At 48.9% G+C, this 230686-nt stretch carries 180 protein-coding genes, 3 tRNA genes, 2 rRNA genes and 2 pseudogenes (2 of these 187 cut by a window edge); 100 read left to right on the forward strand and 87 right to left on the reverse strand.

The features are described 5' to 3' along the window. The 4 genes from ACOMHB_RS01775 to ylqF all read left to right on the forward strand — a co-directional run. Positions 1–2479 (forward strand): 23S ribosomal RNA (locus ACOMHB_RS01775) (it extends 614 nt beyond the left edge of the window). A 210-nt stretch (positions 2480–2689) separates the two neighbouring features. Continuing rightward, positions 2690–2805 (forward strand): 5S ribosomal RNA (rrf, locus tag ACOMHB_RS01780). Between the two features lie 868 nt (positions 2806–3673). Further along, a complete protein-coding gene (locus ACOMHB_RS01785) occupies positions 3674–4600 on the forward strand; it encodes a 2-hydroxyacid dehydrogenase (RefSeq protein ID WP_422473279.1) in 927 nt (308 codons plus the stop codon). Positions 4601–4651: 51 nt separating this feature from the next. After that, entirely contained in the window at positions 4652–5515 is an 864-nt protein-coding gene (gene ylqF / locus ACOMHB_RS01790) for a ribosome biogenesis GTPase YlqF (protein WP_448215246.1), read from the forward strand. A gap of 60 nt (positions 5516–5575) precedes the next feature. On the opposite strand, the gene ispG is transcribed toward ylqF, so the two are convergent. Further along, the gene (ispG, locus tag ACOMHB_RS01795; RefSeq protein ID WP_448215247.1) at positions 5576–6811 is read right to left on the reverse strand and encodes a flavodoxin-dependent (E)-4-hydroxy-3-methylbut-2-enyl-diphosphate synthase; all 1236 of its coding nucleotides are present in this window, start codon (positions 6809–6811) and stop codon (positions 5576–5578) included. Between the two features lie 233 nt (positions 6812–7044). Here ispG and ACOMHB_RS01800 point away from each other — a divergent pair, with 233 nt between their 5' ends. Together ACOMHB_RS01800 and ACOMHB_RS01805 are read left to right on the forward strand one after the other, a co-directional pair. After that, positions 7045–7224, forward strand: a complete 180-nt coding sequence (locus tag ACOMHB_RS01800; protein ID WP_422136286.1) for a type II toxin-antitoxin system RelB/DinJ family antitoxin — start codon at positions 7045–7047, stop codon at positions 7222–7224. A 39-nt stretch (positions 7225–7263) separates the two neighbouring features. Then, positions 7264–7740 carry a DUF29 domain-containing protein gene (locus ACOMHB_RS01805; RefSeq protein WP_448215248.1) on the forward strand — a complete coding sequence of 159 codons (477 nt, stop codon included), beginning with the start codon at positions 7264–7266 and terminating at the stop codon, positions 7738–7740. Here the strand turns inward: ACOMHB_RS01805 and ACOMHB_RS01810 are convergent. Next, the gene (locus ACOMHB_RS01810; RefSeq protein WP_448215249.1) at positions 7737–8549 is read right to left on the reverse strand and encodes a hypothetical protein; all 813 of its coding nucleotides are present in this window, start codon (positions 8547–8549) and stop codon (positions 7737–7739) included. The two genes, ACOMHB_RS01805 and ACOMHB_RS01810, sit on opposite strands and share 4 nt — an antisense overlap. Positions 8550–9388: 839 nt before the next feature. Between ACOMHB_RS01810 and ACOMHB_RS01815 the strand changes: the two genes are divergently transcribed. The 3 genes from ACOMHB_RS01815 to ACOMHB_RS01825 all read left to right on the forward strand — a co-directional run bounded on the left by ACOMHB_RS01815 (position 9389) and on the right by ACOMHB_RS01825 (position 11936). Next, positions 9389–10300, forward strand: coding sequence for a proline iminopeptidase-family hydrolase (locus ACOMHB_RS01815; protein WP_448215250.1), 912 nt, complete (start codon positions 9389–9391; stop codon positions 10298–10300). A gap of 166 nt (positions 10301–10466) precedes the next feature. After that, positions 10467–11480, forward strand: coding sequence for an autotransporter outer membrane beta-barrel domain-containing protein (locus ACOMHB_RS01820; protein ID WP_448215251.1), 1014 nt, complete (start codon positions 10467–10469; stop codon positions 11478–11480). 141 nt (positions 11481–11621) lie between these two features. Continuing rightward, positions 11622–11936 carry a Rieske (2Fe-2S) protein gene (locus ACOMHB_RS01825; RefSeq protein WP_448215252.1) on the forward strand — a complete coding sequence of 105 codons (315 nt, stop codon included), beginning with the start codon at positions 11622–11624 and terminating at the stop codon, positions 11934–11936. A 2-nt stretch (positions 11937–11938) separates the two neighbouring features. On the opposite strand, the gene hslR is transcribed toward ACOMHB_RS01825, so the two are convergent. Next, on the reverse strand, positions 11939–12361 hold the full coding sequence (gene hslR, locus ACOMHB_RS01830; RefSeq protein WP_448215253.1) for a ribosome-associated heat shock protein Hsp15: 423 nt from the start codon (positions 12359–12361) through the stop codon (positions 11939–11941). A gap of 42 nt (positions 12362–12403) precedes the next feature. Continuing rightward, the gene (gene yrfG / locus ACOMHB_RS01835; RefSeq protein ID WP_448215254.1) at positions 12404–13057 is read right to left on the reverse strand and encodes a GMP/IMP nucleotidase; all 654 of its coding nucleotides are present in this window, start codon (positions 13055–13057) and stop codon (positions 12404–12406) included. A 162-nt stretch (positions 13058–13219) separates the two neighbouring features. Between yrfG and nudE the strand changes: the two genes are divergently transcribed. The 3 genes from nudE (at position 13220) to ACOMHB_RS01850 (ending at position 16087) form a co-directional block, all read left to right on the forward strand. Then, the gene (gene nudE / locus ACOMHB_RS01840) at positions 13220–13792 is read left to right on the forward strand and encodes an ADP compounds hydrolase NudE (protein ID WP_448215255.1); all 573 of its coding nucleotides are present in this window, start codon (positions 13220–13222) and stop codon (positions 13790–13792) included. After that, the gene (gene cysQ, locus ACOMHB_RS01845) at positions 13785–14633 is read left to right on the forward strand and encodes a 3'(2'),5'-bisphosphate nucleotidase CysQ (protein ID WP_448215256.1); all 849 of its coding nucleotides are present in this window, start codon (positions 13785–13787) and stop codon (positions 14631–14633) included. Before nudE ends, cysQ begins: the two co-directional genes overlap by 8 nt. 350 nt (positions 14634–14983) lie before the next feature. Continuing rightward, a complete protein-coding gene (locus tag ACOMHB_RS01850; protein ID WP_448215257.1) occupies positions 14984–16087 on the forward strand; it encodes a Fic family protein in 1104 nt (367 codons plus the stop codon). A gap of 189 nt (positions 16088–16276) precedes the next feature. Here the strand turns inward: ACOMHB_RS01850 and ACOMHB_RS01855 are convergent, their stop codons facing one another. Further along, positions 16277–16648: a NirD/YgiW/YdeI family stress tolerance protein gene (locus ACOMHB_RS01855; RefSeq protein WP_448215258.1), complete on the reverse strand. Its 372-nt coding sequence runs from the start codon at positions 16646–16648 to the stop codon at positions 16277–16279. Positions 16649–16753: 105 nt separating this feature from the next. On the opposite strand from ACOMHB_RS01855, the gene ACOMHB_RS01860 reads away from it, so the two are divergent. Beyond that, entirely contained in the window at positions 16754–17251 is a 498-nt protein-coding gene (locus ACOMHB_RS01860) for a 2-thiouracil desulfurase family protein (RefSeq protein WP_448215259.1), read from the forward strand. Positions 17252–17418: 167 nt separating this feature from the next. Here the strand turns inward: ACOMHB_RS01860 and ACOMHB_RS01865 are convergent, their stop codons facing one another. From ACOMHB_RS01865 to ACOMHB_RS01875, 3 genes are all read right to left on the reverse strand, one after another. Then, positions 17419–17658, reverse strand: a complete 240-nt coding sequence (locus ACOMHB_RS01865) for an AbrB/MazE/SpoVT family DNA-binding domain-containing protein (RefSeq protein ID WP_448215260.1) — start codon at positions 17656–17658, stop codon at positions 17419–17421. A 213-nt stretch (positions 17659–17871) separates the two neighbouring features. Next, entirely contained in the window at positions 17872–18183 is a 312-nt protein-coding gene (locus ACOMHB_RS01870; RefSeq protein WP_317144083.1) for a CcdB family protein, read from the reverse strand. Beyond that, entirely contained in the window at positions 18184–18405 is a 222-nt protein-coding gene (locus tag ACOMHB_RS01875; protein ID WP_317144082.1) for a type II toxin-antitoxin system CcdA family antitoxin, read from the reverse strand. Positions 18406–18758: 353 nt separating this feature from the next. On the opposite strand from ACOMHB_RS01875, the gene ACOMHB_RS01880 reads away from it, so the two are divergent. Beyond that, the gene (locus ACOMHB_RS01880) at positions 18759–19070 is read left to right on the forward strand and encodes a hypothetical protein (protein WP_422136304.1); all 312 of its coding nucleotides are present in this window, start codon (positions 18759–18761) and stop codon (positions 19068–19070) included. Between the two features lie 108 nt (positions 19071–19178). Here ACOMHB_RS01880 and ACOMHB_RS01885 read toward each other — a convergent pair whose 3' ends face one another. Further along, positions 19179–20288, reverse strand: a complete 1110-nt coding sequence (locus ACOMHB_RS01885) for a 2OG-Fe(II) oxygenase family protein (RefSeq protein WP_448215261.1) — start codon at positions 20286–20288, stop codon at positions 19179–19181. A 386-nt stretch (positions 20289–20674) separates the two neighbouring features. On the opposite strand from ACOMHB_RS01885, the gene ACOMHB_RS01890 reads away from it, so the two are divergent. The 3 genes from ACOMHB_RS01890 to ACOMHB_RS01900 all read left to right on the forward strand — a co-directional run bounded on the left by ACOMHB_RS01890 (position 20675) and on the right by ACOMHB_RS01900 (position 43615). Beyond that, complete coding sequence (locus ACOMHB_RS01890) at positions 20675–21883, forward strand: hypothetical protein (protein WP_448215262.1); 1209 nt, start codon at positions 20675–20677, stop codon at positions 21881–21883. Positions 21884–22401: 518 nt separating this feature from the next. Beyond that, positions 22402–41454: a hypothetical protein gene (locus ACOMHB_RS01895; protein WP_448215263.1), complete on the forward strand. Its 19053-nt coding sequence runs from the start codon at positions 22402–22404 to the stop codon at positions 41452–41454. 55 nt (positions 41455–41509) lie between these two features. After that, a complete protein-coding gene (locus ACOMHB_RS01900; protein WP_448215264.1) occupies positions 41510–43615 on the forward strand; it encodes a peptidase domain-containing ABC transporter in 2106 nt (701 codons plus the stop codon). Here ACOMHB_RS01900 and ACOMHB_RS01905 read toward each other — a convergent pair. Genes ACOMHB_RS01905 through ACOMHB_RS01915 form a run of 3 tightly spaced genes read right to left on the reverse strand, consistent with a single transcriptional unit; the run spans position 43579 to position 47376 of the window. Next, the gene (locus ACOMHB_RS01905) at positions 43579–44589 is read right to left on the reverse strand and encodes a M23 family metallopeptidase (RefSeq protein WP_448215265.1); all 1011 of its coding nucleotides are present in this window, start codon (positions 44587–44589) and stop codon (positions 43579–43581) included. The genes ACOMHB_RS01900 and ACOMHB_RS01905 overlap by 37 nt on opposite strands. Positions 44590–44592: 3 nt before the next feature. Next, complete coding sequence (locus ACOMHB_RS01910; protein ID WP_448215266.1) at positions 44593–46044, reverse strand: hypothetical protein; 1452 nt, start codon at positions 46042–46044, stop codon at positions 44593–44595. A gap of 60 nt (positions 46045–46104) precedes the next feature. After that, positions 46105–47376 (reverse strand): TolC family protein, encoded by a 1272-nt coding sequence (locus ACOMHB_RS01915; RefSeq protein WP_448215267.1) that lies wholly within the window; start codon positions 47374–47376, stop codon positions 46105–46107. 217 nt (positions 47377–47593) lie between these two features. Between ACOMHB_RS01915 and ACOMHB_RS01920 the strand changes: the two genes are divergently transcribed. Together ACOMHB_RS01920 and ACOMHB_RS01925 are read left to right on the forward strand one after the other, a co-directional pair. After that, positions 47594–48199 carry a hypothetical protein gene (locus ACOMHB_RS01920; RefSeq protein WP_448215268.1) on the forward strand — a complete coding sequence of 202 codons (606 nt, stop codon included), beginning with the start codon at positions 47594–47596 and terminating at the stop codon, positions 48197–48199. Beyond that, positions 48199–49479: an HlyD family type I secretion periplasmic adaptor subunit gene (locus tag ACOMHB_RS01925; protein WP_422136313.1), complete on the forward strand. Its 1281-nt coding sequence runs from the start codon at positions 48199–48201 to the stop codon at positions 49477–49479. Before ACOMHB_RS01920 ends, ACOMHB_RS01925 begins: the two co-directional genes overlap by 1 nt. 521 nt (positions 49480–50000) lie before the next feature. Here ACOMHB_RS01925 and ACOMHB_RS01930 read toward each other — a convergent pair. The 14 genes and pseudogenes from ACOMHB_RS01930 to ACOMHB_RS02000 form a co-directional block, all read right to left on the reverse strand. Continuing rightward, positions 50001–50879, reverse strand: coding sequence for an Abi family protein (locus ACOMHB_RS01930; RefSeq protein ID WP_448215269.1), 879 nt, complete (start codon positions 50877–50879; stop codon positions 50001–50003). Positions 50880–51076: 197 nt separating this feature from the next. Next, positions 51077–51256 (reverse strand): hypothetical protein, encoded by a 180-nt coding sequence (locus ACOMHB_RS01935; RefSeq protein WP_448215270.1) that lies wholly within the window; start codon positions 51254–51256, stop codon positions 51077–51079. A 2-nt stretch (positions 51257–51258) separates the two neighbouring features. Continuing rightward, positions 51259–51936: a restriction endonuclease subunit S gene (locus tag ACOMHB_RS01940; RefSeq protein ID WP_448215271.1), complete on the reverse strand. Its 678-nt coding sequence runs from the start codon at positions 51934–51936 to the stop codon at positions 51259–51261. A gap of 4 nt (positions 51937–51940) precedes the next feature. After that, positions 51941–54154: pseudogene (gene hsdR, locus ACOMHB_RS01945) on the reverse strand (EcoAI/FtnUII family type I restriction enzme subunit R); the annotation flags it as partial. 838 nt (positions 54155–54992) lie between these two features. Then, a complete protein-coding gene (locus ACOMHB_RS01955; RefSeq protein ID WP_448215272.1) occupies positions 54993–55223 on the reverse strand; it encodes a hypothetical protein in 231 nt (76 codons plus the stop codon). A gap of 76 nt (positions 55224–55299) precedes the next feature. After that, positions 55300–55611, reverse strand: coding sequence for a hypothetical protein (locus tag ACOMHB_RS01960; RefSeq protein WP_448215273.1), 312 nt, complete (start codon positions 55609–55611; stop codon positions 55300–55302). A 37-nt stretch (positions 55612–55648) separates the two neighbouring features. Beyond that, a complete protein-coding gene (locus tag ACOMHB_RS01965) occupies positions 55649–55789 on the reverse strand; it encodes a hypothetical protein (protein ID WP_448215274.1) in 141 nt (46 codons plus the stop codon). Positions 55790–55801: 12 nt separating this feature from the next. Next, the gene (locus ACOMHB_RS01970; protein ID WP_448215275.1) at positions 55802–55954 is read right to left on the reverse strand and encodes a hypothetical protein; all 153 of its coding nucleotides are present in this window, start codon (positions 55952–55954) and stop codon (positions 55802–55804) included. A gap of 15 nt (positions 55955–55969) precedes the next feature. Then, positions 55970–56410 carry a DUF7673 family protein gene (locus ACOMHB_RS01975; RefSeq protein ID WP_448215276.1) on the reverse strand — a complete coding sequence of 147 codons (441 nt, stop codon included), beginning with the start codon at positions 56408–56410 and terminating at the stop codon, positions 55970–55972. Further along, complete coding sequence (locus ACOMHB_RS01980; protein ID WP_448215277.1) at positions 56407–56688, reverse strand: hypothetical protein; 282 nt, start codon at positions 56686–56688, stop codon at positions 56407–56409. Before ACOMHB_RS01980 ends, ACOMHB_RS01975 begins: the two co-directional genes overlap by 4 nt. An 11-nt stretch (positions 56689–56699) precedes the next feature. Next, positions 56700–57020, reverse strand: a complete 321-nt coding sequence (locus ACOMHB_RS01985; RefSeq protein WP_448215278.1) for a hypothetical protein — start codon at positions 57018–57020, stop codon at positions 56700–56702. Between the two features lie 5 nt (positions 57021–57025). Next, the gene (locus ACOMHB_RS01990) at positions 57026–57265 is read right to left on the reverse strand and encodes a hypothetical protein (RefSeq protein WP_448215279.1); all 240 of its coding nucleotides are present in this window, start codon (positions 57263–57265) and stop codon (positions 57026–57028) included. Then, on the reverse strand, positions 57258–58634 hold the full coding sequence (locus tag ACOMHB_RS01995; RefSeq protein WP_448215280.1) for a tyrosine-type recombinase/integrase: 1377 nt from the start codon (positions 58632–58634) through the stop codon (positions 57258–57260). The genes ACOMHB_RS01990 and ACOMHB_RS01995 overlap by 8 nt, the downstream gene beginning before the upstream one ends. A gap of 383 nt (positions 58635–59017) precedes the next feature. Beyond that, positions 59018–59518, reverse strand: a complete 501-nt coding sequence (locus tag ACOMHB_RS02000) for a helix-turn-helix domain-containing protein (RefSeq protein WP_448215281.1) — start codon at positions 59516–59518, stop codon at positions 59018–59020. A gap of 2 nt (positions 59519–59520) precedes the next feature. On the opposite strand from ACOMHB_RS02000, the gene ACOMHB_RS02005 reads away from it, so the two are divergent. From ACOMHB_RS02005 to ACOMHB_RS02025, 5 genes are all read left to right on the forward strand, one after another. Next, on the forward strand, positions 59521–59751 hold the full coding sequence (locus tag ACOMHB_RS02005; RefSeq protein ID WP_448215282.1) for a hypothetical protein: 231 nt from the start codon (positions 59521–59523) through the stop codon (positions 59749–59751). Next, a complete protein-coding gene (locus ACOMHB_RS02010) occupies positions 59748–62924 on the forward strand; it encodes a DUF927 domain-containing protein (protein ID WP_448215283.1) in 3177 nt (1058 codons plus the stop codon). The genes ACOMHB_RS02005 and ACOMHB_RS02010 overlap by 4 nt, the downstream gene beginning before the upstream one ends. Then, positions 62917–63801 carry a hypothetical protein gene (locus ACOMHB_RS02015; RefSeq protein WP_448215284.1) on the forward strand — a complete coding sequence of 295 codons (885 nt, stop codon included), beginning with the start codon at positions 62917–62919 and terminating at the stop codon, positions 63799–63801. Before ACOMHB_RS02010 ends, ACOMHB_RS02015 begins: the two co-directional genes overlap by 8 nt. A gap of 2 nt (positions 63802–63803) precedes the next feature. Beyond that, positions 63804–64421, forward strand: a complete 618-nt coding sequence (locus tag ACOMHB_RS02020) for a 3'-5' exonuclease (RefSeq protein WP_448215285.1) — start codon at positions 63804–63806, stop codon at positions 64419–64421. A 177-nt stretch (positions 64422–64598) separates the two neighbouring features. After that, a complete protein-coding gene (locus tag ACOMHB_RS02025; RefSeq protein WP_448215286.1) occupies positions 64599–64871 on the forward strand; it encodes a hypothetical protein in 273 nt (90 codons plus the stop codon). 288 nt (positions 64872–65159) lie between these two features. On the opposite strand, the gene ACOMHB_RS02030 is transcribed toward ACOMHB_RS02025, so the two are convergent. The 4 genes from ACOMHB_RS02030 to ACOMHB_RS02045 all read right to left on the reverse strand — a co-directional run bounded on the left by ACOMHB_RS02030 (position 65160) and on the right by ACOMHB_RS02045 (position 66873). Then, the gene (locus ACOMHB_RS02030) at positions 65160–65432 is read right to left on the reverse strand and encodes a hypothetical protein (RefSeq protein WP_448215287.1); all 273 of its coding nucleotides are present in this window, start codon (positions 65430–65432) and stop codon (positions 65160–65162) included. 11 nt (positions 65433–65443) lie between these two features. Further along, positions 65444–65656, reverse strand: a complete 213-nt coding sequence (locus ACOMHB_RS02035; RefSeq protein ID WP_448215288.1) for a hypothetical protein — start codon at positions 65654–65656, stop codon at positions 65444–65446. 67 nt (positions 65657–65723) lie between these two features. Beyond that, positions 65724–65945 (reverse strand): hypothetical protein, encoded by a 222-nt coding sequence (locus ACOMHB_RS02040; RefSeq protein ID WP_448215289.1) that lies wholly within the window; start codon positions 65943–65945, stop codon positions 65724–65726. Positions 65946–65985: 40 nt separating this feature from the next. Then, complete coding sequence (locus ACOMHB_RS02045) at positions 65986–66873, reverse strand: ArdC family protein (protein WP_448215290.1); 888 nt, start codon at positions 66871–66873, stop codon at positions 65986–65988. Between the two features lie 592 nt (positions 66874–67465). On the opposite strand from ACOMHB_RS02045, the gene ACOMHB_RS02050 reads away from it, so the two are divergent. From ACOMHB_RS02050 to ACOMHB_RS02150, 21 genes are all read left to right on the forward strand, one after another. After that, positions 67466–68101: a hypothetical protein gene (locus tag ACOMHB_RS02050; protein WP_448215291.1), complete on the forward strand. Its 636-nt coding sequence runs from the start codon at positions 67466–67468 to the stop codon at positions 68099–68101. After that, on the forward strand, positions 68101–69876 hold the full coding sequence (locus ACOMHB_RS02055) for a hypothetical protein (RefSeq protein WP_448215292.1): 1776 nt from the start codon (positions 68101–68103) through the stop codon (positions 69874–69876). The genes ACOMHB_RS02050 and ACOMHB_RS02055 overlap by 1 nt, the downstream gene beginning before the upstream one ends. Further along, positions 69873–70451, forward strand: a complete 579-nt coding sequence (locus ACOMHB_RS02060; RefSeq protein WP_448215293.1) for a lysozyme family protein — start codon at positions 69873–69875, stop codon at positions 70449–70451. Before ACOMHB_RS02055 ends, ACOMHB_RS02060 begins: the two co-directional genes overlap by 4 nt. Further along, entirely contained in the window at positions 70448–71020 is a 573-nt protein-coding gene (locus ACOMHB_RS02065) for a hypothetical protein (RefSeq protein ID WP_448215294.1), read from the forward strand. Before ACOMHB_RS02060 ends, ACOMHB_RS02065 begins: the two co-directional genes overlap by 4 nt. Further along, positions 71013–71309 carry a hypothetical protein gene (locus ACOMHB_RS02070; RefSeq protein WP_448215295.1) on the forward strand — a complete coding sequence of 99 codons (297 nt, stop codon included), beginning with the start codon at positions 71013–71015 and terminating at the stop codon, positions 71307–71309. Before ACOMHB_RS02065 ends, ACOMHB_RS02070 begins: the two co-directional genes overlap by 8 nt. Further along, the gene (locus tag ACOMHB_RS02075) at positions 71306–73153 is read left to right on the forward strand and encodes a hypothetical protein (RefSeq protein WP_448215296.1); all 1848 of its coding nucleotides are present in this window, start codon (positions 71306–71308) and stop codon (positions 73151–73153) included. The genes ACOMHB_RS02070 and ACOMHB_RS02075 overlap by 4 nt, the downstream gene beginning before the upstream one ends. A 79-nt stretch (positions 73154–73232) precedes the next feature. Further along, complete coding sequence (locus tag ACOMHB_RS02080) at positions 73233–74336, forward strand: hypothetical protein (RefSeq protein ID WP_448215297.1); 1104 nt, start codon at positions 73233–73235, stop codon at positions 74334–74336. 11 nt (positions 74337–74347) lie between these two features. After that, the gene (locus ACOMHB_RS02085; RefSeq protein WP_448215298.1) at positions 74348–75349 is read left to right on the forward strand and encodes a phage major capsid protein; all 1002 of its coding nucleotides are present in this window, start codon (positions 74348–74350) and stop codon (positions 75347–75349) included. A gap of 81 nt (positions 75350–75430) precedes the next feature. Beyond that, entirely contained in the window at positions 75431–76264 is an 834-nt protein-coding gene (locus tag ACOMHB_RS02090; RefSeq protein ID WP_448215299.1) for a hypothetical protein, read from the forward strand. A gap of 36 nt (positions 76265–76300) precedes the next feature. Next, positions 76301–77281 carry a hypothetical protein gene (locus tag ACOMHB_RS02095; protein ID WP_448215300.1) on the forward strand — a complete coding sequence of 327 codons (981 nt, stop codon included), beginning with the start codon at positions 76301–76303 and terminating at the stop codon, positions 77279–77281. A 34-nt stretch (positions 77282–77315) separates the two neighbouring features. After that, on the forward strand, positions 77316–78782 hold the full coding sequence (locus tag ACOMHB_RS02100) for a phage head spike fiber domain-containing protein (RefSeq protein ID WP_448215301.1): 1467 nt from the start codon (positions 77316–77318) through the stop codon (positions 78780–78782). Beyond that, positions 78782–79048, forward strand: coding sequence for a hypothetical protein (locus ACOMHB_RS02105; protein ID WP_448215302.1), 267 nt, complete (start codon positions 78782–78784; stop codon positions 79046–79048). The genes ACOMHB_RS02100 and ACOMHB_RS02105 overlap by 1 nt, the downstream gene beginning before the upstream one ends. A gap of 15 nt (positions 79049–79063) precedes the next feature. Continuing rightward, complete coding sequence (locus tag ACOMHB_RS02110; protein WP_448215303.1) at positions 79064–79435, forward strand: hypothetical protein; 372 nt, start codon at positions 79064–79066, stop codon at positions 79433–79435. Beyond that, positions 79435–80814, forward strand: a complete 1380-nt coding sequence (locus tag ACOMHB_RS02115) for a hypothetical protein (RefSeq protein ID WP_448215304.1) — start codon at positions 79435–79437, stop codon at positions 80812–80814. Before ACOMHB_RS02110 ends, ACOMHB_RS02115 begins: the two co-directional genes overlap by 1 nt. A 24-nt stretch (positions 80815–80838) precedes the next feature. Next, positions 80839–81447, forward strand: coding sequence for a phage baseplate protein (locus ACOMHB_RS02120; protein ID WP_448215305.1), 609 nt, complete (start codon positions 80839–80841; stop codon positions 81445–81447). After that, on the forward strand, positions 81444–81665 hold the full coding sequence (locus tag ACOMHB_RS02125) for a hypothetical protein (protein WP_448215306.1): 222 nt from the start codon (positions 81444–81446) through the stop codon (positions 81663–81665). Before ACOMHB_RS02120 ends, ACOMHB_RS02125 begins: the two co-directional genes overlap by 4 nt. Positions 81666–81739: 74 nt before the next feature. Continuing rightward, a complete protein-coding gene (locus ACOMHB_RS02130) occupies positions 81740–82288 on the forward strand; it encodes a hypothetical protein (protein WP_448215307.1) in 549 nt (182 codons plus the stop codon). 10 nt (positions 82289–82298) lie between these two features. Then, positions 82299–82736, forward strand: coding sequence for a hypothetical protein (locus tag ACOMHB_RS02135; RefSeq protein WP_448215308.1), 438 nt, complete (start codon positions 82299–82301; stop codon positions 82734–82736). Beyond that, positions 82726–83289 carry a hypothetical protein gene (locus ACOMHB_RS02140; RefSeq protein ID WP_448215309.1) on the forward strand — a complete coding sequence of 188 codons (564 nt, stop codon included), beginning with the start codon at positions 82726–82728 and terminating at the stop codon, positions 83287–83289. Before ACOMHB_RS02135 ends, ACOMHB_RS02140 begins: the two co-directional genes overlap by 11 nt. Positions 83290–83298: 9 nt before the next feature. Further along, entirely contained in the window at positions 83299–84396 is a 1098-nt protein-coding gene (locus tag ACOMHB_RS02145; protein ID WP_448215310.1) for a hypothetical protein, read from the forward strand. Beyond that, positions 84393–91025, forward strand: coding sequence for a JAB domain-containing protein (locus tag ACOMHB_RS02150; protein ID WP_448215311.1), 6633 nt, complete (start codon positions 84393–84395; stop codon positions 91023–91025). Before ACOMHB_RS02145 ends, ACOMHB_RS02150 begins: the two co-directional genes overlap by 4 nt. Here the strand turns inward: ACOMHB_RS02150 and ACOMHB_RS02155 are convergent. Beyond that, entirely contained in the window at positions 91022–91423 is a 402-nt protein-coding gene (locus tag ACOMHB_RS02155) for a helix-turn-helix domain-containing protein (RefSeq protein ID WP_448215312.1), read from the reverse strand. The two genes, ACOMHB_RS02150 and ACOMHB_RS02155, sit on opposite strands and share 4 nt — an antisense overlap. A gap of 351 nt (positions 91424–91774) precedes the next feature. On the opposite strand from ACOMHB_RS02155, the gene ACOMHB_RS02160 reads away from it, so the two are divergent. After that, positions 91775–92014 (forward strand): hypothetical protein, encoded by a 240-nt coding sequence (locus ACOMHB_RS02160; protein ID WP_448215313.1) that lies wholly within the window; start codon positions 91775–91777, stop codon positions 92012–92014. Between the two features lie 97 nt (positions 92015–92111). Here ACOMHB_RS02160 and ACOMHB_RS02165 read toward each other — a convergent pair. Both ACOMHB_RS02165 and rhtB read right to left on the reverse strand, forming a co-directional pair. Then, positions 92112–92187, reverse strand: a tRNA-Thr gene (locus ACOMHB_RS02165). Positions 92188–92602: 415 nt separating this feature from the next. Continuing rightward, entirely contained in the window at positions 92603–93214 is a 612-nt protein-coding gene (gene rhtB, locus ACOMHB_RS02170) for a homoserine/homoserine lactone efflux protein (RefSeq protein ID WP_422136325.1), read from the reverse strand. A 197-nt stretch (positions 93215–93411) separates the two neighbouring features. On the opposite strand from rhtB, the gene ACOMHB_RS02175 reads away from it, so the two are divergent. From ACOMHB_RS02175 to ACOMHB_RS02185, 3 genes are read left to right on the forward strand one after another with little or no spacing between them, the layout of a single operon-like run. Further along, positions 93412–93984, forward strand: a complete 573-nt coding sequence (locus ACOMHB_RS02175; RefSeq protein ID WP_448215314.1) for a hypothetical protein — start codon at positions 93412–93414, stop codon at positions 93982–93984. A 9-nt stretch (positions 93985–93993) separates the two neighbouring features. After that, positions 93994–94665, forward strand: a complete 672-nt coding sequence (locus ACOMHB_RS02180) for a class I SAM-dependent methyltransferase (RefSeq protein ID WP_448215315.1) — start codon at positions 93994–93996, stop codon at positions 94663–94665. Further along, entirely contained in the window at positions 94662–95123 is a 462-nt protein-coding gene (locus tag ACOMHB_RS02185; protein WP_448215316.1) for a hypothetical protein, read from the forward strand. The genes ACOMHB_RS02180 and ACOMHB_RS02185 overlap by 4 nt, the downstream gene beginning before the upstream one ends. Before the next feature lie 299 nt (positions 95124–95422). On the opposite strand, the gene ACOMHB_RS02190 is transcribed toward ACOMHB_RS02185, so the two are convergent. After that, positions 95423–95509 (reverse strand) — tRNA-Leu (locus tag ACOMHB_RS02190). 52 nt (positions 95510–95561) lie between these two features. After that, positions 95562–95648: transfer RNA gene (locus tag ACOMHB_RS02195), tRNA-Leu, on the reverse strand. Positions 95649–95932: 284 nt separating this feature from the next. Between ACOMHB_RS02195 and ACOMHB_RS02200 the strand changes: the two genes are divergently transcribed. Next, positions 95933–96994: a hypothetical protein gene (locus ACOMHB_RS02200; protein WP_448215317.1), complete on the forward strand. Its 1062-nt coding sequence runs from the start codon at positions 95933–95935 to the stop codon at positions 96992–96994. 37 nt (positions 96995–97031) lie between these two features. On the opposite strand, the gene ACOMHB_RS02205 is transcribed toward ACOMHB_RS02200, so the two are convergent. The 8 genes from ACOMHB_RS02205 to alc form a co-directional block, all read right to left on the reverse strand. Further along, positions 97032–97307, reverse strand: coding sequence for an HU family DNA-binding protein (locus ACOMHB_RS02205; RefSeq protein ID WP_422136346.1), 276 nt, complete (start codon positions 97305–97307; stop codon positions 97032–97034). 131 nt (positions 97308–97438) lie between these two features. Then, positions 97439–97606, reverse strand: coding sequence for a rubredoxin (locus ACOMHB_RS02210; RefSeq protein ID WP_422136347.1), 168 nt, complete (start codon positions 97604–97606; stop codon positions 97439–97441). Positions 97607–97779: 173 nt separating this feature from the next. After that, a complete protein-coding gene (locus tag ACOMHB_RS02215) occupies positions 97780–98976 on the reverse strand; it encodes a urate hydroxylase PuuD (RefSeq protein ID WP_448215318.1) in 1197 nt (398 codons plus the stop codon). A 2-nt stretch (positions 98977–98978) separates the two neighbouring features. Next, the gene (gene guaD / locus ACOMHB_RS02220; RefSeq protein ID WP_422136349.1) at positions 98979–100289 is read right to left on the reverse strand and encodes a guanine deaminase; all 1311 of its coding nucleotides are present in this window, start codon (positions 100287–100289) and stop codon (positions 98979–98981) included. Then, complete coding sequence (locus ACOMHB_RS02225) at positions 100286–100804, reverse strand: ureidoglycolate lyase (protein ID WP_422136350.1); 519 nt, start codon at positions 100802–100804, stop codon at positions 100286–100288. The genes guaD and ACOMHB_RS02225 overlap by 4 nt, the downstream gene beginning before the upstream one ends. A 119-nt stretch (positions 100805–100923) precedes the next feature. Beyond that, the gene (gene uraH / locus ACOMHB_RS02230; protein WP_422139551.1) at positions 100924–101262 is read right to left on the reverse strand and encodes a hydroxyisourate hydrolase; all 339 of its coding nucleotides are present in this window, start codon (positions 101260–101262) and stop codon (positions 100924–100926) included. After that, the gene (uraD, locus tag ACOMHB_RS02235; RefSeq protein WP_448215319.1) at positions 101262–101795 is read right to left on the reverse strand and encodes a 2-oxo-4-hydroxy-4-carboxy-5-ureidoimidazoline decarboxylase; all 534 of its coding nucleotides are present in this window, start codon (positions 101793–101795) and stop codon (positions 101262–101264) included. The genes uraH and uraD overlap by 1 nt, the downstream gene beginning before the upstream one ends. Beyond that, positions 101792–102820, reverse strand: a complete 1029-nt coding sequence (gene alc, locus ACOMHB_RS02240; RefSeq protein WP_448215320.1) for an allantoicase — start codon at positions 102818–102820, stop codon at positions 101792–101794. Before alc ends, uraD begins: the two co-directional genes overlap by 4 nt. Positions 102821–103026: 206 nt before the next feature. Between alc and puuE the strand changes: the two genes are divergently transcribed. Further along, the gene (gene puuE / locus ACOMHB_RS02245; protein WP_448215321.1) at positions 103027–103959 is read left to right on the forward strand and encodes an allantoinase PuuE; all 933 of its coding nucleotides are present in this window, start codon (positions 103027–103029) and stop codon (positions 103957–103959) included. A 116-nt stretch (positions 103960–104075) separates the two neighbouring features. Here the strand turns inward: puuE and ACOMHB_RS02250 are convergent, their stop codons facing one another. Then, complete coding sequence (locus tag ACOMHB_RS02250; protein WP_422410844.1) at positions 104076–104609, reverse strand: helix-turn-helix transcriptional regulator; 534 nt, start codon at positions 104607–104609, stop codon at positions 104076–104078. Next, positions 104606–104869, reverse strand: coding sequence for a hypothetical protein (locus tag ACOMHB_RS02255; protein ID WP_448215322.1), 264 nt, complete (start codon positions 104867–104869; stop codon positions 104606–104608). The genes ACOMHB_RS02250 and ACOMHB_RS02255 overlap by 4 nt, the downstream gene beginning before the upstream one ends. 288 nt (positions 104870–105157) lie before the next feature. Here ACOMHB_RS02255 and ACOMHB_RS02260 point away from each other — a divergent pair, with 288 nt between their 5' ends. The 3 genes from ACOMHB_RS02260 to ACOMHB_RS02270 all read left to right on the forward strand — a co-directional run bounded on the left by ACOMHB_RS02260 (position 105158) and on the right by ACOMHB_RS02270 (position 108591). Then, the gene (locus tag ACOMHB_RS02260) at positions 105158–106621 is read left to right on the forward strand and encodes a hypothetical protein (protein ID WP_448215323.1); all 1464 of its coding nucleotides are present in this window, start codon (positions 105158–105160) and stop codon (positions 106619–106621) included. Positions 106622–106864: 243 nt separating this feature from the next. Further along, positions 106865–107701 (forward strand): hypothetical protein, encoded by an 837-nt coding sequence (locus ACOMHB_RS02265; protein WP_448215324.1) that lies wholly within the window; start codon positions 106865–106867, stop codon positions 107699–107701. A 239-nt stretch (positions 107702–107940) separates the two neighbouring features. Continuing rightward, entirely contained in the window at positions 107941–108591 is a 651-nt protein-coding gene (locus ACOMHB_RS02270) for a class I SAM-dependent methyltransferase (protein WP_448215325.1), read from the forward strand. 4 nt (positions 108592–108595) lie between these two features. On the opposite strand, the gene ACOMHB_RS02275 is transcribed toward ACOMHB_RS02270, so the two are convergent. From ACOMHB_RS02275 to ACOMHB_RS02285, 3 genes are all read right to left on the reverse strand, one after another. Then, entirely contained in the window at positions 108596–108766 is a 171-nt protein-coding gene (locus ACOMHB_RS02275; RefSeq protein WP_448215326.1) for a hypothetical protein, read from the reverse strand. Positions 108767–108894: 128 nt separating this feature from the next. Continuing rightward, entirely contained in the window at positions 108895–109746 is an 852-nt protein-coding gene (locus ACOMHB_RS02280; RefSeq protein ID WP_448215327.1) for a hypothetical protein, read from the reverse strand. A gap of 389 nt (positions 109747–110135) precedes the next feature. Beyond that, positions 110136–110903, reverse strand: a complete 768-nt coding sequence (locus tag ACOMHB_RS02285) for a TlyA family RNA methyltransferase (protein WP_448215328.1) — start codon at positions 110901–110903, stop codon at positions 110136–110138. A 534-nt stretch (positions 110904–111437) separates the two neighbouring features. On the opposite strand from ACOMHB_RS02285, the gene ACOMHB_RS02290 reads away from it, so the two are divergent. Beyond that, on the forward strand, positions 111438–112439 hold the full coding sequence (locus ACOMHB_RS02290) for a hypothetical protein (RefSeq protein ID WP_448215329.1): 1002 nt from the start codon (positions 111438–111440) through the stop codon (positions 112437–112439). Positions 112440–112455: 16 nt separating this feature from the next. Here ACOMHB_RS02290 and xdhC read toward each other — a convergent pair whose 3' ends face one another. Genes xdhC through xdhA form a run of 3 tightly spaced genes read right to left on the reverse strand, consistent with a single transcriptional unit; the run spans position 112456 to position 117068 of the window. Further along, positions 112456–113298: a xanthine dehydrogenase accessory protein XdhC gene (gene xdhC, locus ACOMHB_RS02295; RefSeq protein ID WP_448215330.1), complete on the reverse strand. Its 843-nt coding sequence runs from the start codon at positions 113296–113298 to the stop codon at positions 112456–112458. Continuing rightward, positions 113285–115645, reverse strand: coding sequence for a xanthine dehydrogenase molybdopterin binding subunit (gene xdhB, locus ACOMHB_RS02300; RefSeq protein WP_448215331.1), 2361 nt, complete (start codon positions 115643–115645; stop codon positions 113285–113287). Before xdhB ends, xdhC begins: the two co-directional genes overlap by 14 nt. Next, on the reverse strand, positions 115638–117068 hold the full coding sequence (gene xdhA / locus ACOMHB_RS02305; RefSeq protein ID WP_448215332.1) for a xanthine dehydrogenase small subunit: 1431 nt from the start codon (positions 117066–117068) through the stop codon (positions 115638–115640). The genes xdhB and xdhA overlap by 8 nt, the downstream gene beginning before the upstream one ends. A 353-nt stretch (positions 117069–117421) precedes the next feature. Here xdhA and ACOMHB_RS02310 point away from each other — a divergent pair, with 353 nt between their 5' ends. From ACOMHB_RS02310 to ACOMHB_RS02415, 22 genes and pseudogenes are all read left to right on the forward strand, one after another. Then, on the forward strand, positions 117422–118768 hold the full coding sequence (locus ACOMHB_RS02310) for an NCS2 family permease (protein WP_448215333.1): 1347 nt from the start codon (positions 117422–117424) through the stop codon (positions 118766–118768). Between the two features lie 451 nt (positions 118769–119219). Further along, a complete protein-coding gene (locus tag ACOMHB_RS02315) occupies positions 119220–120932 on the forward strand; it encodes a C2H2-type zinc finger protein (RefSeq protein ID WP_448215334.1) in 1713 nt (570 codons plus the stop codon). A 299-nt stretch (positions 120933–121231) separates the two neighbouring features. Beyond that, entirely contained in the window at positions 121232–123499 is a 2268-nt protein-coding gene (locus ACOMHB_RS02320) for a C2H2-type zinc finger protein (RefSeq protein WP_448215335.1), read from the forward strand. 281 nt (positions 123500–123780) lie between these two features. Next, positions 123781–125499 (forward strand): C2H2-type zinc finger protein, encoded by a 1719-nt coding sequence (locus ACOMHB_RS02325; protein WP_448215336.1) that lies wholly within the window; start codon positions 123781–123783, stop codon positions 125497–125499. Between the two features lie 324 nt (positions 125500–125823). Further along, on the forward strand, positions 125824–127608 hold the full coding sequence (locus ACOMHB_RS02330; protein WP_448215337.1) for a C2H2-type zinc finger protein: 1785 nt from the start codon (positions 125824–125826) through the stop codon (positions 127606–127608). 289 nt (positions 127609–127897) lie between these two features. Further along, positions 127898–129193: a C2H2-type zinc finger protein gene (locus ACOMHB_RS02335; RefSeq protein ID WP_448215338.1), complete on the forward strand. Its 1296-nt coding sequence runs from the start codon at positions 127898–127900 to the stop codon at positions 129191–129193. A 325-nt stretch (positions 129194–129518) separates the two neighbouring features. Next, a complete protein-coding gene (locus ACOMHB_RS02340; protein WP_448215339.1) occupies positions 129519–130889 on the forward strand; it encodes a C2H2-type zinc finger protein in 1371 nt (456 codons plus the stop codon). Between the two features lie 751 nt (positions 130890–131640). After that, positions 131641–133260, forward strand: a complete 1620-nt coding sequence (locus ACOMHB_RS02345; RefSeq protein ID WP_448215340.1) for a C2H2-type zinc finger protein — start codon at positions 131641–131643, stop codon at positions 133258–133260. A 389-nt stretch (positions 133261–133649) separates the two neighbouring features. Next, the gene (locus tag ACOMHB_RS02350; RefSeq protein WP_448215341.1) at positions 133650–135188 is read left to right on the forward strand and encodes a C2H2-type zinc finger protein; all 1539 of its coding nucleotides are present in this window, start codon (positions 133650–133652) and stop codon (positions 135186–135188) included. A 392-nt stretch (positions 135189–135580) separates the two neighbouring features. Beyond that, entirely contained in the window at positions 135581–137032 is a 1452-nt protein-coding gene (locus ACOMHB_RS02355; protein ID WP_448215342.1) for a C2H2-type zinc finger protein, read from the forward strand. Positions 137033–137423: 391 nt separating this feature from the next. Then, positions 137424–138803, forward strand: coding sequence for a C2H2-type zinc finger protein (locus ACOMHB_RS02360; protein ID WP_448215343.1), 1380 nt, complete (start codon positions 137424–137426; stop codon positions 138801–138803). Positions 138804–139176: 373 nt separating this feature from the next. Then, the gene (locus tag ACOMHB_RS02365; RefSeq protein WP_448215344.1) at positions 139177–141294 is read left to right on the forward strand and encodes a C2H2-type zinc finger protein; all 2118 of its coding nucleotides are present in this window, start codon (positions 139177–139179) and stop codon (positions 141292–141294) included. A gap of 391 nt (positions 141295–141685) precedes the next feature. Further along, positions 141686–143389, forward strand: a complete 1704-nt coding sequence (locus tag ACOMHB_RS02370; RefSeq protein WP_448215345.1) for a C2H2-type zinc finger protein — start codon at positions 141686–141688, stop codon at positions 143387–143389. Between the two features lie 391 nt (positions 143390–143780). Then, on the forward strand, positions 143781–145079 hold the full coding sequence (locus ACOMHB_RS02375; RefSeq protein ID WP_448215346.1) for a C2H2-type zinc finger protein: 1299 nt from the start codon (positions 143781–143783) through the stop codon (positions 145077–145079). A 391-nt stretch (positions 145080–145470) separates the two neighbouring features. Next, on the forward strand, positions 145471–146769 hold the full coding sequence (locus ACOMHB_RS02380) for a C2H2-type zinc finger protein (RefSeq protein WP_448215347.1): 1299 nt from the start codon (positions 145471–145473) through the stop codon (positions 146767–146769). A gap of 391 nt (positions 146770–147160) precedes the next feature. Next, on the forward strand, positions 147161–149194 hold the full coding sequence (locus ACOMHB_RS02385; RefSeq protein WP_448215348.1) for a C2H2-type zinc finger protein: 2034 nt from the start codon (positions 147161–147163) through the stop codon (positions 149192–149194). 60 nt (positions 149195–149254) lie between these two features. Next, positions 149255–151531, forward strand: a complete 2277-nt coding sequence (locus ACOMHB_RS02390; protein ID WP_448215349.1) for a C2H2-type zinc finger protein — start codon at positions 149255–149257, stop codon at positions 151529–151531. A gap of 60 nt (positions 151532–151591) precedes the next feature. Beyond that, the gene (locus tag ACOMHB_RS02395; RefSeq protein WP_448215350.1) at positions 151592–153787 is read left to right on the forward strand and encodes a C2H2-type zinc finger protein; all 2196 of its coding nucleotides are present in this window, start codon (positions 151592–151594) and stop codon (positions 153785–153787) included. A 391-nt stretch (positions 153788–154178) separates the two neighbouring features. Next, on the forward strand, positions 154179–155477 hold the full coding sequence (locus ACOMHB_RS02400) for a C2H2-type zinc finger protein (RefSeq protein ID WP_448215351.1): 1299 nt from the start codon (positions 154179–154181) through the stop codon (positions 155475–155477). A 31-nt stretch (positions 155478–155508) separates the two neighbouring features. After that, positions 155509–155610, forward strand: a pseudogene (locus ACOMHB_RS02405) (transposase); the annotation flags it as partial. A 257-nt stretch (positions 155611–155867) separates the two neighbouring features. Further along, positions 155868–157319, forward strand: a complete 1452-nt coding sequence (locus ACOMHB_RS02410; RefSeq protein ID WP_448218592.1) for a C2H2-type zinc finger protein — start codon at positions 155868–155870, stop codon at positions 157317–157319. A gap of 145 nt (positions 157320–157464) precedes the next feature. Continuing rightward, positions 157465–158883: a uracil-xanthine permease family protein gene (locus ACOMHB_RS02415; protein ID WP_422136394.1), complete on the forward strand. Its 1419-nt coding sequence runs from the start codon at positions 157465–157467 to the stop codon at positions 158881–158883. Between the two features lie 78 nt (positions 158884–158961). Here ACOMHB_RS02415 and ACOMHB_RS02420 read toward each other — a convergent pair whose 3' ends face one another. Together ACOMHB_RS02420 and ACOMHB_RS02425 are read right to left on the reverse strand one after the other, a co-directional pair. Next, positions 158962–160314: an 8-oxoguanine deaminase gene (locus ACOMHB_RS02420; protein WP_448218593.1), complete on the reverse strand. Its 1353-nt coding sequence runs from the start codon at positions 160312–160314 to the stop codon at positions 158962–158964. Between the two features lie 150 nt (positions 160315–160464). Beyond that, positions 160465–161103 carry a TetR/AcrR family transcriptional regulator gene (locus ACOMHB_RS02425; protein WP_422136395.1) on the reverse strand — a complete coding sequence of 213 codons (639 nt, stop codon included), beginning with the start codon at positions 161101–161103 and terminating at the stop codon, positions 160465–160467. Between the two features lie 731 nt (positions 161104–161834). Between ACOMHB_RS02425 and ACOMHB_RS02430 the strand changes: the two genes are divergently transcribed. From ACOMHB_RS02430 to phoR, 4 genes are all read left to right on the forward strand, one after another. Next, entirely contained in the window at positions 161835–162485 is a 651-nt protein-coding gene (locus ACOMHB_RS02430; protein WP_422136396.1) for a chorismate--pyruvate lyase family protein, read from the forward strand. Positions 162486–162699: 214 nt separating this feature from the next. Next, positions 162700–163587 (forward strand): 4-hydroxybenzoate octaprenyltransferase, encoded by an 888-nt coding sequence (ubiA, locus tag ACOMHB_RS02435; protein WP_422140064.1) that lies wholly within the window; start codon positions 162700–162702, stop codon positions 163585–163587. Positions 163588–163916: 329 nt separating this feature from the next. Further along, positions 163917–164606, forward strand: coding sequence for a phosphate regulon transcriptional regulator PhoB (gene phoB / locus ACOMHB_RS02440; RefSeq protein ID WP_422136397.1), 690 nt, complete (start codon positions 163917–163919; stop codon positions 164604–164606). Between the two features lie 44 nt (positions 164607–164650). Then, a complete protein-coding gene (gene phoR / locus ACOMHB_RS02445; RefSeq protein WP_448215352.1) occupies positions 164651–165970 on the forward strand; it encodes a phosphate regulon sensor histidine kinase PhoR in 1320 nt (439 codons plus the stop codon). A 437-nt stretch (positions 165971–166407) separates the two neighbouring features. Here the strand turns inward: phoR and ACOMHB_RS02450 are convergent, their stop codons facing one another. The 4 genes from ACOMHB_RS02450 to ACOMHB_RS02465 form a co-directional block, all read right to left on the reverse strand. After that, positions 166408–166830 carry an H-NS family histone-like protein gene (locus ACOMHB_RS02450; protein WP_422136399.1) on the reverse strand — a complete coding sequence of 141 codons (423 nt, stop codon included), beginning with the start codon at positions 166828–166830 and terminating at the stop codon, positions 166408–166410. A gap of 602 nt (positions 166831–167432) precedes the next feature. Continuing rightward, complete coding sequence (locus tag ACOMHB_RS02455) at positions 167433–168968, reverse strand: SpoVR family protein (protein ID WP_448215353.1); 1536 nt, start codon at positions 168966–168968, stop codon at positions 167433–167435. A gap of 14 nt (positions 168969–168982) precedes the next feature. Continuing rightward, the gene (locus ACOMHB_RS02460) at positions 168983–170260 is read right to left on the reverse strand and encodes a YeaH/YhbH family protein (RefSeq protein ID WP_448215354.1); all 1278 of its coding nucleotides are present in this window, start codon (positions 170258–170260) and stop codon (positions 168983–168985) included. Between the two features lie 377 nt (positions 170261–170637). Beyond that, complete coding sequence (locus ACOMHB_RS02465) at positions 170638–172560, reverse strand: PrkA family serine protein kinase (RefSeq protein ID WP_422136402.1); 1923 nt, start codon at positions 172558–172560, stop codon at positions 170638–170640. Positions 172561–173139: 579 nt separating this feature from the next. Between ACOMHB_RS02465 and ACOMHB_RS02470 the strand changes: the two genes are divergently transcribed. The 8 genes from ACOMHB_RS02470 (at position 173140) to ACOMHB_RS02505 (ending at position 184773) form a co-directional block, all read left to right on the forward strand. After that, positions 173140–174372, forward strand: a complete 1233-nt coding sequence (locus tag ACOMHB_RS02470; RefSeq protein ID WP_448215355.1) for a hypothetical protein — start codon at positions 173140–173142, stop codon at positions 174370–174372. A 202-nt stretch (positions 174373–174574) separates the two neighbouring features. Next, a complete protein-coding gene (locus ACOMHB_RS02475; protein WP_448215356.1) occupies positions 174575–175852 on the forward strand; it encodes a hypothetical protein in 1278 nt (425 codons plus the stop codon). Positions 175853–176041: 189 nt separating this feature from the next. Beyond that, the gene (locus ACOMHB_RS02480) at positions 176042–177469 is read left to right on the forward strand and encodes a hypothetical protein (RefSeq protein ID WP_448215357.1); all 1428 of its coding nucleotides are present in this window, start codon (positions 176042–176044) and stop codon (positions 177467–177469) included. A gap of 202 nt (positions 177470–177671) precedes the next feature. Then, positions 177672–178937 carry a hypothetical protein gene (locus tag ACOMHB_RS02485; protein ID WP_448215358.1) on the forward strand — a complete coding sequence of 422 codons (1266 nt, stop codon included), beginning with the start codon at positions 177672–177674 and terminating at the stop codon, positions 178935–178937. Between the two features lie 201 nt (positions 178938–179138). Continuing rightward, positions 179139–180308, forward strand: a complete 1170-nt coding sequence (locus ACOMHB_RS02490) for a hypothetical protein (RefSeq protein WP_448215359.1) — start codon at positions 179139–179141, stop codon at positions 180306–180308. Positions 180309–180505: 197 nt separating this feature from the next. After that, complete coding sequence (locus ACOMHB_RS02495; protein WP_448215360.1) at positions 180506–181915, forward strand: hypothetical protein; 1410 nt, start codon at positions 180506–180508, stop codon at positions 181913–181915. A 199-nt stretch (positions 181916–182114) separates the two neighbouring features. Then, positions 182115–183362: a hypothetical protein gene (locus tag ACOMHB_RS02500; protein ID WP_448215361.1), complete on the forward strand. Its 1248-nt coding sequence runs from the start codon at positions 182115–182117 to the stop codon at positions 183360–183362. A 202-nt stretch (positions 183363–183564) separates the two neighbouring features. Further along, the gene (locus ACOMHB_RS02505) at positions 183565–184773 is read left to right on the forward strand and encodes a hypothetical protein (RefSeq protein WP_448215362.1); all 1209 of its coding nucleotides are present in this window, start codon (positions 183565–183567) and stop codon (positions 184771–184773) included. A gap of 56 nt (positions 184774–184829) precedes the next feature. Here ACOMHB_RS02505 and ACOMHB_RS02510 read toward each other — a convergent pair whose 3' ends face one another. From ACOMHB_RS02510 to ACOMHB_RS02555, 10 genes are all read right to left on the reverse strand, one after another. Beyond that, positions 184830–185906, reverse strand: coding sequence for a dihydrolipoamide acetyltransferase family protein (locus ACOMHB_RS02510; protein ID WP_448215363.1), 1077 nt, complete (start codon positions 185904–185906; stop codon positions 184830–184832). Between the two features lie 49 nt (positions 185907–185955). Beyond that, entirely contained in the window at positions 185956–186987 is a 1032-nt protein-coding gene (locus ACOMHB_RS02515; protein WP_448215364.1) for an alpha-ketoacid dehydrogenase subunit beta, read from the reverse strand. Continuing rightward, the gene (gene pdhA, locus ACOMHB_RS02520; protein WP_448215365.1) at positions 186987–188066 is read right to left on the reverse strand and encodes a pyruvate dehydrogenase (acetyl-transferring) E1 component subunit alpha; all 1080 of its coding nucleotides are present in this window, start codon (positions 188064–188066) and stop codon (positions 186987–186989) included. The genes ACOMHB_RS02515 and pdhA overlap by 1 nt, the downstream gene beginning before the upstream one ends. A 129-nt stretch (positions 188067–188195) precedes the next feature. Next, on the reverse strand, positions 188196–189218 hold the full coding sequence (locus ACOMHB_RS02525) for a Leu/Phe/Val dehydrogenase (RefSeq protein ID WP_448215366.1): 1023 nt from the start codon (positions 189216–189218) through the stop codon (positions 188196–188198). Positions 189219–189453: 235 nt separating this feature from the next. Next, positions 189454–190581, reverse strand: coding sequence for an ABC transporter ATP-binding protein (locus ACOMHB_RS02530; RefSeq protein ID WP_448215367.1), 1128 nt, complete (start codon positions 190579–190581; stop codon positions 189454–189456). Between the two features lie 9 nt (positions 190582–190590). Beyond that, complete coding sequence (locus ACOMHB_RS02535) at positions 190591–191325, reverse strand: HAD family hydrolase (protein WP_448218594.1); 735 nt, start codon at positions 191323–191325, stop codon at positions 190591–190593. Continuing rightward, positions 191315–192757 carry a CehA/McbA family metallohydrolase gene (locus ACOMHB_RS02540; RefSeq protein WP_448215368.1) on the reverse strand — a complete coding sequence of 481 codons (1443 nt, stop codon included), beginning with the start codon at positions 192755–192757 and terminating at the stop codon, positions 191315–191317. Before ACOMHB_RS02540 ends, ACOMHB_RS02535 begins: the two co-directional genes overlap by 11 nt. Positions 192758–192821: 64 nt before the next feature. Further along, entirely contained in the window at positions 192822–194102 is a 1281-nt protein-coding gene (locus tag ACOMHB_RS02545; RefSeq protein ID WP_422411592.1) for an extracellular solute-binding protein, read from the reverse strand. 6 nt (positions 194103–194108) lie between these two features. Continuing rightward, positions 194109–195029 (reverse strand): carbohydrate ABC transporter permease, encoded by a 921-nt coding sequence (locus ACOMHB_RS02550; protein WP_422139605.1) that lies wholly within the window; start codon positions 195027–195029, stop codon positions 194109–194111. A gap of 10 nt (positions 195030–195039) precedes the next feature. Further along, complete coding sequence (locus ACOMHB_RS02555) at positions 195040–195924, reverse strand: carbohydrate ABC transporter permease (RefSeq protein ID WP_448215369.1); 885 nt, start codon at positions 195922–195924, stop codon at positions 195040–195042. A gap of 528 nt (positions 195925–196452) precedes the next feature. Between ACOMHB_RS02555 and ACOMHB_RS02560 the strand changes: the two genes are divergently transcribed. Both ACOMHB_RS02560 and ACOMHB_RS02565 read left to right on the forward strand, forming a co-directional pair. Continuing rightward, positions 196453–197757 carry an AAA family ATPase gene (locus ACOMHB_RS02560; RefSeq protein WP_448215370.1) on the forward strand — a complete coding sequence of 435 codons (1305 nt, stop codon included), beginning with the start codon at positions 196453–196455 and terminating at the stop codon, positions 197755–197757. After that, a complete protein-coding gene (locus tag ACOMHB_RS02565) occupies positions 197750–198352 on the forward strand; it encodes an HNH endonuclease family protein (protein ID WP_448215371.1) in 603 nt (200 codons plus the stop codon). Before ACOMHB_RS02560 ends, ACOMHB_RS02565 begins: the two co-directional genes overlap by 8 nt. 137 nt (positions 198353–198489) lie before the next feature. On the opposite strand, the gene ACOMHB_RS02570 is transcribed toward ACOMHB_RS02565, so the two are convergent. Further along, on the reverse strand, positions 198490–198834 hold the full coding sequence (locus tag ACOMHB_RS02570) for a DMT family transporter (RefSeq protein ID WP_422136428.1): 345 nt from the start codon (positions 198832–198834) through the stop codon (positions 198490–198492). Positions 198835–199336: 502 nt separating this feature from the next. On the opposite strand from ACOMHB_RS02570, the gene ACOMHB_RS02575 reads away from it, so the two are divergent. Continuing rightward, complete coding sequence (locus ACOMHB_RS02575) at positions 199337–199693, forward strand: PilZ domain-containing protein (RefSeq protein WP_448215372.1); 357 nt, start codon at positions 199337–199339, stop codon at positions 199691–199693. On the opposite strand, the gene ACOMHB_RS02580 is transcribed toward ACOMHB_RS02575, so the two are convergent. Together ACOMHB_RS02580 and alr are read right to left on the reverse strand one after the other, a co-directional pair. Next, positions 199694–200182 carry an Lrp/AsnC ligand binding domain-containing protein gene (locus ACOMHB_RS02580; protein ID WP_422136430.1) on the reverse strand — a complete coding sequence of 163 codons (489 nt, stop codon included), beginning with the start codon at positions 200180–200182 and terminating at the stop codon, positions 199694–199696. Between the two features lie 254 nt (positions 200183–200436). After that, entirely contained in the window at positions 200437–201534 is a 1098-nt protein-coding gene (gene alr, locus ACOMHB_RS02585) for an alanine racemase (protein ID WP_448215373.1), read from the reverse strand. A 351-nt stretch (positions 201535–201885) separates the two neighbouring features. On the opposite strand from alr, the gene ACOMHB_RS02590 reads away from it, so the two are divergent. Then, positions 201886–202764, forward strand: a complete 879-nt coding sequence (locus ACOMHB_RS02590; protein ID WP_448215374.1) for an SMP-30/gluconolactonase/LRE family protein — start codon at positions 201886–201888, stop codon at positions 202762–202764. On the opposite strand, the gene ACOMHB_RS02595 is transcribed toward ACOMHB_RS02590, so the two are convergent. Together ACOMHB_RS02595 and ACOMHB_RS02600 are read right to left on the reverse strand one after the other, a co-directional pair. Continuing rightward, positions 202745–203284 (reverse strand): BPSL1445 family SYLF domain-containing lipoprotein, encoded by a 540-nt coding sequence (locus ACOMHB_RS02595; protein WP_448215375.1) that lies wholly within the window; start codon positions 203282–203284, stop codon positions 202745–202747. The two genes, ACOMHB_RS02590 and ACOMHB_RS02595, sit on opposite strands and share 20 nt — an antisense overlap. A gap of 193 nt (positions 203285–203477) precedes the next feature. Further along, positions 203478–205832, reverse strand: coding sequence for an autotransporter family protein (locus ACOMHB_RS02600; protein WP_448215376.1), 2355 nt, complete (start codon positions 205830–205832; stop codon positions 203478–203480). Positions 205833–206013: 181 nt separating this feature from the next. Between ACOMHB_RS02600 and ACOMHB_RS02605 the strand changes: the two genes are divergently transcribed. Together ACOMHB_RS02605 and ACOMHB_RS02610 are read left to right on the forward strand one after the other, a co-directional pair. Continuing rightward, positions 206014–206445: a hypothetical protein gene (locus tag ACOMHB_RS02605; RefSeq protein WP_448215377.1), complete on the forward strand. Its 432-nt coding sequence runs from the start codon at positions 206014–206016 to the stop codon at positions 206443–206445. A gap of 46 nt (positions 206446–206491) precedes the next feature. After that, entirely contained in the window at positions 206492–206767 is a 276-nt protein-coding gene (locus tag ACOMHB_RS02610) for a hypothetical protein (RefSeq protein ID WP_448215378.1), read from the forward strand. Here the strand turns inward: ACOMHB_RS02610 and pdxA are convergent. Next, positions 206731–207735, reverse strand: a complete 1005-nt coding sequence (pdxA, locus tag ACOMHB_RS02615) for a 4-hydroxythreonine-4-phosphate dehydrogenase PdxA (RefSeq protein WP_422136437.1) — start codon at positions 207733–207735, stop codon at positions 206731–206733. The two genes, ACOMHB_RS02610 and pdxA, sit on opposite strands and share 37 nt — an antisense overlap. A 112-nt stretch (positions 207736–207847) precedes the next feature. Further along, a complete protein-coding gene (locus ACOMHB_RS02620) occupies positions 207848–208606 on the reverse strand; it encodes a DeoR/GlpR family DNA-binding transcription regulator (RefSeq protein WP_422136438.1) in 759 nt (252 codons plus the stop codon). Between the two features lie 170 nt (positions 208607–208776). Here ACOMHB_RS02620 and ACOMHB_RS02625 point away from each other — a divergent pair, with 170 nt between their 5' ends. The 4 genes from ACOMHB_RS02625 (at position 208777) to ACOMHB_RS02640 (ending at position 213660) form a co-directional block, all read left to right on the forward strand. After that, the gene (locus ACOMHB_RS02625) at positions 208777–209415 is read left to right on the forward strand and encodes a paraquat-inducible protein A (RefSeq protein WP_448215379.1); all 639 of its coding nucleotides are present in this window, start codon (positions 208777–208779) and stop codon (positions 209413–209415) included. Continuing rightward, the gene (locus ACOMHB_RS02630) at positions 209412–210065 is read left to right on the forward strand and encodes a paraquat-inducible protein A (protein WP_448215380.1); all 654 of its coding nucleotides are present in this window, start codon (positions 209412–209414) and stop codon (positions 210063–210065) included. Before ACOMHB_RS02625 ends, ACOMHB_RS02630 begins: the two co-directional genes overlap by 4 nt. After that, positions 210062–212365: a PqiB family protein gene (locus tag ACOMHB_RS02635; protein WP_448215381.1), complete on the forward strand. Its 2304-nt coding sequence runs from the start codon at positions 210062–210064 to the stop codon at positions 212363–212365. Before ACOMHB_RS02630 ends, ACOMHB_RS02635 begins: the two co-directional genes overlap by 4 nt. Before the next feature lie 233 nt (positions 212366–212598). Continuing rightward, positions 212599–213660: a patatin-like phospholipase family protein gene (locus ACOMHB_RS02640; protein WP_448215382.1), complete on the forward strand. Its 1062-nt coding sequence runs from the start codon at positions 212599–212601 to the stop codon at positions 213658–213660. A gap of 97 nt (positions 213661–213757) precedes the next feature. Here the strand turns inward: ACOMHB_RS02640 and ACOMHB_RS02645 are convergent, their stop codons facing one another. The 13 genes from ACOMHB_RS02645 to ACOMHB_RS02705 form a co-directional block, all read right to left on the reverse strand. Continuing rightward, positions 213758–214972, reverse strand: coding sequence for a hypothetical protein (locus tag ACOMHB_RS02645; protein WP_448215383.1), 1215 nt, complete (start codon positions 214970–214972; stop codon positions 213758–213760). 226 nt (positions 214973–215198) lie between these two features. Then, positions 215199–216389: a hypothetical protein gene (locus ACOMHB_RS02650; protein WP_448215384.1), complete on the reverse strand. Its 1191-nt coding sequence runs from the start codon at positions 216387–216389 to the stop codon at positions 215199–215201. Positions 216390–216615: 226 nt separating this feature from the next. Beyond that, complete coding sequence (locus tag ACOMHB_RS02655) at positions 216616–217632, reverse strand: hypothetical protein (protein ID WP_448215385.1); 1017 nt, start codon at positions 217630–217632, stop codon at positions 216616–216618. Between the two features lie 401 nt (positions 217633–218033). Further along, positions 218034–219224 (reverse strand): hypothetical protein, encoded by a 1191-nt coding sequence (locus ACOMHB_RS02660; protein ID WP_448215386.1) that lies wholly within the window; start codon positions 219222–219224, stop codon positions 218034–218036. Positions 219225–219442: 218 nt separating this feature from the next. Then, positions 219443–220450 carry a hypothetical protein gene (locus ACOMHB_RS02665; protein WP_448215387.1) on the reverse strand — a complete coding sequence of 336 codons (1008 nt, stop codon included), beginning with the start codon at positions 220448–220450 and terminating at the stop codon, positions 219443–219445. Positions 220451–220867: 417 nt separating this feature from the next. Beyond that, positions 220868–221635, reverse strand: coding sequence for a hypothetical protein (locus ACOMHB_RS02670; RefSeq protein WP_448215388.1), 768 nt, complete (start codon positions 221633–221635; stop codon positions 220868–220870). Beyond that, positions 221632–221829, reverse strand: coding sequence for a hypothetical protein (locus ACOMHB_RS02675; RefSeq protein ID WP_422442098.1), 198 nt, complete (start codon positions 221827–221829; stop codon positions 221632–221634). Before ACOMHB_RS02675 ends, ACOMHB_RS02670 begins: the two co-directional genes overlap by 4 nt. A 225-nt stretch (positions 221830–222054) precedes the next feature. Then, on the reverse strand, positions 222055–223341 hold the full coding sequence (locus ACOMHB_RS02680) for a hypothetical protein (protein ID WP_448215389.1): 1287 nt from the start codon (positions 223339–223341) through the stop codon (positions 222055–222057). 341 nt (positions 223342–223682) lie between these two features. Further along, complete coding sequence (locus ACOMHB_RS02685) at positions 223683–225149, reverse strand: hypothetical protein (protein WP_448215390.1); 1467 nt, start codon at positions 225147–225149, stop codon at positions 223683–223685. Positions 225150–225221: 72 nt separating this feature from the next. Next, positions 225222–226361 (reverse strand): hypothetical protein, encoded by a 1140-nt coding sequence (locus tag ACOMHB_RS02690; protein ID WP_448215391.1) that lies wholly within the window; start codon positions 226359–226361, stop codon positions 225222–225224. Positions 226362–226689: 328 nt separating this feature from the next. Next, the gene (locus ACOMHB_RS02695) at positions 226690–227904 is read right to left on the reverse strand and encodes a hypothetical protein (protein ID WP_448215392.1); all 1215 of its coding nucleotides are present in this window, start codon (positions 227902–227904) and stop codon (positions 226690–226692) included. A gap of 122 nt (positions 227905–228026) precedes the next feature. Then, a complete protein-coding gene (locus ACOMHB_RS02700) occupies positions 228027–229151 on the reverse strand; it encodes a hypothetical protein (protein ID WP_448215393.1) in 1125 nt (374 codons plus the stop codon). A 190-nt stretch (positions 229152–229341) separates the two neighbouring features. Further along, complete coding sequence (locus tag ACOMHB_RS02705) at positions 229342–229938, reverse strand: arylesterase (RefSeq protein ID WP_448215394.1); 597 nt, start codon at positions 229936–229938, stop codon at positions 229342–229344. A 139-nt stretch (positions 229939–230077) separates the two neighbouring features. On the opposite strand from ACOMHB_RS02705, the gene ACOMHB_RS02710 reads away from it, so the two are divergent. Further along, positions 230078–230686, forward strand: partial view of an ABC transporter ATP-binding protein gene (locus tag ACOMHB_RS02710; RefSeq protein WP_448215395.1) — the 5' portion only. It continues 135 nt past the right edge of the window; only the first 609 of its 744 coding nucleotides appear in the window; the start codon lies at positions 230078–230080; the stop codon falls past the right edge of the window.

The following is a 230686-nucleotide window of genomic DNA, read 5'->3' on the forward strand; positions in this document are numbered from 1 at the left end:
GGGCAGATTTGCAGAGGTGTTGAAATTGACGCTGAACAAAACTGACCACCGACAACTGACAACTGGCCACTGATGACTGCGTACCTTTTGTATAATGGGTCAGCGACTTATTTTCTGTGGCAAGGTTAACCGTATAGGGAAGCCGTAGCGAAAGCGAGTCTTAACAGGGCGTCCAGTCGCAGTGAATAGACCCGAAACCGGGCGATCTATCCATGAGCAGGTTGAAGATCAGGTAACACTGATTGGAGGACCGAACCCACTGTCGTTGAAAAGCCAGGGGATGACTTGTGGATAGGAGTGAAAGGCTAATCAAGCCCGGAGATAGCTGGTTCTCCTCGAAAGCTATTTAGGTAGCGCCTCGTGTCTCACCATCGGGGGTAGAGCACTGTTTGGGCTAGGGGGCCATCCCGGCTTACCAACCCCATGCAAACTCCGAATACCGATGAGTGCAATCACGGGAGACACACGGCGGGTGCTAACGTCCGTCGTGGAAAGGGAAACAACCCAGACCGTCAGCTAAGGTCCCAAAGTAATAGTTAAGTGGGAAACGATGTGAGAAGGCCCAGACAGCCAGGAGGTTGGCTTAGAAGCAGCCACCCTTTAAAGAAAGCGTAATAGCTCACTGGTCGAGTCGGCTCGCGCGGAAGATGTAACGGGGCTCAAACTATTCACCGAAGCTACGGGGTTCAGTGGTCAGTTTTCAGTGGTCAGTTGTCAGTATGAGAAGACTGATGACCGACCACTGAAAACTGACCACTGCAACCGGTAGAGGAGCGTTCTGTAAGCCGTCGAAGGTCAACCGGAAGGTTGGCTGGAGGTATCAGAAGTGCGAATGCTGACATGAGTAACGATAAAGGGAGTGAGAGGCTCCCTCGCCGGAAGACCAAGGGTTCCTGCGCAACGCTAATCGGCGCAGGGTGAGTCGGCCCCTAAGGTGAGGTCGAAAGACGTAATCGATGGGAAACAGGTTAATATTCCTGTACCCCTTTTGACTGCGATGGAGTGACGGAGAAGGCTAGGCCGGCAGGGCGATGGTTGTCCCTGTTTAAGGTCGTAGGCTGTGGACTCAGGCAAATCCGGGTCCACAAAGCCGAGAACTGATGACGAGCCCACCAAGGTGGGGAAGTGGTTGATGCCAGGCTTCCAGGAAAACCTTCTAAGCACCAGGTCAAAAGGGACCGTACCCGAAACCGACACAGGTGGTCAGGTAGAGAATACCAAGGCGCTTGAGAGAACCTGGGTGAAGGAACTAGGCAAAATGGCACCGTAACTTCGGGAGAAGGTGCGCCGCTGCCGGTGACCGGACTTGCTCCGTAAGCTGGCGGTGGTCGAAGATACCAGGTGGCTGCGACTGTTTATTAAAAACACAGCACTGTGCTAACACGTAAGTGGACGTATACGGTGTGACGCCTGCCCGGTGCCGGAAGGTTAATTGATGCTGTTATCGCAAGAGAAGCGGTTGATCGAAGCCCCGGTAAACGGCGGCCGTAACTATAACGGTCCTAAGGTAGCGAAATTCCTTGTCGGGTAAGTTCCGACCTGCACGAATGGCGTAACGATGGCCACGCTGTCTCCACCCAGGACTCAGTGAAATTGAAATCGCTGTTAAGATGCAGTGTATCCGCGGCTAGACGGAAAGACCCCGTGAACCTTTACTACAGCTTCACAGTGGATCTTGATGTTGCTTGTGTAGGATAGGTGGGAGGCTTTGAAGTGTGGACGCCAGTCTGCATGGAGCCAACCTTGAAATACCACCCTGGCAATATTGAGGTTCTAACCCAGGTCCTTTAGCAGGATCGGGGACATTGTGTGGTGGGTAGTTTGACTGGGGCGGTCTCCTCCCAAAGAGTAACGGAGGAGCACGAAGGTTGGCTAAGCACGGTCGGACATCGTGCGGTTAGTGTAATGGTACAAGCCAGCTTGACTGCGAGAGGAACATCTCGAGCAGGTACGAAAGTAGGTCATAGTGATCCGGTGGTTCTGAATGGAAGGGCCATCGCTCAACGGATAAAAGGTACTCCGGGGATAACAGGCTGATACCGCCCAAGAGTTCACATCGACGGCGGTGTTTGGCACCTCGATGTCGGCTCATCACATCCTGGGGCTGAAGCCGGTCCCAAGGGTATGGCTGTTCGCCATTTAAAGTGGTACGCGAGCTGGGTTTAGAACGTCGTGAGACAGTTCGGTCCCTATCTGCCGTGGACGTTGGAAGTTTGAGGAGAGCTGCTCCTAGTACGAGAGGACCGGAGTGGACGAACCACTGGTGTTCGGGTTGTGTCGCCAGACGCATTGCCCGGTAGCTAAGTTCGGACGGGATAACCGCTGAAAGCATCTAAGCGGGAAGCCCCCTTCAAGATGAGACTTCCCTGGCCTTAAGGCCCATAAGAGACGTTGAAGACTACGACGTTGATAGGCGGGGTGTGTAAGCGTTGTGAGGCGTTGAGCTAACCCGTACTAATGACTCGAGAGGCTTGACCATATAACGCCAAAGCGATTTGCGCAGCGAAGCTGCCAGCAAAAGCTGGAAGCCTGAAGCTGGAAGCCGTACACAGTGAAAGAGAGTGTTGAGCAAGAATAGACGACACAGCTTAAAAGAGATTTGGATTCCAGAGCCTTAGTTTTCGAGAAACAGCTTCAAGCCTCCAGCTTAAAGCTTCCAGCTCGAGAGCCAACGGCTCGACCAGTTTTGCCTGGTGACCATAGAGTGTTGGAACCACCCGATCCCATCCCGAACTCGGAAGTGAAACGACACATCGCCGATGGTAGTGTGGGGCTTCCCCATGTGAGAGTAGGTCATCGCCAGGCATTGAATAAAGCAGAACCCCGGTTGAGAGATTGACCGGGGTTTTTGTTTTGTGGGCAAAGGAATGTGGCAGAACAGAAGTGAAACGAAACATGCCTGGGCGGCCCCACCTGGGCGGCCCCACCTGGGCGGCCCCCACCGATGGTGAGGCTGTCGCAAAACTCTGGTTCCCATGCTCCAGCGTGAGAACCCATACCCATCTCGCGCTGCAGAGTCCGCTTTTCAGGGGAGGTATGCATTCCCACGCAGAGCGTGGGAACGAGTTGTTAGAGTTTTGCGACAGCCTCTGGTAGTGTGGGGCTTCCACATGTGAGAGTTGATTATCGCCAGGCATTGAATAAAGCAAAACCCCAGTTGAGAGATCAGCTGGGGTTTTTGTATTTTGGTAACCGAACTCGCAATTGACAGGATCATCCAGAACGACTTTGTAGAGTTGCAGCATTCTATCAAGAATTTATTAATGCTCGAATCTGCAAATTGTTATTTCTTTTGGTTAGAAGGTGCAAGACAGACTCTGTCTCCGTAATAGTCATCGTTGAAATTGCAATCGTTTTGCTTTTTGGATTGCTTAACTGAAACATCGAAACTATCTTGTTTATTTTCTAACTGTTTGGATACATTCATGGAATTGTCCTCTTGTTGTATAAAATAAAAGTTAGAGGCAAGCAGATGAAATTGGAAATTGGCAATGACTATCACAATGATAGAAAAGCTGTATTCAAATTATTGCAGTGCAGGACATTAACTGTTCTTAATCAATATCTGTTAATAAGGCCGCATTATCCATCCCAGTGGTCAGGCTTTTTCTGGTCGCGACTCAGGGCGTTATTTTTAATTATTAGTTCATGATCTACCAAGGAGTTAAGGTTGATGAAAATCATTGTGTATAACAAGAAAAATAGTGAACTTTGGACTTCAGCCGTCAGGAACGCTTTTCCTGATGCAGACGTACGTCATTGGGTTGAAGAAGCGTGTCACGACTGGCTGGCGGATTATGCAGTGATCTGGCAACCTCCGGCCGAATTCTTTCAACAACAGACCCAATTAAAAGCAGTATTTAACCAAGGTGTCGGTGTTGATGGACTGGTAAATCTTGAGAGCCTTCCTGCTGATCTTCCAGTCTTCAAGTTAAGAGGAGTCGGCATGGAGGAATACATGTCGGATTATGTGATATATGGTCTGCTGCATTTCTATCGAGATTTTGATTATTACAGGCAGCAACAGCCAGATAGTCATTGGCAGCCCCATAAAATAAGCAAAAAGTCAGAATGGACGGTAGGCATTCTCGGTCTTGGTGTTATTGGTAAAGCAGTGGCAAAGGCAGTCAGCGATTCAGGATTCCCGGTCATTGGCTGGAGTCGAACTGAAAAGCAGGTCGACGGTGTTAATGCTGTATCAGGCGATGCAGGATTGGACTACCTTCTGAAACACTCCAGAGTGCTGGTCAATCTCTTGCCCTCAACACCTTCTACCCAAAAGTTGTTGAATCAGAAGGCTTTGGAAAAGCTGCCTGAAGACAGTGTTCTTATTAATGGAGGACGGGGCGATGTTATCGAGATAGAGGCTTTGCAAAATCTTCTGGAAACAGGCCGCATGAGGGGCGCCGTGCTGGATGTGTTTGAAGTTGAGCCACTGGACAACAAGCATCCCCTTTGGCAGAACAGACGGGTTATTGTTACGCCTCATGTTGCAGCTCCTACTCCGATTGAGCGGGCGATGGAACAGATTGTTGCAGACGTAGCGCTTATTGAGCAGGGAGAAATGCCGCCAGCAATAGATAAAAGCCTGGGTTACTAGATTGCTCCGGAGCATATAGAATACCGGCCTTCAGTATACAAAGGTGTTGTTATGGCAATTAACTGGTTTCCCGGGCATATGCACAAGGCTCGAAAGGAGATCAAGAAAGTGGTTCCGGAAGTCGATCTGATCATCGAAGTTCTGGATGCCCGTATTCCTTTTAGTAGCGGAAACCCTCTGGTGCCTTCCCTGCGTGGTAAAACGCCCTACATTAAGGTCTTGAACAAGAGTGATCTGGCTGATCCTGCTGTCACTGAGCGGTGGATCAGGGAGATGGAAAAAGAAGAAGGGGTTAAGGCCATTGCCCTGACCCAAAGTCAGCCGGAAAAAGTGCGCGGTGTTCTGAGGCTGGCCGAGAGCATGGTAGAACGCAAACTCGACATCAAAGGCATGAGAGCCATGATCCTGGGGATTCCCAATGTCGGCAAATCCACCATGATCAACACGCTTGCCAACCGTATTATTGCCGAAACCGGAAATGTCCCCGCAGTGACCAAACAGCAGCAGCGCATCAAGTTGCCCAATGGCATGATGCTTTTGGATACGCCCGGATTCCTCTGGCCCAAGCTGGAGCCGGAAGCCTGTGGATATCGACTGGCCATTTCCGGAGCGATTAAAGATGCGGTTCTGGAATACGAAGACATCGCCCTGTTTGCCGCTGAATATTTTCTGAAAGCATACCCGGAAGCTCTCAGGCAGCGTTTTCAGATCAATGAGTTGCCTTCCAGTGATATCGAACTGATGGATGTGATTGCTGCCCGCAGAAACTGCATGAGAAGAGGCGGTATAGCTGATCTTCATAAGGTCTCTGAGATTCTCCTGAATGAATTCCGCAGCGGTGGCCTGGGACGGATCAGTCTGGAAACACCGGAGATGGTTGATCAGGAAAAACCTGAGCCAAAAGAAGCAGAGTAATCAAGTACCGGAGCATAAAAAAGCCCGCTGAGCGGGCTTCTAAGGAATTTGATTGAGCGATTACTGGGTGGCAATTAGTGATTCCCTGGGTGAGTAAGTTTTGTGGACGTACTCTTCAATCATTTCCTTGTACTCTTCAGTGATATTGTCACCCTTGAGCGTAGTTACTTTTTGACCGTCGATAAACACAGGTGCCGAAGGTGCTTCACCGGTTCCGGGCAGACTGATGCCGATGTTGGCATGTTTACTCTCACCGGGACCGTTAACAACACAACCCATAACCGCTACTTTCATTTCTTCCACACCCACAAATTTGTGACGCCAGGTCACCATTTTGGTACGCAGAAAGGCGTCGACTTCATCCGTCAGAACCCTGAAGAAAGTACTGGTGGTTCGACCGCAGCCGGGGCAGGCGGTCACCTCAGGAGAAAAGCTACGGACATCCAGTGCCTGTAATATCTGTTGGGAAACAATCACCTCTCGATCACGGCTGCCATTGGGCTCTGGAGTCAGGGAGGTACGAATGGTGTTGCCAATGCCCTGCTGAAGCAATACGCCCATGGCAACACTGGACGAAACAATCCCCTTGCTGCCCATACCCGCTTCGGTCAGACCCAGGTGGAGTGCATATTCACAACGCTCTGAGAGCATTTCGTAGACACTGATCAGGTCCTGTACCCGGGAGACCTTGCAGGAGATAACAATTTTGTTGGCCCCCAGCCCTCTTGCTACGGCTGCATCGGCACTGGTCAACGCAGAGAGTACCAGAGCTTCGTGCAGAACTTCCTGAGAGGATTTAGGGTTTTCAGAACGTGCGTTTTCATCCATTAAACGAGTCGACAGCTCTTTATCCAGACTGCCCCAGTTCACCCCGATACGAATCGGTTTGTCGTACTTTATGGCTACGTCAATCATGGCGTTGAAGCGATCGTCTTTCTTGTTGCCAAAGCCAACATTGCCCGGATTAATGCGATATTTGTGCAGCAGGCGGGCGGTATCATCGTACTTGGTCAGCAAAATATGACCATTGTAGTGAAAGTCGCCGACAATAGGGACGTTATAGCCCTGCTGGTTCAGCTTCTCATAGATGGCCGGAACTGCAGCAGCCGCTTCTTCGGTATTGACCGTCACCCGGACAATCTCAGAGCCAGCGTCCGCCAGAAGCTTTATTTGCTCAACCGTACGCTCGACATCAGCAGTATCCGTATCCGTCATGGATTGGACGACCACAGGCGCATCGCCACCGATGGTAATGTGTCCAACCTGAACAGCGTGGGTTTTATGGCGTCGGCCCATTAAATTGATTCCTCCGGAATAGGTTATCGAGTTGCTTCGACAAAAAAACTGGCAAGTGCCCTAGGTGAGGTAAAAGTGCTCACAACGAATGTGCAGGCAGCCAAACAATCTAGATAGTTTAACACTTATCGGGAAAAGCGTAGCAGGAACAACGCATCCGTTGGTCGTCTGTTTCATGTACCATACAGGAAATCATGAATTCCAGTCAGAAATATGTCACGGGAGATACCACTATGGCTAAAGAAACCACCGTCAGAGCGCGTATCGACGAAGCGTTAAAGGAAGAAGCGGAACAAGTGCTGCGTAAACTGGGACTAACGACCTCCCAGGCTATTAATCTCTATTTCAGCCAGATTGCCCTGAGAAAGGGGCTGCCGTTTGATGTGGTGATTCCTGACAAAAAGAAAACGTAAACTATACTCTCGGGCCTAAGCCGGATTGGAGACAATCTCATGAAAAACCTATATGAGAGTGATTTTTATCGCTGGGTTGAGCAGCAGAAAGAGTATCTGACCAATCGTCAATTTGACCAGCTTGATGTAGATAACCTGATTGGGGAAATCCATGATATGAGCAGTGAGTTGGATACCCTGGAATCTCGTTTGACGACACTCCTGCTCCACTTACTGAAATATGATTATCAGATTCGAGTTTTGAATCCTGTAATGCCTGAGCCTTATAACTGTAGAGACTGGAAAGGAACGATTGATAGAACAAGGCTAGCGATTAATAAGCTTATAAAGAGACGGCCTCATCTTCAGAGTGAGGTGAAAAGCCTTTTCGATGAAGCTTATGTTGATGGCAAGGTCTTGGCTATCAAAGCAATGAATGACTACGTTCAGCCTCATCAGCAGCTTGATGAACACAGCTTTCCTGAGATTTGTCCATGGACGTTTGATCAGATTATGGAAGAAGACTGGCTGCCCTAAGCCGTTGATTCATTAAAGGCCATCGGCAACTTTGCCAGGGATTTTCCAGAAGGGATTTTCCAGACACCCACCTTAAGGATTGTGGTCTGACCGTTTCTGCTTTCGCCTGATGGTGTAATATGCCAGTCCCATTCATGCACAGGTTTACAGGGCCAAAGGGGCGGCGCAACGGTCGTGGTAACCTCAATGCCACCGTCTTTATTCTCATGACGCTCATGATCAGAAATTAAGAGAACGTTGAAGGCCATCGCCTTTAAGGTCATGATGTGGGCTTTCTGGATAGCCGTCATCATGCGTATTTCCGCGTCGCCTTCCGGTGGGCTGTTGGAGAATGATAACGGAATCTGTGAAAGCATATTCACACTAATTGCCAGGCTGAAACCCTTGAGCGGCAGCGGTGCAGAAGTGGGCAGGCTAATCTTCTTGCTGCTGAAGTTGCTACAAAGTTCCTCGAGAAGGCCGGTGACATCCCTTAGTTCAAATTTAATATTTGGATACTGTTTCAGCTTGGCAGCAAGCTGCGGCGGCTTTACGGCGTCGAACAAAAGGGCACCGGTCGGATGATCGTTGAGTGCTTGCAGCGGAAGATCGAGACCCAGTCCTGAGCCCAGAATCAGAATGGGTTCAGCAGGATCAGCTTCCTTTATGGCGGCATTAATGGCAGCGCGGGTTTGCTCCAAATGGGGTTGCCAGGCTTTTTTGTTACGTTGGTACTTCCCTGCAATCGCAGCAACCTCTTGCACAAGTCCTGCCTGTCGTGCGCCTTTTACTGCCCTTGAGAAGGCCCATGTGAACGCCTCGATAATCATTTGAATATTTTTCCGGGGTTCATGATTCCATCCGGGTCTGGGGGCTGTCGGATTTAATGCTTTCTTACTGCGGTAATGGGTTTGCCATGGCCTATGTCTGTTCGCCGGTGCAGACAGAACTCGTCACTCAAGTGTCTCGGAACTCTGAAAAAAAGGCCAGCCTTTTTCGAGTCAGCAAAAGAGATGACCTTGCTCAAGAAGGGTGCACAATCTGTTATACACTTTTTATGCACAGGTTTTTTCCCGTGAGCTTAAAGAAAGCGACAAAAAAACATCACATAAATAAAGGCCTCTGGACGACTATGGAATTTGTCTATTTAAACTGATCGCTGCTGACAACTGTATTTATCCACAGCTTCCATAGAGAGTTTTCCACAGAACCCCGTTGAGTCTCCCTCTTGTCAGACTCTTTCTGCCTATTGGGAACTTTAACGGGAAAAGCGACTGAGCCGTTTCTCTTTCAGATACTCTGCTGAGTTGGTTTGGGACCGACCCCCTGTGAGTCATTTAGCAAAGTAATACGATGGCTGCTGTAAGGGATTGTGATCTACAGGTTGTCTCCCGATGAAACACTTATTCCTGATAGCAATATATTGCCTCCAGCAGGCCCAAAAGTTTTCTGGCAGGCTGTGGATGCACTGGTTCGGTTTGAGCAAGCCAGCAAGGTGAGAACCAGGATCAGGGCATGAGTCTTCAATAAAATCGACAAACCGTTGAAAGATAAATAATTTAGCTAAACGATGGCTCGGAAATAATAGTAGGTAAATGAGTGCATTGCCTCTTTTTCCACAGAAACTGCCTACACTGAATCCGTTGCGAAGTCTAAACAGTGTACTGGCATGATGACCAAACAAGAGAAGCACAACGCACCGGGAGTTCAGTGGGTGACACTGGATAACGGTTATCGGGTCTGGACTCAGCGGGTGGGCTCTGGGCCATTAAGGTTACTGACACTGCACGGTGGGCCGGGGTGTTCCCATGAGTACCTGGAATGTCTGGAAGATTTTCTTGCTCCTCAAGGAGTGGAGGTCATTTTTTATGATCAACTGGGTTCATGGTGCTCAGATCAGCCTGAAGATGGATCACTTTGGCAATTGGAACGATTCATTGATGAGATTGAACAGGTTCGGACGGCGTTGGGCCTGGAGGATTTTTACCTCTTTGGCCACGGCTGTGGTGGCTTGTGGGCAATTGAATATGCACTTAGGTACCAAAAATATCTGAAAGGACTGATTCTCGGCAGCATCACCGGCAGTATTCATTCCTATATGGCTCATACCAAGCACCTTCGGGAGCAGTTGCCACCGGAAGTGGTCGATCAAATACAACCATTCGAAGCAGCGAACGATCTGGACAATAAAGAGCACCCTTCTCTTTTGATGGAACATCTCTATCGCAAGTACATTTGCAGATTGCCGAGCTGGCCTGAAGCCCTGAACAGGGCCTTTGATCACAGGAATCTGAGTGTTTACAACACTATGCAGGGTAATAATGAGTTTGTTTTTACCGGCAATCTGCTGGGCTGGGATCGTTGGAATGATCTGGCCGGGATCCGTGTTGCAACACTGCTACTGGCTGGACGCTACGACACTTCGGCGCCGGACGATCAGAAGCAGATGGCTTCCATTCTGCCTCACAGCAGGCTGGTGCTCTGTGATAACGGCAGTCATTGCTCTATGTGGGATGATCCGGAAAATTACCGGCAAGCGCTCGTGGATTTTTTGAAAGATGTAGAAAGCGGAAGAATATAACTGCTGCATGGAATGGGCTTCAGTGATTCTTACTAAGACATTGTCTGAATGATCCGATGACAATAGCAGATATCAGAAAAAGTCCGGAGGTTGACCGAGAACAGGCAACCTCCTGCCTACATTAATGGCTTGAATCAGCACTGAGAACAGGGAAGGCACAAGGATTGTGAAAATTTCGCGCAATTATTTTTTACCCGTTGCGGCTTTAGCCACGGTAGTGGCTTCTGCCCAGGCTAATGAAATTCAACCGGAGGCTTCGGCCGCAGTTCAAAAAACAGGGCTGACTCTGACCAATAACGTTCACAATATCATTTTCAGTCGTAATCAAGGCATTCGTCGTGGTTTTAGTTATGGCGACCAGTTTGTCGATGGTGCAGCCTGGGGTCAGCTTCTTTATACCGAGGGTGAACAGGAGGTTGTTGCTCAGGAAATGGGCTTCAAGAATCAGGTGGGAGGCATGACGCTGGGAGTGGACGGTGAGCTGGAAGGTAATATCAGATTCGGGTTTGCCATGACCTTATCCAAAGCCTCTATTGATATGGATGATGGCGCCAGTACCCGTCAACAAAGTTATCTGACCTCGCTCTATGGCAGCTGGAATTACCGAAGACTGTCCATGAATGCCATGGCATCTGTGGGAAGTGGTTCCAACGACAGTAAAAAAACAGTTAATGGCCAAAGAGTGAAAGGCGACTTCAAGGCTGACCAGTGGGGCCTCAGAGTCACTGGTAGCACCGCCTGGCAGCTGGGTAGCTGGAGTCTGGTGCCTCGGGCTTTGTTCAGTTATGGTCAGCTTCGGATCCAGGATTATTCTGAAAAGGGAAACTCCGGGCTCGAGCGAAAAATTGAAAATGATGACTACCTCACAGCTGAGCTGGGTGCTGGATTCAAGTTTAACGGAGCCATTTGGGGACGTCAGACCGTCTTTAAACCTGAGCTGACACTGATGGGCTTTTACGACTTTATTTCATCCGGAAGCGAAGTCAAAGCGACCTACCTGGCTGACGGCTCAACTCTCAAAGTGACTGGGCAGGACAGGGACCCCTATCGTCTCACTGCAGGTCTTGCTTTTGCCGTCAAAAGTGGTCATCACTGGACACTCAGAGCAGGATATGACCATAACTGGAGTCAGCACTACACCACCGACAGTTTTTCAGCCAGAGTGCGCTATGAGTTTTAAATCAGCTCGATTATTATGGGTCGATACTGCTCTTTCAGGCTTCGTATCTCCCTTGATGATGCGCAGTGAGCGCCATTGTCGGCTCATGGCTGTTTGAAGAATCTATTTTCTGAGCAGCCATCAAACTCAGGAACTGGAAACTTGTTGGAACTCTGCGCTGTTGATGATCTTGAAAACCCGGGAAGTAAAGGTTTCGAAACCGAAAAAGGCTCTATTTTCGTTGTCCGTCGAGATGAAGAGGTCTTCGTCTACGAAAACAGTTGCCCACACCTCGGTATTAATCTGGAATGGCAGCAAGACCGCTTTCTGGACAGAGAAAAGCGACTGATCCAGTGCGCTACTCATGGGGCTCTGTTTCTCATTGAGTCAGGAGAGTGTGTGGCAGGCCCATGCCTTGGTGACAAACTGACCCTGGTTCTCTCAAAGGTGGAAAAAGGTATTGTTTATCTGATCTGACATTAATCGGCCAGGTTGGATTTCTGCCTGAGAATATCCCTTCTCTGTTTTTTATCCGGACGGCGATCCGGTCGGGGAGCCATGGCACCGCGCATTGCCTTGCGTTGTTCTGCTGCCACCTCACGAGACTGGATGCTGGCTGCAGTCTCTTCGTAGAGTTGTTGTGCCAACTCGGCTTTCTGACGTTTGTCAGAGAGTTCCCGAACAATCACTACTCTTTCATCCCAGCCGGTACGCAGTTTCAGCTGGTCACCTACTTTGGGCTCTTTACCGGGTTTGCAGCGCTGGCCATTCAGGTGCACCTTGCCACCTTCAATGGCTTCTTTGGCGATATTTCGGGTCTTGTAAAAGCGGGCAGCCCAGAGCCACTTGTCCAGGCGTACTTTGTCCGACTGTTTGTTGTGAACACTACTTTGCTTGGCCATTCATTACTCTCAAAAGTCATTAAACTGGTTTTCAAAGCCTAATCAAAGATGAATAAGCTCGTGAAAATCTTCAACAACCTGATATTCACCAGTATCTTTAGCACCCTGTTTGCTGTCTGGGTAACGGATAGCCAGTAAATGGGCGATGCCATAGGTTTTGGCAGAATCCAGGACCGGCAGGCTGTCATCAATAAACAGGGCTCGTTCCTTGTCCGTTCCTATATCGGCTTCAAGGTTGTGCCAGAATGCCTGGGTTTCCTTGGGGTAGCCGTAATCATGGGAGCTGATCAATCTGTCAAAGTAGTGGGCCATGGAGAGTCTTTCCAACTTCAGCGACAGGCTGTCCCGATGAGCATTGGTGATCATGATCACTTTCTTGCCCCGGTCGCGGATATTTTGCAGGAAACGGTCGGCACCGGGTCTAAAGCTGATCAAATGAACCAGCTCCTGCTTCAGAGCGATGATATCCAGGTCCAGCTCTCTGGCCCAGTAATCCAGGCAGTACCATTCCAACTTGCCGTAAGTCTGGGCTACCCTCGGATGCAACTCTTCTTTCGACTGCTGCAGAGTAATGCTGTGTTTTTCGGCATATTTCTGAGGCACATATTCCATCCAGAAGTAGTTATCAAAATGGAGATCCAACAGTGTGCCATCCATATCGAGGAGAACCGTATCTATGGTATTCCAGTTAATCATAATCACCTCGATATTCTTCTGTTGTCATAATGGCGTATCCAGACCCTGAACGGCAATCTTGCTGTATTATTGGCGCAAGGCTAAGTGAATTAAGTGTCCATCGACGTATGTAAGCAATGGCTTAGACACATATAATAACGGCTGAACAAGAGGCAGGGAATCATGTCAGAAAAACCGGTCATCAAAGCATGTCGTGAAATTGCACGCACTCGTCTGTTCAGAGTAGAAGAACTGGATCTCAAATTCTCCAATGGTGTTGAAAGAACCTATGAACGATTGGGTTCTTTTGGAACAGGGCATCAGGCGGTCATGGTGGTGCCGCTGCTGGATAATCATCGTTTTCTGATGATCCGCGAGTATGCCGGTGGTACCGAAGACTATCAGTTGACTCTGCCCAAGGGGTTGGTTGAGCCGGAAGAAAGTCTGCAACAAGGCGGTAACCGCGAGCTAAAGGAAGAAGTCGGTTATGGAGCCCGGCAATGGAAGTACCTGAGTTCATTTACCCAGTCACCCAACTACATGAAAAGCAGAATACACTCAATGGTGGCCTGGGATCTTTATGAAGAAAAGCTCGAAGGGGATGAGCCAGAGCCCCTGGAAGTGGTTGAGTGGTCCTTTGACCGCTTGCTGGAACTGAACGAAAGGCCGGACTTTTCCGAAGCAAGGGCGTTGGCTGCCCTGTTTCTGGTCAGAGAGAAAATTCAGGCCGGATGGCTGGAGAATCCTGATGTTTGACAACAAGCTGATTGAGTCCGTAAAGCAGATTGCCCGAGAGGCCGGAGAGGCCATCCTGACCCTTTACCATCAGCAAGATCTGGGTGTTCAGCATAAATCTGACAAAACGCCGGTTACTGTGGCAGATCTCAAAGCCAACGAAGTGATTGAGCGGGGCCTGAAGGCTCTGGACGTTCAATACCCGATTTTATCAGAAGAGTCGGAGCATACCGCTTTTACCGAACGCTGCCAGTGGGAACGCTATTGGCTGGTGGACCCCCTGGATGGCACCCAGGAGTTTATCAATGGAAATGGCCAGTTCACTGTGAATATCGCCTTGATGGAAAAGTCAGAAGATGGTCGAAGCTACCCGGTATTGGGTGTGGTTCACGTCCCTGATGAGAATACTATTTATTGGGGTGGCAGTGACCTGGGGGCTTTCAAGCAAACTGAGGACCAGCCTGCGGTCAGTATTACTCCAAGAAGTTTTCAGCCAGGAAAGGAAACTGTGGCACTGGGCAGTCGCAGTTATGGCACCGAAAGAGCTGCTGTATTTATTGAAAAACTCAGAGCGCTCTATCCCAATCTGGAGGTAAGGCCTGTCGGCAGTGCCCTCAAGAGTTGCCATGTCGCAGAAGGGCTGGCAGACGTCTACCCAAGGCTGGGGCCGACATCCGAGTGGGATACCGCAGCAGCTCAGGCGATACTGGAAGGTGCCGGAGGCTTACTGCTGGACCCTCACGGCAAGCGGTTTTCCTACAACTTCAAAGAGAGTCTGTTGAATTCCGATTTTCTGGTGGTGGGAGATCGAACTCAGGACTGGTCGAAGATCTGGAATGCACGGTTATTAATTGGTCTTTAGGAGTCTGAATAAGCCAAACCTCCCTGCCAGAGCAATATTCCCAGGAGGAGCGTGCTACTGGAAGGCAGGTTTGGATAATGTAATGGAAGCCCCGTCTGGAAACTGCGTGGACTTTGCTGGTTGACGCTCTTAATCTGTTAGGAAAGATAAAGTGGCCGAGTGATTTGTATTTTTTGTATTAAAAATCAATTAATTTAATACAAAATCTGATTTGTGTATCAGGTTCAGTACGCTACCGTTATTGTGTATTAAATATTGCAATTTTTAATAAAAAATTTTGTGTTGGATACGACGGACACAAAAGGATTTATATATTAAATATTCTTTTTTTTAATACATAAGGTTTTGGCATGACCCCGTATATACCTGATACGCTTCCCCTTCAAGGTCTTGATTTCAGCCGTCTCATCACGCTGGTTGGTGAAGCTAATGCGGCACTCGCTGAATACAGTGGTTTGCTGCAGGGAATCATTAATCCTGCGGTCATGCTATCGCCCCTGATGAATCAGGAAGCGGTGTTATCATCGAGGATTGAAGGGACCCAGGCCACGGTTGAAGAGGTGCTTGAGCATGAAGCAGGTGCTCAATTTGACGAGAGAAAAAATACAGACATTCAGGAAATACTGAACTATCGAACAGCATTGATGCTGGCTCAGGAGTACCTGGCTGAAGGGCGAACTATCTCTTTAAACCTCTTGCTACAGTTACATCAGCTACTACTGGACAGTGTAAGAGGGCAAGGCAAAGCACCGGGTGCTTTTCGAAAGGATCAGAATTGGATTGGTCGAGCTGGATGTACCCTGGAGACCGCAACCTTTGTTCCCCCGGACCCCATAAAGCTGATGGATCATCTTGAAGCCTGGAATCATTATCTGGGCGAGAGTGATTTTGATGTATTGGCTCAGACCGCCATTGTTCATGCTCAATTTGAACTGATACACCCATTCAAGGATGGCAATGGTCGTATTGGTCGTTTGGTTATACCGCTGTTTTTATTCAGTAAACAGAGACTCTCCAGTCCTATGTTTTATCTTTCAGGTTATCTGGAAGCACACCGGGATGAATATTACGAACGGCTGAAGAGGATTTACCAGGAAGGCGACTGGACAGGATGGATTGAATTTTTTCTCAAAGCCATACTGATTCAGGCTAAAGAGAACGTTCAGAAAGTAAAAACGATCATGTCGTTATATGAGAAGACTAAAGTCAGTGTTCAACAAACGACAGGCTCAAAGTTCACTATGCAACTGGTAGATACACTCTTTGACAGACCTATCTTTCAAGTGAACGATTTTGCTAAACGGTCTGGTATCAGTAAGCCTACTCTGCACGGTCTTTTGCGCCAGTTGCATGTGCCGGATGGTCCCATTGTGACGCTCAGGGAAGGATCTGGCCGCCGACCTGCAATTTATGCATTCCCGGAACTGCTCCATATCTGTGAGGGTAAAAACTAAATACTGCCATAAAAAACTAAATTTACCCGGAAAAAATGCCTGAAAAATAAATATTGGTCATGCTGTGTCTATCCAAAATATAACGCTGGAGGGCGTCGGAGATTTACTGCTCAACTCCGACTTCCTGGTGGTCGGTGACCGCACTCAGAAATGGTCGGTGATCTGGAACACATGGGGGCGGATTAGCCTTCAGAACACATAAAGAATCTTGTCAGCTTCCACCACAACGGGCTTGCTTGGGTCTTTCGTGATCTCACCTTTGATAATGGTAGGGGAGCCGAAGAGCAGACCCTTTTTGGGTATGTCGTCATTCTTGATATGAATCTGTATTTCTCCGGTTTTATCCCGAAACAGGTAAATCGAACATTTTAGCTTCTTGATGATTTGGCCGGAAAGTCTCACCAGTTCCTCATCATCGCCGCTCTCAACCACCTGATCGATGCTCTGCTTTTTATAATGATGAGCTTCTGCGGTAGCGGACGGTGATGGCAGAGGCAAGTCGTTTTCTGAAAAGGCGGGCAAGGACAACAGGCAGAGGCCGCTGAAAATGAGTCCTTTCATAAGAATTATCCTTTGGCTGTCTATTGTTTAGGATAGCTCAGCTGGATAGCTATTTTCGTCTGATATAAACTTCTTTTTTTATCGTATAACTTGAGTTTATTTACTGTGCAAAAAATACTGGTGAGTGCCTGTCTTCTAGGTGCTCCGGTTCGTTATAACGGAAAGGCCAAAACAGCGGATCACTGTTTGTTGAAAATGTGGCAAGAAGAGGGTCGTATTATTTCTGTCTGTCCTGAGCTGGAGGGTGGTTTACCAGTACCCAGACTGCCGGCTGAAATAGTAAAAGGTTTGGCTGACTGTGTTATAGATGGCTCTGCCGAAGTAGAAACGGAATGTGGCCAGAATGTCACCAAGCCATTTCTGGCAGGAGCGAAAAAGGCTTATGAGGTGTGTCAAAGGTACGGCATCAAGGTTGCGATTTTGACTGAGGGCAGTCCTTCTTGTGGCAGCACCAATGTCTATGATGGTTCATTCTCGGGTCGCAAGATTTCAGGTCAGGGCATTACTTCAGCTCTTCTGGAAAGGCATGGCATCAGAGTTTTCAATCAGTTCCAGTGCGAGGAAGTACACCAATATGTGAATATACTTGAAAAAGCGACTTGACTGTTACTGGATAAAAGCTTTTTCCCTTCATAAATATTGAACTGCCAGTTGTTGGTCATGATGACCTTTTATTATCCCCGGATTCTGATAATTGAATTTCATAGTGAGGTGCTTTTGTATCAAGCACATCTATGACCATGCACGAATCTACACTGACTGCAGACATATCAGAGATCCGACCGGCTATCATCTATAAGCTGATTGAATTCTTCCCGGCTCATATCCATCGAATATTCATTGTGTAAATCACGAATATCCACTTTCTGGCTTTTGGCCGGTGTGAGAATGATTTCTCCATGATCATTGAGATCAACGCTTATTTCAGTTTTTTGATTAATACCCTGCTTGGCTCGAATATCTGCGGGAATGGTAACCTGACCATGCTGATTAGTTCGTACGATCCTCACAATTTTGTACCTATTTAGAATCTATTGAAATGTATTAGATCACTTTTACAGTGTGTGACAGTCTTTGAAAGTCGATGTCTCTGATTTGAAAGCGGACATTGTGGAAATCAAAGACACCTTAAAGATCATCCTGTCCAGATTACCCAGAAACTAATACTCTACGTAATAATAAAATGCAGTGGATTGTCCGTCGTCAACCAGTGATTTTAAAGGTCAGCCGATGCCTGTGAACAGGCGGTCTATGGCAGAAATAATATTACTACGCTGTTCCTGCATACTGGCCACTTTTTTGCCGATGAAGTGATTGGGAATAGCTGCCAGCTGCGGAATAACCAGCATCCATTCTTCATCGTCCACAACAGTTTGGGGGCATACCTGCAATGCTTTTTTGTAACGGTTACTGCGGCTTAGAGGGGCAACAACCGATTGGTCGTCGAACTGAATTAAACTCGACTGAAGCACTACAATGTAAGGGTACTTGTCTGCATTATCGGCGGTGTTCAAACACACATCGAACTGTGACATTTAGAAAGTCCTCATGCCATCACTGAACAAACCATCTTCTTTAATGACTTGTTCAATTTCTTCCATAGCTTCCTTATAGAGCTTCTTCAAACGCTCTTCTTCCAGACTCTTGACTTCTGCCATTACGCCTTGCTCCGCTGCGGATGATATATTGATTTTCAACTCACGAGCCTGCTCCAACAGCTCGTCATCAATGGTCACTGTGGTTTTACTTTTGCTCATACTAATACCTACTTATTCAGTGTTTTGGTTAGTATAGCAGGTATATATCAGAACTGTTTCCCCATACTTCCCAACCGCTTCAGCAGACAGCTTACTCATTTGCCGGTTCAGCCGGTCAATCTTTTGCCGTTTCACCTTAGCACTCATAATGCGGTTGTCCATGACCTTGCGTTCAGCACGAGAGGATGTTTCTTTTCCGGACGAAACCAGGTGTTGGGTGGGTTGAGTTCATGAATAGTCTGAAATGTTAGCAATACTATCCTCCATGTTAGTTTTTTTCTGGAACATTTAAGAGGACATGTCATCTGACTCTATATGTTGTATTGATGAACCCTTCAAACTCGGAGATAACTATGGCACCAATCGAGATCAAATCGACTCAACCGACTCAACAGAGTCAACCGGCTTCACAACAAACGGTAAGACACATATACCGACTTGAAAGCAAAAAACCGCAATGTTACATGGCAGCCTTTGGCTTCACTGTTGGTGCCTTTTTGGGGCGCCCTTGTGATGGTTGCATTCTTGGCTTAATAGCTGGCTGTCTTTTCAAACACTCCTTAACATCCTTCAACATTTATGAACGAGATGTTGAGGTGCAAAATATCGAAGCGAAAGATATTGAAGTGAAAGTTATTGGCGCGGATAAGATTGCCAGAGATTGAGACTGTAGAGAACTTTTGCATGAAGTTCAGCGAGTTATATGCCAGTTTGAGCGAGTTGGGGGCGTAGCAGGTAAGCTCGCTGCCAAACCATGGTAGCACCGGCAGAGATTAGTTTGACTGATAAGGCTCAACACCGTTGCCCAGGTAGCGATTATTTTCTTCACGTATTCTGGCTGCCGCATCATCGTAAAGAAATGGCAGGGTGACATAGCGGGTGCCACTGGTTACCGGTGTTGCTGCATGCATAAGAGAACAGGAAAAGACAATGGCGCCACCTGTGGGGGGCTTATAGCGACGGTTGCCGTATTCTGGAAACCACAATTCTCCCCCTTCGTATTCGTCACTATTCAGGTTGATGCTGATAGCGAATCGCCGGTGTGCGGTGCCCTTCGTAGTGTTATCCCGGTGTTCTTTGAAGAAGCCCGCATTGCTGCTGTCGTAGCAGGCAACAATATAGCGCTCAATGCGTGTGGCCTGAAACTGAAAAGCTTTGGCTATTTCGGGAGTGAGGCGGGTTCTTATTCGATGTTTTAACGCCGCCTGCAAGTTTTTATCGTCAATACTGAGGTCGGTTCGACGTTTGACATGGTTATCCTGAAGTTCCAGTGTCTTGCCGCCAACGGTTCGCATAAAGCCCGAAGGCTCCGGCTGCCCTTTCTGATAATAACGAACAAGGGTTTCGCAAAAGTCGCTTTCCAGCACCCTGGGCACCAGCAAAACCGGAGCCCAGGGTTCTATATCTGGAGATGAGTGATACACAGGGTCAGGCAGCTTCTGCATAGTTGTTATAAAAATATCAGGCTCTTCAAGGTTGCCTTTGGCATAGACACGAAGCGTTGGGTCCAGAATTAACCAATAAGGATAGAAAATTTCTTGCTGTTCTGAGCGTTTGTCCATGGCTCCATATTGCCTGCAAACAGTTCCTCCTTCATCGTAAAAAATACGTTGATTTGGGAATGCTTTCAGTGCCTGGGGGTTGTGCAGGTCTCTTTGATTCAGGGTGACTGCGAAACGGACGCTTTTGTCGTCACGAGTCATTAAGTTTGATTGAATGACTGCTTCCAGAAACTTGATGACCGGTTTTGCGGAGCAGTCTCCGAGAAAGACCAGTCCGACAAAACGTCCGCCGAGACTGGAAAAAGCAAATTGAGGGTTGTTGGTTGTGTGAGCGTGGAACCAGGGGGCAGGTTCTCCCCATGAAGGTGATTTATTGTTCATTTATATATGCGTTCTAATTTATTGAGAATTTTTTTATTTCAAACCTCATTAATTATCGACCAGTTTCTGTTAAAAAATACTTTGCACAGCTTTTTGAGGACTTAACATGGATGAACTGGGGCTTGTGCCACAAGGGCTCGAATTTAATGGCAATTCTGGTGTCCCAGCGAGTTGCCTTAAATTGCCATGAGAGCTCAACCGATTGATATCAATGGGTTAAAACTGTCCGAAGCATTGTTGCTGACGAGGCAAAAAATTAAAATACAAAACCTTCATCCTCCCAAACTTCTGCTACTATCACTGGGTCAATATTGATCAAAAAAACGAGCGCTTTATCAGGTTTCAGTGGCGGGTGTTTCAACCCCGAAAAACAGGGTGTGACTGTAATGTCGTCAGGAAAGTTAGCGAGTATTTTCGCAATTTTGTGCTCAGTAGTAACGGCAGTTTATGGTTCTGATCCGGAAAAGAAAACTGCAGTAGTCAATGCGGGCAGTACCGGTTCAAGACTCTATATCTATGAACATTCCTCAGACCCTGCCAACGGAATTCCTGTTATCAAGAAAAAAACGTCAAGCAAAATAAAAGGAGGCGTTCACGAGGAAAGTGTAGATAGTGTGAATGGCTATCTTGATCGGCTATTCGCTTCAGTCAGCAAAGAAAATATTAATAGTATTTACTTTTATTCAACCGCCGGAATGCGGGTAATCAGACCTCAGAAAAGAGCAGCTCTGAATGATAAAATTGAAAAATGGTTAAAAGAAAACTTTCTTTCAGCCACTATTGAAGTGGCGACAATAACAGGCAGAAAAGAGGGGCTCTATGCCTGGCTGGCGCTGAATTATGACAACCCGCGCATAAAATTACAGGGAGACACAGTAGGTGTTCTTGACCTGGGCGGTGCTTCTACACAGATTGCTTATGAGGTAGATAAGGATGAGGATTTCACCGTTAAGATAAACGACAATACTTACAAGCTTAAGTCAGAAAGTTTTTTGGGTTTAGGGCTGGATCAGGCAATAAGCCAATATTTAAACCGGGCGTCATGTTTCCCTATAGGCTATCCTTTGCCAGATGGCAGAAACGGAACTGGTGATTTTATTACCTGCACTGCGAAAGTTAAGCCGTTGATTACAAGAGTACAAGAAATCAACAACTATATTGGATTTCACCCTCCCCGAAATACGCACAGTTTTCTCGCTACTGCAGGATTTTACTATACCGCAGAAGAGTTAGGTATTAGTAAGGATTTTTCCATTGCCAGTCTGGATGAGAAGGGTAAGACGTTTTGCGATAGTGCCTGGAATGACCTGAAGAGTGGAAAAACTCCTTATCCGGTCAATCCTTTCCTATGGCATTATTGTTTCGATGCAGCCTATGAGAAGGACTTGTTAACATTTGGGTATAGGTTAAACACCAGAAATACCCCTATTAAAATGGCTTCCAGTATTGGCTATAAATCTGACTGGACCATAGGCGTTTTGTTTAACTCTTTTATCACCTCGGTTAATAAAAAGGAACGACAGTATCATACTGAATTCTTCAAATCAGAGAATTGCATGCACAATAGTGCAGCTTCTTCCATGTCGTTTTTTTAGGCCACTGCACCTGCTCTTAAATGGCAACATCAGAGAGTCAATGATTCGGACGATTTTTACTCAGTGGTGCCTGGGGATTGGTGATCAGGGCGCTTTCAGGCAGCTCGGAGAGACGGCAGATTTGCGATGACATCCGAACCCTTGTCACAAGCATCGGCACATCAATGTTAAGTACCTAACCAGTTGGTTTTGCATATTCTGGCGAGTGGGTTTTTCCATCCTTCTGCGTTCCAGCTCTGGTTGCGTAGCTCTGGCTACGCACCCGTCGTTGCACCTTGAAGGATGAAAAAACCCACTCGCCAGAATATGCAAAACCAACTGGCCAGGTACTTAAGTCGTCAAAAAAACTGTTCAAAGTATTGGTTAAATAGACTGTCTTTTATTTTTTGAATTAATAAAGTTAGCTATCTATACCTACTTAATAGGGGTTGTATTTTAGATAGATCGCTTGTTTGTTTGTGACGATAAATATTTATCAAGATTTATAATTTTTAACATCATTACACAAGGGTGCAATCATGGCTGATGATAGCAGTGCCAGTAGTGAGCAGCAGTCGCAGACCTCTAGTGATTCCGAATTAAATTCAGACGTCGGCACAAATCTTGAAAAAGTTCGATTTGAAAAACCATCAAAATCAGTCGTCAAATCAGTGTCAGCTGATACCCAGTATCTCTTAGACTTTAATTCCGACGACGTAAAACTGGAAGTCAGGGGGCCTGACTTTGTCCTTGTCTTCCCAGATGGTGTTGAAATCACCTTGTTACTTGCGGGGGTGATGGCTGCAACAGAGCAAACACTTCAATTTAAATTCGCCGATGGCTCAGTTATCAGTGGTGATGAATTCATTTCCAAATCCAGTTTTGTTGAATCGGAAGATGTACCTGTTTCTACTCTGAAGGGGCAGGAGAGTGAATCTGAAGGGGAAGAAACGCCATCAGGCAAGGAAACGGAAGAAACATCATACAGTGAAACGACTGATTCAAAGACTCAATCAAAAGCCAGCAAGGAAATAAAAAAGAATGATGAGGCGTTTAAGAAAAAACCTGTAGAAGAGGTAGAACCCCGGGATGATGATTTTACCGACACGGCGCAGGCAACCAGCACCAGTTCGTCTTCTTCGCCTCCGGTTGAAGAAGTTACTCCAACAGAAACTGCTTCAACAACGGAAGGTACCAGTAATCTTACATTCTCGGTTTCGGTGACCAATGTCGGTTCAAGTTCTGCAGGTCAGCTCATTATTGGTGGTGGCGGCAACAACTCTTCGACCAGCCAAAGCGATCCTGAGCAGCATCTTGAGGTTGAGCGCTTTGGTAGCAGCCTGGACGGAGACTCTGATGTTCAGCTCAATTACAACAGTGGCCTGGAAATTTACGGTGAAGATCCCTTACTTTTTACTGACTCATTAAACAGTAAGAATCTGGTTCTGCAGAATGATGCAAATATTAATGATATTGCAGCTATTTATGTTGAAAATATGCCCGATGGCTGGGGAGTTGCCGGTGGCGCGACTGAGGGTGACGGAAGCTGGCTGCTGCCGAGTCTGACCAATTTTATTCTGACCTACCCTACTGAAACTGACAGTCAGGTGGTGGATCTTTCCTTTAAACTGGTTCTCAAAGACGGTTCAGAAAATGAATACGTCATCCCTGTTATCCGCCGAGATGCCTCCGATCCGGGTGAACTCACTCTTTCCTCATCGGAACTTTCCCCCCTGGTACTGGATACCAGCCCAACCAGCGACAATATAACAACAGGCGACAATGACGACATCATTCACGCAGGCGTTGGTGATGACATTGTTGATGCGGCAGGTGGTGATGATTTTGTTTCCGGCGGTATGGGTGATGATCAGCTCGATGGCGGGGCGGGTTCTGACACTATTCAGTTCAGCTATGAATATGGCGCCAATACGATAGGGCCTGAAAGCGGTGTCAAAATAGACCTGGGCTCCGGGTCGGTGACTGATGACGGCTATGGCACTTCTGATGCCATTAGTAATTTTGAGAATGCCATCGGCACAATCCATGACGATACCATCACCGGTAGCGAATACATTGACGCCGACAACAATGGTGATAATACGCTTAGCGGCCTTGCCGGCGATGATGTTATTAGCGGTTTGAGTGGCGATGACTTTCTGATAGGTGGTGTCGGCACAGATACTCTCTTCGGCGGTGCCGGAAGTGACGTACTGGACGGTGGGGCTGATGATGACAATCTATCGGGCGGTGCGGGTACCGATATCCTGAAAGGTGGCGTCGGCGCAGACAGCCTGGATGGTGGCGCAGGTTCGGATACGGTGGATTACAGTGATGAAACCGGTTCTGTCACGGTTGATCTGGCAGGGTCGACCGCCACCGACGGCAATGGTGATACAGACACCCTGACCAATATTGAGAACATTACCGGTAGTTCCGGGGATGACCAGATTTTTGGTGATTTTGGGGCAAACGTTCTCAACGGAATGGATGGCAACGACACTGTCTCTGGTGGTGACGGAATGGACACCATTAATGGCGGTAGCGGTAACGACTACATAAACGGTAATCAGGGTGACGACCTTATTGATGGCGGTGCCAATGATGACACCATCCATGGTGGTTTTGGTAACGATACCCTCAATGGTGGTGAAGGCATTGATACGCTGGATATGGTGGGGACGGTAACCAGCCTTTTCGATACACCGGATGATATCACGATTGACCTGAGTACCTCACCGGATGGAACCGGTTCCGTTACGGTCAACAAGAGTTATGGGAGTGGCCTGTTCACTGGTGTTGATACCATCACCGGGTTTGAGAACATCACCACGGACCATGGTAATGACACTCTCACGGGGAATGATCTCGATAATGTGCTGAGCAGTGGTCGCGGCATTGACAGGCTTGATGGAGGGAATGGTCGGGATACCCTTCAGGGCGGTGCTGATGATGACACGCTAATCGGGGGCGCCGGTAATGACATTCTTGAAGGCGGTGACGGGAACGATGTCCTGGATGGTGGTTCCGGAAACGATGATCTTCGAGGTGGTGATGGCGTTGATACGGTCAGTTTTGCTGCTCTTTCCAGTGCCGTCAGTGTTGACCTCGGCGATGGCCGCATTTCCGATGATGGCCTGGGTGGCACAGATACCATTCAATCTATTGAAAATATTGAAGGTACCAATCTGACGGGGCAGGGCGACACACTGCTCGGTGATACCGGGGATAATGAAATATTCGGTCTGGACGGGGATGATACCCTGGGAGGTGGTGGAGGTACCAACAGGCTGGATGGTGGTGCCGGGAGTGATACTGTCAGTTATGGCAACGAGACCAGCGGCGTTACCGTAGACCTGGATGACACCCTGAACCCCGTTGTAACAGCGTCGGGACAGGACACGTTGATTTCCATTGAGAACCTTTCCGGTGGTTCCGGAAACGATTTTTTGAAAGGAACTTCAACTGAAAATACCCTCAGTGGCGGCAGTGGGGACGATACGCTGATGGGCCGGGGTGGTAATGATACGCTGGATGGTGGTCTTAATGACCAGACGGGTGACTGGGTCGATTACAGTGAAGCTTCGTCAGCGGTGACAGTGAACCTTTCCGGCACAGATCACACGGCTTCATACGGCATTGGCGCCAATGCTGCTATCGACGGTGACGGCGGAACCGATGCCCTGAAAAACATTGAAAATGTCACAGGCTCTGCAGGAAATGATGTTCTGATCGGCGATGAGCTGAATAACCACCTTCAGGGTGGCGACGGTAACGATACCTTCGTGGGCGGAAATGGCAGTGATATCTTCGATGGTGGCAGTGGTTCGGAGAGCGATACGGCTGACTATACGACAGTCACCGGAAATATTGTTGTTGACCTGGAAAATGATACGGCCAGCAATGATGGTTTCAATAACACTGATACCCTGACCAGTATTGAGAATGTGCTGGGAGGCTCTGGTGACGATGTTATTAGCGCCGGTACGAGTAATGAAAGTAATGTGCTCCGGGGCAATGCTGGCGAGGATCAACTTTCTGGCGGTGCAGGCACAGATATACTCGACGGCGGTGATGGTGATGACAGACTGATTGGTGGCTCCGGAGCAGATCAGCTGATCGGTGGGGATGGCAATGAAACCCATGGCGATACGGTTGACTACAGTGCCGCTGCCATTGGCCTTCAGGTTGATCTGGCCAGCGGGGTCGTGGCTGATGATGGTACTGGCAGCCAGGACACTATTTCAGGCATAGAAAATGTCATAGGTGGTTCCGGTGATGACCAGCTAACCGGCAACAGTGATACTAATACGCTGACTGGCAATGCCGGTGATGATGTCCTCAATGGCGGCGGGGGCGAAGACACCCTGCTGGGAGGGGATGGTGACGACCGGCTGACCGGCGGCAGTGGCAATGACACTCTCAATGGTGGCATCCAGACAGCCAATGGTGATACAGCCGATTACAGTGCTGACTCAACCGATCTGAATGCGGATCTGGATACCGGTATTGCCAGCAGCACGCTCAGTGGTAGTGACACATTGGTTGGTATTGAAAATATCACTGGCGGCAGCGGTGATGACCGCCTGCTGGGGGACAGTTCCGATAACCAGCTGTCTGGCGGTGCCGGGGACGATGTGCTCACTGGCAGGGGAGGCAGCAACACACTGGATGGTGGCACCGGGAGTGATACCGCTGACTATTCTGCAAGCACCGGTATTGTTACTGTTGCTCTGGATGGCTCATTAACCAATACCAACGGCATTGATGCTGGCACCGATACCCTGATTGATATTGAGAATGTTACTGGCGGCAGCAACAACGACAGGCTGGTGGGCAGTAGCGATAACAACCTGCTTAGCGGCAATGCCGGTGACGACCTGCTCCGTGGTGGTGCCGGTAATGACACTTTCTATGGAGAGACAGAAGCTGCGGGAGTTAATCCTGGCAGTCAGGACACAGATACCGTCAGCTATTCACTGGCAGCGGCAGGGGTCAGTGTTGATCTCGCTGCCAATTCAGCCAGCGATGATGGCGACGGTGGCAGCGATCAGTTGTATGGCATTGAGAATATAACGGGCAGTAATGCTCAGGATAATATCAGTGGTGATGCCGGGGACAATGAGCTTAAAGGTGAAGGAGGCGATGATATCCTTGCCGGTGGTGGCGGTGATGACGTTCTTGATGGCGGCAGTGGAACGGCTGACCAAGCGAATTACAGCAATGCAGCCAATAGCATCAGTGTAGATCTGGCTGCTGGCCAGGCTCTGGATGATGGGGATAGCGGTACCGATACCCTGATCGCCATCGAAAATGTCACTGGCAGTGATCACAATGACGATATCCGGGGCTCTTCAGATGCCAATACCCTGAGCGGGGGGGATGGTGACGACCTGCTCTTCGGTGGTGCCGGTAATGACGTTCTTGATGGAGAAAGCGGCGCTGATACCGTGACCTATGACGACTACGGTCGTTCGGTTATCGCAACGCTTGCAGATGCTGGTGATGGCCAGGCAACGGATGCCGGTGGAACGGAAACCGATACCCTCCGCAACATCGAAAACATAACAGGTAGCAGCAGTTATGGCGATACGCTGATCGGTAACAGCAGTGACAATGTTCTGTCCGGCAATGGTGGCGATGACATTCTCAGTGGCGGTGCAGGTGCCGACACGCTAAAGGGCGATGACGGCAATGACACGCTTTCTGGTGGTATCGGGGCGGATAATTTCGATGGTGGTGCGGACGTGGATACGGTCACTTATGCCGGAGTCTCCGTTGGCGTCACCGCTAACCTTCGGACTGGCCTCGGTAACGACGGTAGCGGTGGTAGTGAAACCTACAGCAATATCGAGAACCTGATCGGGGGCAGCAGTGACGATACCCTGACCGGAACTGACAGCTCCTCCCAGGGCAACGAACTCTCTGGCGGAGCCGGTGACGACGCTCTGACTGGCGGTGCGGGTAACGACATTCTGGATGGTGGCAGTCATGGTGTAGCCGGCGACACGGTTGTCTTCAGTGATGGCAGTAGTGGTGTCACGGCCAGTCTGGTTGATGGCCAGGCCACTGATAGCGAGGGCGGCCAGGACGTTCTGCAGAACATTGAAAATTTAACCGGTACCAGCAGCGATGACAGTCTGACCGGTGACGCATTAGACAACGTGCTTAGTGGTAATGCCGGTACAGATACATTGCTCGGTAATGGCGGTGATGACACCCTCAATGGTGGTAATGACAACGATATCCTGGTGGGTGGGGCCGGTGCAGATACCCTCAATGGCGGAGCGGGCAGTGACACGGCGGATTACAGTGACAACACCAGCATTGTTACGGTTGACCTGTCACAGGCGAGTAACAAGGTGACTGAAGGCGGGTTCATTACCGATATCCTGAACGACATCGAAAATGTTACCGGCGGCTCCAACAATGACACCCTGAGAGGTGATGATGATGCCAATGTCTTGACCGGCGGGGACGGTGACGACCTGCTGGTGGGTGGCCGTGATGACGATGAGCTGGTCGGCGGTGATGGTATTGACACGGTGGACTACGGTACCAGTAATCAGGCTGTCACCGTGAACCTGAACCTTGGCACTGCGTCTGATGGCTTTGGTTCCTCGGATACATTGAGTGGCATTGAAAAAGTTATTGGCAGCGACCATGACGATAGCCTGACCGGAAATAACGATGATAATGAGCTGTCTGGTGGTCTGGGCAGTGACAGCCTCGTGGGTGGGGGCGGCAATGATATCTTCCGTGGCGGCAGTGATGGTGCCAGTGAGAACACTGTTGATTATACCGATGCGGCAGCCGCTGTAACCGCGAGCCTGACGGACGGTACAGCGACAGACGATGGTGATGGTGGCCAGGATACCTTCCACGATATCGATAATATTCGGGGTAGCAGCCACGACGATGTGATCATCGGCGACGCTAACGTCAATGATCTTTATGGGGGAGCAGGGGATGACACCCTGACAGGACGGGCAGGCAATGACCGTCTGGAAGGTGGGGACAACACGGCGGTGGGCGATACCGCCGACTACTCTCTGGCGGCCAGTGCAGTCACTGTCGATTTGTCTATCGGCAAGGCGACGGATGACGGTGATGGTGGTGGTCAGGATGACCTGATCGGGATAGAGAATGTTACCGGCAGCGACGGTAATGATGTGCTGACAGGTGACACGGCTGCCAACAGGCTGCAGGGTGGCGACGGTGACGACAGTCTGAAAGGCGGACAGGGTGATGATTCCCTTGAGGGCGGTGACGGCTCCGATACGCTGGTAGGAGGAGAGGGAGTTGACACCATCGACGGTGGCACGGGTGTGGACACGCTCAGTTACGCTTCTGATCAGGACACCAACAGCGACGGTATGGGTGTGGTAGTCGATCTCTCTGCTGACCAAGCCACCGATGGCAGTGGTGCTACTGATAGCGTCACTAATATTGAAAATGTCACCGGCAGTGACTTTAAGGACACCCTGACCGGTGATGCCAATGCTAATACCCTGGCTGGCGGCCTTGGCGATGATACTCTGGCCGGTGGTGCCGGAGCAGATACACTGGATGGCGGAACTGAGGGTAGCGACGGCGATACAGCGGATTACACCGATGCATTGGGGGTTGTTACAGCAGACCTGTCAGGCGCAAACGATACGGCCATTGTTGATGGCGATGCCACTGATACCCTGATCAGTATTGAAAATATCACCGGCAGCCAGTTTGCCGACACGCTGACCGGTGATAACAATGCTAATACCCTGCTGGGCAATGGTGGTGATGACACCCTGATGGGGGGGCAGGGTGAGGACATACTGGCCGGTGGTGCCGACAACGACACACTGGACGGGGGATTGGATGCTGACACCCTCAGGGGAGAAGCGGGCGAGGATACCCTGGTCGGTGGTGAGGGTGACGATATCCTGGAAGGCGGTGACGATGCAGACCGCCTTGAAGGCGGCACAGGTGCCGACCAGTTGCGAGGCGGCGCTGGCATTGATACCGCCGTATACAGCAATGATGCCAGCGGTATTACTGTGAACCTTGCTGATGCCGCGCCCAATGCCACCGACGGTTCAGGAGCTACGGATACCCTGGACAGCATCGAGAATATTGTCGGCAGTGCCAGTGCTGACAGCATTACCGGTGACAGCCAGGTCAACCTGCTTCAGGGGGGCAGTGGTGACGATACGCTGCGTGGTGGCGATGGCGACGATACCCTTCAGGGGGAAAATGATGCCGACACGCTCTATGGTGATGCGGGCGATGACACTCTGGAAGGCGGTGGTGGCGACGATACCCTTGATGGCGGCCTCGGCAGTGACAGCCTCGACGGCGGTAGTGGTAATGACACTGTTGATTACAGTCTGATGTCCGCCAGTGTGGTGGCGGATATTTCCGGTAGTGTTGATACGGTCACCATTGGCAGCGACACCGATACCCTGACCAGCATTGAGAATATTAACGGCAGTGATCACCACGATACGCTGACGGGTGACGGCGGTGTCAATATCCTGCAGGGCAATGATGGTAACGATACCCTGAGCGGCAATGACGGTGCCGACCAGCTATTCGGTAACGAGGGTGATGACACCCTGCGAGGCGGCAGTGGCAGTGATACTCTCAATGGCGGTGCTAACGGGGAAACCAACGGTGATACGGTTGACTACAGCAGTCATAGTCGTGCAGTAACGGTTGATCTTGACAGCGGTACTGCCACCGATGGAACTGCCGATACTGACACCCTTGTCGATATTGAAAACATCACAGGCAGCGGGCTGGGTGATACCCTGACCGGCGATATTCACGACAACCTCATAGCAGGCAGCGGTGGTAACGATACCATCGACGGCAATAGCGGTGATGACCACCTTCAGGGGGGCAGTGGCAATGACGTTCTCATTGGTGGCCTCGGCAGCGATACCCTTGATGGTGGCACCGAAACGGACACGGTGGACTACAGCGCGGCTATTGGTTCGGTCAATGCCAACCTGTCTTCCGGCACTCCTCAGGCGTCGGTGAGTGGCGATGCCACGGACACACTGATCAGCATTGAAAATCTGCGTGGCAGTAATCAGGCCGATACCTTAACCGGCGATAACAACGCCAATGATCTTCATGGCGGTCAGGACAACGATACCCTGACTGGCAACGGTGGCGTTGATCGGCTCTATGGTGAAAGTGGTGATGACACCTTGGTCGGTGGCGATGGTGCGGATACTCTCGATGGTGGCAGTGGTGGTGAATCGGCAGGGGATACGGCAGATTACAGCGCCCGAAATACGGCGGTGACCATCAATCTTCAGAACCAGTCCCTGAACGATGACGGTAGTGGTGCTCAGGACACTCTGGTGGATATAGAGAACGTCACCGGTGGCAGTGCCGACGATACGCTCACGGGGGATGCCGCAGACAATGTGCTGACCGGGGGCGGCGGCGATGACATTCTGGTAGGCGGTGGCGGTCAGGATCGGCTGGTAGGCAGCGGCGGTTCTGATGTGGATACGGTGGATTACAGTGGTGCTGCCGGTGCCGTGGTAGCTGACCTGTCCAACTCGCAAGCTAGTGATGATGGTGATGGCAGTTCTGATGATTTGATTGATATTGAGAACCTGATCGGTACTACCAACGGAGACTCCCTGACCGGTGACGCTGAGGCCAACAAGCTTGAAGGGGGTGTCGGTGACGACACGCTGAAGGGCATGGGTGGCAACGATGTTCTGGAAGGGGGGGCGGATAACGACACCCTCAGTGGTGGGGCTGGCACTGACAATCTCATAGGTGGTACAGGTACCGATACGGCAGATTACAGCGATGCCCAGTCCGGAGTGACGGTTGATCTTTCCGCAGCCTCGAACCAGACTTCTGACGACGGTGATTCCTCCAGCGATACCCTGGACAGCATTGAGAATGTTACAGGCAGCCTGAATAACGACACACTGACGGGAGATAACCAGAATAATACTCTGAGCGGGCTGGATGGCAGCGACATCCTGTCTGGCGGAGGCGGGGCGGATACTCTCGAAGGCGGCGATAACGACGATACCCTGCGTGGTGATAGCGGTAACGACGCGCTGAAAGGGGGCAACGGGAGCGATACCGCTGATTACAGCGGAGTCACCGGCAGCGTCACTGCCAGTCTGTTAAATAAGCAGGTCTCCGGCGATGGCGATGGTGGTCAGGATACTCTGGACAGTATTGAGAACCTTATTGGTGGTACGCTCGGCGATACCCTGGCGGGTGATAACCAGAATAATCGGCTGGAAGGTCGTGAAGGAAGCGATGTTCTCAAGGGCGGCCTTGGTGATGATGTATTGATTGGTGGCGACGATGCTGGTACGACTGACCGGGCGGATTACGATGATGCCTCGGCTGGTGTCACCGTTAACCTGACCACAGGCGTTGCATCGGGCGCCAATGGTAATGACACTCTGAATGGCATTGAGGACATCAAGGGCAGCAACCACGATGACACTCTGACCGGAGACAGTGCAGCCAATGTGATAGAGGGGCTGGACGGCATCGACATCCTCTATGGTGAAGGTGCAGACGATACGCTCTATGGTGGTAACCAGAACGACACTATTTTCGGCGGTGACGGTAGCGACACCATTCGTGGCGAGGATGACAATGACACGATCAGCGGGGGTGCCGGAAACGATGATCTGGATGGTGGCGATGATTTTGACACTCTGGATTACACTGACCACACCAATAACCTGATCGTAGACCTGAACAACTCCACGGTTAACGCCGGCTCCAACAATACCGATACCATCAGCAATTTTGAAGCGGTCATTACTGGCAGCGGTGACGATACACTGACCGGGACAGCGGATGCCAATACCCTCAGGGGGAATGTCGGCAATGATACTTTGACCGGTGGCGATGGTGCCGATTCTCTCGAAGGCGGAACCGGCAATGACGTGTTTATTGAGGGGGGTGGCAGCGACATTATCGATGGCGGCGATGATATTGATACTGTGGATTACAGCCAGCTGGGTTCACAGTCAGTTCAGGCAACACTGGTTCTGGGAGGTGACGGCTCGGCTGTGTCGGGATCTGACACCGATACGCTTCGTAATATTGAGAACATCATTGGTTCTGACGCGGCGGATACCCTGACAGGGAGTAGCGCAGATAACCAGCTATCCGGTGGTTTGGGGAACGATACGCTGACCGGTGCTGCAGGCGATGACACACTTGATGGCGGTGATGATACCGACACCGTTGATTATTCCGCAAATACCAATGCCCAGGCCGTTGTTATTGATCTGGCCAACCAGGCTATTAACGATGATGGTCTGGGAGGCAGTGATACCCTGAGCAATATCGAGATTATCCAGCTTGGTGCAGGGAATGATCTCGCTACAGGCGATAGTGATAACAATGAATTTTACGGCAATGACGGTACCGATACCCTCAGTGGGGCCGATGGTGATGACCAGCTCTACGGTGGTAATCAGGATGACATCCTGCAGGGTGGTGCAGGAACCGACTTACTGGATGGCGGTTTGGGTACTGACACAGTGGATTACACCGATGCCACCGCAGCCGTTGAAGTGGACCTCTCCGCAAACCGAGCCAAAGAGCAGGGTATCCTCACAGACACGTTTAATGATATCGAAAATATCTTGTCCGGTGATCACAATGACACTCTTATCGGCGATGGCGACGTCAACCGCATAGAAGGTGGAGCGGGTGATGACAGTATTACCGGCAATGCCGGTAATGACCAGCTGTTTGGTGATGACGGCGCAGATACCTTCTACGAAGGTGCAGGCAGCGATACCATCGATGGTGGCTTGGGTATTGATACGGTGGATTACAGCTCGGTATCAGGTGTTGAGCTGACGGTTGATCTTGATGGTGGCTCAGGTTCGGGGTCTGCCGTATTCAGTGGCGGCAATTCAGATGTTGATACCCTGGTTGATATTGAAAATATCGTCGGAACTGACAATAACGATACCATTACCGGAAGCAGCGAAGTTAATGAACTGGATGGTGGCGATGGTGATGACTGGCTGGTGGGTGAAGCTGGCAATGATACCCTCAGAGGCGGTGGTGGCGCGGATACCGCCGACTACAGCTACCAGACCAATAACGTCCTGATTAATCTGGCAGACGATACCAATAATAATGATGGTCATGGTGATCGGGACAGTCTTGTTGATGTTGAGAATATTGTCAGTGGCTCCGGTAACGACACTCTGACCGGTGATTCTGCCAACAATACGCTTGATGGCGGGGCAGGCGATGATACTCTGTCTGGCGGCTCTGGCAACGACACCCTTACCGGTAATCTTGGCAGTGACACGGCGGATTATCAGGACGCTGTATCCAGCCTGACGATTGATCTTTCTGCTGGCGCTCCGATCAATGATACTCTGGGTGGTCAGGATACTCTCCAGTCCATTGAAAACCTGATGGGCGGTGACCATGCCGATTCGCTGACCGGCGACAGCATCAGTAATGTTCTCTGGGGGGGAGATGATAACGACACCCTGAATGGACTGGGAGGCGCCGATACTCTGGAAGGGCAGGAGGGTAATGATACCCTCGATGGGGGAGATCTTGACGACACCCTCAGAGGCGGTAATGGCGACGATACGCTGATCGGTGGTTCAGGTAATGACAATCTGCAGGGTGATGCCGGGACTGATACCGCAGATTACAGTGCTCAGACTCAGTCTGTCACCATCAACCTTCTCGATCAGTCACAAAACAACGATGGCCAAAGTGGCCAGGATACCCTCTCCGATATTGAAAACCTTTCTGGCGGCAGTAACGACGACACGCTGACCGGCGATAATGCCGACAATACGATTCGTGGCAATGCCGGTAACGATACCCTCAGTGGCAGTGGCGGTGCTGATCAGCTCATAGGTGATGCGGGTGATGATACCCTGCGAGGCGGTGCTGGCAACGACACCCTTGATGGTGGTCAGGGTGCCGGAGATACGGCAGATTACACAGGGCATGGCAGTGCTGTCACGGTAACACTGACCAGTGGCGGTGCCGGCAGCGGTACAGCCACTGATGCCGCCACCAGTGACATCGATACTCTGGCGGGTATCGAAAACCTCACCGGCAGCAGTAATGATGACACGTTAACCGGTAATGACCTTGCCAACACTCTTCATGGCGGTGACGGTGCGGATACCCTGATCGGTGGAGACGGCGCAGATACCCTGCGTGGCGGCGATGAGACAACCGATAACAGCCTGAATGATACTGCCGATTACAGCGGCGCCTCCGGAGCCCTGACCATTGACCTGGCCAATGAAGAAGCCACCGATGATGGCTACGGCAACCGTGATGCAGTGATCGATATCGAAAGAGTGGTTGGCACTGCTTATGATGATTCGATTCGGGGGGATGCTGAAAGTAACCAACTCACCGGCGGTAACGGCAACGATACGTTTTATGGTGCTGGAGGGGTTGATACGTTTATCGGCGACGCTGGCACTGATACTGCCGATTACAGCGATGCCGGTAGTGCTGTCAATGTGAACCTGCTTAATGGAGTAGCTACTGACGATGGTGATGGTGCCAATGACGTACTCACAGGCATTGAGAATGTTATTGGCTCTGCCAACGCTGACACCATAGAGGGTGATACTCAGGCGAACCAACTGGAAGGTGGCGATGGCGCCGATACTCTGACCGGTGGTGATGGCGATGACGTGTTGCTGGGTCAGGACGGTGACGACATTCTTGAAGGGGGCCTTGGTGCTGACACACTTGATGGTGGGCTGGGTAATGACCGGGTGGATTACAGCGCCTTCGCCGGAGCACTGACTATTGACCGCTCAGGAGGCGGAAATAGTTTTCAGGTCGATCTCGGTGGTGGCAATGTTGATACCCTGACCAGCATTGAAGACCTGGTGCTGGGTGCGGGTGATGACCATATCATTGGTGATAGTGGAGACAACCGTTATGACGGTGGAATAGGTAATGACAAACTGGAAGGCAGGGGTGGAAACGATACCCTCAACGGCGATGAAGGCGATGACACCATCAGCGGAGGCAGTGGCAGTGACACTCTCGATGGCGGTGAAAGCGCCAGCGATAACGATACCCTGGATTATTCTGACAATACCACAGGCCTGACGGTTGACCTGGGTTCGTCTTCGGTGGTGGACGGGGCCGATACTGACACCATTGCCAATTTTGAATCTGTGCTGGGTGGTTCCGGTGATGACATCCTGACAGGTACCGCAGAAGTCAATATTCTGGATGGTCAGGACGGTGATGACATTCTTTATGGCAAGGCCGGTGCCGATACCCTGAGGGGCGGAAACCACAGCAGTAACGGTGATACCGCTGATTACAGTACCCATGGCAGCGCAGTCATGGCTACGCTGACTGCCAACGGTAACGGAACAGCTAACGATGGTACCGATACCGACAATCTGGAAGGTATAGAGAACATCAGCGGTAGTGCTTATGGCGATACCCTGACCGGTGATAACAATGCCAATACCCTCAATGGTAATGCTGGTATTGATACCATTAATGCCGGTGGTGCAGCAGATACAGTCAATGGTGGTGATGGTGCGGACATAATTGATGGTGGTGCCGGTGCGGACACACTTCATGGGGACGCTGATGGTGACACTGTCAGTGGTGGCGATGACAACGATACCCTCTTCGGCGATGCTGGCAATGACACTCTGAATGGCGATGCCGGGGATGACACTCTTTATGGTGGAACCGGTGACGATACCTTGGATGGAGGCAGTCATTCCAGCAATGGTGATACCGCCGATTACAGCGGCAAGTCGGCAATCACTGTTGATATGAACCTGGGCAGTAACCAGGTCAGTAATGACGGTGAAGGTGGTCAGGACACGCTGCTTAATATTGAAACTATTATCGGTACTTCCAACAACGACAGCATGACCGGCAATGCTGACAGCCACCGGTTTGAAGGGGGCAGCGGCGATGACAGCCTCTCAGGTGGCGGTGGCGATGATGAGCTGGTTGGCGGTGATGGCAACGATACCATTGACGGTGATGCGGATAACGATGATATCGAGGGTAATGCCGATAACGACATCCTGACAGGGGGTCAGGGTGAAGATTTCCTCAAGGGTGGCACAGGTCAGGATACTCTTTCAGGTGGAACCGAGAATGACACGCTCTGGGGTGAAGACGGTGATGACACTCTTGATGGGGGCGGCGGTGATGACTCCATCAACGGTGGGGCAGGAACCGATACCCTGTTATTAACCGGGGCAACACAAGCGGTCAATATTGATCTTCAGGCCGGTACGGCAACCAACGATGGCTATGGTACCAGCGACTCCAGTATTACCAATATTGAGAATGTTACGCTTGGCGCTAACGGTGGCGTCGTCACGGGTAGTGCCGATGATAATGTGCTGACCGGAAGCACTGGAGTCGATCAGTTCCATGGCGGTAGCGGCAATGACAGGCTGGAGGGCCATGACAACGATGACCTGCTGTACGGGGATGCCGGTCAGGACACGCTGTATGGTGGTGCCGGAGCAGATACCCTTGAAGGGGGTACGGAAAATGACACCCTCTATGGCGAGGCAGACAATGATACGTTGCGTGGCGATGCCGGTCAGGATCAGCTCTTTGGCGGTGTCGGCAATGATACCCTGGAGGGGGGGAATGACGACGATACCCTCGAAGGTGGCGCCGATGACGATACCCTCCACGGTGGTGACAACAATGACACGCTGCGTGGAGAGGCCGGTGCCGATCAGCTCAACGGTGACGCTGGTGATGATGTGCTTGAAGGAGGGGATGGCATTGATACCCTTAACGGCGGTGATAATGACGATACCCTGCGAGGAGGAGCGGGAGGCGACACGCTGAACGGGGATTCCGGTGATGACACCCTGGTTGGCGGAGCTGGTAATGACAGTCTCGACGGTGGTGTCGGCACAGCGGACTGGGCCGATTACAGCGACGCTATCGGTGATGTTACCGCTGATCTCAGCGACCTGGTTGGCACCAATGCCGAAGATGGCCAGGGTTTCAGCGATACTCTCGTAAATATTGAAAATATCCGTGGTGGTGCCCATTCTGACGACCTGACAGGGGACGCCAACGCCAATCACCTGGTGGGTAATGGCGATAATGATACCTTGTCCGGTGGTGATGGTGCGGATCATCTGGAAGGCGGTGACGGCAATGATTATCTGACGGGCGGTGCCGGTGCCGATACGCTGGATGGCGGTGAAGAGGTCGGAGACAATGATACCGTTGACTATGCCAGTGAAAGCTCGGCAGTCACCGTAGATCTGTCCAGTGTTTTACAGACGGCAACCGTCAGCGCGGTGACAGACACCCTGTCCGGTATTGAAAGTGTGGTCGGAGGCAGTGGTGACGACATTCTCACCGGTAACGGCGACACCAATGTATTGCAAGGCAATGCGGGTCAGGACACGATTGAGGGTGGTGCCGGTGATGATACGCTGCAAGGTGGTGCTGATAATGACACCATCAATGGTGGTCTGGGCGATGACACTATTGACGGTGGCAGTGGTAATAATGACCTGCTTGACCTGAGCATGGCAACCCACACCATTAGCCTTAACCTAGGTAATGGAAGCGCCACTCAGGATGGTTATGGCTCATCCGATAGTAGTATCACCGGGATTGAAGACGTTACCGGAGGTGGTCAGGCCGATGATATTACCGGTAATGCTTTGGCCAATATTCTGCGTGGAGGGGGGGATGCTGATCTTCTGAAAGGTGGTTTTGGCAACGATACTCTCTATGGTGACAGTGGTGCAGACACGCTGCAAGGCAACGCCGGTGACGATGACATATATGGGGGTACCGGTAATGATACGGTCAGCTACGCTGACGGTGGTGCGGTTAATGTCAATCTGAGCACTGGCATAGCCACCGGCAATGGCACCGATAATCTTTACGAGATCGAAAATATTACCGGCAGTTTCTCCGACGATACGCTGACAGGTGACAGTGGCGATAATACCCTCGATGGCAGCTCGGGAGACGACATACTGATCGGTGGTGCTGGTAATGATGTGCTGGAGGGAGGAACTCACAGCAGTCTGGGTGATACGGTTGATTACAGTGGCGCTACCAGCGGCGTGACCGCTAATCTGACCAGTGAGACAGGCAGTAGCGTTGATCAGGGCACCGATACCTTGAAGAATATTGAAAATATTATTGGCAGTAGTCAAAACGACGCACTGACCGGCAGCAGTGTCAGCAATTCGATCAATGCGGGTACCGGCGCAGACACCATTTATGGCGGTGATGGTAACGATACTCTTGATGGTGGTGGCGACAGTGACACGGTGGATTACAACACATCCCATTTCAACAACTCTGGTAGTGGTTTAACCATCACCCTCAACGGTTCTGCCAACGGCACTGCTGTTCATGGTAGTGATACTGACACGCTCAAAAATATTGAGAATGCCGCTGGCTCCGGTAACGCCGATACCCTGATCGGAGACAGTGGCAATAATACCCTCAATGGTATGGCTGGCGACGATATTCTGGAAGCAGGCACCGGGACAGACACTCTCGATGGTGGCACAGGTTCTGATACTGCGGATTACAGTGGCCATGCTAATTCCGGTATCACGGTTGTGCTCAATGGCAGCGCTAACGGTACCGTCAATGATGGCACTGATACAGACACTCTTCGCAACATCGAAAATATTATTGCCACAGATGGCGCCGATACCATCACGGGTGATGATGAGGACAATACCATTAACGCCGGTGATCAGAATGACACGATCCACTCAAGTAATGGTACCGACATTCTGGATGGTGGCAGCGGCACGGATACTATCAACTACAGTACTAACAGCAGTGGTGTGACCGTCACTCTGGCTGGCGCATCTGATGGCTCAGTAGCCAAGGGTGGTAATACCGATACTGTCCGTAATGTGGAAAATGTCGTTGGTACTGCTTTTATCGATACCATGACCGGTGACAGCAACAGCAATAGTCTCATTGGTGCGGGTGGCAACGACACATTCCATGGCAGCGGTGGCAACGATATTCTGGATGGCGGGACAGATACCGACACTGTGGATTACTCTGCGTACACTGCCACTGTCACTGTCACTCTGGCCGAAACCGGCAACGACGGTACAGCCACCACTTCTGCGGGCACGGACACCCTTCGCGAGATCGAAAATATTATTGGCGGTAGCGGGGACGATTTGCTCATCGGTAACACTGCCAGCAACGACCTTGATGGTGGTGCCGGTGATGACACGCTTCGCGGTGGTGCTGGTGCTGATATGCTTGATGGCGGTGATGACATTGATACTGTTGATTACAGTCAGGATTCAGGAGCAGTTTTTGTTAATTTAACAGGAGGAAATGCCACAGATGGTAGCGGTGGCATCGATACGTTGACAGATATCGAAAACATTACTGGCTCCGACAATGCATTAGGCGACCAGCTGTATGGTGATGCGTCAGCCAACACCATCAACGGGGGAGATGGAGGAGATACTATTTTCGGTGGTGCGGGTGCTGACACCATTAACGGGGGAGACGGCGACGACAACATTAACGGTAATCAGGACGATGATACCATTACGGGTGGCGCTGGCGATGACATCATCCACGGTGGCTTCGGAAACGATAAATTAGATGGCGGAGCTAATACTGCGGCGGGCGATACGCTGGATATGGTGGGTAACGTCACCGGACCTGGTGACACACCGGATGATATTACCGTCGACCTCTCTGCCACTGCAGATGCTGATGGTTACATCACAGTCAACAAAAGTTATGGTGGCGGAGCCTCTACCGGTAATGACAAGGTCAAGGGTTTTGAGAATGTCACTACCGACCACGGCAACGATACCCTGATTGGTGACAGCGCCAACAATATTCTGAACAGTGGTAGCGGTAATGACACACTCCGGGGTGGAAACGGAAGCGATACTCTCATTGCCGGTTCCGGCAACGATATTCTGGAGGGTGGTGCCGGGGCCGACATACTGAACGGCGGGGACGATGAGGATACTGTTGATTACAGCAGTGAATCCAGCGGCGTCACGGTTAACCTGGACACTGGCCTGGCCACCGACGGTGGCGGCAGTAACGACACCCTGACCAGTATCGAGAAGGTGCTGGGCTCCAGCAGTGGGGATAATCTCACCGCCTCCAGCACCATAGCTAACGTACTGGAAGGTAATGCCGGTAACGACACCCTAACGGGCTTTGCTGCTGATCAGCTTATTGGCGGAGCCGGTGACGACACTCTCAATATTGATCTGGCAGCCCTGCAAAACAGCGCCACACAGGTAGATGGTGGAGCTGACAGCGACACGCTCAGTCTTAATAACGGTGGCAGTTGGGACCTGGGTAATTACACCAGCCTTATCGATAATGTTGAAAAAATTGATTTCAACGGAGGAAGTGCCGATACCATCACTATCTCAATGGATGATGTCGGTGCACTTTCCGGAAGTAACAGCCTGACCATTGATGTTGATAGCAGTGATGGTATTACTGTGAATGATTCGACCAGCAGTGATACCAGTGATGCCAGTCAGCACATTTACCATGACAACAGTGGCAATACCATAACAGTCAACTTCCTCTGATGGATTCAGGCCAGTAGGTTCAGAGGGCGCCAGGATAAATAAAAGAGCGCCTCGTATGCTTAAATTTCACCTCAAAGATTGTTTCCTCAGCGTTTGCCATTATATGGGTGCCGATGTTGTCAGTGAGGATTTAGAGGCGCTCACACGGGAAGGTCAGGAGTTTGATCATTGGCGTCTTAAACAGGCCGCCGCCTACTGTGGCCTGGACATGAGGAAAAAACACAGCGAACTCATTGATATTACAGAAGATGACTTACCCTGCATTATTCAGTTAAAGAAAAAAAAATTCATGACTATCACCGAAATTCGCAACGGTGAGTATTTTGTGGCGTCACGAAAGTACCCTCTGGGGTTATGGCTGTCTTTGTCGCGATTGTCATCGGTTTATACCGGCACGATTTTCTGTTTCAGTGAACACAAGGAAAAAGCCACTGCCAGCAAGCTATTGATGCCTTCCTGGTTTCGCACACAGATGAACGAACTCCGACCTCACTACGCCCAGGTATTGCTGGCGACCGTGATGGTCAATCTGCTGACTCTGGCGCTACCGTTATTCACCAACATGGTGTTCGATAAACTCATCCCAACCTTTGCTACAGATACGCTCCTGGTTCTGGGGATGGGTATGCTGGTAGTGGTTATCTTTGATTTTGTCTTGCGCTGGCTTCGCACTTATTTTGTCGATGACGCCTGCCGGATTATTGAAAAACGCAGCGAACAGTTCATCATGGGGCGTCTTCTTCAGTTGAAACAAAGTGAACTGCCGGACTCTGCGGGTCGCATTACCCATGCCGTGGAAAATTTTGCCCGGGTTAAGGAATTTCTGTCCGGAACGATAATGTTATCACTACTGGATGCGCCATTTTTTATTCTGTTTACACTGGTAATAGGATTGATCAGTGGCGTCATGGCACTCATTCCTCTTGGCATTGCGGCCTGTCTGATACCGATTGCGATATACAGTTATCGAAGTACACGACATCGTGCCAGTCAGCTGACCCGGGCCAATAATGCCAAAAGTGCTTTTCTCTATGAAGTCAGCTCAGAGCTGGAAGCGATTAAAACACTCGGTGCAACACGCAAGACTCAGGCGCGCTGGCGAAGTCTGGTAACCCTTTCTGCCTGGGCATCGCAGGCCAGTAAACAGTCTAATGTTTTGCTAAACACGCTGGTGGCAAGTGCCAGCCAGAGTGTGGTCATCGGTATGCTTATTGTGGGTGTATTCCAGATACACAGTGGTAACCTTTCTTCTGGCTCCCTGTTTGCCTGCATTATTCTTGGAAGCAGGGCTGTTGCGCCATTGATGAGTCTGGCCATGGCAGTGAATCGCCTGAGCTTCTCCATCAAGGCGCTAAAAGAGATTAACGAACTGTTAGGTCTGGCAGGAGAGGATGACCTCAACGATAAACTCAATGTTCCAACCCTGAAAGGACGGATTGAATTCGATAAAGTGTCCTATCGATATAAAGCCACAGAACCAGAGATTTTGAAAAATATCAGTCTGAAGATCGAGCCGGGGGAACGAGTCGCGATACTGGGGGCTTCCGGCTCAGGGAAGAGTACGCTCATCCGCATGATTCAGGGACTGGTGGAGCCGACTGAAGGCAATGTTATGATTGACGGTCGCAATCTGCAGCATCTTAACCTGGATCATTACCGCAGCCATTATGCTGTGGCACCGCAGAAGCCTAGTGTGTTCGCCGGAACACTGAAAAGTAACCTGATGCTCGGACAGCGTGCAGCATCTACTAAAAAGCTGGACGAAGCCTGTCATGGGGCTTGCCTGGATGGATTTGTTCAGAAGTGCTCCCGGGGCTACGCCCATGAAATCATGGAACGGGGCGAGAATCTCTCCGGTGGTCAACGACAGGCGCTTTGCCTGGCTCGTGCGCTAGTGCGTCAGAGTCGTTTACTGATCCTTGATGAACCAACCAGTGCCTATGACAATTATAACGAAACACTATTCTGTCAGCGTCTTCCGGGCATCCTGAAGGACGACCAGACACTGATTCTTATCACGCACCGGCAAAACCTGCTGCAATTGGTGGACCGGATTATTGTGATATCCGAAGGTCGTATTATCGGTGACGACAGTCGCAGTCGAGTGCTGAAAGAGCTGAATTATCAGCGGTCAGCAACATCATCAACACCGACTGCATAATCAAAAGCCCTTTTAATGGGAGGGAGCGAGGTGCGTTTCAGTCTGACTTTTCCCTGCCAGCGACCCGCTTGACCTGGTTGAATAGCCGGATTATTAATGCCGATGTAATAAAATTGCTGTGCCTTGTCTGATTTCAGCTTCGGGAAGGTATGCTGCCTGGTCAGTTCGCCATTAGGTGCAACGAAACTCAATGTTACCTGATCACCCATTGACAGCCCGATGAATCGAACCCAAAAAAACAGGCGCGGGTTTTTGTCACCCGAACCGTTATTAAAATTTCCGGTTTCAATCGCCTGGTAGCTGTCCGGGGGGGTATCACTGAAACCATGATCCAACAGCCAACCCGGGAAGTAGGCTATCTTGTTGCCTGCGATCCCGAGCCACTGACTGTTGAGGGTATCCCCACATTTGCCTCTGTCCGGTTTTCCTACGAACGGGTCGATCGTCTTATTGTGAAGTGTCACCTGAAAATGAACATGGGGAAATTCGGTTAATCCGGACAGGCCGATTTCACCCAGTGGCTGTCCCTGGATAACCCGGTCACCTTTTTTGATGGTCAGACTGTCTTTTTTCAGGTGGCCATAAATTGTGCGCCAGCCGTCCCGATGCTGGATAACAACGGCATTACCCAGACCGATCTGTTTTATTTCCTCACGTCTTGCCGGGTCCAGATAAGTATCTGTAATGCCATCTCGTGTCGCGACAACCTTGCCATTGGCTGCTGCCAGCACAGGAACGCCCTTATCCATTTGAGGCAGGTTGACCAGCCTGATGTCGGTACCAGAGTGGCCGTCATAGGTTTGCTGACGGCAATGATAGTCGCTGAAGCCAGCAGTGGGGTCATGATCAACATAGTTCTGGATAAAGCAATCAACACCATATCGACAAGCCACCGGGAAAATAAAATCCGGACTCTCGTCAGCCGAAGCGGCCAGACTCCAGACCAGAGCAATGATATGCCGATGAGCTCTCATTGCTCATTTGCCTTTAATTCTGGCTCTTACATCCTTAATTGCTCTGGACATGGAGATGAACATCTTTTCCATTCGTGATTGTCTGATTTGGCTGTCCTGATTATCTTCCTGAACCTTATCGGAAAGTGCCTGTAACTGCTGAGAGACGCCTTTAAGTTCGGTAGCAGAGGCGTCTGTTTTCTGCGAGATGAACGCTTTTAGCTCGGAGACCTGCTCAGTGGTTTTCACATGACTGCGCCCCAGCGCTCTCTGCTCATCCAGCAGGGCGTTGACAATCTGAACCAGCCGATGCTTGCTCTCCTGGACGGCCCCCAGTGCTTCTGTGCTGGCATCGGTCTGAGTCGTGAACAACTGTCGTAGTTTTTCTGATTCCTGTAGTTGCAATTGCGTCTGGGCTAACTGATTCGATTGAAGCTCGGCAGAAGTTTCAATATGTTGTTCTGCTCGCAGTAAGGATTCAGACAGCTGAGAGGTCTCAGTCTTCAGCTCAAGGTGGTTATTTTTGAGTAAAGCGATCAGGCTTTGCCACTGTCTGTCATTTGCAGACTGAATGCTGATTTTCTTCAGAGTATTGGCGATGGTGCCGAGTTGGGTGGTAATCTGCTCAAGTTGCCCGTTGCCCGGGGCTGGAGTGGCGGTTGTCGCAGCCGCTCCAGTACTAGAATTTCTCTCAACTGTGTGCTCGGCCAGCCAGTTTTCCATGGCAGAAGTGAAGTAATGGCCAGCCTTGTCGAGACTGAGCAGAAAAATACCCAGTACCAACGAAGTGCTCAGTCCCATAAGGGAAGAACCGAAGGCGGTGCTCATTCCGCCAAGAGGTCCTTCCAGACCCCTGATCAGCTTGATCAGGGTTTCCATAATATCTCCGCCATCTAGCCCACCCGCCAGATCAGACAGGATGCCCCCGATGGAGCCAATGGTGATGGTCAGACCGAGGAAAGTTCCAAGTAGCCCGATAAAAACCAGAAGATCGGTGAAGTAGCGAATGAAGGCGGACTTTTCACTCATACTGTCTTGCAGGGAGTCTATCAGGGCCCGTGTTGCAGGGGCCGAGAGTCGGATAACACCCAGAGATGCCACGTTGTTTTTGAGCAGGGTGACGGTTGGCCCCATCAGGTGCATCTTCAAGGGTACGGGTTCATTCTGCTCTTGCTTGTTGTTATCTCTTTGGTCGTTCTTATTGTCCAGATCGTCTTTGCTTTGAAACAGGATCTCATCCAGTTTGGCAACCACCAGAACATCATCTTTGAGTTGAAACACATAAAGGAAACAGAGCACCGAACCGATTATGAACACCGATAAAATCGTACCGTTCAGGGGCAGGTTCGACATAAGTGCCGTGATAAAAAAATCCCTGGAAAAATACACCAGAATCAGACTGGCTACGACGACAAACTGCATTCGCCTTATGAAGCTCACTATTCTTTTCGGGTCGGCAATATGCAGCTCAGACATGTCCTTATTATCCTGTTTTGTCCGTGTTGCCCGTTGTTTTCTCGCTTTTCTTCTGAAGCATCATTCCGATTCGTCTGCCAGACTTCGTACAGTATTGATGACATCGTTCAGGTAATAACGGATTCTCAGCGTGCTTTTGTAATACTCAAACCGGAACACGGCACTCTGGACTCTGCTGTTGTGGTAATCCCCCTGGGCTGTGGTGATGTCCAGCAGGGTCTTTTCACCCAATTCAAATTCTTTGTAATAGAGATCGACAATTTCACGGTTGGTTTCCAGTGCTTCTTTATTGACGGCCTTCTCATCTTTTAACTTCAACATCGCGCTGTAAGCTTCCTCTGCCTCTTTTTCCAGTGCCAGTGTAGCCTCTCGTAACTGATGATTAGCCCGCATCACTTTGGCATTGTTTTCATCAACATTGCTTCGGGCCTTGAAGCCGTCCCAGATGTCATAACTCATTGTGATACCGGCAGCCTGTGTGGTTGACCATTTCCCGTTGGTATCCAGAGAATTTTCCCTGTTGGTTTCAATTTTCAGGTTAAATTTGGGATAAAGATCGGAACGGGCTTTGTCTCGATTTTCTTTGGCGAACTCAATGTTTTTTTTGAGAGACTGGATCTGATAACTCCGGGTTGTTGCAAATTCGACCAGTTCCTTCGGGGTTTGCTTGATAACCAGTCCATCCAGTGAAGGAATTGTCAGGTTTTCTGGCTCAATGTTCGTCAGGCTTTTAAAGGTTTTACGGGCAAACGTCAGGTCCGTCTGATACTGGATCAACTCAAGCTGGGCATTCTGGCTCAGACTGGTCAGACGCTGAACATCAGATTTGCTGGACGCGCCTGTCTGATTTCGAGTTTCAAGGATGCCGAGAAAACGGTCGTAAAAGGCAATATTCTCTTTGATATAGCCGATCACCTCCTCGAGTTTCAGTATCTCCAGAAAGGTGTTTGAGGTGAGCAGGACGAGCTGCTCACGCCCGTTATCAAGATCCTGTTGGTAGGAATTCAGCTTGTATTTTCTGGCGCTGATCTGGTTGGAAATCCGGCCAAAGTCGTATACAACCTGATTAAGTGTTACGGATGATTTGCGTTTTTGCTGCCAGTTACTGTCTGAATTGTTGCTCTTGCCACTTTCTAACTGAAGGGTAATCTTCGGGTGGTAGTCGGCATAACTCTTGTCCAGTTGCGCCTTTCCAACCTCAACCGTAGACTCCAGAGACTTCAGGGTCGGGTTAATCGCCAGTGCTTTGTTAACCGCTTCAGGTAACGATAAAGCACTCACCGGGGAGAGAAACAGTAATGAACTCACCCCAAGCAGACTTTTTAGTGTCATAAAATTTGATCCTGCCTGTCCTGTTTTTTTTGCTGCTTACCCGCGTTTTCAAAATGACTCTACACGTCTCAGAGTCTTATTCGGCTCACAAGACGAAAACTGCAAAGGATGGTTCCTTTTAGCATTCAGCTCTGGGTTGACGGTTATTAAGAAACAGATCAGACAGGCGATAGATAATCAGACAATATCCTTCCCGCACACCTGCTACTGGAGCACCATGGCTAAAAAAGTTGAAAGCAACCCATGGCCCGGATTTGTGGATGCTCTGTCGACCACTCTGCTGGTCTTTGTTTTCCTGGTTGTTGTGTTGGTTATGGTCGTTTCTGCGCTGAGTGTTCAGGTGGGGTTTGATATTGCGCAATCATCAATTGAAGCTGAACACGCGGCAGCCGGTTCAACCGAAGGGCAGGAAGCGGGTCAGCAGGCTTCGGTGGAAGCGGATATTGAGAAAGAAATCGTTTCTGAAGCCCTGAGTGTTAATTTGGAGAGCCAGGTATCCACAGAGATAAAAAATAAACTCATTCGTATAAAGTACGAGGATTTCAATTCACGGCTTTCTGAAGCCGCAAACAAAGAGCTGCAAGACTGGGTTCAGGCAAACATGGATGATTTTCAGGGTAAAACGATCCATGTTATCAGTTTGCTCAATAGCAGAAGTCTGGCAAAAACGGTTTCTTACGAAATTGCCTTCAATCGAATCTCTCAAGTTCGAAAAATTCTTCTTGATGCAGGTATGTCCGCTGAATTTATCAAGATCAGACTTGACGAATCCGGTACAGAGCAAAGAAACCAGGTGGTTATCAGGGTGTTGGAGAGCGAATAATGATGAAGCCGCTGTTAACCCGAATGCGGTTTCGTTCGATTTCCCGCTATTCCGTTATTTTCACCATCACTTTTATTGTCCTGTGTTTTCTGGTTTGGTCAGCTATTGTCGAAATAGACGTGGTTGTCAAAAGTCATGGTCGGGTGACTACTTTCAGCAATAACCGTGTAGTTGAGCATCTCGAAGGCGGTATTCTCACCGAATTGCACGTGACAGAAGGGCAACGGATTCATAAAGACATGGTGTTGTTTTCGGTGATGAATCCTTCTCTGACCGAAAATATCAGCATTTTGAACCAGAGACTCATAGGGCTGACCGCAAAAGCGCAACGATTGTATGCGGAAATGACGGGTAAAGAACTGATCACTGCCAGTAAAAAAACGGCTCGAAATAACGAGCACTACCTTAACGAACACGAGTTGTATAAAAAACGTGCCAGAAAGCTCAGCGAACAAATCTCCATTGTTCGGCAACAGATTAGCAAAGAGGAAGCCCAGCTATCTGAGCTTGACCAGGTCATCAAGGATATGAAAAACGAGCGGGCAGTCGCTCAGAAGCAGTTAGATATATTGACGACGCTTCTCAGAGAGGGGGCTGGTTCGATTCATAATCAACTGGAAAAAAAGATGGTGTTGCTGAAAATCGAGACCAGAATCAACCAGTCAACGAAGCAGATTCCGGTCATTAATGCCAACCTGTCTGAGCTGCGCTTAAAGAAAACCAAGCTGATGACGGATTTTCGTGAAGAGGCACAGCACAATTACAACAAGGTCCGATTAGAAATTACCCAGATTCAGGCACAGATTCGTTCTTCCAGTGAACGGGAGATCCGTAAAAAAGTGGCAGCACCGGTTACGGGTACCTTGCATACCCTGCATGTCAATACTATCGGCGAGGTCGTCTCACCGGGTTCGATATTGGCGGAGATAGTCCCGGATGGCGTTCCCCTGATGGTCGAAGCCATGGTGGCCCCACATGACAGAGCCAGAGTCTGGCCCGGTCAGTCGGTAAATGTTCGGGTTTCTGCTTACGATTACACGACTTATGGTTCTCTAAAGGGCAAGGTTCTGGAGGTGAGTGCTGACACCTATTTAGATAGTGTCACGGCCAAGCATTACTATAAAGCGATGATTGAGACGGAAAGCTCAGGGTTTGGTGAAAATAATCAGTTGATTCCCGGCATGACCGTTGAACTAAATATTCTGGCAGGCAAACGCACGCTGCTCGGTTATTTACTGGGGCCCTTGTCTGAATCCATTGAATTTACTGCGACATTGTAATTCAAATTGTGTAAATACTCGTGGCTGTCATCAGGATATCATTAGACCACTTCACTCCTCTACTTCTTATTCTGAGTAAAGTAAAGGCTAGGCTTTGTTTTACACTAAGTCCAATTGAGCAGAAATAAGTTAATTGGACACGATAGATCAGTGACTTAGCGTCGTGCTGTGGTCTGTCCGGAAAGTACACTTAACTTGACACAAGCCGGTTCAACCATCCTTTGTCTATAATATTTGCACGCTCTGTTGCAGGCTATAATGCTACAACGTCCCAACGGAGGTGTGACGGGGCAATTAGCATCAGAAATACCGGCAGAGCTTCACACCTTCAACCCAATAAAACTCTTGCTTTTGGTGGTAATTGGGCTGATGTACAACATCTGGTATTTTTGAATGAGTATTGAAAGAAATTTAACATTTTGAATGATTTTAAGTTGACTTACCCACCTGATGAGCTAGTATTTCGGGTAACACGGCCTCCGCCTCTTCGTTGCTTGCAACCTACGCGGGGGTTCTTGTTTTTACCTTCCTATAAGTGCTTTCCACCCATACTGTAGCCCGATATCGTTTATTGACACCTTCCTGTCGGACTTGATTTCAGGGAATTCATCCAACTGCTGTATAAGTCGGTCGTGCCATTTCGTGGCAGGGCAAATAATACTCATCAGGTGAGCAACAATGTTGATCAGCAGAAAGGGTTTGGATATCAGATCATTCTTTCCAAGGTAATGGTCACACCAGCTAATCTCACCCGGAGCGGGTAATTTCGGCTGATCAATCACATTGCGGTTCCAAAGGCGGCTGTGGTGAGCGCAGAGATTACGAAGGTAGTTCAACGAGCGTAACCAACTGGAAAATACCTTGAAGTCTGTCACCCCATATTTTGAGGAAATTTTCCTTTGATCAGGCACTTTCATCATCGAAAACAGTTGCGACATGGCCCCGAAGTCCCAGACCTCTATAGCAACCCAAATGGGTAGGTCTGCTCCATGAGTGTGACGATAATGCTTAACGAAATCTTCCTTTGATCGTTTCAGCAGATTTTCATATTTTGCCAGCCATTCGGCATGTCTTCCTTTTTTTACAGCAAACGTGGGATGGAACTGGTCAATATTCTTGTAAGCGAAGGTATCTCGCTCACCAAGCAAATAAGCGATATCGACCCTCAAAGCCACTTCAACCCGTTCAAGCGCATCCAGCATTAATTGCCGTAAGTTCTTATCAAAAATATAGAGATTAACGGCATCAGAAAAGTGTGTGTTTGCAACAAACTCGTTTTCTTTAACCACTTGGAAATTTGGCTGAATGCGAAAGACCCGGAAAGGATAGAGGTAGGCACTCAGACGATAATAACCAATGCGTTGGAGATGATTAAGCGCAGCAGCTTTGTCTGAAACCACCAGATTACGGGAGACCAACAAATCCAGTTGTTGCTGGAAAGTTTTCCAGGGACGTTCGTAAACCATTGAACCTCAGTATTTATGCCTGATTTTTTATTTGGCAACCTGCCAGCGTGTTATTCACTAACAGGATACTATAGTGACCTGCTAGATCCTGCACCAACATAAAAATATCAATATCGAGTGACTTTAATCCCTTACATCCCAAACCCGTTTGAGCCCTGAAGAACGATCAGCAAGCAGTCGGGGTTCAGAATGGATATATCTTGAAATACCTGCTCTTCAAGCTGGTTTTCGTTATCCAATGGGGCAGTGGGCAGGTTTTGCCCATTTTCCAGATGCCTTGTTGTATTGCCATACTGAGTTCCTTGCCTCACTGTCAGGCGACTGCTTGTTCGACCATTGCATTGGCCAGTTGTAACTGGGTGGTTTGAGTTTGGTGGATTTGGGATTTTAGGGTGTTGCGAAACCCCATCAACTCATTAACTTTTGAAACGATGCGACTTTTCTCTTTCGCAGGTGGTATTGCAACTAAACACCCTCTGAGTTGTGTTTTGTTGATGGATGCTAGGTTGGTAGTTTGTTTACTGGAACCTGCAAAATAAGCCCTTGCGAACGGAGCATTAAGATACATTTCAATCCAGTCTTCGCTCTGTTCCTTGAGGAAGATTCGGGCTTTGAAGACATGGTTCTGATGAGCGACATAAGGTAGCTCTCCAGACCAAACCGATGTACGACCTACTTTGTCCCAATCACCACCTTCAGTAATGAGCAAGTCTCTGGGGATAACTTCGTATTTTTCCTTTTCCTCGATTGGAATTTCAACTTCCTTTATCACAGTTAGATCAAGCGCACTACGCTGCACATTAGCAACTCGCAAATACGGAACAGAAATCAGGCTTCTTCCAGCTAGCTTGCGACCCTTGGTGATACCACTTTGAATATCCACGATATCCTCAAGCTGAGCAAACACCCAACCAGCGGGCAGATTAAAGGGCTTTTCTTCATCGGTAATCACTGGCAACGGTTTCTGCTTCTTAATCTTCTTGTCTTTCACTAACCTTCACATTATTGGCACGCTCCCGTCGAGTGAGGGCTGGCCGGTCAAATGCAATGTGACAGATCAAGTCAAACGGGTCCAATTCTGTTCCCAGTTTCTCGCCGACATTATCTTGTAACTCCTGCCAGAAAACACCCAGTTCTGTCAGTTCATCAATTATGGCTTTTTTCTTGTCGGCAGCGGACCACTTGCGGAGGAAATCATCCATGCTGGCATACTGCTTTACGACACACTGTTTGGTGTAATCGTGCATGGATTCGGTGACCAGTTTGCCGCTGGCATCCAGATGCTGAACTCGATATTTGGTGACTTTAAACGCCTGCCCTTTGACATGGTACTTGATGCGGGGTGGCTCCGGCGGTGGTTCAGGGTCGCCTTCATCGCTCCCTCCGGGTGGTATGGGTTCTGGCTCAGGTTCCGGTGTTATTTCGCTGGGTGGATCAGTGATGATCGGCGGATCTTCCTCTATTCCTCCTCCGCCACCTTCTCCTTCGGGATTTTCAGGTTCATCCTCTGGCGGGATAATGGGCTCACCTGGCTTAGGCTTGAATATCTGTACCGGCTCGCCATCGAAGTCTTTGTCGGCAAAACGTTCAGTGGCTTTTTTAAAGTCCATGATAGTGAACCAGTGTTTGCCGTGATCTTCATCAATACGGGTGCCACGACCAATGATTTGCTTGAATTCAGTCATGGATTGGATGCTCTGATCGAGAACAATCAGCTTGCATGTTTTGGCATCCACACCGGTCGTCATCAACTTGCTTGTCGTGGTGATGACCGGATAAGTGGATTCGGGGTCAATGAAGTTATCCAGCTCATCCTTGCCTTCTTCGTTATCACCGGTAATCCGCATCACATACTTGCGGTTCTCTTTCACCCGATCCGGGTTCAAATTCACCAGTGCTTCCCGCATGCGTTCAGCATGATCGATGTCGTCACAGAAAACGATGGTCTTCTGAAACTCATCGGTTTTCTGCAAATACTCAGTAACCTTCAGCGCTACCAGTTGGGTTCGCTCGTCAAAGACAATGTTTCTGTCCATATCCCGCTGGTTGAATATGCGGTCTTCAATCAGGTTGCCATACTTATCGATCTGTCCTTTTTGTGGTCGCCAGCCTTCAAGATCAATATCGAAATCAAATCGGATGACTTTGTATGGTGCCAGGAAGCCATCTTCAATCCCTTGTTTTAGAGAATAGGTATAAACAGGTTCACCAAAGTAATGGATATTGGAGACTTCCTTCGTCTCTTTTGGGGTGGCGGTTAAACCAACGTGTGTTGCAGAGGAAAAGTATTCCAGAATTTCTCGCCATGCAGAGTCTTCACGGGCGCTACCACGATGGCATTCGTCTATGACAATCAGGTCAAAGAAATCAGGATCAAACTGTTTATAGATGTTTTTTTCTTCTTCATTGCCTGAAACGGCCTGATAGAGCGACAGATATATCTCAAACGCTTTGTTGACCTGGCGCTTTTCAATTTTGGTCATCGCTGGGCCAAAGGGTTTGAAGTCGTTGGACTTGGTTTGGTCCACAAGAATATTGCGGTCGGCAAGAAACAGAATGCGCTTCTTCTTTTCAGATTTCCAGAGCCGCCAGATGATCTGGAAAGCGGTATAGGTCTTCCCGGTTCCAGTTGCCATGACCAGTAGAACTCGATTCTGGCCTTTGGCAATGGCTTCAATAGTGCGGTTAATAGCGTTTGCCTGGTAGTAGCGCGGAGTGCGCCCGGAACCATCATCGAAATAAGGGTAATTGACGGTTTTTTGAGCTGGCTCGTCTAATTCTTTTGCCTGGCAGTAGCGACTCCATAGCTCACCAGGCGAAGGGAATTCATTAAGGGACAACTCTGTTTGGGTTTGATCTGCATTACCCGTGCGGTCGTAAAATTTGAAGCCATCTCCATTACTGGAGAACACAAAGGGAATATCAAGTGCTTCTGCATAGCTCAGGGCTTGCTGCATTCCGGAGCCCATGCTGTGCTTGTTATCTTAGGCCTCGATGACCGCTATGGGTTGGTTTTTCTGATGATAGAGGATGTAGTCTGCCCGACGTTTTTTACCTCGGGCATGGAGCTTACCGCGAACGATGATGCGGCCTGCGGTAAAGGTTACTTCCTCTCTTACTTGAGTTTGGATATCCCATCCGGCCTTTTCGATGGCTGGGGTGATGTATTTGGTACATATATCACGTTCGGATAGTTCTTTTTTGTTCATCTCTCAGATCCTGTCACGTCAAGACCTCCCAAACTGCAATGAATCGCCACGAAAATAAGCCTGAATATGAGCGAAAAGCTTGAATAGTGGGATCATTGTACAAGTGATAATAAAGAGAATGGGAGTGGCAAAGTTTGATAAAAAATGAACTGTATGTACGTCGACTTCTTGGTGTTTGGTGCTGGCATCTAGTGTTGAGATCGGGCTGGATGCAGGTTCGCTTTCCAGACTGGAGCAACCTGAATAATCTCAAATCAGTTCTGGGGGTTCAGCTGATCATGCTGCTTCAAAAAAATAGCTATCCTCCGGTTGTTTTTAATGAAGTGTATCAGGGTGTGTTTGAGCAGTTAAGGCATTTTAAGACGTATAGAGTGGGTTGGGTATATGTGATAGAAGGCACTGGATAACCTTCCCCTAATCTAGTGTTGACCTATTCCGACGGAAAGAGGGCGCATTAGCAGGCGCAAAAGCTCAGAAAGCAAAAAGCCCGTAGTGTTCACTAACGCTACGGGCTTTGCTATATATGGTGCCGGCACCAAGAGTCGAACTCGGGACCCACTGATTACAAGCTCGATGCGCATATACAGAAAACCTTTAAAAACAATGAGTTATATATAGTTTGAATGCACCTGAATACACTAAGTTTGCTCTGTTATGTCATCTGTGTGTCATTTAAACCGCCTGCTAGACCTAATCTACCATTATTTTCAGGTGCATTCATAGCAACCTTTTTCCACCCAGAAAAGCAAAAGGCCGATCAGTGATCAGCCTTCGAGTAGGTTGCTAATTAGTACGGTTGTTAATGATAATATACCGCGCACGCGGTATATCCCCTGTGTTATACGGCAGTCATATCCCTGAAGTCATACAACCTACTGACCTCTATCAGATCGCCATTTGTCCAGACTTGGGGAGAAATCATCTCCTCTATAAATCCAGAAAATTTCTCGTTCATTGGGTCGTGTTCAAAACCTTCTGGTATTGTTTTGGAGTTGACTCTAATTGCACACTGGACAGTTCTTTGTTGATGTTCGATCCAGTATTTGAATAAGTAGCTTTTTGTTTTCATAAATCGTTCTCTATGTTAGTAGCCGCATAACAATTCGTTCAAAGCGACAGCCTTCGGCTGCGCCTTAACTCAAGGGTTATACGGCTTCTGCATATCCGTACTCTGCCGCTACCCTTTTTTCGTCTGGTGTCAGCTCACGACCTTTTTTGATTTTGTGCTCTATGTAACCGGGGAGAAAATCTTCAACTCCTGAACCGTCGCAGGAAAAGCAATCGCCTTCTTGATAGATCGATCCGTGACCGTTGCACTCTTCGCACTTTTCTTCACCTGTTAGCCAAGAATCACTGCACCCATCACAAACGTCACCCCCTTGCCGATCCATCAGCCTGATACTTTCGTTGAGAGATTCTTCAACACCGCAAACAACACACTTTCCATATACGCTCATAGCTAAACCTGTATTAAATTATGGAGTCGCCGCCGCATCACATCACCACGTTAAAGAAACAAGTCACAGCAACACCGGCTGCATACCAATACGGGTACGGCACTTTGAACCCTGCCAGCAGAAGCAAAGCTGCTGTTGATGTAATTCCAAAAAGTATGGCTTCTATCGCAAGTTCCATTCTGCTAGTTCCTCATTCACCGGCAGCTTCTGCGCTGGAGCTACCATGCTCTAATGCCATACTGGCCAGGGCGTAAGCTGACTTGCCCCGATCTGACGTGTCTAATATGGATGAGCGCTTGGCTTGCGCTTCTTTTATGTATTGTTCCAGTGTGATTGTTTCCATTGTTATCTCCTTTTATTAACCCAACCACTTCTGGCCGTTACAAGTTGAGCAGGTTCGAGTACCTATTAATTCGTCGGTGTTGTCGTCCCAGACTTCCTGCTCTCCTGATGCATAGCAGTCTCGGCAATCGCGCTTGTAACGGTTGTCAATGCGGTAGCGCTTCCAGCGTTCAGCTATGGATTGGAATATCTTGTCGCCGTTTTCGATCATGTACTGTGGTTCTTCCCAAACTGAGCGACGCAGGCTAAGAACATTCATCGCATAGATCATGTTCTGGTTATCCAGTTCGCAAAGGTCGGTTACATCAAGTTGCCAGTCCTGGCCGTTGTAAGCAGAGAGAAGCACTTGGGCGGCACAGCGTGCATAACCACCACCGTGATTCAGAGCCAGATCGGCCAGCGCCTTGACAGAGGTTGCGTACTTTACTTTCGGTGTCATGGCTTTTTGAGCGGTCATGCTTTCTCTCCCTGCTTTTTAAGATGATCTTTCCAGACAATGTTTTTCTTTGAGATCTGGTTTTCATTAGAGGCCGTAACCCCGGAGGGGATTTCCTCAATGCTGCCACCCCTGGCCTGGAACTCCTGAATCTGCGCTTCAATCAACTTGCGAAGGGATGCCTTGTAATTAGGGGAGCGTTCTTCCGGCGATGTATTTCTTTCGTCCAGAAGAATGCAGGCTGCCTTAATGGGGTCTGTTTGTTTCTTACTGCCTCTTGTTTTTGTTACCGCTTCCATAAGGGTCTCCTTCAGGCAATGCCCTGGGTGGGGCGTTTGTCGGGGTTGTTCAGGTAGTAGTAGAGCGTGCGCCTTGGAATACAGAGTTTTTCGCTGATCGTCGTTACCGGGACCTGTTCTTTCGCCAGGGCACGGGCCAGGGCAATATCGTGGTCAGAATGCCGCGACCATTTATGTTCTTCTCCTGTCACATGCTCGGTAATGCCCATAGACAGCGCCTTGTTAAAAACACTGTTCCGGGTTCTGTCCAGAGCACAGGCGGTCTCATCCAGTGAACACTTCTTGTAGTTGGCTTCGAGGTACTGTTCTTCTTCTTTTGTCCAGCGTCGCATGACCGTTACCCCAGTTCGTCCAGATCGAATATGGAACGTTGGCAGCGACTACCTTCAGGCAATTTAAAAGCTGCGATCCGCACCTGTTGCTCAACCATGGGGACGTGGATAACCTCGCCCTGTTCAACCAGTGTTTCCAGATCCCTGGTTCGCTGCCTTCTCTCCGACAGTGGAAAGTGAATCAGGATTTCCGGGCCTGTCATGGGTCTTGAGTCAGACAGCAGGGCAATGATTGGATTAGGCATTGTCGTCACCTTTTGAAGGAAGGTTCTGATTGCTTGCCTGGCCAACTCTGTTCATCCTCTCCAGTCGATCCTGCAAGCGTGTATGGCTGTAGCGATCCACCATGCGGCGATCTTTCCAGCCCTGTTCGTCCATCATGGTTCTGTCATCCACTCCGGCGTTCAGTGCTTCCGTTGCCCAGGTATGACGGAGGTCGTGCCAGCGGAAACGCTCTGGTATGCCTAATATTTCTTTCAACTTGTCCCACTTCTTTCGAAAGTCCCCCCAACGTCGCCCGTTCCCTTTGTGAAAGACGACATCAGAGTGGGGGTGCTTATGCATCTGGCATTCACGCAATAGCAACTCAACCCGGCGGGTCATTGTGGTAATCAGTGCGTCTTTGTTTTTAGTGCGAGTTTCTCTCTGTGAACGGTCGAAAGGGTCAATCTCCTGCTCTTCGGCACTGTGAACCATGAGATAGCCAGGCCGTATCTCTTCTTTGCCTGTGATGGGATCTATGACTTTTTCTGGCCAGAATACCCGGTCCCAGGTCAGGCCAATCAGGTTACTGCGTCGCCAGCCGATCCATGCACCACCTTTGATCAGTCGAACCATTTCACAGCCATAAAGCTCCTCTGCTTTCTCAATCAGGCAGATAAACTGTTCAGAGGTCAGGTAATCAATGCGCGATTTTCCCGGTTCGATGCGATCTATGAAGTCGGCCAGATTCATATCAATCCATCGCAGCTTGCGATAGACGTAGGAAAGGATGGTTGACGCCAGAGTCTGTCGGAGTCGCAGAGTGTCTTTTCTGACCGGCCCCCTGCCTTTTGCCTGATTCAGTCTTTTCAGGAGAGCAGGGTCTGTGACTGGGTATCGTGGCTGTGGTATCTCTTCGCTTGCCGGGTGTGGCTGGTGATACCAGATCAAACCACCTCTCTCTTTGCGAAGCTGATAAAGCTCTTTGTTCAGGTAGGATCGTTTTGTAATCTTCAGCTGATCTTTGAAATAGAGCTCCAGTCCAACCACAATGCCTGTCTCAGAGTCATTAAGAGCCAGGTCTTCCAGTCGCCAGAATTTGTTCCGGAACTCAAAAGGAATGCGAAGCATGGCGGCATTACTTAAATCGTCAAGGTGGCTGGTTTTGCCCGGTGACTCCAGCGTCAGATACTCCATCATAGCTTCACCGAAGAACCGTTCTGGCTTCTCTCCCCTGGAGAGCTTGCGGGCGTTGTTAATCAGCCTTTCGTGGAAGTCTTCTGCTTCTTCGTTTGTGTTAAAAGTTTCCCGAGTCCTCGGGATACCGAGCCGCTGGTCTTTGTAGTCGTATTTAATCCGCCATCCGGCGTCTGTCTTGACCCGCTTCCACGGTTTTGTACGGCGTCTGCCCATGCTGAATTCCTCTTCCTGCGACGGCTATCAAAGTAGTCCGCCAACTGCCTTTCACTGAATTTGATCCACCTTCTGCTATTACCGAAGTCGTAGTACTCAATGTTTCCCCGCTCGACTTCGCCATAGATAAAGGACGTGCTCTGGCCTGTACGGTGTGCCACATCGACCACTGACAGAGTCGGATCATCCTGAGTGTCCAGAATGTTTTGCGCTTCCATCTGCCTTGCTCTTTTTTATTTTCAATGTTGCATCTATTGCACCATTTGAGCTAAGGTTAGCTTAAAGAGATTGTTGCAGTCAATGCACCAAGCGAAAAAATAAAAGCCCCGGAATCGGAGCTTTAGAAAGAAGAGGGAGTTATGAAAGCAACAAAAGAGGAAGGATTAGCTGTTTGCTGCCTGTCTGCGTTCGGCGGAGAGAGACAGAGCCTGAACCATATTGGAGATCTGGGCGCGGTCGGATTCATCCAGCTTTTCGAATCCAGCCAACTCTACAGGAAGAAAGAGGTCCTCGTGACTTTTGAGACCCAATGCCTTGGCAACACGCTCAAGAGTGGCGCGGGTATAACCCTTGTCTTTCTCAAGGCGCATGATCGTTGTGTGGTCCATTGTCTTTTCTTCAGTGACACAGCGCTCTGCCAGTTCTCGCATGGACCAGCCTTTTTCGAGTCTCAGTCTGCGTACATTGTCTCCGGGAATTGCCATGGTTATTGGGCCTGTATCAACTGGTTCATTCACTACACCAGTCTCCCGTATTGGTTGAAATCTGTATACGGCAGCTATTTCACCACTTTCCATCTTTGGCTTTCTGCTTTTCTGTGCATTCAATACACCAGAATAGTCGATAATATTCCCGCTGTGGGCACTGTAAGCGCTTGAGGCCATTTATGATCACTCCTTTTCAGAATCTCCTTAAACAAAAACCGCGCCCTCCGGTGGTCTCTGTGCTCCGTGACCGTCTGAACGTGGACCGCTCTACTCTATACCGATGGTCAAAAGGTGAGTCATATCCCCCTTACACAGTGGCCGCTGAAATTATCAATATCCTGGCAGAGCACGGTGTCGCTATGGATTTCAACGGGATATACAAACCCAGCCTGCCAGAGGACGAACAATGAGTTGGCCAAGGACACCGGACGAACTGAGAGACCTGGCAGGGCATCTGCTTGAGCTTGTTGGAGGCAGGAGAGATATAGCGCCTCGTTTTTTCCACTTCACCCCGAAAGGAGAGGATAAGCCGATCAAAGGCTGGTCTCCCTGGCGTGGGCGAGCGCTTCCGTCTGACTATGAACTCAAAGAAGGCGAATTGGATACCTTTAAGGATGATCGTCGCTTTCTGCTCAAACCTTTGAATACCGATACGGTTTCATTACACCTGCGAAGTAAAGAGCGCCTGGGTGTTTATCCTATTGATAGCAATGAACAGGTGAAATTCCTCGCTGCTGACTTCGATGATCACGACGGAACCCTGAACCCTAAAGCCGTCTGGAACGAGGTTAAAAACTTCTGGGAGATCTGCGAAGGCCAGGAGCTAAGCGCCCATATTGAACGGTCGAAGAGTGGCACGGGCTATCACGTCTGGATCTTCTTTGATGCTCCGATCCCGGCGGCAAAAGCCAGGGCCATGGGTCGTTATCTCATGCAAGAGTCCGGGGCGATCAGTGAAGATGAAGACTTCTCTACCTTTGACCGGTTCTTTCCTTCTCAGAGCTACCTGACCGGCAAAGGGTTTGGAAACCTGATCGGTCTCCCCATGTGCGGTGAACAGAATTACGAACAGGGTCTGAATGCCTGGGTTGATCCTGCCACGGGCGACACGATCCCCGACGGGCCTGCTTATATTCTGGATATTCTGGAGCGTGGTCGTGTAGCTGCAACAGAGGTTGATGTAGCTCTGGACGACTGGGGGATTGCTGACAAACTGGAAAGTCGTTCCGATGTGGTTGAGCACCGGGAGCGCTCCTCCGATGAACAGCTAGGTACTGAGAAAGAGCTGGAAGAAGTCATCAATCGTTGCCAGTTCATGAAGTGGACTATGGCTTCTGAGAATCAGCCAGACGTTACAGAGCCTTTATGGTTTGCCATGCTCTCCAATGGTGCCCGCTTTGATGCCGATGAGAAGCTGCACGAAGGCAGCCAGCAGCATGGCAAGTACAGTTATGCTGAATGCCAGCAGAAGATCGACCATGTTCGCAAGAATTCGCCCGTTGGCTGCACTGTAATTCAGCGTGACTTTGACCAGTGTCCTCCAGGAGGTTGTAAGCGCCCCAATGGCGATACGGTTAAAAGCCCGGCGGGTTTGTCTTCCTGGCTTAACAAGCGCATACCGGTTCCACCTATTGAAGCCTATGAAGATCAGACCATAGCCACCTCTGAAAAACCTTTATCAATTCCCGCTCCTGGAGAAGAAAGCGAAGAGGAAGAGTCATCACCCTGGCAGAAAGACATTCCTCTTTATGAGTGCTCCGGGATGCCCTGGCCTTATGTAGAGGGTGGCTGGGATGTCAGCAACGACGGTCTGAGGTTGCCAGCTCGGCCCATCAAAAACAATAAGGGTGAGATAGTGGGCATGAGTGATGGGGATCTGATCGCCCTGCGCCCTATTTGGGTTCATGCCATTACCAAGGATTCCTTTAACAGCAGGGGCGCGGTGATCAAGTTCTTTGATTACGACTGGCAGTTGGAAACGGCATTTATCCCCCTGAAGATTCTCAGTGAATCCGGCGGCAAGTTCGGGATGCTTATTCGTGAACAGGGCATGCCTATGGTTGCTGGTAAAGAGAAGTGGGTTTGTCGTTATCTGGATGACTCAGCAGTCAACTGCACAAAACGAGCACTGACCGCTAATAAGCTGGGTTGGTTCGATGCACAAAAGAAACCGGTGTTTGTTCTGCCCAAGTCGATCATCGGTGGCAATGAAATTGATTCGGTATTCTTCCAGACCAACCATATGCAGGACACCAGTTGTCTTTCAGTAGGTGGCACGCTTCAGGACTGGCAGAAGCGGGTAGCCGATCCTTGCAAGGGCAATCCATTGCTAATGTTCGCTGCCATGTGTGCTCTGGCCGGACCTCTACTCAAACTCTGCCGGGGCGAATCTGCCGGGTTTCATTTCTATGGAGCCACTTCCGGCGGTAAAACGACATTACTGCAAGTAGCCGCCAGTGTCTGGGGCGATGGCACCGATCCGCAGGAAGGCGCTGACCATACTTCTATCCGTAAATGGCACTCAACCGGTAATGCTCTGGAAGCCACAGCTCAGATGCATAACGACATGACTTTGTGTCTGGATGAAGTGGGTCAAGTCGAGCCGGGAGAGTTAGGCAACATCATTTATATGCTCTCGGGGGGGCAACCCAAAGGACGAAGCCAGATCGAGGGCGGTCTCAAGAAACAGGTCACCTGGCGTCTCTTATTCCTTAGCAACGGTGAAATGACCGTTGGCCAGATCCTGGCACAGGCTGGGCAGGCCGAGAAAGGTGGTCAGCGTCATCGTCTTCCTGATATTCCCTGCGACAACCCTAATGGCGATGGCTCTGGCGTAGTCCTTAAAACTCACGGTCAAGAGATAAAGCCTTTTGTAGATGACATCAAGGAAGCCTGTGGTGAATGTTTTGGTCATGCTGGACCTGTGCTTGTGGCCTGGTTGATAGCTCAGGTTGAGGAGAACGGGTTTCACTCGTACACGGGCTATCTGAGAGAGCAGGCCAGAAAGCTGGAAGACTACTACCGGTCTGACATCACACTGCCTAATGATGGCGGCCGAGTGGTCCGACGTATGGCCATTATTGCCCTGGCCGGTGAGTTGGCCAGACAGGCAGGGATTGTTAGCTGGGAGTCCAGCGAGATTTTTAAATCAGTGATTCATGTTCGTAATCTCTGGTTGAAAGAAATGGGCGAAGAGCTGAGCGAGGAAGACAGAGCCTTGGCATTCTTCCGAGCGCAGTTGCTCCAGAACCTTGCACTGTTCCGGGACATTGAGCATCAGGGCGAAATCAAAGATGCCATTGGTCTGCGCGGCAAAGGTCACATCATGCCTTACACCCACGCCATGAAGCAGCTATCGGGTCCATTTGATCAGAACATGATTCTTAAAGCTTTACTCCGGGATGAACTGCTTTGGGCTGAGACCGGACGACTGGCCAGAAAGTCCCCTCGTATTAAAAATCGTCAGGACAGACCCAGAGTGTATGCCATTAAAAATAAGTTTTTGGGCGAGGATGTCAGTCAGCTGCATGACGATTGGGAAAAAGTAGGAGAAGAAGGGCAGGGAGCGGATTTCCATGACTAAGACACTTCAAAAACAGGCGGTGGTTCTGACTGTCGTGATGAAAACCCTTTCAGTCATCTGTACTGGCTGGCTGTTCTTCAGCATGGCAGGCAACCCCTGGATAGGGGGGCTGACTGCCGCCGGTGGGGTAGTGGTTCAGTGGTTGGCTTTTCTGATCACACCGTTTGGTTTGCTTTGGATATTGGAAAGGCAATGGCTGCGTGGGGTTATGGCCCTGCTTTATGGGTTGGTGGTCTTCACGGTCTCTACCCTGGCAGCGGTGGCCTTCCTGGAACAAGGAGAGCAGAGCTACCGGAAAGACTCAGAACGCTATACATCCATCACTTCTGTCATTGCGCTGAGAGCCGAAGCAGCCCGAAAGGATATTGATAGCGGTTATAGGGATCGCGCCTTGAATACCCTGGACAAGATCGAAGTACAGGATCAGAAACGATCCACCCTGACCAGTGATTCCCCTTTTGCCAAAACAGCAGAACTCTATGGGGTAGACAGTGAGCAGGCCCGTCGTTTTACGTTCCTGATCTTTGCCTTGCTTCTGGATGGCGGCGCGGTTCTGGCTAGCTGCCTGATCGCTCTGGAACGCAGGCAGGAACAGGAACGAGAACACCCGGAACCGAGAACAGAAACGCAGGAGGAACAGGAGCAGGAACAATATTCAGAAACGATAGAGCAGGAACCAGCAGAAACAGAAGCCAGTAAACTGGACGAAGCCAGACAGCTGATAGGAGAACAGATGCAGGGAGACATGATCTCTGTGCGTTTTGTCAAAGACCGCCTGAAGGTTGGGTACCCGAAGGCCAAACACATCATAAAACAACTGGAACAAATGGGACTGATTGCAGCTAGCGGGAAGTCCTTTATTGTCAATGGAGAATAATAATGAAACATCTAATGGTCGATCTGGAAACCATGGGCAACAGCAATCAGGCTGCCATTATTGGCATCGGGGCTTGTTTCTTTAACCCGGCTACGGGTGATATCGGGGAAACATTCTCCCGAAATGTAACCTTGCAGTCCTCAGCGGATGAAGGGCTGAAGATGGACGTATCTACTATCGAATGGTGGATGAAGCAGGACGATGACGCACGAGCCATTTTTCAGCGTTCGGGATCTCCATTACCAGAAGCACTTCTGGAATTCTTTGACTTCATTCCAGAGAGGCTAAGACGATCCGTTCAACTCTGGGGGAATGGAGCTACTTTCGATAATGTGATTCTGGAAAATGCTCTTATGGCCTGTGATATGACCACCCCCTGGGAATTCTGGAATCATAGAGATGTGAGAACCATTGTTGAACTGGGGCGGACGATCTTGGGCATTGACCCCAAGCGGGACTTTCCTTTCGAGGGGGTTAAGCATGATGCTCTGAGCGATGCCATTCACCAGGCGAAGTATGTTTCTGCGATCTGGGGTGAGTTACAGGGAGCGGTGGATCTGGCCCGAACTGTTCAGGGTGGGAAGGCTGAGAAGGATTTGGCTTTGCATTTTAGGGAGTGATAACACTCCATTGATCCTGAATGACAAACCCCGCTTTTTAGCGGGGTTTGTTGTATCTGGACGACCCGGTGGCTTCAAGGAACAGGCGTTCCCGGAGTATTTCGCCGTGGTTATTTCCTCCCCACCGGTTCTTGATATGATACGGAAACGATAACAACAAGCAATATTCCCTTTGTTATGTTCTGGATTCGATTTTTTGGGAAACCTTTTCTTAAAGCCTTTGCTCTTCTGTTTGGTCTGCTATTTATGGCTGCCCTGATTCAGCTGTTATATCTTCATATAGCCTGGGCATATAATCACTATGAAGCGGATCTGGCCATGGCACTGGCTGCAGCGGATGGAAGAATAGGGTTGAATGCCTTGATCAATGACTGGCCTTTTATCATAGGTTTTGTAGCAGGGCTGGCAGCAATATACAGTGTTATGGCTGCAATGCCCGGTGGTGAGTAAAAGGCATTTACTCTCGACGCCAACATGTAAATTTAATACTGTCCCCAATGCTTCAGTCGGTGATAGGCCAACAGGCGTAGGACTGATCGGGGACAACGGCTCCGGCCCTGGCTCCAGTTCTTTATAGTTCCGTATGGTTCGCGGGTCAGTCGTTCAATATCTTTCAGAGTTAGGCTCAAGCGGCGAGCGCGAATGGCCAAGGGGCTTGCCTGCTCCCTGTTTCTGGATTGTTTCATGGTTACTCCCTTAAATGATCAGCGCCCATTGTAGGGCGCTTGAGTAGTTTTATCATCTTTGAACACTGCGCCAGGCTTTTGTGAGCTTTGTTCTGTGCTTTGGCCAGTCCGGGTGAGTTACTGCATGTTGCCGCATATTAATGCGTCGGTGTATGTTCATGCGGGCAATTTGATTAACTTGCTCATCATACCTTTCAATGTATTTGCAGAGCTTTACTCCGAATTTCCTTACCCACTGGATATCAAGAGTGATTCGTTTCTCTGGATTTGATTGACTCCATTGGCGATAGAGCTGCATAAAGGTCTGGTTTCTTTTAGTCTTCATTGTTTGTCTCCTTACATCTCAGCCTGTGCTTTGCGTCCAAACTCCAGTGACCTTAGCGGCCTGTATCGATAACGTTCTGCGAATGATTGCCGGGACTGTATCGCCAGGCGGGCAGGTAGCCAGGTGCCTGAGCTGTCCCCCGGCTTGCTGACCAGATACATCAGCTCGCCGTCTTCCATCTTGCAGCCGTTAATAACGCCCTGGGTGGTGAGTGTTCCTATCATGCTTATTCCCTTTTCCCGTCCCTTTTCTTTTGAAGGCAGATGGCCGCCAATGGCGGCGCGGCAGTTCTTAGATGGGATTGACGACAGGCCACTGGCTAACGTCTGCTGTGTCGGCTACGACCAGAGCGGCAGCTTTTCCACCTACTGGGCAGTAGGGCACTTGGCTATTATTCAGATGGCTTGCAAGGTATCCGCCACGGGTTGTGTCGTAGACGGCAAAGCCGCGAATAGATACGGTCTGACCGTCTAACATCCAGCGAAGTTTGGTTATGTTTTTAACTTTAAGCATGGTGATTTCCTTTCAAATGAGTAAAAGCCTGAGGGGCCGCTTAAGCAGCGGCTCTTTCGGTTTCTTCTTCCAGTGAATAAGCGTTCAAGTGTTCGGCGGCTTTGCTCGCTTTGCTGGCAGCGGTGAAGATGGCTTTCTTATCGTTCTTAAGCACCTTTAACCAACTCTGCAGGTAGCTGGCGTGTCGGAGTTCAGAACAAATCCCAAACTGGGCACAGATAAACGCGGCTCCCAGTTCTGCTATGAGCTCCTCGGCTGCGTAAGCTTCGCTACCAAACCTGTTACCGAGTTGTCTGTCTAACCGTGACTTGTGGCCTGTCCAGTGGGTCAGCTCGTGAAAGAGAGTGGCGTAATATGCTTCAGGGCTGGTGAAGTCTTCAGGGCGTGGCATACGAATCAAATTAAGGACTGAGCTGTAACAGGCTTTACCTCCTCCATGACGGATCTGGGCAGAAGTTGCCCTGACAAAGCTGTCTATGTGGTCATAACCTTCGGGCATTTCCAACGGCTTGAGTTCTTCCAAGTTCAGGCCGTCGCACTGCTCGATATTGAACACGGTGTAAGACTTGAGAAAAGGAATCTTTACTTCGAGTTCTTCGCCGGTTTCTACATCATCAACCGTGCGTTTCATGGTGTTGTAATAAACAACAGTGCATCCCTTTTCTCCCTTACGGACGTTGCCGCCTAGTGCTTGTGCCTGCTTATAAGTAACCCACCCGTTAGCGTTATAGCCTTGCTCTTCTGCCTCAATGAACAAAAGCAGAGTGTTCACACCTGAATAGTTCTTTTTGGAACTGGCGTTGTATGGAAGCATTGAGCAGGCTTCTCCAGCTTTCCACTCTTTGACCCAAGGCAGGTTTCCGCTCTCCATAGCCTTGATGATCCGATCAGTAACTTCCTGGTGAATGTCGCGTCTCTGCTTAGTCATTATTCTTATCCTGTTTTTGAAGTGGTGCTATAAATGCACCTTGATTTATAAGTTAGGCGCATATTGCGCCCTTGTAAACCCCTAAAACCGAAAAAGTTCAAAATGCCCCGTTAAATCTTTCCTTTGACCCACTCTTTTGACCCGATCTAAAAGTTATTAACTAATTGTTTTAAAAGGATTAATTAGCTGTGACCCGATGGTCCCGCGCAATCTGCCTATCTATAGAAAAAAGTTAACCGCAGTTCATACCGAAACCAGATTCAGGAAGGTTCGTGCAACCCCATTACCTGATACCGGGACCAGCGGGGACATCGGGACCGTGCCCGATCTTATAATCATCAAATAGGGTCATTAACCCCTTATTTATCAGTACTTATCTCAAGTCAGGATCAAGCTCTAGCCTGAACCTGAGCACAGAACTACACCGGGACAAACAGAGGGACAGGGCGGAAAAAAGAGGGACACACAGAAAACAGCTCACATAGGCTTATTTAAAGATTTTGTGTTGTTATGAGTGCACCTAATCAGTATCTTGCAAGAATAAGGAGGTAAGAAGTTCTCCCCACGGACGTTATCAAGAGGATTCAAGAGCATGGCAGGACACGGCGGCGCAAGAGCAGGAGCTGGCAGACACAAAGGCGGAGTCTCCCAGCTGAACCAGATCATGCGTGCCGCGATCACTAAAGGGCTTGCCCATGCTGGCCGGGAGAAGTACGGCGAAGTTGTGACAGGTGATGATCAGGAAGCCGCCGCGATCACAGGCGCGATGATCATTAGTGACATGATCCACTCAGGCCAAGGAGCTGATGTTCTTAAACTGGCGGCAGTCATCCAGACCAAAGACACTGGGTCGGACAGCCAGGGCAGCACCCTGGAAGACTCCCTAAAACGACTCCCGGCGCTCTCCCGTGACACCTTTATGCCATCTGAAGGCGACGACACAGAACAAAAGCCAACAATAACAACGAATTACAATCAGAGCCCAACTGACACAGAATCAGAGGTGCCGGTTTTAGCGCCTGAATCCGGGACATTCTTCGCGCCACAGCAAAGCCTGCTGATGGATGCAAACCCCAGCCCGGCAGCCGAACGGCAGGCACCCCCCACCCCCCCCGGTGCCCCAGCCCATACATCTATAGACCTTGACTCCAAAAATTTTGAAAAATCCGAAGTTGTCCCAGACCCGGTATTCGAGCTGCCTTCTGATGACCATGCGAGGTCCCGGTAATGGCTTGGACTCCAGAACGGCACGACATGTGCCGCCCGATGCTGGAGGAGGAGGCTCGCGCCTGGTGGTGGCATGTAGGTGCGGGCAAGATGATAGAGAGCCTTCCCGAAGTTGAACGACCCGCCGCTCAGCTGACCTGGTTGCTGATCCGGTGGCGGGTAGACCCTGTTTGCTTCGCGGTCGAAGCCCTGCGCATTGTTCTGCATAAGTATCAGATAGCCATTCTTCTGGATCTGGCCGACGCTCCGGTTGAGCTCTACAAGTTCTATGGCGTTAACCCAAATCAACCGAAACGGCAGGTACTTATCCCTGCAGGTCATGGTGTCGGTAAAACCCGTGTTTTGGCTGTTGCCATCTGGTGGCACAAGCTTACGACCATGTATTCATACAACCTGTGTACAGCTCCAACAGCGCCCCAGCTGACTGGGCGCTTATGGGATGAGCTGCGCAAGATGTATCGTCGCCTGAAAGAGCGTTGGCCCGATCTTGCCAATCGTTGGGAGATCCAGAGAGACCGAATCACCCATATTGATTCTGAAAACGCAGACTGGACGACCGTGGCCAGAACAGCCAGGGCAGACAAGCCAGAAGGTTTGCAAGGTGCTCACGCTCTGGACGCAGACGACGAGTTTGGTCAATTAGCCGATCTGTTCGGCGAGGATCGCAAGACAACCAGCACTGGCGGCATCATGGTTGTCATCGACGAAGCCTCGGGTGTGGACGACAGTATTCGTAAAGTACTTCGCGGTGCTTTGTCAGAATCAGGTGCCAGACTGATTGCGCCTGGAAACCCAACCCGTCCCGATGGCTGGTTCGCCGATGACACCGATAAAAAAGATCGCTACTCAGTTCACCATCTTGATTGTCGCGAGTCCGATCTGACCCGTGTTTATGAGATTCCATACCGTGATACCAGCGGCAATATTCAGCAACTCAAGCTAAGAGGCTTCGTTGATCCCAGTTACTGGAATGACCTTTATGAAGACTGTGACAAAGACGAAGATCACGACGAATTCCGCATCCGTGTTCGAGGCGTAAAACCTCGCAGTGCCTACAGTCAGGTGAATAAGACCTATCACATCGAAGCTGCCATTGAGAGAGCCGACGATCCTGATAGCAAACATGAGCAGGCCATTATTGGTCTGGACTTCGGTCTTACCAGCGACAAGCACGCTCTGGCCGTTCGCCAGGGGTTCAATATGCTGGAAGGCGAGGAGTGGCTACCCAAGGATAACCCCGACGAAATTACCCTGGATGCAGCGGATCGAGCTATCGCAGCTCAGAAAACCTTCGGGGCCAGAATCATTATCGGAGATTCAAACGGTGTTGGCCGAGGGGCAATGGAATACCTGTCACGGTATTACCGCGAGCACCCGGAGCTAAAAGTTCGAGTGATCCACTTTAATTCTGGTTTAGGCGCTGTTGATAAAACCCGTTACCACCGTCGCAGGGATGAGATGTGGCATAAGAAAGGCCGCCCTCATTTTGCTAATCCCCGTTGTTCACTTCTGGATATTCCTGGACTGAAAAGCCAGTTGACCGCGCCTGGTTATCGGGAAGGCGCTGATAGAAAAATCCGAGTGGAAACAAAAGACGAAATGAAAAAGCGGGGCGTTGAGTCTGGAAACATCGCCGACGCCTACCAGCATACCCTCATGGTCACACCTCGCGAAAAAGAAGAACGCAAGGAAGAAGAACCTAAACACCCGCCAGCTTTTCAAGCGCATTTTAAAAAGCTTGCCCAGCAGCGACAGCAAAGGAGATACATCCGGTGAATAAAGAGATCGAGGAAACCGCCGCCAATTACGCGCAGATATTTGATCTGCCCCTGGTTCTGATTCTGGCCATTATCAAAGTGGAATCAGCTGGCAATATTTTTGCCATGAGAATGGAACCACCCTATCGCTATCTAGTCGATGTTCGCAACAACGCCCCTTTCCGTGAGCTGACCCGAGAAGAGAACCGGCAAGACAAAGCTCCCGGTGATTTCCCTTATATCCGGGGAGTCTGTTCCCGTGATTCTGAATGGATGGGCCAGCAGTGCTCCTGGGGCCCTATGCAGGTCATGGGCGCGGTAGCTCGTGAGCATGGCTTTCGGGGACACTTTCCTCAGCTTTGCACCGTTTCCGATGGTGTCTTTTACGGCTGCAAACACCTGGCCCGCTATCGCAAGGTTTACTTTGAACGTTATGGCTGGAAAGGCGTGGCCGCCGCTTATAACGCTGGCTCTGTGCGTTTCGGCAGTGACTGTCAGCTGGTCAACCAGAACTACGTAGATAAGGTGGCTGATTATGGAGCCGCTGAGCTTTTCAATGAAACGCTTAAGGAGACAGAGGAGGTTTCTGCATGAGCTGGTTGGACAAACTGAAAGAATATGCCCCTTCCATCGCCATGACATTGGCCACAGGTGGTACAGCTGCACTACCGGCGGCATTGATTGGCATTTTGGGTAAAGAGCTTTCTGGCAATGACAAAGCCAGCCCTGTTCAGGTCGAAGAAAAGCTTCAGGCGTTTACCCGACAAGCGGCGCTTGATCCGGAAATAGCCAGGCAGCTGCACAAGGCAGATATGGCCTTCAGAGAAAAACAGCTGGAACTGGAATACAAAGACCGGGCCGACGCCCGAAAACGAGACATAGCTATCCAGAGCAAGCGTGGCAGAAATGAGCGAGCAGACTGGATGCTGGTTATGGCATTCGTGGGTTTCCTTTGCTGTCTGTTCTCACTGATCTGGCTTTTTCTGGAGGGCAGTCCCGATGCCGGTCTGGTTGGCATTGTTGCCACGTTCGGCACCAAGTTTCTGGGTATGTGTGATCTTGGTTTTGCTTTTGAGTTTGGTGGCAGCGCAGACGGTAGCAAGGCGAATCGGAACATTGCGGCAATTCTGGGTCAGAAAGTAAAGGGGCAAGGGAATGCCTGAAGCTATCACTATCTCCTTTCCGGCATTGCTGGGCCTGATAGTGCTTCTGATCAATCTGGTTGTTATTGGCCCGGTGGGCTGGATTCTACGCCAGCACATTCTGGATCACAGAGAACTCAAGAAGACTATCTACGTCAAGCTGGATGAGCTGGAAGAAAAGCACAACAACCTTCGTCAGGAGCTTCCGGACAAGTACGTCAGCATCAAGCGGTATCTGAAAGAGATGGATGAGTTCCGTCAGTTGCTTCACAGGATTCTGGAAAAACTGGATAACAAGGCGGACAAATGAAAAACAGTACTGACATCTGGCATCAACGGATCAGTGCCAGCCGAAGGAAGCGGGAGCCCTGGGAAACTGTCTGGCAGTATTACTCAAGACTGCACACCGAAGGCAAGGACGCCGTTGCTGGTTTGGTCGACGACCATGTTCTGGAAACAGCGACAGGAGACCGGGTAAAAGTCAGCCTGGTCTATCGCAACCTTGAACAGACCATGGCTTTTCTGGAAACTCCGGATATTGGTATCACTGCCCGAGCCACTTCGGCCACTCGCGAGCTGGATAATGTAGATACCCATAGAGAAGCTGTGGTTGAGCAGGCGCTTTCGGACAGTATGAAACGTTCCGGTTTGATCACAGGCCCGGAACGTCTGGACCAGATGAAACTGGATGGTTTGATTTGTGGTCATGCGATCAGCTATTCCTGGTGGAAAGTGATCGAGGAAGAAATAGAAGTGGCTACTGTCCCCGTTCTGGTAGAAAGCGATGGGATGCTCAAGTCCAAGATCGACGCCAAAACCGGCAGACAGAAATATGAAATGGAGACTCAGACGATCACTGTCTTCGAGCATGTCGAAGATATGAGAGTGAGCCCCATGCAGTTTCTGTTTGCCAGTGGTGTGAATCAGATTTATGAAAGCCCCTGGTATGGTTTTGAGTCAGTAGTTCGCCTATCTGTTCTCAAGGATGATAGCCGTTATGATATTCCCGACACCATCGAGCCTTCGTCGTTCAAGATCAAGAATATGACCGGAGAGCATGAACCTGGCGACGATTTTCTTCAGGAAGATTCGGTCAAGCTGATCATCGTTTGGGATAAAGACACCCGAGAACTGATCCACTTTATTGAAACATCGGCTCAGGAAGCGTTACAGAAACAGAAGGGTAAGCAGAACGACACACATCTAGTCGAGATCTACCGAGTTAAGCACCCTGTTCGCTTTGATAATCCGGAAGACAGTCCTTTTAACTTTTTTGTGCCACAGCCTGCCAGTGACACGCCTTTTGGTATTAGTCATATCGAGCATATCCGAAACCCTGCTATCGAAGCGGATACCATGCGCTCCCGTCGAGCGGATATTGCAGCGGGGCAAAAGAAGCTCTGGGCCTATAACAAAAACATGATTGACCCGGATCAGATGGAAGCTGTGCTTTCTAATGATAAGAAGTTGGATGCGGTAGGCGTTGATATAGACAGCGACAATGATCGTGCCAATCTGGATAACGCCGTTAAGGAAATCCAGACAGCCGGTGTGCCCGATGAGCTTTTGCGTTACCAACCTTTCGCCGAAGACGATGTACGCAAGAACAGTGGTATTGCAGAAACACCTTTCGGTGGGGCTGAGACTGCTACCGAGTCTGAGAATCAACAGATGATCGGTCAGGCTCGAACCAACCGCAAACGCAACAAACTGTTCAAATTCCTGACTGATATTTCCCGTACCCATCATGCGTTTCTTCGGGAGTTCCTGCCTACTGGTCAGTCATTGCGAATGTCACTCCCTGATGGCAGGGAAGAGATCCTGCAGTATGGCCGGGAAGCTCTGGATGGAACCTTTGATATCAAGGTGACTCCCAGTGGCGGACCTTCTGCCCTGAGCCCGGTTCGGCAAAAAATGCTGATTGATGCCATAGGACTTGTTCAGAACCTGGGACCCGAAGCTATGTTGCTGTATTCAGGGGAAGCTTTGAGACAGATGGATATTCGCGAGTCCAATGCAATATTGGCTGCAGCACGTCGACATCTCATGGGAATGAATGCACCAATGTTGCCAGGTAGTGAGAATCCCGATACCAATCCCAATGCAATCAATGACGCCACGGTATTGGGATCAGCAGTGAATACATTCGGATAATTCAGGGGTTTACTTTTCATTCTTTAAGGGTATCTTCTGGTGTTATAGATGCACCAAGCAAGGAAGAGACCCCTAAATTATGACTACCGAGACTGATTCCCAAACTTCGACCCCCGGCGCTTCCCCGGACTCTCCGGCAACAACCTCTCTTCCTGCAGCTGGAGAGTCCGGGTCTTTTTCAACCGATTCCAATAACCCCGCCGAAGCAGCCATGGCTAGAGCCCTGGCCAGTCGTGAATCAGACTCCCACGAAGATGACCCATCTCAGACCGTTGATAGTGAAACTTCCGATGGCCAAGCGCCCGACCCTGCCAAGGCCGGGGCCAGCAGTCAGGAGGAAGCGAACGAAGACGGCGCAACCGAGGCTGATCCAAACGGTTCCGATCCTGAACAGGAAGAGGGCGACAGTCGATCACCAGAGCCATTGGCAGCACCTGAGTCCTGGGCAACTGACCGTAAGGACGAGTTCGGCAAGCTCGACCCCAACAGTCAGAAGCTGGTCCTCGATTTTTATGAGGACATGAACGGTGGCCTGAACAAGGCCATGCAAAAACTGGCCGACGCACGTAAGGAAACCCAGAGTAACTTCGGGGTAGAAGCCACAACCGTTAAGGAACTGGTTGACCTTGGTCGTGAGTTTGAGACTGATCCTGTCAAGGTGATCTCTCAGCTTGCGGAACAGGCTGGCTTGCCCGTCTTTTTTTCTCCTCAATCCGATGATCAGATCCCGGAGTTTGAGTCTACTGAACAGCAGACTAAATGGATCAGGGACACCCTGAGTAATCAGACGAAGGCCGACGTAGCGGCAGATCGGAACAGAGCGGACGCAGAAAGGGAAACCAACGAACGAATTCGAACCGAACTCGCTGAAGCCCTCACTGCCCACCCCGATCTGTCCGAGCACAGGGACGCCGTTCTCAGCCTTATGGCAGAGAAAGGTGTTACTGCGACAGAAGCCTACCGTCTGAGTACCTGGGATAAGGTCTCAGAGATGGCCATGGAGTCAAAGACTCTAAAGGCTGATCTGGAAAAACTGCAAGCGGAAAACGAGAAGCTGAAAAAGACGAGCACCAAGCCACCTGCCAAGGAAATCGGCGATGCGCAACGTGAACAGGAGGAAGCCAAGTTGTCTCCTCATGAACGCGCCCTGCGCAGGGCTCAGCGTGCGCTTGCGCAAAGATAAAGGACTGATCAATGGCAACCTACAGACATAATTTGCCCCTGTTCGCAGGGACCCAGAAAACAGAAGACCTGTTCTTGCATACTCTGCATGAGCTGGATAAAGAAGTCGTGAATGAGCTTGAGATAGAACATGCACTGTATGCCTATCTCAAGATGAACAACCTGATCAAATATCAGGGTGACATCAGTACAGAAATCACCATCCCACTTCTGGATAAGCCTAACAGCACAGTTAAGGACTTCACCGGATACGACGACGCTGACCTGACTCCGCAAGATGCCACCAGTTACGCCAAGTTCCTCTGGGGTCATATCGCGGGTACCCAGATGTACAACCGGGAAGAAATGGTTAAAAACTCAGGTGAGTACAAGCTACTTGATCTGATTGAGACCAAAACAACCCAGCTGAAAGAATCCATGAACAACCATTTTGCCAGTCGTCTGATTGGTAATCAGGATTCTGATGGTCGCTCCATCCTGGGCCTGGGCCGAATCATGACACCGGGCGCTATAGTGGGTGGCATCGACCCCTCTGCCAGTGGCTATGCGTATTGGGATGTTCACAACATCACCAAAAGCGGAGTCACCAAGTACAGTCTTGCCGACGATGATGAGTACAGGGCTGGAATGCGTAAGACTCGCAGAGCCTGCACCTTGAACCAGAAGTCCCCCGACGTAATTTTCTGCGGAGAGGATGTCTGGGATAAACACTGCGCAATGGTTGAAAACAAGATGCAGTTCTCTCCAGCCGAAGCGGACGCCTTCAAAGGTTTCGAAGCCATGAAGGACAACGGCAAGATCTATATCTACGAAGAGAACCTGCCTGCAAAACGTTCCTGGTTCATGAACTTCAAGCATGGCATTGAGGTTCGTGTCCATAAGGGAACAAATTTCCAGATGACTGACTGGGAAAATACGCCCAACAAAGTTCAGACCAAGCATCGTCAGTGTCTTCTGTACGCATCCACTGTGTGCAAGAAGCGCAATCTGAACGGTGTCATTGATTTTGAATAAAAGCGTCTGAACGCTGTTTCCTTGTAATTTTGGGCGCATTCACCTTCTCCGGTAATGCGCCTGTTTTTTAACAGGCTGGCCATGATAGATCCACAGTACCCCAGACCCGACAGTGACCGAGAGGCCCGGATCGTGACCGACGTGATTGGCCTGCTCAAGATTCGAGACGACGAAGACACCCAGAAGAAAGTAAAGCGCTGGTTGCATCACACGTTGGTCAAAGCACAAAAGAAACCGAAAAAGCCCTGGTGGTTCACCAAGCGGCTTTTCTCATTCGTCGCTTACCCTGGCCAGGATGTATTTGACCTTAAAGGCAGCATTGATTCGCTGATCTCTCTTCACGGAGAGCAAAAGCTGGTTAAGGCCACCATGAACAAGATTCTCAACTACCGAAGCCAGGCTTTTAACAACAGTAACGCCAGCAGGGGTAAACCTCGTATTTATGCAGAGTACGGTGGTCGTCTGCACATCTGGCCTGCTCCAGACAAACAGATGATGTTAAACCTGTGCTTTACCCTCCCTATGACTGCGAACACCGTTCCCGATGAGTGGGAAACATTTCTGGTTGATGGCGTGATTGGTTTATACGGTGCCCATTTCGATAAGAGTGGAATGGTCGGTGAGCCACGTGAGTTTGCAAACCGATTCTGGGAGTCGCTAGAGAGTGCCAACAGCAACAACCACGATATAGAGCTGCATGAGCGCAACACATACTACGGCGCGTCTGTTCCCGGTGAGAACCTGTCTACTGCTCTGGCTGAGGTGAATAGCGGTAATTATCTCGACAACCAGGACACTATCGTCACACCGGCGTATCAGGGAGAGCCAGGACAAGCCCAGATTCTCTCTGATACTGGCAATGGGAATACCCATGGTGAGCCTTTTGTCCAGATTCCGGGAGATGAGCAGCCATGAGCGGAGATAAAAAGCCGTGAGCGGAGATAAAAAGCCATGAGCAACCTTACCCCTCGTGAACAGATGTTAGCCCAGTTTAGCGCTGGAAAATTCCCGCCTGAATCAGAGTGGCACAAGATGATTAACGGTATGTTTGATACCGCTGATCATGCTGCCGTTGTAGGTGAAAAACGAGCAGAAGTAGAACAGTTTGCTAACCAGGTGGATCTGGCTCAGCAAGATGTGACTGACAAGCAGATTCAGACCACCGCCGATGCTCAGCAGACTTCAGAAGATCGAACCGCTACAGGTCAGGATCGACAAGTAGCAGAAGAGAAAGCCTCCCTGGCAACTTCAGAAGCGAATCGGTCCAAGCAGGAAGCAGACCGTTCAGCAGAACAAGTCAGCCTGACTCAGCAGGAAGGGTCGACCCAGATAGCCGCAGTAAAGGCAGAAGGTACTACCCAGAAAGATGCTGTAACCAGCCAGGGAAACCAACAGGTCAACCGGGTAACGACTGAAGGTAATGACCAGATTAACCGGGTGGTCCAGACAGGCAACCAACAAGTCAGCAGGGTTGAAACAGCAGGCGATGAAAAAATAGCCGAGGCAACCAGCCAGGCGAATACAGCCACATCCGCAGCCAATGCCGCTCAGGAAAGTAAAAACGGTACTGCTCAGGATAAGACGGATACGGCCAATAGCCTGTCACTGGCCCAGACTGCTCAGCAGGAAACAGAAGCTGCCAGAGATACCACACTGGAGCACCTGAACGAGTCCAAACAGGTCAACACCACAACCGGCACTCTGAAAGACGATGTTCAGCAACTGATTCAGGACGCAGGCGCAATCCGTACAGAGGTAGAGCAGAAAGAAACAAATGTAGCGGATCTGGCTGCCCAGGCGAAAGCGTCAGCCGATCGGGCTAATGAGGTTGTGACTGGGCCTTACACCTTTTTAGCAACGTCGCAGGTGGTTCAGGCAGCGGCTCTGGTTTCTATGCAGTCTGCCTTTATCGAACAACACGCTTTCAAGTAATCAAAATCATAACTGGTAAAAGGAGCAACCCAGCATGAGCACACAAGAGTTGGTCGAGTCGGTTGATAACCTGACCAAAAATACAACAGAGATACTGAATGTCGTCAAGGAGCGAAAGCAGGTTCTAGAAGACAGCGCAACCAGCGCCGAACAGTCTGCAAGAAGTGCCGCTGCCGATGCGAGTGAAGCAAAGCAGAACCGTGACCAAAGTTACAACTATTCCCAGCAAGCGCTGGATCAGGCTAATCGAGCAAAGCAGATAGCTGAGCTGGATCGGGTAGAAGATGCCTTGCGCTTGGCGGCTATCCCTGCACCTGATTTTCATCTGCCACTGATTTCTGACTTGAGGATTCAGGAAGGTTTTGGGCCAGCGGATCAGATTGATGTTTCTGCTGCTCAGGATGGCAGTAAGATGGTTGATATGCCTACTAAATCAGCAAAACTAACCCGATCAAGCTCAGCGACTTATATTAATAAGTCTGGAGTTCTAGTTAGCGCCGATGTTAATGAACCTCGAGTGCAGAAAGAGGGTATTTTTCTTGAAGGGAGCAGTACAAATATATTATTGAATTCTGAAGATAGAGTTGAACCTAATTCAGATGGAACTAGAGAAGTTTATTATTCGGATATTAGCAGCACAATTAAGACGACTAAGATGAAGGCTGGGACAGGAAGTAATTATGCGTGGTTTCGTGGAACAGCACGTATTACGAACGGTAATAAAATTACAGTTTCTGCTTGGGTTCGACCGTTAGTAGAAATAACTAGAATACGCTGTCAGATTAACGAAATGGATATACAGTCCCATAACTTCGATAAAGATGATTGGGGAGAGCCAGTTAATGGTTTTTATCGAATATGGGCTAGTGGCACTGCCAATGCCGACAAAACAGTAACTCCATTTTGTTGGCCTTCGGTAACTAATGCATTAAACAGCGGCGAAGCATATATGGAGATAGCAGGAGCCCAGGTGGAAGAGCAGTCACACTTGTCATCCTATATACCTACAGGAGAGACGCCTGTAACTAGGTCAGGTGATCTTTTGGAAAATATCGATGCAAATAACTTTACAGACAAAGGGATGACTGTTTCTTTTTCATGCAGCACAGATTCTGATATAGACGGTTTGAGAATATTTGAATTTTATTACGGTTCTTCCACAAGAACATTGTTTGCAGATTGGAAGGCAAACAAGTCTGTTAACTTTGGTCTGAGTGGAGTCAGTAGCAAAATAACAAGAACAAACTCAGAGCTTATTAATTCAAGAAATAAAAAGGTAAATGTGTGCCTACAGTTTCTGCCTAATGCTGTGAAGGGCTATATCAATGGCGGGGTCCCTGTTGAACTGAGTGATGCAACACCGCTACCAAGAAGTACGAAGATGATAATTGGATCAAATAATCAAGGCTTCTTCTCAATTAATGGGCACATCAGAGACTTTCGTATCTGGCATAAATCTTTAACAGATGAGCAGGTTTCAGCATTAGGGAGGGTGTTCTAATGAAGTATTTGATTCTGCCTCTAATAATCTTTCTTGTTGGCTGTGCTGGACAGTTTACAGGTTATGCTGGAATCGACATGCACGCCACCCAGTTTGATTACGACCCCTACGATATGAAAAACCCAATCGGGCGTTTCGGAGTTCGTTATCAACCCGAAGGGCAACCGGTTGAAGTGCACTGCGAACATTTATCTTCTATTCCTGATACCCAAGACGGGAAAGGATTAAATAAGTGTGGCGTAGCGGTTTTGGTTGATTTGTTTTAATTCAGGAAGTACTTAATGAGTGCAAAATTTATGGATCTATTAACGTATACCTCGAACCTTCCTGCATTAAGACAGGAGCTTGTAGAAAAAGGCGATGTCGATGAATCAGGCAATCCTTTTCTGAATATCTGTATGACACCTGTTCAACATAACGGTGAATTTCACAGTGTTACGCTTTGCCGTACCAGTTCAGATGAAGAGAGAGAAAAGCTGAATAGTTATATTCATCTGGAAGTGTTGGGTACTAAAGAAGAAGTGGACGCTGATCCTGAAAAGACAACCAAGTATGAAGCGGCATACAGTCGTGAACCGGTAACGATGACTGATCCCGATACGGGAGAACAGATCACCTACACCCCACCCCATTGGCACGGTGAGTTTGCCTGATGCTCAGTCTTCGTTACCAACCGGGAGCCATCCGGATTGCCCAGAACTTAATCCCTCTGGGTGGTAACCGGTTGGAAGCCCGGCCAGGGGCCAGACAGCTGATTACCGGAAACATTAACCGGGCTATTGGTTGGGGCAACAGAATAGCCTTTGAGCGGTATGGTCATCTGTTTGTATGGAATGCAGTAGAAACTAACCTCTCTCCCCGTGTGGCAAACCTTCAGATGTGCGGTGCTACTTTCCAGAGTTTGATTAATTACGGAGACCGGGAAGAGCGGTTATATATTGGCTCGGGCGAGGATATTTTCTATCTTCGCCGTCGAGCGAATACCGATGAAAGTCCAGATCTTTATGAATCTGTTTCCATCACGAATGAAGTGAAAGACAGTGAAGATAGCCCATATGCTCTGCCTAAAACCCGAACCATCGCCAGCTGGCGAAACCGGATCTGGGCAGGCGATGGCACTCATACTATTTATCACACTGAGCATGATAAGCCGCATTTATGGGACCCACTTAATGCCATTGAATTTCAGAGTGGTACCCAGAACGATGTAACGGCATTGTGTGCTTTTGGTAATCGTTTGATCGTTGCTACGCCTTCCAGTCTTTGGGCCGTAACCGGTGACAGTAAATACAATTTCCAGAGAGATAAAATCGTTAACGGTAATGGAGCCGTGAACCACCGGTGTATCACTACCGACGGGCAAAGGCTTTATCACCTGGATAGAAGCGGCGTATACGAACTGGGCCGGGATGAGCCACTCAGTAGCGACATCGAAGATTTGTTCAGAGCGCCTGATAACGACGCTGAACTGATGCTCGACCCACAAGGTACTTTCCTTTATCTGCTCTACGATAACCGGGTTTATGTATACAACACGGTCGAAGGTGGATGGGGTCAATTAGATATCGAAGCCAAAGGGCTTATACGCGCAGGTGATCGAATGGGTTGGTATGGTCAGAATGGACTTTGGCTGATGGGCTCGCGTTTTTCTCCTGATGTTTTGAACGATGGCACTGAACAACCTGTTCGCAGTCAATTTAGAACCTGGCCCGATCAACCCAATCCCTACGGCATGACCAGCCTCAACAGAGTGTTTTTTTCCATTCTGGGTACTCATGACCACCAAGGGACTTACTCAGTTTATCCCGATGAAGATGAGCCAGCGATTGTCAGTGACTCATTTGATCTTTACCGGAGAGAACCTGACTTTCTTCAGATCGGAGCATTAAAGCTCTACAAGGAAAAAGCCCAGCGGGTTTACGCAGAAATTCCAGTCAACACTGCCAACGAGCAATTTGAGCATGAGCTGATCACAGAAGGGTATGTCCAGCTGATCAGCTTTGAACCCAGTTACACGCATTCAGGAAGCTAATAGCCTGAGCAAGGAGGATAGAAAATGAGCGGTGTGATTCTTGACCCGATCACTTCTCAAGAAGCCATCATGGCAAATTTTCAGCGTTTGAACGAGGCGATCACAGCTATGCAGGGTGGTTCTATCGCTCTTAGTCAGATTACTGGCTATGAAGATCTTGTCACTACCACAGCTCTTAATAGTCAGGTAGAAGCACTTCAGGCAGAGAATGACAAACTGAAATACCGGGTGGGCGATATTCATATCAGCACCACATCAACCAATCCCAAGGACTATTTTGGCTATGGCACCTGGGAACTGACCGGAGGCGGTCGCACACTCGTAGGCCACGGTACGACCACAGATAGCAGGGGCGAGGAGTTAACGTTCAGCGCAGGTCAAACGGGCGGTGAGTTTAAGCATAAGCAAACTGAATCGGAAATGGTTGCACACAAACACTCCTCAGTAGACGGCGAGCTTTTTGGCAAGTGGGCTGCAGATGGAGGCAGAGGCCAGAACAACTGGAGCTATCAATCCGATTTGCCTGACCCTAAAAGGCATGGAGGATACAAGACAGGTACGACTGGAGGTGGTCAGCCCTTCAATGTAATGCAGCCCTACGTCGTTATGTACTTCTGGAAGCGTACAGCATGAGTACGCTTCTGCCTTCCGTTCAGACCCGGCCTATTACCCTCAGTGTTTCAGCCAATCAGGCTTTTACCATTGAGCATGGGTTGGGCCGACCCGTAGCAGGCTGGCAGATCGTCGATATTGATAAACCTGCCAGGGTATGGCGAAGCGGTGAAAACGGATCAGACAGGCTGATTCTGACCTGTGATCAGAGTTGTAACTTAGTTGTTGTGTTGCTATGAGTGCACCGTAGGCGTATCTTCGAAGTGGGATGAAAGAGTTTTGTCAGAACCATTCACCCACGCAGGAAATTGATATGCCAACCGCGAATAAAGACACGGACGTCACCCAACCAAAACCGGAAGATACAGCCGGACAGAATAACGCTCCAGAAGAGAAGCCTGCAGAGAAGCCTGCAGAGAAGCCTGCAGAGAAGCCAGAGCATCCTCGTAAAGATCTTACCCGTTTAGTTCATCCTAATTGGCCTTCAAACCGTGTGGTACGTTCTGTGTGTCATGTGGATGTCCGTGAACTGGGGTTATTAAAGCACCAGGAAGCTGACTTTATCTCACTACCTGAGTCCTTTGTTTTCGAAGGGATTGACGTGATTCCGGTTAAGCCTTTGGGAGAAGACGTTAGTCTTGCCGTTGAACTGGAAGATGGGCGTCTCTTGGGAGCCTTTGCATTTTCAGGTGAACACATGCTTAGGGCCCCTTCCGAAGAGTCGGATGTTAAAGAAGGTACTTTGATCAAGTTCGGCAGTCTGGTTCTTCGCAACCTCGGCGAAGACATCGACTCAGACGATCCAGAAGTGGGTCGCCTGGCTTTTGTGATCAAGGGCTACACCCTGGAACACTGGCGTTAAGGTCGGCGATATGGACAACCCCGTTGCTACGATTGTTCACCATATGAAAGATCGACCCGGCTCCACCTATGTCGGAGTCGATACCGATGTTTTGACTGCTATCGTTGAGCAGGAATGGCAACTGGGTAACTGGGTTATGTTGACCGGAAAAAATCCGGATGATTTTTGGGGCTGGCTCAGTTATTACCCAATGGACAAAGTAAGTCTCGCCGTTGTTCGTAAATTTGGTCTGGAAGAGTGCATCAAGAGACGCTTTCCGATCCGTCCGGGAAAACACGTTTATCTCTGCAATTGCGTAATTGCTCAAGATGCTTCTCCCATGACCTACCGACGTTTGTATTCCCTGGCTGTTATGCGCAACTCCCAAGCTAAAACCATTAATGCCCACCTGATCTCCCGCCGGGGAATACGGTGGTTTACCAGAGAGGGCTTAAACCATGGGATTTAATCTAGGTTCCAGCAAAAGCAAGAATAAAAGCCAGCAGAGCAGTGAATCCAACCCTTTAACGCCAGATGAGGTTAAAGGTTATTACGACATGCTCAATGGAATTACCGACGGTCGCATGGACACTTTTGCTACTCAAGGCACGCCAACGGTGAACTACCAAGCTCTTACGCCTGAGCAATTGGCAGGTATTGGCGGAGCCGGAGAGACACGTCGAAATGCTCTTAATACCAGCCTGAAAGAACAGAAATCCCAGATTAATAACGACAGTAGCCTGACAGTCGCTCAACGCAGTAGAGCGAATCAGACAGCGACTGACAGCTACAACGGGAGCATGGACGCTATTAACAAGGAAGTTGAATCGTTAATGACGGCCTTGGCCAGCCAGGAAAATCAAAGCAGCTATAACGCTGCTGTGCGCAATGCAAACCTGACCCGAGAAGACCTGAGCACCATCGCCAATATTTTCTTTGGTGGTAAAGGACAGAAGAGCAAGAGCGAAGGTTCCAGCAAAGGCAGCAGTAGTAGTTGGGGCTTTGGCGCTCAGATCGCATAGGGGTTGAATATGGACTTTCTGAGAGATTTGACCAACTTCGCGGGAGAGCTTAAGGCTAATGTCCGGCGTCCGCTCATAGAGCTGGAAAACGAGTTCCGTAAGCAGCGTATGGCTGATGCCTTGAACAATGTTATTGAACTGGATGCGAGAAGACAGCAGGCGGGTGATCTTTCCAGTCGGCAGGTTCCGCTACGTCCTGTTACCTTTGATCGCGGCGATGAGCTGAGAATGGCTCAGCAAATGAAACTGGCGGGTATTGACCCCGGCGCTATTGCTCAGGACAAGATGGCAGCAGAACGTTTGTCTCTCATGCAGAGAGCCGGGAGCGAGATCGACAATCCTTATGCCCTAGCCAACATTGCCAACAAGCTGGATGCTTCCCCCGTTCGACATAGCGGTGGAATTACCTATGATCGATTTAACGCTGAAAAGCCTATTCTGAGTATGACAGATGCTGTGTTATACGACGGGCAGAGCAAGCGTCATCAAGCTCTCATGGATGAAATGCGTTATAAGCAGCTCGCCAAAATATGGGCTGATCCTGATACGCCAGAGTTTGTTAAAACCGATGCTCTCAACAATAAATCCATAACAAAAACAGATCGAGTCAAAGTAGTAGGCAAAGATGGCAAGGAACAATATTCCGATGCCATTCTTACCCCTTCTGGCTGGCGCTATGCCCCTGCTACGGATAGCACTAATCAACCCTTACAAGTGCCTGCTTCTGGCGAAGCCACAACGCTTTCAAAAAATCTGCAACTGGTTGCCAAAACCTGGGATCTGCCAGCAGAAGAAGCCCTGGGCTATCTCCTGCTTTCCAAGACCAAAAGCCAGGCTCAAGTACGAAATGATCTGTATATGAAAGCGGCGAACAATCCCACCATGGCAGGAGACATGGAAGAAACCAGCCGTTTTGTTGAAGACATGATGCAAGCCATGTATCCAGAGGAAAAAGAAGGTTCGCCATCTCCCAAACCCGGAAGCAAAGCGCCCCCCAAACAGCTTATTGTTCAGGCAGCAGAGGCCATTAACAAAGGGGCTGATCGTCAGGACGTACTTGATCGCATCGCCAAGCAAGGCTATTCAATACAAGGAGTCGACTTGTGAGCAACCCCTTCGCTGACCTTATTCCCCAGAAACAACAGCCCGCCAGTGATAGCGGGCTTTTCGATGATTTAATCCCTGAAAAAACTCCTGCTACAGACAATGCCTTTGCTGATTTGATTCCTCATCAGGCTGCTGCTCCAAAGCTTTTTGATTCTCGATATAACGAGTTACTGGCAGAAGAAGAACAGCATCAGGCGGCTATGACCGACTATGATCAGCAGCTGAGTCAGTTTCAGGAACAACAGGCGCTCTCAACATCCATCATGGGTCAGCCTCCACTCAATGAACCTATTAGGCCAGAAATGCCGGGCAGGGATCTGGCCACTCTCCAGAGCGATTATGAAACGGGCTTGCACTACATTCGCGAAAATGAGTTCTCCACTCTGGTTAATGATCTGGAGCAGGGGCTTTATCCTGGGTACGAAGGACGAGCCTTGGTAGAACAAATTGTACAAGGTCTTAATCCGGAAGCAGGCAAGGTGTTAAAGCTTGCTCAGATTACGGGTGATGAACTGAATCGGCAGAGAGATATTACCCGCCATCTGACCTCTAATGAAGCGCGCAAGCAGGATGTATTTCGTCGTTCATTTTACGATGGTGTCACTCTGGGGTATGCCAATGCACCGGACGAAGACAAGTTGAATAGCCAGGATCTGAAGGTAGCTGCATGGGAGCGAGCACAGCAGCTACTTCGCAATGAAGAAACGGCTAATCAACCTCTCCAGAATTTACTGGGCCAAGGCGCAGGCATGTTATTGCCTTTCGGCGCTGGAGTCGCTGGGTTGCGTGCACTCAGAGCTGCACGGGGGATTGCTCCGGTAGGAGAAGGCATAAAGGGGGCCGTGGTAGAGAGTGCCACAGTCGGTGGACCTCTGGGCTTTGCTTATCGACCAGAAGGCGCTGAAAACATGACAGTCGGGGAGAACCTGACAGCCCGTCTCCAGAATGCAGCCATGGAAGTAGGAGTAGGAGCTTTGTTCGATGCTGGCATGGTCAAAGCAGGGCAATGGCTGCAGGCACTGCCTGGGCTGGTTAAAGACAAACAGGTTCAGCGACTGGCCAAGCAGGCCGGTTATGACAATGTTCAGGATTTCCTGGGCAAGCTCGGTCGAGTGGAAACACTTGATGATGGAAGTGAGTATTTTGTTCTTAATAAGGAGATAGCCGATGAACTGCCAGACCCCGATGCCGCAGGAGCATTTTCAGGAATACCGGAAAGTCATTCAGCAAACCAACAAGGAAATCCGCAAGTTAATTCAGGTGCGCCAGAAGCTGCGCCAGTTGATCCCGGTATCCATTCCTCTGAGTTAGACCCAGCGATCAAGCCAGCCAGTCAGCCTGCTTCAGGATCGGTTCCTTTCTCTCGTGTGACGACCATTCGAGGAACAGGAATTGATGTGGATTATGCCGTAATAGAAGCTGACGAGTTGATCACTTCTAATGGACCTAATGGCGTCGCGAATCCCGACTACCCAGAGCAACTACAGCCCAGAGATCGTAGCCGGGGTTCTTCAGAGGCTCAGATCCGTAACATGGCCGCTAATCTCAGACCTGAATGGATGGGAGCCAGCCCCAAGGCCAGCGACGGGGCTCCGATCATTGGCCCGGATAGAGTGGTTGAATCGGGCAATGGGCGAGTATCTGCCCTTCGTTATGATTATGAAGCCGGAGATCCAGCCGGGTATAAACAGTGGCTAAATGATAATGCCCAGTCTTATGGGTTGGACGCCGATCAGATTGCAGGTATGGAAAAGCCTGTCATGGTCCGTGTTCGCAAAACGCCCCTGGATAATGACAATCGTGCCTTCTTTGCCAGGGAAGCCAATCAGAGTGATATAGCCCGCATGAGCCCAACGGAACAAGCGCGGGCCGACGGTGATCTTCTGACAGACGATGACATTCTTATGTATGCACCGGACGAAAACGGTGGCATCGCCAACGAGGAAAATCTGCCCTTTATCCGACGGTTTGTGAATCGGCTTGGAACGCTGGACGGAGGTTCGCTGGTTGATGCTCACGGCAAGCCTAATGCCGATGCGGTTAAAAGAATTCAGGCAGCGGTGTTTACCAAGGCTTACGACGATGAGCGGCTTTTGACTATGTTTGCAGAAGAGGCTGACCCGGATCTTCGCAATCTGCTCAACAGTTTGAACTCTGCCGCACCTTCTTTTGCCAGAGCCAGATCGTTCGATCCAGAACTCGGCGGAGAGTCGAACATTGTTCCTAATCTTATGGATGCAGTGGATATTGTCAGAAGCAGCCGCAGGGATCGTCAGGCTGTCAGCGAGATTCTGAATCAGCAGTCTCTATTGGGTGAGACCGACGAGATTACTGCACAGCTGGCTCAATATATAGACCGCAATATGCGATCACCCAAGCGTATGGGCGAGACTCTGAAAGAGATCGGCGTTCAGCTGGAAACAGAGGTTAGCAAGGGTGGGGATGATCTGTTTGGGTCAGCCCCGGCCAGCCGCCAGGATTTTATCAACACAACCGACAGAACCCTGAAAGGACGATACGGCGATGAAGCACAAACCATCCAGACCGACATCGAAGGGGCGGGTCGTTCCGCTGAAACCGAAAGACCGCAGAAAGAATCAGCTGTTTCTCAAGATGATGCAACAGGCTACCGAGAAGGCGAACCGTCTGGAAGTGGACGAGCCACCGCTAGAGTGGCCGAGTCCGACGCAGAGCCCAGAGGACGAGGCGATGTTTTCCTCAGAGCAGGAGACAACAAAGACGACGCCTTAACGGTGATGGGCAGAACCGTTCGGCATGTTAAGACTGCCACCCTGCCTACCGGTATTCGTTCTATCCGTTCTCCTGACGATCTGGCTCATGTGGTGGCTCCCTATCGAAAAGATGCTCAAGAATCTTTTTTCACTGTTGTCACTGATGAGAATGGGGAAGTACTCAGGGTGGCTCGTATGTTTACCGGAGGTAAAGGCGATGCTCCGGTATACCCCGGAACAGTTGCGGGTGTAGTCGCCAATACACCGGGCGCAAAGAAAGCCTGGTTTGTTCACAATCACCCTTCTGGAGGTGTTATCCAGAGTACTGCAGATAAAGAGCTAACCAGCCGACTGCATAACCTCATGGAAGGCTCAGGAGTAGAGTCTCAGGGATCGGTCGTTATCGGCCCTTCAGGCAAGTACAGCTATAACCATCCCACTAATAAGTGGGGAGAGCTGAACAATGACATGGCTGCCGATCAGTTAGACGTAGAAGGCAGTGTGGAGTTACCAATTCCGCCAAAAGCCCGTCAAGACTCTGTGCCAGTTACTGAGCGTCGTCTGACAGGCAGAGATACCCAGCAACCTGCAATCAGCAGCGCATCCGATCTGGAAGAGTATTTCACCGTCAACCAACAACAGAAAGAAGGCATCCTGCTACTGGATAACCAGCGTAAGCCGGTTGGCTTTCTCTCAATGAGCCGGGAAGACATGCGCTTTCTGAGAACTGGAGAAGGCGGAGGCAGCCAGAAGTTATTGCAAGCTGTTGATCAGAGCAATGCATCGTATATAGCCGGGAAGCTGGATTCTGACAGCATGGCTGAAGTTCAGCAGGTAGCTGGTAATCTGAATGGTTTTGCCCGGCAAGCTGATCTGGATATGGTCGATGTGATCGACGGCCAAGGACGTGCTTTCGGCGAGCGTTACGACATCCCGCAGCAATCAACGTTCTACGCCAACCCGTTACCCGTAGCAGTCCGTACTATTGCGAGAGAATGGGCTAAGGACAACACCATCGGTGCTATGGGCGGCGGTGTTTATGGAGGTGTCAGCTCTGAGCATGAGCCAGGTTCTGCTCAATGGTGGTTGGATGTGGCCAAGGGGGCCACAGTAGGTGGAATGGCAAGTTATGGTGTCAGGGCTGCCAATCTGCTTGGTGAGGGATCTATAGCGTCTAATGCTGTCGCTAAACTGGGAAATGCTATCGAGCACCTGCCCCTGATTGGTCGGGGTGGGAAAGAGATCAGAGAGATTAAAGCCCGGCAGCAACTCATGCGCCAGATGATCGATCGGCAGGTGGAAAAGGCCGGTGATTTCCTGCTTAAGAAGTTCACTCCCAGCGAGAGGGCCCAGATGGCCGATCTGATTGAACAGAGAGGTATCGTCAGGGACTTTAACCTGATTCATCGTCAGGCTGCAGAGCTGGACGAATTTATTTCCCATGCCGCAGAGAACATGAAATCCCTGGGAATGCTTGATCCTGAGTTGGAAACGGGTGGCTATCTCCATCGTTATTACGCCAAGCATTTGAAACTGGATAAGGACTTTATCAAAGCCAAAGGACAGAGCCTTTCTGGAAGCTACTCCATTGCGCGAGGCACAGATGACAGCTTTGACGTAGAGTATCTTTCTGATCTGGCTCGTTCTGATCTCAAGAAACATCAGCAACTGAGTGCCAAACTGGATCAACTGGAAAAGAAAAAGGATGGCCTGTTTGAGTCTGATACCGCCGCAGAAATGGCCGAGATTCGAGCCGAGCTGAGAGATATTAGCCAGCACAACTATCGGGAATATACCGGTATTCAAAATGGCAAGCTGCGCTCGTTTATCCTGCTCGACGACGAACTGCCCACAGTACCTAATGTTGAGTTGGCAGCCGCTGACAGAACTTGGACGTTAAAAGGCGAAGTTAAGGGAAAGGCTGTTTTTCATCGTGACTGGACGAAAGCTGAGCGACAGGCCTGGGGTGAGATCGAAGACGCAGGTTATCGGTTTGTTCGAGGTATGGCAGAAGTCAGCCACGATCTTTCTCTGGCTACCATGTTCAAGACCATTCGGGATAACAGCGAGTGGGTCAGTGACTCGCCTCAAGTGACCAATGGTAAGGAATGGGTCAAGGTTTCCAATATTGGCATTGGCAAGAAGTCGCCTCTTAAAAAATACGGTGCCTTGGCTGATCAGTATGTTCGCCCTGATATTTGGAATGCCATCCGACACCATGGCCGATCACCACTGGGCACAAGCGCAGCAGCGAATACCTATAGAGGCATTTTGAATCGCTGGAAGCTCTACAAAACGGTTTATAACCCAGTCACTCACTTTAATAACACCTGGTCAAATACTGAGATGTATTCCATGGCCGGGCACTCTCCCAAGTACCTGGGTAAAAGTGCTTCTCTGATTTTTGGGCGTAACCCGGAAGCTGATCCGGTGTTTAGGGAAGCTCTGGATTCTGGTCTTTTTGGAAGTGACTGGTCTGCCTCCATTATTAAAGGCGACGGCGGGGCCAGCTCTGTTCTGGAAGACCTGGCCGAGAAACTGCGCACTCAGCCGGAAGTAGAAGAAGGGAAGGTTATTGAGTCGCTGGATACCTTAATGCGTATCAAGGAGTGGTGGATATCCAGCAAGAATGCCGTTAAAGAAGCGGACACTAAATTGAAAACCGGCCTTGCGGTTGCCAAGGCGATTGTGGAACCCCCTTCTCGTTTGATCAAGAAGCCTATCAAAGCAGCTGCCCAAACTGCCCAAACGCTCTACCGAAAAGAAGATGAACTGTTCAAGATGGCAGTTTATATGTCAGAGCGCGAAGCGGGTAAGACTCCCAGAGAAGCTGTCCAGTCAGCGAATCAGTTCTTCTTTGATTACAACGATCTGCCCACCGCTATCAAGGCAATCCGGGACTTTCCCATTGGAAGCCCTTTCATCTCTTACACCTATCTGGCTATTCCTGCCATTGTGAAAAATGCAGTGGAAAGACCAGAGCGTCTTATTGCTTTGGCAGCCGCTTACGAAGCGGTGAATTATACGGGCTTGCTGGTCAATGGAGAAATGGAGCCAGGCGGTTATTGGGATCGAGTACAGGCTGAGAAAACAGTTAGCCCGAAATGGGAACGCGGTCGTGCGTTATGGGGTGGCCTGAATACATTTCATGTACCTGGTCTGGAAGGTTATCGGCTATCAATGGCTAACGCTCATGCCCTTGGTAATCCCTTTGCCGGGGAAGCTGGTGATAGAAAGTTGGCCTTGCCTGAGCAGATGGCCCCCTTTGCCAGCTTCTGGGGAAGTGATGCACTGGGTTCAAATCCATTCCGATCATTGATTGATGTTGCCGTGCTTAATGAGGACTGGAAAGGCAAAGAGATTTATAACAGACATGCCCCACTGTCAGAGAAGATCAGCAAGAGTATTAATTATCTCTATCAGGCCTGGGCTCCATCCAACCCGTTAACCCCTGGCAGTTACCACCAACAGAAAATCATTGAAGGTCTGGCTAATGATGTCGCTCAAGATCGACAGGTCGCAGAACAGCCTAACGTTCTAGCTGAAGGGGTTGTGAATGCTGCCAATGGCTTGAGCGAAGCTCTTGGTGGTCAGCAGTTCACCGGTTTGGACGGTATGAAAAATCCGATTCTGACATGGGATTCTGTTCTGGCTTCACTGGGTTTCAAGCTTCGGCCTTTCAGGCCAGAAGATAGCTTCAAATTCAAGGCAATGGAATTGGCAGACAAGATTGATGAGCACCGGAAAGCCATCAACCAGCAAGGCTGGCTAAAAACCAAAAAGAGAATCACTCCTGAACAGTTTGAGAAGAAAAGAAATTATTACCGACAGGAGATCAAGAAAGTTCAGGAGGAGTTAAAAGAGCTGAGAAAAGCAAAACGGGAAGTAGTCCGCTAACGGAGATTACGGGAAAAAGTTTCAAGCCAGTCAATGACCTTGTGTCGAACTCTTTCAGGATAACGGCGGAAGTAGCGCAACAGTTCTACTTCCTCTTTACTGAGCAGGGTTTCTGGATTGAACGATTCACCCATAATCAGAATGTCAGGAGTTATATCGAGCAAGGTGCAGAGAGAAGCCAAATGAGTTGCTGGAATAGCTGAATCACCTCTTTTCCAGTTTCCTATAGTCGAACGGGATACCCCAAGAGATCTGGCTAAATCTGTTTCTGATTTGTGTTGTAGCTCCATCGCTCTACCCAAGCGCATACCTATCCCTCTATTACGCTCTTTCCAACTCTCAGCCATCACCTGCCAGATAGTTGGCAAATGTCTTTTTTCTGCCAGTAATTTGGCCAAAATAGGTTGAGACTGTTGTCTGATTAAAGGTTGAATGAAACCGCTCAACCTCGTGCAAGAGTGGGAATTGGTGCCGGGCGCTGAAAAGTGCCATAGAAACACCCCTGCTATTTCCGCAGAACGGTTTTTTATTCACAGGACACCCGGCCAAGAATACCGAGGCTCCTGATAGGTCGGTCCCCATCCTATGACTGTTTTCAGCAGCTCAGGATGATGGGGACCGAGTCTGACACAGCATCAGACAAGGGTCAAAGATATACCTTCCTTGCAGCTATTTCTTGCGCACATGGAAAGCAAATTATGATACTGTTTATATATACAGTATTTGGAGTAACCAGGGAGATAATAAGAATGAGTAAGCAGACCAACTTCGACAGCATTTTTTCAAACAGTGAAGCTGTCGGCGCAGTGAGGATGGTCGCATTGGCCCTGACTAATGGAGAGTTAAATATGGATGAGCAGAAAGCTGCTGGCAAAATCCTGAAGGAAGCGCATTTCACCCTGGAACTGGAACAGATAGAGAGAGACGAGAGCGGTGGAATGGAAGCACCGGTATTAACAAAATCTATTAAAGACGACGATGTAATTTAGGGAACTCATGTCGCGTACATGTCACTTGAACTTAAAAACAAAAAAGCCTCGAACTATGTCGAGGCTTCTAAGTGCCTGAATGAACAGGGCTTTTGTATGGTGCCGGCACCAAGAGTCGAACTCGGGACCCACTGATTACAAGTCAGTTGCTCTACCAACTGAGCTATACCGGCAAAGAACGAGGTGCATAATATGTATGAGCAGGTTCTTTGTCAATAACACCGGGTACAAAAAACAGACCCTGCGGTCTGCTTTTTGTACGATCCTTGTGAAACCTCTTCCTGCTCTGAAACGAGCATCCTGCTATCCTGGTCTTTCCTGACCACTTCAGGCGTCCTGCCTCAATTTACTTCCCATCTGAATGCTGACTTCAAAGCTTCCTGCTTTGTCCGCTTCCTGCGGTATTCAAGTCTTCCTGAGTATCCCGAGGCGTCCTGCCTGAAATAATCCTTGTCAGCTAAAGTCTTCCTGACTTTACGAACGTCCTGTTCCCTGCTGACGATTCCTATTATCCATGGCTAGGTATTTTCCGAAACCAGAGGTTTCCTCTTCCTTTTGTGAGACATTGACCATAGTGCGTTGGAACAGTTATCGCTGACTGGCAGCCAGAAGCCCGCCGCAGGTTATAAACATTGAGCCAAACAATCGGTTTTGCAGCTTCCCGTATTTTTTCAGAAATGGCATCAGCTTTAGGGCGAAGCTGGCGTAACCCAGCATGACCAGGCTATCAACCAGGATCATAGTGATTCCCATAATCAGGTATTGGGGCCAGAGTGTCAGCGCAGGATCAATAAACTGCGGCAGGAAAGCCGCCTGAAAAACAATGGCCTTGGGGTTAGTCAGATTCACCAGAATGGCACTGGCAAAGGATTTTTTCTTGCTGGTGCGGATTTGGCTTTCGACCGAAAACTCATTGGGTGCTTCACGCCATTTCATGATGCCCAGGAAAATCAGGTAAAGAGCACCTGTCCACTTGATCAGGGTAAACAGTGTCTCTGAGGCTGCAAGGATGGCCCCAAGACCTGCAGCGACGACAATCAGAAATATAATCAGAGCGACCTGGAGTCCCATGATGGATGGCAGGGTCCGGATCAGCCCTGAGCGAATGGCGTTGGCCATGGTATTAACCGCACCGGCTCCCGGCGTTAAGCTGATAATGATGGTTGCGGCCAGAAAAGTCAGCCAGGTATTAAGTTCCATTGAGGTTCCAGGTCAGAAAAAACAAGTCTTTTAACTGTAGATCAGACTGTTTTTTAATCGATGAATCGAGTGTGCGCAACACAAATTAAAAGAAGAGAAAAAAATCGAGATCTGAATACTAAAAAAGCCGATCAAAGATCTGCTTTTTAAAGTCTGTGATATGGTGCCCAAGAGAAGAAACAATAGCAGGTTTCACCATGCCCCAGCTGAACCAACCTTGCAGCAAACACTTCACCTACCGGCAGCTGGTTGAGTGCGGTGAAACCTGGCAATCGTCGTCTATTGATAACCTGCCGCTAAATGACCAAAGCTGGCAGGCTCTTGCTGATTTGGCGATCTATATACTCGATCCGGTTTATGAGCAGTTTGGTGCCTTGGAAATCACCTACGGCTTTTGCTCCCCCCCATTGGCGACGGCAAGAAAAAAACTGGCCAAAGAACAGGGCGTGCTGCCTTCTATCTACCCCACACTGGATCAGCACAGCTGCTTTGAAAAAAATAGGAAGGGAGACATCATCTGCTCCCGGGGAGGAGCTGCCTGCGATTTTCATGTGCCGGACACCTCATCATTGGAGATAACCACATGGATCGTTAAACAGCTCCCCTTTGACAGGCTCTACTTTTATGGGCATGACAAGCCCATTCACGTTAGTTACAACAGCGACTCCCGAAATGCAGCCGTATGTATAATGACACCAAAAACCAATGGTCAGGGTTATATTCCCCGGAATCTCTCCCCAGAGCGCTTTCTTGAAGAATTTCAGCTATAAATAAAGGCCATGAATGAACAAGAATGGTATGAAACCGTTGCACAACTGGAGCTCGGCAAAAAACTGCCTAGAGCACTCTATCTCCACCGTTCGGCACTGAGTGAAACCGCACCGGATTTTTTCTCTTGGATTTATCAGAAAGCAACGAATTCAGGCATACCGGAACAACACTGGGATATCCTTCGCCTCCATAAAGACTCTTTCAAAGTCACCCTGCTCTACTATCTGGATTTCTACGACGAAGCCTATCCATCACTGCACTTCAGTTATGGCTTAGACTTCGCCAGCGAGAAAATAAAAGCCACTGACTTTACCAGCTTCACCAACCCGCCAATCCTCCATCGCAAAGAGCACATGATCCTCCCCTCAGACCCTAACCACGCGGACTTTTGTGAGATTACCCGGGAAGGCGAAGCGGCAGGGCTGTATGAAAACACACGCATCATTGGGTTCCGTAACAGCTGGGAAACCCTGATCAAAGAAAAAGGCTACGAACTACTGGATGGACGTCTATTCCGGAGGGCCGCCATCAGCACAACAGCAATGAATGCCACCCTGCTCTGGGCATCAACCGATGCCTGTGAACAGGCGGTCAATAATTTTGCCAAGTGCCTTTGTGACACTCTCGATTGTCTACTAAGCTCATCGCTCACACAACAAACTGTAAAGGTAAATGTATGAGCCTTGAGGCAAGAGTTGAAAGACTTGAGGAGCAACATAGACAGATGGACGCTAACATGCACAGTCTGGTGAAGGTTTGCGCAGACACACAGAGCATTGCTATGACTAACCAGCATGACATTGCAGACTTAAAGTTGGATATTGCAGGGGTCAAATCTGAGGTTATCAGGGTTAAATCTGATCTTTCGGCACTGACACAAGCAACACTTGCAGGCTTTAAGAGAGTTGATGAACGTTTTGACGAACAAGATAAGCGTTTTGACGAACACGATAAGCGTTTTGACGAACACGATAAGCGTTTTGACAAGATTGATAAACGACTCGACGCACACGATAAGCGCTTTGACGAACATGATAGGCGCTTTGACAGGATTGATGAACGCTTCGACGAGCACGATAAGCGCTTTGACAAGATTGAAGAAACACTCGCCATCATCGTGAATCATCTCAAAAAATAACCACGTCATTTAATAGCAAAATCCAGCGGCTTGTCTACGACAGCCGCTGATTTGCTGGGGTAGAGCAGGTATATATCAGAACTGTTTGTAGAAAGGTGGCACTTCCACGATCTGAAAGCCAAATGCGTGTCTGACAATGAAGGATTGGTATCCGGCCACAAAATACTGGAAGTGAATGAGACTCATATCCGGAAAAAACAGTAAATAAAAGATGAGAGAGAATAAAAAGGAAGAGAGATGAGAGAGCCGGGAATTTACCGGTTTTCTTGCCATGAATCACACGACAAGATCTTGAGGATTGGTGCCCAGGAGAAGACTCGAACTTCCACGCCCTTTCGGACACTAGCACCTGAAGCTAGCGCGTCTACCAATTCCGCCACCTGGGCCTGTCACTTAAATTGTATGGACTTTGCGTCCTGCCCAATCATTGTTAATGATTGGTGCCCAGGAGAAGACTCGAACTTCCACGCCCTTTCGGACACTAGCACCTGAAGCTAGCGCGTCTACCAATTCCGCCACCTGGGCCCTGTGATCAGCAATAGGCTGCTCAACAAGTGCGGCGAATATTAGGGATTTAAGGCGAAAGTGTCAACACCCCGCTCGAAAAATAGGGGTTCGGAATGTACGCTATAAGCATTTGAAAATGAAAGGCTTACCCGGATTCCGGCGGATGTTTGCCAGGTTGTCCGGACTCATTGAACGATGATGAAGGTCTGGCGGGCTTTTGATGCAAGGGGCTGATAGAGGCTTCTCACTATGATCTGTGAAAAGACAGGCTCTGGTTCCTGAAGACACCTTAGGAGGACATCATGAAAGTGAATGAAAAACAGCACCGATTTCTGCAAGCAACACTGGATAACTGGTCCCGGGATGGTCTTCTGGATGAAGTTAAAAAGGAAGCCCTGCTGGACTCTCTGGACGTGCACTCCTTTCAGTGGCGAATGTTGGCTCAATACGCTTTTTGGGCTGCATTGTCTTCCATGGTGCTATCCCTGTTAGCAGTGGTTATGGATGAGGCTCTGATGGCATGGCTGGAGCGTTTATTGACTCTTCAGGACGGCACCCGAAGTTTGTTTTTTGCTGCGTTGTCAGTTGGTTTTTATCTGTTTGGCGGTTGGTTCAAGTCCCGTCAGACAGGCCGTGTCTTTAGTCAGGAGCTTGTTTTTTTTCTGGGCGCTGCATCCACAGCGGCTTCCATTTACTACCTGGGTCGGGCCGTTTATACAGGAAGTGGCCACTATTCGCTGCTATTACTTCTTGGTGCCGTGATCTATCTGGTGCTGGCATTACTGCTGGAATCTCTGTTGCTCTGGGTTTTGTGTCTAGGAGCATTGGCTTTCTGGTTTTTTGCTGAAACGACTTACTGGGCTGGTGGTTACTATCAGCCGTTTTTCGGGATGAGCTATCCCTTGCGATTTCTTTTCTTCAGTTTGGTGGTTCTTCTGTTGGGCTATGGCCTGCCCTTTTTTAAACGAACCAGAGCCTTTTTTGATATGACTCAGTTTATTTCCTTAATGATGCTTTTCGTGTGCTTGTGGATTTTGTCCATGACGAGTAATTACAACTACGGGCTTAAAGCCCTTGAGGCATCAGAAATGCAGCTTTGGTTATGGCGACTGGCCATGGCGGCAGCGTCAGGTTTGGCGATGTTTATCGGTTTTTGCAGAGATGACTCTATTCTGAGAATCAGCGGAATCTCCTTTTTGTTGCTGAATCTGTATACCCGGTTCTTTGAGTACGCTTGGGAAGAGATAAATACAGCACTGTTTTTTGCATTGCTGGCGCTCAGTTTCTGGCTGCTGGGAAGATACTCAGAGAGGCTCTGGCTGTCTGGAAAAAGAAAGGTTTCAATAAATGAGGTTGTTCTGTAAGCAGAGCAACCTCGGGTATTATTGGGCTCAGCCGGTATCAGCCGTTAACTGCGTCTTTCAATGATTTACCTGGTTTGAAGGCGACCGTATTGCTGGCAGCAATCTGAATCGGCTCTCCTGTTTGCGGGTTTTTACCTGTGCGTGCGGCTCTGCTGCGTTGCAGGAATGTACCAAAGCCTACAAGGCTGACAGTGTCTTCTTGTTTCAGAGCGGAGGTTATGACTTCAATCATGGCGTTGAGTGCCTGATTGGCTTGTTCTTTTGTCAGATCTGCCTGATCGGCAATGGCGTTAACGAGTTCTGGTTTACGCATGGTTTCATGCACTCCTTCTTGTTTTTCTTTCTTCCGATGGATAAGCAGTCATGAACAGACTAAAACACTGTAATGGTTAGAGCAATAGGCTTTCTCGTGAAAAACACGGGAATCGGATTATTTCGACCAAATTAGCCAATTTTGACCATTTCAAAGTCTTCTTTGCCGACACCACAGTCAGGACAGTGCCAGTCTTCAGGAACATCCTCCCAGCGAGTACCCGGCTCAACCCCCTCATCAGGCCAGCCCTGTTCTTCGTCATAGATAAAACCGCAAACAACACACTGCCATTTCTTCATGTCTGTCTCCATTAATAGCCGTTTAAAAGTCAGTGACGACTGTCTCAATCTTATACAATGAAAGCTGCTCGGGGGTGAAAAAAAGGGCAAGGAAAAAGCATTGGAATAACAATAACACCCCGGGCTCTGTTTTTGACAGAGCCCGGGGTGATGAAAACTGTGACCTTGTTCTCCTATTCAGATTTCAGCTGCTGATACCACCGCCCCAGAAGCTGGCGTTCTTCTTCCGTCATCTCTGTACGGTTTGCCAGTGGCATGATCTGTGTCTGAACGGACTGACTGTAGATTTTGTCCGCTTTGCTGGCGATGGATTCATAATCGTCAAAGATCAGGCCACCTGGCGCTGTCTGGAAGAGAGGGTCAGTTGGCTTGGCCCCATGACAGGTAGAACAGCGGCTGGTGACAATCTCGACAATTTCCTGTTTGTCAAAAGCGGGTGCTTTTGCAACCTCGGATATTGGGGCCATTTGTGGTCGTATAACAAACGCCAGACTCAACATGACAACGGCAGCGGCAGGCCAGAGCCAGGTTAATACAGCACCCTGGTTACGACGGTTAAAGAAGTGTCGGATCAGAATCGCAGCCAGCGACAGGGCAGCAAGAATCGCCCAGTTCCAGTCATGACCATAAGTCATTGGGTAATGGCCGCTGATCATGATAAACAACAGCGGCAAGGTGAAGTAGTTGTTGTGCCTGGAGCGAAGCAGTGCATGTTGGGCAATGGCCGGATCAAAGCTGGTATCACCTCTTTGTGCTGCGTCAACCAGCTTCCTCTGGGACGGGATGATAATCCGGAAGACATTACCCACCATCAGGGTTCCGATCAGGGCACCAACGTGGATATAAGCTGCTCTGTCGCTGAATAGTTGCGCATATCCCCAGGCGGCAAAAACAATCAGCCCAAAGAGTACCGCGCTGAACAGTCTTTCATTTTTAAACAATGGCGTTCGGCAAAGAAAGTCATAAGCCAGCCAGCTCACGAACAGGCTGAATAGGCTGACCGCAATAGCTGAGGCCGGGGACAGTGAAGAGTCTGACGACAGCAGATAACTTTCTGCTCCCCAGTAGTAGATGATGGCAAGCAGGCCAAAGCCACTGAGCCAGGTAACATAAGCTTCCCATTTGAACCAGTGCAGGGTTTCCGGCATTTTCTCCGGTGCCAGATGGTATTTGTTTACTTCATAGAAGCCACCACCGTGCACAGCCCATAATTCCCCTTTAATACCTTTTTTCTGTTTTGCCTGAGGAGCTTTTTCCAACCGGCCTTCCAGCCAGTTGAAGTAAAAGGAGGCACCAATCCAGGCAATACCTGCTGTGACGTGCAACCATCGAAAAATCAGGTTCAACCAGTCTTGTATATAGGATTCCATACTCAGCTTCTTCCTCGAGTTTCCTGGCCCATGATAATGGCTTTTTCAATGACCCGGTCGTCACCCATTACCATCAGTACACCCAGCAACTCTTCAAGTGTTTGTGTTTTCTCTGTTCTGAATTTCAACAAAGGTGTGGCTTCGGGATTAAGCACCAGAAAGTCTGCCTCGTTACCGACCCGGAAACTGCCAATGCGGTCATCGAGATGCAGGGCTCTGGCCCCACCCAGAGTGGCCAGGTAGAAAGCTTGAAGAGGAGATATCGTATTCTCACCCAACTGAGATACCTGATAAGCGTCTTTCATCGTGTTCAACAGACAAAGACTGGTGCCACCACCCACGTCTGTGCCCAGCCCGACACGAATATTTTTGTTTTTAGCATTAGAAAAACGGAATAAACCGCTGCCCAGGAACAGGTTGGAACCCGGACAGCAGGCAATGGATGAATCACTTTCAGCCATTCGCTCCCAACTCTCGTCGCACAGATGGATGGAGTGGGCAAAGATCGAGCGGGGACCCAGCAGACCATGCTGGTCATAAACATCCAGATAATTTTTACTGTCAGGAAACAGTTCCTGAACCCACTCTATTTCTTTGGGGTTTTCAGACAGGTGGGTATGCAGGTAGAGACCGTTATGTTCTCTGAGCAGTCTTCCAGCCAGGGTGAGCTGCTCGGAAGAAGAGGTTGGAGCAAAGCGGGGAGTGACGGCATAAGACAATCGACCCTTGTTGTGCCAGCGATCAATCAGTTGCTTTGACTCTTCATAGCTGCTTTCCGGGGTGTCGAGCAGGTAGTCTGGCGCATTGCGATCCATCATGACCTTGCCGGCAATCATACGCATCTTGCGCTTTTGCGCAGCTTCAAAGAAAGCATCAACTGATTGGGGAGAGACTGTGCCAAAAACCAGTGCGGTAGTCGTTCCACTGTTCAGGCACTGATCCAGAAACAACTCTGCAATGTCCCGGGCATATTCAGGATCTGAAAAGCGGGCTTCAGCAGGAAAAGTATACTGTTCCAGCCAGTCCAGCAGTTGCACTCCGCAACCTGCCATGACTTCCAGCTGGGGATAGTGCACATGAGTATCGATAAATCCCGGTATGATCAGCCTGCCTGAAAGGTCTCTGATTTCACAGTCTTCCGGCAGTTCTTGCAATAAGTTCTTGGCAGGGCCGCAGGCTTTGATACAACCCGACTCAACCAATAGTCCACCGTCGTCAAAGTATTCCCAGCTTTGTTCTCCCTTATCGGGATCGTCCAGAAAGTGGAGTACAGAAGCACGCCAGAAAACAGGGGTAGTTGCAGTGCTCGTCATAAGGGTGCTCCCACGGTCAGGGAAAGGTGGGCAGGGATTAAAACTTCGTCACAGTTGTGTCCTGGCCCGGCCCGGTCAATCACCAGATAGGAGATTCCGTCACCGGCAGAGAGTAGCGGATGATGCCAGGTGCCCGGATGGTAATTAATGCCCTGGGAACCATCAGTGATGAAACAGCGAATATGATTAAAGTCCGGCTCCGAGTGGTTATCAGGAGCAACAACAATCAAAAACGGCTGCTGCTCCAGAGGCATAAAGGTCTGGCTGCCCAGAGGGTGGCGTTCCAGCAAATCCAGTTGGTAGGGCTGTTTGATGGCTTGAGTGTGGTAAATATGAATAGCCACTTCCCCCACGGCATCGGTTTGAATTCGGGTGAGATCGTTAAACTTACGACAGCGGCCCTGATTGATGATCATGGCGTCACCACAGGCTTCGATCACATCGCCGAAGGGTTTGAAAGCTTCGGCAGACAAGGGCTCTACAGGGAGAGCCCGGGTGGTTAACGTGGTTGGCATGGAATGCCTCTTTATATTTATTTTCTGTTAGCTCAGGGCTTTTTGGGGCTAAGGGCTTTTCGCTAAGCACTTTGCAACGCTGTTCATGTTTGACTTACAGACCTTATGAACAATGGAAATCAGCTACCTCTGTAAGTCGAATACCCAAAGGGAGATATCAGCAATGGCACATGGTGGTGGCGATCGTCGCTGACTTCAAAAATGACCGGGACTTCCGGATAAAAGCATTTTTGTTCCAGCCGGTTAAAGTAATCCTGAATCGCAAAGTCCAGCTTATAAATGCCTTCCGGAAGGTTTACTTCGTCCGTAGTCAGACTGTTTACTCTTCCGTCGGCGTTTGTTATGCCCCGTCCAACCTCTACCCAGCTGTCTTCAGCCTGTTTGTATAGAGTGACAGGAACCTGGTCGGCAGGATGGCCACGAGCTGTGTCGAGGATATGAGTACTGATCCCGGTCATTAAATTACTCCTTCTTTGGCCAAAGAGGTGTTCTTGAGCATTTTGCACAGGCGAATACTGGTTATTTTATGCTGTTCAGCCGCTGCAATGGAGAGTTCTTCCTCTGGCTCGTTACTCAAACGTTCCTCCAGCAGCGTCAGCATCTCGCTGGCACTTTTGCCGGTAGCGCAGACAATGAAGATATAGCCAAACTGCCGTTCGTACTGTTCGTTGCCTTCAGCCAGTGCCTGGAGGGTTTTTTCATTGGCCTCATCGACGCCGGACTGCTCATGGCCTGCCATGGTTTGAGTATTCCTGTATTTTTCTTTCAGGCTGTTGATGTCACCGATTTTCGGGTGGGCATCAAACGCTTCCAGGTAGTCGGGCTTCTGGCAGTGAGACCAAACGGCATTAGCAGCAATCAGCAGGCTTTCAATATTAGCAAAGGGTCTTGCTACTACCATGGACTCAACCCACTGACCGCTGGCACAACACTGACGAAAAGTTTCTGATGCCTGCTCTTCGCTCAGGGTATTCAGTTCGTTCAATGTCATTTTGTGGGCTCCGGCTGACCGACAACTCTCAATCTTGATACGCCACCATCGGGGAAAATATTCAGGCGAACATGGGTGTATATTTCCTGAGTATTTTCCAGATTCTCTACAAAAGAGTGATTACGGTGAGCATGAAGTTTCTGTTCGCTCAGGATCGGGCGCCATTGTGCCGTGTCATCAGGCACTTCTCCCTCAAAATAACAGCCTTCCAGGCTTCCTCTGTCAGGATAGTTTCCTTTGAAGTGCAGGGTATCAATCTCAACCCGACCAATTTTACCAGGTGTCGCCAGCCTGATGATCATCCAGTCGTGACCGCCATTGCGTCTTCTGCGGGTTTCCCAGCCATCATGCATATCGGCACCGCGACCCGGACGAAGCAGGTTTTGCATCGGACTGAAGAAAGCGTCTGAACAGCTGACAGGGCGGGCTCCATTCATCAGAGCCGATAGATCAACGGGTTCGTTGGGAAGAAGGTGTTGAGTGTTAAAGAGGATTTTTCCATAAACTCTCAGGCGGGCAATACCGCCATCGGGGAAAATGGTCAGACGAATATGAGTGGCTTCGACAGGTTGGTCCAGACAGATCAGATTTCGGTGGTCGGCATCAACCGCCATTCTTGCAGTCATAGGCTGCCATTGGCTTTGTTCACTGGGGTCAGATTCGCTGGCGATGTATTCCAGCTGAACGGCGCCCGGTGCATTACCTTTGAAGTGGCGGGTATCGACTTCTACCCCTTCCACCATTCCCGGGGTCGCAAGTCTGACGATGACCCAGTCATGATCGCCGCTGCGGCGTCGGCGGGACTCCCAGCCGTCCATCCATTTGCCGTAAGCCGTGTATTTTTCCGGAAGAAAAACCGGCTCGGAGTCCAGCAAAAGGTTGTCTTTTTCAGCAAAGAAGTCATCGCTTGCAGACAGTACATCTCCACCCAGGGCACGGGCGGCCAGATCGACTTTTGTCTGTCGCCATAGCAGGGCTTCGTCAGAGCCGTCAGTGGTTGTTGAGCCATCAGTCATTGTATTCATCGCATATCCTGATTTTTGTTGGTTTTTTATTGGAGTATTATTGTCCCCAGCTAAAAGGGCATATCTTTCTGTGTTCTGGCAAAATGGATGTTGTAAATTATAAGCAAAATGTTGACCAAATGGTCAGACTTTGGGAGTTTATGCCATAGATACTACAGGTCAATCAATATATTGATTTAAACAAAAAAAATAAGTCGGAGTTTGCCATGAATCTCAGTGATAACCACTACCCCAGAGACTTAACAGGGTATGGAAATACCCCACCTCATCCGCAATGGCCGGGGCAGTCGCGGATTGCCGTTCAGTTTGTCATAAATTACGAGGAAGGTGGTGAAAACTCTGTACTTCATGGTGACAGGGGTTCAGAAGCTTTCCTTTCCGAAATTATTGGTGCCCAGTCGTATGAGGGGATGCGCCATATCAGTATGGAATCTATCTACGATTATGGGGCCAGGGCTGGTTTCTGGCGGCTGCACCGTATCTTCACCCAGAGAAACATTCCTGTGACGGTGTATGCCGTAGCCATGGCCATGCAGCGGAACCCTCAGGCGGTTGAGGCCATGCTGAAGGCTGACTGGGAGATAGCCAGCCACGGCTATCGCTGGATTGATTACCAGTTTCACGATCCTGATGAAGAGCGTGAGCATATGCAAAAGGCCATTCAAATTCACACAGAAATGACCGGCCAGAAACCTTCGGGTTGGTATACAGGTCGCTGCAGCCCCCAAACAGAGCAGCTGGTGGCAGAAGAGGGAAGTTTCCTCTACCACGCAGACAGTTATGCAGACGATCTGCCTTATTGGGATACCCGATTTGATCAGCCGCAGTTAGTCGTGCCTTATACGCTGGACTGCAATGATATGCGTTTTGCAACCGCTCAGGGTTTTAATTCTGGCGATCAGTTTTTCAGTTATCTGAAAGATGCGTTTGATGTGCTCTATGATGAGGGTGCTGATCAGCCAAAGATGATGTCAGTAGGGTTGCATTGTCGTTTGGTAGGCAGGCCGGGCCGTGCCGCTGCGCTGATGCGTTTTCTGGATTATGTGCAGTCGAAGGAAAAAGTATGGCTATGCACCCGTGAGCAAATCGCCCGCCACTGGCATGAGCATCATCCCTGCAACGAGACGGGTGCCCGATAGATTAATCTCGCTGAGCCCGTTTGAACCGTATCAATGGTCAGCGCAGATGGTGGCCATTGTGGAAATCATAGATTCGTTGAACTGTCTATGGCGGCGCCTCTCGTTTGGGAAGCCTGTCAATCACCTGCCAGCAAGCGGCCAAAAGCTTTCAGCTGATCAGGGTCTGAACTTCTGGTGGCTGAGGCCAGGTTAAGATGCCGATTGGCCTTTGCCAACTCCAGCAACGAATCATCAATCTCGTACTGTTTATTTTCTCTCAGCCAGGTCAGCAAGGTTTCAAGAGGCCAGAGTGCCTGTTTGCCCTCGTGAACCGGGGCGGGAAAACTCTCTGGATTACTGGTCATCAGTTTTCGCATATTCTGTCTTGAGAAACCCAGTAGCTCCGCTGTGTCCGTCAGCCCAACGAGGTCCGGTGAAGCTTCAAGAAGCCTGATATCAGGAATCACTGCTTTCACGTCCCGTATTGCGCTGCCAACGGCATCAGCAGCACTGGTGCCATCCCGGTCGAACATCATGGCCATTCGCCCTGCCTGACCAATACCAATCAACATGTCATTGCAACCCGCCTCGCCCAGCGCTTCGATAATATCATCAACGTCCTGAGCGCACTCTTTGATGCTGAAACGAAGGATAAATTCATAGGATTTCATAATCGCTCCTGGTGCATTGGTATGGTCAGAATGCAGTGATCTACGATCCTGCGAATTTGGCGCGCATGTTTCGTCGTATCTCTGGGTGTACTGTAAATACTGGAAATGCAGAATTCACCAAGCCGACACTCGGCATTATTAAACGGACAGTAGAGCCTGCCCCAAGCATGCGAGCAACCAACTTCAATACGCCAGCCTTTGCTTTCTGCATATTTCAATGCTGCTTCAATTTCTTTGTTCGGATGCTTTTTTCTTGGCATGGTTTGATCCTGATAAACTTAGCGATGATTCTTCAGGTTGTCAATTGACAACCTGAAAGTATTTGTTCAGAGGCAAACCGAACAGTCTGGTATAAAATCTCACTTTCGCCATTCAAGGGAGTGAATGTTATTTATCTGCTCTGTCATTGCTTTGAGTTTTTTCTACAGGCTCAACACCTGCTTTCACGTCAAAAAAGTCTGTAACGACACTTTAACAGGCAGTTTCTGAAACTTTTCGCTCCCATTGTTGTCAAACTTGCAAAGTGTAAATATTTAAGGAGAATTATTATGCAGGCTATCAGCGGTACATCATGGAAGGCTACGACTTCATCGTCTGACACGGCCGACATAAGCAATGACGATAAAAGCGTATGTGTCATCTGTCAGGTGGAATTCGATAAGAAAATCGTTGTAGATAGCTACGGGTATGCATTTAATTCTGATCAGCGTCAATGTGATAAGTGCATTGGAGTTCGGAAAATTACCTCTGCCACCCAGGTGACACTGGAGGCAGCAATTCGCGACGGGGACTTCTCTCTGGCACATCGGCTGGTCAATGACCATGGCGCTATTCTGACCGCAGATATTCTGAAAGTGGGCCTGGAAAGTGCCGCAAAAACCCTCAATGTCCAACAGGCCAGGAGCTTATTTGAACTTTCATCGTCCGAACCGGCCACTCAGGCGGTTGCCCGAACGGTATTGGATGGTGTACTGCAAAAAGCTCTAGCAAGTGCCAAGGCTACTACAAGTCTTCACATGCACCGCAATACCGTGGAATTTACCCGGCTTTTTTTCAACCATGACATCGTTAACAATGAGCTGGCGAATATTGCCCTGTATATCTGTGTTCTCAAAGATGATCTTGAGTCTGCACAAGAATTCAAAACAAAGTACCGGGCACAACTTGAGGCTACCCATTTCCAGACAGTTCTGAGGCAAATAGTCCAAGAATTGGAAGAGGGGATTTGTCTACAAAAAGGAAAAACCGATATTCTATTGGATCTGGTAACGCCTGATGCAGCCACTCAAACCATTGCCCAGGATATCCTGACGCATTTTCTGCAAAACGCGCTGCCGCAAGCCGTTAATATGAGCTGGCTCAAGTACAGCGGAATCAAGGAATTTACCGATCTTATTCTTAGTCATCACTTGGGTAATATTGAGCTGGCGAATATGGCCCTGGAGATCTGTGTTCTCAGAGGTGAACTTGAGTCTGCACTAAAATTCAAAACTGAGCACAGGGCACAACTAGGGGTTACTACTTTCCAGAAAGTTCTGCAGCAGATGGATTTGAAATCGGATACTAACCGGATCGATATCCTATTGAGTCTGGTAATGCCTGACGAAGCTGCTCAAACTATTGTCCTTGATATGCTGACGGGGCTGCTGCAAAACGCGCTGACTGAGTTTGAGAATATGTCCGATCCCGTATACCGCGATATCATGGCCTTTACACATATTGTTTTCCGCCATGAAATTATCAACTCGGCCCTGGTCAACACAGCACTGAGAATATGTATACTCAGGGAAGAGACTGAACAGGCACAAAAGATAAAAGCACTTTATGGTGCATTTGTTTTTGAAAAAGAATACGGAATGCACACAATTGAAAGTTTTGCTGAAAAAATTGGTTACAAGCTGACAACAGATCGGGCTAAAGACTATAGAAATATGGCGAGAATGATTCACCCTGATAAGCAGCAAAGTTCTGACGAACTAATGAAAGAATTAAACAGGCTCTACGATAAATAAACATTCAGTGAGGCGTTACTGTTTGGAGATAATCACCTAAAAAGATTACCCTCCTGCTGTGAGGGCCAATGTCTTTTCATTTCGTAAGGTGCTTCGTTATCCTGCAAGATGGCCCATTGCCTCTTCCAGGCCATTAAGAGCGTGTTGCAAAACTCTCTCCAGCGTGGGAACGAGTTGTTGGAGTTTTGCGACACCCTCCTATACTATCGATCCAGCACATAGCATTTAAAACTGAATATTGAAATGATTACTAAACTTGCAGCTCTATTACTTCTGGCGGTTACCTCTAAAATTTTTGCTCAACCCGATGGCTGTCTTGAACAAAACGCTTCAGCTTTACAAAAAACTGAGGCAAGGTGTCATCAGATGTCCGTCGAAACTGAAGAGGCGTTAGTATGTATAAATATTGATAGATCTAAAAAAAGAGACGAGACTTTTACTGGTTTGCTTCAAGACGGTTTGGAGAAGAGAACAGTATTAAAGTACCTTCCATTTGAAATAGAATATGAACTTTTTAACTGCATCAACGGGAATGAAAGGGATAATGATTTAGCACAGAAAATTGGTGACAATACGCCGGGAAAGGTTATATCTTTTAACATTAAAACAGATGATGGCAATCGCAACTACAAGCCTTCAAATTCATGGCAGGAACGATTCATAAAATGTATAAATCAAGGCTTACAAAATATTTTTGATGATTTCCCCCCAGAGTTTGGAAATCGTTTACCAGGAAATAAAACTTTTAGCGATTTTTATAAAGGTGGAAAAACGCCAACAACCTGCTTTCAGTTTGTGAACTTAATGGAGGTTAATTCACAATCATACCATGACGAACTTTACCTTCAACTTACAGCTTTAGAAAACTCAGACATAGAGGATCATTTCATTGCTCTTGCAATTTTAAACAATAACAAACTTGTTCATACATTCATTCATATTGGAGATAATGTTTGTGTAGGTAAAATGGGAGGTAGTGGTATTTATTTTCATACTGTTGAAGATATATTAAGTCATTACCAGGAGTATTATGAAACTCCTTTGAGTTTAGCGATTGCAAATATAAAAACTTTACAGTAGCCGTATGGTAAATAGAGCCTGCCCGAAAACCCATAAATAATCCGGTTCAGCAGGCAACAGTCAAAATTTTTTGATTAAAATTCAGCCCACGCATTTGTGGGTGCTACTTTTTGGTTGATTTCTGATCATTCATAGTGGGTAAAATTCATTTCTATCATTTAAATTTTTGCATTCTTCATCCATGATTACAGGCGACCCCTTTCCATACCTGCTAACTGATTGAATAGAAGAGCAATGTCATGTCCAGAACAACTCTGACCATAACACCTACAATTGCCACTTATCTCACTCATGCAGGCATGCGCGATCATCCTGTATTGAGTGAGCTGCGAGCCCGGATGGCAGACTTTCCTGAGGGCTACATGCAGGTTTCGCCGGAGCAGGGGGCTTTCATGCAAATGCTGGTGAAGATGAGTGGTGCAAGAAAGGGAATAGAGATCGGCACATTCACTGGCTACAGTGCTTTGGCAACCGTATTGGCCATGCCAGAAGATGGACACCTGACTTGCCTGGATGTTTCCGAGGAATGGACGAACATTGCCATAGAGCACTGGCAGAAAGCGGGGGTGTCGGAGAAAATAACCCTGAAAATTCAGCCTGCTCTGGACAGCCTGGCTCAAATGCAAGGTCAGGAGGGTTTGTTCGACTGGGTGTTCATCGATGCCGATAAAGAGAATTATCTGAATTACTACCGGCGCGGTGTTGAGTTAGTGAAGCCCGGCGGACTGGTGTTAGTGGACAACAGTCTCTGGGGTGGCTCGGTGGTGAATCCTCAGGATGCAGAAACCAGAGCCATTGACGAATGCAACCGCTTTATTCAACAGGATGACAGGGTTGATATGGTATTACTGCCGGTAAGCGACGGATTGATGATCGCTCGCAAGCGCTAGCCGTTCAGGGTGATGACGCCTTTCTGGCAATAATGAGAAACTCCCGGTTTCCATCACCCCCTTTGATCGGACTGTCAAAACAATCGTTGGTTTTCAGACCCTGCTCTTCGAGACAGCTTCGAATGGATGATTCTACTTCAGGATAGATAGTCTGCCAGTTGCAGGAATGCAACACTTGCACCTTTCCTTTAGCAATACTTCTGTGTCTGGGTGCCTGAGGCAGCAAGGCCGTTGTCTACCAGCAGACGATCCGCTCTTTCCATTCTGTATGCTCACCATGGGAGTTAGAAAACACGATGGGTATTAATCATCAACTACTACCACTATGATGCGTTTTTCTTCCAGATCATCATCATTTTCGCTGAGGTATACGATATTCCCAGCCCGATGAATCAGGGAATGTTCATTGGAAAATATAAGCCCGTTATTTTGGCCATCATATGAAAATGACTCCTCAGTGCCTTTATCAAGGAATATTTCTGCTGAATTAATACGCGATGAATTTTTGCCAATATCAAGCCCGCCTCCTGAATACTTTACACCCGTTCCAGTTGCGTTGGTATTGTCATTCAATTGGACGACCATGCTTTTTTTGCCGGGATCCTTATGCCAGGGCAAATCTTTAATTCCCCTTGAGGGAATTAATGGGTAACGAATCAGGACAAGATTAGAAACTTCTACCGAACGATCCCGCCATTGAAATTCATCGGCCATTTTTTCCAATGCCTCTGAGCATAGAGCCCGGATTTCATCCGATGAAGTAGCCAAGCAGTCCTTTCGGAAAGACTCTTTAATCAAATGACCATTTTTATCAAACTGAATTCGCTCTTCATAGCATAATTCGGCCATGAAAACGGGATTTTCATGATTTAACCCAAATTTCAGATCGTCAAATATTGTGCTTGATTCTATAACTTTTCCTACCATTCTTTCATTCAGCAGATGTTTGACAAAAGCCGAATTGAAATAACTTTTGTCGTCATCTATTTTGCGATTGGCCTCTTTTAAAACACTTTCAGAAAACACTGAGGAGACTCTTCTGAATGTATCGCCAAATTTTATGCCTTTGGCCTGCGTTTCAACAGAATATGCCGAGGTGGCATCTGAAAAAACCTGCATCGTTGGGCGGGAAGAAATATTATTAGACAACATCATTATCACTCCTTTGATCTATTAATTATTCAATTACAGGACTAACCAAACATCATTCAACGATTCTGGAGTGTCCAAAGCAGAATAGTTCAGCAAAAAAAGCGTATAAACTGGTAATTTCAACCATCCCCGATGATGAAACATGAGATGGTTGCCTTACTGACAAGAGATTACAGGGTAATCCCTCAGAAATTTGCTTTATCGCCCATACCTGCTTTTTACTTTGCTGGAAGCTGACTGAGTGTTGGTATCCTGTAAAGTCTGGACGTAATAAATTTAGGGCATTTTTTGTAAACATGACAGGCAGAAACACTGACGTTCTGGTCAGGAATTCTAACCTTGGCGGGTCCCTGTCAGGTCTGAAGTCTCCGGGACGGCTCAGTGGTAAATTCTCAGGGTGATGACGCCTTTCTGGCAATAATGAGAAACTCCCGGTTTCCATCACCCCCTTTGATCGGACTGTCAAAATAATCGGTGGTTTTCAGACCCTGCTCTTCGAGACAGCTTCGAATGGATGATTCTACTTCAGGATAGAGACCCTCATCCCGAACAATACCTCCTTTGCCCAGACCTGCTTTTCCCACTTCAAATTGCGGTTTGACCAGGCTGACCAGAAAACCTCCCTTTTTAATCAGCGGTGCCAGCGAAGGTATAATTTTGGTCTGGGAAATAAAAGAAACATCCATCACCGCCAGATCAAACCCGGCTCCGTTTTCAGTATGCTCTAACAGCTCCGGGCCAAGCTCACGTGCATTAATACCTTCCAGACAAACTACCCGCTGATCTTGCCGCAGTTTCTCTACCAGTTGCTCATGCCCTACTTCAATACCGACTACTTTCGTCGCGCCTGACTGCAGGGCACAGTCAGTAAAACCGCCCGTTGACTGACCCACATCAATCACGGTCATTCCCGTAATATCCAGGCCGGCTTTCTCCAGAGCACTTGCCAGCTTGAGTCCGCCACGGGAAACAAATCTATCCGACTCATCCAGAGTGACTTTCAGCTCTGCCTCTCCGGTCAGTTTCTCGCTGGGCTTTTTTACGGTTTGCCATTTGCAGGAATGCAACACTTGCACCTTTCTTTCAGCAATAAACTTCTGTGCCTGGGTGCGGGAGGCAGCAAGGCCGTTGTCTACCAGCAGACGATCCACTCTTTCCATTCTAATAACCGTATTGGGAAACAGATTATACCAATCGAACTTTCTAACTCCTTGTTGCGCTGAAGATTTGAGGGTGTCGCAAAACTCCAACAACTCGTTCCCACGCTGGGACCCAAAGAGCCTGAAAGCATGGGAACCAGAGTTTTGCGACACGCTTCATCACTGGAGTTAGAAAGCAAGACTGGCATAAAGTATAAGTACCTGTTCGTACAAAATCATATTTTCTTACTCATTCTGTGCTGACCTTTTAAAGGGTCAGGGGAACCATTTCCTGAGTTGAATGTCCAAATTAAGAGAAGGCAACCATCTGACAACGGAAGTCAGTCAATCAATGAACAGGAGTTTCTTATGAATATAAAGCCCATCCCCTCACCGCCGCCGAGTTTCACTGATTTCGCTAACATTGAGGCTTCAGCGAATGATCCTGCTCAAAAGCAGGATGATCTGTCTAAACAGATTGCAACTCTCGCTACACCTGAAGTTGCCAAGCAGATTCCTTTAACGGAAGGTAACCTGAGTCAGTTTAAAAAAGCGTTGGAAGAGCACAGCGTAACCGCCGCAGATGCAATGCATCACCCTCTGGCCTCTATTGTTGGCACCATGGATGGTTGTGTATCCGCTCTGAGTAAGGCGATTTTGAACCCAATACCCTTTACCTCACGGCGTCTTCCTGTTCTTCCTTTGCTTTCTTTCAAATACCTGGGCCTGAAAAAAACCTTGGCACTCTATATTGCTATTGGCGCAGCCGGAGGCTTTTACGGCAGGCTTAAGGCTGCTTCTGAAATCTACCAGAAGACACCTGAAGATAATCTGACAGAAACAATAACACGCCTCGAGAAGGAGTGTTCCGAGTTAAAGGAGCAAATGCTGGAAGCACGGCTTGAGCGGTTGAATGCGTTGAATAATTGTCGTCGACTGGCACCTTTGAAGATTTTTATAAATGATGCAAGTGTGCGTAATTTTTTCGAACGTACATTGAATGAATGTGTTGAATTGACGATGCCGACGGATATCCAGTTTTATGAGAAGGTACTGCAAAAACAGGCCTCAGACATTCAGGCTCTTAAAGTAAAGCTTCACAGTTTAGAAGAGAAAATGACCGAAGGTAGGGATGTTAAGCTGAAATTTCTGCGAACAGCTCTTGTTCTGGACGCCGAAGAGGCGGCGTTCGATCGCGTACAGGCATTACTGGACAGCGCAAAGGCCAACCCGGTAGTTCAGGATTTAGCTGGGCATGCCCGGCAGTTGGATGAGTTAGCAAATAGTTTGTCTGAGAATTCCAAGCTTCAGATGACATTTGAAGCTCAAAAAAAATATCTCGCAGCTAATAGCAATTTCAGTAAATTGCAGCATGACTTTATAGAAAAACAGGTGGAACTTATTAAAGCTCTTGTCAGCAAGCAACGGATTTTTATGGCTCGGGGCGAGGGCATGACGACGAAAAAGGAAGATAGAGAGGCATCTCGTGCAGGTGTTTCCGCTAGTGCAGATAGCCAATCTCAGACCTCTGGGGCGGCTGGTTCAAGCGCGGTATAAACCCACTTCCAAGCCTTCAGGCTTGGTGGTGGTCGTTTATTAATTTCTTGAGTGTCTGCCAGGGAATACCCTCCCTTTTTCGGACAAGGCTGTCACGAGAGCCATTTCTGACAGCCAGTATCTCTGCAGCAATGGCAATGGCGATCTCTGCGGGCTCTCTGCCTCCCACTTCATTGAGTCCGACCGGACATCTCATCTGCTCAATCCGTTTCGGGTTGAAGCCCTTATGCTCAAGACGCTTATGGAATCTGCTGGCTTTAGTCTCGGAGCCTATGACGCCCAACCAGCCAGTGTCTGATCGTTTTAATGCCTGTTCAGCAATCGCATAATCCAGCTGGTGATTGTGGGTGACCACCAGAATAAAGGCGTTTTCGGGCAGATCTGCCACTTCTTCATCAGGCTGTTCACTGAGAATACAGGTGACATTTTCAGGGGTATTCCGGGGGAAAAGTTCTGCCCGATTATCAATCCAGGTAATACGGCAATTCAGAGGCGTAAGAACATGAATAAGCGCTTTGCCAATATGCCCGGCCCCAAACAGAGCGATATGGAAGTGACAGCCTGCAATGGGCTCCAGCATCACGCTGACACTGCCACCGCAGCACTGACCTAACCGGGGACCCAGTGGGAAGTGCTCCATAACAGGCTCATGCTGATCTGAAGCCATCAGCTCCCTGGCTCTCTCAATCAGGAGAAACTCAAGATGCCCGCCACCCACAGTGTCAAAGCTTTTTTCTTCTGTGACCAGCATTTTACTGCCTGATTTTCTGGGCGCAGAACCGGCTGATCCCAAGATGGTCACCAGAACGCCAGGCAGACCAGAACGCTTGAGCTTTGACAGTGCGTCAATCCACTCCATAGGCGGCCTCCTCTTTTTTTAGAGGTTCTGTGTGGGGCCGCTCTTTAATTTTCGAGATGGCTTTCAGCACTCTTTCCGGAGTCGCGGGAACATCAATGTCCGGGCTGACGGTGTAGTCTGAAAGGCTCGAAACGGCATCACGTATTGCCGACCACACCGAGATGCTGAGCATCAGGGGAGGTTCGCCGGTGGCTTTGGAATGATAAATCGTATGCTCCGGATTATCCTGCTCGAACAACTCAACGTTAAAGATAGCCGGTAGATCTTCAATCGTAGGAATCTTGTAAGTCGCCGGGTTGTTACTAAGCAATCTTCCCTGCTCATCCCAGACCACTTCTTCAGTGGTCATCCAGCCCATACCCTGGATAAACCCTCCTTCAATTTGGCCACGGTCAATGGCGGGGTTCAGTGATCTGCCAACGTCGTGCAATATATCAACCCGCTCCACCCGGTATTCACCGGTCAGGGTATCCACCACCACTTCGGATACCGAAGCACCGCAGGCGAAATAATAAAAAGGGCGGCCACTGGCTGTTTCCCGGTCATAGTGAATCTCGGGAGTGCTGTAAAAGCCTGAGCTGGAGAGTGAAACCCGATTGAAGTAAGCGGCCTGAATCAGTTCAACAAAAGGAATGGTCCGCTCTTTCATGTGGACATGACCATCAGCGAACTGAATATCTTCAGGTTGTTCCTGATAATGTTCGGCAGCGAATGTTATCAGGCGATCACGAATTTTTTGACAGGCATCCTGTGCGGCCTTGCCGTTCAGGTCACTGCCGCTGGAAGCCGCCGTCGGAGAGGTGTTGGGTACCTTGTCGGTTCGGGTGGAGGTCACTTGTACCTGATCCAGGCCAACCCCAAATTCATGAGCAACCACCTGGGCCACTTTAACGTAAAGCCCCTGTCCCATCTCGGTACCGCCATGATTTACCTGAATACTGCCGTCTGTGTAGACATGGACCAGAGCGCCAGCCTGATTGAGATGTTTGGCCGTGAAAGAGATACCAAACTTCAGCGGGGTCATGGACAAGCCTTTCTTTAATACCGGGCTGTTCCGGTTGAACGCTGTAATCTCCTGCCTGCGCTTTCGGTATTCAGAACTCTCTTCCAGTTTTGCCATCAGCTCCGGCAGAACATTGTGTTCAAAGGTCTGGTGGTAATGAGTGACATTTCGTTCGCCAATGCCGTACAGGTTATTCAGGCGAACATCCAGTGGGTCAAGACCGGTAGCACGAGCAATGTCGTCCATTGCCCGCTCTATTATCAACATGCCCTGAGGCCCGCCAAAGCCTCTGAATGCGGTGTTGGAAGCAATGTTGGTTTTGCAGCGGTGACCAGTGACTATGGCATTATCGAGATAGTAAGCATTGTCGGAATGAAACATGGCCCTGTCGACAATAGCGTCTGTCAGGTCGGGGGAATAACCGCCATCACCTGCGACCTCTATATCTATCCCCTTGATAACTCCTTTACTGTCAAAGCCTGCCCGATAACGGTGTCTGAAAGGGTGGCGCTTGCCGGTGGACATCATGTCCTGTGAGCGGTCGACCCGAAATTTTACGGGTTGTCCGGTTTTACTGGCCAGAAGTGCTGCAATACAGGCCGGACCAGCAGCCTGGGTTTCTTTACCGCCAAAGCCTCCCCCCATGCGTCGAACGTCCGCCACGACTTTGTGCAAAGGAATGCCCAGAACTTCTGCAACCAGCTTCTGCACTTCAGAAGGGTGCTGGCTGGAGGTGTAAATATGGTATTGGTTATCTTCCAGAGGGACGACGCTGGCAATCTGTCCTTCCAGATAAAAGTGTTCCTGGGCACCGTTGCTCATGGCACCTTCGAGTCGTCTGGGTGCTTCGGCAATGGCACGATGGGCGTCGCCTTTATGCATCACATGTTCAGGTCTGAGAAAGGATTCTTCCTGCATGGCCTGATCAATGCCCAGCACAGGCTCTAACGCCTTATATTCAATGTTTGCTTTTCTGGCCGCTTTTTTGGCAGCCAGATGAGACCTGGCCGCTACCGCAAAGACCGGCTGACCGATATAGTCGACCTTGCCATCAGCCAGCAACATATCACCAGGGTAAACCGGGCCAATGTCTTTGTGTCCGGGAATGTCGTCAGCGGTGACGACCATGACCACACCGGGACTGTTTTTGACTGCCTCCAGATCCATGCTGATGATTTCAGCATGGGCCTGGGTAGACAGGCCAAATCCGGCGTGTAACTGACCTGCCATTTCGGGTCGATCATCGATATAGGTGGCTTTGCCGCTGACATGCAGATGGGCACTGTCGTGTTTGGCTGTCTTCGGGGAAGACCGGGTTTTGCTGATATCCGGTAACTTACGCATGAGCAATGATCCTTGCAGTTTGTCCGGACATTTCCAGAAAGTATCTTTCCAGCAGGTTGCAGGCTGCCTGCAATCGATAGTCGCTGCTGCCCCTGACATCGGACAGTGGTGTGAATTCTGAACGAATGGCTTTCTGGGCCTCCTGCAGAGTAGTGGCGCTGGCCTCTTTTCCTGTCAGGGCTTTTTCGCAGGCCAAAGCCCGTTTGGGTATAGCTGCCATACCTCCAAATGCGACTCTGGCACGGGTAATGATTCCGTTGTCGTTCAATTCCAGATTGATGGCGGCCAGAACGGCAGATATATCATCACCATAACGTTTGCTCAGCTTGTAAACCCTGAGTTGATGCGGCTTGAGTGGAATGCGAATGCGGGCAATAAATTCACTTTCTTCGAGCAGCGTCTTTTTGTAGCCCAGGAAAAAATCTTCCAGAGGCAGGGATCTGATGGTGTTGCCTTTACGCAGCTCAACCTTTGCATCCAGTGCCAGTAACACAGGAGGCGTGTCGCCTATGGGCGAGGCATTACCGATATTGCCGCCCAGAGTGCCCACATTTCGAATCTGTTGTGAGCCCAGACGTGAAAGCATTTCTGCAAACTCAGGAAAGTGTCTGGCCAGCAGAGGTTCCAGCTGACGGAAGCTGGCCGCAGAGCCAATGATCATTTCCCGGTCGCTACAGCTGATCTCTTTTAACTCATTGACTGAGGTCAGAGTGACCAGCGACGGTAAATCCTTCATCTGTTGAGTCACTTCCAGCCCAAGGTCGGTGCCACCGGCCAGTAATCTGGCTTGTGGATGTTGCAACAGATAATCAGCCAGCGCCTGCTCGGAATCGGGCATGAACACACCATTGGCGGTGTTATCGAGCCGGGCTTGCAGTGCGTTGAGTTTCTCAACGATCTCCTGTTCCTGATGCTTGAAGCGGTCAGAAGGTGTCAAGCTGGCGATTTCATCAGCAGCATCAACGATAGATTGGTAGCCGGTACAACGGCAAAGGTTGCCACCCAGAGCTTCAGTAATGTCAGGTCTGTTAGCGGGGGCTTCATGATGGAAGGCAAACAGGGACATGATAATGCCGGGCGTACAGAAACCGCACTGAGAGCCATGGTGATCCACCATGGCCTGTTGAACAGGGTGCAGTTTTTCACCTTCAGCAAGATCTTCAACGGTGATCAGTTGCTTGCCGTTAAGTGCCGGTAGCAAAGCAATACAGGCGTTGATGGTCTGATAGTTCAGACGGTCGTTCTCCGGCTCCGCAACCACCACAGTGCAGGCACCGCAGTCGCCTGAACAACAGCCCTCCTTGGTGCCGGTTTTTCTATCCGGATTGTGGCTGTGATTACCCCGGAGGTAGTCCAGTACGGTGGTATCGGAGGGAGTGTCTCTAAGTTCAACCAGAGTCTCGTTGAGCAGAAATCGAATCACGACGACTGACTCCTTTATTCTAATTCTCTATAGGGAAAAATATTCTGCATGGTCGTTTTTTTGTTTTTGATTTACGTAGAATATTTTTCTTAGCTCATATCTGCGACTTGTAATTTGACTATTTGGTCGGGAAAATAGCAAGCGAAATCAGCAAAATGCTGGTATTAAAAACAGGCTGGTATTAAAGAGGCAGGCAGCAGACTCAGCTGTCCTGGAACGAATAATGCCATCAAAAAAGCCTCGTATACCTTTGGATCGTTTTTTATTGACCCGGGGTAAATTCAGTATTATCAGTTTTGATCAGTTGCTTGGATCATTGCATCGATAAGAACAACAATTATATGGAGTCTGGAATGGATAACGCTGAAATGTCACCCGTTATGGGTGGGGATAAGAGTGCACCACTGCTCGATCGTCTCTTCAAACTCAGTGCCAAAAACACGACAGTAAAAACTGAAGTGATGGCAGGTCTGACGACCTTTATTACCATGTGTTATGTGGTGTTTGTCATTCCGGGCATGCTCGGTGATGCCGGGATGGATAAGGGAGCCCTGTTCACTGCCACCTGCCTGGTTGCGGGTCTCAGTACCATTGCTATAGGTCTTTTCGCTAATTGGCCTGTGGGACTGGCTCCGGGTATGGGGTTGAACGCCTTCTTTGCCTACGCGGTGGTGCTGGGCATGGGTTACACCTGGCAAGAAGCCATGGGTGCTGTATTTTGGGGCGGCGTAGGCTTTATGTTGTTGAGCCTGTTCAAAGTCAGGGCATGGATTGTAGACAGCATTCCTGTGGGTCTCAGAGTCGGAATCACCAGCGGTATTGGCCTCTTCCTGGCACTGATTGGTCTCAAAAATGCCGGCATTGTGGTGGCCAGCCCGGGCACCATAGTGACGTTGGGGGACATCACCCAGTTTGGCCCCATGATGGCCTGTCTCAGTTTGTTTCTTATTCTGGGTCTGGCATTCCGTGGCCTTAAAGCCGCTGTGCTGATCGCTATTGCCGTTGTTACCTCTATTGCCCTGTTGGCCGGTGACGTTACCTTTAGTGGTGTGGCTTCAGCACCACCCAGCATGATGCCTATCGTTGGTGGACTGGACATTATGGGCGCTCTCAACCCTGAAATGCTGGGTGTCATTATTGCCTTCATGTTCGTCAATCTGTTTGATACGACAGGTACCCTGATTGCTGTGGGCGACAAGGCCGGTCTGGCTGACAAAGACGGCAAAATGCACAACATGAACAGAGCCATGATCACTGACGGTACAGCTTCATGGGCGGGTGCACTGGTGGGTACACCGACGGTCACTTCCTACGTTGAAAGTGCTTCAGGTGTGGCCGCAGGAGGTCGCACCGGTCTGACAGCGGTTACCATTGGTTTGCTGTTTTTGCTCTGTGCTTTCTTCTCTCCCCTGGCCGGGATGGTACCTGCTTATGCAACTGCGGGAGCGCTGATTTATGTTGCCGTTCTGATGGTGGGCAGCCTTGCTAATATCGACTGGAACGATCTGACTGAAGCCGGACCGGTCATGATGACCGCTATCATGATGCCACTGAGCTTCTCTATTGCTAATGGTATTGCTCTGGGATTCATCGCTTATCCGGTGATTAAAGTTCTGGCCGGACGTTCCAGCGATGTCAGTATCAGTGTCTGGGTATTGGCTGTGCTCTTTGTCCTCAAGTTTGTGTTCTTTGGCGTTTAAGCTTCTCTGGCTTGCTCATTTCTGGTGAGCAAGCCTGTTCACTTTCAATCTGTGTAGATTATGGCTTCAGCTCTGTGATCGTCGCTGAGTTCATTGCTTTTATCAAACCGGGCTTTACGACAGTCATCAGATATAAAACATCGGCGTTTCAGTAAAATTCCATAACCTTTGTCATGGGTGAGAGAATCCAGGAACCACTATGTTTTAGTTTCGTGCCCCTCATCTTCTCGTCTATCCTCACCGCTCCTATCCCTGGAAAACAAAGGATAGAACCATTAACAGCCTACTCTCCCACATATTGGTCTTTTTGCCTTTCGTCTGCCCGGTTGAGCCACAGACTTATTGTTTTATCGTTGAGGTTGATCAGAATGAGGCTTCGACAAGCCAGAGTTTTTCTATAAAAACTGAGCCGGACCTATTAACTGCAATGCCAATGACCGATTGGAGGCTAATGCAAAACGAACCATCACACATGACCAGCACAGACGGATATTCAGGGTCAGGCATGCTACCCGATGACAAACCCAGTCGGCGAAACCAACTTCAGATCATCACCTTGATGTACGGAACGGGCGGCGGTAACTATTCCCGGACAACGGGGTCAGAGGATCATGGACAGTCATTCAGTAGACATTCAGAAAAATCACATTATTTATACGACAACGACAACGACAACGACAACAATGATGAAAATTCGGGTCAGCCCACCGACTCCCGACATAGCCTTGACAAAAATTGCCATGAACAGCCCTGTTGTAATCAACAAGGAGTCTGTATCTTCGCTCCTTACAAAAGTACCCACTGTCGTTCAACCTCAGATGACTCTTTCGCTAGCACAACAGATGTCTATTTGCAGACAGGAGATCAGGAATCTGACCCGGTAAGCCATCCTGCCAAAGCACCGAGAGTTGTCTCAGGAGCTGACAGCACGACCGGTTCATCATTAAAACTAAATCCACCTCCTGCGAAAAAACAAAAGAAGACGGACTCCAAAAAATACCGATGTGATCACCCCGGCTGTGACAAATTACTTGGCTCACAAGCCTCATTGCGCAATCACAAAAGTCAATATCATTCCGGAGAACGGACCTGCCCTGAGTGCCAGAAGACCCTGCCAAACGCTCAAACCCTTTCGACTCACATAAGAAAAGATCACAGCGGAGAGCAAACCTGCCCTGAGTGCCAGAAGATCCTACCAAGCGCTCAAGACCTGTCGAATCACAAAAGTAAATATCACAGCGGAGAGCAAACCTGCCCTGAGTGCCAGAAGACCCTGCCAAACACGAAAGTCCTGTCGGATCACAAAAGAAAATATCACACGGGAGAGCAAACCTGCTCTGAGTGCCAGAAGCCCATGCCAAACGCTCAAGTCCTGTCGGTTCATAAAAGTTTATATCACAGAGGAAAGCAAACCTGCCTTGAGTGCCGGACGACCATGCCAAACGCTCAAGCCCTGTTGGCTCACAAAAGAAAAGTTCACAGCGGAAAGCAAACCTGCACTGAGTGCCAGAGAACCTTGGCAAACGCTCAGTCCCTGTCGGCTCACAAAAGTCGATATCACAGCGGAGAGCAAACCTGCCCAGAATGCCAGCAGACCCTGCCAAACGCTCAAGCCCTGTCGACTCACAGAAGAAAAGATCACACCGGAGAACAAACCTGCCCTGAGTGCCAGCAGACCTTGCCAAACGCTCAAGCCCTGTCGACTCATAGAAGAAAAGATCACACCGGAGAGCAAAGCTGCCCTGAGTGCCAGCAGACCCTACCAAATGCTCAAGCTCTGTCGGCTCACAAAACTCGATATCATACCGGAGAGAAAACCTGCCCTGAGTGCCAGAAGATCCTGCCAAATGCGAATGCCTTGTCGGCTCACAAAAGTCGATATCACAGCGGAGAGCAAACCTGCCCTGAGTGCCAGAAGATCCTGTCAAACGCTCAAGCCCTGTCGGATCACAAAAGACACTATCACAGCGGAGAGCAAACCTGCCCAGAGTGCCTGAAGACCCTGCCAAACGCTAAAGCCCTGTCGGTTCATAAAAGTCGATATCACACTGGAGAGAAAACCTGCCCAGAGTGCCGGAAGACCCTGCCAAACGCGAAAGTCCTGTCGAATCACAGAAGAAAACACCGGAAACGAAAGCTCGATGATGTAGAGTCAAGTCATTGATTTCTGCTTGTCACAGGCCCGGGAGGGAAAGGCACTGCACACGTTTGGGCATGATCTGAAGTGCAATGCTCACTATCGTCTATCCTCACTGCTCCTATCCCAAGAAAACAAAGGATAGAATTATTAAAAGTCTACTCTCGTACGTATTGGTCTTTGTGTCTTTCGTTTGCCCGGTTGAGCCGCAGACTTATCGTTTTATCGTCGAGGTTAATCAGAATGAGGCTTCGACAAGCCAGAGTTTTTCTATAAAAACTGAGCCGGATGTATTAACTGCAATGCCAATGACCGATTGGAGGCTAATGCAAAACGAACCATCACACACGATCAGCACAAACGGATATTCAGGGTCAGGCATGCTACCCGATCACAAACCCTCCAGGCGAAATAAACTTCAGATCATCACTTTGATGTACGGAACGGGCGGCGGTAACGATGCCGGGACAACAGGGTCAGAGGATCATGATCAGTCATTCAATAGACATTCAGAAAAATCGCATTATTTATACGACAACGACCATAATGATGAAAATTCGGGCCGACCCACCGACTCCCAACATAGCCTTGACAAAAATTGTCATGAACAGCCCTGTTGTAATCAACAAGGAGTATGTATTCTCGCTCCTTCGGCAAGTACCCGGTGTCGTTCAACCTCAGATGACAGTTCCTTTTGCACAACAGATGTCTATCGGCAAATAGGCGATCAGGAATCTGGCCCGGTAAGTCATCCTGCTGAAGGTCCTACAGTTGTCTCAGAAGCTGGAAGTACAACCGATCCATCATTAAAATTAAATCCACCTCCTGCGAAAAAACAAAGGAAAGCAGGCTCCAAAAAGTACCGATGTGATCACCCCGGCTGTGAAAAATCACTTAGCTCTCAAACCTCGTTACACACTCACAAAAGTCTATATCACACCGGAGAACGAACTTGCCCTGAGTGCCAGAAGCCCCTGCCAAACGCTCAAGCCCTGGCGTTTCACAAAAGAAATGCTCACACCGGAAAGCAAACCTGCCCTGAGTGCCAGAAGACCCTGCCAAATGCGAATGCCCTGTCGGCTCACAAAAGTCGATATCACACCGGAGAGCAAACCTGCCCTGAGTGCCAGACGACCCTGTCACACACTCAAGCCCTGTCAGATCACAAAAATCGATATCACACCGGAGAGCAAACCTGCCCTGAGTGCCAGAAGACCCTGCCAAACGCTGAAGCCCTGTGGACTCACAAAAGAAAAGAACACACCGGAGAGCAAACCTGCCCTGAGTGCCAGAAGATCCTGCCAAATGCGAATGCCTTGTCGGCTCACAAAAGTCGATATCACAGAGGAGAGCAAACCTGTCCTGAGTGCCAGACGACCCTGTCACACAATCAAGCCCTGTCAGATCACAAAAAACGATATCACACCGGAGAGCGAACCTGCCCAGAGTGCCTGAAGACCTTGCCAAACGCTCAAGCCCTGTCGGTTCATAAAAGTCGATATCACGCTAGAGAGAAAACCTGCCCAGAGTGCCAGAAGCCCCTGCCAAACGCGAAAGCCCTGTGGGCTCACAAAAAAAAATATCACACCGGAGAACAAACCTGCCCAGAGTGCCAGAAAACCCTGCCGAACTATCAAACCCTGGCGTATCACAAAAGAAAAGAGCACACCGGAGAGCAAGTCTGCCCTGATTGCAAGGAGCCCCTGCGAAACGCTCAAGCCCTGTCGACTCACAAAAAAAAATATCACACCGGAGAACAAACCTGCCCTGAGTGTCAGAAGGCCCTACCAAGCACTCAAGCCCTATCGGCTCACAAAATTCGTTATCACTGCGGAGAGCAAACCTGCCCTGAGTGCCAGAAGACCCTGCCAAACCCTCCAGCCCTCTGGGCTCACAGAAGAAAAGAACACAGCGGAGAGCAAACCTGCCCTGATTGCCAGAAGGCCCTTCCAAACGCGAAAGCCCTGTCGACTCACAAAAGTCAATATCACACCGGAGAGCAAACCTGCCCAGAGTGCCAGAAGACCCTGCCAAACGCTCAAGCCCTGTGGGATCACAAAAGAAAAGAACACAGCGCAGAGCAAACCTGCCCAGAGTGCCGGAAGACCCTGCCAAACGCGAAAGCCCTGTCGAATCACAGAAGAAAATATCACACCGGAGAACAAACCTGCCCTGAGTGCCAGAAGGCCCTACCAAGCACTCAAGCCCTATCGGCTCACAAAATTCGTTATCACTGCGGAGAGCAAACCTGCCCTGAGTGCCAGAAGACCCTGCCAAACCCTCCAGCCCTGTGGGCTCACAGAAGAAAAGAACACAGCGGAGAGCAAACCTGCCCTGATTGCCAGAAGGCCCTTCCAAACGCGAAAGCCCTGTCGACTCACAAAAGTCAATATCACACCGGAGAGCAAACCTGCCCAGAGTGCCAGAAGACCCTGCCAAACGCTCAAGCCCTGTGGGATCACAAAAGAAAAGAACACAGCGGAGAGCAAACCTGCCCAGAGTGCCGGAAGACCCTGCCAAACGCGAAAGCCCTGTCGAATCACAGAAGAAAACACCGGAAACGAAAGCTTGATGATGTAGAGTCAAGTCATTGATTTCTGCTTGTCACAGGCCCAGGAGGGAAAGGCACTGCACACGTTTGGGCATGATCTGAAGTGCAATGCTCACTATCGTCTATCCTCACTGCTCCTATCCCAAGAAAACAAAGGATAGAATTATTAAAAGTCTACTCTCGCACGTATTGGTCTTTTTGCCTTTCGTTTGCCCGGTTGAGCCGCAGACTTATGGTTCTATCGTTGAGGTTGATCAGAATAGGGCCTCGACAAGCCAGAGTTTTTCTATAAAAACTGAGCCGGGCATATTACCTGCAATGCTAATGACCGATTGGAGGCCGAGGCAAAACGAACCACCACAGATTAGCAGCACAAACGAATATTCCCGGTCAGGCATACCAATCGATGACAAACCCTGTCGGCGAAACAAACTTCAGATCATCACTTTGATGTACGGAACGGGCGGCGGTAACTATTCCCGGACAACGGGGCCAGAGGATCATGGTCGGTCATTCAATAGACATTCAGAAAAATCGCATTATCTCTACGACAAAGACCATAATGATGAAAATTCGGGTCGGCCCACTGACTCCCGACATAGCCTTGACAAAAATTGCCATGAACAGCCCTGTTGCAATCAACAAGGGGTTTGTATCTTCGCTCCTTCCACAAGTACCCAGTGTCGTTCAACTTCAGATGACTCTTTCGCTTGCATAACAGATGTCTATCTGCAGACAGGCGATCAGGAATCTGGCCCGGTAAGCTATCCTGCCAAAGCACCGAGAGTTGTCTCAGGAGCTGACAGCACGACCGGTTCATCATTAAAACTAAATCCACCTACTGCGAAAAAACAAAAGAAGGCGGACTCCAAAAAATACCGATGTGATCACCCCGGCTGTGAAAAATCATTTAGCTCTCAAGCCTCAATGTACAATCACAAAAGTCAATATCACACCGGAGAACGAACCTGCCTCGAGTGCCGGAAGCCCTTGCCAAACGCTTATGCCCTGACGGTTCACAAAAGAAAAGATCACACCGGAGAGCAAACTTGCCCTGATTGCCAGAAGAGCGTGCCAAATGCGAAAGCCCTGTCGGATCATAAAAGAAAATATCACACGGGAGAGCAAACCTGCCCTGAGTGCCAGAAGCCCCTACCAAGCGCTCAATGCCTGTCGGCACACAAAAGAAAAGATCACACAGGAAAGCAAACCTGCCCTGAGTGCAAGAAGATCGTGCCAAACGCTCAAGCCCTGTCGGATCACAAAAGAAAAAAACACAGCGGAGAGCAAACCTGCCCTGAGTGCCAGAAGTCCCTGTCAAACGCTCAAGCCCTGTCAGACCACAAAAGAAACTATCACACGGGAGAGCATACCTGCCCTGAGTGCCAGAAGCCCCTGCCGAACGCGAAAGCCCTGTCGTATCATAAAAGAAAACATCACACGGGAGAGCAAACCTGCCCTGAGTGCCAGAAGAACCTGCCGAACACTTTAGCCCTGTGGGCTCACAAAAGAAAAGATCACAGCGAAGAGCAAAACTGCCCTGATTGCCAGACGACCCTGCCGAACGCGATAGACCTGTCGTATCATAAAAGAAAATATCACACGGGAAAGCAAACCTGCCCTGAGTGCCAGAGAACCCTGGCAAACGCTCAGTCCCTGTCGGCTCACAAAAGTCAATATCACTCCGGAGAGCAAGCCTGCCCTGAATGCCAGCAGACTCTGCCAAGCGCTCAAGCCCTGTTGAATCACAAAAGAAAATATCACACAGGAGAGCAAACCTGCCCTGAGTGCCAGAAGACCCTGCCGAACAACCAAGCCCTGTGGGCTCACAAAAGAAAATATCACACAGGAGAGCAAACCTGCCCAGAGTGCCAGACGACCCTGCCAAATGCTCAGGCTCTGTCGGCTCACAAAACTCGACATCACAGCGGAGAGCAAACTTGCCCTGAGTGCCAGAAGACCCTGTCAAACACGAAAGCCCTGTCGGATCACAGAAGGCAACACCGAAAACGAAAGCTTGGTGATGTAAAGTCAAGTGATTGACTTCTGCTTGTTACAGGCTCAGGAGGGAAAGCACTGCACACGTTTGCGCATGATCTGAAGTGCAATGCTCACTTCCATCTGTCTATCACCTGCGGGGGTATCGTCTATCCTCACTGCTCCTATCCCGGGAAAACAAAGGATAGAGCCATTAACAGTCTACTCTCGCACGTATTGGTCTTTTTGCCTTTCGTCTGCCCGGTTGAGCCGCAGACTTATGGTTTTATCGTTGAGGTTGGTCAGAATGGGGCTTCGACAAGCCAGAGTTTGTCTATAAAAACTGAGCCGGGCCTATTAACTGCAATGCCAATGACTGATTGGAGGCTGATGCAAAACGAACCATCACACATGATCATCACTTTGATGTACGGAACGGGCGGTGGTAACTATTCACGGATAACAGAGTCAGAGGATCATGGTCAGTCGCTCAATAGACATTCAGAAAAATCACATTATTTATACGACAACGACAACAATGATGAAAATTCGGGTCAGCCCACCGACTCCCGACATAGCCTTGACAAAAATTGCCATGAACAGCCCTGTTGTAATCAACAAGGAGTCTGTATCCTCGCTCCTTCCACAAGTACCCGGTGTCGTTCAACCTCAGATGACTCTTTCGCTTGCGATGTCTATTGGCAAACAGGCGACCGGGAATCTGGCCCGGTAAGCCATCCTGCTGAAGGTACAAAAGTTGTCTCAGAAGATGACAGCACAACCGGTGCATCATTAAAATTAAATCCACCACCTGCGAAAAAACAAAGGAAGGCAGGCTCCAACAAATACCGATGTCATCACCCCGGCTGTGAAAAATTACTTAGCTCTCAAAACTCATTGTACAATCACAAAAGTCAATATCACACCGGAGAACGAACCTGTCCTGAGTGCCAGAAGCCCCTGCCAAACGCTTATGCCCTGTCGGTTCACAAAAGAAAATATCACACCGGAGAGCAAACCTGCCCCGAGTGCCGGAAGAGCCTGGCAAACGCTCGAGCCCTGTCGGATCACAAAAGAAAATGCCATACCGGAGAGCAAACCTGCCCTGACTGCCAGAAGTCCGTGCCAAACGCGCAAGCCCTGTCGGTTCACAAAAGTCGATATCACACCGGAGAGCAAACCTGCCCTGAGTGCCAGACGACACTGCCACACGCGCAAGCCCTGTCGGATCACAAAAGAAAATGTCACACCGGAGAAAAAACCTGCCCTGAGTGCCAGACGACACTGCCACACGCGCAAGCCCTGTCGGATCACAAAAGAAAATGTCACACCGGAGAACAAACCTGCCCTGAGTGCCAGAAACCCCTGCCAAACGCGCAAGCCCTGTCGGCTCACAAAAGTCAATATCACAGTGGAGAGCAAACCTGCCCTGAGTGCCAGAAGACCCTGTCAAACGCTCAAGCCCTGTGGACTCACAAAAGAAAAGAACACACTGGAGAGCAACACTGCCCTGAGTGCCAGACGACCCTGCCAAACGCTCACGCCCTGTCGGATCACAAAAGTCATTATCACAGAGGAGAGCAAACCTGCCCTGAGTGCCAGAAAACCCTGCGAAACATTCATGCCCTGTCGAATCACAAAAGAAAAGAACACACCGGAGAGCAAACCTGCCCTGAGTGCCAGAAGATCCTACCAAGCGCTCAAGACCTGTCGAATCACAAAAGTAAATATCACAGCGGAGAGCAAACCTGCCCTGAGTGCCAGAAGACCCTGTCAAACGCTCTAGCCCTGTGGAATCACAAAAGAAAAGAACACAGCGGAGAGCAAACCTGCCCTGAGTGCCAGAAGACCCTGTCAAACGCTTTAGCCCTGTGGAATCACAAAAGAAAAGAACACACCGGAGAGCAAACCTGCCCTGAGTGCCAGAAGACCTTGGCAAACAGTCAGGCCCTGTCGGCTCACAAAAGCCAATATCACACCGGAGAACGAACCTGTCTCAACTGCCAGAAGCCCCTGCCAAACGCTCTAGCCCTTTCGAATCACAAAAGGCAATATCACACCGGTGAGCAAACCTGCCCTGAGTGCCAGAAGCCCCTGCCAAACGCCCTAGCCCTGTCGAATCACAAAAGGAAACACCGGAAACGAAAGCTTGGTGAAGCAAAGTCAAGTGATTGATTTTATTGCGCTGAAGATTTAAGTCTTTAGAGCTTGCCAATATTGAAAACCTTCCAAACTTTCTATCGTCTATCCTCACTGCTCCTATCTCTGGAAAACAAAGGATAGAACCATTAAAAGTCTACTCTCGCACATATTGCTCTTTGTGCCTTTCGTCTGCCCGTTTGAGCCTCAGACTTGCCGTTTTATCGTTGAGGTTAATCAGAATGGAGCTTCGATAAGCCAGAGTTTTTCTATAAAAACTGAGCCGGGCATATTAACTGTAATGCCAATGACCGACTGGAGGCTGATGCAAAACGAAGCATCACACATGACCAGCACAAACGGATATTCAGGGTCAGGCATGCTACCCGATGGCAAATCCTGTCGGCGAAACAAACTTCAGATCATCACTTTGATGTATGGAACGGGCGGCGGTAACTATTCCCAGACAACAGCGTCAGAGGATCATGGTCAGTCATTCAATAGACATTCAGAAAAATCGCATTATCTCTACGACAACGACCATAATGATGAAAGTTCGGGCCGACCCACTGACTCCCGACATAGCCTTGACAAAAATTGCCATGAACAGCCCTGTTGTAATCAACAAAGAGTCTGTATCTTCGCTCCTTCCACAAGTACCCGGTGTCCTTCAGCCTCAGATGACTCTTTCGCTTACACAACAGATGTCTATTTGCAAACAGGCGGTCAGGAATCTGGCCCGGTACACCATCCTGCTGAAAGTTCGACAGTTATCTCAGAAGCTGAAAGCACAACCGGTTCATCATTAAAATTAAATCCACCTCCTGTGAAAAAACAAAAGAAGGCAGGCACCAAAAAATACCGATGTGATCACCTCGGCTGTGAAAAATCACTTAGCTCTCAAACCTCGTTTTACAATCACAAAAGTCAATATCACACCGGAGAACGAACCTGTCTCAAGTGCCAGAAGCCCCTGCCAAACGCTCATGCTCTGGCAGTTCACAAAAGAAAAGATCACTCCGGAGCGCAAACCTGCCCCGAGTGCCAGAAAACTTTGCCAAACAAAAAGGCCCTGTCGACTCACAAAACTCAATATCACACCGGAGAGAAAACCTGCCCTGATTGCGAGAAGACCGTGCCAAACGCGCAAGTCCTGTGGGATCACAAAAGAAAATATCACACCGGAGAACAAACCTGCCCTGAGTGCCAGAAGATCCTGCCGGACGCACAAGCCCTGTCGACTCACAAAAGAAAAGATCACACCGGAGAGCAAACCTGTCTTGAGTGCCAGAGGACCTTTGCAAACCTTCAAGCCCTGTCGGCTCACAAAAGTCAATATCACAGCGGAGAGCAAACCTGCCCTAAGTGCCAGAAGACCCTGTCAAACGCTCAAGCCCTGTGGATTCACAAAAGAAAAGAACACACCGGAGAGCAAACCTGCCCTGAGTGCCAGAAGACCCTACCAAACGCTCAAACGCTCTCTGTTCACAAAAGTCAATATCACACCGGAGAAAGAACCTGTCCTGAGTGCCAAAAGACCTTTCTAAACGCCCAAGCCCTGTCGAATCACAAAAGGCAACACCGTAAACGAAAGCTTGATGATGCAAAGTCAAGTGATTGATTTCTGCTTGTCACAGGCCGAGGAGGGAAAGGCACTGCACAGTTTGAGGTATGATCTGAAGTGCAATGCTCACGTCTATCTGTCTATCACCTGCGGGGGTATCGTCTATCCTCACTGCTCCTATCCCCGGAAAACAAAGGATAGAGTCATTAAAAGTCTACTATCGCATGTATTGGTCTTTTTGCCTTTCGTCTGCCCGGTTGAGCCGCAGACTTGTGGTTTTATCGTAGAGGTTGATCAGAATGGGGCTTTGACAGGCCAGAGTTTTTCTATAAAAACTGAGCCGGGCCTATTAACTGCAACGCCAATGACTGATGGGAGGCTGATGCAAAACGAACCATCACATATGGTCAGCACAAAAGGATATTCAGGGTCAAGCATGCTACCCGATGACAAACCCTCCAGGAGAAACAAACTTCAGATCATCACTTTGATATACGGAACGGGCGGCGGTAACTATTCCCGGACAACAGAGTCAGAGGATCATGGTCAGTCATTCAATAGACATAGAGAAAAATCACATTATTTATACGACAACGACCATAATGATGAAAATTCGGGTCGGCCCACTGACTCACGACATAGCTTTGACAAGAATTGCCATGAACAGCCCTGTTGTAATCAACAGAGAGTCTGTATCTACGCTCCTTCCAAAAGTACCCGGTGTCGTTCAACCTCAGATGACTCTTTCGCTTGCGATGTCTATTTGCAAACAGGCGATCAGGAATCTGGCCCGATAAGCCATCCTGCTGAAGGTTCTATAGTTGTCTCAGGAGCTGACAGCACAACCGGTGCGTCATTAAAACTAAATCCACCACCTGCGAAAAAACAAAAGAAGGCAGGCTTCAAAAAATACCTATGTGATCAACCCGGCTGTGAAAAATCACTTGGCTCTCAAGCCTCATTGAACACTCACAAAAGGCAATATCACACTGGAAAGCAAAGCTGCCCTCGGTGCCAGAAAATCCTGCGAAACGCGAAAGTGCTGTCGGTTCACAAAAGAAAAGAACATACTGGAGAGCAAAACTGCCCTGAGTGCCAGAAGACCCTGCCAAACGCTCAAGCCCTGTCGGATCATAAAAGAAATTATCACACGGTAGAGCGAACCTGCCCTGAGTGTCAGAAGACCCTGCCAAGCGCTCAAGCCCTGTCGGCTCACAAAAGAAAAGAACACACCGGAGAGCAAACTTGCCCTGAGTGCCATAAGACCCTGCCAAACGGTCCAGCCCTTTCGGATCACAAAAGAAAAGATCACAGCGGAGAGAAAACCTGCCCTGAGTGCCAGAAGACCTTGCCAAACGCAAAAGCCCTGTCAGTTCACAAAAGTCGATATCACACGGGAGAGCAAACCTGTCCTGAGTGCCAGAAGACCTTTGCAAACCTTCAGGCCCTGTCAGTTCACAAAAGAAAAGATCACACCGGAGAGCAAACCTGCTCTGAGTGCCAGAAGCCCCTGCCAAACGCTCAAGCCCTGTCAGCTCACAAAAGTCAATATCACACCGGAGAGCGAACCTGCCCTGAGTGCCAGAACATCCTGCGAAATGCGAAAGCGCTGTCGGTTCACAAAAGGAAAGAACACACCGGAGAGCAAACCTGCCCTGAGTGCCAGAAGCACCTGCCAAACGTCCAAGCCCTGTCGAATCACAAAAGACAACACCGAAAACGAAAACTTGATGATGCAAAGTCAAGTGAATGATTTCGACTTGTCACAGGCTCAGGACGCAAGGGCACTGAGCACGTTTGAGCATGATCTTAAGTGCAATGTTCACGTCCATCGCGGGTTGACTGATAACAAAAAGACATGGGAAGAAATTTTCTTCACCAAGCAGTACTTAAACCTTATTTTTTGACATCCTCCCCGCCGTGAACGACGGGGATTCCTACTGCTAGACGGTCATGCCCGACCGCAGTGTATACCTTACCCAGTAGCGGCATACACCTTATTCGATAATCTGCTCTACCTTTCGGATTGTCTAGGCGACCCCGTTAACAAACACGGGCAGAAAGCGGAAGGTATTTTACTTTTCCTGTCAGGTAGCGTAACCGCAAAAAACACCTGACGGATAGCAAAGTAGCACAAGGGGCTTGCTTTGCAAGCCGAGCTTACATCCCCGTCCTCAAAGTACGGGGTTTTAAGCTAATTCGATAAGCCAGTTGGTTATCTATCTACGCTTTGTAACTCCTATAGAGCTTGCAAGCACTGAAAAACTGCCAAACTTCTTCTCGTCTATCCTCACTGCTCCTATCCATAGAAATCAGAGGATAGAACCATTAAAAGTCTACTCTCGCCCGTATTGCTCTTTGTACCTTTCGTCTGCCTGTTTGAGTCGCAGACTTACCGTTTAGTCGTTGAGGTTAATCAGAATGGGGCTTCGACAGGCCAGAGTTTTTCTATAAAAACTGAGCCGGGCCTATTAACTGCAATGCCAATGATTGATGGGAGGCTGATGCAAAACGAACCATCACACATGATCAGTACAAACGGATATTCGGGGCCGGGCATGCTACCGGATGACAAACCCTCAAGGCGAAACAAACTTCAGATCATCACTTTGATGTACGGAACAGGCGGCGGTAACTATTCGCGGAAAACGGGGTCAGAGGATCATGGTCAGTCAGTCAATAGACATTCAGAAAAATCGCACTATCTATACGATAACAACCATAATGATGAAAGTTCGGGCCGACCCACAGACTCCCGACATAGCTTTGACAAAAATTGCCATGAGCAGCCTTGTTGTAATCAACAAAGAGTCTGTATCTTCGCTCCTTCAACAAGTACCCGATGTCGTTTAAACTCAGATGACTCTTTCGCTTGCACAACAGATGTCTATTTGCAAACAGGCGATCAGGAATCTGGCCCGGTGAGCCATCCTGCTGAAGGTCCGACAGTTGTCTCAGGAGCTGAAAGCACAATCGATTCATCATTAAAATTTAATCCACCATCTGCGAAGAAACAAAGGAAGGCGGGTGCCAAAAAATACCTATGTGATCAACCCGGCTGTGAAAAATCACTTGGTTCTCAAGCCTCATTGAACACTCACAAAAGGCAATATCACACTGGAAAGCAAAGCTGCCCTTCGTGCCAGAAGTCTCTACCAAGCGCACAAGCCCTGTCGGCTCACAAAAGAAAAGATCACACCGGAGTGCAAATCTGTCCAGAGTGCCATAAGACCTTGCCAAACGCTCAAACCCTGTCTGTTCACAAAAGTCTGTATCACACCGGAGAGAAAACCTGTCCTGAGTGCCAAAAACCCCTGCCAAACGCTCATGCCCTGGCGGTTCACAAAAGAAAAGATCACGCCGGAGAGCAAACCTGCCGTGAGTGCCAGAAGACCCTGTCAAATGCGAATGCCCTGTCGGTTCACAAAAGTCAATATCACACCGGAGAGCAAACCTGCTCTGAGTGCCAGAAGACCTTGCCAAACGCAAAAGCCCTTTCGGCTCACAGAAGAAAAGATCACACCGGAGAGCAAACCTGCCCTGAGTGCCAGAAGCCCCTGCCAAACCCTCAAGCCCTGGCGAATCACAAAAGAAAAGATCACACCGGAAAGCAAACCTGCCCTGAGTGCCTGGAGACTCTGCCAAACGCTCAAGCCCTTGTGATTCACAAAAGAAATGCTCACACCGGAAAGCAAACCTGCCCTGAGTGCCAGAAGACCTTGGCAAACGTTCAAGCCCTGTGGGTTCACAAAAGAAAAGATCACACCGGAAAGCAAACCTGCCCTGAGTGCCAGAAAACCCTGCCACACGTTCAAGCCCTGTCGGTTCACAAAAGCCAATATCACACCGGAGAGAAAACCTGCCCTGAGTGCCAGACGACCCTGCCATATGCTCAAGCCCTGTCGGTTCACAAAAGTCAATATCACACCGGAGAGAAAACCTGCCCTGAGTGCCAGAAGACCCTGCCACACGTTCAAGCCCTGTCGGTTCACAAGAGCCAATATCACACCGGAGAGAAAACCTGCCCAGAGTGCCAGACGACAGTGCCACACGCTCAAGCCCTATCGAATCACAGAAGGCAACACCGGAAACGAAAGCTTGATGATGCAAAGCCAAGTGATTGATTTCTGCTTGTTTCAGGGTCAGGAGGTAAAGGCACTGCAAACGTTTGGGCATGATTTGAAGTGCAATACTCACGTCTATCGTCTATCACCAGCGGCGGTTAACCGATGACAAAAAGACAGGAAGGCAATAGAGCTTGCCAACATTGAAAAGCTTCCAAACTTCCTATCGTCTATCCTCACTGCTCCTATCCCCGGAAAAAAAGGATAGAAACATTAAAAGTCTACTCTCATACGTATTGGTCTTTTTGCCTTTCGTCTGCCCGGTTGATCCACAGACTTATGGTTTTATCGTTGAGGTTGATCAGAATGAGGCTTCGACAAGCCAGAGTTTTTCTATAGAAACTGAGCCGGGCCTATTAACTGCAATGCCAATGACTGATGGGAGGCTGATGCAAAACGAACCATCACTCATGATCAGCACAAACGGATATTCGGGGTCAGGTATGCTACCCGATGACAAACCCTGTCGGCGAAACAAACTTCAGATCATCACTTTGATGTACGGAACGGGCGGCGGTAACTATTCCCGGAAAACGGGGCCAGAGGATCATGGTCAGTCATCCAATAGACATTCAGAAAAACCGCATTATCTATACGACAACGACCATAATGATGAAAATTCGGGTCGGCCCACCGACTCCCGGCATAGCCTTGACAAAAATTGCCATGAACAGCCCTGTTGTAATCAACAAGGAGTCTGTATCTTCGCTCCTTCCACAATTACCCGATGTCGTTCAGCCTCAGATGACTCTTTCACTTGCACAACAGATGTCTATTTGCGAACAGGCGATCAGGAATCTGGCCCGGTAAGCCATCCTGCTGAAGGTCTGACAGTTGTCTCAGGAGCTGACAGCATAACCGGTTCATTATTAAAATTAAATCCACCACCTGCGAAAAAACAAAGGAAGGCAGGCTCCAAAAAATACCGATGTGATTACCCCGGCTGTGAAAAATCACTTGGCTCTCGAACCTCGTTGTACAATCACAAAAGTCAATATCACACCGGAAAACGAACCTGTCCAGAGTGCCAGAAACCCCTGCCAAACGCTCAAGCCCTGGTGGTCCACAAAAGAAAAGATCACACCGGAGAGCAAACCTGCCCTGAGTGCCAGAAGACCTTTGCAAACATTCAATCCCTGTTGACTCACAAAAGTCAATATCACACCGGAGAGAAAACCTGTCCTGAGTGCCAGAAGCCCCAGCGAAACGCTCAAGCGCTGGCGTTTCACAAAAGAAAAGATCACACCGGAGAGAAAACCTGCCCTGTGTGCCAGAAGACCCTGCCAAATGCGAATGCCCTGTCGGCTCACAAAAGTCGATATCACACTGGCGAGCAAACCTGCCCTGAGTGCCAGACGAGCCTGCTACACGCTCAAGCCCTGTCGGATCACAAAAGTCGATATCACACCGGAGAACAAACCTGCCCTGAGTGCCAGGCGACCCTGGCACACGCTCATGCTCTGTCGGTTCACAAAAGTCAATATCACACAGGAGAGAAAACCTGCCCTGAGTGCCAGACGACCCTGGCACACGCTCAAGCCCTGTCGGCTCACAAAAGAAAAGATCACAGCGGGGGGCAAACCTGCCCTGAGTGCCAGATGACCCTGGCACACGCTCATGCCCTGTCGGTTCACAAAAGTCAATATCACACCGGAGAGAAAACCTGCCCTGAGTGCCTGAAGACCCTGCCACACGCTCAAGCCCTGTCGGCTCACAAAAGAAAAGATCACAGCGGGGGGCAAACCTGCCCTGAGTGCCAGACGACCCTGGCACACGCTCATGCCCTGTCGGTTCACAAAAGTCAATATCACACCGGAGAGAAAACCTGCCCTGAGTGCCTGAAGACCCTGCCACACGCTCAAGCCCTATTGAATCACAGAAGGCTACACCGGAAACGAAAGCTTGATGGTACAGAGTCAAGTGATTGATTTCTGCTTGTCACAGTCTCAGGAGGGAAGAGCACTGCACACGTTTGGGCATGATCTGAAGTACAATGCTCAGGTCTATCTGTCTATCAGCAGCGGCGGTTAACCGACGACATAAAGACATGAAAGGCAATAGAGCTTGCCAACATTGAAAAACTCCCAAACTTCCTATCGTCTATCCTCACTGCTCCTATCCCCGGTAAAAAAAGGATAGAACCATTAAAAGTCTCCTCTCGCATGTATTGGTCTTTTTGCCTTTCGTCTGCCCGGGTGAGCCACAGACTTATCGCTTTATCGTTGAGGTTGATCAGAATGAGGCTTTGACAAGCCAGAGTTTTTCTATAAAAACTGAGCCGGGCCTATTAACTGCAATGCCAATAACTGATGGAAGGCTGATGCAAAACGAACCATCACACATGATCAGCACAAACGGATATTCGGGGTTAGGCATGCTACCCGATGACAAGCCTTCCAGGCGAAATAAACTTCAGATCATCACTTTGATGTACGGAACGGGCAGCGGTAACTATTCCGGGACAACAGGGTCAGAGGATCATGGTCAGTCATTCAATAGACATTCAGAAAAATTACATTATTTATACGACAACGACCATAATGATGAAAATTCGGGTCAGCCCACTGACTCCCGACATAGCTTTGACAAAAATTGTCATGAACAGCCCTGTTGTAATCAACAAGGAGTCTGTATCTTCGCTCCTTCCACGATTACCCGGTGTCGTTCAACCTCAGATGACTCTTTCGCTTGCGATGTCTATTTGCAAAAAGGCGATCAGGAATCCGGTCCGGTCAGCCATCTTGCTGAAGGTCCGACAGTTGTCTCAGGAGCTGACAGCACCACCGGTGCGTCATTAAAATTAAATCCACCACCTGCGAAAAAACAAAGGGAGGCAGACTCCAAAAAATACCGATGTGAGCGCCCCGGCTGTGAAAAATCACTTGGCTCTCAAACCTCATTGTACAATCACAAAAGTCAATATCACACCGGAGAACGAACCTGTCCTGAGTGCCAGAAGCCCCTGCCAAACGCTTATGCCCTGAGGGCTCACAAAAGAAAAGATCACACCGGAGAGCAAACCTGCCCTGAGTGCCAGAAGACCCTGCCAAACGCTCAAGCCCTGTCGAATCACAAAAGTCAATATCACACCGGAGAGAAAACCTGCACTGAATGCCAGAGGCCTCTGCCAAACGCTCAAGCCCTGTGGGTTCACAAAAAAAAAGATCACACCGGAAAGCAAACCTGCCCTGAATGCCTGGAGACTCTGCCAAACGCTCAAGCCCTGTGGGTTCACAAAAGAAAAGATCACACCGGAAAGCAAACCTGCCCTGGGTGCCAGAAGACCCTGCCAAACGCTCAAGCCCTATCGGTTCACAGAAGTCTATATCACACCGGAGAACAAACCTGCCTTGACTGCCAGAAGACCCTGCCAAACGCGAAAGTTCTGTCGGCTCACAAAAGAAAAGAACACATCGGAGGGCAAACTTGCCCTGAGTGCCAGAGGCTCCTGCCAGACCCTCAAGCTCTGTCGGAGCACAAAAGAAAAGAACACACCGGAGAGCAAACTTGCCCTGAGTGCCAGAAGACCCTGTCAAATGCCAATTCCCTGTCGGTTCACAAAAGTCAATATCACACCGGAGAACAAACCTGCCTTGAGTGTCAGAAGACTCTGCCAAACGCGAAAGCCCTTTCGGGTCACAGGAGAAAAGATCACACTGGAGAGCAAACCTGCCCTGAGTGCCAGAAGACCCTGCCAAACGCTCTAGCCCTGTCGAATCACAAAAGGCAACACCGGAAACGAAAGCTTGATGGAGCAAAGTCAAGTGATTGATTTCTGCTTGTCACAGTCTCAGGAGGGAAGGGCACTGCACACGTTTGGGTATGATCTGAAGTGCAATGCGCAGGTCTACCTGTCTATCACCAGCGGTGGTTAACCAACGACAAAAAGACATGGAAGGCACTAGAGCTTGCCAACATTGAAAAGCTCCCAAACTTCTATCGTCTATCCTCACTGCTCCTATCCCCGGAAAAAAAAGGATAGAACCATTAACAGTCTACTCTCGCACGTATTGGTCTTTTTGCCTTTCGTCTGCCCGGTTGTGCCACAGACTTATCGTTTTATCGTTGAGGTTGATCAGAATCAGGCTTCGACAAGCCAGAGTTTTTCTATAAAAACTGAGCCAGGCCTATTCACTGCAATGCCAATGGCTGATGAGAGGCTGATGCAAAACGAACCATCACACATGATCATCACTTTGATGAAAGGAACGGGCGGGGGTAACTACTCCCGGACAACAGAGTCAGAGGATCATGGTCAGTCATTCAATAGACATTCAGAAAAATCACACTATTTATACGACAACGACAATAATGATGAAAATTCGGGTCGGCCCACTGACTCCCGACATAGCTTTGACAAGAATTGCCATGAACAGCCCTGTTGTAATCAACAGAGAGTCTGTATCTATGCTCCTTCCAAAAGTACCCGGTGTCGTTCAACCTCAGATGACTCTTTCGCTTGCGGTGTCTATTTGCAAACAGGCGATCAGGAATCTGGCCCGGTAAGCCATCCTGCTGAAGCACCGATAGTTGTCTCAGGAGCTGACAGCACAACCGGTGCGTCATTAAAATTAAAACCACCACCTGCGAAAAAACAAAAGAAGGCAGGCTTCAAACAATACCGATGTGATCACCCCGGCTGTGAAAAATCATTTAGCTCTCAAGCCTCGTTGAACAATCACAAAAGTCAATATCACACCGGAGAACGAACCTGCCCTGATTGCCAGAAGCCCCTGCCAAACGCTTATGCCCTGACGGTTCACAAAAGAAAAGATCACAGCGGAGAGCAAACCTGCCCTGAGTGCCAGAAGCCCCTGCCAAACGCTCAAGCCCTGTCGGCTCACATGAGTCAATATCACACCGGAGAGAAAACCTGCCCTGAATGCCAGAAGACCCTGCCAAGCGCTCAAGCTCTGTCAACTCACAAAAGAAAAGAACACACCGGAGAACAAACCTGCCCTGAGTGCCAGGAGACCCTGCCAAACACTCTAGCCCTGTCGAATCACAAAAGAAAAGAACACACCGGAGAGAAAACCTGCCCTGAGTGCCAGAAGACCCTGGCAAGCGCTCAAGCCCTGTCGAATCATAGAAGAAAAGATCACACCGGGGAGCAAACCTGCCCTAGGTGCCAGAAGACCCTGCCAAACGCTCAGGCTCTGTCGTCTCACAAGAGTCAATATCACACCGGAGAGCAAACTTGCCCTGAGTGCCAGAAAACCCTGGCAAGCGCTCAAGCCCTGTCGAATCACAAAAGAAAAGAACATACCGGAGAGCAAACCTGCCCTGAGTGCCAGAAGACCCTGGCAAGCGCTCAAGCCCTGTGGGTTCACAAAAATCAATATCACACCGGGGTGCAAACTTGTCCCGAGTGCCAGAAGTCTCTGCCAAGCGCTCAAGCCCTGTCGGGCCACAAAAGTCAATTTCACAGAGGAGAGCAAACCTGCCTTGAGTGCCAAAAAATCCTGCCAAACCCCGGCGCTCTGTCAAATCACAAAAGACAACACCGGAAGCGAAAGCTTGAAGATGCAAAGTCAAGTGATTGATTTCTGCTTGTCTCAGGGCCAGGAGGGAAAGGAACTGCACACGTTTGAGTATGATCTGAAGTGCAATGCTCACGTCTATCTGTCTATCACCTGCGGGGCTTAAACGATGACAAAAAGACATGGAGGGCAATAGAGCTTGCCAAGATTGAAAAGCTCCCAAACTTCTATCGTCTATCCTCACTGCTCCTATCCCCGGAAAACAAAGGATAGAACCATTAACAGTCTACTCTCATACGTGTTGGTCTTTTTGCCTTTCGTCTGCCCGGTTGTGTCACAGACTTATCGTTTTATCATTGAGGTTGATCAGAATCAGGCTTTGACAAACCAGAGTTTTTCTATAAAAACTGAGCCGGGCCTATTAACTGCAATGCCAATGACTGATGGGAGGCTGATACAAAACGAACCATCACACATGGTCAGCACAAACGGATATTCTGGGTCAGGTATGCTACCCGATGTCAAACCTTGTCGGCGAAACAAACTTCAGATCATCACTTTGATGTACGGAACGGGCGGCACTGACTATACCCGAACAACAGAGTCAGAGGATCATGATCGGTCATTCAATAGACATTCAGAAAAATCAAATTATTTATACGACAATGACCATAATGATGAAAATTCAGGTTGGCCCAACGAATCCCGACATAGCCTTGACAAAAATTGCCATGAACAGCCCTGTTGTAATCAACAAAGAGTCTGTATCTTCGCTCCTTCCACAAGTACCCGGTGTCGTTCAGCCTCAGATGACTCTTTCACTTGCAATGTCTATTTGCAAACAGGCGATCAGGAATCTGGCTCGGAAAGCCATTCTGCTGAAAGTTTGACAGTCGTCTCAGGAGCTAACAGCACAACCGGTGCGTCATTAAAATTAAATCCACCACCTGCGAAAAAACAAAGGAAAGCAGGCCCCAAAAAATACCGATGTGATTACCCAGGCTGTGAAAAATCACTTGGCTCTAAAACCTCGTTCCACAATCACAAAAGTCAATATCACACCGGAGAACGAACCTGTCCTGAGTGCCAGAAGACCCTGCCAAACGCTCAAGCCCTGTCGGTTCACAAAAGAAAAGATCACACCGGAGAGCAAACCTGTCCTGAGTGCCAGAAGACCCTGCCAAACGCTCAGGCCCTGTCGGTTCACAAAAGAAAAGATCACACCGGAGAGAAAACCTGTCCTGAGTGCCAGAAGACCCTGCCAAACGCTCAGGTCCTGTCGTTTCACAAAAGAAAGGAACACACCGGAAGGCAAACCTGCCCTGAATGCCAGAAGACCCTGTCAAACTTGACAGCCCTGTCGACTCACAAAAGTCGATATCACAGCGGAGAGCAAACCTGCCCTGAGTGCCAGAAGCTCCTGCCAAACGCTCAAGCCCTGTCGGATCACAAAAGTCGATATCACAGCGCAGAGCAAACCTGCCCTGAGTGCCAGAAGCCCTTGCCAAACGTGAAAGCCCTGATGGTTCACAAAAGAAAAGAACACAGCGCAGAGCAAACCTGTCCTGAGTGCCAGAAGACCTTGGCAAACAGTCAGGCCCTGTCGGCTCACAAAAGTCGATATCACACCGGAGAGAAAACCTGCCCTGAATGCCAGAAGACCCTGCCAAACACTCAAGCCCTGTGGGATCATAAAAGAAAATACCACACCGGAGAACAAACCTGCTCTGAGTGCCAGAAGCCCCTGCCAAACGCTCAAGCTCTGTTGATTCACAGAAGAAAAGATCACAGCGGAGAGCAAACTTGCCCTGAGTGCCAGGAAACCCTGCCAAACACTCTAGCCCTGTCGAATCACAAAAGAAAAGAACACACCGGAGAGCAAACCTGCCCTGAGTGCCAGAAAACCCTGGCAAGCGCTCAAGCCCTGTCGACTCACAAAAGCCGATATCACAGCGGAGAGCAAACCTGCCCTGAATGCCAGACGACCCTGCCGCACGCCTATGCCCTGTCGACTCACAAAAGCCGATATCACAGCGGAGAGCAAACCTGCCCTGAGTGCCAGAAGACCCTGCCAAACGCTCAGGCCCTGTTGGTACACAAAAGAAAAGATCACACCAGAGGGCAAACTTGCTTTGAGTGCCAGAAGCTCCTGCGAAACCATCAAGCTCTGTCGGAGCACAAAAGTCGATATCACAGTGGAGAGCAAACCTGCCCTGAGTGCCAGAAGACCCTGCCACACGCCCAAGCCCTGTCGGTTCACAAAAGTCAATATCACAGCGGAGAGCAAACCTGCCCTGAGTGCCAGAAGCCCCTGCCACACGCTCGAGCCCTGTCGGTTCACAAAAGTCAATATCACAGCGGAGAGCAAACCTGCCCTGAGTGCCAGAAGACTCTGCCGAACGCTCAACTCCTGTCGACTCACAAAAGAAAAGAACACACCAGGGAGCAAACCTGCTCTGATTGCCAGAAGATCCTGCCAAACGTTCAAGCTCTGGTAAATCACAAAAGACAACACCGGAAACGAAAGCTTGAAGATGCAAAGTCAAGTGATTGATTTCTGCTTGTCACAGGCTCAGGAGGGAAGGGCACTGCACACGTTTGGGTATGATCTGAAGTGCAATGCGCAGGTCTATCTGTCTATCACCAGAGGCGGTTAACCGATGACAAAAAGACATGGAAGGCAATAGAGCTTGCCAACATTGAAAAACTCCCAAACTTCCTATCGTCTATCCTCACTGCTCCTATCCCCTGAAAAAAAGGATAGAACCATTAAAAGTCTACTCTCGCACGTATTGGTCTTTTTGCCTTTCGTCTGCCCGGTTGAGCCACAGACTTATGGTTTTATCGTTGAGGTTGATCAGAATGAGGCTTCAACAAGCCAGAGTTTTTCTATAAAAACTGAGCCGGGCCTATTATCTGCATTGCCAATGACTGATGGAACGCTGATGCAAAACGAACCATCACACATGATCATCACTTTGATGTACGGAACGGGCGGCAATAACTATTCCCGGGTAACAGAGTCAGAGGATCATGGTCAGTCATTCAATAGACATTCAGAAAAATCACATTATTTATACGACAACGACCATAATGATGAAAATTCGGGTCGGCCCACTGACTCCCGACATAGCTTTGACAAGAATTGCCATGAACAGCCCTGTTGTAATCAACAGAGAGTCTGTATCTACGCTCCTTCAAAAAGTACCCGGTGTCGTTCAACCACAGATGACTCTTTCGCTTGCGATGTCTATTTGCAAGCAGGCGATCAGGAATCTGGCCCGGTAAGCCATCCTGCTGAAGCACCGACAGTTGTCTCAGAAGCTTACAGCACAACCGGTGCGTCATTAAAATTAAAACCACCACCTGCGAAAAAACAAAGGAACGCAGGCTCCAAAAAATACCGATGTGATCACCCCGGCTGTGAAAAATCACTTAGCTCTCAAAACTCGTTGTGCAATCACAAAAGTCAATATCACACCGGAGAACGAACCTGCACTGATTGCCAGAAGTCCCTGCCAAACGCTTATGCCCTGACGGTTCACAAAAGAAAAGATCACACCGGAGAGAAAACCTGCCCTGAGTGCCAGAAGACCCTGCCACACGCTCAAGCCCTGTCAAATCACAAAAGAAAAGAACACACCGGAGAGCAAACCTGCCCTGAGTGCCAGAAGACCCTGGCAAGCGCTCAAGCCCTGTCAAATCACAAAAGCCGATATCACAGCGGAGAGCAAACCTGCCCTGAGTGCCAGATGACCTTGGCACATGCTCGAGCCCTGTCGGTTCACAAAAGTCAATATCACACAGGAGAACAAACCTGCCTTGAGTGCCAGAAGACTCTGCCAAACGCGAAAGCCCTTTCGGCTCACAGAAGAAAAGATCACACCGGAGAGAAAGCCTGCCCTGAGTGCCAGAAGCACTTGCCAAACCCTCAAGCCCTGTCGAATCACAAAAGAAAAGAGCACACAGGAAAGCAAACCTGCCCTGAGTGCCAGAAGACTCTGCCAAACGCGAAAGCCCTGTCGAATCACAAAAGAAAAGCACACACTGGAGAGCAAACCTGCCCTGAATGCCAGGAGACCTTGCCAAGTAGTCTAGCCCTGTCGAATCACAAAAGAAAAGATCACACCGGAAAGCAAACCTGCCCTGAGTGCCAGAAGACCCTGCCAAACGCTCAAGCCCTGTCGGTTCACAAAAGTCAATATCACACCGGAGAACAAACTTGCCCTGAGTGCCAGAAGACTCTGCCAAACGCGAAAGCCCTTTCGGCTCACAGAAGAAAAGATCACACCGGAGAGCAAACCTGCCCTGATTGCCAGAAGCCCCTGCCAAACGTGAAAGTCCTGTTGGCTCACAAAAGAAAAGATCACAGCGGAGAGCAAACCTGCCTTGAGTGCCAGAAGACCCTGCCAAACGTTCAAGCTCTGTCGGAGCACAAAAGTCGATATCACAGAGGAGAGCAAACCTGCCATGAGTGTCAGAAGACCCTGCCACACCCTCAAGCCCTGTCGGTTCACAAAAGAAAAAAGCACAGCGCAGAGCAAACCTGCTTTGATTGCCAGAAGATCCTGCCAAACGTTCAAGCTCTGGTAAATCACAAAAGACAACACCGGAAACGAAAGCTTGAAGATGCAAAGTCAAGTGATTGATTTCTGCTTGTCACAGGCTCAGGAGGGAAGGGCACTGCACACGTTTGGGTATGATCTGAAGTGCAATGCGCAGGTCTATCTGTCTATCACCAGAGGCGGTTAACCGATGACAAAAAGACATGGAAGGCAATAGAGCTTGCCAACATTGAAAAACTCCCAAACTTCCTATCGTCTATCCTCACTGCTCCTATCCCCTGAAAAAAAGGATAGAACCATTAAAAGTCTACTCTCGCACGTATTGGTCTTTTTGCCTTTCGTCTGCCCGGTTGAGCCACAGACTTATGGTTTTATCATTGAGGTTGATCAGAATGAGGCTTCAACAAGCCAGAGTTTTTCTATAAAAACTGAGCCGGGCCTATTAACTGCAATGCCAATGACTGATGGGAGGCTGATGCAAAACGAACCATCACACATGATCATCACTTTGATGTACGGAACGGGCGGCGATAACTATTCCCGGATAACAGAGTCAGAGGATCATGGTCAGTCATTCAATAGACATTCAGAAAAATCACATTATTTATACGACAACGACCATAATGATGAAAATTCGGGTCGGCCCACTGACTCCCGACATAGCTTTGACAAGAATTGCCATGAACAGCCCTGTTGTAATCAACAGAGAGTCTGTATCTACGCTCCTTCAAAAAGTACCCGGTGTCGTTCAACCACAGATGACTCTTTCGCTTGCGATGTCTATTTGCAAGCAGGCGATCAGGAATCTGGCCCGGTAAGCCATCCTGCTGAAGCACCGACAGTTGTCTCAGAAGCTTACAGCACAACCGGTGCGTCATTAAAATTAAAACCACCACCTGCGAAAAAACAAAGGAACGCAGGCTCCAAAAAATACCGATGTGATCACCCCGGCTGTGAAAAATCACTTAGCTCTCAAAACTCGTTGTGCAATCACAAAAGTCAATATCACACCGGAGAACGAACCTGCACTGATTGCCAGAAGTCCCTGCCAAACGCTTATGCCCTGACGGTTCACAAAAGAAAAGATCACACCGGAGAGAAAACCTGCCCTGAGTGCCAGAAGACCCTGCCAAACGCAAAAGCCCTGTCGGATCACAAAACTCGATATCACACCGGAAAGCAAACCTGCCCTGAGTGCCAGAAGACCCTGCCAAACGCAAGAGTCCTGTTGGCTCACAAAAGAAAAGATCACACCGGAGAGCAAACCTGCCTTGAGTGCCAGAAGACCCTGCCAAACGTTCAAGCTCTGTCGGAGCACAAAAGTCGATATCACAGAGGAGAGCAAACCTGCCATGAGTGTCAGAAGACTCTGCCAAACCCTCAAGTCCTTTCGGCTCACAAAAGAAAAGAACACACAGGAGAGCAAACTTGCCCTGAGTGCCAGAAGCTACTGCCAAACTCTCAAGCTCTGGTAAATCACAAAAGTCAATATCACAGTGGCGAGCAAACCTGCCCTGAGTGCCGGAAGACCCTGCCACACGCTCAAGCCCTGTCGACTCACAAAAGAAAAGAACACAGCGGAGAGCAAACCTGCCCTGAGTGCAAGAAGACCCTGGCAAGCGCTCAAGCCCTGTCGAATCACAAAAGTCGATATCACACCGGAGAGCAAACCTGCCCTGAGTGCCAGGCGCTACTGCCAAACAATCAGGCTCTGTCGAATCACAGAAGACAACACCGGAAACGAAAGCTTGAAGATGCAAAGTCAAGTGATTGATTTCTGCTTGTCACAGGCTCAGGAGGGAAAGGCACTGTACACGTTTGGGTATGATCTGAAGTGCAATGCTCACGTCTATCTGTCTACCACCAGCGGCGGTTAACTGATGAAAAAAAGACATGGAGGGCAATAGAGCTTGCCAACATTGTAAAGCCCTCAAACTTCTATCGTCTATCCTCACTGCTCCTATCCCCAGAGAACAAAGGATAGAACCATTAACAGTCTACTCTCGTACGTATTGGTCTTTTTGCCTTTCGTCTGCCCGGTTGTGCCACAGACTTATCGTTATATCGTTGAGGTTGATCAGAATCAGGCTTCGACAAGCCAGAGTTTTTCTGTAAAAACTGAGCCGGGCCTATTATCTGCAATGCCAATGACTGATGGGAGGCTGATGCAAAACGAACCTTCACACATGATCATCACTTTGATGTACGGAACGGGCGGCGGTAACTATTCCCGGGTAACAGAGTCAGAGGATCATGGCCAGTCATTCAATAGACATAGAGAAAAATCACATTATTTATACGACAACGACCATAATAATGAAAATTCGGGTCGGCCCACTGACTCCCGACATAGCTTTGACAAGAATTGCCATCAACAGCCCTGTTGTAATCAACAGAGAGTCTGTATCTACGCTCCTTCTAAAAGTACCCGGTGTCGTTCAACCTCAGATGACTCTTTCGCTTGCGATGTCTATTTGCAAACAGGCGATCAGGAATCTGGCCCGGTAAGCCATCCTGCTGAAGCACCGACAGTTGTCTCAGGAGCTGACAGCACAACCGATTCATCATTAAAATTAAATCCACCACCTGCGAAAAAACAAAAGAAGGCAGGCTTCAAAAAATACCGATGTGATCACCCCGGCTGTGAAAAATCACTTAGCTCACAAAACTCGTTGTGCAATCACAAAAGCCAATATCACACCGGAGAACGAACCTGCCTCAAGTGCCAGACGACCCTGCCAAACGCTCAAACCCTTTCGGATCATAGAAGAAAATATCACACCGGGGAACAAACCTGCCCTGAGTGCCAGAAGACCCTTCCAAGCGCTCAAGCCCTGTCGTATCACAAAAGCCGATATCACAGCGGAGAGCAAACCTGCCCTGAGTGCCAGAAGAACTTGTCACATGCTCGAGCCCTGACGGTTCACAAAAGTCAATATCACACCGGAGAACAAACCTGCCTTGAGTGCCAGAAGACTCTGCCAAACGCGAAAGCCCTTTCGGCTCACAGAACAAAATATCACACCAGAGAGCAAACCTGCCCTGAGTGCCAGAAGACCCTGGCAAGCGCTCAAGCCCTTTGGGTTCACAAAAGAAAAGATCACACCGGAGAGAAAACCTGCCCTGAGTGCCAGAAGACCCTGCCAAACGCTCAAGCCCTGTCGACTCACAAAAGAAAAGAACACACCGGGGAGCAAACCTGCTCTGATTGCCAGAAGACCCTGCCAAACACTCAAGCCCTGTGGGGTCATAAAAGAAAATACCACACCGGAGAACAAACCTGCCCTGAGTGCCAGAAGCTCCTGCCAAACTATCAAGCTCTGTCGGAGCACAAAAGTCGATATCACACCGGAGAGCAAACCTGCTCTGATTGCCAGAAGATCCTGCCAAACGTTCAAGCTCTGGTAAATCACAAAAGACAACACCGGAAACGAAAACTTGAAGATGCAAAGTCAAGTGATTGATTTCTGCTTGTCTCAGGGTTAAGGGAGAAAGGCACTGCACACGTTTGGGTATGATCTGAAGTGCAATGATCACGTCTATCTGTCTACCACCAGCGGCGGTTAACCGATGACAAAAAGACATGAAAGGCAATAGAACTTGCCAACATTGAAAAACTCCCAAACTTCCTATCGTCTATCCTCAGTGCTCCTATCCCCGGAAAAAAAGGATAGAACCATTAAAAGTCTACTCTCGCACGTATTGGTCTTTTTGCCTTTCGTCTGCCCGGTTGAGCCACAGACTTACGGTTTTATCGTTGAGGTTGATCAGAATGAGGCTTCGACAAGCCAGAGTTTTTCTATAAAAACTGAGCCGGGCTTATTAACTGCAATGCCAATGACTGATGGGAGGCTGATGCAAAACGAACCATCACACATGATCATCACTTTGATGTACGGAACGGGCGGCGGTAACTATTCACGGATAACAGAGTCAGAGGATCATGGTCAGTCGTTCAATAGACATTCAGAAAAATCACATTATTTATACGACAACGACCATAATGATGAAAATTCGGGTCGGCCCACTGACTCACGACATAGCTTTGACAAGAATTGCCATGAACAGCCCTGTTGTAATCAACAGAGAGTCTGTATCTACGCTCCTTCCAAAAGTACCCGGTGTCGTTCAACCTCAGATGACTCTTTCGCTTGCGATGTCTATTTGCAAACAGGCGATCAGGAATCTGGCTCGGAAAGCCATTCTGCTGAAAGTTTGACAGTCGTCTCAGGAGCTGACAGCACAACCTGTGCGTCATTAAAATTAAAATTAAAACCACCACCTGCGAAAAAACAAAGGAAGGCAGGCTCCAAAAAATACCGATGTGATCACCCCGGCTGTGAAAAATCACTTAGCTCTCAAAATTCGTTGTGCAATCACAAAAGCCAATATCACACCGGAGAACGAACCTGCCCTGATTGCCAAAAGCCCCTGCCAAACGCTCAAGCCCTGATGGTTCACAAAAGAAAAGATCACACCGGAGAGAAAACCTGCCCTGAGTGCCAGAAGACTCTGCCAAACGCTCAAGCCCTGGCGGTTCATAAAAGAAAAGAACACACCGGAGAGCAAAACTGCCCTGAGTGCCAGAAGACCTTGGCAAACAGTCTTGCCCTGTCGGCTCACAAAAGTCAATATCACACCGGAGAGAAAACCTGCCCTGAATGCCAGAAGACCCTGCCAAACACTCAAGCCCTGTGGGTTCACAAAAGAAAAGAACACACCGGAAAGCAAACCTGCCCTGGGTGCCAGAAGACCCTGCCAAACGCTCAAGCCCTGGCGGTTCACAAAAGAAGAGAACACACCGGAGAGCAAAACTGCCCTGAGTGCCAGAAGACCTTGGCAAACAGTCAGGCCCTGTCGGCTCACAAAAGTCAATATCACAGCGGAGAGAAAACCTGCCCTGAATGCCAGAAGACCCTACCAAACACTCAAGCCCTGTGGGATCATAAAAGAAAGTACCACACCGGAAAACAAACCTGCCCTGAGTGCCAGAAGATCTTGGCAAACAGTCAGGCTCTTTCGACTCACAAAAGTCAGTATCACACTGGAGAGAAAACCTGCCCTGAATGCCAGAAGGCCCTGCCAAACACTCAAGCCCTGTGGGATCATAAAAGAAAATACCACACAGGAGAACAAACCTGCCGTGAGTGCCAGAAGCCCCTGCCAAACGCTCAAGCTCTGTTGATTCACAGAAGAAAAGATCACAGCGGAGAGCGAACTTGCCCTGAGTGCCAGAAGACTCTGGCAAACACTCTAGCCCTCTCGAGTCACAAAAGAAAAGAACACACCGGAGAGCAAACCTGCCCTGAATGCCAGACGAGACTGCCACACGCTCAAGCCCTGTCGACTCACAAAAGAAAATATCACACCGTAGGGCGAACTTGCTCTGAGTGCCAGAAGCTCCTGCCAAACCATCAAGCTCTGTCGGAGCACAAAAGTCGATATCACAGTGGAGAGCAAACCTGCCATGAGTGTCAGAAGACTCTGCCAAACAATCAAGCCCTTTCGGTTCACAAAAGAAAAGAACACACCGGAGAGCAAACCTGCCCTGAGTGCCAGACGACCCTGCCACACGCCCAAGCCCTGTCGAATCATAGAAGAAAAGAACACAGCGGAGAGCAAACCTGTCTTGGATGCCAGAAGACCCTGCCAAACGTTCAAGCTCTGTCGGAGCACAAAAGTCGATATCACAGAGGAGAGCAAACCTGCCCTGAATGCCAGAAGACCCTGCCAAACGCTCAAGCCCTGTCGGATCACAAAAGAAAATATCACACCGGAGAGCAAACCTGCCCTGAGTGCCAGGCGCTACTGCCAAACAATCAGGCTCTGTCGAATCACAGAAGGCAACACCGGAAACGAAAGCTTGAGGATGCAAAGTCAAGTGATTGATTTCTGCTTGTCTCAGGGTTAAGAGGGAAAGGCACTGTACACGTTTGGGTATGATCTGAAGTGCAATGCTCACGTCTATCTGTCTATCACCAGCGGCGGTTAACCGATGACAAAAAGACATGGAAGGCCATAGAGCTTGCCAACATTGTAAAACTCCCAAAGTTCCTATCGTCTATCCTCACTGCTCCTATCCCCGGAAAAAAGGATAGAACCATTAAAAGTCTACTATCGCACGTATTGGCCTTTTTGCCTTTCGTCTGCCCGGTTGAGCCACAGACTTATGGTTTTATCGTTGAGGTTGATCAGAATGAGGCTTCGACAAGCCAGAGTTTTTCTATAAAAACTGAGCCGGGCCTATTAACTGCAATGCCAATGACTGATGGGAGGCTGATGCAAAACGAACCATCACACATGATCATCACTTTGATGTACGGAACGGGCGGCGGTAACTATTCCCGGGTAACAGAGTCAGAGGATCATGGTCAGTCATTCAATAGACATAGAGAAAAATCACATTATTTATACGACAACGACAATAATGATGAAAATTCGGGTCGGCCCACTGACTCACGACATAGCTTTGACAAGAATTGCCATGAACAGCCCTGTTGTAATCAACAGAGAGTCTGTATCTACGCTCCTTCCAAAAGTACCCGGTGTCGTTCAACCACAGATGATTCTTTCGCTTGCGATGTCTATTTGCAAGCAGGCGATCAGGAATCTGGCCCGGTAAGCCATCCTGCTGAAGCACCGACAGTTGTCTCAGAAGCTGACAGCACAACCGGTGCGTCATTAAAATTAAAACCACCACCTGCGAAAAAACAAAGGAAGGCAGGCTCCAAAAAATACCGATGTGATCACCCCGGCTGTGAAAAATCACTTAGCTCTCAAAACTCGTTGTGCAATCACAAAAGTCAATATCACACCGGAGAACGAACCTGCACTGATTGCCAGAAGTCCCTGCCAAACGCTTATGCCCTGACGGTTCACAAAAGAAAAGATCACACCGGAGAGAAAACCTGCCCTGAGTGCCAGAAGCCCCTGCCAAACGCTCAAGCCCTGGCGGTTCACAAAAGAAAAGAACACACCGGAGAGCAAAACTGCCCTGAGTGCCAGAAGACCCTGCCAAACGCTCAAGCCCTGTCGTATCACAAAAGTCGATATCACAGCGGAGAGAAAACCTGCCCTGAATGCCAGAAGACCCTGCCAAACACTCAAGCCCTGTGGGTTCACAAAAGAAAAGATCACACCGGAAAGCAAACCTGCCCTGGGTGCCAGAAGACCCTGCCAAACGCTCAAGCCCTGGCGGTTCACAAAAGAAAAGAACACACCGGAGAGCAAAACTGCCCTGAGTGCCAGAAGACCTTGGCAAACAGTCATGCCCTGTCGGCTCACAAAAGTCAATATCACAGCGGAGAGAAAACCTGCCCTGAATGCCAGAAGACCCTGCCAAACGCTCAAGCCCTGTGGGATCACAAAAGAAAAGATCACACCGGAAAGCAAACCTGCCCTGGGTGCCAGAAGACCCTGCCAAACGCTCAAGCCCTGGCGGCTCACAAAAGAAAAGATCACAGCGGAGAGAAAACATGCCCTGAGTGCCAGAAGACCTTGCCAAACGCGAAAGCCCTGTCAGTTCACAAAAGTCGATATCACACGGGAGAGCAAACCTGTCCTGAGTGCCAGAAGACCTTTGCAAACCTTCAGGCCCTGTCAGTTCACAAAAGAAAAGATCACACCGGAGAGCAAACCTGCTCTGAGTGCCAGAAGCCCCTGCCAAACGCTCAAGCCCTGTCGGCTCACAAAAGTCAATATCACACCGGAGAGCTAACCTGCCCTGAGTGCCAGAAGATCCTGCGAAATGCGAAAGCGCTGTCGGTTCACAAAAGGAAAGAACACACCGGAGAGCAAACCTGCCCTGAGTGCCAGAAGCCCCTGCCAAATGTCCAAGCCCTGTCGAATCACAAAAGAAAAGAACACACCGGAGAGCGAACCTGCCCTGAATGTCAGGAGACCTTGCCAAATACTCTAGCCCTGTCGAATCACAAAAGAAAAGATCACACCGGAAAGCAAACCTGCCCTGAGTGCCAGAAGACCCTGCCAAACGCTCAAGCCCTGTCGGTTCACAAAAGTCAATATCACACCGGAGAACAAACTTGCCTTGAGTGCCAGAAGACTCTGCCAAACGCGAAAGCCCTTTCGGCTCACAGAAGAAAATATCGCACCGGAGAACAAACCTGCCCTGATTGCCAGGCGCTACTGCCAAACAATCAGGCTCTGTCGAATCACAGAAGGCAACACCGGAAACGAAAGCTTGAAGATGCAAAGTCAAGTGATTGATTTCTGCTTGTCTCAGGGTTAAGAGGGAAAGGCACTGTACACGTTTGGGTATGATCTGAAGTGCAATGCTCACGTCTATCTGTCTACCACCAGCGGCGGTTAACCGATGACAAAAAGACATGGAAGGCCATAGAGCTTGCCAACATTGTAAAACTCCCAAAGTTCCTATCGTCTATCCTCACTGCTCCTATCACCGGAAAAAAGGATAGAACCATTAAAAGTCTACTCTCGCACGTATTGGCCTTTTTGCCTTTCGTCTGCCCGGTTGAGCCACAGACTTATGGTTTTATCGTTGAGGTTGATCAGAATGAGGCTTCAACAAGCCAGAGTTTTTCTATAAAAACTGAGCCGGGCTTATTAACTGCAATGCCAATGACTGATGGGAGGCTGATGCAAAACGAACCATCACACATGATCATCACTTTGATGTACGGAACGGGCGGCGGTAACTATTCCCGGATAACAGAGTCAGAGGATCATGGTCAGTCATTCAATAGACATAGAGAAAAATCACATTATTTATACGACAACAACAATAATGATGAAAATTCGGGTCGGCCCACTGACTCCCGACATAGCTTTGACAAGAATTGCCATGAACAGCCCTGTTGTAATCAACAGAGAGTCTGTATCTACGCTCCTTCCAAAAGTACCCGGTGTCGTTCAACCACAGATGATTCTTTCGCTTGCGATGTCTATTTGCAAGCAGGCGATCAGGAATCTGGCCCGGTAAGCCATCCTGCTGAAGGCCCGACAGTTGTTTCAGGAGCTGACAGCGCAACCGGTGCGTCATTAAAATTAAAACCATCACCTGCGAAAAAACAAAGGAAGGCAGGCTCCAAAAAATACCGATGTGATCACCCCGGCTGTGAAAAATCACTTAGCTCTCAAGCCTCGTTGAACAATCACAAAAGCCAATATCACACCGGAGAACGAACCTGCCCTGGTTGCCAGAAGCCCCTGCCAAACGCTTATGCCCTGACGGTTCACAAAAGAAAAGATCACACCGGAGAGAAAACCTGCCCTGATTGCCAGAAGCCCCTGCCAAACGCTTATGCCCTGACGGTTCACAAAAGAAAAGATCACACCGGAGAGAAAACCTGCACTGATTGCCAGAAGACCCTGGCAAACGCTCAAGCCCTGAGGGATCACAAAAGAAAAGTTCACACCGGAGAGCGAACCTGCCCTGAGTGCCAGAAAACCCTGTCAAACGCTCAAGCCCTGTTGGTTCACAAAAGAAAAGATCACACCGGAGAGCAAACCTGCCCTGAGTGCCAGAAGCCCCTGCCAAACGCTCAAGCCCTGGCGGTTCACAAAAGAAAAGAACACACCGGAGAGCAAAACTGCCCTGAGTGCCAGAAGACCTTGGCAAACAGTCAGGCCCTTTCGGCTCACAAAAGTCAATATCACACCGGAGAGAAAACCTGCCCTGAATGCCAGAAGACCCTGCCAAACACTCAAGCCCTGTGGGATCACAAAAGAAAAGAACACACCGGAGAGCGAACCTGCCCTGAATGTCAGGAGACCTTGCCAAATACTCTAGCCCTGTCGAATCACAAAAGAAAAGATCACAGCGGGGAGCAAACCTGCCCTGAGTGCCAGAGGACCCTGCCACATGCTCAAGCCCTGTCGGTTCACAAAAGTCGGTATCACAGCGGAGAACAAACCTGCTCTGAGTGCCAGACGACCTTCGCAAACATTCAGGTCCTGTCGGTTCACAAAAGCAAAGAGCACAGTGGAGAGAAAACCTGCCCTGAATGCCAGAAGACCTTACCAAACACTCAAGCCCTGTCGACTCACAAAAGAAAAGAACACACCGGAGAGCAAGTCTGCCCTGATTGCAAGAAGCCCCTGCCACACACTCAAGCCCTGTCGGATCACAAAAGAAAATATCACACCGGAGAACAAACCTGCTCTGAGTGCCACAAGACCCTGCCACACGCTCAAGCCCTGTCGGTTCACAAAAGTCAATATCACACCGGAGAGAAAACCTGCCCTGAGTGCCAGAAGACCCTGCCACACGCTCAAGCCCTGTCGGTTCACAAAAGAAAAAAGCACAGCGGAGAGCAAACCTGCCCTGAGTGCCAGAAGACTCTGCCGAACGCTCAACTCCTGTCGACTCACAAAAGAAAAGAACACACCAGGGAGCAAACCTGCTCTGATTGCCAGAAGATCCTGCCAAACGTTCAAGCTCTGGTAAATCACAAAAGACAACACCGGAAACGAAAGCTTGAAGATGCAAAGTCAAGTGATTGATTTCTGCTTGTCTCAGGGTTAAGAGGGAAAGGCACTGTACACGTTTGGGTATGATCTGAAGTGCAATGCGCAGGTCTATCTGTCTATCACCAGCGGCGGTTAACCGATGACAAAAAGACATGGAAGGCAATAGAGCCTGCCAACATTGAAAAACTCCCAAAGTTCCTATCGTCTATCCTCAGTGCTCCTATCCCCGGAAAAAAAGGATAGAACCATTAAAAGTCTACTCTCGCACGTATTTGCCTTTTTGCCTTTCGTCTGCCCGGTTGAGCCACAGACTTATGGTTTTATCGTTGAGGTTGATCAGAATGAGGCTTCGACAAGCCAGAGTTTTTCTATAAAAACTGAGCCGGGCCTATTAACTGCAATGCCAATGACTGATGGGAGGCTGATGCAAAACGAACCATCACACATGATCATCACTTTGATGTACGGAACGGGCGGCGATAACTATTCCCGGATAACAGAGTCAGAGGATCATGGTCAGTCATTCAATAGACATAGAGAAAAATCACATTATTTATACGACAACGACAATAATGATGGAAATTCGGGTCGGCCCACTGACTCCCGACATAGCTTTGACAAGAATTGCCATGAACAGCCCTGTTGTAATCAACAGAGAGTCTGTATCTACGCTTCTTCCACAAGTACCCGGTGTCGTTCAACCACAGATGACTCTTTCGCTTGCGATGTCTATTTGCAAGCAGGCGATCAGGAATCTGGCCCGGTAAGCCATCCTGCTGAAGCACCGACAGTTGTCTCAGGAGCTGACAGCACAACCGGTGCCTCATTAAAATTAAAACCACCACCTGCGAAAAAACAAAGGAAGGCAGGCTCCAAAAAATACCGATGTGATCACCCCGGCTGTGAAAAATCACTTAGCTCTCAAACCTCGTTGTACAATCACAAAAGCCAATATCACACCGGAGAACGAACCTGCCCTGATTGCCATAAGCCCCTGCCAAACGCTCAAGCCCTGACGGTTCACAAAAGAAAAGATCACACCGGAGAGAAAACCTGCCCTGAGTGCCAGAAGACCCTGTCAAATGCTCTAGCCTTGTCGGTTCACAAAAGTCAATATCACAGCGGAGAGAAAACTTGCCCTGAATGCCAGAAGACCCTGCCAAACACTCAAGCTCTGTGGGTTCACAAAAGAAAAGATCACACCGGAGAACGAACCTGCCCTGAGTGCCAGACGACCTTGCCACACGCTCAAGCCCTGTCGGTTCACAAAAGTCAATATCACACCGGAGAGAAAACCTGCCCTGAGTGCCAGAAGACCCTGCCAAACGCTCTAGCCCTGTCGAATCACAAAAGCCGATATCACAGCGGAGAGCAAACCTGCCCTGAATGCCAGAAGCCCCTGCCAAACGCTCTAGCCCTGTCGAATCACAAAAGCCGATATCACAGCGGAGGGCAAACCTGCCCTGAATGCCAGAAGCCCCTGCCAAACGCTCAAGCCTTGGCGGTTCACAAAAGAAAAGAACACACCGGAGAGCAAAACTGCCCTGAGTGCGAGAAGACCCTGCCACACGCCCAAGCCCTGTTGGCACACAAAAGAAAATATCACACCGGAGAACAAGCCTGCCCTGAATGCCAGGCGCTACTGCCAAACAATCAGGCTCTGTCGAATCACAGAAGGCTACACCGGAAACGAAAGCTTGAAGATGCAAAGTCAAGTGATTGATTTCTGCTTGTCACAGGCTCAGGAGGGAAGGGCACTGCACACGTTTGGGTATGATCTGAAGTGCAATGATCACGTCTATCTGTCTATCACCAGCGGCGGTTAACCGATGACAAAAAGACATGGGAGGCAATAGAGCTTGCCAACATTGAAAAGCTCCCAAAGTTCCTATCGTCTATCCTCACTGCTCCTATCCCCGGAAAAAAGGATAGAACCATTAAAAGTCTACTCTCGCACGTATTGGTCTTTTTGCCTTTCGTCTCCCCGGTTGAGCCACAGACTTATGGTTTTATCGTTGAGGTTGATCAGAATGGGGCTTCGACAAGCCAGAGTTTTTCTATAAAAACTGAGCCGGGCATATCAACTGGAATGCCAATGACTGGTTGGAGGCTGATGCAAAAACAGCCATCACATATGCTCAGCACAAACGGATATTCGGGGTCAGGCATGCTGCCCGATGACAAACCCTGTCGGCGAAACAAACTTCAGATTATCACTTTGATGGACGGGGCGGGCGGCGGTAACAATTCCCGGGCAATGGGGTCAGAGGATCATGCTCAGTCATTCAATAGACATTCAGAAAAACCGCATTATCTATACGACAACGACCATAATGATGAAAATTCGGGGCAGCCCACAGACTCCCGACATAGCCTTGACGAAAATTGCCATGAACAGCCCTGTTGTAATCAACAGGGAGTCTGTATCTTTGCTCCTTCCACAAGTACCCGGTGTCGTTCAATCTCAGATGACTCTTTCGCTTGCGATGTCTATTTGCAAACAGGCGATCAGGAATCTGGCCCGGTTAGCCATCCTGCTGAAGCATCGACAGTTGTCTCAGAAGCTGACAGCAGAACTGGTTCATCATTAAAATTAAATCCACCACCTGCGGAAAAACAAAGGAAGGCAGGCTCCAAAAAATACCGATGTGATCACCCTGGCTGTGAGAAATCATTTAGCTCTCAAGCCTCATTGCGCACTCACAAAAGTCAATATCACACCGGAGAGCGAAGCTGCCTTGAGTGCCAGAAGTCCTTGCCAAATGCTCAAGCCCTGTCGCATCACAAAAGAAAATATCACACCGGAGAACAAACCTGCCCTGAGTGCCAGAAGATCCTGGCAAACGCTCAAGCCCTGTCGTCTCACAGAAGAAGAGATCACACCGGAGAGAAAACCTGCCCTGAGTGCCAGAAGCCCCTTCCAAACGCTTATGCCCTGGCGGTTCACAAAAGAAAACATCACACGGGAAAGCAAACCTGCCCTGAGTGCCAGAAGCCCCTTCCAAACGCTTATGCCCTGGCGGCTCACAAAAGTCAATATCACACGGGAAAGCAAACCTGCCCTGAGTGCCAGAAGACTTTTGCAAACGGTAAGGCCCTGTCGGCTCACAAAAGTCAATATCACACTGGAGAGAAAACCTGCCCTGAATGCAAGAAGCCCCTGCCAAACGCTCAAGCCCTGGCGTTTCACAAAAAAAAAGATCACACTGGAGAGCAAACCTGCCCTGAGTGCCTGGAGACTCTGCCAAACGCTCAAGCCCTGTGGGTTCACAAAAGAAAAGATCACACCGGAAAGCAAACCTGCCCTGGGTGCCAGAAGACCCTGGCAAACGCCCAAGCCCTGTCGGTTCACAAAAGTCTATATCACAGCGGAGAACAAACCTGCCCTGAGTGCCAGAAGATCCTGCCAAACGCGAAAGTCTTGTCGGTTCACAAAAGGAAAGATCACACCAGAGTGCAAACTTGCCCTGAGTGCCAGAAGCTCCTGCCAAACCCTCAAGCTCTGTCGAATCACAAAAGACAACACCGGAAACGAAAGCTTGATGATGCAAAGTCAAGTGATTGATTTCTGCTTGTCACAGGCCCAGGTGGGAAAGGCTAGCACCTGGCAGGCTGGTTGCGCTGGTATAGTACCCCAAAAAAAATTGAATAATTGGTCAAGGAATTGCAGTACTCACTCTGTATAAAAAAAATAGACGGCAGGAGTATGCATGAATAGCCAGACTCATAATCCCGACCTCATCCACCAATTAAACGACAAACCACCATTATTTCGAGCTTTTTTCAGTGCCCTGCAGCATATGATAGCCAGCTTTGTGGGGGTTGTGACACCGACCCTGGTCATCGGTGGGGTGTTGGGTTTGGGAGAGCATATTCCTTACCTGATCAGTATGGCGCTGATCGCCTCAGGGATAGGTACCTTTATCCAGGCCAGACGGTTTGGTCCCCTGGGGTCTGGTTTGTTGAGTATTCAGGGAACCAGTTTTGCGTTTTTGAGCTCCCTTATTGCTGCCGGTTTTGTGGTTAAGAGTCGGGGAGGCAGCAGTGAAGAGATTATTGCACTGATGACGGGTCTTTGTTTTTTCGGGGCATTTATCGAGATTGTCCTGAGCCGCTTTTTCCATAAGCTGCGCAAGATTATTACGCCAACCATTACCGGAATTGTTATTTCACTGATTGGTCTCAGCCTGATTAAGGTAGCTGTGACCGATATGGCCGGTGGCTTCAATGCGCCTGATTTTGGTGCGCTGAGCAACCTTGCAGTGAGCATCACCGTGTTAGCGACTGTGATCTTTTTTAATCGCAGTTCTCGTCCCATGGTGCGTCTCTCGGCGATCTTCCTTGGCTTGCTGGTGGGCAGCCTGATAACACTTTATACCGGTAAAATGACTCTGCAGGGATTGTCGGACTCGGTTTTATTTACTGCTCCGGTGCCTTTTAAATATGGAATGACCTTCGATTGGGAGCTATTCATTCCGATTGCTCTCATTTATGTCATAACGACCATTGAATCTACCGGTGACCTGACTGCGACAGCAAAACTTTCGGGTGAACCTATTGAGGGTGATGGATACGTTGAGCGTATTCGTGGCGGTATTTTGGCTGATGGCGTGAACTCTCTGACCGCAGCTTGCCTGAACAGCTTTCCAACGACGACGTTTAGCCAGAACAATGGTGTGATTCAAATGACCGGTGTCGCCAGCCGGTTTGTTGGCTATATCATTGCCGGTTTGTTTTTAGTGATGGGACTTTTCCCGATACTCGGGGCCATCCTGATGCTGGTTCCCAAGCCTGTGCTGGGTGGGGCTACATTGGTTATGTTTGGCACGGTGGCCGCTTCAGGTATTCGCATCCTGGCTTCAGGATCACTTGATCGTCGACAGGTAATGATCATTGCTGTGTCCATGGGTATGGGGCTGGGCGTCACTATTGTGCCCGGGGTGCTGAGCCAGATGCCGGAACTGGTCAAAAACATTTTCAGCTCGGCGATTACCACCGGAGGTCTGACCGCTATTTTGCTGACACTGGTTTTGCCTGAAGATTCCGGGCCTGAATCCAGCGATCAGAGAAAAGTGGTGAAAAATATTAATGCATCTTCGGGAGCCATCAAAGAAGAAACCACTTCCTGATTATTTCCGTCATACCCTACAACTCGTTCCCCGTCATAAATCTCTGGAGCATAGGAACCAGAGATTTACGACGGCCTCTCAAGACACCAGCTTTCTGGCAGAAAGCTGGTGTGCAGCCATGATGGCCTCTTGATCAAGATGAAGTAGTGTTTCATCTTTAATCAGCCACTTTCCTGCACACATAACGGCAGCTGCTTTATGGCCTCCACAAAGAACCAGTGCTGCCAGTGGGTCATGGCTGCCACTGAAACGCAACTCATCCAGGCTGAAAAGAGCAAGGTCGGCTTGCTTTCCTTCTGCCAGTTCTCCAATATCGCCCCTGCCAAGCACTTTGGCTGAGCCTTTTGTTGCCCAGTACAGAGCATCGAGATGAGTGACTTCATCTGCGGCGTAACGCAGACGATTGATCAGCAAAGCCTGACGGACTTCCTGCATCATATTGGAGCCGTCGTTTGAAGCGGAGCCATCCACACCCAGTCCGACGTGCACGCCTGCAGACGCCAGTTCTTTGGTGCGGCAGATGCCCGATGCCAGCAGCATATTCGAGGTAGGGCAGTGACAGACGCCCATGCCCGCCTGTCCCATTCTTTTGATTTCATCGTCATTGAAATGAATACCATGGGCCAGCCAGACATCGTCAGCCAGCCAATCCACAGATTCCAGGTAATCCAGTGGCCGTAAACCGAACCGCTCGATGCAGAAGTTGTCTTCATCATCGGTTTCAGCCAGATGGGTATGTAATCGAACATTGTGTTTACGGGCCAGCCCAGCGGTCTCTTTCATCAACATTGTGCTGACTGAAAAAGGTGAGCAAGGTGCCAGGGCAATCTGAACCTTTGCCCCCTCGTCTGACTCATGATAACGATGAATCAGACGTTCGGAGTCGTCGAGTATCTCAGCTTCTGTTTGCACGGTAGACTGGGGAGGAAGGCCTCCATCCTTCTCTCCAAGGCTCATGGAACCCCGAGTCAGTATAACCCTGCTGCCAATACTGTCAGCGGCTTTCACCTGAATATCAATGGCTTCTGTGAGTGCTTCCGGGAATAGGTAGTGATGATCTGCCACTGTTGTACAACCGGACTGCTGCAGTTCTGTCAGTCCCAGCTGAGTGGCGTTAAACAGCATCTCTGGCTTCAGTCTGGCCCAGACAGGATAAAGCGTTTGCAGCCAGGGAAAGAGTTTTTTATTCAGTGCCGGAGGGAAGGCGCGGGTCAGGGTCTGATAAAGATGGTGATGAGTATTGATCAGACCGGGAAGGAGAACCTGTCCGGAAGCGTCATAGCTTTGATCACAGGAGACTTTCGGAGACTGTCCCGAGGGAACCAGCTCTGTGATCTTGCCGGAGCTTTCATCAATCACCACGCCGTTACCGGCGTCCTGACTGTTTGCGGTGAAAATAGCCAGGGGATGTTTTATCCAGACTCTCATCATCTGCCTCTTGTTATGAGCAGGACGGTCTGGATAGTGCAACAAGCTGCCGTATACCATAGACCGCCAATACAGCAGTTTATGGCAGTGACTTGCGTGTTAATCTGCCCGGTTCATTTTTACCTTGTGACTCTACAAGATTTTTATCGTTACTCAAACCTTCAGACCGCAACCACGAAGAACAATGTCGCAGATAGTGTCAGCGGCTTGATCGTAGGTTGAGGCAGGCAGTTTCTTTTTGTTCATGATAAGGCAGATCTGTTTTTCATAATCAGCGTAATGCTGAGTCGATCCCCAGATCATAAAAATCAGGTGCATGGGCTCTACCCGGGCCATTTTACCCTCATCCATCCAGTGCTGAAAAATCTCTGTTTTGTTTTTAAACCACTGCTGGGTAGAGTCCTTCATGGACGGAGACAGCTGCTGGCAGCCATGAATGATTTCACTGGCAAAAATTCGGCTGGCTGTGGGGTATCTTCTGGAGACTTCTATTTTTGAGCGGATATACCGTTCAAGTGACTCTGCAGGGTCATCTTTCGGATGAAAGCTGTTCAGTTTGTCATTCCAGAGATACAAAATATTGTTAAGAACTTCGTCATAAATTTCCTGCTTGTTACTGAAGTAATACAAGACAGTCGGTTTTGGTAAATCGGCCAGGTCAGCTATACGCTGGATTGTGGCTCCCCCGAATCCATGCCGGGCAAACTCCTGTTCGGCAGCTTTCAAAATCAGCCGAACCCTCTCGGTTCTTATACGACCGGTCTTTTGGGGCGTACGTTTTACGACAGCCATGCGCGGATCCTGATTTATAGTTTTCGATCATCCCTTGGGGATGATTTATACCATTGGCAGGAAGCATAGAAAAGAATTCGGTCGTGTCCATTAAAGTCAGGCAGAAAGAAATTGAGGAAACCGTGACACTCCCCGCCTTGGAGGGTGTCGCAAAAACTCTGGTTGCCATGCTTTTAGGCCCTGTGGGTCCCAGCGTGGGAACGAGTTGTTGGAGTTTTGCGACACCCTCAATCGGGCGGAGGGAGATATAAGTCGGGAAGGTCGGGCCGCGTAGGTCGGGCCGCGTAGGTCGGGCCGCGTAGGTCGGGCCGCGTAGGTCGGGCCGCGTAGGTCGGGCCGCGCAGGTGAAGAGCCTTATGCTTGCGTGTTTGTGCATAGTTGGCTAAATTCACTGTCGGTCTGTCTCTATGCAGAAACTCACGATGATGAAAACCAAGCACTGTTAACAAAAAATTAAGGCAGAGCCAACTGCCCAACCGCCCTTGAAGAACCAGATGAACCCATACCTGAGTGACCCGTTAAGGCAGCGGCAAATCAAACAAAAGACCAATAAATAACCGAGGGGCACCCGGTTGCTGCTGATGGAGGCTTCTGCGTAAGTCCGGTCGTTATAGGCTGGCTGTAGCTTATGAAGTCAGAAGCCTCGCCTGACAAGGCGGGGAGTGTCAAGGTGAGCTGCCTTGTTTCCTCCCGGGGCAGTTCTGGAAAATTGGATTTGTGCAGCAGGAGTGATGGTGCCTTTTATTGATTTTTCAGGCTTATCCTGGAAGCCGAGACATTATTTGAAACAGCAGATTCCAGAGCCCTGGAGAGACTGGCTGCTGGACAGAGGTTCCCTGACTCAGCGTTTGAAACATGAGTTTGACGGCGACTTCAGGGTTCAGGTTATTCGTCACGGGACCTTTATGCCGACCTGTTCGGAGCTAAAGTTTCTCAATAACTATGAACAGTCAAAGGCTACGTCCACGTCTGGTGAGTTGGCAGGATCATTCGAAAACAGACATTGCAGCAAAATGGCTTCTATCAGGGAGGTTCTGCTGATCTGTGGTGGCCGACCCAGAGTGTTTGCACGAAGTGTATTGCCTCACAGCAGTCTTATTGGCACGAACAGAGAGCTGCTGCAACTGGGCACTAAGCCCCTGGGGGAGTTTTTATTTAATCATCCCGGTATGCGTCGGGGACCATTTGAGGTAGCGGAACTGCCGGCTCGTCAGTTTAATCCTCATCTGGTTGAAAAATACTCTGATGAAACAGCCTGGGGAAGGCGGTCGTTATTTTATTTGCACGAAAAGTCTATATCTGTTTGTGAAATCTTTTTGCCGGACCTGTCTGAACAGACAGAGAAGCACTCCAGAGTCATGTCGAAGCATCCTGAACCCTGAAGCTCTACAAGAATGATTGTTTGTCGAAGCACTTACCTCGTGAAATATAGAGATTTCCGCAGTCGGTCTGGTCATGGCCTGATTGAGAACCTGGCCTGACCTGATAAACTGGCGATGCGGGTCATGATTCAGGGCGATGAGCAATAAGAATCTCAGCGATGATAATAAAGATGCAGATAAGCAGCTAAATATTATGATGCAATTCAGAAAACCAATGGCGGTATTGGCAGGCACTGAAGTAGTTCTGCAACGATTTCCCCGTTTAAAAGATTTCTTACGGCTGGCCCGGCTGGACCGGCCTATTGGTATTTATCTGTTGTTCTGGCCTACTATGTGGGCACTCTGGGTGGCGGCAGAAGGTGTACCGAGTCTGAAGAATCTGGTGATTTTTTCGGTCGGCGTGGTTTTGATGCGCAGTGCAGGCTGCGTTATTAATGACTTTGCTGACAGGAAAGTGGACGGCCATGTTAAGAGAACACAGCATCGACCGCTGGTAACGGGTAAAATTCAGGAAAAAGAAGCGCTGATCTATTTCTCCGGTATGGTGCTTTTGTCTTTCATTCTTGTACTCTTTACCAATACTCTTACCGTCCAGCTCTCTTTTGCCGGATTATTGCTGGCCTCGGCTTACCCTTTTGCCAAAAGACACACTCATCTGCCTCAGGTGGTTTTGGGGGCTGCTTTTGGCTGGTCGATACCCATGGCTTTTGCGGCTCAGAGTGGCTCGTTGGGAAACATCGTCTGGCTGATGTTTCTGGCCAATCTCTTCTGGACAGTAGCTTACGATACTCAATACGCCATGGTGGATCGTGACGATGATCTGAAAGTAGGTATCAAGTCCACAGCCATTCTATTTGGCGAGATGGATAACCTGATTGTTGGTTGCCTGCAGGTACTTACCCTGATGACACTGGCCATGGCAGGCCATCAACTGGAGTTAGGTGCTCTCTATTATCTCTCATTGTTGGCTGTCGCAGCCCTTTTCGTTTACCAGCAATGGTTAACCCGTCGTCGTGAGCGTGAAGCCTGCTTCAAGGCGTTTCTCAGTAACCACTGGGCCGGAGCCATTGTATTTGCAGGTTTCGTGTTGAGTTATCTTTGATCTTCAATCCGGCTTAGAGCCTGGTAAGTATTGCTACTTATGGTGGCTGTAGGGATAAATGGCGAAAAGCCTTACCCTGTAAACCCTGAGGGATCTTTTTATTTTTAAGCTGCAATATCAGCCTTTAGTGTGTCATCTGCCTGTAACATTTCAAAGGTGTAATGTCCGGTGTATAGTGCGGTTGATCAAAGTAGTGAGAAACAGCCTGAGCGATAGGAAAGGTGCTGTCCTGAGACACTACCATCCTGGTATAGCCCCAATGAGCTTCAGCTGATAGATGCCAGAACGTCACCGCCGAAATCGAATCGACAGATAACAGGTAGAGATTAATGCCAGGAAAGACCATTCTGATCGTAGATGACGAAGCACCGATTCGCGAAATGGTGACCGTTGCTCTGGAAATGGCAGGGTATGACTGTCTTGAGGCAGCAGATGCCAGAGAAGCGCACTCTCTGATTGTGGATAACAAACCCGATCTGATCTTGTTGGACTGGATGTTACCAGATGTCTCTGGAATTGAACTGGCCCGTCGTCTGAAGCGCAATGAGCTGACCTCTGAAATACCCATTGTTATGTTGACGGCCAAAGGTGAAGAAGACCACAAAATCCAGGGACTTGAAACCGGTGCCGATGACTACATCACCAAGCCTTTTTCTCCCCGCGAGCTGGCTGCTCGTTTAAAAGCGGTTCTCCGTCGTACAGGCGGATTTGATAACCAGTCTCCCATTGTCATCAAGGGATTGGAGCTGGACCCTGTCAGCCACAGAGTCTCTATTGATGGCTCACCTGCTGAAATAGGACCTACCGAGTACCGTTTGCTGCAGTTTTTCCTGACGCACCAGGAGCGTGCCTATACCCGTGGGCAGTTACTGGATCAGGTCTGGGGTGGCAACGTTTATGTGGAAGAGCGAACCGTTGATGTACACATTCGACGCTTGCGTAAGGCCTTAGGTGATAACTACGAAGCCTTTGTGCAAACGGTTCGTGGTACTGGATATCGTTTCTCAACGAGGGTGTAAACCTTTTATGCTCAGTGCTCAGCAGTTATCTGGCCGGGAGTAATATGACAACAATTTCAAAAACCCATTTGCTGAGCCGCATGATCGCCTACGTGATTGTCGGGTTTTCCCTGGGCTGGTTGTTTGGAGAGCCTTTTTTAGGACTCTGTGTGGTCATGGGAGGTTATTTTGTCTGGAGCTTCCGTCAGCTTTTCAAGCTGCTGGACTGGCTGAATGACCCCAAGGCCAGGAGCAAAGAGCCTCCTGAGAGTAAAGGGTTCTGGGGGCAAATTTTTGATGGTATCTATCGATTGCAAAAACAGCACAGTCGTTCCCGGCAAAAGCTGGCCGGAGTGATTGAACGTGTTCAGGAATCAACTGCTGCGCTGAACGACGGTGTTGTAATGATAGATAATCAGAGCAACCTGGAATGGTGGAATCCCGCCGCTGGAACTTTGATAGGGCTTAAGACGCCTGACGATCAGGGGCAGTTGATTACCAATCTGCTACGTGATCCAAGGTTTGCCGACTACTTTGAGCAGGGTGGTTATCAAAAAGCTCTTGAGATCCCCTCGCCAATCAACCCGGATCATCAACTGCAATTTAATATAACGGTTTATGGCAAAGGCAATCGTCTCATGACCGTTAGAGATGTCACGCGCTTGAATCAGCTGGAAGTCATGAGAAAAGACTTTGTTGCCAATGTCTCCCATGAACTGAGAACACCACTGACGGTTGTGTCTGGATACATCGAAACCATGCTGGACAGTCTGGGCCCGGATTCAGGTCTGCCCCCTGTTTGGGAAAAAGCTCTGAACAGGATGCAGGAGCAGTCGCTGAGAATGCAGAATCTGGTGGCAGACCTGCTGTTGCTGTCCAAACTGGAGTCGGCTGAAGCTCAGGCAGACGAGAATGGGGTTCATGTTAAAACCCTGCTCAGCAGTATCGTTGAAGACGGATGTGCACTCAGTGGTGAAAGCCAGCATCAGATTTCTCTGGATTGTCCTGAAGATGTCTTTTTGGCAGGCAGCAGTAATGAGTTGCGCAGTGCCTTCTCGAATCTGGTCTTTAATGCCGTGCGCTATACACCCGAGGGTGGGAAAATACTTGTGCGCTGGTGGCAGGACGGGGAAGGCGGACATATGATGGTAGAAGACAATGGTGTCGGTATTGATCCAATGCATATTCCGAGGTTGACTGAGCGCTTTTACCGGATTGATAAAAGTCGTAGCCAGAATACCGGGGGAACGGGGCTTGGCCTGGCTATCGTCAAGCACGTCATGCTGAGACACGGAGGCAAACTCACGATCAGCAGTCACCCTGGAAAAGGCAGCCGCTTTATTTGCTACTTTCCGGAAAAATGCCTTGAGTTGGAACACTCATGAAAGCAGAAAAGGGCCGGTGGCACCTTTTCTGCTTTTAGGACTACCATCAAAAAATGAATAATCTTTTCATGGTTTCATCATTCGCGAACAGTCTGTTGTACAGACTGATCCTGACTATCTTTACTCTGAAACGCTAATCCCCGGGAGTTGGCAGGGTGGTGGATTTTAACCATCCTGCAAAGACCGGGCTTGCGTATTTGTATTTTCTTTACTAGTTTGTATCTGTCTCTTGAACACCTGCTGTGGGGTGCACTGCGGGCTGTTGGTCAGAGTGTTGATGAGAGTGGTCCCACCTGAGCACTCTGTAATGGGATCCCCAACTGATTACTTCGAGTCAGAGGGGGAGGTTTTTCAAAGAATGATACTTTGATCCATTGGTGTCTTTATTCAAGAAGTTGCAGACCGGGCATGAACCCGAAATACTGACGAAGGTAGACTTACTCTTCGCCAACGACGCATTCCAGACGTTTTTTGCCGGTGCGGTCCAGGTAGCTTTGGAAGTCACGCGGCAAGCGCCCTGTGGTAGAACCATCCCATTGGACAGTGTCGCCGGCTTCTGTCTGGTACTCAAAAGTAAACCTTTGGACATTACGACGACGTTTTTGAGTCGCTATTTCCAGATGGTCCAAGTCTTCCATTGAAATGCCGCGTTCGGCCATGATCTGCTTAACGGCTTCAATGTTTTCGAGTTTGGCTTGACGCTCTTCGTCAATCTTATTGCGGGCTTCAACTTTCTCCTGCATTACGTCCTGCATTCTGGAGATGATACGCTCAAGATCTTCGACATGAACATCTTTAAACAAAGAGCGGATACGAGTTTTACTGCTCAGGCGGTGATGAATTTCTTCAAAAACGTTCATTCAGGAACTCCCAATTCAGACTAATTCGACCGGGTATTAATGGTTATCAATGACGGAGGTAACTATTTATACAGGAAGCTTTAAATTGATGGAAGCATTTAATGTGCTTTTATGGACTATTTAAATAGATTTAATAACGCTTTATGTGATGGTAGGAATAATTTTGTGCAATACATAAACGGTTATGAGTCATCAAGACATGCATATGAATTGAATTGCTTTGAGTGGGTATTGCTTGTTTTTAAAAAAACAGCCATTCAGCCGTGCATCTGACTCTTTGAAAATATCGTTAATAGGCATCAAGCTTCTGGTTATCACCGTAGTCAGTATTTTTTGCATTGAACGAAAGGGCTGGTTCTTTCTGTCGTGGCAGCGGGGATTCGGTTTTAAGTGGATAGGATATGTGGGGCCAGAAGCCTGCCGGACTTAAGGCCGTCCCAAGCAGCTACTGCTCCTGCATCCATGCAGTCGTGAGGTTGCAATAGCAACCCTTGCTGCGGGGTGACCCGGACGGAGGCTTAAGTCCGGGAGATTCTCGGATGGCTTTTTAATTCTTATTAGTTTTCAATATAAAAAGACCCTCGTCTTTCAATCAGATCTTTTTAGTGAGACTTCCCGGAATCTTTTTTATCCGGGCACTGATAGCTTTTGCTTACCTTGTTATCAATGGTCACCGACTCCAGTTTGACATCAAATTGCCAGAGCCGGTGTACGTGCCTGAGTAATTCCTCTGTACTTTTATCCAGTGGACGTCCCTGGTGCTGGTAATGTCTGAGAGTCAGGGTTCGATCGCCACGCACATCCACATCAAAGACCTGGATATTGGGCTCCCGGTTGCCAAGATTGTATTGAGCAGCCAGCGACTCCCTTACTTCTTTGTATCCGGTGCTGTTATGAATCGCATCGACTTCCAGGTAGGACTTGCTTTCGTCATCCAGAACCGAGAAGAGTCTGAGTTCTCTCATCACCTTGGGAGACAGGAATTGCAGAATAAAGCTTTCATCCTTGAAGTTTTTCATCGCAAAATGCACGGTTTCCAGCCAGTCACTGTCGGCAATGTCCGGGAACCAGTGTCTGTCTTCATCGGTAGGATTTTCACAGATTCTGCGAATATCCTGAAACATGCTGAAGCCCAGTGTGTAGGGGTTGATGCCGCTGTAGTGCGGGCTGTCAAAGGGAGGCTGGTATACGACACTTGAGTGAGAGTGCAGAAATTCCAGCATAAAGCCATCGGTGACTTTTCCTTCATCATAAAGCTCATGGAGAAGATGGTAGTGCCAGAAGCAGGCCCAGCCTTCGTTCATCACCTGGGTTTGACGTTGAGGGTAATAGTATTGGGATACTTTCCTGACTATTCGCAGCAGTTCACGCTGCCAGGTTTCCAGCAGTGGCGCATTCTTTTCCAGAAAGTAGAGAATATTCTCTTCCGGGTCTTTAGGAAAGCGTTCAACTTTTTTCTCTTCTTTGTCTTCCGTCTTTGGAATAGTGCTCCAGATGTCGTTCAGGGTTCTCTGAATATACTCTGCTCTTTCCTGCTGGCGCTCTTTTTCCTGTTCTGCTGAAAGTGGTCTCGGGCGCTTGTAACGATTAACACCCTGGTTCATCAGGGCATGGGCAGCGTCCAGAACCTCTTCAACCGCTTCAACGCCATATTTTTCTTCGCACTCAGCAACATAACGCTTGGCAAACATCAGGTAGTCAATAATGGATTCGGCATCTGTCCAGGTCTGGAACAGATAGTTACCTTTAAAGAATGAGTTATGACCATAACTGGCATGGGCCAGTACCAGAGCCTGCATGGTCATGGTGTTTTCTTCCATGAGATAAGCAATGCAGGGGTTGGAGTTGATCACAATTTCATAAGCCAGCCCCATGCGGCCGCGCTGATAATTCTGTTGGGTATGGAGAAACTGTTTGCCAAAGCTCCAGTGACTGTACATTAATGGCATGCCTGTAGAAGAGTAGGCATCCATCATCTGTTCGGCACTGATGACCTCAATCTGGTTCGGGTAAGTGTCGAGCCGGAACTTGTCTGCCAGCCGCGCCAACTCACGGTCGTATTCCTGAATGAGATCAAAGGTCCATTCTGAACCCGTGGAGATGGGTTCTCTCTCTTTAATATCTGTAACCTCACTCATGGCGGATGCCTCACTTATACGGTTTCTTTTTTCTCAAACAGACGACGGAACACCGGATAAATGTCATTCGGTGTTTTGATCTGTTGCATGGCAAACTGATCGGCGAACTGTTCAGCTATGTTTTCGTATTCACGCCACAGGTTCTGGTGAGCCCGGTCGGTGATTTCAACGTAGGAAAAGTATTGAACCTTAGACATGATCTGCTCGGTCAGAATTTTGGAACAGACGCTGGAATCTCCTTCCCAGTTATCACCATCGGAAGCCTGGGCGACGTAAATGTTCCAGTCCACCGGGCTGTAGCGTTTGTTGATGATGTCACTGGTCATTTCCAGAGCACTGGAGACAATGGTTCCGCCGGTTTCTCTGGAATAAAAGAAATCATCCTCATCAACTTCTTTTGCGGCAGTGTGGTGCCGAATGAAGACCACTTCGATCTGTTTGTAATTACGTTGCAGGAACAAATAAAGCAGGATGAAAAAGCGCTTGGCCATGTCTTTGATTTCCTGTGTCATGGAACCGGAGACATCCATGACACAAAACATTACGGCCTTGTTACTGGGGCTGGGAACTTTAATCAGGTTGTTGTACTTGAGATCAAAGTCATCAATAAAGGGCAGCTTTTTCAACTTGCCATTGAGCTCTTTAATCTTCTCGCGAAGTTCTTCTACAAGTTGAGAATCGGTTTCCTCCGGACTGACTTCCAGCTCACGAAGCTGCCGTCTTAATGCCCTTACTTCCTTTCGGGCACCGCCACCGAGGGCAATTCTTCGAGCGTGGGCTGATCTCAGGGAGCGAACAATGTTCAATCGATCAGGAGAGCCTTCGCTGGTGTAACCGGCGTGCTTCATTTTGAATTCAGTGGCATCCTGAAGCTGCTTTCGAACCAGGTTTGGCAGCTCAAGGTCATCAAACATGTGATTCAGAAATTCTTCATGGTTGATCTGGAAGCTGAACTCGTCCATGCCTTCGCCGGAGTTACCGGCTTTGCCCCGGCCTGAACCCTGCCCGGAACCACCGGATGGTCGTTTAATTCTGTCGCCGGAAACAAACTCTTTATTACCAGGATGAACCTGTTTGTAGCGGCCACCCTGACCATGCTGAAAGTGGGGTTCAGAGAGATCTTTAGTGGGAATGGTAACCTGACTGCCAGATTCCACATCCGTAATGGAGCGTTTGTTAACCGCTTCAGAAACCGCTTTTTTAATGTGCTTTCGGTATCTGTCCAGAAAACGCTGCCGATTGACAGTACTCTTGTTTTTCCCGTTCAGACGTCGATCAATAATAATGCTCATCAGCACGCTCCCTGTCTGTTATGACACAGAACATTTCATGATTTCCATGTCGCCAGTTTTGAACTGCCTGTTCAAAACCTTGTTATTCCAATCCCTGCTTGCCATGATTTTTTTCGCTTACCGCTTTTTTTGCTCATGGTTTTAGTAGTTATCGGAATAGGGTGACATCTTTCCACCGTTTTTGTGTATTTTGGCTCCGAAAGCTATTTTCTGACGTTCGTCAGTCACTTTCGAAGCGGTCTCGAAATTATTTTTTGATCACTTTTTCACCTGCCCATGGTCGTTGGTCGGACCTGTAAATGATCAAAGAATAATTCCATTAAGTACCTGGTTAGGTACTTAAAAAGGGCCTGCGACGCTGTCGCAGGCCTCAGCTCTTACTGTGACTTTCTGACCCTGATGTACCATTCAGCCAGCAGTCTCACCTGTTTCTCGGTATAGCCTCTCTCGACCATGCGCTTCACAAACTCGTTGTGTTTGCGCTGGTCTTCATTGCTGCTTTTGGCATTGAATGAAATGACCGGCAGAAGGTCTTCAGTATTGGAGAACATTTTCTTCTCAATCACGGTGCGCATTTTCTCGTAGCTGGACCAGCTTGGGTTTTTACCCTGATTGTTGGCCCTGGCTCTGAGTACAAAGTTCACCACTTCATTACGGAAGTCTTTCGGATTGGCGATACTGGCGGCCTTCTCAATCTTCTCCAGCTCTTCATTGATTGAAGCCCGGTCGAGTATGTCTCCGGTTTCCGGATCACGGTATTCCTGATCCTGAATCCAGAAGTCAGCGTAGGTGATGTAACGGTCGAAGATATTCTGTCCGTACTCAGAGTATGATTCGAGGTAAGCAGTCTGGATTTCCTTGCCCAGAAACTCAATGTACTTCGGCGCCAGAAATTCCTTCACATAACGCAGGTAGCGTTCATGGATTTCTTTCGGGAATTGCTGCTGTTCTATTTGCTGCTCCAATACGTACAGCATATGAACCGGGTTTGCCGCCACTTCGGTGGGATCGAAGTTGAAGACCTTGGAAAGAATCTTGAAAGCAAAACGGGTTGAAAGCCCTTCCATACCTTCATCCACTCCTGCAGCATCTTTGTACTCCTGCAGCGGCTTGGCATTAGGGTCGGTGTCTTTCAGGTTTTCACCGTCGTAGACTCGCATCTTCGAGTAAACGTTGGAGTTTTCAGGTTCTTTAACTCGAGACAGAACCGAGAACTGGGCCAGCATCTTCAGGGTATCGGGTGCGCAGGGCGCTTCTCTCAGAGAGCTGCTGGAGAGCAGTTTCTCATAAATCAGAATCTCTTCTTTCACCCTTGTGCAGTAGGGCACTTTGACAATATTAACCCGGTCAATAAAGGCTTCGTTGGTTTTATTGTTCTTGAAGGTTTGCCATTCTGATTCGTTGGAGTGAGCCAGGATCACACCATTGAAAGGAATCGCGCCCATCCCTTCGGTACTGTTGTAATTACCCTCTTGAGTGGCAGTCAACAATGGGTGGAGAACTTTGATAGGAGCCTTGAACATCTCCACAAATTCCATCAGACCCTGGTTGGCGCGGCAGAGTGCTCCGGAGAAGCTGTAAGCATCCGGATCATCCTGAGAGTATTCTTCCAGCTGACGGATATCCACTTTACCCACCAGACTGGAAATGTCCTGGTTGTTTTCATCACCGGGTTCGGTCTTGGCGATGGCCACCTGGTTAAGAATGCTGGGGCAGAGTTTTACAATCTTGAACTTGGTGATGTCACCACCAAACTCGTTAAGACGCTTCACTGCCCAGGGTGACATGATGCCGCCCAGATAACGTCTGGGAATGCCGTATTCCTGAGTCAGAATGTCACCATCTTCATCGGCATTGAACAGATTCAGTGGTGATTCAAAAACCGGCGACCCCTTAATGGCGTAGAAAGGTTGCTTTTGCATCAGGGCTTTCAGTTTTTCCGCCAGAGAAGATTTACCGCCACCCACCGGACCCAGCAAATAAAGGATCTGTTTCTTTTCTTCCAGTCCCTGGGCAGCGTGCTTGAAGTAAGAAACAATCTGTTCAATGGCTTCTTCCATACCATAGAACTCTTCAAAGGCGGGGTAACGTTTGATCAGTTTGTTGGAAAAAATACGACTCAGGCGAGAATCCCGGGAGGTGTCTGTCATCTCCGGTTCGCCAATGGCCATCAGCATTCTTTCTGCTGCATTGGCATAGACCCCGGGATCATCTTTACAGAGGTCGAGATATTCCTGAATGGTAAGCTCTTCCTGCTGCGTGGACTGGAATCGCTCCTGGTAGTGGTTAAATATATCCATATTGTGCCCTGCCCTGTCTGATGTTCGGATTCGACAGCCGTATCGGGGGGGCGCCCCCTTTATTCACGACTATCTCAAGATCAGTACATTGGCCACTCTTATGATTGAAGAGAGTCAGTATAGAAAGTGGCCCGGGCTGGCAGCCGTCCATTGGCTGACATCATGGAAAGCTCAACTAAAACCTGGAAGCCTGATCAAGAATTTTTTTATTCCCGGTCAGTCTCCTGTTCGTTGACTCAAACACAATGGCAGGAAAAGTCCAACCCATTAGATTTTATAATGTGGAGTTTTTAATCAATCTGCAATAGCTGTCGTCGGGTTTAGTGCAGAAAATAGCGATTTTTTTTCTGCACTCAAAAAAAATGCACTGAGCTTTTGGGGTTTGTGACAGTTTTGCCATCTTTGCATAAATTAAGATTATACGACTAAGTTAATGTAAAAGATTTGCAGCCAAATACTTCTGAATCAGGGGCTGATAGCTGCCTTATTTGCACCGCACTCTGTAGCTAAGGAAATTTCATTCATAGCTTCGCCGAGGGGCTATATTTCCTGTTCAGTCAGTTTTTCCGGGAAATTATCATGAAAAAGTTATTCAACCCTTTTCCGTTACTTTTGTGTTTGTTTTATTCGGCGGCACAGGCCAGCCTCCCCTCAAAAAATGATTTTGATTTTCTTGAGCCTTTTAATGACAACGCACTGGTTGCAAACGGGCTTGAGTTAACGAAAAGCATTGCCGGGCTCTCTGTGTCTACCCTGCTGAACCTGGGTATCTGGTGGGGTGTCTGTAAAACAGCGGGAATGGTCACAGGGCTTTCAAGCACACATAATCTGACTGAAACGGATACAAAGGAGCTGGAGAATTCGCAAACGGATTTCTGTCTGCAGCTGGCGTCCGTGATGACTTCTGCCGAAGTGGCGCTGGCCGGGCATGTGTCTCCCTGGCCCATGGAGTGCCGGTGGAAACCTCTATATTATGCCGGTGCAGGAATGGCAGCTTATGCCGCTATTGCTCAAACAAGGAAGTTCGTGCCTGCCGCAGTCTTGACCTACCTTGCGTCTGAAGCGGTATCAAGAACTATAGCCAGCACTATGGCGGTGTTAATTCTAAGAAAAATGAGCATGAGGGATATTACAACTGAATGGTATGTGGCTAGGAAATACGTATTATCTGCGCTTAGTATGGTTATTGCAGGCAGTGTCGCCTACGAAGCTAAGGTCCATAAAGGCTTCAATCCAACAAAAGGGATTCTTGCTACTGCTGTCAGCGTAGCGATTTTAGGTACTCTCTCGAGAATTATTTCAGGGGCAATAATTGATGTAGACGGACAGACAAATACCAGAGCCCTGGCCCGAGTCGCAGTCGAAACCATATATTTAGCCGCAGTCACAGCCGTGGTCTCAGCCGGAGCCACAGCCGTAAACATAATTGAAGATGAAACCGGAGCTCCATCTCTATCCGGATCCGCAGCTTTAGTCGGAGCTTTAGTCGGATCCTTAGCCGGAGTCGGAGTCGGAGTCGGAGCCGAAGTCAAAGCCGAATCCCAACCCGGAATGGAAGTCGGAGTTGTAGCCACAGCCCTGGGTGAAGTCGGAACCTTGCTTACGTTGGGACGCTCGCAGATAATCTCAAACAACCCGGTTATCCAGGCCGGTGTCACTTTGGCGCCTGCGTTGGCTTTCGCTGTTATCAACAGTCTTTCAAACTACGCCGTTTATGGCTATCCACTGGAACAAGGCATTTCAGAGACCAGCTGGACTCAGTGGAAAAAGTTCTATGCGCCCCTGGATTATTTCTCGACTCTGTTTAAATGACAGACCTGACTGTCAGCCACTGAATCGGCGGTGAACTCTGGCAGCTAACGGCTGTTTAAGTCGCTGTACCCAAGACACTGCCTATTGGCAGCATTTAATAGCTGCCTTATTTGTACCGCTGCTTGTCGTTAAGGGAATTGTCATCCATAGCTCCGTTCAGGGTCTATATTTCCCGTTCAGTCAATGTATCTGGGAAATCACCATGAAAAAGTTATTCAACCTGTTTCCGTTACTTTTGTGTTTGTTTTGTTCGACGACAGAGGCCAGGCCCCCTTCACAAAATGATTTTGATTTTATTAAGCCTCTAAATGACACCACACTGGTGGCAAACGGGTTTGAGTTAAGAGAAAGCATTGCCGGACTGTCTTTGTCTACCCTGCTCAACATGGGTATATGGTGGGGCGTCTGTAAAACAGCGGGAATAGTCTCCGGGCTTTCAAGCACACATAATCTGGCTGAAACGAATACAAAGGAGCGGGAGAAATTGCAAACGGATTTCTGTCTGCAACTGGCTCCTGCGATAACTATCACCGAAGTGGCGCTGGCCGGGCATGTGTCTCCCTGGCCCCTGGAGCAGCGCTGGTGGAGACCCCTGTATTTTTCCGGTGCAGGAATGACAGCATACACCGCCAATACGAAAACAAGGGAGCTTATACCTGTCGCAGTCTTGACCTACCTGGCGTCCGAGGCGGTATCAAGAACTGGAGCCAGTGCTATGTCGGCGTTAATTCTTAGAAAAATGAACGTAAGGGATATAGAAACTGAATCGTATGCGGCTGGGGAATACACAATATTGTCTATGGTTAACGGGATTATGTCAGGGGCTGTCGTCTATGAATCCATGATTCATAAAGGCTTGAATCCAGCAAAAGCGACTCTTGCTTCTGTTGTCTGCGCAGCGATTGTGGGTACCCTTTCGGGAATTATTTCAGTGCTAACAATTGATTTGGATGGAGAGACACAAGCTGAAGCTGGAGCCGCAGCCGCAGCCGGAGCCGGAGCCGGAGCCGTAGCCGGAGCCGGAGCCGGATTCATTGTCTCAGGCTTGGCCTCGGTCGCAACGGAAGCAGCAGCCGTGACCCTCGGAGTCGGAGACGGAGTCATAGCCGGAGCCGCAGTCGGAGTTATAGCCGGAGCCTTGGCTGGAGCCTTGGCTGGAGTCGGAGTCGGAGTCGGAGTCGGAGCCAACATCGGAGTCGGAGCGAGCATCGGAGCCGGAGCCGGAGTCGAAGTTGCAGGCGCAGCCCTGGGCGGAGTCGTAGTCTTGCTTGTTTTGGGCAGTTCGAAGATAACCTCAAACAGCCCGTTTATCAAAGCCGGTGTCACTCTGGTGCCTGCGCTGGCTTTCGCTGTTATCAATAGTCTTTCAAACTACGCTATTTATGGCTATCCGCTGGAACAAAGCCTTTCAGAGACTGGCTGGACTCAGTGGAAAAAGTTCTATGCGCCCCCGGATTATCTCTCGACTCTGTTTAACTGACAGCCACTGAATCAGCGGTGAACTCTGGCAGCTAACGGCTTTTTCAGTCGCTGTGCCCAAGGCACTGCCTATTGGCAGCATTTAATAGCTGCCTTATTTGTACCGCTGCTTGTCGTTAAGGGAATTGTCATCCATAGCTCCGTTCAGGGTCTATATTTCCCGTTCAGTCAATGTATCTGGGAAATCACCATGAAAAAGTTATTCAACCTGTTTCCGTTACTTTTGTGTTTGTTTTATTCGACGACAGAGGCCAGTCCCCCTTCACAAAATGATTTTGATTTTATTAAGCCTCTAAATGACACCACACTGGTGGCAAACGGGCTTGAGTTAGCGGGAAGCATTGCCGGGCTCTCTTTGTCTACCCTGCTCAACCTGGGTATATGGTGGGGTGTCTGTGAAACAGCGGGAATAGTCACCGGGCTTTCAGACACCTATAATCTGGCTGCATCGGATACAAAGGAGCTGGAAGAGTTGAAAACGGATTTCTGTTTGCAACTGGCTCCTGTGATAACTACCGCCGAAGTGGCGCTGGCCGGGCATGTGTCTTCCTGGCCCCTGGAACAGCATTGGTGGAAACTCCTTTATTTTGCCGGTGCAGGAATGAACATTTATGCCTCTATGACGAAAACGAGGCGGCATATACCTGTCAGAGTCTTGACTTACCTTGCTTCAGAAGCGTTATCAAGAACCATAGTCAGCGCTATTTCGGTGCAAATTCTAAGACACATGAGGTTCGTAAGAGATATTACAACTAAAAGGTATGTGGCTGGGGAATACGCGATATTGTCTTCAATTAATGGGGTAATGGTTGGTGCTGTCACTTATGAAGCCCTGATCCATAAAGGCTTCAGGCCAGCAAGAGCAAGTCTTGCTGCTGTTGTCAGCGCAGCGATTGTGGGAGTCCTCTCGGGAATTGGTTCAGAGTTAATAGCGGATGTGGAAGAACAGACAAAGGCCGGAGTCGGAGCTGGAGTTGGAATCGGGGTCGTAGCCGGAGCCCTGGCTGGAAGCCTGGCAGGAGCCACAGCCGGATCTGTATCTGGAGCCGGATTCGGAACCGGAATCGGAGCCGGAGCCGGACCCGGAGTTCTGTCTGGAATCTTAGCCGGAGTTGTATCCGGATCCGTAGTTGGAGCCGGAGTTGTAGCCGCAGTCGGAGTCGGGCTTGGAGGCGTAACCGGAGCCCTGACCGTAGCAGAAATCGGACCAAGAGTCGGATCAGGAGTCGGATCAGAAGCAGGATTTGGAGCAGGATTTGGAGCTTTTGTCGTAGCCCTGTCCGGAGCCTTAGCCGGAGCTGGAATCGGAATCGGAAATGGAATCGGAAATGGAATCGTAGACGGATTCGGAATCACATTGGGAGTAGGATCCACAGCCGCAGCCCTGTTCGGAGTCGGAACCTTGCTTATGTTGGTCAGTTCGAAGGCAACCTCAGACAACGTGTGTATCATGAACGGTATCACTTTGGTACCTGTGTTGACTTTCGCTGTTATCAATAGTCTTTCAAACTACGCTGTTTATGGCCATCCTCTGGAACAAAGCCTTTCAGAGACCGTCTGGACTCAGTGGAAAAAGTTCAATGCGCCCCTGGATTATCTCTCGACTCTGTTTAACTGACAGACCCAACTGTCAGCCACTGAATCAGCGGTGAACTCTGGCAGCTATCGGCTGTTTCAGTGGCTGTGCCGAAGGCGCAGCTTATTGGAAGCATTTGATAGCTCCCTTATTTGCACCGCACCTTGTAGTTAAGGATATTGTCATTCATAGCTCCGTTTAGAATCTATATTTCCAGTTCAGTCACTGTATCTGGAAAATTATCGTGAAAAAGTCATTCAACCTGTTTCCGTTACTTTTGTGTTTGCTTTATTCGATGGCAAAAGCCAGCCCCCCCTCAAAAAATGATTTTGATTTTCTTGAGCCTTTTAATGACACCGCACTGGTGGCAAACGGGTTTGAGTTAAGAGAAAGCATTGCTGGACTGTCTTTGTCTACCCTGCTCAACATGGGTATCTGGTGGGGTGTCTGTAAAACAGTGGGAAGAGTCTCCGGGCTTTCAAGAACATATGATCTGGCTGAAACGGATACAAAGGAGCTGGAGGAGTTGAAAACAGATTTCTGTTTGCAACTGGCTCCCGTGATAACTACCGCCGAAGTCGCGCTGGCCGGGCATGTGTCTCCCTGGCCCCTGGAACAGCGCTGGTGGAAACCCCTGTATTTTGCCGGTGCAGTAATGGCAGCTTATGCCGCCAATAAGAAAACGAGGGAGCTCATACCTGTCGCAGTTTTGACCTACCTGGCGTCCGAAGCGGTATCAAGAACTGGAGCCAGTGCTATTTCGGCGTTAATTCTAAGAAAAATGAGCGTAAGGGATATTGCAGCTGAACGGTATGCGGCTGGGGAGTACGCAATGTTGTCTTTGATTAACGGGATTATTGTAGGGGCTGTCGTCTATGAATCGATGATTCATAAAGGCTTGAGTCCAGCAAAAGCGACTTTTGCTTCTGTTGTCAGCGCAGCGATTGCGGGTACCCTCTCGGGAATTATTTCAATGCTAACAATTGATTTGGGTGAACAGACACAGGCTGGAGTCGTAGCCAAAGTCATAATGGGAGTCGTAATGGGAGTCGTAGTCGGAGCCGGAGCCGGAGTCGTAGAATTAGGCTTAGCCTCAGTTGGAGCGGAAGCCGGAGCCGTAGCCTTAGTCGGAAACGCCGGAACCATTGTCGGAGTAATAGCTGGAGCCTTAGTTGGAACCGGGGCCGGAGCCGGAGCCTTAGTTGGGGCCGGAGCCGGACCCAGAATCAAAGTGGGAGCCGGAGTCGGAGCCGGAGCCACAACTGGAGCCTCAGCCCTGAGCGGAGCGGTAGCCTTGCTTATGTTGTGCAGTTCAAAGATAACCTCAAACAACCCCTTTATCAAAGCCAGTGTCACTTTGGCGCCTGCGCTGGCCTTCGCTGTTGTCAATAGTCTTTCAAACTACGCTATTTATGGCTATCCACTGGAACAAGGCCTTTCAGAGACCAGCTGGACTCAGTGGAAAAAGTTCTATGCGCCCCTGGATTATCTCTCGACTCTGTTTAACTGACAGACCCAACTGTCAGCCACTGAATCAGCGGTGAACTCTGGCAGCTATCGGCTGCATCAGTCGCTGTGCCGAAAGCGCAGCCTATTGGAAGTATTTGATAGCTGCCTTATAGGCACTGCACCTTGTAGCTAAGGATATTGTCATTCATAGCTCCGTTTAGAATCTATATTTCCAGTTCAGTCACTGTATTTGGAAATCATCATGAAAAAGTCATTCAACCTGTTTCCGTTACTTTTGTGTTTGCTTTATTCGATGGCAAAGGCCAGCCCCCCCTCAAAAAATGATTTTGATTTTCTTCAGCCTTTTAATGACTCCGCACTGGTGGCAAACGGGCTTGAGTTAACAGAAAGCATTGCCGGGCTCTCTTTGTCTACCTTGCTCAACCTGGGTATTTGGTGGGGGGTATGTAAAATAGCCGGAACAGTTTCCGGACTTTCAAAAACATATGATCTGGCTGCATCGGATACAAAGGAGCTGGAAGAGTTGAAAACGGGTTTCTGTTTGCAACTGGCTCCTGTGATAACTACCGCCGAAGTGGTGCTGGCCGGGCATGTGTCTTCCTGGCCCCTGGAGCAGCGCTGGTGGAAACCCCTGTATTTTGCCGGTGCAGGAATGGCAGCTTATACCGCCAATAAGAAAACGAGGCAGCGCATACCTGCCGGAGTCTTGTATTACCTTGCTTCAGAAGCGCTATTTAGAACCGGAGCCAGTGCTATTTCGGTGTCAATGCTGAGAAAAACGAGGTTCGTAAGAGAGATTACAACTAAAAGGTATGTGACTGCTGAATACGCAATATTGTCTGCGATTAATGGGGTTATGGTTGGTACTGTTACTTATGAAGCCTTGATCCATAAAGGCATCAGGCCAGCAAAAGCGAATCTTGCTGCTGTTGTCAGCGCAGCGATTGTGGGAGCCCTCTCGGGAATTAGTTCAGGGTTAACAGCGGATGTGGACGAACCGATAAAGACCGGATTTATAGCCGGAGTCAAAGCCGCAGTCATAGTCCGATTAGGAGTCGGATCAGCCCAATCAGGAGCAGGATTGGGAGTTCTTGTCGGATTATCCGGAGCCTTGGCCGGAGCCTCAGCCGGACTCGGAGACGTAGTCGGAATCTTCAAAGTGGTAGTCGGATCCACAGCCGCATTCATCGGAGCAGGAACCTTGGTTTCGTTGGCCAGTTTGAAGACAGACAACTTGTGTATCAAAGCCGGTGTCACTTTGGTACCTGCGTTGACTTTCGCTGTTATCAATAGCCTTTCAAACTACGCTGTTTATGGCTATCCTCTGGAACAAAGCCTTTCAGAGACCGCCTGGACTCAGTGGAAAAAGTTCTATGCGCCCCTGGATTATCTCTCGACTCTGTTTAAATGAAGACCCAACTGTCAGCCACTGAATCAGCAGTGAACTCTGGCAGCCAGCTGTTTCAGTGGCTTTGCCGAAGGCGCAGCTTATTGGAAGCATTTGATAGCTGCCTTATTTGCACCGCGCCTTGTAGTTAAGGATTTTTTCATTCATAGCTCCGTTTAGAATCTATATTTCCAGTTCAGTCACTGTATCTGGAAATCATCATGAAAAAGTCATTCAACCTGTTTCCGTTACTTTTGTGTTTGTTTTGTTCGACGCCACAGGCCAGCCCTCCTTCACAAAATGATTTTGATTTTCTTAAGCCTTTTAATGACACCGCACTGGTGGCAAACGGGCTTGAGTTAACGGGAAGTATTGCCGGAGTCTCTGTGTCTACCCTGCTCAACCTGGGCATATGGTGGGCTGTCTGTGAAACAGCGGGAATAGTCACCGGTCTTTCAGACACCTATGATCTGGCGGCATCGGATACAAAGGAGCTGGAAGAGTTGAAAACGGATTTCTGTTGGCAACTGGCTCCCATGATAACGACCGCCGAAGTGGCGCTGGCTGGGCATGTGTCTTCCTGGCCCCTGGAACAGCACTGGTGGAAACTCCTTTATTTGGCCGGTGCAGGAATGGACATTTATGCCTCTATGACGGAAACGAGGCAGCGCATACCTGCCGGAGTCATGTATTACCTTGCTTCAGAAGCGCTATTTAGAACCGGAGCCAGTGCTATTTCGGTGTCAATGCTGAGAAAAACGAGGTTCGTAAGAGAGATTACAACTAAAAGGTATGTGACTGCTGAATACGCAATATTGTCTGCGATTAATGGGGTTATGGTTGGTGCTGTCACTTATGAAGCCTTGATCCATAAAGGCATCAGGCCAACAAAAGCGAATCTTGCTGCTGTTGTCAGCGCAGCGATTGTGGGAGCCCTCTCGGGAATTAGTTCAGAGTTAATAGCGGATGTGGACGAACAGACAAAGGCCGGAGTTAGAGCCGGAATCGCAATCGGAGGCGGAGCCGGAATCATGGCTGGAGCACTGACTGGAGCCGTAGCCGGATCTGCATCTGGAGCCCTGACTGGAGCCGCAGCCGGAACTCTGGCTGGAATCTTAGCCGGAGTTGTATCCGGATCCGTAGTTGGAGCCGGAGTCGTAGCCGCAGTCGGATTTGGACTTGGAGGCGTAACCGGAGCCCTGGTCGGAGCAGAAATCGGATCAGGAGTCGGATCAGGAGTCGGATCAGGAGTCGGATCAGGAGCAGGATTAGGATCTTTTGTCGGAATCCATTCCGGAGCCTTGGCAGGAGCTGGAGCCGGAATCGGAGCCGGACTCGGAGACGGAGTCGAAAATGGAATCGCAATCACACTGGGAGTCGGATCTACAGCCGTAGCCCTGATCGGAGTAGGAACCTTGCTTATGTTGGCCAGTTCGAAGACAACCTCAGACAATCTGTGTATCAAAGCCGGTGCCACTTTGGCGCCTGCGCTGGCTTTCGCTGTTATCAATAGCCTTTCAAACTACGCTGTATATGGCTATCCACTGGAACAAAGCCTTTCAGAGACCGCCTGGACTCAGTGGAAAAAGTTCTATGCGCCTCTGGATTATCTCTCGACTCTGTTTAAATGAAGACCCAACTGTCAGCCACTGAATCAGCGGTGAACTCTGGCAGCCAGGTTTCAGTGACTGTGCCGAAGGAAGGCGCAGCTTATTGGAAGCATTTGATAGCTGCTTTATTTGCTCCGCTCCTTGTAGTTGAGGATATTGTCATTCATAGCTCCATTTAGAATCTATATTTCCAGTTCAGTCACTGTATCTGGAAATCGTCATGAAAAAGTCATTCAACCTGTTTCCGTTACTTTTGTGTTTGCTTTATTCGATGGCAAAGGCCGTCAGCCTCCCCGCAAAAAATGATTTTGATTTTCTTAAGCATTTTAATGGCACCGCACTGGTTGAAAACGGGCTCGAGTTAAAGCAAAGCATTACCGGAGTCTCTTTGTCTACCCTACTCAACCTGGGTATATGGTGGGGTGTCTGTAAAACAGCGCAAATAGTTTCCGGGCCTTCAGGCAAATATGATCTGGCTGCATTGGATACAGAGGAGCTGGAGAAGTTGAAAACGGATTTTTGTTTGCAACTGGCACCCGTGATAACGACTGCCGAAGTGGCGCTGGCCGGGCATGTGTCTCCCTGGCCGCTGGAGCAGCGCTGGTGGAAACCGCAGTATTTTGCCGGTGCAGGAGTGACAGCTTGTGCCTCTATGACGAAAGGGAGGGAATTCGTACCTTTCGCAGTCTTGACCTACCTTGCATCAGAAGCGGCATCAAGAACCGGAGCCAGCGCTGTGTCGGTGTTAATGCTAAGAAAAATGAGCGTAAGGAATATTACAACTGAATGGTATGCGGCTGGGGAATACGCAGTATTGTCTCTGATTAATGGGGTTATGGCAGGGTACGCCGTTTGTGTAGCCATTATTCATAAAGGCTTCAGTCCAAAAACAGCGCTACTTGCTTCTCTTGTTAGCATAGGGATTGTAATTATTTCAGAGTTTGTAATGAATGTGGACGGACTGGCAAAGGCCGCAGCCGAAGCCGAAACCAGAGCCGCAGCCGAAACCAGAGTCGAAGCCGAAAAAAGAGTTGCAGCCGAAACCAGATCCATAGCCTTAGCCTTACTCGGAGCTATAGGCGTAGCAGAACTCGGAGTCATCGCCGTAGCTGAACCCTTAGTTGTAGGAGCTGCAACCGGAGCTTTATCCGGAACCCTGGCAGGAGCTGTAGTTGGAGCCGTAGTCGGAGTCGGGGCTGGAGCCGGAATCGGAGCTGGAGTCGGAGCCTCAGCCCTGGGCGGAGTCGGAACCTTGCTTATGTTCGGCAGTTCGAAGATAACCTCAAACAACCCGTTTATCATAGCCGGTGTCACTCTGGTGCCTGCGTTGACTTTCGCTGTTATCAATAGTCTTTCAAACTACGCTGTTTATGGTTATCCACTGGAACAAGGCCTTACAGAGACCGACCGGAATCTGTGGAAAAAGTTTTATGCGCCTCTGGATTATCTCTCGACTCTGTTTAACTGACAGACTCAACTGTCAGCCACTGAATCAGCGGTAAACTCTGGCAGCTAACGCCTGCTTCAGTTGCTGTGCCGAAGGCGCAGCCTATTGGAAGCATTAGATAGCTGCTTTATTTGCACTGCATCTTGTAGTTAAGGATATTGTCATTCATAGCTCCGTTTAGAATCTATATTTCCAGTTCAGTCACTGTATCTGGAGAATCATCATGAAAAAGTCATTCAACCTGCTTCCGTTACTTTTGTGTTTGCTTTATTCGATGGCAAAGGCCAGCCCTCCCTCACAAAATGATTTTGATTTTCTTAAGCCTTTTAATGACACCGCATTGGTTGAAAATGGACTCGAGTTAACGCAAAGCATTGCCGGAGTCTCTTTGTCTACCCTGCTCAACCTGGGTATATGGTGGGGTGTCTGTAAAACAGCGGAAATAGTCTCCGGAACTTCAGGCGAATATGATCTGGCTGCATTGGATACAAGGGAGCTGGAGAAGTTGAAAACGGATTTCTGTTTGCAACTGGCGCCCGTGGTGACTACCGCCGAAGTAGCGCTGGCCGGGCATGCGTCTCCCTGGCCCCTGGAGCAGCGCTGGTGGAAACCCCTGTATTTTGCCGGTGCAGGAATGGCAGCTTATATCGCCAATACGAAAACAAAGGAGCTCATATCTGTAGCAGTTTTGACCTACCTTGCGTCCGAAGCGGTATCAAGAACTGGAGCCAGTGCTATTACGGCGTTAATTCTTAGAAAAATGAGCTTAAGGGATATTGCAACCGAATGGTATGCGACAGGGGAATACACAATATTGTCCATGACTAACGGAATTATGGCAGGGGCTGTCGTCTATGAATCCATGATTCATAAGGGCTTGAGTCCAGCAAAAGCGACTCTTGCTTCTGTTGTCAGCGCAGCGATTGTCGGCACCCTCTCGGGAATTATTTCACTGCTAACAATTGATTTACAGGCACAGGCTGGACCCGGAGTTGTAGCCGGAGTCGGAGCCGGAGTCGTAGCCTCAGGCTTAGCCACAGTCAGATTGGAAGCCGGAGCCAGATCCGGAGTCTTAGCCGGAGCCGGTGTCGGACTCGTAGCCGGAGCCTTAGTTGGAGCCGGAGCCGGAGTTGGAGCCACAGTCGGAGTCGGAGTGGGAACCGGAGTCGGAGCCGGAGCCATAGCTGGAGCCACAGTCCTGGGCGGAGCGGGAGCCTTGCTTATGTTTGGCAGTTCGAAGATAACCTCAAACAATCCGTTTATCAAAGCCGGTGTCACTTTGGTGCCTGCGTTGACTTTCGCTGTTATCAATAGTCTTTCAAACTACGCTGTTTATGGTTATCCACTGGAACAAGGTCTTTCAGAGACCGGCTGGACTCAGTGGAAAAAGTTCTATGCGCCTCTGGATTATCTCTCGACTCTGTTTAACTGACAGATCCAACTTTCATGACAATCGGCTTCTACCCACTGGTAAAAGCCGATATAAAATTATTCGGACAACTTCTGAAGCATGCAATGCAAGAAACGAGAGGCTTCTCCACCAGTAACTGCGCGATGATCAAAGGTCAGAGAGATAGGAAGAATCCGGTGATTCTGAATCTCATCATTTTCGCTTACTACACGACTTCTCAGTCGGCCAACACCAATGATGCACACCATGGGCGGCACAACAACAGGGGTAGCGAACTGACCCGCAAAAACACCAAAGTTGCTGAGAGTTATGGTGGCACCCTGCATTTCTGATGGCGGAAGGCTGCGTTCCTCAACCGCTTTTCTAAAATTGTTAATGCTGTCTCTCAAAGCAGTGGCATCCAGTTTTTCTGCGTCTCTGATAACAGGCACAAACAGACCTTCTTCACTGTCAACAGCCAGTCCCAGGTGAACGGAAGTAAAGACTTCACGACTCATCACCGTTTCATCAAACCAGGCATTGAGTGTCGGTTCTTCCTTGCAGGCTGCGGTAATGGCCTGAATCAGCCGAACGCTAATGTCTGTGCCTTTTGGCCAGTGCTCAATATCCACATCATCAAACAGAGTGACAGGTACCACTTCGGCATGAGACTGTGCCATGGTTCGAGCCATGTGTTTTCTGACGCCTTTGACAGGCTCGGGGTTTGCCAGGGGATAGCTCTGACGAATAGAGTTTTTGCCATCACTTTTCGGATCGATAGAGACACCCAGTTTGGCGGCCAGTGCAGTGACGTCACCTCTGCTTTCAGCAGCAGGGGCTTTTCCGGACTCAGGTGGTGTACCGATAAAAAAATGGTCATCGGTGCTGTCATCATCAGAGTCTGTTGCTAGCTCGCCGACCACCGTGCCGGCATCTTCCTGATCACTGACAAACTCCAGCAGAGGCGCTCCGGTCATAATGGTGTCGCCGGGTTTGCCACAGAGTTTTGCGACAACACCGCTGATAGGTGAAGGAACGTCGACAATAGCCTTGGCGGTTTCGACTGAGACAATGATCTGGTCTTCTGCGACGGAGTCACCTTCCTTGATATGCCATTCAATAATATCGGCTTCGGGAATGCCTTCACCCAGGTCGGGCAGGTTGAAAAATTTCATATTCTTGTCCTTGTTACTGAAAGCCCTTTTGCTGAAGGCTCTGCGGATATCATTGATACGCCAGTGTTTTCAGGGATGCCCTAATGATGTCATCAGGTTGGGGAAGGTAATGATTTTCCATCCGATAATAGGGCATGGTCGTGTCATATCCTGTCACCCGTTCGATCGGTGCTTTCAGATCCATGAGCGCTTCCGAGGCCAGCCCGGCAGCTATTTCAGCACCTACGCCAAAGCTTCGGCAGGCTTCGTGAATAATCACACAACGACCTGTTTTGCGAACCGAAGTCAGGATCGTCTCCATATCAAGGGGCTTAATCGTGGCGACATCAATCACTGCCACGGAAACGCCGTGTTGTTCCAGAGTTTTGGCGGCCTGAAGGGTTTCGCTGATGGAAGCTCCCCAGCTGATCAGAGTCAGGTCGGAGCCTTGCTTGAGAGTAAAGCACTTGTCGAGTGGGAGCAGTGGAGTCTCTTCAGAAACGTCCTGCTTGACCGCGCGATAGATGCGTTTGGGCTCCAGAAACAGAACCGGATCAGGATCATTAATCGCAGAGCGCAGCAGTCCGTAGGCTCTGACGGGCGATGACGGAATGACCACTCTGATGCCGGGAATATGGGCAAAAAGAGCTTCAGTACTTTCAGAATGATGTTCGGGAGCGCGGATACCACCCCCGAAAGGCGCTCTGACAACCATTGGGCAGCTGAGGCGTCCACGGGTACGGTTTCGCATTCGGGCAGCATGACATATCAACTGTTCCATGGCCGGGAAGATGAACCCCATGAACTGGATTTCCGCAACAGGCTTCAGACCCTGAGTGGCCATACCAACACTGATACCGGCGATCAGGGCTTCAGCCAGGGGTGTATCCATGACCCTTTTCAGGCCATACTTTTCTCTCAGACCCTGAGTCGCGCGGAAAACACCGCCATTAACACCAATGTCTTCACCCAGCAGTACCACCTCAGGGTCTTGTTTCATGGTGTGGTCCAAAGCCAGATTGATGGCTTCCACCATGGTGATTTTATTTGTGCTGCTGTCGACAGTCGATCGGATCAGGTTTTCAGATACTGAACTATTCATCAATGAGTTCCTCCGTCGGCTTTAAACATAGCGGCTTGTTTTTGCAGTTCCAGTTGCGGGGGCATATTTGCATAGGTGTGATCGAAGAGGTCGCTGATAGAAGGAAGTGGCGTTTCCAGATAGGTTTTGACTTCTTTCTCAACCAGGGCGGCAGCTTCCTGTTTCAGCGCCTGCTCTTTCTGCTCATTCCACAGGCCACGGTGATGCAGGAAGTTTCTGAGTCGTTTTACCGGCTCTTTGTTCCAGGCATCCTGTAGCTCTTCACTGTTACGATAGCGACTGGCGTCGTCTGCCGTAGTGTGATCGCTCAGGCGATAGCTGATGGCTTCAATCACTGTAGCGCCTTTGCCGCCTCTGGCGCGTATCATGGCTTCATTGATGACTTCGTGCAGCGCCACAACATCGTTACCATCCACTTGTGCGCAAGGCAGCCCGGCAGCAACGCCTTTTTGAGCCAGTGTCGGGGCTCCGGACTGAATGTTACGAGGAACAGAAATAGCCCATTGGTTGTTATTGATGATAAATACCAGAGGCAACTGCCAGACCCCTGCAAGGTTCAGGGCTTCAGTAAAGTCACCTTTGGAAGTAGCGCCATCGCCCAGTGACACCACCGCCACCTGAGGTTGGTGTCGAATTTTGATCGCGGTGGCCACCCCGGCAGCATGATCTGCCTGGGTAGCAATAGGAACGCAGTTCGGAAAGTCATGACCCCAGGCCGGACCGGAACTGCCTCGCTCATCTCCACCCCAATAGAGCATGATATCGGAGAGGGGAACCCCTCGTAACATCAATCCGGGAAGGTCTCGATAGTAAGGAATCAGGACGTCTTTTTTCTCCATCAGTGAACCAAAAACAGTGCTGATAGCCTCCTGTCCGAGACAGGATGGGTAGGTCCCCATCTGACCGGTTCTCTGCAGGGCAACGGCTTTGGCATCACCTGCTCTGGCTATGACCATGGTGCGGTAATATTGAATCAGGGTGTCTTTATCTTCAGTCCATTCTGGCAAAGGTTGGAGGACTTCTCCCTCCTCACTGAGGTACTGATAGAACGGAATCTGACAGGCATCGTTGGTTTTCATAAGGTGCGCTCCTGTGTTTTTTACTACGGGACTCTGTTTGACCACCGGGATAAAAAGAAATGCGCATACCCATGGTTGTGACAAGTAATGACTGTGAGAAGTCAGTCAGGCCATCAGTTGTCAGGATTGCTATTCGAATAGCAGAGCTTCTGCCATATGATCGGCAATCACACTGCTGGGAGTCTTCCGCTGCTGTTCATAGCGAAAGACCTGCAACAAAGTCTCTTCTATGGCGTTGATGCGATCATTTATTTCGCTCTGTGGTTTACCCTGGTGTGTCATTGCTACGAAGATCAGTCCACCGGCATTGATCAGGTAGTCCGGCGCATAGAGAATGCCTCTGTCAAACAGCAACTGGCCACATTCGGGAGCCAGCAGTTGATTGTTTGCAGAGCCTGCTACAGCAGTGCATTGCAATTGACTGATGGTGTCTTTATTGAGAATGCCTCCCAGACCGCAAGGACTGAAAATGTCACAGGGAACCGAATAGATTTCTTCAGTACTGACGGCGGTTGCCCCCAACTCATCAATGCACTGCTGAAGTTTCTGTTCATTGATATCAGTGACAATCAGTTTGGCGCCACCCTGATGCAGTAACTGGCAAAGGGCAAAGCCGACATTACCAAGTCCCTGAACAGCGACTCTGATACCTTTTAGTGAAGAACCAAATTCCGGATGAGCTTTCAGGGTAGCCAGAATGCCCTTGTAAACACCGAGGGCGGTGGAAGGTGCGGGATTACCACTCGAAGAGGTACAAGAAACGTGTTGAGTTTGAGAGGCGATGGCATCCATATCAGATACTCTTGAGCCGCTATCCATTGCAGTAATATAGCGGCCTCCCAGTTCTTCAATAAACTGGCCAAAAGCTCTGAACAGTTGTTCCCGATCGTAGGGGGCTGTCGGCTCCATGATGACGGATTTGCCGCCACCGAGATCCAGTCCGGCAAGCGCCGCCTTATAGCTCATACCTTTGGCAAGACGGATAGCATCGGTAACTGCATCTTCAGTTGAGGTGTAGGGAATTATACGACAACCGCCGAGGGCTGGTCCTCTTCGGGTGTTATGGATTGCAATGATTGCTCTGAGACCTGAGGCTTCATCGTATTTCAGATGGATGTCATTAAGCCGGGCCTCTTTTATCTGTCTGAACATAACGGGATCTCCGTATGTGTCAGAGCCGATAATGCTCTGTTTTGCTTATAGTTATTTTTTTTGTAGCCAAGGGTCAGGATGACTGCCCAAAACAGCGATGATCAGGGCTTTTAGCCCTTCAACGATTACAATACGTCAGCAGGTGTATTGTCAACCGGAGAATTGCGATACAGGTTGTTCCTTTGCCCGCATGGCGGCAAAATAAGTGCCATCCTCAGATGGCACTTATGAGCGACTAGCCTAAAACTTCTTCAGTATCCGAATCGAACAAGTGGCATTGAGAGACTGTGAATTTCAACAACGCAGAGTCACCACTGGCTAACACTTTGTCTGCGTCGAAGGGTATCCTTGATATCATCTTGTCACCTCCCAACTGAAAATAGAGGTAAAGCTCATTACCCATTGACTCCACTACATCAATTTTGTGGCGTTGGGTGTTGACGTCTGAGGTGTTTGTAGCATCGTTGGCTAACTGAATATGCTCAGGGCGAATACCAAACCAGACCCACTTACCTGCTCTCTGTCTGGCCAGGCTCTGCTTATGTTGCGGCAACTCCCAGCGATGTCCACTCTCTGTAACCACACTCATTACGTCATCGACTTCATCAATAAGCACCTTAATGATATTCATCGCCGGAGAACCAATAAAGCCAGCAACAAACTTATTAGCAGGGTATTGATAGAGGTTCATCGGCGTATCGACCTGCATGATCTGGCCCTGGTTAAGTACACAGATTCTGTCGCCCAGTGTCATGGCTTCCACCTGATCATGGGTAACATAAATCATGGTTGCATTTTGCCCTTCCGCTTTAAGATCATTATGCAGCCGAGCAATACTGACCCGGGTTGAGACTCTGAGTTTGGCATCCAGATTTGAAAGCGGTTCATCAAAGAGAAAAACATCCGGTTTGCGAACCATGGCACGTCCCAATGCAACGCGCTGTCTCTGTCCACCGGACATTTCACCGGGTTTATTTTGCAGTAGATGCTCAATTTCGAGTGTCTTTGCCGCTTCTGCAATACGCTTTTCTATTTCGGCTTTTGCCAGCTTTTGCTGCTTCAACCCAAAGGCCATATTTTCATACACGGTCATGTGAGGATAAAGAGCGTAGTTTTGGAAAACCATCGAGATACCGCGATCTTTTGGAGGCAAATCATTCACTCGCCTATCACCAATGTACACATCGCCCTCAGAGATATCTTCCAGGCCCGCAATCATTCTCAGCGTGGTTGATTTTGCGCAGCCAGAGGGGCCCACAAACACCATGAACTCACCTTCACGAATGTTGAGGTCGACACCATGTACCGCTTTAAAACCATTCGGATAGGTTTTTTCTACCCCTTTCAGTGTGACTTCAGCCATTTCTCATCCTCAAGTCAATTCATTAAATGCGTATGGGTCAAACTGAGCCACCGATGGAATAACAAGATCCGCCACAGGTTCCAACTCGCTCGCTGAAGCAGTCCCTGTCAGGACACCAATTTTCTTTGCCCCGGCATTGGTAGCGAATTCCATATCTGACACCGTATCACCGAACATGATGACCTCGTGGGGTTCAACTCCACATTGCTGACAAAACGCATTCAGAAGTGCGGGAGCTGGTTTGGGCTCTATATCCCCGTCACTGTAGCCAATATAATCAAACAACTCCTTCAGGCCTGAATGTTCCAGCGTATAGAGCGTCGAATCTTTGGTGTCCGCTGTTGCAATGCCTAAAATCATCCCTTGTTGCCTGAGAGAAGTGAGCCTGTCTGCCACTCCGGGTAAGGCTTCGATCCATTCAGGATTTTCTGCAACCTCCTGGTTAAAAGCGCTTTTCGTCACTCTGGTGAATTCTGTCAGTGTTACCTGAGGGTTGAGCATTTCAAACCATGCAGCAGCGGTGTCTTCAACAGGGTTAGAAGCGAGCAGGCCATGATTGTCGACTTTGTCTCCCTCAACGCCTATCGCCGAGAGTAACCCGGTCTCAGTGACATTTTGATGACCTTGTCTCTCGTCGCTATATTTTTTTACTCGATGACAGGCGCTGCATGAAACCTTTAGCCACATATTGTGGAATTCCAATAGTGTGCCATCTTTATCAAACAGTAGTGCTTTATACTTCATCACTATTTAATCGCTCTATCAGCTCTCCCCAACTATGCACTTTCGGGGTTTTAAAAGTAGGTTTGGTACCGTTATAAACAGCGTTGATACAGCCTTCGAATTCCCGGGTCCGGGCTCTGCGAATATCAACTCGACACCAGTGATAATCGGAATCGACCTTAATCGTTTTTGGTTCTGTACCCAGCATGACAGTGGCAACCAACTCGCCATCGACAATGCACTCAGCGAGATAACTCAACTGAGTATCTTGTACAGCTATTCGGTAGCTCAAAGGCTCGCCCGAGCTGTCAGCCCCCGGCAAGAGTTGATGGTTGTTGATATCAAACGAAAGGCCGCATCGTCGCTCTATGTAGACCTGACCGTTGTGCAAACCGGACAAGATGCCTTCACCACTCAAACCCTGGCTGAAGACAAAGGTAGAAGGGTCGCCATATATCGACGGCTCTGTCGCTTTGGGGTTGCGCTCATGTGGCTCCAAATGTGAGTCACTTCCACCTATGGCAGCCACCCGATGACCGCAATTCCACATTTCATTCATCACCCTCAGTGCAGACTCTGTGGCTTGTGGCGATGTCGGCCAGGTGGGGTCGCAACAGACTTCAAAGGTTGAGATCTTCTCAAGTAAAAGCGGCGAATATTGCCAATGCCATGGCTTCATCATCGGGTGATTAATGCTGATTGAGCTCTGGCCCTCGCGGGCGAGTTGCAAACCTGCTTCGATTACCTTTTGGCTGCTAAGCTCGATACTTCGAAGATCCAATATGGATTGAGGCCCGTGAACATTAAAGTGCCCCAGGTCGGTGGTTACCTCGATGCCGGGTAAGAAAAGACATGAGTTTGAGACAGGCAGTCTTGGCTGGCAAATGTTGTGTTTTGGCTGGCAAATGTTGTGTTCGGTAAAGAAAAAGAAATCGAGCTGTTGTGACTCCACAATCTGCTTTGCCGCAGAGAGACTGTTATGACCATCAGAAAGTCTGGTGTGAGCATGAAGATCACCACGATACCAGCGTGATTCAGATTTAATCAGTCTGCTGTAATCAAAGTGGATATCGTGGTCAGTCGCGACAACATCGTCGGTGAGAAGGTCTTGATGTTTTTGCTCCTGATTGAAGTCAACCCGAATACAATATTGTATGGCACGCTTGGGTTTAAACTCAGCATCCAGATTGTATAAATCGAGATACCATTCCCCTTCCATAACATCGCCATCAATCGCACCAAATCCGGAGCGTTCTGGTTTGACACACAATGACTTGTCAGGTTTCTCAAACAGTATTTTGCCACGATATTGGTCCTTTGCATCGTAGACAGCGGCATACAAAAACCTTTTAGTAACCGTTGAACCGGTGATATTTACCGATAAGGTTCCGTTCGGTACCTTAAATGGCAGACGAGTTCGGCCAAAGGTCAGCTCACCCTGAAATTCAGTCATAGCGTCCGGTGATTAATCCGTTTCTTTAGAAATGAGAGCCCGTTTGAAACGGGCTCGAAAGGCATTAAGAGCGGTTCACTCTATCTAACGCCCGCTGCGCTTTTTTTGCTGCCTGTTTAAGTGCTTTCTCAGCAGGAACGTTTTGGATTTGAATTTGGTCAGCAGCCACTCTCAGCGCATCCATAATCTTGCCGTTGGTTGGATCAAGAAAGTCAGGGCTTGCTGAGCTGGCTTGCTTCAACGGAATCAGAGCTTGTGGATTCTTCTCTGTAAACAACTTGTACTCAGCGACATCCGCTGCACTCATGCGAACCGGGATGTAGCCTGTGAACATTGACCAGGCGGCGGTTTTTTCGGCACTTGTGTAAAACTCCATAAATTCAAACGCCCCTTGAGCCGCTTTTTCATCGGTTCCTTCAGGCATCACGTAAATAAGTGCACCCGCCTGAGGAGCCGGAGGATGCGACCCCCAGCCAGGCTGAGTGGTCGCTGCCAATTTAGTGAAATCCAGATCACCCTGATCACCTGAAGAACCGGTATAGCCCAGCGCTTGGTCTTTCATCACGTCGTCAATGGTCTTATACCAGTATTCCCAGCCCTGACCACCGTAGTGAATACGCATGATTTCATCATCATGAATCCACGTGCGGAAACTATCCCAAACCTCAACCCACTCCTGTGAATCGATCAGCACCTTTTTGCCATCATTACTGATCACCCGGGCGCCGTTAGAAAAAGCGGCATCGATCAAATTATCAGCGCCCCACATCGGTTCCCAGCCGTAAAACACTGTGTTGCCTTTCTCGTCACGCTTAGTCACTTTTTCTGCAACTTTTGCAACGCCTTGCCAGGTGTTTAAATCCTCTTCTTTAAAGCCATTCTCTGCCAACACTTGTTTGTTGTAATAGAAAACCTGTGTGGTGCCGTAAGCGGGTAAGCCAAATACTTGCCCATCTTCTGCCGTTACCTGGTCTCTAAAGGCAGTGACAAAGTCATCAAAGTTGAATTGTGCATCCATGTAAGTATTCAAGTCACGGCTTAAACCACGCTGTCGCATGGCATCAGCGTAAACCGGGTCCAAAAGTACTAACTCTGGCGCAGTTTTTGACGCTAAACCTGCCTGAAGTTTCTGGTAAGTCTCGGTGTAATTTCCCTGCAGAGCAGGTTTAATCACATATTCATCCTGACTCGCGTTGAACTCTGTAATAAGTTCAGTCATCATTTTCTGAGGCTTTGTACCGCCTGAATACCAGAAGTCCACTTCGGTTTTTGCCAGTACGCTGCCTGAGAATAAAGACGCACTCACTGCGCCGGTAAGCATAAGTGCGAGACTGTTCAGTTTCATGTCCGTTTACTCTTTTACGCCGTTATCGGCGATGCCTGAAAGAATCGTCTTTTGACACACGACGAATAGAATCAATAAAGGCAACACAGCAATTGTGCTCGCAGCCATAATCTGCGACCAATTCAAGCCGTAGTTACCTTCAGCGATAAAATATTGGCGAATACCCGTTGCGATCAGGTTCAACTCTTGTGAAGTAATCACCAGGCTTGGCCACATGTAACTGTTGTAGTTAGTGATGAACGTAATAAGGAACAATGTGGCAACCGCAGCCCGACACTGGGGAAGCATAATGGCCCACAAAATCCTGAATTCTCCAGCTCCGTCAATGCGTGCCGCTTCGATCAGTGAAGGGTGTATTTTTATAAACACCTGACGAAGGTAGAAAACACCAAAAACAGAGGCCGCATTAGAGATAACCAAACCAGTGTGAGAGTCGAGCAAACCCAGTCTGGCCAGCGTGATGTAGGAGGGAATATAGGTCACCGCACCGGGCAACATGTAGCAACCCATCACAACGAAGTAGAGCACAGTTTTGGAGCGGAATCTCAGTTGAGTCAGTGCATAGGCAAACATGGCTGAGTTGATGATCACCAGCAGAGTTGTCAATAACGCCACACTAAAACTGTTAAAGATGTACAAACCAAATGGCGCACTGTGGAATGTTTCAACAAATGTTTCCCAACGGAATGTCTCCGGGATTAAATTAAGTGGGCTGGAAAAAATTTCATCATTCGACTTCAAAGAGCCCGATATCATCCATAAGAATGGAAACACCATCATGGTTCCGCAGGCCATCAGAAAAATATGCTTAGCCAGCGCAAGAAAAGCCTGTCTTGCCACTAAACGTTCTTTAATGGCAATTCTCTTACGGCTAACGGCTTTTATCTGACCTAACGTGATTGAACTATCAATAGCTTGTGTCGTCATAACCCTGTCCTTAGTAGTAAACCCAGCGCTTACCGATGCAGGTATTGATCAGGGCAAGCAAACCTGTGATCGCTAAAATGACCAGCGAGGTTGCTGCTGCCGGGCCCATTTCATACCGCTCAAATGCCTGTTGATAGAAAAGATACAACAAGGTCCGTGTTTCCCCGCCGGGGCCACCCTGAGTCAGAATCTGAAACTGATCGAATGCCTGCACAGCCGTGATGATATTGACCACCACCAGAAAAAATGTGGTCGGTGAAACCAGTGGTAGTGTTATCCTCAGAAAACGGGTCAGACGACTGCATCCGTCAATTAAAGAGGCTTCATATAAAGATTCGGGAATCTTATTTAAGGCGCTGATGTAAAACAGCATTGTCCAGCCAATAGCTTGCCAGATAGTCACGATGACCACGGCCACCATAGCGGTATCCCCTTGTTCCAGCCACGGGATTTTGTCAAAGCCCATAGACATTAACAGTTGATTCGCAAGACCCGATTTAGACTCAAAGACCCAGGACCAGACGATGGAGACAGCAACCGTCGGGGTAATCCACGGAGAAAAGATCACCGCTCGATAAAACTGACTGCCGGCAAAATTGCTGTGTAACAGCAAAGCAAACACAAGACCAAGCACAACGGTAGGAATGACCACTGCGAGCGAGAACCAAAAGGTATTGAGTAGAGCTTGAGTGAACTCAAAGTCCTCTACCATATACTGGTAATTCTCCAGACCAACGAAATTGTATTCTGGCGAAATGTAGTCCCAATCGGTAAAGCTGATATAGACGGAGTAACCAAATGGCACCAACCAGAACGTTACGAGCGGTATCAGTAAAGGTGCAGTAAAAAACAGCACCTTTAACCGGTTCGAAAAATGTTGAGAGAAGGTACGCATGGCTTAACCCTGGCACTTTTAATAATTGTCGATAATTTAAACGGGATATATGACAATTATGTTGAAAAGCACCTCATTTTTTTATGGGTGCACACAAGAAAATCTTTTAATAGATATGAAAAGCAGTTTTCGGACAGGACGAATTTCCAACCAAAAAGAGGTATCATCATCCTGTCTGTGGTCGATTTTTCAGCAAGGAACCACTGGCGTTATCTGTTACTGTTTTTTCCCAGTTGATTCCCTTTGGCAGCAGACAGAACTATAAGCTGCTCATTCGGCATGCGGGTTTGGCCGATGAGAAAACGGGTGACGAGTAAACGGTTAAAGTATATTCCAGTGAGAAGGCCGACACCGAAGATGACCGTTGGCAACACAGCCGTATCACTCTGAAACCACTGAATCCTGATTATCAGCCTATAGTACTTGAAGCCGGATGAAGAGGGGAAAATTCAAGCAATTGCCGAGTTTGTTTGTGTTGTCAATCCGACTAAATCCATTTAATCAGAGCGAGCTATCAGAGATCAGGTAATGCTGAAATCGTTAACCTTAACCAATGTCGGGCCAGCAGAAGGAAACCAAGCCATCCTTTTTGCTCCCCGACTTAATCTGATTACCGGCGATAACGGTCTGGGTAAAAGTTTCCTGCTGGATATTGCTTGGTGGGCACTGACCAGAAAGTGGCCTCAGGAAGTGAACTATAACTTAACATCGGGCTATATGGCACGACCGGTGAATCCGGAAAAACCAGCCAGTATTGGCTTTGAGTCAAAGGGGAAGTCTCGGTTTGTTGAGGTTAACGTCCCATTTCGTCGGACAGAACAGCAATGGGTCTTTCCGAGATCCAAACCGGCACTGGCAGGTCTGGTTCTTTATGCCTTGCCTAATGGTGGGTTTGCAGTATGGGATCCGGCCAGAAACTATTCAGATGCCAAAACCGGAGCAGCCCACGAGAGACGTGCAGCTTATGTTTTTACTCCAGAAAATGTTTGGGACGGCCTTGAAGGTGGAGACGGCAAGCCCCTCTGCAATGGTCTGATACAGGACTGGGCGGGCTGGCAGAAAGAAAAGGGTGAGACATTTGCACTACTGCAAAAAGTACTCGCTGCTTTGTCCCCCTCCCCGGAAGAGCCTATTGAGGCGGGTCAACTGGCGCGGATTAGCCTGAATGACTCGAGAGATATCCCTACCCTGAAAATGCCCTATGGGCATGAAGTGCCTGTGATTCATGCTTCTTCAGGCATGAAGCGGATTATTGCCCTGGCCTATTTGCTGGTATGGGCCTGGCGGGAACATTTGGCAGCCTGCAAGTTACTGGGACAGACACCGACCCAACAGATCATATTCCTGATTGATGAAATTGAAGCGCATCTTCACCCCAAATGGCAGCGCAGTATTATCGTGTCGCTGCTGGAAGTAGTGAAATTGCTGGTGGCAAAGCGTACAAATGTGCAACTCATCACGGCCACGCACTCCCCTCTGGTGATGGCGTCGGTAGAGCCTTTCTTTGATGCTAAGAAAGATGGCTGGCTGGACCTGAACTTTGAAATAGATAAAAAAGGGAGGGGTTGCGCTGTTATTTCAGAGACACGTTTTGTTCGACAGGGTAACGCAAATAACTGGCTTTCCAGTGAAGCTTTCGACTTGAAAAGCTCGTATTCACAAGAAGCAGAAGCAATAATGGAAGAGGCCGGTAAGGTTTTAAGTAGTGATTCTGTGACATCGGAACAGGTTGGGTATATAGATAAAAAACTGCGAACTGTTTTGAGCGATACTGATCCTTTCTGGATGCGCTGGCGCTCCTTTGCTGAGAAAAAGGGGTGGCTGGGTGATTAAGGTGAAACCTCAGCCGGAACCAGTGGATTTTGATGTAAAGGTACGCCAGAAGGGTGTTCGACATCTTGAGGAAAAAGGCATTAATCTACACAAGCCTTTGCCTGAAGGCATGAAAATCTCTCCCTATTGGCGCGATTGTATGGATGAGTTATATCAGGCTTATTCAGGTGTTTGCGGCTACCTGGCAGTACACTTTGAACGCACCACCGGTGGTGCGACGGTGGAACATTTTGCAGCTAAATCCCGTCGTGCAGACCTGGCTTATGAATGGAGCAACTACAGGTTAGCCAGTTCTATCGTCAACAGCCGCAAGAACGATTATGAAGATGTGTTGGATCCCTTTGAAGTAGAGAATGGCTGGTTTCATGTGGAATTAGTGAGTGGACGTATTTTTCCAGCTCCGGAACTGCCAGAGAATATTTTCCAAAAGGTTGACGAGACCATTAGACGTTTGAAGCTGGATGACGGGAATAACCGTGAAATGCGTGCTCGGCATTATTATGAATACAGTCAGGGGGAGTATACAGAGAGCTTCCTGATGAAGCGTTCTCCGTTGGTATGGGCTGAGGCTCGTCGACAGGGTATGTTGCTTTAGTAACCTGAGAGGTCTCGTCAGCTCGTTCCCACGCTGAGCATGGGAACCAGACTTTTGCTGCAGCCTCTCCAGGGCGGGGAGGATCTCAAGCAAGCTACTTCAGGCAGGTTACAAGATTTCGACACCCAGATGACAGATTAATGACTCAAAGAAGATGAGAAGAGATTAATGATAACGGTTCCGGTTAGAATAAAGCCAATACCAATCAATGCATAAATGTCCAGCTTTTGCCCATATATCAGCCATGACAAAGCTGCGACCAAGACAATACCTGCACCACACCAGATCGCATAAACCACACCCAGTGACATGGTTTGAACCGTAATCGACAACAGGTAAAATGCCAGACCATAGGCTATCAATACCGCTGTTGTCGGTATGGGGGCGGTAAATTGATGGGTTCTGGGCAACCAGGACGTTGCAAAGACCTCTAATACAATCGCTAAGGTCAAAGTCAGAGCAGGCGTATTGGATAGCAACATATCAAGCCGTATTTAAACTTTCAAATTCCCGAATTCTGCGAGCCTTGTAAAATTGCAGTTATCTTTGTTTGCAAATTAACGAAACAGGCTCTTGTAAAACGGGGCGGACCATATAGGACTCCCTGGGTAATAAGATGTCAGCAATATTCCCCATCTGGAGCTTATTAAAATTGATAGATTGACTCTACTGGTCCATCTGAGTCGGTCTGATACACAGCGTCCCGGCAGATGGATATAAGCACTCAACCATACGAAATCGTATTTTCTGACTTATTGTTCAGGCACTCTGACTGCGTTGCAACTCTGGTCAAATAGCTTGCTATGTTCCCGTCGTTTCGCCTTGCAGAGCACCTGCCCAATAAGCCAGACATATTCGATTTCGTATGGCAGAGTACTAAAGGTAACTTATAACAGAATTGGGTTGCCAAATGCAGCAGAATTTTGTCATCTTGCTAAAAAGTCGGTATCTTGAAATTTCGCTTTATGAAAGAGAGGAGTTGTTATGACGGATACTGTACTTGAGAAGCGGCGCTATCCACGCAAGGTTCTGGCTGAGCCCGCCCAGGTCGTGGACAATGACAGTGGTCAACTACTGGGGGTTCTGGAAGATGTATCCAGAGGAGGGTTCAGTATTACTACGGATCAACCCATTCGGTTGGAAGACGTCAGGAATGTTACCATGGTACTGCCTGGTCTTAATGACACAGCGCACCACGTAACACTGGTGGCCAAATGCGTCTGGTGTCAGTCTGGTAATAAACAGGGCGATCACAGCATGGACTTTGCCGCTGGATTCCAGCTTCATGATATTGAAGAGCAGGATGCAGTCGCCCTGAATTATTTTATCAGGGATTACTGATTAGTCAGGAATTGGGAGATTCAGTGTTTCTTTCAGTTCTTCCATGACAATGTAGCTTTTGGATTCCCTCACTCCCGGAAGCTTCAGTAATATGTCGCCCAGCAACTCCCGGTAAGAAGCCATTTCTGAAATACGGGCCTTGATCAGGTAGTCAAAGTTACCGGAAACCAGGTGGCATTCCAGCACGTTTGGAAGAGCGACAACTGCCCGTCGAAACTCGTCAAAGATATCGGCCGATTTGGTATAGAGGCTGATTTCAACATACACCAGCAAGCCTGCTTGAAGGTACTGGGGTTTTAACCGGGCACTATAGCCCTGAATGATGCCTTCCCGCTCAAGGCGTTTGACCCTTTCCATGCAGGGTGTGGTACTCAAGCCCACCCGATCTGCCAGATCCACATAGGAAATTCGACCGTTTTCCTGGAGTGTGCGAAGAATATTACGATCGATCCTGTCCAGTTGCCGGACGACTTCTTTTCGACTTCTCATTTCAGCAATCGTCTGATTCAGGTAGTTTTGGGCATGGTGTAAATTACCGCATTGCTCCAGGTGTCGATGTACACCAGGACGCCTTTTTCCCCGTGGCTCCTGACCGTCATAAGAAGGCTTCAGTCACGGACTGAGAAGAGTATGGCACGTGCAGAGAATATACAAGTGCTGAAACGGTTCTGCAATGTAAAGGATTTGACAGATGCGCTGGTTATTAAAGCGTTCCCGGCAATCGGACAATTTTTCAGGTGGATTCATACTCTCTCTTTGCAGGTAACTTGCTGAGAGTACGAAATAGGAAACCGGTTTATATTACACAACAGCTGATAGGGAATTGTGCCCGCATGTCGTGCTACTTCATTCACCGACAAGTCTTTACCCCAGAGTAAAGCAGGATCTCCCACGTTCACATCACCTATTTCTGACAAATCAACCGTTAACATATCCATGGAGACCCGACCTGTCAGTGGTACTGGCTGACCATTGACGAGTACCGGCGTACCATTGGGAGCCAGGGGATAGCCATCGGCATAACCCATGGCGATGACGCCTAAACGCGTCGTCTTGTTGGTCACTGCGGTACCGGAATAGCCTACCGGGCTGCCAGCAGGGATTTCCTTGATATTGATAATGGCTGAGTGGAGCTCCATGACAGGCTTGAGCCTGGATTCAATGTTATGAGCCTGATCAAAAGGAGAGGCTCCGTAAAGCATAAGACCGGGGCGGCTCCAGTCTGCCCTGGCAGCGGCACAATGAATGAGACCGGCCGAATTGGCAATGCTTCTTTTACCCGGCAATCCAAGGGTATGTTGCTCAAAGACTTCAAGCTGCTGCAGGGTGTAGCCATTGTCAGTTTCGTCGGCACAGGCAAGGTGAGTCATCATGAGAATCTCGTCGATCCAGGGCAGTTGCTCAAGCCTTGCCCAGGCATCGCGATAATCGCCGGGAAGAATACCCACTCTGTGCATGCCGGAGTCCATTTTCAGCCAGACCCTGACAGGCTTCTCCAGTGGGGTTTGTTCAAGCTGTCTTACCTGTTCCGGACTTTGTACGACAATGTCAATATTTTCTGAGGCAATATTGGTGAGTTCGGAATGTTCAAAGAATCCTTCGAGAATAAGCAGACGGTTTCTGATACCGGCTGCCCTGAGCTCCAGGGCTTCTTCAATACAGGCCACTGCAAACCCGTCGGCTTCCTCTGACAGGGAGTGGGCACATCTGATGGCACCATGGCCATAAGCGTCGGCTTTTACAACGGCCAGAACATTGCCCCCGCCCGCCAGTGATTTAGCCAATCGATAGTTATGCTTTAGAGCGTCAAGATGAATGACGGCCCTGGCCGGACGACTCATAGTAGTCGCATTTCCCCCGAGTCAAATCAAACAGCCATGAGCCGAAAATACAGCTCAGGCTGAAGTCTGAAAATGGCAGCAGAGTCTGATAGCGCTGCATTTTCAAAGTTATCTGGATGCTATCAGTTAATAAGTTATTGCTCTTTAAGTGTTTTTATTAATTCTATTAGTAACTAAATAATACCCTTTATAGCTAATTCTCCCTATATTTTGTTTCTTATTGTTCTAAACAGTTGGTCGTCATCTGTATCTAAACTGTCTCTCCAAATGAACATTCACCTGCGATGGCAGCTATTTTTTCATTAGACCGTCAGAGGTAGCGTTTTTTCGGTCACACTCAAGAGGGGCAGTATGATTTTTGTTGATGGGCTGGAGTATCCAGTGTCCGCTTTGATATTAAACGACGGAAGTTTAGTTGTTTCAGAAGTCGGTCAGGAGAGAGGTCGTCTGACCCGGGTTTCAGCCTCAGGAAAGCACCGCCATGTTTTTGCGCAGGTCGACAGGCCCAATGGTATTTTACAGGACAACCATGATGGCAGTATCTGGGTTGCCGAAACCCGTGAGCCATCTCTGCTCAGGCTCAACCCCGATGGCTCGCTGGCGGAGAGACTTTACGGAGACGGTGAGAACCCCTTTCTTTGGCCCAATGATATGACTCTGGGGCCTGAAGGGGCCATTTACCTGACAGATTCTGGTATCCGCGTCGCTGACCTGATCACTCGGGAAGGGCCTGATCCGGAAGTCTGGGAGGGGCCAATGCAGGGAAAATTGTTTCGCATTGATCCCGTCAGTAAACAGGTGGATTGCCTTGATGACGGGTTTCGTTTCGCCAATGGTATTGCCTTTGCTCCTGATGGGAAGCTCTATCTCAGTGAGTCGGCAACAGGGAATATCTATCGTTATCCGTTTACAGACAGACTGGAGGTTAGCAGCCGTGAACAGTTTGTGTCGGTCACCGATACTGCCGGCCCATGCCGGGTTGTGGGGCCCGATGGAATCTCTTTTGACAAAGAGGGTAACCTTTATGTGGCCATGTTTGGTCAGGGGCATGTGGCCACTGTCACTCCCGATGGCGAGATTCATCGAACCATTGTGACCAGAGGCTCATGCCCCACCGATGTTGTTTTCGGTGGCAAAGGTAGCAAAAGACTTTACATCACCGAATATCAGCGGGGTAGAGTTGAAATCACCGAAGTACCTGACGAGGGTTTTACTTTTCAATTTTTGTGATTTTGGAACCTTCCAGAGTCAGGTTATACATCAATCCCTTGTTATTGCTGATAAAGCCAATGATGGGAGCTCTAGCGGTTTTAGTGTCTATACCTTCTCCGGCACCAAACTCAGCAATAGCAATACTACCATCGATACCCGCTTCCCAACCTTCGCTGTTCACGAAGTTGTTCAGAGCCTCGCTGGTCATGAACATGACAATCTGGGAGCGAGCCTGTGCGCCCAGCTGGAAACCGATAGAGGCCGATACGGTATTGTAATAGTCCTGTATTGCTCCATTCTTTAAAAGTGCGCCTTCACCGTATTCACCACCCACAACCAGCCCGCCTTTCAGAACCTTGGGGAAGACCAGGATTCCTTTCGCTCTGCTGCCCAGAGATTTTGCAGCACTGCTCTGTGCATAAAGATTTTTCAACGCTTCATGGACGGTAGCATTGAGTTCAGTGCTGGAAGCAGCATGGGCAGAAAGTGACAAGAAAAGGATAAAAGCCGTTACCAGGAGGTGTCTGAGAGAAGCCATATCGGTGCGATTCCGGTAAATAGTGTTGGTCAATGTGGGATCTTGCAGGGTATGTAAAACGAGAGTACCTGCTTTTCCGGGCGAATAGTACCAGATAAATGAGTGGGTTGAAGGCTTTAATACCGGGAGGGAGGGAGAGAGGGAAAACGAGAGTACAACACCCTGAAACAGAGTCCTCTCGAAAGCGTCAAAGTTAGAAGTCGTACTTCATTCTCAGGTAGTAGTTCTGAGCTTTGTAATCTGAACTCTGGTTCAGTTCATAACCCACAACGAAGCTCATGTTATCGTTGCGACGGTAGGTCACACTGGCTGAAGCCTGATAGCTGTTCTTGACAGCGTCGGCCCCTTTTGAGGTGAACTCGGGTCCACCGAGCACGTAACGTGTGGTGGTTTCTACGACATCACCCTTAAAGTCATGCCAGGCCATCAGTTTCAGAGAAGGTTCGAGTTCACCCTGGTCGACTTTGAAAGCCTGACTGATTTCAACGCCAGCACCCAGCTCGACCTTTTGATATTTCTGGCTGTCCACATTCAGGGCAAAACCGGTCGCATACTTGTCATCTTCCTTAAAGGCTTTACTTTTGACCATGGTGTAGTTGAAACCGACCATTGGCACTATCTTCATCTCACCAAAGCTCTGGTTCATGCCCAGCATGGTGGTCAGGCCGTACTGATGACTGATATAGTCCGAAGTAATCGGCGCATCGACAAAGCCATCGATATAACGGCTACGCTCGTTGTTACTGCGACCGATGTTAATGACGCCATCCAGGAACCAGTTATCTTGCTCCCAGGAGCCGTAGAGGCTGACCTGGTAGTTCTTGATGGTAGAGTTGTCATTAGAATCGTGTTTGTCTATTTCGGCATTGGCTACAGTGAATGCAGCTCCTACCAGGTAGTCATCGTTGATGGTGGTTTCTGCGCCCAGTGTCAGACCACTCAGATCGGCATCGAAACCGAAAAGTCTGTCTCCACCATCGTTTCTGCGATCATCCTGAGTGACGTCCGAGCCAAGAACCTGCAACCAGAAACCCTGATTGGTGTAACTGCCACCGTATGACAGCCCAGTGTCAGACAGGTCATCTTCCTGAACCGCCCTGACGTGGGCCAGAACGTTGGTCTTAACCTTGGTTTCTGCCGTTACGTTGGTCATCTGGACGGCGTCAGAGTTGTTGAATTTACTCTCCCTGGCGAACTCAGCCAGTTTCTTTACATCAGTAATGTTGGAAACAGTCTTGTAAAAGTTATTGAAACTCGTGGAGTTGATGGGGTCCCGGGTGATCACTGTCATCGTAGCCGCCAGAGCTTCTTCAGTGGTGGCCCCGGCACCTTCCTGTGCAATCAGATTCTTAAGTGCTTCGAGGGTTCTTGGTGTCAGATCTGTGGTCAGAGCATTGCCGTTCTGTGTGACCTCGGTAGTATCAATCAACACAGAGTGCTCAATTGTCAGATCGGAAGCATTCAGGTTAGTGTTGGCTTCAATAATTTTTGCATCTTCTACGGTGTTGCCAGATTCTACGACTTCCAGGGAAGGAACAATTTTCAGCGTTGAACCTGGGTTAATATTGGCAGTACCGGTGACAATCAGAGCTGCATTGGTGGCGGAGTCGGTATCCATCTCTGTTGTAATGACCCCTGTTGAATAAACAGTCAGATCACCATCAATGGTCTGTGCTCCGGGTTTGTCAAAGCTGGCAATACCATAGATTTTGACGTCTGTTGTACCGGAATTCTTCTTGATATCACCTCGGAAACTGGCTACGTATGAATCTGACCTTACGACTGTGATGCTTTCAACATCCTCAATATCGCCACCAAATGTCGAGTTACCACCTATCGTCAGAATATCACCGGGTCCGGTATAACCCAGCACTTTGCCCTCTACCGTACCGTCAACGACTCCCATAACAAGGGCTCCACCGGCATCGCTGAAGTCAATAGAAGTATCTCCGTTTGTTTTCAGTACACCGCCATTAACTAAGATCGTAGCATTTGTTCCGAGCTTCCCACCTTCGGCTGCTGTGATGGCTCTGTTACCTTGCAGTGTCCCGGTTATGGTGACGATGCCCGACAGCTCTTCTTCAATTCTGAAAGCATCTCCGTCTTCTACCTGAATAGTGCCGCCCAGATTGGTTTCTCCAACATTGATTTGAATGACGCTGGCTTCGCCGTTACTCAACAGGATACCGTGGGCTGTACCTTTACCATACAGGCCGCTGAGCGAAGGCATATTCACGGCGTAGCTGGTATTAGCCTGGCGATAGAGCAGAATGGCTTCGCCATTCGGGTTATCGAGATTGATATTGACTGGCTGAAGTAACGAGCCCTGGACGTAGAAAGTACCGTTGTCAGCATCCAGAATGAATGCATAGGTGTCGGTTGCTTCAGCATTAACATTGCGTGTCACTGCACCGAATAGCCCGCTGGCGGCGTAACTATCGCCGTCACTGGTGATTTCTGTCACTGCGCTGGACTGGGTGGCGGCAAATGGAATTGTTGCAGCAATCACTGCAGCGAGAGTCTTCTTCCTGAACAGGCTCTTGTTCATCCTTTCTTCCTTGCATTAGATGACTGCGATTTTTTCAAATTTGAAATCCGGCTGAATCCACTATCGGCACACGGCTGGGAATACTTCAGGGCTGAAGAGAAAAAAACCGGACTTTGGTCAATTGACAGGTCAGGAGGTCGATATTTCTCTGGTCCTTTACCCATGAATGGAATCAGACCGGATGAATCAAGACAGGAAGGGTGAGGTATTTTCGGGGCTAAGTGTCTGCAAAAAACGCCTGGCAACGGCCATATCGGCGGTGATGGCTCTGACCTGTGAAATAGCCTATTCCAGACAGATTGTGACCAGCAGCGAAACCATTGAGCCTAACCAGATCATTCAGGCCTTGCCTGAAGATGAAACCGCTATTGAAATTCGCAATCCTTCTGGCAAAAGCGTGCTTCTGATTGAGGGACTGGTTTTGAATCCGGATACCGATGGCAATGCACAGTCTGCTGTTCGATACATTGGCTCGAGTTCCGGTCTTCTGCTGTGGCTGGGCCCAAAAGGCGAGATAAGAGGGGAAGGACAGTCAGACGGCATTCTGATTGACGCGGGTCAGGAGCCCGACTCTGAAAATCCTCATTGGACTGAGAGGAGGAGCAGTCAGTGATATCTCGGGAGTAGAGCAGATCATTGTTTATGATCATGGCAGAGACGTGGATGATGCACCTGTTCTGAAAGGCAATATCCTGCAAGGCTCCAGTATCGAGCGTCCCGATTTGTTCATAGAAGGGCCGTTGAAGATTGTTAATGATGCCACCACTGCACAGACGCTGGATGTGGATATTCAGCAATCAGGCAATGGACGTTTGATTATTTCTTTACCTGAAAATGCAGAGACAAGCACCCCTGTTGTGGTCACCGGGCAGGTTGATTTTGGTAGTTCGCCCGCTATTCAGGTTGTTCCCACTGGTGAAACCTTTGTCAGATAACGGATTGCCACTGCGATGGCCTCGGCCATACTGATGGCAGAAGCAACGCCTTTCCCGGCAATGTCGTAGGCAGTGCCATGATCTACTGAAGTTCTCAGGAAGGGTAAGCCGCAGGTGATTGAAATGGTTTTATGGAAGTCCACCATTTTGGTCGCAATGTGTCCCTGATCATGATAGAGCGAGATGACAGCATCAAACTTTCCATTCAGAGCCTGATAAAACACCGAGTCAGCAGGCAGGGGGCCGGACACGTTCAACCCAAGCTGCTGTAGTTCAAGAACAGCAGGCCTGATTTCTTCCTGCTCTTCATGTCCAAACAGTCCGTTATCTCCACAATGAGGATTTAACCCGGCTATAGCCAGATGGGGGGTCTCAATACCCAGAGATTTCATGGCATCAACCGCTTTTTGAGCACATTGAATCAGGTGATGTCGGGTGACGTAGTCACAGGCCAGCTTGAGAGACAGATGTCGTGAAAGAAAAAAGACTTTCAAGCCCGCAACCTCAAATAAAGTGAGTGGGTTCTTGCTGTTTGTCAGCTCGGCAAGAATCTCGGTGTGTCCTGCCTGTCTGATATTAGCCGCGTCCAGGGACATCTTATTAACAGGGGGCGTTACCAGAGCCTGGGCCTGCCTCTCCAGAGCCAGTTGTGTTGCCAGTTGAATACAGTCGTAGGCCATCTTTCCTGCGGCTGGGGAAACTCTGCCCGGCTCGACACTTTGAGGAGGGGCAGGTGGCTCAAGGACATTGAGAATACCTGTCCGTGGATCAATATCCGAACAGGCCTCAACAGAGTTGATAGTAAGAGGCGAAGCGCTGATCGAAATGGCTTGCTGAAGAATCTCCACGTAGCCGACGACCAGCAATCGACAGGTATTGGAGAAGTCATTGGTTAAAAGTGCCTTTATCAGGATTTCCGGGCCAATTCCGGCCGGGTCACCCATTGGAATACAGATAAGGGGTTTCATCACTCACAGCAACGTCTGGCTGGACTCAGTCTGATTGATAGCTGTGAGTTTAGTCCATGCAATCAGGAAGAACATGCCATCCTATTCAAAGTATAATTGCATTGCCGTACAGTCAGGAGCGGATGATATTACCACCTGCCTCGCTGATGGCCGCCAGGCTCTCATCATCGAAACGGCTGTCTGTGATAATGGTATCCAGCTCATTCAGCTGACAGATGGTTTTCATGCTGGAAGCGCCAAACTTGCTGGAGTCTGCCAGCAGTACACTGCGGGCTGCACGTTCCAGCATCTTGCGACGAATAAAGTAATGGTCGGTAGACGCAGTAGTCATACCGTGTTGCAGACTCCAGCTGTTGGTTGCCAGAAAGGCAACGTCAGCATTAATGCTGTCCAGGAAGGACAGGGCAGTTGTGTCACAGTGAGCCTTGGTAATGGCACTGACCAGTCCCCCCGTCGTGTAGACCTTGGCGGTTGAAGAGTCTGACAATTGCAGAGCAATTTTCAGGTCGGGCGTAATAATAGTGACCTTCATGCGCATCAACAGCTTGGCCAGGGCCATGGTGCTTGTGCCAGCATCCAGCAGAATGATCTGCCCTTCCTTGACCAGATTGAGGGCCTCGTGAGCAATGGACTTTTTCTCTTCAATGTTGACGGCGTTCTTCTTTTCGTAGGGGATATCTTCCATCAGGAAGCTTTTAGATACCGCACCGCCATAGGTGACGCGCAATTTGTCTTCCTGCTCCAGAGTTCGTATGTCGCGACGAATAGTCATCTGGGAAACATCGAATTTCTCCGCCATCTCTTCGATGTTGGCACAGCCTTTCTCTTCAACATAAGACAAAATGTGCTCTCGACGCTCAACGGGAAGCATACCTGGACCTCTTGAATCATTGTGTATCTGTTATTAACGCCTCTCAGGGAGCTCTGGGGCGTAGTACTGGTTCGTGCTGCCGATATAGAGACAAGGCAATCAGAACAGCTAAAATTCACTGGCAGATTATATGGCAGAATTTGTTCAGTTTCTTCCCCAGATATACCTATATGGTTAAAAAAGAGACGAGTTTTGATTCAGGCATCAGGCTTTGTCCTGACTGTGATCTGATGATAAATACACCGGTCTTCAATCATGACCCGGCCTGTCGGCAGCAGGCTGTATGCCCCCGATGTGGCTGTGTGCTGGAGTCTCATCGCCCTGCAGGCATTCAGAGTAGTCTGGCTCTGGTTGTGACTGGCTTAATTCTGTTTATACCGGCCAATTATTACCCTGTTCTATCCATGGATATTCTGGGAAATGAGCAGCAAAGCACGATTTGCGGAGGTGTTGCTGCTCTCTATCAAGGGGATTATGGTGCTATAGCTTTGCTGGTGCTCCTGTCTGCCATACTGATCCCTCTTTTTCGCCTTTTGATTCTGCTTAAAATCATTGTATCTGCCATCACTAGCCGGGGGCGCAGAATATCCAGAAGTTTGCTGAGACTTTATACCCGCCTGGAAGAGTGGGGCATGACGGAAATCTATTTTCTGGGTGCGCTGGTCGCGGTCATCAAACTGGCAGATATGGCCAGCGTGCAGATAGGTACAGGGTTATATTGCTTTGCCGGACTGATGCTCTGCGAACTGATTATTGCCCAGAACCTGAACGAGCATGAGATCTGGACAATGCTGGGAGAGGATGAATGACTGCATCGGATTCGGAGCAACCCGGCCCGATGTCCAGCGGTGCTGATTGTGGGATAAAACTCTGTCTGGATTGCCACAGGGTTTGTCAGGCAGAAGATGTCCGGTGTCCCCGTTGTGGCAGTAAAGTGCGATCCAGAAAAAAAGACAGCCTGTCCCGTTGTTGGGCTCTAACCTTCACCGCCGCGCTGCTCTACATACCTGCAAACATGCTGCCGATAATGATCGTAAGTCGTTTTGGGCGCAGCAGGCCGGATACGATCATGTCTGGGGTTATGGAGCTGATACATCATGGTATGGCACCCATTGCGCTGCTGGTTTTTACAGCGAGTATCCTGGTCCCTTTGATGAAACTTTTGGGCATGGTATGGCTGCTGGTTTGTGTGCATACAAGAAGGATCAACCCGGGTCGTCAGACTGCCTTGTATCGATTGATTGTCTGGATTGGCCGCTGGTCCATGCTGGATATTTTTATTATTTCCCTTCTCGTCGCACTGGTGCAGTTCGGGCATCTGGGCACTGTCACGGCGGGTCCTGCGGCTTTTGCGTTTGCCGCGGTGGTGGTGTTGACCATGTGCGCGGCAATGAGCTTTGACCCCAGATTACTTTGGGACCGGTCAAGGCCGTTCAGTCTGAAAGGAGATCAACAATGAGCGATGAAAAGATCGCTGTGAAGGCTGATCTGAAAGAGCGTCGTCGTGTTCCGGCTATCTGGCTGCTGCCCCTTATTGCTCTGATGATTGTTGCCTTTCTTATCTGGAGAACACTGTATCAACACGGGCTCGAAGTTCACGTTCATTTTGACAGTGCCAAAGGCATGCAAGTAGGCAAAACAGAAGTCAGGTACAACGGTCTGGCGGTAGGTAAAGTCGCTCGAATGACCATGACGAAAGACCTTGAAGGTGTCGATGTCGAGCTGGAAATGGATCGGCAGATGCAGAAGTATCTCAGAGATAACAGTCAGTTCTGGCTGGTTCAGCCCCAACTTTCTGTAGCGGGCGTGTCCGGTCTGGATACTCTGGTCTCTGGCAACTACATCGCTTTTAAGCCCTCTGAGAAGGGGGTAAGACAGCTATCCTTTTCGGCGCTGAAGTCGCCTCCTGCGCCGGGCATAGAAGACGGTGGGCTGAGCCTGATACTTCAGGCTGAAGAGTTGTCCTCTGTGCAGGAGGGAAGCCCGGTCTATTATCGCCGTCTGAAGATTGGCGAAGTGACTCGCTACGCTCTCTCATCGGATAACGAAAGAGTTGATGTCCATGTTTACATCAAACCGATGTTCACTCATCTGGTAAGAAAAAATACCCGTTTCTGGAATGCGGGAGGGGTGGATATTTCCGGAGGTCTGACGCACCTGAAGGTCAGAACCCAGTCGTTGATTTCCATTATCCAGGGCGGGGTCGCTCTTTACACTCCGGAATGGGAGGAAAAAGAACCGAAAGCATCCGATGGCACCCGCTTTCCTTTGTACGACGATTATGACGCAGCGGAAGCGGGAATTCGTATTTCTATTAAGTTCCCTCTGGATGTCGCTCTTGGCCAGGAAAAATCAAAAATACTGTTTCATGGTATGGAAGTGGGCGTTATCAAGAATACGTCGTTTAATGAGGATTACTCAGCCATTATTGCCGAGGCCGTTATTCGTCCTGAAGCCAGGAACATTTTGGTAAAAGGTGCCCGTTTCTGGATGGTGGCACCACAAATAAACCTCAAAGGCATCACCGGCCTGGAGACCTTATTGGCTGGCCGCTATATCGCTATGGATGTCAGTCAGGTTGATATGAAAAATGCCGAACCGGAAACAGATTTTATGGGTCTGGCCACCAAGCCTCCGGCTTCACCATCTTCTCCGGGCTTACACCTTGAGCTCAGGGCTGACTCCCTTGAAGGTCTGAATCAGGGTAGCCCTGTCCTCTACAGAAAAATGCCTGTTGGTGAAGTGGAGTCCTACACGCTGGGAAAACAGGAAGTGGTGATCAAAATATTGATCAAGCCCAAATATCAACATCTCGTGAATAAAAGCACGCTTTTCTGGAATATCAGCGGTGTAACTCTGGAAGGTGGGTTGCAGGGATTCAAAGTCAGGACAGGAACACTCAACTCTATGATTTCAGGAGGCATTGCATTTAAAACCCCAAACCCTGATGCAGCCAAAGTTGCCAATAAAACCCGGTTTGTTTTGTATGATGATATTAACCGGGCAAGTGAAACCGGCAAGGTGATACATATTCAATTTGAATCGGCGGATGGCCTTCAGGTAGGTACACGACTGAAGTACAAAGGTCTGGAGATGGGAAAGGTGACAGAACTTAATCTGGATGATGCCAAAAAAGCCATAAAAGCCAGCGTCTTACTCAATGGAGGCGCTGATTGGCTGGCTCGCAAAGGTTCCAGGTTCTGGCTGGTTAAACCTAAACTGGGTCTTACCAACACAGCTCACCTGGAAACCTTGTTGACAGGTCTTTATATCGACGTATCGCCAGCACGCTCCCAGGCTGCTGCCAAGCGTGATGTTTTTGTTGCAGACCCAAGAGCGCCTGATGATCAGCCTCGTTCTGGTGGTCTGCGTATTCGCTTGGTCAGTGCTCAGCTGGGTTCCATTAAACCGGGTAATCCCGTTTATTACCGGGAGATTCCGGTAGGCGTGGTTACCGGATTCAAGTTGGGTAACCCTGCCAACAAAGTCATTATTTTTCTCAACATCGAAGATCGCTACGCGCCGCTGGTAACCCATAAAAGCCGATTCTGGAATGCCAGTGGCGTGGATTTCAATTTTGGTTTGTTCAGTGGTGCCAGGCTTCGAACGGAATCCCTCGAAGCGGTTCTGGCGGGTGGCGTTGCCTTTGCGACGCCGGAGCAGGGACACAGGGTTGCTCCTGAAACTTCGTTCGAGCTGGCGGATGAACCGCAAGCTGAATGGCTGAAATGGGCTCCTGCCATCGTCTACCCTGAATAGTTAGACATGCTAAACGACTATTTGCATCTTTTTCTCATGCAGGCATCATAGGAACCTGTTTAAACAACAATACTGACAGCAGGAAGCCATTGCAGTCTATTTGAAGCCAGGTTTCCAATAAACGTTCTGGCGGCACGAGGCAAGGCGGTGGTGATTCATTATGATTTTGCAGCCGGAAAAGCGACTTCCATTCCTGAAGATATCCGGCAAGCGTTGTTAGAGCACGTTCAGTAATGACTGATGTCCTTGAAATCAGGGCCGGTTCCACAGCTCTGGAAAAAATACGAGATGAAGGTCTTCCCCAGTCCGGTATTGATATCATGCTGGGGGCTTCAGGCGGTCCCAAATGGTTCGTGTTAACAGGTCTGGACAAGTGTCTGATCGGTGAATATTTTAAAGACAGACAGCAGCCCCTGAACCTCTTAGGTACGTCTGCGGGAGCATGGCGCCTCAGTTGTTATGCTCAGGAAAATGCCCTCGAAGCTCACCACCGGCTTGAACAGGGTTACTTGCTGACAGAGTATTCAATAGAGCCAGATGCTGCGGAGGTCAGCCGAAAGTGCCGGGTTCTGGCCCGGGACATGTTGGGTGAGAATGGAGCAAACGAGATTCTTGCCAATGGGGTCATAAGATTTAACCTGATCGCAGCCAAGAGCCGGGGGCTTATCAAAAGCGATGTGAACCTGAAACAGCTCTCGGGACTCAGCCTTGCAGCAATCGGCAATACATTCAGCCGCAAAACACTGGGGGCTTTTTTTACCAGAACGCTTTTCCATCATCCTGATGCCAATGCTCCGTTCTACAAAATGGACAACCTGCCAACAGAGAGGGTTTCTTTATCCGAAGAGAATATGCTGGATGCCATTATGGCCTCCGGATCAATTCCTCTGGCGATGGAAGGGGTGCGGAATATTGCCGGTGCCCCGAAAGGTGTGTATCGGGATGGCGGCATCACAGACTACCATTTTGACATGGCATTTCCGAAGGGAGAGGGCCTGATTCTTTACCCTCACTTCTATCAACGAATCGTGCCTGGCTGGTTTGATAAAAGCCTGAAGTGGCGAACACCGGCCATTGAACACTGTGACAAGCTGGTTTTGGTGTACCCTTCTGAATCCTTTGTCAGCAAACTTCCCTATGGCAAAATTCCGGACAGAACCGATTTTAAAACCTTTTCTTTTGATGAAAGGGTTAAGTACTGGCAAAAAGTCATTAAAGAGAGTGACAGATTGGGAGGCGCTTTTCTGGAAGCTATCGAAACAGGAAAGATTCGACAGGAAGTAAAACCTCTTTAAGAAGAGAGGTCAGAATGGCACCGAAAGTCATAGTTTAGCATTCAAAGGAATCAGCAGAACAAACGTCTTCTGGCTCTCGAACCTGTGATGATTGCGCTTATTGTTTTATTCCACTGTCAACGGCAACTTCACTGACGGGAAGACCAAGATAAAGCGAAGGGTTGTGATAGATTTCACACGATACAGGACGATCTTCGTCATTCTGAATATACGATTGAGGGCTCATAAAAAAGTGTAAAGATAAATCTGCATTGTGCTCGTATTCACTGACCACATTCATAATGGCTGTGAGTGCATTCATTAAATTACTATGTTGATTATTAAAATGCAGTGGCAGAGGCAGGTGTAGATCATTAAAAAGCATCGCTGGGGTTCCCCATACCAGATGAACATTTGTAGACTCTGAACAGCTGCTGCAAGGATTGAAGGCTTCTGGAATAATAGCTGCAAGCATCACCGGCGTGACTGTGCCAGCGGCAGCCTGATTACCCGCATCGGCCACCGTCATTCGAGTAACGATCAGCTGTAACATATTTCCTTCCTGAATAGCTTGAAAAACAGCAGTAAGATCGATCATCAGTGAGGCGTTCTGAAACTCAGCAGTGAGCAGGTGAGTCATTCCCATATATGACAGGTCCGGCCATTGAGATGGGTCTATTTTCGCCGCTCTTTCACGAGACAGAGCCTCTACCCTGGAATGGATTGGCAACGTTAACAGTACTGTCTGTCCGGCTCCTGCACTACGCGCTGCCAGAGACATTTTTTCCAGGAACTCCATCTGCTTTTGCTTTTGCTCCACCATCTCAAATAGCTTTGGCAGACGTTCCTGATCCCCCTCCTCCAACTTAAAATTTACATGATCTATCCCGCTGAGATGACCCATATCTACAAGACTATAAGCAATTCGCTCAGCCAATGCCTTGGCATATGCATCGCCATCTTCTTCTGCTTCTGCCCGCGCGATAGCATCAAAAGCCCAGTCTTTGACTTTAACCTGAACAATCAACGTATCATCATTTTCACCCTTCTTTACCGACAAGAATTTATAGGGTATTGGATCAAACGCCCCGGGATCAGGTATCTCAAAGTTCGTTGCTCCGGTGGTGTTTTTAGCTGCAGAGCTTTTCATATCTTCATCAGCGGAGGATGACGGACCGGAAGGTGGAGAAGTAGAGTTCCCGGAATCACAGGTTCGGCAGAACACCTCTTTGCCGCACCTCTTACAGGTACCGGGTGCAGCCAGCACTTGCACGCTAAGTAACAAAACAAATAAAGAAAGCCATCTCGATTGATGAATAAAATAATGATGCATATCCCAATTCGCCCTTAATAAAAAAACGAATATGAGCATAGACTAAAATTTTGCACTGCAAGCCAGGGAATTTCTTAAAGAAAGGCAAGCTCAGCCCAAACCGATAATATGACAGCTCGCCCAGGATCAGAGGTCAGTTTATGATGCGGTCAAACCGCACTGGCATAATCAGCAGAACAAACGTCTTCTGACGCCTGAGTCTGTGATGATTGCATTTATAGTCTTGTTACATCTTCGCTGAAAATGCACTATCGGGAAGATTTCGATTAATCGAATGTTCGATATCGGGGATTGATGATAGAGGATCTTCGTTATTCTGAATATACGTTTGAGGAGCCGCAAAAAAGTGTAAAGATAAATCAGCATTTTGCTCGTATTCACTGGCCACATTCATAATCGCTGTGAGTGCATCCATTAAATCATGTTGATTAAAACGCAGTGGCGGGGGCAGGTTCTCATCATGATAAATCATTGGCACGGCTCCCCATACCAGATGAACATTCGGAGACTCTGCTTGATCACGGCGCTGAGTGGGGTCTTCAATAAGAGCTGCAAGCATCACGGGCGTGACTGTGCCAGCGGCAGCCTGATTGCCCTCATCTGCAGCCGCCATTCGGGTAATGATCAGCTGTATCATATTTCCCTCCTGAATAGCCTGAAAAACAGCAGTAAGGTCGAACATCAGTGAGGCGTTCTGAAACTCAGCAGTGAGCAGGTGAGTCATTCCCATATACGACAGGTCCGGCCATTGAGATGGGTCTATATTCGCGGCTCTTTCACGAGTCAGAGCATCTACTCTTTCATGGATTGTCCACCTTCTAAACGTTATTGCTCGTTCGTCTTCTGCACCAAGCGCTGCCAGATACATTTTTTGCAAGAACTCGATCTGCTTTTGCTTTTGCTCCACCATCTTAAATAGCTTTGGCAGACGTTCCTGATCCCCCTCCTCCAACTCAAAATTGACATAATTTATCCCTTTGATGATATTGCGCATATCTACAAGATTAGAAGCCATTTGCTCAGCAAATGCCATGGCACATGCATCGCCATCTTCTTCTGTTTCCGCCCTTTCGATATCATCAATAGCCCAGTCTCTGATTTTAAATTGAACTATCAACGTGTCATCATTTTCCCTCTTTACCGACAAGAATCTATAGGGTTTCAGATATAACTCCACGGAATTAGGTGTCTCAGAGTTCGTTGCTCCGGTGGTTTTAGCTGCAGAGCTTTTCATGTCCTCATCAGCAGAGGATGACGGACCAGAAGGTGAAGAAGTAGAGTTCCCGGAATCACAGGTTCGGCAGAACACCTCTTTGCCGCACCTCTTACAGGTACCGGGTGCAGCCAGCACTTGCACGCTAAGTAACAAAACAAATAAATAAAGCCATCTCGATTGATGAATAAAATAATGATGCATATCTCAATTCGCCCTTAATAAAAAAACGAATATGAGCATAGACTAAAATTTTGCACTGCAAGCCAGGGAATTTCTTAAAGAAAGGCAAGCTCAGACCAAACCGATAATATGACAGCTCGCCCAGGATCAGAGGTCAGTTTATGATGCGGTCAAACCGCACTGTCAGAATCAGCAGAACAAACGTCTTCTGACGCCTGAGTCTGTGATGATTGCATTTATAGTCTTGTTACATCTTCGCTGAAAATGCACTATCGGGAAGATTACGATTAATCGAATGTTCGATATTGAGGATTGTTAATAGAGGATCTTCGTTATTCTGAATATACGTTTGAGGAGCCACAAAAAAGTGTAAAGATAAATCAGCATTTTGCTCGTATTCACTGACCACATTCATAATGGCTGTGAGTGCATTCATTAAATTACTATGTTGATTATTAAAATGCAGTGGCAGAGGCAGGTGTATATCATTAAAAAGCATTGCTGGGGTTCCCCATACCAGATGAATATTCGTGGACTCTGAACAGCTGCTGTAACGATTGAAGGCTTCTGGAATAATAGCTGCAAGCATCACCGGCGTGACTGTGCCAGCGGCAGCCTGATTGCCCTCATCTGCTGCAACCGTTTGAGTAATGATCAGCTGTATCATATTTCCTTCCTGAATAGCTTGAAAAACAGCAGTAAGATCGATCGTCAGTGAGGCGTTCTGAAACTCAGCAGTGAGCAGGTGAGTCATTCCCATATATGACAGGTCTGGCCATTGAGATGGGTCTATTTTCGCCGCTCTTTCACGAGACAGAGCCTCTACCCTAAAATGGATTGGCGTCTTTAACATTAGTGTCTGTCCGGCTCCCGCACTGCACGCTGCCAGATACATTTTTTCCAGGAACTCCATCTGCTTTTGCTTTTGCTCCACCATCTCAAATAGCTTTGGCAGACGTTCCTGATCCCCCTCATCTAACTTAAAATTGACATGATCTATCCCTCTGATATTGCTCATATCTACAAGATTAGAAGCAATTAGCTCAGCCAATCCCTTGGAAGATGCATCGCCATCTTCTTGTGTTTCTGCACGCTGGATAGCATCAATAACCCTACTTTGGACTTTAACCTGGACAATCAACGAATCACCATTTTCACCCTTCTCTACCGCCGAGAATCTATAGGGTATCGGATCAAACGCCTCGGGATCAGGTATCTCAGAGTTCGTTGCTCCGGTGGTGTTCTTAGCTGCAGAGCTTTTCATATCTTCATCAGCAGAGGATGACGGACCAGAAGGTGAAGTAGAGTTCCCGGAATCACAGGTTCGGCAGAAAAGCTCTTTGCCGCACCTCTCACAGGTACAGGGGGAAGCCAGCACTTGCACGCTAAGTAACAAAACAAATAAAGAAAGCCATCTCGATTGATGAATAAAATAAAGATGCATATACCAATGCGCCCTTAATAAAAAAACGAATATGAGCATAGACTAAAATTTTGCACTGCAAGCCAGGGCATTTCATAAAGAAAGGCAAGCTCAGCCCGAACCGATAATACGACAGCTCGCCCAGGATCAGAGGTTAGTATGCGGTCAAACCGCACTGTCAGACTCAGCAGAACAAACGTTTCATGACTGCTGAGTCTGTGAGGATTGCACTTATAGTCTTGTTACATCTTCGCTGAAAATGCGCTATCGGGAAGATTACGATTAATCGAATGTTCGATATTGGGGATTGATAATAGAGGATCTTCGTTATTCTCAATATACGTTTGAGGCGTCGTAAAAAAGTGTAAAGATAAATCAGCATTTTGCTCGTTTTCACTGACCACATTCATAATGGCTGTGAGTGCATCCATTAAATCATCTTGATTAAAACGCAGTGGCGGGGGCAGGTTCATATCATTATAAATCATTGGCGGGGTTCCCCATACCAGATGAATATTCGAAGACTCTGTTTGTTCACGGCGCCATAAGAGGGTTTCTGGAATAAGAGCTGCAAGCATCACCGGCGTGACTGTGCCAGCGGCAGCCTGATTGCCCTCATCTGCTGCAAGCGTTTGAGTGATGATCAGCTGTATCATATTTCCTTCCTGAATAGCCTGAAAAACAGCAGTAAGATCGAACATCAGTGAGGCGTTCTGAAACCCAGCAGTGAGCAGGTGAGTCATTCCCATATACGACAGGTTTGGCCATTGAGATGGGTCTATATTCGCGGCTCTTTCACGAGTCAGAACCTCTGCTCTTTCATGGATTATACTCCTTGCCATTATTGTCCGTTCGACTTTTGCACCACGCGCTGCCAGAAACATTTTTTTCAAGAACTCGATCTGCTTTTGCTTTTGCTCCACCATCTCAAATAGCTTTGGCAGACGTTCCTGATCCCCCTCATCCAACTTGAAATTTGCATGATCTAACCCGCTGAGATTGCCCATATCTACAAGATTAGAAGCAATTTGCTCAGCCACTGCCTTGGCAATTGCATCGCCATCTTTTTCTGTTTCTGCACGCTGGATAGCATCAATAACCCTACTTTGGACTTTAACCTGGACAATCAACGAATCACCATTTTCACCCTTCTCTACCGCCGAGAATCTATAGGGTATCGGATCAAACGCCTCGGGATCAGGTATCTCAGAGTTCGTTGCTCTGGTGGTGTTTTTAGCTGCAGAGCTTTTCATATCTTCATCAGCAGAGGATGACGGACCAGAAGGTGAAGTAGAGTTCCCGGAATCACAGGTTCGGCAGAAAAGCTCTTTGCCGCACCTCTCACAGGTACAGGGGGAAGCCAGCACTTGCGCGCTAAGTAACAAAACAAATAAAGAAAGCCATCTCGATTGATGAATAAAATAATGATGCATATCCCAACTCGCCCTTAATAAAAAAAACGAATATGAGCATAGACTAAAATTTTGCACTGCAAGCCAGGGCATTTCATAAAGAAAGGCAAGCTCAGCCCGAACCGATAATACGACAGCTCGCCCAGGATCAGAGGTTAGTATGCGGTCAAACCGCACTGTCAGACTCAGCAGAACAAACGTCTCCTGACTCCTGAGTCTGTAATGATTGCATAGTCTTGTTAGATCTTCGTTGAAAATGCGCTATCGGGAAGATTACGATTAATCGAATGTTCGATATTGGGGATTGATAATAGAGGATCTTCGTTATTCTGAATATACGTTTGAGGCGTCGTAAAAAAGTGTAAAGATAAATCAGCATTTTGCTCGTTTTCACTGACCACATTCATAATGGCTGTGAGTGCATCCATTAAATCATGTTGATTAAAACGCAGTGGCGGGGGCAAGTTCATATCATTATAAATCATTGGCGGGGTTCCCCATACCAGATGAATATTCGGAGACTCTGCTTGATCACGGCGCTGAGTGGGGCCTTCAATAAGAGCTGCAAGCATCACCGGCGTGACTGTGCCAGCGGCAGCCTGATTGCCCTCATCTGCAGCCGCCATTCGGGTAATGATCAGCTGTATCATATTTCCTTCCTGAATAGCTTGAAAAGCAGCAGTAAGATCGAACATCAGTGAGGCGTTCTGAAACTCAGCAGTGAGCAGGTGAGTCATTCCCATATACGACAGGTTTGGCCATTGAGATGGGTCTATATTCGCGGCTCTTTCACGAGTCAGAGCCTCTAATCTTTTATGGATTGTACTCCTTCGCATTATTGTCCGTTCGACTTCTGAACCACGCGCTGCCATAAACATTTTTTTCGAGAACTCGATCTGCTTTTGCTTTTGCCCCACCATCTCAAATAGCTTTGGCAGACGTTCCTGATCCCCCTCATCCAACTTAAAATTCACATGATCTATCTTGCTGTGATTGCCAATAGCTACAAGCTTAGAAGCAATTAGCTCAGCCAATGACTTGGTACATGCATCGCCTTCTTTCTCTACTGCTGCCCGCTCGATAGCATCAATAACACTCTCTCGGACTTTAACTTGAACAATCAACGAATCACCATTTTCACCTTTCTCTACCGACGAGAATCTGTAGGCTGGCAGATAAAACTCTTCGAGATCAGGTCTCTCAGAGTTCGTTGCTCCGCTGGTGTTTTTAGCTGCAGAGCTTTTCATATCTTTATAAGCACAGGATGACGGACCAGAAGGTGTAGAAGTAGAGTTCCCGGAATCACAGGTTCGGCAGAAAAACTCTTTGCCGCACCTCTCACAGGTAAAAGGTGCAGCCAGCACCTGCGCGCTAAGTAACAAAACAAATAAAGAAAGCCATCTCGATTGATGAATAAAATAATGATGCATACACTAATTCGCCTTTAATAAAAAAACGAATTTGAGCATAGACTAAAATTTTGCACTGCAAGCCAGGGAATGTCTTAAAGAAAGGCAAGCTCAGCCCAAACCGATAATATGACAGCTCGCCCGGGATCAGAGATCAGTTTATGATGCGGTCAAACCGCACTGTCAGAATCAGCAGAACAAACATCTTCTGACTCCTGAGTCTGTGATGGTTGCAGTTATTGTCTTATTCCAGCGTCACAACTGATCAGTGGCAGATCCGCTATCGGGAAGATTACGATTGATCCAATCTTCGATATTGGAGGATGGCAGTAGAGGATCTTCGTCGGGCGGAATAGACGTTTGTGGGATCAAATGAAAGTGTAGAGATGCATCATTATTGTGCGAGTTTTCAGCAACTACCTCCATGGTGGCTGTGAGTACGCTCATTAGGTTTTGTTGATTTACACGCAGCGGCTGCTGGGTTCCGATGAACAGGTGCATATCTGTAGACTCTGCATCACCCTCCGTAGCAGGGTCTGGAATAATAGCTCCATGAATCTCCAGCAGCCTGGTTGTGGCGGCTGCGGCAACCTGATTGCCCGCATCTGCTTCCACCATTTGAGCAGAAATGCTCAGTTGTATCATATCTCCTCTCTGAATAACCTGAAAAACAGAAGCAGGATCCATCGCCAGTTGTGAATTCTGAAACCCGACACTGAGCAGATAAACCTTTTTCATATATGACATGTTCGACGATTTAAATCGGTTTTCTTTCGAGTGTCTCTTACGGATCAAAGCTCTTGCCTTTTCATGGATTGGCATCCTTTCTGTCTCTGTAGCTCCTGCACTAAGTTCTGCCTGATGCAGCCTTTGCATCATCTCCGGCTGTGCTTGCAGCGGAGCCCACGAGTCCATCAACTCTTTCCACAGCTCCCTGAACTCTAAAATGTTCGTCTTGTCCTGAGCAGGTATCTCATCGTTTGTTGCTTCGGTGGCCTTCTTTTCGGCGGCAGAGCTTTTCAAACCTTCATCAGAGAAGGATGGCGGATCATGGGGTGGAGAAGCAGACTTTCCGGAATCACAGGTTTGGCAGAACATTTGCCCATCTTTACCGGGCTCGCTCTCTTTGCCGCAAAGCTTACAGTGGGTAGCCGACACTTGCAGGCTAAATAACAAAACAGATAAAAAGAGCCATCGCGATTGATGAATAAAATCATGATGCATATCTCAATCCGCCTTTAATAGAAAAACGAATCTGAGCTTAGACTAAAAATTTTCCTTTACAGCCGGAAAATTTCTTAAAGAAAGGCTCGTCCCGTCCGGCCCGATGATTTGAGGGGCTCTTCCGGGAGCGGAGGTTAATTCATGATGTGGTCAAATCACGTCATCAGAACAAACGTCTTCTGATTCCTGAGTCTGTGATGATTGCACTTATTGTCTTCTCACAGCTTCGGTGACAATGCGCTATCAGGAAGATTACGATTAATCGAATGTTCGATATCGGGGATTGATGATAGAGGATCTTCGTTAATCTGAATATTGATTTGAGGGCTTAGAAAAAAGTATAAAGATAAATCGGCACCGTGCTCGTATTCACCAGCCACCTCCTTAGCGGCTATGAGTATGTTCATTAAATTTTGTTGATTAACATGCAGTGGCTGCTGGGTCCCGATTAACACGTGCATATCCATAGACACTGTATCATCGTCTGTAGCAGGAGCTGGCATAATTGCGCCAAGCATGAACAGCCTGGTTGTGCCTGCGGCAGCCTGATTACCCTCATCTGCTGCCACCCTTTGAGTAACGATAAGCTGTATCATATTTCCTTCCTGGATAGCCCGAAAAACAGAAGTAAGATCCATCATCAGCAGGTCATTCTGATACTTAATACTGAGCAGGAGAGTCATTCCCGCATCTGACAGGTCTGGCCATTGAGATGGGGCTATTTTCGTGGCTCTCTCGCGAGTCAAAGCTATTGCCTTTTCATGGATTGGCATCTTTTCTTTCTCTACAGCGCCTGAACCAAGCGCTGCCTGATGCAGTTTTTGCATCATCTCCTGCTGCTCTTGCAGCTGATCCCGCACCTCCATCTGCTTGAAGTCACGTATAAAAAATGCCAGGGAGTTATGCAGTTCTTGATGATCCTGCATCTCTAACTGCTTTTGAAAGTGACGTATAAAAAATGCCAGGGACTTATGCAGATGTTGATGATCTCGCCTCTCCTTTTTCTGATGACAGTGATGCTCCTCCTTGAAACTGATGTCCAGCTGATTCACCTTCAGGTTTCTGGCAATCTTTGCCATATTCTGAGCAAGTACTTTAGCAAGTGACTTGGCATATGCATTGCCATCTTTTCGCTCAAAAGCATCTACAGTCCTGTCACTGACTTCAACTTGAACATTCAACAGATCTTCATTTTCATCACTCATTACCCAGATCCCGAAGGGTGACGAATCTGACTCTGAGTGATCAGATAACTCATCGTCCGTCGCCTCAGTGGCATTCATTCTGGCTGCGGATCTTTTCAAACCTTTATCAATAGTGGATGACGGACTGGGAGGTGGAGAAGTAAGTTTCCCGGAATCACAGGTTCGGCAGAACATTTGCCCATCCTTACCGGGTTCACTCTCTTTGCCGCAATTCCTGCAGGGGGTAGCCAGCACTTGCAGGCTAAATAATAAAACAGATAAAAAGAGCCATCTCGATTGATGAATAAAATAAGGATGCATATCTCAATCAGCCCTTAATAAGAAACGAATGTGAGCATAGACTAAGTACTCAACCATACGAAATCATATTTTCTGACTTATAGTTCAGTCACTCTGACTGCGTTACAACTCTGGCCACATAGCTTGCTATGTTCCCGTCGTTGCGCCTTGCAGAGCACCTGCCCAATAAGCCAGAAATATTCGATTCCGTATAGCTGAGTACTTAAAATTTTGTTTTTCCAGCCAGAAAACTTCTTAAAGAAAGGCCAGTCCGGCCCAACCATCCCGTCAGCATAGAACAGAGTCATCAGAACAAACGTCTTCTGACTCCTGAGTCTGTGATGATTGCACTGATAGTCTTGTTACAGCTTCGGTGACAATGCGCTATCGGGAAGATTACGATTAATCGAATGTTCGATATCGGGGATTGATAATAGAAGATCTTCGTTATCCTGAATATACGCTTGGGGGGGCAGAAAAAAGTGTAAGGATAAATTGTGCTCGTTTTCAGCGAGTATCTTCATAATGGCTGTAAGTGTGTTTATTAAATTATCTTGATTAACATGCAGTGGAAGGGTTCCCAATAACAGATGCATATTTATAGGCACTGTTTGAGCGTTCATAATAGGGTTTGGAATAATAGCGCCATGTATCAAAGGCCTCACTGTGCCTGCTTCAGCCTGATTACCTTCATCTGCTACCGCCGTTTGAGTAACGATCAGCTGTACCATATTTCCTTGCTGAATAGCGTTAAAAACAGAAGTAAGATCGATCGTCAGTGGTGAATTCTGAAACTCAGCACTGAGCAGGTGAGCCATTCCCATATCTGACAAGTCCGGCCATTGAGATGGGTCTATTTCCGCAGCTATTTTACGACTCAGAGATTCTGCCTTTTCATGGATTGGTGTCTTTATTAGTCTCACTGAAACAGTATCTTCACTAAGCAACGCCTGATGCAGTTTTAACAAGAACTTCAACTGCGTTTGCCTCAGCTTCAACCTCCCCAGTTGCTTTTGCCCTTGCCCCGCTACCTCCAATAGCTTTTGTACTTGCTCCACTATTCCCAACAGGTTTTGCAGGCGGTCCCTATCCTCCCGCTTATCCAATAGCGTTGGGGAGCCTCCCTCTTCCCGCTCAACTTTCAGAACATCCAACTTAATGAGATCGTAAAGATCTGTGAGATTCAGAGCAATTAGATCTGCCAATGTGGCATACACATCGTAATCGTCATCTTCCCGCTCAAATTTCAGAATATCCAACTTAATGAGATCGTAAAGATTTATGAGATCCAGAGCAATTAGCTCAGCTAATGTGGCATGCAAATCGCTATCTTCCCGCTCAGCGGCATAAACAAGCATGCTACCGATTTGAACTCGGGCAATTAACTCATCATTGTCGTCCTTCTCTAAGAACAGGAAATTATAGTTTACCGGATATAACTCGGGAGCAGGTATCTCAGAGTTCGTTGCTCCGCTGGTATTTTGAGCTGCAGAGCTTTTCAGACCTTCATCAGCGGAGGATGACGGATCAGGTGGTGGAAAAGCAGACTTCCAGGAATCACAGGTTTGGCAGAACATTTGCCCATCCTTACCGGGCTCACTTTCTTTGCCGCAATTCCTGCAGGGGGTAGCCAGCACTTGCAGGCTAAATAATAAAACAGATAAAAAGAGCCATCTCGATTGATGAATAAAATAAGGATGCATATCCCAATCAGTCCTTAATAAGAAACGAATGTGAGCATAGACTAAAATTTCGCCTTTCCAGCCAGAAAATCGCTTAAAGAAAGGCCAGTCCCGCCCAACCATCCCGTCAGTATAGGACAGAGTCATCAGAACAAACGTCTTCTGACTCCTAAATGTGTGATGATGGCAGTTATTGTCTTATTCCGACGTCAAAAGGCCTTACTTAGTGGCAAATCCGCTAACAGGAAAATTAGGATTAATAGAATTCTCAATATTGGGGATTGATGACAGTGGATCTCCGTTATCCTGAATGTTGATTTGAGGGCTAAGAAAAAAGTGTAAAGATAAATCAGCATTGTGCTCGTGTTCACTGACTACATTCATAACGGCTGTGAGTGCGTTCATTAAATTATCTTGATTAACATGCAGTGGCGGGCTTCCCAATAACAGATGCATATCTGCAGACTTTGTTTGACCTGCCATAAAAGGGTTTGGAATAATAGCGGCGAATATCAGAGGCGTAACTGTGCCTTCGGCAGTCTTATTGCCCTCATCTGCTACCGCCATTCGAGTAATGATCAGCTGTATCATGTTTCCTTGCTGAATAGCTTGAAAAACAGAAGTAAGATCCATCATCAGTGGGGAATTCTGAAACTCAGCAGTGAGCAGGTGGACCATTCCCATATCTGACAGGTCCGGCCATTGAGATGGGTCTATTTTCGCGGCTCTTTCACTAGTCAGATCTTCTACCCTTTCATGGATTGGCATCTTTACTATTTTTGTTCCTTCAGCAGCTCCTGCACTGAGCACTGCCTGGTGAATTTTTTGCGAGAACTTCAACTGCTTTTGCTTTTGCTCCACCATCTCCGATAGCTGTTGCAGTCGATACCCCTCCATAAACTTGATTTTCAGATGATCCACCTTCATAAGGCCAGCAAGATTTATCAGCCTTTGAGCAATATACTCAGCCAGTGCATCGCCATTTCCACGCTCAAAAGCATCGATAGCCAAGCCACTCAATCGAGCTTGAGCAACAAGCACATCATCATTTTCATCTGCGTCAAACGACAAGATCCTGAAAGGGAACACATAAAACTTGGGAAAAGGATTCTCAGAGTTCGTTGCTCCGGTGGCGTTTTTAGCTGCAGAGCTTTTCAAACTTTGATCAGCGGAGGACGACGGATCAAGAGGCGGAGAAGCAGACTTGCCGGAATCACAGGTTCGACAGAACATTTGTTCGTCCTTCCCGTGCTCAATTTCTTTGCCGCAATTTTTACAGGGTGTAGCCAGCACTTGCAGGCTGGATAACAAAACGAATAAAGAAAGCCATCTCGATTGATGAATAAAATAATAATGCATATCTCAATTCGCTCTTAATGAAAGACCGAACTTGAGCTTAGATTAAAATTTTGCACTGCCAGCCAAAAAGTCTCCTCCAATATGAAATGAGCTTGGAGGTGAACCCGGTTTCCAATTTGAAAAAGCAGGAAACTTCCGCAGAAACCATTACCGGCGAACGGCGAAAAAAAATTGCTTTGAAGACTCTGTAACTGACCAGAGGTTGCGCGTCAGTCTGGCAGACGGTTTAATCGCTGTCAGCGTAGAGAAGAGTCAGCAGAACAAACGTCTTTTGACTTCTAAGTGTCTGATGATTGCCGTTATTGTCTTATTCCGACGTCAAAAGGCTTTACTTGGTGGTAAATCCGCTAACGGGAAGATTAGGATTAATCGAATTCTCGATGTTGGGGATTGATGATAGAGGATCTTCGTTAACCTGAATATTGATTTGAGGGCTCTGAAAAAAGTGTAAAGATAAATCAGCATTTTGCTCGTTTTGACCCGCTATCTCTATTGTGGCTACGAGTACGTTCATTAAATTTTGTTGATTAACAAGCAGTGGCTGCTGGGTTCCGATTAACAGGTGCATATCCGCAGACTCTGTATCAACGTTCATAGCAGGGTCGGGAATAATAGCGCCAAGCATCAACCAGGTAGGTATGACTGCGGCAGCCTGATTGCCCTCATCTGCTGCCACGTTTTGAGTAATAATCAGCTGTATCATATTTCCTTCCTGAATAGCCTGAAAAACAGAACTGAGATCCATCATCAGTTGGTCGTTCTGAAACTCAGTACTAAGCAAGAGAGTCAATCCCATAGCTGACAGGTCAGGCCATTGAGGTGGTTCTATTTTCATGACGCTCTCACGAGTCAAAGCTCTTGCCTTTTCATGGATTGGTCTCTTTTCTGTCTCTGCAGCTCCTGCACCAAGCGCTGCCTGATGCAGCTTTTGCATCATCCCTGTTTGCTCTTCCTCACCCCGACGCTTCATTTGCTTTTCACATTGATAGATAAAATATGCCAGGGACTTATGCCAGTGTCGATGATCCCACTGCTCCTTTCTCTTATGACCGTGATGCTCATCCTCGAAACTCATGTCCAGTTGATCCACCTTCATGTTTCTGGCAATCTTGTCCATAATCATAGCGAGCAACTTGGCAAGAGCCTTAGTATATGCTTTGCCATCTTTCCGCTCAAAAGCGTCCATAGTCTTATCAGTGACTTGAACTCGAGCCATCAACACGTCTTCATTTTCATCTTTCGCTAACAAGATCCTGAAGGGTAACGGATCTAAACATGAGGGGGCAGGTATCTCATCGTTCGTTGTCATGGTGGCGCTCTTTTTAGCTGCGGAGCGTTTCAAACGTTTATTAGTGTGGGATGACCGACTGAGGGCTGGATAAGTAAGTTTTCCGGAATCACAGGTTTGGCAAAACATTTGCCCATCCTTACCGGGCTCGCTTTCTTCGCCACAATTTTTACAGGGGTTAGCCAGCACTTGTATGCTAAATAACAAAATAAATGAAAGAAGCCATCTCAATTGATGAATAAAATAAGGATGCACATCTAAATCCTTCCTTAATAAAGAAACGAATGTGAGCATAGACTAAAATTTTGAACTGCCAGCCCGAAAATTTGTTCAAATAAAGTTGAGTCCCGTCCGACCCGATGATGTGAGGGACTCTTCTAAAGGCCTTGCTTGGTGGCAAATCCGCTAACGGGAAGATTAGGATTAATCGAATTCTCGATATTGGGGATTGATGATAGAGGATCTTCGTTATCCTGAATATTCATTTGAGGGCTCTGAAAAAAGTGTAAAGATAAATCAGCATTGTGCTCGTTTTGACCCACTATCTCTATTGTAGCTATGAGTACGTTCATTAAATTTTGTTGATTAACATGCAGTGGCTGCTGGGTTCCGATTAACAGGTGCATGTCCGCAGACTCTGTATCACCGTTCATAGCAGGGTCGGGAATAATAGCACCAAGCATCAACCAGGTAGGTATGCCTGCGGCAGCCTGATTACCGCCATCTGCTGCCACCGTTAGAGTAATAATCAGCTGTATCATATTTCCTTCCTGAATAGCCTGAAAAACAGAAGTAAGATCCATCATCAGTTGCTCGTTCTGAAATTCAGTACTGAGCAGGAGAGTCATTCCCATACCTGACAGGTCAGGCCATTCAGGTGGTTCTATTTTCGTGGCGCTCTCACGAGTCAAAGCTCTTGCCTTTTCATGGATTGGCCTCTTTTCTGTTTCTGCAGCTCCTGCACCAAGCGCTGCCTGATGCATTTTTTGCATCATCCCCGTTTGCTCTTCCTTAAACCGCCCCCTCATTTGCTTATGAACGTGACGGATGAAAAATACCAGACAATCATGCCGGTGTTGATAATCCGGCCCCTCCTTTTTCTTACGACTGTGATGCTCTTCCTGGAAAGTCATTTCCAGTTCATTCAGATTCATTTTCCCGGCAATCTTTGTCAGATACCGAGCAAGCAATTTGGAAAGTGTTGTATATGCATTGTCATCTTTGTGATCAAAAGCATCGAAAGTCTCGTCGCTGAGTTGAATCCGGGCATTCAACACATCTTCATTTTCATCATTCATCAACAAAATCCTGAAGGGTGATGACGGACTGGGAGGAGGAGCAGTAAGTTTTCCGGAGTCACAGGTTTGGCACAACATTTGCCCTTCCTTACCGGGCTCGCTCTCTTTGCCGCAATTTTTACAGGGTGCAGCCAGCACTTGCAGGCTAAATAACAAAACCAATGAAAGAAGCCATCTCGATTGATGAATAAAATAACGACACATGTCTGAATCCGTCTTTAATAAAAAAACGAATGTGAGCATAGACTAAAAATTTCAACTGTCAGCCCGGAAATTTGTTCAAATAAAGTTAAGTCCCGCCCAACCCGATGATATGAAGAGCTCGTCCAGGATCGGAGTTTGCCGACGTCAGCTTTTTCCCAGGCCTGCTGGCAGACGATCGGGCGATTCAATTTTACTCCAGGAGTGGCTGGAGACCAGTCCAGACATTTTCGAGCAGTTTTGGCTGTGCTTCGGCAGTTGGGTGAATGCCATCGGGCTGATTCAAGTCACTGTTACCCGCTACTCCTGCCAGAAAGAAAGGCACAACAGTCAGATTATAGGTTTTGCCCAGTTCCTGAAAAATATTTGTAAATTTACGGGTGTAGAGCGGACCATAATTGGGAGGGATCTGCATCTCAAACAGAACTGTTCTGACTTTGTTGGCCTGAGCCATTGCAATCATTTTTTCGAGATTCTGTTTCGTACTCTTTAGAGAAGTACCCCGCAGTCCGTCGTTTGCCCCTAATTCCAATAGCATGAGGTCAGGCTTATATTTATCCAGTGTCGTTTTTAGTCGGCTCAAGCCTCCTGCTGTTGTCTCACCACTGATACTGACATTGACCACTTTCCAGTTGGGGTTGGTTTGTTGCATTTTTTGCTGTAATAAATAAACCCAGCCTTGATTAATTTCAATACCGTAAGCCGCACTGAGACTGTCGCCGTAGACCAGCAGGGTTTTCTCAGCAGCAGCCGCTGCACCAGAGCCTAGTGCGAAACATCCGATAAGCAACCATGAACGTATTAAAAAGCATAAGCGAAGAAAACTATTTTGTGTCATCTTCGAATATGAACGCGGGCAACGAAAACTATTTTTCACGGAACACAACCGCCCAATAACAATTAATTTAAACATCGGCAAACAACTGCGTATGACCATTAGCACAGAATCCTTCATTGCCGTTTCGGCACAATCCCTGAGTAAAACAGTGACAGCCCAGAGTGGTTCGCTCACCATCTTGTCCGGACTCGATCTCAAGATCAAGTCCGGAGAGTCTGTCGCCATCATCGGGACTTCAGGGTCCGGAAAATCCACTCTGTTGGGCATTCTTGCCGGTCTTGATCTGCCTACTGAAGGCGAGGTGGCTCTGGCTGGTAACCGGATTGATCATCTCGATGAAGACGGCAGAGCCCGGGTCAGGGCCGATCATACCGGTTTTGTTTTTCAGTCTTTCCATCTTCTGCCTAATCTGACGGCTCTGGAAAACGTCATGTTACCCCTGGAACTGGCAGGAAAAGAGAACGCAGAGGCAGATGCCAGAACGTTACTCGACAGGGTGGGTTTATCTGAAAGGCTGAGCCACTACCCAAAACAGCTATCCGGCGGAGAGCAGCAGCGGGTTGCCATTGCCAGAGCTTTTGCCGGGCAGCCGGAGATATTGTTTGCTGACGAACCGACGGGCAACTTGGATGAGAAAACCGGGGAAAGCATTATCGACTTGCTCTTCGAGGTGAACCGTGAGAACAAAACGACACTGGTT

It is taken from the genome of Endozoicomonas sp. 2B-B (assembly GCF_053470045.1).

Excerpts from the sequence above, each read along its gene's own strand:
- ACOMHB_RS01785 (WP_422473279.1), top strand. The coding sequence starts at position 3,674 with ATGAAAATCATTGTGTATAACAAGAAAAATAGTGAACTTTGGACTTCA.
- ylqF (WP_448215246.1), top strand. The coding sequence starts at position 4,652 with ATGGCAATTAACTGGTTTCCCGGGCATATGCACAAGGCTCGAAAGGAG.
- ispG (WP_448215247.1), bottom strand. The coding sequence starts at position 6,811 with ATGGGCCGACGCCATAAAACCCACGCTGTTCAGGTTGGACACATTACC.
- ACOMHB_RS01800 (WP_422136286.1), top strand. The coding sequence starts at position 7,045 with ATGGCTAAAGAAACCACCGTCAGAGCGCGTATCGACGAAGCGTTAAAG.
- ACOMHB_RS01805 (WP_448215248.1), top strand. The coding sequence starts at position 7,264 with ATGAAAAACCTATATGAGAGTGATTTTTATCGCTGGGTTGAGCAGCAG.
- ACOMHB_RS01810 (WP_448215249.1), bottom strand. The coding sequence starts at position 8,549 with ATGATTATCGAGGCGTTCACATGGGCCTTCTCAAGGGCAGTAAAAGGC.
- ACOMHB_RS01815 (WP_448215250.1), top strand. The coding sequence starts at position 9,389 with ATGATGACCAAACAAGAGAAGCACAACGCACCGGGAGTTCAGTGGGTG.
- hslR (WP_448215253.1), bottom strand. The coding sequence starts at position 12,361 with ATGGCCAAGCAAAGTAGTGTTCACAACAAACAGTCGGACAAAGTACGC.
- yrfG (WP_448215254.1), bottom strand. The coding sequence starts at position 13,057 with ATGATTAACTGGAATACCATAGATACGGTTCTCCTCGATATGGATGGC.
- nudE (WP_448215255.1), top strand. The coding sequence starts at position 13,220 with ATGTCAGAAAAACCGGTCATCAAAGCATGTCGTGAAATTGCACGCACT.
- cysQ (WP_448215256.1), top strand. The coding sequence starts at position 13,785 with ATGTTTGACAACAAGCTGATTGAGTCCGTAAAGCAGATTGCCCGAGAG.
- ACOMHB_RS01850 (WP_448215257.1), top strand. The coding sequence starts at position 14,984 with ATGACCCCGTATATACCTGATACGCTTCCCCTTCAAGGTCTTGATTTC.
- ACOMHB_RS01855 (WP_448215258.1), bottom strand. The coding sequence starts at position 16,648 with ATGAAAGGACTCATTTTCAGCGGCCTCTGCCTGTTGTCCTTGCCCGCC.
- ACOMHB_RS01870 (WP_317144083.1), bottom strand. The coding sequence starts at position 18,183 with ATGTCACAGTTCGATGTGTGTTTGAACACCGCCGATAATGCAGACAAG.
- ACOMHB_RS01875 (WP_317144082.1), bottom strand. The coding sequence starts at position 18,405 with ATGAGCAAAAGTAAAACCACAGTGACCATTGATGACGAGCTGTTGGAG.
- ACOMHB_RS01880 (WP_422136304.1), top strand. The coding sequence starts at position 18,759 with ATGGCACCAATCGAGATCAAATCGACTCAACCGACTCAACAGAGTCAA.
- ACOMHB_RS01885 (WP_448215261.1), bottom strand. The coding sequence starts at position 20,288 with ATGAACAATAAATCACCTTCATGGGGAGAACCTGCCCCCTGGTTCCAC.
- ACOMHB_RS01890 (WP_448215262.1), top strand. The coding sequence starts at position 20,675 with ATGTCGTCAGGAAAGTTAGCGAGTATTTTCGCAATTTTGTGCTCAGTA.
- ACOMHB_RS01895 (WP_448215263.1), top strand. The coding sequence starts at position 22,402 with ATGGCTGATGATAGCAGTGCCAGTAGTGAGCAGCAGTCGCAGACCTCT.
- ACOMHB_RS01900 (WP_448215264.1), top strand. The coding sequence starts at position 41,510 with ATGCTTAAATTTCACCTCAAAGATTGTTTCCTCAGCGTTTGCCATTAT.
- ACOMHB_RS01905 (WP_448215265.1), bottom strand. The coding sequence starts at position 44,589 with ATGAGAGCTCATCGGCATATCATTGCTCTGGTCTGGAGTCTGGCCGCT.
- ACOMHB_RS01910 (WP_448215266.1), bottom strand. The coding sequence starts at position 46,044 with ATGTCTGAGCTGCATATTGCCGACCCGAAAAGAATAGTGAGCTTCATA.
- ACOMHB_RS01915 (WP_448215267.1), bottom strand. The coding sequence starts at position 47,376 with ATGACACTAAAAAGTCTGCTTGGGGTGAGTTCATTACTGTTTCTCTCC.
- ACOMHB_RS01920 (WP_448215268.1), top strand. The coding sequence starts at position 47,594 with ATGGCTAAAAAAGTTGAAAGCAACCCATGGCCCGGATTTGTGGATGCT.
- ACOMHB_RS01925 (WP_422136313.1), top strand. The coding sequence starts at position 48,199 with ATGATGAAGCCGCTGTTAACCCGAATGCGGTTTCGTTCGATTTCCCGC.
- ACOMHB_RS01955 (WP_448215272.1), bottom strand. The coding sequence starts at position 55,223 with ATGAAAACAAAAAGCTACTTATTCAAATACTGGATCGAACATCAACAA.
- ACOMHB_RS01960 (WP_448215273.1), bottom strand. The coding sequence starts at position 55,611 with ATGAGCGTATATGGAAAGTGTGTTGTTTGCGGTGTTGAAGAATCTCTC.
- ACOMHB_RS01965 (WP_448215274.1), bottom strand. The coding sequence starts at position 55,789 with ATGGAACTTGCGATAGAAGCCATACTTTTTGGAATTACATCAACAGCA.
- ACOMHB_RS01970 (WP_448215275.1), bottom strand. The coding sequence starts at position 55,954 with ATGGAAACAATCACACTGGAACAATACATAAAAGAAGCGCAAGCCAAG.
- ACOMHB_RS01975 (WP_448215276.1), bottom strand. The coding sequence starts at position 56,410 with ATGACCGCTCAAAAAGCCATGACACCGAAAGTAAAGTACGCAACCTCT.
- ACOMHB_RS01980 (WP_448215277.1), bottom strand. The coding sequence starts at position 56,688 with ATGGAAGCGGTAACAAAAACAAGAGGCAGTAAGAAACAAACAGACCCC.
- ACOMHB_RS01985 (WP_448215278.1), bottom strand. The coding sequence starts at position 57,020 with ATGCGACGCTGGACAAAAGAAGAAGAACAGTACCTCGAAGCCAACTAC.
- ACOMHB_RS01990 (WP_448215279.1), bottom strand. The coding sequence starts at position 57,265 with ATGCCTAATCCAATCATTGCCCTGCTGTCTGACTCAAGACCCATGACA.
- ACOMHB_RS01995 (WP_448215280.1), bottom strand. The coding sequence starts at position 58,634 with ATGGGCAGACGCCGTACAAAACCGTGGAAGCGGGTCAAGACAGACGCC.
- ACOMHB_RS02000 (WP_448215281.1), bottom strand. The coding sequence starts at position 59,518 with ATGGCCTCAAGCGCTTACAGTGCCCACAGCGGGAATATTATCGACTAT.
- ACOMHB_RS02005 (WP_448215282.1), top strand. The coding sequence starts at position 59,521 with ATGATCACTCCTTTTCAGAATCTCCTTAAACAAAAACCGCGCCCTCCG.
- ACOMHB_RS02010 (WP_448215283.1), top strand. The coding sequence starts at position 59,748 with ATGAGTTGGCCAAGGACACCGGACGAACTGAGAGACCTGGCAGGGCAT.
- ACOMHB_RS02015 (WP_448215284.1), top strand. The coding sequence starts at position 62,917 with ATGACTAAGACACTTCAAAAACAGGCGGTGGTTCTGACTGTCGTGATG.
- ACOMHB_RS02020 (WP_448215285.1), top strand. The coding sequence starts at position 63,804 with ATGAAACATCTAATGGTCGATCTGGAAACCATGGGCAACAGCAATCAG.
- ACOMHB_RS02025 (WP_448215286.1), top strand. The coding sequence starts at position 64,599 with ATGTTCTGGATTCGATTTTTTGGGAAACCTTTTCTTAAAGCCTTTGCT.
- ACOMHB_RS02030 (WP_448215287.1), bottom strand. The coding sequence starts at position 65,432 with ATGAAGACTAAAAGAAACCAGACCTTTATGCAGCTCTATCGCCAATGG.
- ACOMHB_RS02035 (WP_448215288.1), bottom strand. The coding sequence starts at position 65,656 with ATGATAGGAACACTCACCACCCAGGGCGTTATTAACGGCTGCAAGATG.
- ACOMHB_RS02040 (WP_448215289.1), bottom strand. The coding sequence starts at position 65,945 with ATGCTTAAAGTTAAAAACATAACCAAACTTCGCTGGATGTTAGACGGT.
- ACOMHB_RS02045 (WP_448215290.1), bottom strand. The coding sequence starts at position 66,873 with ATGACTAAGCAGAGACGCGACATTCACCAGGAAGTTACTGATCGGATC.
- ACOMHB_RS02050 (WP_448215291.1), top strand. The coding sequence starts at position 67,466 with ATGGCAGGACACGGCGGCGCAAGAGCAGGAGCTGGCAGACACAAAGGC.
- ACOMHB_RS02055 (WP_448215292.1), top strand. The coding sequence starts at position 68,101 with ATGGCTTGGACTCCAGAACGGCACGACATGTGCCGCCCGATGCTGGAG.
- ACOMHB_RS02065 (WP_448215294.1), top strand. The coding sequence starts at position 70,448 with ATGAGCTGGTTGGACAAACTGAAAGAATATGCCCCTTCCATCGCCATG.
- ACOMHB_RS02070 (WP_448215295.1), top strand. The coding sequence starts at position 71,013 with ATGCCTGAAGCTATCACTATCTCCTTTCCGGCATTGCTGGGCCTGATA.
- ACOMHB_RS02075 (WP_448215296.1), top strand. The coding sequence starts at position 71,306 with ATGAAAAACAGTACTGACATCTGGCATCAACGGATCAGTGCCAGCCGA.
- ACOMHB_RS02080 (WP_448215297.1), top strand. The coding sequence starts at position 73,233 with ATGACTACCGAGACTGATTCCCAAACTTCGACCCCCGGCGCTTCCCCG.
- ACOMHB_RS02085 (WP_448215298.1), top strand. The coding sequence starts at position 74,348 with ATGGCAACCTACAGACATAATTTGCCCCTGTTCGCAGGGACCCAGAAA.
- ACOMHB_RS02090 (WP_448215299.1), top strand. The coding sequence starts at position 75,431 with ATGATAGATCCACAGTACCCCAGACCCGACAGTGACCGAGAGGCCCGG.
- ACOMHB_RS02095 (WP_448215300.1), top strand. The coding sequence starts at position 76,301 with ATGAGCAACCTTACCCCTCGTGAACAGATGTTAGCCCAGTTTAGCGCT.
- ACOMHB_RS02100 (WP_448215301.1), top strand. The coding sequence starts at position 77,316 with ATGAGCACACAAGAGTTGGTCGAGTCGGTTGATAACCTGACCAAAAAT.
- ACOMHB_RS02105 (WP_448215302.1), top strand. The coding sequence starts at position 78,782 with ATGAAGTATTTGATTCTGCCTCTAATAATCTTTCTTGTTGGCTGTGCT.
- ACOMHB_RS02110 (WP_448215303.1), top strand. The coding sequence starts at position 79,064 with ATGAGTGCAAAATTTATGGATCTATTAACGTATACCTCGAACCTTCCT.
- ACOMHB_RS02115 (WP_448215304.1), top strand. The coding sequence starts at position 79,435 with ATGCTCAGTCTTCGTTACCAACCGGGAGCCATCCGGATTGCCCAGAAC.
- ACOMHB_RS02120 (WP_448215305.1), top strand. The coding sequence starts at position 80,839 with ATGAGCGGTGTGATTCTTGACCCGATCACTTCTCAAGAAGCCATCATG.
- ACOMHB_RS02125 (WP_448215306.1), top strand. The coding sequence starts at position 81,444 with ATGAGTACGCTTCTGCCTTCCGTTCAGACCCGGCCTATTACCCTCAGT.
- ACOMHB_RS02130 (WP_448215307.1), top strand. The coding sequence starts at position 81,740 with ATGCCAACCGCGAATAAAGACACGGACGTCACCCAACCAAAACCGGAA.
- ACOMHB_RS02135 (WP_448215308.1), top strand. The coding sequence starts at position 82,299 with ATGGACAACCCCGTTGCTACGATTGTTCACCATATGAAAGATCGACCC.
- ACOMHB_RS02140 (WP_448215309.1), top strand. The coding sequence starts at position 82,726 with ATGGGATTTAATCTAGGTTCCAGCAAAAGCAAGAATAAAAGCCAGCAG.
- ACOMHB_RS02145 (WP_448215310.1), top strand. The coding sequence starts at position 83,299 with ATGGACTTTCTGAGAGATTTGACCAACTTCGCGGGAGAGCTTAAGGCT.
- ACOMHB_RS02160 (WP_448215313.1), top strand. The coding sequence starts at position 91,775 with ATGAGTAAGCAGACCAACTTCGACAGCATTTTTTCAAACAGTGAAGCT.
- rhtB (WP_422136325.1), bottom strand. The coding sequence starts at position 93,214 with ATGGAACTTAATACCTGGCTGACTTTTCTGGCCGCAACCATCATTATC.
- ACOMHB_RS02175 (WP_448215314.1), top strand. The coding sequence starts at position 93,412 with ATGCCCCAGCTGAACCAACCTTGCAGCAAACACTTCACCTACCGGCAG.
- ACOMHB_RS02180 (WP_448215315.1), top strand. The coding sequence starts at position 93,994 with ATGAATGAACAAGAATGGTATGAAACCGTTGCACAACTGGAGCTCGGC.
- ACOMHB_RS02185 (WP_448215316.1), top strand. The coding sequence starts at position 94,662 with ATGAGCCTTGAGGCAAGAGTTGAAAGACTTGAGGAGCAACATAGACAG.
- ACOMHB_RS02200 (WP_448215317.1), top strand. The coding sequence starts at position 95,933 with ATGAAAGTGAATGAAAAACAGCACCGATTTCTGCAAGCAACACTGGAT.
- ACOMHB_RS02205 (WP_422136346.1), bottom strand. The coding sequence starts at position 97,307 with ATGCGTAAACCAGAACTCGTTAACGCCATTGCCGATCAGGCAGATCTG.
- ACOMHB_RS02210 (WP_422136347.1), bottom strand. The coding sequence starts at position 97,606 with ATGAAGAAATGGCAGTGTGTTGTTTGCGGTTTTATCTATGACGAAGAA.
- ACOMHB_RS02215 (WP_448215318.1), bottom strand. The coding sequence starts at position 98,976 with ATGGAATCCTATATACAAGACTGGTTGAACCTGATTTTTCGATGGTTG.
- guaD (WP_422136349.1), bottom strand. The coding sequence starts at position 100,289 with ATGACGAGCACTGCAACTACCCCTGTTTTCTGGCGTGCTTCTGTACTC.
- ACOMHB_RS02225 (WP_422136350.1), bottom strand. The coding sequence starts at position 100,804 with ATGCCAACCACGTTAACCACCCGGGCTCTCCCTGTAGAGCCCTTGTCT.
- uraH (WP_422139551.1), bottom strand. The coding sequence starts at position 101,262 with ATGACCGGGATCAGTACTCATATCCTCGACACAGCTCGTGGCCATCCT.
- uraD (WP_448215319.1), bottom strand. The coding sequence starts at position 101,795 with ATGACATTGAACGAACTGAATACCCTGAGCGAAGAGCAGGCATCAGAA.
- alc (WP_448215320.1), bottom strand. The coding sequence starts at position 102,820 with ATGAATACAATGACTGATGGCTCAACAACCACTGACGGCTCTGACGAA.
- puuE (WP_448215321.1), top strand. The coding sequence starts at position 103,027 with ATGAATCTCAGTGATAACCACTACCCCAGAGACTTAACAGGGTATGGA.
- ACOMHB_RS02250 (WP_422410844.1), bottom strand. The coding sequence starts at position 104,609 with ATGAAATCCTATGAATTTATCCTTCGTTTCAGCATCAAAGAGTGCGCT.
- ACOMHB_RS02255 (WP_448215322.1), bottom strand. The coding sequence starts at position 104,869 with ATGCCAAGAAAAAAGCATCCGAACAAAGAAATTGAAGCAGCATTGAAA.
- ACOMHB_RS02260 (WP_448215323.1), top strand. The coding sequence starts at position 105,158 with ATGCAGGCTATCAGCGGTACATCATGGAAGGCTACGACTTCATCGTCT.
- ACOMHB_RS02265 (WP_448215324.1), top strand. The coding sequence starts at position 106,865 with ATGATTACTAAACTTGCAGCTCTATTACTTCTGGCGGTTACCTCTAAA.
- ACOMHB_RS02270 (WP_448215325.1), top strand. The coding sequence starts at position 107,941 with ATGTCCAGAACAACTCTGACCATAACACCTACAATTGCCACTTATCTC.
- ACOMHB_RS02280 (WP_448215327.1), bottom strand. The coding sequence starts at position 109,746 with ATGATGTTGTCTAATAATATTTCTTCCCGCCCAACGATGCAGGTTTTT.
- ACOMHB_RS02285 (WP_448215328.1), bottom strand. The coding sequence starts at position 110,903 with ATGGAAAGAGTGGATCGTCTGCTGGTAGACAACGGCCTTGCTGCCTCC.
- xdhC (WP_448215330.1), bottom strand. The coding sequence starts at position 113,298 with ATGGAGTGGATTGACGCACTGTCAAAGCTCAAGCGTTCTGGTCTGCCT.
- xdhB (WP_448215331.1), bottom strand. The coding sequence starts at position 115,645 with ATGCGTAAGTTACCGGATATCAGCAAAACCCGGTCTTCCCCGAAGACA.
- ACOMHB_RS02310 (WP_448215333.1), top strand. The coding sequence starts at position 117,422 with ATGGATAACGCTGAAATGTCACCCGTTATGGGTGGGGATAAGAGTGCA.
- ACOMHB_RS02315 (WP_448215334.1), top strand. The coding sequence starts at position 119,220 with ATGCAAAACGAACCATCACACATGACCAGCACAGACGGATATTCAGGG.
- ACOMHB_RS02320 (WP_448215335.1), top strand. The coding sequence starts at position 121,232 with ATGCAAAACGAACCATCACACACGATCAGCACAAACGGATATTCAGGG.
- ACOMHB_RS02325 (WP_448215336.1), top strand. The coding sequence starts at position 123,781 with ATGACCGATTGGAGGCCGAGGCAAAACGAACCACCACAGATTAGCAGC.
- ACOMHB_RS02330 (WP_448215337.1), top strand. The coding sequence starts at position 125,824 with ATGCAAAACGAACCATCACACATGATCATCACTTTGATGTACGGAACG.
- ACOMHB_RS02335 (WP_448215338.1), top strand. The coding sequence starts at position 127,898 with ATGCAAAACGAAGCATCACACATGACCAGCACAAACGGATATTCAGGG.
- ACOMHB_RS02340 (WP_448215339.1), top strand. The coding sequence starts at position 129,519 with ATGCAAAACGAACCATCACATATGGTCAGCACAAAAGGATATTCAGGG.
- ACOMHB_RS02345 (WP_448215340.1), top strand. The coding sequence starts at position 131,641 with ATGCAAAACGAACCATCACACATGATCAGTACAAACGGATATTCGGGG.
- ACOMHB_RS02350 (WP_448215341.1), top strand. The coding sequence starts at position 133,650 with ATGCAAAACGAACCATCACTCATGATCAGCACAAACGGATATTCGGGG.
- ACOMHB_RS02355 (WP_448215342.1), top strand. The coding sequence starts at position 135,581 with ATGCAAAACGAACCATCACACATGATCAGCACAAACGGATATTCGGGG.
- ACOMHB_RS02360 (WP_448215343.1), top strand. The coding sequence starts at position 137,424 with ATGCAAAACGAACCATCACACATGATCATCACTTTGATGAAAGGAACG.
- ACOMHB_RS02365 (WP_448215344.1), top strand. The coding sequence starts at position 139,177 with ATGACTGATGGGAGGCTGATACAAAACGAACCATCACACATGGTCAGC.
- ACOMHB_RS02370 (WP_448215345.1), top strand. The coding sequence starts at position 141,686 with ATGCAAAACGAACCATCACACATGATCATCACTTTGATGTACGGAACG.
- ACOMHB_RS02375 (WP_448215346.1), top strand. The coding sequence starts at position 143,781 with ATGCAAAACGAACCATCACACATGATCATCACTTTGATGTACGGAACG.
- ACOMHB_RS02380 (WP_448215347.1), top strand. The coding sequence starts at position 145,471 with ATGCAAAACGAACCTTCACACATGATCATCACTTTGATGTACGGAACG.
- ACOMHB_RS02385 (WP_448215348.1), top strand. The coding sequence starts at position 147,161 with ATGCAAAACGAACCATCACACATGATCATCACTTTGATGTACGGAACG.
- ACOMHB_RS02400 (WP_448215351.1), top strand. The coding sequence starts at position 154,179 with ATGCAAAACGAACCATCACACATGATCATCACTTTGATGTACGGAACG.
- ACOMHB_RS02410 (WP_448218592.1), top strand. The coding sequence starts at position 155,868 with ATGCAAAAACAGCCATCACATATGCTCAGCACAAACGGATATTCGGGG.
- ACOMHB_RS02415 (WP_422136394.1), top strand. The coding sequence starts at position 157,465 with ATGAATAGCCAGACTCATAATCCCGACCTCATCCACCAATTAAACGAC.
- ACOMHB_RS02420 (WP_448218593.1), bottom strand. The coding sequence starts at position 160,314 with ATGATGAGAGTCTGGATAAAACATCCCCTGGCTATTTTCACCGCAAAC.
- ACOMHB_RS02425 (WP_422136395.1), bottom strand. The coding sequence starts at position 161,103 with ATGGCTGTCGTAAAACGTACGCCCCAAAAGACCGGTCGTATAAGAACC.
- ACOMHB_RS02430 (WP_422136396.1), top strand. The coding sequence starts at position 161,835 with ATGGTGCCTTTTATTGATTTTTCAGGCTTATCCTGGAAGCCGAGACAT.
- ubiA (WP_422140064.1), top strand. The coding sequence starts at position 162,700 with ATGGCGGTATTGGCAGGCACTGAAGTAGTTCTGCAACGATTTCCCCGT.
- phoB (WP_422136397.1), top strand. The coding sequence starts at position 163,917 with ATGCCAGGAAAGACCATTCTGATCGTAGATGACGAAGCACCGATTCGC.
- phoR (WP_448215352.1), top strand. The coding sequence starts at position 164,651 with ATGACAACAATTTCAAAAACCCATTTGCTGAGCCGCATGATCGCCTAC.
- ACOMHB_RS02450 (WP_422136399.1), bottom strand. The coding sequence starts at position 166,830 with ATGAACGTTTTTGAAGAAATTCATCACCGCCTGAGCAGTAAAACTCGT.
- ACOMHB_RS02455 (WP_448215353.1), bottom strand. The coding sequence starts at position 168,968 with ATGAGTGAGGTTACAGATATTAAAGAGAGAGAACCCATCTCCACGGGT.
- ACOMHB_RS02460 (WP_448215354.1), bottom strand. The coding sequence starts at position 170,260 with ATGAGCATTATTATTGATCGACGTCTGAACGGGAAAAACAAGAGTACT.
- ACOMHB_RS02465 (WP_422136402.1), bottom strand. The coding sequence starts at position 172,560 with ATGGATATATTTAACCACTACCAGGAGCGATTCCAGTCCACGCAGCAG.
- ACOMHB_RS02470 (WP_448215355.1), top strand. The coding sequence starts at position 173,140 with ATGAAAAAGTTATTCAACCCTTTTCCGTTACTTTTGTGTTTGTTTTAT.
- ACOMHB_RS02475 (WP_448215356.1), top strand. The coding sequence starts at position 174,575 with ATGAAAAAGTTATTCAACCTGTTTCCGTTACTTTTGTGTTTGTTTTGT.
- ACOMHB_RS02480 (WP_448215357.1), top strand. The coding sequence starts at position 176,042 with ATGAAAAAGTTATTCAACCTGTTTCCGTTACTTTTGTGTTTGTTTTAT.
- ACOMHB_RS02490 (WP_448215359.1), top strand. The coding sequence starts at position 179,139 with ATGAAAAAGTCATTCAACCTGTTTCCGTTACTTTTGTGTTTGCTTTAT.
- ACOMHB_RS02495 (WP_448215360.1), top strand. The coding sequence starts at position 180,506 with ATGAAAAAGTCATTCAACCTGTTTCCGTTACTTTTGTGTTTGTTTTGT.
- ACOMHB_RS02500 (WP_448215361.1), top strand. The coding sequence starts at position 182,115 with ATGAAAAAGTCATTCAACCTGTTTCCGTTACTTTTGTGTTTGCTTTAT.
- ACOMHB_RS02505 (WP_448215362.1), top strand. The coding sequence starts at position 183,565 with ATGAAAAAGTCATTCAACCTGCTTCCGTTACTTTTGTGTTTGCTTTAT.
- ACOMHB_RS02510 (WP_448215363.1), bottom strand. The coding sequence starts at position 185,906 with ATGAAATTTTTCAACCTGCCCGACCTGGGTGAAGGCATTCCCGAAGCC.
- ACOMHB_RS02515 (WP_448215364.1), bottom strand. The coding sequence starts at position 186,987 with ATGAATAGTTCAGTATCTGAAAACCTGATCCGATCGACTGTCGACAGC.
- pdhA (WP_448215365.1), bottom strand. The coding sequence starts at position 188,066 with ATGAAAACCAACGATGCCTGTCAGATTCCGTTCTATCAGTACCTCAGT.
- ACOMHB_RS02525 (WP_448215366.1), bottom strand. The coding sequence starts at position 189,218 with ATGTTCAGACAGATAAAAGAGGCCCGGCTTAATGACATCCATCTGAAA.
- ACOMHB_RS02530 (WP_448215367.1), bottom strand. The coding sequence starts at position 190,581 with ATGGCTGAAGTCACACTGAAAGGGGTAGAAAAAACCTATCCGAATGGT.
- ACOMHB_RS02535 (WP_448218594.1), bottom strand. The coding sequence starts at position 191,325 with ATGAAGTATAAAGCACTACTGTTTGATAAAGATGGCACACTATTGGAA.
- ACOMHB_RS02540 (WP_448215368.1), bottom strand. The coding sequence starts at position 192,757 with ATGACTGAATTTCAGGGTGAGCTGACCTTTGGCCGAACTCGTCTGCCA.
- ACOMHB_RS02545 (WP_422411592.1), bottom strand. The coding sequence starts at position 194,102 with ATGAAACTGAACAGTCTCGCACTTATGCTTACCGGCGCAGTGAGTGCG.
- ACOMHB_RS02550 (WP_422139605.1), bottom strand. The coding sequence starts at position 195,029 with ATGACGACACAAGCTATTGATAGTTCAATCACGTTAGGTCAGATAAAA.
- ACOMHB_RS02555 (WP_448215369.1), bottom strand. The coding sequence starts at position 195,924 with ATGCGTACCTTCTCTCAACATTTTTCGAACCGGTTAAAGGTGCTGTTT.
- ACOMHB_RS02560 (WP_448215370.1), top strand. The coding sequence starts at position 196,453 with ATGCTGAAATCGTTAACCTTAACCAATGTCGGGCCAGCAGAAGGAAAC.
- ACOMHB_RS02570 (WP_422136428.1), bottom strand. The coding sequence starts at position 198,834 with ATGTTGCTATCCAATACGCCTGCTCTGACTTTGACCTTAGCGATTGTA.
- ACOMHB_RS02575 (WP_448215372.1), top strand. The coding sequence starts at position 199,337 with ATGACGGATACTGTACTTGAGAAGCGGCGCTATCCACGCAAGGTTCTG.
- ACOMHB_RS02580 (WP_422136430.1), bottom strand. The coding sequence starts at position 200,182 with ATGAGAAGTCGAAAAGAAGTCGTCCGGCAACTGGACAGGATCGATCGT.
- alr (WP_448215373.1), bottom strand. The coding sequence starts at position 201,534 with ATGAGTCGTCCGGCCAGGGCCGTCATTCATCTTGACGCTCTAAAGCAT.
- ACOMHB_RS02590 (WP_448215374.1), top strand. The coding sequence starts at position 201,886 with ATGATTTTTGTTGATGGGCTGGAGTATCCAGTGTCCGCTTTGATATTA.
- ACOMHB_RS02595 (WP_448215375.1), bottom strand. The coding sequence starts at position 203,284 with ATGGCTTCTCTCAGACACCTCCTGGTAACGGCTTTTATCCTTTTCTTG.
- ACOMHB_RS02600 (WP_448215376.1), bottom strand. The coding sequence starts at position 205,832 with ATGAACAAGAGCCTGTTCAGGAAGAAGACTCTCGCTGCAGTGATTGCT.
- ACOMHB_RS02605 (WP_448215377.1), top strand. The coding sequence starts at position 206,014 with ATGAATCAAGACAGGAAGGGTGAGGTATTTTCGGGGCTAAGTGTCTGC.
- pdxA (WP_422136437.1), bottom strand. The coding sequence starts at position 207,735 with ATGAAACCCCTTATCTGTATTCCAATGGGTGACCCGGCCGGAATTGGC.
- ACOMHB_RS02620 (WP_422136438.1), bottom strand. The coding sequence starts at position 208,606 with ATGCTTCCCGTTGAGCGTCGAGAGCACATTTTGTCTTATGTTGAAGAG.
- ACOMHB_RS02625 (WP_448215379.1), top strand. The coding sequence starts at position 208,777 with ATGGTTAAAAAAGAGACGAGTTTTGATTCAGGCATCAGGCTTTGTCCT.
- ACOMHB_RS02630 (WP_448215380.1), top strand. The coding sequence starts at position 209,412 with ATGACTGCATCGGATTCGGAGCAACCCGGCCCGATGTCCAGCGGTGCT.
- ACOMHB_RS02635 (WP_448215381.1), top strand. The coding sequence starts at position 210,062 with ATGAGCGATGAAAAGATCGCTGTGAAGGCTGATCTGAAAGAGCGTCGT.
- ACOMHB_RS02640 (WP_448215382.1), top strand. The coding sequence starts at position 212,599 with ATGACTGATGTCCTTGAAATCAGGGCCGGTTCCACAGCTCTGGAAAAA.
- ACOMHB_RS02645 (WP_448215383.1), bottom strand. The coding sequence starts at position 214,972 with ATGCATCATTATTTTATTCATCAATCGAGATGGCTTTCTTTATTTGTT.
- ACOMHB_RS02650 (WP_448215384.1), bottom strand. The coding sequence starts at position 216,389 with ATGCATCATTATTTTATTCATCAATCGAGATGGCTTTATTTATTTGTT.
- ACOMHB_RS02655 (WP_448215385.1), bottom strand. The coding sequence starts at position 217,632 with ATGAAAAGCTCTGCAGCTAAGAACACCACCGGAGCAACGAACTCTGAG.
- ACOMHB_RS02660 (WP_448215386.1), bottom strand. The coding sequence starts at position 219,224 with ATGCATCATTATTTTATTCATCAATCGAGATGGCTTTCTTTATTTGTT.
- ACOMHB_RS02665 (WP_448215387.1), bottom strand. The coding sequence starts at position 220,450 with ATGAAAAGCTCTGCAGCTAAAAACACCAGCGGAGCAACGAACTCTGAG.
- ACOMHB_RS02675 (WP_422442098.1), bottom strand. The coding sequence starts at position 221,829 with ATGATTTTATTCATCAATCGCGATGGCTCTTTTTATCTGTTTTGTTAT.
- ACOMHB_RS02680 (WP_448215389.1), bottom strand. The coding sequence starts at position 223,341 with ATGCATCCTTATTTTATTCATCAATCGAGATGGCTCTTTTTATCTGTT.
- ACOMHB_RS02685 (WP_448215390.1), bottom strand. The coding sequence starts at position 225,149 with ATGACTCTGTCCTATACTGACGGGATGGTTGGGCGGGACTGGCCTTTC.
- ACOMHB_RS02690 (WP_448215391.1), bottom strand. The coding sequence starts at position 226,361 with ATGCATTATTATTTTATTCATCAATCGAGATGGCTTTCTTTATTCGTT.
- ACOMHB_RS02700 (WP_448215393.1), bottom strand. The coding sequence starts at position 229,151 with ATGTGTCGTTATTTTATTCATCAATCGAGATGGCTTCTTTCATTGGTT.